This window comes from Kribbella sp. NPDC050820, assembly GCF_040653975.1.
Taxonomy (GTDB): domain Bacteria; phylum Actinomycetota; class Actinomycetes; order Propionibacteriales; family Kribbellaceae; genus Kribbella.
On sequence record NZ_JBFAHB010000005.1, the window covers coordinates 1 to 219,559 of the forward strand.

A 219,559-nucleotide genomic window follows, 5' to 3' on the forward strand; every position below is an offset into this window, starting at 1 on the left:
GGAGGTCTACACCAAGCGGGAGGCGTGGCATCTGCTCGCCGGCTTTTTGGCCACCCAGAAGGCCATGTTCAGTGAGTACGCCCGCAGGGCGCACGTCGGCGGTGTTGGTAGAACCGGGCGACCGGACCAGGGAACGGGCCGACCTGGCTGGTGAATCAGTTCTTCTTGCTGCCGGTGGTGGCTTGTTCGTCGTCGTCGGCCAGCAGGTCGAGCGGCATCGCCGGGCTGCCGGACAGCGTCGCCAGCATCTGGCGGACGTTGGTCAGCTGCGCGTTGATGCTGTCGCGACGCTGGGTCGCGGCGGCGAGCTCACGCTCGGACTCGGCCCGGATCCGCTCCGCCTTGTCCTTCGCGGCGGCGACGATCTCCTGAGCCTGCCGGTTCGCGTCGGCCAGCTGCTGCTGAGCCAGCCGCTCCGCCTCGGAGCGGGAGCGGTCGGCCTCGCGCTGCACCTGGGCGGCGCGGTCGGTGACGGCGGCCAGCTGCTGCTCGGCCAGCGCGGTCCGGGCGGCGAACTCCTGCTCGACCTTGCCCCGGCGCTCGGCCAGAGTGGTCTCGAAGGCGGCCGCGGCCTGGGCGGACTTGGCCCGCTCCTGCTCGTACAGCGCCTGAGCCTCGCTGCGCCGCGCGGTCGCGTCCCGCTCGGCCTCGTCGCGCATGTCGTCGGCCTGGGTGCGCGCCTCCTCCAGGATGCGGGCGGCCTCGGCGTCGACCTCGCTCTTCCAGTCCAGGGAGTACTGCTCGGCCTCCTTGCGGACCTTCTTGGCGTGCGCCTCTGCGTCGGCGACGATCGCCTCGGCGTCGGTGCGGGCCCGGGTGACCAGGTCACGGGCCTCGTCGTCGGCCAGCGACAGGATCTTGGCGACCCGCTCGCCGAACTCGGTGAAGGTGGGGGTGCGGTCCTTGCTCTCCTCCTGGGCGGAGATGACGGCCGACTCCGCGGCGTCCGTCCGGGTCTGCAGCTCCTGAACGTGGCGCTGCAGCTGCTCGGACTGCTGCTGCAGTGCGGTCAGCGAGGTGGTCAGCTCACGGATGTGCTGGTCCACCTGGGCAGGCTCGTAGCCACGCAGAACGGTGCGGAACGGGGTTGGGCTTTCACTGCTCATGTCTTCTGATGCTCACTTCGGTGGGTGGGTGGATCACACATTGTCACTGACAAGGATCTGACTGTCACGTCCTCATCCTGATTCCCCCGTGGAACCCTCACTGCGGGACATTCCATCACCTGACAGGAAGCCCGGTACAGCGAGTGCCTCGATCACACCCGAAAGCTGAGTGAGCTCCTTGGTGATCTCATCACGGCGCTGGTTCAGCGCCGCGACCCTCGCCTCGGCGTCGGCGAGAAGTTTTCGGGCCTGGGCACGGACCTCTTCGGCGTGCTCACGGGCTTGCGCCTCGATCTGCTGAGCCTCGGCGCGGGACTTGCGGATCAGGTCGTGCGACTGCCGCTGGGCGTCGGCCAGGTCGTTGGCGGCGCGCTCGCGCAGCACCTGGGTGCTGGCCTCGGCCTCCGTCTCCCGGCGGTGCGCCCGCTCGACGATCTCGCGGGCCTCGGTCTGCGCCGAGGTCTTCAGCCGGTCGGCCCGGGTCTGCGCCTGAGCAGTCACCTTCTCGGCCTCGTGCTTGGCCGCGGCAAGCGTCGACTCGGCCTGCTCGGTCGCGGTCGTCAGCGTGGTCTCGGCGAGCGTGGTGAGCTCGGCGTTCTCCCGGGCGATCGCGTCCTTGGTCTGCTTGAGCCTGCTGGTTGTCCGGCCGACCACGCGGCGCAGGTGAGCCCGCTTCTGCCGCATCAGCTCGGCCGCGTCAGCTGCGGCGTGCTCCCGGATCGACTCCGCCTCGGACTCGGCGGCGCCGATCAGGTCGTCGACCGTCTTCCTGCTCCAGATGGTCTGGTTCTCGGCCTCCGCGAGCGCGGCCTCGGCGGCCTTGTTCGCGTCCTCGACGATGCGGTGCGCTTCGGCGGTCGCCGTACGGCGGTCTGCCTCGATGCTGTCGACGACGAGTTTGGCCTGGGCCCGGGCGTCGGCCATCAGCCGCTCGTTGCCCGCCTCGGCCTCGGCCTTGCGCTCGGCGATCTCGGCGACCGCCTCGGCCCGCAGCTTGTCGATCTCGAGGGAGATGGCGGCCAGCTTGGCCCGCTCGGTCTCCTCCAGCTCGGCGGTCCGGCGTTCCAGCTCGGCCCGGTTCTCGCCGCGCAGCCGCTCGATCTCCGCGTGCGCCTCGCCGATCTCGACACGGGACTTCATGCGCGCCGCCTCGACCTCGCGCTCGACCGCTGCGCGCAGGTCGGCGGCCTCGGTCTCGGCCCGCGCGATCAGGTCGGCCTCGTTGCGCACCGCGGCCTGCGAGACCAGCGCCGCCTGCTCGCCGGCGTCCTTGACCAACTGCTGCGCCTCGCGACTGGCCCGGTCGACGGTGTGCTGCGCGGACTCCCGGGCCATCCGGGCTTCCTCGAGCAGCTCGTCGGCCTCTTCCTCCAACCGCGCCGCCTCGGCCTCGGCGGCCGCGATCCGCCGGTCGGCCGCAGCGTGCGACTCGGCCCGCAGCCGGTCGGCGGCCGCCTGGCTCTCGTTCCGCAGCTTCTCCGCCGCTGCCTCGGAGTCTGCCCGGCGCCTCGCCACCTCTTCCGCGACCGCGGCCCGAAGCTGCTCGGCTGCGGACTCCGAGTCGGCCTTCAGCCGTTCGGCGATCGCGGTCGCCTCGGACCGGACCCGGTCCGCCTCGGCGGTCGACTCGCGCTGCAGCTTCTCGGCTGCGGCGGCAGCGTCGCGCCGTACCCGGTCGGCTTCGGCGGTCGACTCGGACCGGAGGCGCTCGGCCGCGGTCTCGGCCTCGGTGCGGACCCGGTCGGCCTCGTTCTCGGCCTCGGTGCGCAGTTGTTCTGCCGCGCGCTCCGCGTCGTTGAGCAGTCGTTGTGCCGCGGTCGTCGCGTCGGTGCGCATCTTCTGCGCGGCTGACTCGGCCTCCGCCTTCAACTGCTCGCTCTCGGCGCGGACCCGGCCCGCTTCCTCGTGGGCGAGGTCGTTCTCGTACTCCGCTTGTTCCCGCAGCGTGTCGGCGATCCGCTGGGCGCGCTCGAGGACGCCACCTGCTTGCCGCACGCCAAAGGAACCGGTGTCGGCGACCGGTTCCTGGGTCAACGGCAGACGCGGTGCGTCCATGCGACGTGATGATTCCATCCCCGGCCCCCTTTCCGACAGTCCGGGTCCCATCAGCGTGGTCACAGCGTTACAACGCGGAACATGGGTGCCAGGTAACTTCTTTTTCATGCCGCTGCGCGAACTTCCCACCGAATCGAAGGCCGCGGCGGCTCTGCTCCGTACCGAAGTGATCACCCATCGGAGGACCATACGACGATCCGGACGGCACGGCGTCATGCTGGCGTGTCTCGCTGCCGGGGTGGCGTTCGCGGTCCTCGTCCCCGGTCCGGCGGGCACAGGCTGTTACCTCTGGCGGGCCTCCACCCAACCGGTCAGCGGCCGTGGCGCAGCCCTTGCCCTGCCGGTCGCGATCGTGCTCCTGGTGCTCGTGGATCGCTTGTCTGCCGACAGATTCCGGCTCCGCCGGCAGGTCCGTTCCATCGGTACGGCGGCCATCGGAGTGACCACCGTGACGGCCTGGACCGGATTCGCTGCCCAGGGCCGGCCGAGCTGTGCGACCTCACCGGCTGTGATCGGCACGATTGTCTGCGGAACGCTCGCAACAGCCGTCGCCGCGCACTGGGCGACCCGTTCGACGGCCCCCTGGACGGTCCCCGAGGAGGGCTCCGGCGAGGCGTCCGCCGAGCCGCTCAACCAGTCCGAATTGCGGGCAGTCTTCGTCCGGCTGAGCGACCAGGTCGACTCGTGGACGCCTTTTCGCTTCCAACTGTTTCCCTTCGTCACCGGCGCCCTCGCCGTCCTGCTGGTGCTCTCGACCGTGCTCCCGTGGCGCGAACTGGTCGACCCAGTCGCCCTCGGCCCGACCGCAGCCGAAGCTGGTCTAGCCCGATCTCAGCTCTGGGAGATCCCGCCCGCCCGACCGTGGGCCTTCATCGTCTGCGGATTGGCAGTGGCGACGCTGCTCTCCACCGGCCTGGTACGACGAGCAGCCGCCGTCGCCACCGGGTCAGTGGTAGTCGCAGGCCTGGTGTCCCAACTGCTGTGGCTGCCGCCGTCGTTGCCGAACGGCGTCGGCTACCGCACCGCTGTCGGCGCCTGGATCGCACTCGGCCTAGGGCTGTGCCTCTGTGCGGCGGCTGTCCTGCGTGCACACCGACGTCGACTACCCGTGCTCGCTGGTGCCGCCGCGGTAGGCGTGCTGGCCGGTCTACTGGTGCCGTCAGCGACTGAAGCGCCGTACCAACCGTCAGTCGTTGCCGGGGTCCCGCACCGGTTGCTGGACCTGCAGGGTGGCCAACTGGTCGACCGCCTCGGTATGCGCGTCTCCATCGGTACGTCGGACCCGCTGGACTCGGTGGCCTGGACACTCGACGGTTCGCCGGGCCAGTGGCTGCTGGGCCGGACCGGCTCGGAGAGCTCGACAGTCTTCGCGTACGACGACGTCGCGCTCCCCCAGGTCACGCTGAACCACGGGCCCACGCCACCCGCGCTGTGGGGCGTCACCGACAACCACGTGGTCGTGCTCGCCGGTGGTGCCCGCGGTCAGCCGTGGGCGATCCTCTCGGTGCCACTCGACCTCGTGACCGCCGACATCAGCCTGAGCCACAAGAACAAGGACGGCAGCTACTACGTCACGCCCGGCGTGGACGTCCTTGCCACCGGCATCGGTCCGGCACTCAGCCACCGCAACGCAGACAGGTCGATCGTCGTGTGGGGATCCACGACCACCTGGCAGTTCCCGGCGAACCAACTGCGCAAGGGCATCCGCCTCGCCGACTTCGTGGTCGACCCCGGCCCGGGTGCACCGGGCAACGCGGTCTCCACCGGTCCGGACGGTACGACGGCCTGGCGGACGAGCGAGACCGGGTTGGCGATGGCCCGGCCAGGTGGTGTGCCGCAGCAGCTGACCGGAGTGGCGCCGGCTGGTTGTGTGCTGAGCAGTGACGCCGCCAGCTCGTCGATGACGGTCGACGCCTTCACTGTCGATGTACGAGGCAACGTGTGGCTGGGCGGTGGTGCTCCAGCCTCGGTGATCACGCCGGACGGCGTACTGCGGAAGCTGCCCGGCGGCGCCGAGGGTGTGGACAGCATCGAGGCGCGGCCGGACGGCTCGGTCCTGTTGGGGACTTCCCCCGGTGGTGGCGATCAGGTGTTGGAGATACCTGATGCGGCCAGTGCCGCCGCGTCGTACCCGGCCGCACCTCCGCCGGACCCGCGCTGCGATCGCCGCAAGCCGGCGGACGGCACGACCACCTTCGAGGCCACTCCAGTGCCGGCTGTGCCTGTGGTGGGTGCAGCCGGTGTGAGTACGCAACTGGCGCTGGACGCGACTGGACGGCTGGTGCGGGTGCGAGTGCCGCTGGCTGCTCGCGCCTTCGCTCCTGACGGACTGGGCGGCGTGTGGTGGACGGTTGTCGACCGGCGCTCGATGGAGAGCGCCGTACACCTCGTGGGTGGTCGCACGGCGGTAGTGCGAGACCCGCAGCCGGTGCCGGGCAGCCAGAAGGGCGAGTACGCCGCAGCCGCCGGAGACCGCGTGGTGTCGGCGCTCGGCGGCGGTCTCTACAACCTCTACGGCCCCGGCGACGCGGTACGGCGGGTTCCGGTCAAAGGTGAGCTCCGTCCGAACGGGCTGGTGCAGCTCGCATCCGGCCAGGTGGCGATGGTCCTCGGCGAGCAACTCGTTCTGGTCGACAACCGACCTACCGTCCTGCTCGGCGGGTCGACATCAGGCTGGCCTGTCTCGGCAACCGGCCTACCGGCCGCACAGCTGACCGCGGACGGCACGTGGTTCACCGGCCCGGACGGCAAGCTCTGGGGGTACGACGGCTGCCACCTGGTGCGCGTGGACGCGCCAGGACACGTCACCGTGATCGCAGGACCTCGGCAAGGGGTGCCACAGGCCGCGGACCACGTGACCGTGATTGGCCAGGCGCTTTACTTCCAGCTGGGCAACGAGCTCATCCGCCTGCAGGCGGCGCGATGACCGACTTCCCGGACGAGGAGCTGCCGCGCCGACTCGACGCCGTCGAGGCCGAGCTGGCTCGCTCCGAGCACCGCTGGTTCGCTCGAGTGACTCTGCTCGCCGCGATCGCCACCGGGGTGACACTCTTCCTGCCCTGGACCTACAGCAGGCGCTACGGCCTCTCGGTCTGGCAACTGGGCATCGAAGTCCAACCGACGCTGGCATTCACCTGTCTGGCCGGCGTCATCACCTCGGTCATCGCGTTGCTTCTCAAGCCAGGCATCTGGACGCAGACTGCCACCGGCATCACCGCCGTCGTCGCGATCGTCGGTCTGGCCACGGCCTGGCAGGCCACCACCATCGACACGCTCACCGACACCTGGCCGGGACCGGGTCCCGCGTTCACCCTCACCACCTCACTCCTCTGGCTCCTCGCCGCCACCGCCGAACTGGTTGCCCAGCACAACAACCCTGATCGGCCTGCGCAGGCAGCCGTTTCCGAGGCGATCACCCGGCTGCGCCGTACCCGCTGATTCACTCGCGGGAGGGAGTGCGAACACTCTCCCGGCTGAGGCGGGGACGAGCGCTCCGGCCGGACAGTGAGAGCACTGACGGCTGGAGGAAGCGATGAGCGTGGCGGAGACGCGGGAGCGGACCAAGAGTGTGCTGCCGATGCTGGTGGCGGTGTTGTCGTTGGCCTACGCGATCGCCGGAGTGGCCTGGCTGTTGGGGGCCGGTGGGTACGCGTTCGGGCCGGTGCCGCCGGACGACGAACGGTTGTCGCTGCTGGCGCACCTGCCGGACCAGGTCGGTGCGGGGCTGATCGCCGTACTGGGTGTGCTCGGCGTTCCGGCGGCGGTCGCGCATGCGCGGACCGAGTGGAGTGCCTCGGCGTACCAGCCGCTGCTGGTCTTCACCGCGTTGCAGGTGGTGGTGTTCGGGCTGTTGGCGCCGAGTGTCACCGTCGTGGTTCTGACCGGATATCTCCTGGTGCTGCTCGGTTTGCCGGCGGGGATCGTCTGGTTGATCGTCGGTGCGTGGAGGCAGCAGGCGACACGGGTGCTGCTGATCGGTGTGGCGGCGGCCTTGGTCGTGGTGGAGCTGACCACGGGGTTGTTCAACTGGGCCGCGTTCCGCGAGCTGGCCGAGGGTCTTGCCGGGGTGCCGGCGAAGGTCGGGACCACGCCGCTGTTCGTGTCCGGTGCCTTCCTGCTGAGCGCTGGCTGGGCTGTGCTGGGCATCCGCGGGCTTCGGAGTGCGCGTGGGCGGTGTCTGCGGTGCGGCCGGCCGGGCGCGAGCTGGACACGGCCGGAGGCGGCTCGGCGGTGGGGGTTCTGGGCGACGATCGTGGCGGTGCTCTGCCCAATGCCGTACGCGCTGCTGCGGATGACGTGGCTGCTGCCGAACCCGATCGGTTTCGACGCCGACGAGCTGAACGCCGAGCCCGGGATCAAGCTGTTCGGCCTCGGACTCGGGCTGATCGCGCTGGCCGCCGGGATCGTCACGCTCGGACTGATCCGGCCCTGGGGCGAGGTGTGGCCGCGGTGGATCCCGATCGTCGCCGGCCGGCCGGTTCCGCTCAAGGCAGCCGTCGTACCGGGGGCCGTGGCCGCCACCTTGCTGCTGGTCGCCAGCGCCTCGCTGATCGGCCTGCTCTGGACCCCGGACGCCTCGACGGTCGAGAACATCCTGTACCTGCTCATCCTCCCGTTCCCGCTCTGGGGCGCCTCCCTGGCCGTCGCCACGGCCGCCTACTACTACCGCCGCCGTACCACCTGCTCGACCTGCCACCAAGGGTGACGAACGGCAGAAGGCCCCCGCGCGGTCTGCGCGGGGGCCTTCTGTGGGTTGGTGCGGGTTACGTGTCCTGCAGGCCCGTGGAACCGGAACCCGAACCGCCGGCCGTCAGGTCGGTCAGCTCCAGGTCGGGCGTGGTGGACTTCTGGTTGCCGACGAAGGTGAAGTACTCCGCCAGGCCGTCCTCGTTCACCGTGCCCTCGGGAGCGACGTCGACCAGGACGATCTGGCCGGGCCGCAGCTCGCCGAACAGGATCTTCTCGGCCAGCACGTCCTCCACGTCGCGCTGCAGTGCGCGGCGCAGCGGGCGGGCGCCCAGGACCGGGTCGAAGCCCCGCTTGGCGACCAGTTCCTTGGCCGCCGGGGTGAGCTCGATGCCCATGTCCTTGTCCTTCAGCCGCTCCTCCACCTGCGCGACCATCAGGTCGACGATCTTCACGATCTCGTCCATGCCGTGCTGGTGGAAGACGACGATCTCGTCGACGCGGTTCAGGAACTCCGGCCGGAAGTGCTGCTTGAGCTCCTCGGTGACCTTCGCCTTCATCTTCTCGTACGAGCCGCCGGTGTCGCTCGCCTGGGAGAAGCCCAGGGAAACCGCCTTGGCGATGTCCTTGGTGCCCAGGTTCGTGGTCATGATGATCACGGTGTTCTTGAAGTCGACCACGCGGCCCTGGGCGTCGGTCAGGCGACCCTCGTCCAGGATCTGCAGCAGCGAGTTGAAGATGTCCGGGTGGGCCTTCTCGACCTCGTCGAACAGCACCACGCTGAACGGCTTGCGGCGCACCTTCTCGGTCAGCTGGCCACCCTCTTCGTAGCCGACGTAACCAGGCGGCGAACCGAACAGCCGGGACGCGGTGTGCTTCTCGGAGTACTCCGACATGTCGAGGCTGATCAGCGCGTTCTCGTCGCCGAACAGGAACTCGGTCAGCGCCTTCGACAGCTCGGTCTTACCGACACCGGACGGGCCGGCGAAGATGAACGAGCCGCTCGGGCGGCGCGGGTCCTTCAGGCCGGCGCGGGTACGCCGGATCGAGCGCGACAGTGCCCTGACCGCGTCCTCCTGGCCGATGTACCGCTTGGCCAGTTCCTTCTCCATGTCGAGCAGCCGGGACGACTCCTCCTCGGTCAGCTTGAAGACGGGGATGCCGGTCGCGGTGCTCAGCACCTCGGCGATCAGCTCCTCGTCCACCTCGGCGACGACGTCCATGTCGCCGGCCTTCCACTGCTTCTCCCGCTCCGACTTGGCGTTGATCAGCTTCTTCTCGTCGTCGCGGAGGCTCGCGGCACGCTCGAAGTCCTGCGCGTCGATCGCCGACTCCTTCTCCCGGCGCACGTTCGCGATCTTCTCGTCGAACTCGCGCAGGTCCGGCGGAGCCGTCATCCGGCGGATCCGCAACCGGGCGCCGGCCTCGTCGATCAGGTCGATCGCCTTGTCCGGCAGGAAACGGTCGGAGATGTAGCGGTCGGCCAGCTGCGCGGCCTGCACCAGCGCCGGGTCGGTGATCGTGACCCGGTGGTGCGCCTCGTACCGGTCCCGGAGGCCCTTGAGGATCTCGATCGTGTGCGCGATCGAGGGCTCGGCCACCTGGATCGGCTGGAACCGGCGCTCCAGCGCGGCGTCCTTCTCGACGTACTTGCGGTACTCGTCGAGGGTGGTCGCGCCGATGGTCTGCAGCTCACCGCGGGCCAGCATCGGCTTCAGGATGCTCGCGGCGTCGATCGCGCCCTCGGCCGCGCCGGCCCCGACGAGGGTGTGGATCTCGTCGATGAACAGCACGATGTCGCCGCGGGTGCGGATCTCCTTGAGCACCTTCTTCAGGCGTTCCTCGAAGTCGCCGCGGTAGCGCGAGCCGGCCACCAGGGCGCCCAGGTCGAGGGAGTAGATCTGCTTGTCCTTCAGCGTCTCCGGGACGTCACCGCGGACGATCTGCTGGGCCAGACCCTCCACGATCGCGGTCTTGCCGACGCCCGGCTCACCGATCAGGACGGGGTTGTTCTTGGTACGGCGGGACAGCACCTGCATGACCCGCTCGATCTCGGTCTCGCGCCCGATCACCGGGTCGAGCTTCGATTCGCGGGCGGACTGGGTGTAGTTCCGGCCGAACTGGTCGAGCACCAGGGAGCTGCTGGGAGCACCTTCGGTGGCCCCGGCTCCGGCCGACGCCGTCTCCTTGCCCTGGTACCCGCTCAGCAGCTGGATGACCTGCTGCCGGACCTTGTTCAGGTCCGCGCCGAGCTTGACCAGGACCTGCGCGGCGACACCCTCACCCTCGCGGATGAGGCCGAGCAGGATGTGCTCGGTGCCGATGTAGTTGTGGCCCAACTGCAGGGCCTCGCGCAGGGAGAGCTCCAGCACCTTCTTGGCGCGTGGGGTGAACGGGATGTGCCCGCTCGGTGCCTGCTGCCCCTGGCCGATGATCTCCTCGACCTGGGAGCGGACGGCCTCGAGCGAGATACCCAGGCTCTCGAGAGCCTTGGCGGCGACACCCTCACCCTCGTGGATCAGGCCGAGCAGGATGTGCTCGGTCCCGATGTAGTTGTGGCTGAGCATCCTGGCCTCTTCCTGAGCCAGGACGACTACCCGACGGGCGCGGTCCGTAAATCGTTCAAACATCGCCAAAGCGCTCCTTGCCTCAGAGGAGTCGGACGTGCCGTGTAGGCCGACCCCCGTACATGCATGCTAGTCCCCGGTGCCGACAGGCTCGCTGTGGGCGAACAAATGCTCACGGCTCGACCGGCGGCCAGGGAGGCATCACAAGGGAACAACCGCAGGGATCTCCAGGGTGTTCCCGCCCGGCCCGGATCGGCGAGCATGTTCGCCACCAGCGAATTTCTCGAGCTGCTGCCGAGTCAGTCACCCACCGCCGAGTCGCACGCACCTGACTGTCCACACTGTGAAACAACCGGAATGCGGACGGTCCCGACCCCCTCGCGGGGCCGGGACCGGCAGTCCGAGCGGAATTACTTGGCTTCGTTGTACGCCGCGCGCACCTCGGCGGAGATCCGGCCCCGCTCGCTCACGTCGTAGCCGTTCTCCTTGGCCCAGGCCCGGATGTCCGCGGAGTCCGACGCCGACCGGCCACGGCCGCGCCCTCGGCCCGCGGCGCCGCGCCGACCGGACACCCGGCGCCCCGCGCCGACGTAGCCGGAGAGGGCGTCGCGCAGTTTGGCGGCGTTCTTCTTGGACAGATCGATCTCGTACGTCGTCCCGTCCAGCCCAAAGGTCACGGTCTCGTCGGCCTTACCGCCGTCGAGATCGTCCTCGAGAACTACCTGCACCCTTTGCGCCATCGATGACAGTCCTTTCCGCGCCCGTCACCGGGCCGCAATCCCCCTGCCGTTTTGTTTGCACCTGATTTGTACCGCACCAACCGGGTTCGTGTCATTCACCCTCCACAATATGCAGGAAAGCTGTGACTAAACCCTCCGGATGACGAGGGGGTCCGAGCGACACTGTGCAGCCGTGGTGACCTTGAGTATTCACAGTCCCTGAAACCGGCTGGACCAGAATAATTCGACCCCGGGATTCAAAGTGACAGTCCGTTGTGCTATGCAACGATCCTGCGACCGAATCGGGGAATCACTCCGGGCGGAGCAACGGGAAGAGAATCGTCTCCCGGATACCGACCCCGGTGAACAACATGACCAGCCGGTCCAGGCCCATCCCCATACCACCGGCCGGCGGCATCCCGAACTCCATCGCGCGCAGGAAGTCCTCGTCCAGCTCCATCGCCTCGGGGTCGCCGGCCGCGGCCAGCAACGACTGCTCCACCAGGCGTTCGCGCTGGATCACCGGGTCGTTGAGCTCGGAGTAGGCCACCCCCAGCTCGACCCCGTTGATGATCAGGTCCCAGGCCTCGACCAGCCCCGGAATTTCGCGGTGCGGCTTCGACAACGGGCGCACCGACTCCGGATAGTCGCGCACATAGGTGGGCTGGATCAGGGTGTGCTCGACCAGCTTCTCGTACAACTCCAGCGCGATCTCACCGGCATTCCAGCCCGGCTGCAGCTCGACCTCGTGCTGCTCGGCGAGCTTGGTCAGCGTGGCCACGTCGGTGGTCTGGTCGACCGGCGTGCCGACCGCTTCGGAGACCAGCCCGAAAAGTGTCGCGTGCCGGAACGGCTGGTCCAGGTCGATGGTCGAACCGTCGCGCGCAGTGATCACGCTACGACCGATCGCCCGGGCCGCGTTCCGGATCAGCTCCTCGGTGAGTTCGGCCATCGAGTCGTAATCGCCGTACGCCTGATAGGCCTCGATCATCGAGAATTCCGCCGCGTGGGTCGAGTCCAGGCCCTCGTTGCGGAACGTGCGGCCGATCTCGAAGACCCGGTCGACACCGCCGATCATGGCCCGCTTCAGGTCCAGCTCGAGCGCGATCCGGAGCTTCATCTCCTGGTCGAACGCGTTCAGGTGGGTGCTGAACGGGCGCGCCGCGGCGCCGCCGTTGGTCAGCTGCAGCACCGGCGTCTCGACCTCGAGGAAGGCGCGCGAGTCGAAGGTCTGGCGCAGCGACTTCAGCACGGCGGCCTTGGCCCGGACCATCTCCCGGGCCTCGGCGCGGACGATCAGGTCGACGTAGCGGAGCCGGACCCGGGCCTCCTCGTTCAGCGGCCTGTGCTCGTTCGGGAGCGGGCGCAGCGTCTTGGCGGCCATCTGCCAGCCGGTCGCCTGCACGGACAGCTCACCGCGACGGCTGGTGATCACCTCGCCCTGGACGGCCAGCAGGTCGCCGATGTCGACCAGCGCCTTGAACCGGGCCAGCTCCTCCTCGCCGAGGTCGGCCAGCGACAGCATCACCTGGAGCTCGGTCCCGTCGCCCTCGCGGAGCCGGACGAAGCACAGCTTGCCGGTGTTGCGCAGGAAGATCACCCGGCCGGCCACGGCGACCTGCTCGCCGGTCCGGGTGTCGGGCTCGAGCTCCTGGGCGTCGTACTTGGCCCGGAGGTCCTTCAGCAGGTGCGTGCGCGGCACCGCGATCGGGTACGGCGACACTCCCTCCGCCAGCAGGCGGTCACGCTTCTCCCGGCGAACCCGCATCTGCTCGGGCAGGTCGTCCTGCCCGCTGTCGGGGTTCACCGGGTTCACGTGTGCGTCAGTCATGGCTCAAGGCTAGTGAGTGAGCACCTTTTCGACCGAATCGATTGTTTCCGGGGTCTTGACACGCAGCACCAGTACGGCGGCCAGGACCGCGGCGACCGCACACGCGGCGCCACAGGCCACGAAGGTCATCCGGGTGCCGAGCAGAGCGCCCAGGAAGCCGCCCAACAGGAGCGCGAACAGGCTGCAGGCCCTGGCTGTCCCGTTGAGCGCTGCCACAACCCGGCCCCGGACACTCTCAGCCGAGCGGGTCATTATCAGCGTGCCCACCGCCGCGTTGAGCACACCGCTACCGAAGCCGACAGTGACCGACCCGATCAGCAGCGTGACCACTCCGCTCGCCAGCCCCATCAGTGCGCACCCGATCCCGATAGCGGCCATCCCACTGAGCACGGCCCGGGACCTGGCCGCCGTACTGACCAGCCGTCCGGTGAGCCAGGCGCCCACGATCGCCCCGGCACCCTGCACGGCCACCACCCAGCCGTAGCCGGCCGCATTCAGCTTCAGCTCGTCGGTGACCAGGAAGACCTCGACCACGTTGACCGCCTCGCCCGCCAGGATGAACACCCACAGGCACGGCACCAGGATCCGCAGCAGCGAGTCTCCGAAGATGCTCCGGAGCCCGGCCGACAGAGCACCTGACTCACGTACGGCGCCCGCCTCAGGACGACGGCGTGTCGCGACCAGGCGAGCGACCACTGCAAGCACGAGGAAGGTCGTGGCGTCCACCAGCAGCGCGCCCCGGTCACCGGACCACGCCACGAGTACGCCGCCCACCGCCGACCCGGCCAGCGTCGCGACCCCGATCAGGGCCTGGCTCGTCCCGGTCGTGCGGCCGACGAGTTCCTCGCCGACGATCCGTGGGATCAGGGCGCCCCAGGCCGGCCCGGCGACCGCCGTACCCAACTGAAGGACACAGACCAGCGCGAGCGTCTCGGCCATGCCGTGACTGAAGGCCAGCCCGATCCCGGCGGCTGCCTGCAACAACGAGGACGCGACCAGCACGGCCCGGGAGTCGTAGCTGTCCACGATCCGCCCGGCGAACGGGATCATCACCACCGTCGGTACGGCGAACGCCAGCAGCAGCGCGGTCATCGCACCGGGGCCGCCGTACTCCGAAACCCGCAGCATCAGGGCGATCAGGGCGATCGAGTCGCCCGCGTAGGAGAGCGCGCGAGCCGGCAGCACCAGCCGGATGTCGGGGTACGACCAGATCGAAGTCTGAAGTGATTGCTTCACAACTGTGAAGTTAATGCTTCAGATATCCCGCCGTCAAGGGATTCGCTACGCTGACGCCGTGGCCAAGAAGAAGCGCGTGGTGATCTCCGACCCGCGGGCGATCCGCGCCCTGGCGCACCCGGCCCGGCAGCGGGTGATCGACGAGCTCTTCAACGGCCGGGTGCTGACCGCGACCGAGTGCGCGGAGCTGGCCGGGCTCACGCCGTCCGCGATGAGCTACCACCTGCGCGCGCTGGAGCGGTGGGGCATCGTCGAGCGGGCCGAGGAGTCGGCCGACGGGCGGGAGCGGCCGTGGCGGGCGGCGGCCGGCAGCCTGTCGATCGAGTCGCAGTCGAGCGAGGCCGGCCGGCTGGCGAGCCAGACGGTCATGCGGTCGGCCGTGGACCGGCTGATCGAGCAGTTCGAGGAGATGTCCGGCGACGACCCGTGGGACGACGTCAGCTCGCTTATCCGGTCCCGGCTATGGCTCACTCACGACGAGGCGCGGCGGTTCGGCCAGGAGCTGAGCGACCTGGTCGACCGCTACAAGAAGGGCCGGACGCCGGCCACCCACCCGGCCGGCGCGCGCCAGGTCGGCACGCTGCTGGCCGTCGTACCGACGGGGAAGCCGCCACAAGAAAGCTGAACCGTTAGGTCAACTTCGGCGGATCCCGCGGTACCTTCGGAAGAGAGGCCCTTTTCCGCCGCCGGGTGGTCGCCATGCAGTCCTGGTTCCTGTGGTTGATCCTCGCCGCCGTCCTCGGCACGGCCGAGTTGATGACGGCGACCCTCGATCTGCTCCTGCTCGCCGTCGCCGCGCTGGCCGCGGCCGGGGTGGCCGGCCTGGGGCTCGGGATCGGGTTGCAGCTGCTCGCCTTCGCCGTCACCGCCGCAGCGATGATCACGCTGGTCCGGCCGGTGGCCCGCCGGCACCTGATGTCGCACCCGCAGCTGCGGTCCGGGGTGGCCGCGCTGGTCGGGCGCGAGGCCGTGGTGCTGCGCGAGGTCGGCCGGGAGCCGGGCCGGGTCCGGATCGGCGGCGAGGAGTGGAGCGCGCGGTCCTACGACCCCGACCTCGTCATCCCCGAGGGCACAACCGTGGACGTCTTCGCCATCGAAGGGGCCACCGCCCTCGTCCATCCCCGGGAGGATCCATGGCCGAACTCATCTTCGGGCTGATCGTCGCGCTGCTCGCCGTCGTGCTGGTGCTCCGGACGGTCCGGATCGTGCCGCAGGCACGGGCCAGCAACGTCGAGCGGCTCGGCCGGTACCTGCGCACCCTCGAGCCCGGCCTGAACATCGTCATCCCGTTCATCGACCGGCCGCGGCAGCTGATCGACCTGCGCGAGCAGGTGGTCTCGTTCGAGCCGCGCTCGGTGATCACCGAGGACAACCTGGTCGTGCACATCGACACCGTGCTGTACTGCCAGGTCACCGACCCGCGGGCGGCGGCGTACGAGATCGCCAACTACATCCAGGCGATCGAGCAGCTGACCGTGACCACGCTGCGGAACGTGATCGGCAGCCTGGACCTGGAGAAGGTGCTGACGTCGCGCGAGCACATCAACTCCACCCTGCGCGGGGTGCTGGACGAGGCGTCCGGCAAGTGGGGCATTCGAGTGAACCGGGTCGAGCTGAAGGGCATCGAGCCGCCGCCGTCGATCAAGGAGTCGATGGAGAAGCAGATGCGGGCCGAGCGCGAGAAGCGGGCCGCGATCCTGGCCGCGGAGGGCCAGCGGCAGTCCCGGATCCTGACCGCGGAGGGCGACCGGCAGGCGGCGATCCTGCGGGCCGAGGGCCAGGCGAAGGCGATCGACACCGTGTTCGAGGCGATCCACCGCAACGACCCGGACCCGAAGCTGCTCGCCTACCAGTACCTGCAGATGCTGCCCGAGCTCGCCAAGGGCCCCGGCAACACCTTCTGGGTGATCCCGTCCGAGGTCACCGCCGCCCTGCAGAACGTGACCAAGGCCTTCAACGGCACGACGACGACCCCCGAGGTCAGCAACGGCAAGAACCCTGAAATCACCCCGGAATGATGCCCTGAGCACCAAAAGCAGTTGTCCCGGGGTGCCACCATGGAGGGCATGGGGGAACTCGGGCTTGCCGTTGGTGGGATGGCGATCGCCGCTTATCTGGTCGTGGGGCTGGTCATCGGGGTCGAGAGCATGGGGGTGCCGTTACCGGGTGAGACCACGCTGATCGCGGCGGCGCTGCTGGCCTCCCAGGGTCACCTGCGCCTCGAGTTCGTGATCGGCGCGGCCGCCGCCGGGGCGATCATCGGCGACTCGGTCGGCTACTACATCGGCCGCAAGGCCGGCCGCGGCCTGTTCGAGCGGCTGGGCCGGCGGTTCCACCACTTCTCCGAGGACCGCATCGAACGGGCCGAGAAGTACTTCGAGCGGTACGGCGTCTGGACCGTCTTCTTCGGCCGGTTCGTCGCGCTGCTGCGGATCTTCGCCGGCCCGATGGCCGGGATGCTGCGGATGCCCTACCCGCGGTTCCTGGCCGCGAACGCCGGCGGCGGGATCGCCTGGGCGACCACGATCGGGATCGTCGCGTACAACATCGGCGACAACGCGGACAGGATCTTCGGCCAGCTGTCGATCTGGGCCCTGGTCGTCCTGGTGCTGGCCGGTGTCGCGGCGTACACCTACTACAAGCTGCGCCGCCGGCAGGCACCCGAGCTGGAGCCGGAGCTGGAGCCGGAGTCAGCGGACGTTCAGGGCTAGCGGCGGCGTGATGGTCCCGCCCATCGGCCGCCCGAACATCATCGCCCCGGGGATCACGAAGCGGTACGAGAACGAGCCCGCCTGGGACGCCTTGAACAGCAGCGAGGCCTGGCCCTTGCGCATCGCCACCGCCTTCAGGTTCACCCACCGGCGGGTCTGCCGGTTCCAGGACTGCAGGACCACGGTCGTGTTCATCGACGGCGTGACCGTGGTGTAGACCAGCACGTTGTCGCCGCGCCGCTTCGCCGGACCGCCGACGAACCCGGCCGTCGCGACCCGGACCACGCTCTTGGTGTACATCGGCCGGTCGTTCGACGGACCCGTCAGCACGCCGACGCGGGTGTAGCCCGGCACGGTGATCTTGTACGGCCGGCTCGGCCCGTTGACCATCGGGATGTCGTAGTGCCCGCCGGCCGTCGTCGAGCCGCGGGCTGCCGGGGTCCACCGGGCCCCTGGAGTGACCTGGGTCAGCACCTCGACCGGCACGCCGGCCGGAGTGGCCCGTCGCTGGACGCACGGCGCCTCGGCCGGGCAGACGGTCTCCTGCAGGATGACGCGACCGCGGACGTGCACCTGCACGCTGTACTGGGCCAGCGCCGGCACCACTCCGTTGATCGAGCTGGTCAGGCCCAGCACCTCGCCACCGAGCCGGGTGCTCCATTCGTTCTGCGCCTGGAGCTGGAACAGGTACGGCGGCTTGATGCTCTTGATCAACTGCCGCGTCGACGTCGTCCCCGGGCCGATCGGACGCATCAGCTCGCCCGGCCGCCCGATCATCGGCACGTACCGCTGGGTCTTCGGGCCCTTCACGTCCAGCGGGTCGTTCGGGGTGAAGTCCTGCGGCGCCGCAGGCACCGTCCACGTCATCAGCACGCCCCGGCCGATCGGGGTCGCGCTGGCCGCACCAGGGCGAACCGGGCCGTCGGTGTCGAACACCTCCGAGCGCGCGAGCTTGCTGGTCACCCCGCCCTGCGACGTCCCGGTGGCCACCGCCACCCGGTAGTTGCCGTCCGTCGGGAAGACCGAGGTCGGGATGTCGAAGGTGTTCGGGTCGCCGGCCGGGATGTACTTCACGTACGACGGGCTGCTGCTGAGCACACCCTCGATGGTGATCCGGTTCGGCGCGTTGTTGTCCTTCCAGCTCACCTGGACCGCGGTCCGGCCGTCACCGGCCCAGGCCACCGCGACGTCGGTCGGCATCGGATCCGACTGACAGGCAGTCAACGCCGTGGCGCCGAGCAGCGCCACCAGCATCACGGCGAGGGCACGCCCGTACGTCCGCCGCACCCCGACCACCTCGATTCAGCTGCCTCACAACCGACCCGGGTGAACCATACCCAGTACCCGGTACCCATCCCGCAGCGCCGTTGCCGGATCGGTATGCCGCCTTTACCGTGAGAGTGCCACGGAGGGGGAACCGGCATGGCATACATCGACTCGCCGTCGGATCAGGGTTTCTTCGACAGTAACCGGGCACCGGCGGGACACGTACCGAACTTCGTCAAGACCTTCGCCGCCCGGCCCGCGGTGTACGACGCCTGGAAGCAGCTCACCGGGGCGATCAAGGCGTCCATGGACCAGCGCCGCTACGAACTGGTCACGCTGGCCGTGGCGACCGCGCTGAAATCGAGCTACTGCAGCCTCGCGCACGGCCAGATCCTGGCCGACAAGTTCTACACGTCCGAGGAGGTCGCCGCGCTGGTCGGGGAGCCGGCTCTCGACCCGGTCGACCGCGCGGTGATGGCGTTCGGCCGCAAGGTCGCGTTGGCCGCCGACACCGTCACCCAGGAAGACGTGGACGAGCTGAGGTCGGTCGGCCTGAGCGACGCCGATGTCCTCGACGTCACGGTCGCCGCGGCCGCCCGGTGCTTCTTCTCCAAGACCCTGGAGGCGACCGGCACCCCGCCGGACGCCGCCTTCAACACCCTGCCGGAGGCGCTCCGCAAGGCGCTCACCGTCGGCCGCCCGATCGAGCAGGCTCACTCAGGCTGATTGCTCGCCGCGCCGCCGAGGCGGAACTTGGTCGTCACGCCGCTGTACATCAGGTGCGTGACCAGGCCCTGCGCCGCGTGCGGCAGGTTGTGGCAGTGATCCATCCAGATCCCCGGATTGTCCGCGACGAACGCCACCTCGTAGGACTCGTTGTCCTCGACGTTCAGCGAGTCGGTCCACCATGGGCTGCCGGTTGCGGCCACCCCGTCCCGGCTCAGGACGACCACGTGGTGGCCGTGCAGGTGCATCGGGTGGACCTGGCCAGAATTGTTCTTGATCGTCATCCGGACCACGTCGCCCTCCGTCACCATGAACATCGGCACATCCGGGAACTGGTGCCCGTTGATCGTCCACCACAGCCCCGGGCGGCCGTCCAGGAACCCGGGCCGACGGCCGATGTCGTAGCGGAACACCCGGGTCGCCTTGGCCGGGTCGAAGCTCAACTGGCCCGGCTTGCCGTAGGACAACAGGTCGACCCGTTCCCGTGGCTCGGCGCCCGCCGGGGCGTCACCCGCACCGACCACCAGTGATGTCGGCCCACCACCGAGCCCGATCCGGATCGCCGAACCCTGCGGCATCGTCACCAGCAGGTCGACCCGGCCGCCCGCGGTGACGAGCACGGACTTGTTGCTCACCTCTGGAGGCGCGTTCACCTCGGTCCCGTCAACCGCCACCACCCGGTACGGCGCTCCGTCGACCCAGGCTGCCCAGGGTCCGTTGTCGGTGTTGATCAGGCGGACCCGGACCGTCGATCCAGGAGCAGCGACCCGGCGTTCGCCGTACCCGCCGTTGACGGTGCGGATCTTGTCGTACGTGTGCACCGCGGCGACTACGTCGGCGGCGGTCGGTTCGACGATCAGCACGCCCCACAGGCCCTTCTTCACCTGCTCGTGGGAGACCTGGTGGGAGTGGTACCAGTACGTGCCGACGTCCTTGGCGACGAACCGGTACACGTGCGACTGCCCCTGCTGCACCGCGTCCTGCGTGACCCCGGCGACACCGTCCTCGGCCGCCGGTACGTCGACGCCATGCCAGTGCAGCGTGATTCCGTCGGGCACGGACTCGTTCTGCAGCGTCACCTGGATCAGATCGCCTTGTTTCGCGACGATCTCAGGACCCGGGGACGTGTGGTTCAGCGTGATCCCGTCCATCGGGCCGCGGCCGGGGATGTCGAACCGCTCCTGGCGCGCGACGAGGTCCACGACCACGTCGGCCGGACCGGTCGGTCCTTTGAGCGTGCTGACGTCCTGGCCGTGGTGCGCGTGCGTCGCCGGCCCACCGCCGTAGTCGGCGAACCCCATCTCCATCGGGGACAGGTCGCCGGGCACCAGGCTGCGCTGCCAGAACCACGCGATCGGCGCCAGCACGACGATCGTCGCCAGCACCGCGATCGCAGTACGGCGACGTGGCCGCCAGGCCATCAGCCCGCGGCCACGCGCAAGTCAGTTGCTGACGGCATCTACCTGGTCGCCTCGGTGGTCTCGGCCGGCGCCTCCGCCGCGGCGGCCGGTGCACTGGCGGCCCTCCGGGCGGCCACAGCCGCGGCCCACAGCAGCGCGAACGCGTTCAGACCGTGCAGCGCTCCGATAGCGGGCGCGCTGAAGAAGGCCAGGAACGCCAGCGCGATTTGCAACGCGACCAGGCCGACCACGATCAGGGCCCACTTGACGCCGCCGGCCACGCGCGCGAAGAAGGACACGATCAGCAACAGCAGCGCGAGCGCCGGAATGACCATCATCCCGATCAGGCCGTGCATGCTCTGGCCGAAGTTGAACTCGGTGTTCTTGTCGATGACGGCGCCGTCGTCCAGGTCCTTGATGGCCGTGAACCAACCGAGTGCGACCGACATCGCCTGGACCACCACGCCGATCGCGATCAGACCGGCCAAGACACGATAAACAGACTTCATGCTTTCCCCCCACCCCGGAAGTCGTTCACCTCATAGTGATCCAGGCCATACCTTCACACAAGGGGGTTCTGCCCGATGGGGCAATTACTAGTTGTTGCGGGCAAATGCCCGGTACAGACCGTGCAGTGTCAGTAGCGGTTCGTTGCGAACCGGCGTCGTCAGTTGCTCGGCAATCAGCGGAGCGAGCGCACCGGTCAGCACCACCGGGGTCTCCGCGGAGAGCGACTGCTCCGCGCGGATCCGGGTGACCAGACCGTCGACCAGCGCAGCGAAGCCGTGGATCGCTCCGGACTGCAAGGCCTCGACGGTGTTCTTCGCGACCACCGAACGCGGCCGGACCAGCTCGACCCGACGGAGCTGCGCGGCGGCGATGCCGAGCGCGTCGGTCGCGGTTTCGATGCCGGGGGCAATCACTCCGCCGACGAAGGCGCCGGACTCGGTGACCACGTCGATGGTGATCGCCGTGCCGACGTCGACGACGAGGCAGGGAGCGCCGTACAGATGCACGGCCGCGAGGGCGTTGGCGATCCGGTCGGTGCCGACCTCCCGCGGGTTGTCGACCAGCACCGGCAGCCCGGTCTTCACACCGGGCTCGACGACCACACTCGGTACGTCGCGGTAGTACCGCCCGACCACGTCGCGCAGCTCGTGCAGCACGTGCGGTACTGCGGAGCACACCGCGATCCCGGATACCGGCGACTCACCGGTGAGTAGCCCCTGCAGCAGCACGGCCCACTCGTCCGCCGTACGACGGGGATCGGTGCCGACCCACCAGTGCCGCTTGACCGTGCCCTCGAAAACCAGCCCCACCAGGGTCCGGGTGTTCTCGACGGCGACGGCTAGCAGCATCACGACTCCTGGAGGTCCAGCGCGATGTCCAGCACCGGCGCGGAGTGCGTCAGGGCGCCGACCGCGAGGTAGTCGACACCGGTCTCCGCCACGTCCCGGGCACGGTCGAGGGTCAGCCCGCCGGAGGCCTCGAGCTTCGCCCGGCCGTCCACCTTCTCGACGGCTTCGCGCAGCAGCGGGATGTCCATGTTGTCCAGCAGGATCAGCTCGGCGCCGGACTCGACCGCGATCAGGGCGTCCTCGACCGAGTCCACCTCGACCTCGACCGCGAGGTCCGGGTACGCCTTGCGGACCAGGCGGAACGCCTCGGCTACGCCGCCGGCCGCGATCACGTGGTTGTCCTTGATCAGCGCCGCGTCGGACAGGCCCATCCGGTGGTTCTTGCCGCCGCCGCAGCGGACGGCGTACTTCTCCAGCGACCGCATCAGCGGCATCGTCTTGCGGGTGTCGCGGATGACCGCGCCGGTGCCCTCGACCGCGTCCACCCAGCGACGGGTCAGCGTGGCCACGCCGGAGAGGTGGCACAGCAGGTTCAGCATGGTCCGCTCGGCGGTCAGCAACTGCCGGGTCTTGCCGCGGATCGTCATCAGCACGTCACCCTTGGTGACACGGGCGCCGTCGGTCACCGAGTACTCGAGCTCGACCTCGTCCGGTGCGGCCACCAGCCGGACCACCAGCTCGGCGATCTCCAGGCCCGCGACCACCCCGTCGGTCCGGGCGATGAGCTCGGCGACCGAGACCTGGTCCGCGTCGACCGTGGCCGTGGTGGTGACGTCCACCCCACCGGCCAGGTCCTCCTCGATCGTGGCCCGCACGAGGTCACCGACCCATTGCCGGTCGACAGTGTCATCCATGCCGGTCATTCTCCTCGGTTTCGTGCGGTACAAACGTCGTACGCGGAACTGCCTGGCCGTTCTCGGCCGGCAAGGTGAGGTCCAGATTGCCCGACCAGTTGCGGTCGTCGCGATCCGGGTGGTCCTCGCGCCAGTGCGAGCCGCGGCTCTCCTCACGCTCGGTGGCGGCTGCGATCAGCGCGGACGCGACCGTGACCAGGTTGGTCGCCTCCCATCCCGGCGTACCCGGCTCACCGGGCGGCTGCTCGACCAGCTTGCCGAGCGCCGCCCCTGCCTCGGCCAGCCCAGCCGCGCTGCGGATCACACCGGAGCCGACCGTCATCACCCGCTGCACCTCGGGTACGACGTCCGCGTCGACCAGACCGGGGACGCGGGTGTCCACGGCCGGCTCGCGGAGCTCGGGCAGACCGTCCGCGAGGTGCGCGGCGATGCGGCGGGCGAAGACGAGCCCTTCGAGCAGCGAGTTCGACGCGAGGCGGTTGGCGCCGTGCACACCGGTGCAGGCGACCTCGCCGCAGGCGAACAGCCCGGGCACGGACGTCTGGCCGTGCAGGTCGGTCCACACGCCGCCGGACGAGTAGTGGCAGGCGGGCGCGACCGGGATCAGCTCGCGGACCGGGTCGATACCGTGCGAACGGCAGGAGGCGAGGATGGTGGGGAACCGGACCCGCCACTTCTCGTCGCCGAAGTGCCGGGCGTCGAGGTACACATGATCCTTGCCGGTGGCAAGCATCTGGCGCATGATCGCCTTGGCCACGATGTCGCGCGGCGCCAGGTCGGCCAGCTCGTGCTGGCCCTGCATGAACCGGTTGCCCTCGTGGTCGACCAGGAACGCGCCCTCGCCCCGGACCGCCTCGGACACCAACGGCTGCTGACCTTTCGCGCTCTTGCCCAGCCACAGCACGGTCGGGTGGAACTGCACGAACTCGAGGTCGCGCACTTTCGCCCCGGCCCGCAACGCCAGCGCCATGCCGTCACCCGTCGACACGCTCGGGTTGGTGGTGGCGGCGTACAACTGACCGATCCCGCCGGAGGCGAGGATCACCACCCGGCTGCGGATCGCGCCGACGCCGTCCAGTTGGCCCTCGCCCATCACGTGCAGGGTGACGCCGGCGACGGCGCCGTCCGCGGCGGTCTGCAGGTCGATGACGAGCGCGTGCTCGACCAGCCGGATGTCGTCGGCGCGCTTGACCGCGGCGACCAGTGCCCGCTCGATCTCCGCGCCGGTCGCGTCCCCGCCGGCGTGCGCGATCCGGTTGCGGTGGTGCCCGCCTTCCCGCGTCAGCGAAAGGTCGCCGTCGACGGTGTCGAACCGCGCGCCCAGGTCGATCAGGTCCCGTACGGCGTCCGGCCCTTCGGTGACCAGCGCCCGTACGGCGTCCGGGTCGCACAGGCCGGCGCCCGCGACCAGCGTGTCCTGGAGGTGCTCCTCGGGCGAGTCCTCCGGGCTGAGGGCGGCGGCGATCCCGCCCTGGGCCCACTGGGTCGAGCCGGAGGCGACGACGTCCTTCGTCACCACCAGCACGGAGCCGAGCTCACGGGCCTTGAGGGCAGCGGTCAGCCCGGCGATACCGGATCCGATCACCACCACGTCGACGGTGTCGGTCCAGCCGGGTTCAGGCGCGGCCAGCCGTTGCGGGACAGCGGGACCGGTCACGGGGCCTCCCGGCATGGACTGAGGAGCGCAGGGAGCGAAGCGACTGGAGGGACGAGGGAAGGCCGGGAGTCAAAGCCCCGTGACCCGCCGCGCCGGAGGCGTGGCATCAGTTCCGTCATCCCGCGACCGTATCAACGGATTTCATCTGAGCGTGATGGAAATGTTGTCAATGAGACGGGTCGTTCCTACTCGGGCGGCGATCAGCATTCGGGCCTCGCCGGGGCCGATCACCGGACCGAGATCCGGCGCCCGCAGCGCGAGATAGTCGATCTTCACCGACGGAACCGCCTCCAGCTCCGCCTGCGCCGCGGCCATCACGGCGTCCGGGCCGTTCATCCCCGCCTTGGCTCCGGCGGTGAGCGCCCGGTACAGCACCAGCGCCTCGTCACGCTCGGTCTCGTCCAGGTACCGGTTGCGTGAGGACATCGCGAGACCGTCTGCCTCCCGCACGGTCGGCACCGGCACGATGTCGACGTCCCAGTCCAGGTCGCACGCCATCTCGCGGATCAGCGTGAGCTGCTGGTAGTCCTTCTCGCCGAACAACGCCAGGTCGGGCGCGGTCAGGTGCAACAGCTTCGCCACCACGGTGAGCACGCCGGAGAAGTGGCCCGGCCGGAACACGCCCTCGAGCTCGTCGGCCAGCGGACCCGGGTGCACGGTGATCGACGGCTCGTTCGGGTACAGCTCGTCGCGAGACGGGTTGAAGACCAGGTCGACGCCCTCGTTCTTGGCGATCGCGAGGTCGCTGGCCAGGGTGCGTGGATAGCGGTCGAAGTCCTCGGACGGCCCGAACTGCAACGGGTTCACGAAGATGGTCAGGACGACGCTGCCGTCCGGGCCGACCCGTTCCCGGGCCTCGGCGAGCAGGGCGGCATGACCTTCGTGCAGGGCGCCCATCGTCATCACGACCGCCCGGGGCCGGATCGCGGCCGCCGCCCGCAGCTCGGCCTTCGTCTGGGTGAGTCTCATCGCGGTGCCTCCCCTGTCCGATACCGCTCGCCTGGTTCCCCGTTCAGCACCTTTTGGAACCGTGCCGCGGTGTCCGGGTCCAACCGTCCGTCCGCCGCGGCCAGCTCCACCGTCGCCCGGGCCAGCTCGGCATACGTGCTCGCCGTCCGGTCCTGGAGCCCGGCCAGATGCGCCGCCACCGTGTCGACATCGCCCCGGGCGATCGGCCCGGTGAGCGCATGATGACCGGATCGCAGCGTGTTGTCGAGAGTTGCGGTCACCAGTGGCCGGAGTGTCGCGGCCGGATCCTGCACACCGGCCTCCCGCAGTACGGCGAGGGCCTGCGTGACCAGCGTTGTCAGGTGATTCGCGCCGTGCACGAGGCCGGCGTGGTACTGCGCGCGCTGCTTGTCGGCCACCCACTGCACCTGCGCCCCGAGCGCCTTCACCAGCCGCTCGACCAGCTCTCTGGCCTGGTCCGGTGCCGTCGCCGTGAACATGACGTCCTCCAGCCGCACCGGACCACCGGAGAACGTCATCGCGGGGTGCAACGCCACTGGGATCGCGTCAGACCCTCGCAGCGGCCTCAGACCGTGCGCTCCGGACAGGTGTACGACATACTGGCTGCTGGTCAGCGGCAGTTGCTCGACGACGTCCTCGATCACGTCGTCGGGTACGGCGACCAGCACGACGTCGGCGCGGGTCGCGACCTCGCCGGCGGTCAGCACCGGTACATGGGGAAGAAGCCGGGCGGCGCGTTCGCGTGACACGCCGGACCGAGCGGTGACACCGACCAGGGGATGCCCGGCAGCCGCCAAGGCTGCTCCCAGGGCGGTTCCGGCCCGGCCGGCTCCGATCAAGCCGATCCGTTCCATACTCACTCTCTTCGTTCCAGTCCCACTGCGGGGTACCAGACGATCCAGCTTTCAGCCTAGGCGATGAGAGCATGCGGTGGTGAGTGATGCATGGGCTGCGAAGACTGGATTGTCCGCGATTCTGATCACAGTGCCCGAGTTGGCGGACTTCACCGACCGGTGGCGATCGGTGTCGCACTCGACGGCACGTCCGCACGTCCCGCTGACCGAGCTCATCCCACCGCACGTCACCGTGCTGGTGCCGTGGGTCGACAAGCCGGGTGACCTCGCCATCCGCCGGCTCGAGGACGCCCTGTCGTCGTTCGAGCCCTTCGACCTCAGCTTCCCGACCGCGGGACAGTTCCCGAACGGTACGGCCTGGCTGCGGCCCGAGCCCTTCGACACCGTGCGTGCACTGCTGCTGGCGGTGTTCGAAGCGTTCCCGGAGTGCCCGCCGTACGGCGGTGAGTTTCCGGACCCGCATCCGCACCTCACCATCTCGTCGGCCGCCCAGGGCGGGCCGGCCGTCGTCGCCGAGGCGACGGAGGCGCTGGCTGCCGCACCTGCGCCCACTGCCCGGCTGACCGAGGTCGGACTGTGGCGGGAAGGCGATGACAGCGTCTGGCGGCAGTTCGGCGCGGTCCCGTTGTGATCAGCTTCCGGGAGGGCTGGGAGAACGCGCTGTACGGGCCTGACGGGTTCTACCGCCGAGAGCGGCCGGCTGCGCACTTCCGGACCTCTGTGCATGCGTCGGCGCTGTTCGGCCAGGCGCTGGCGCGGCTGGCTCGTGCCGTCGGGGCGTCGGAGGTCGTCGACATCGGCTCGGGGTCGGGTGAGCTGGGCCAGGTACTGCGGTCCGAGGGCTTGACGGTGGTCGAGGTGGAGCTGGACGACGAGCTGCCGGCATCCATCACCGGGCTGGCGGTCGCGAACGAGTGGCTGGACAACGTGCCGTGTGAGCTCGCCGAGCTGGACGAGGACGGCGTACCGCGCCATCTGCTGGCCGACCTGTCCTTGGGTGCGGTTGTCTCGGGCAACGATCTGCAGTGGCTCGAGGAGTGGTGGCCGCTGCAAGAGCCTGGCGACCGGGCGGAGATCGGCCGGGCTCGCGACCTGGCGTGGGCCTCGGTGGTCGAGCGGCTTGCCGAGGGCGGGATGGCGGTCGCGATCGACTACGGGCACGAGCGGACAGAGCGACCGCCGTACGGGACGGTCATGGGCTTTCGGGATGGACGCGAGTGCGACCCGGTGCTGGATGGCTCCTGTGATGTGACAGCGCATGTCGCACTGGACTCGCTAGGAGGATCGCTTGTGCTGCAACGGGACGCGTTGAGGGCGCTGGGCGTGCGTGCGGCCCGTCCGAGCCTCGCGCTGGCTCAGACGGACCCACTGCGCTACGTGGCCGAACTGTCGTCGGCTGGTGAGGCGGCGGAGCTGCTGGACCCGTCCGGGCTCGGCGGGTTCGGGTGGGTCTGGACAGCGATCGGTGAAGGCACCGTACGGCGAGCCTCGCGAGCCCTGTCCGCCTGAGCCTCGAGGAGCTGCGCAGCCTCGAACTGGTCGCGGTGCAGAGCGATCGCATCGGTCGGTCCGAGTGGTGTGTCCACGTGCACGTTGGCCAGGCCCAGCCGGCGCTGCAACGGCCCCTGCTCGAGCCGCACCGACTGGGTCTTGTGGTGCAGCACGATCGACGTACGGCGGCTCACCCAGCCGCGCGTGGTCACGAGCACCTGGCCGTCGAAGCCGTATGCGAGGTAACGCCAGCCGACCGGACGCAGCCACTTGGCCCGCTCCGGCGCCTGGTGCATCTGGATCTGGGACAGGTCTAGGCCGGGCAGGATGCGGGCGAGCACGAAGGCCACTTCGCCCCGGTCGCCGACCGGCAGCAGTTGGGCGCCCTCGCGGTCGTCCTCGCCCTCGGCGGGGTTGCCTGCGACGCCGGCGATGTCCAACTCCACTCGGGCCCAGCCCAGCAGCCGCCAGATGATCGGCTCGGTGATCAGCAGACCCTGCACACGGCCTGGCGGCACGGTCTGCCGCTGAACGTCGAACAGGCCACGCTTGGTCCGCAGCCCGTCGTGGCTCTCCGACAGCGTGAAGCCGTGGTTGCCGACGACCTGCTTCCAGATCGGCTGCACGACACCGAGCAGCAGCGGCAGGCCGGCGAACAGACCGATGTGGAACTCGAGCACGGTGGTGGCGACGATCAACCAGACCAGACCACCGGCGCTGGCGATGACTGTCGAGGACAACAGGGTCGCACCGAGCAGGCGGTTCGTCGGGACGGTCAGGATCGGTTCCGGCTCGGGCTGGTGCGCGGAGTGCTCGACGGCCTGCTCGCCCTTGGCCCGGACCAGCAGGATGGTCCGCAGCTTCACGGCCTCGTCGAACGTGAAGTAGCTGAGCTTGCCGTCGCTCTTGCCGCCGCCGGCCACGTCCATCCGCAGCTCGGCCATCCCGAACAGGCGGGCGACGAACGGCTGCGCGACGTCGATCGCCTGGATCCGGTCGAACCGGATGATCCGGGTCCGGCGGAACAGGAACCCGCTGTCCACCCGGATCGCCTCGTCGGTCAGCTGCCACTTGGTGAACCACCACGACAGCGCGCCGAGCAGGATGCCGCCGACCAGCACGACCGCCAGCCCGATCCCGGCGAGGGTCAGGTTGCTGCGCAGGCTCTCGTTGTTCACCATCGCGATCGCCGCGACGACGAAGTACCCCCAGCCCTTCACGAACGGCGTCAGCGGGTGCAGCCGCGCTCCGGACGGCTCCGGCGGCGGCTGCACGGATGGCGCCTGCACAGGCTGCGGCTGCTCGGTCACAGGCCCCACGCCTGGGCCTGGCCGAGGGCGGAGAGGCGGTCACGCAGGCGGCTCGCCTCGTCCGGGTGCAGCCCGGGGATCTTCGCGTCGGTCGCCGGGGTCGCGGTGTGCAGCTCGACCGTCGCGATCCCGAACGCCCGCTCCAGCGGCCCGGCCGTCACGTCCACGAACTGCATCCGGCCGTACGGCACCACGACCAGCTCGCGGAACAGGATCCCGTGGCTGACCAGCAGCTCGTCCTCGCGCTCGGCGTACTTCCAGGATCGCTGGTTCCGCCCGACCAGCACCCACGCCCAGCCGAACCCGCCCGCGCACATGGCCAGCGCCAGGACGCCGTACCACCAGCCCAGCGTCATCCCCAGGACCAGCAGAGCCACCAGCCCGAGCACACCGAACGTGATCGCCGCGTTCACCCGCCGGACCGACGCCAGCTTCGGCGAGACCGGCGTCCAGCTGACATCCGAGGGTGCGAAGAGGTCATCCACGGTCCAAGCCTGTCACGATAGTGGTCATGAGTACGGAACGAGTGGTGGGTATCGGTGCCGGAGCCGCCGGGTTCGACCCTGCGTACGAGCGGGGCGGGACCGGGACCGGCTCGGAGCTGGCGACCACGGACATGGTGCTCAACATCGGCCCGCAGCACCCGGCGACGCACGGCGTGCTGCGGCTGCGGCTGACCCTGGACGGTGAGCGGATCGTCGGCTGCGAGCCGATCGTCGGCTACATGCACCGCGGCGCGGAGAAGCTGTTCGAGGTCCGCGACTACCGGCAGATCATCGTGCTGGCGAACCGGCACGACTGGCTGTCCGCGTTCAGCAACGAGCTCGCGGTGGTGCTCGCGGTCGAGCGGATGATGGGCCTGGAGGTCCCAGTCCGCGCGGTCTGGCTGCGCACCCTGCTGGCCGAGCTGAACCGGATCCTCAACCACCTGATGTTCCTCGGCTCCTACCCGCTCGAGCTCGGCGCGATCACCCCGGTCTTCTACGCGTTCCGCGAGCGCGAGACGCTCCAGGCGGTGATGGAGGAGCTGTCCGGCGGCCGGATGCACTACATGTTCAACCGGGTCGGCGGCCTCAAGGAGGACCTGCCCTACGGCTGGCTCGGCCGCGCCTCCGCCGCCTCGGCCGCGGTCCGCAAGCGGCTGCCGGACATCGAGGACATTGTCATGGGCAACGAGATCTTCCGCGCCCGGACCGTCGGCGTCGGCCGGCTCTCCCCCGAGCTGGTCGCCCAGTACGGCGTCTCCGGCCCGATCGCCCGCGCCGCCGGCGTCGATGCCGACCTCCGCCGCGACGAGCCCTACCTCGGGTACGACGAGTTGCTGCGCGACGGTGTGCTCCGGGTCGTCACCCGGTCGGACGGCGACTGCTTCTCGCGGTTCTGGGTGCTGCTCGAGCAGGTCAAGGTGTCACTGGACCTGGTCGACGCCTGCATCGACAAGCTGTCGGCGCTGCCCGCCGGCCCGGTGAACGTGCGGCTGCCGAAGATCCTCAAGGTCCCCGAAGGCCACACCTACGCCTGGACCGAGAACCCGCTCGGCATCAACGGCTACTACCTGGTGTCCCGCGGCGACAAGACACCCTGGCGGCTCAAGCTGCGATCGGCGAGCTTCAACAACATCTCGGCGCTGCCCGCGCTGCTGCCCGGCACCGTCATCCCCGACATGATCGCCATCCTCGGCAGCATGTTCTTCGTGGTCGGGGACATCGACAAGTAGTCAGGCCGTCGCCTGGGTGATCAGCTCCAGGATCGGTTCGCGGATGCCGGCCGCGACGGCGAAGGTGCCGCGCGACTCCGGGGTGTGGTCCGAGCCGTCCAGATCCAGGACGACGACACCCGCCTCGCGGGCGATCGCCACGCCGGCCATCGTGTCCCAGGGCTTGTTGGAGAACATCACCATCGCGTCGAAGTGACCGGCCGCGACCCAGGTCAGCGCGGTGGCCGCCGTACCGATCATCCGGATCCGCTGCACCCGCGGGTACAGCAGCTGGGTCAGCGCCAGCCGCTCGGCGTTCTGCGCGGCCGCGTCCGGGCCGACGGCGAAGTCGCCCACGGCAACCAACGCGTCCGTCAGCCGGGTGCACTCGCTGCCCCGGATCGGCGTCCCGTTGCAGGTCGCGCCGTGTCCTTCGGCGGCGGCGTACCTGGTCCGGAGCGCCGGATGGTCGATGACACCGGCGACCGCCCGGCCCTCGTGGATCAGGCCGAGCGAGATGCCCCAGAGTGGCGCCCCGTGGACGAAGTTCACCGTCCCGTCGATCGGGTCCAGCACCCACCGGGTGCCGCCGGTCGCGCCGCCCTCCTCCTCGCCCAGCACCCCGATGCCGGGCGTCTCCCGCTCCAGGAAGGCCCGGACCGCACGCTCGACCGCGAAGTCCACCTCGGAGGCCATGTCCCGGTCCCCCTTGGACGTCAGCTCCCCCGGCGGCCGGGTGTCGGTGACCTTCCGGCCCTCGTCGACGGCGGCCTCGGCGACCTTCAGCAGTTCGGAGATATCCACAGGTCAGAACCTACGCGACCTCCTCAAGCCGTGTCGGGCGCGTCCGATCTGCGTCGCCAGGACCGCACGGCCGTGAAGACACCGGCCGCCAGCACCCCCGCGGCCGCGGCCTGGCCGGCCTTGCGGCGGCAGCCGCCGGTGCGGCACTCGGGGATCGGGTACGGCTGGCCCGGGTTCAGCTCGTGGGTCTCGTCGGCCGCCACGTAGGCAGCCGACGCCGGGTAGTCCCAGCCGTCCGGGTTGAGCAACCGGTACCAGTACGCCTCGTTCCACGCCTTCCGCAGGCAGGTCACGTTCACCGACGGCGACTCGTACGGCGTGGGCCCGAGCCGGCCGATCGGGAAATGGTCCTGGTCGTAAACCGTGACGTGCCCGTTCGGGTCGTTCATCGTCACGGCCGGATAGTTCGCGTCCAGCCCCATGGACATCACCCCCACACCGCAGTATGGGCGAGCCGTCAGGAAGCGGCCAGACCTCGCAGCTTGAGGTCGACCACGGTCGGGGCGTCGGCCTGGGAGTGTTTGTCGCCGGCGGCAACGACCGTGGCGACCTCCTGGTCGATCTTGTCCAGCCGCTCGTCGATCTTGTCCAGCCGGCGCTGCATCAGGTCGACGAACTCGGCGTTCTCGACCACCCGGGCACTGGTGATCCGGGAGTACTCCTGGGCCACCTGGGCCCGTTCCTCGGAGTGGGCCAGGCGTTCGACCAGGAGCTGGTGGCGGACCAGCAGTGAGGCGCCGACCGCGACCAGGACGGCGACGACGGCGGCCGCCCGCAGGATCCACTGGTTCTGCGAGAACAGGGCGATCGAAACACCCACGCAGACGACCACCAGCAGCGAGTTGGCGACGGCGAGAACTGTGGCCCTGGTACGACGGCGGTTACCCCTTGAGCCCATGGGTCGCCATGTTAGGGGGTGTCGTCCGGGTCCTCGGGAATACGACACGCGCGTTCGAGCAACAATCCGGCCGTGACGACCAGCACTGAGATCACGGCCGCGGCACCGGCCATGATCACACGGTTACGAGGTCCTGAGGAGCTCACCGCTTCCAGGAAGGATAACGCGAACCCTGCGTAAACACCGGTGCACAACGCGCCGACGAACGCGCTGGCCTTGCCGATCAGCAGCAGGAACACCGCGCGGGACGGCTCGACCCGTTCCCGCCGTACCTGGATCCGCTGGTGGGTGTTGCGGGCGGCGGCGAACAGCAGCGCGGCCAGGAACGCCCACGCCACCAGCGTCAGCCACGACACCGACGGCGCCACGCCGCCGCCGGACTCGATCGCCTGGACCATGGTCAGCCCGATCGCCGCCCCGAGAACGGCGATCGCGACCAGCAGCCGGCGCGAGGTCGGCCGGACCGAGCCCGGGCGCGGCGGCTCCTTGCCGGGCCCGTTCTCCGGCGCCCGGCCGGACTCGGGACCGCCGGACACCACTACTGCAGCTCGATGTCGAGCTTGGTCACGCCTTCGGAGCCGACCTTGGCGAGCAGCTCGGCCACCGGGCCGCGGCCGGGCAGCACCGCGTCCGGCTCGATGTCGAGCCACGGCGCCAGCACGAACGCGCGCTCGTGCGCCCGCGGGTGCGGCACGGTCAGCTCCTCGGACTCGATCGTCTTCTGGCCGTAGGTGATCAGGTCGACGTCCAGCGTCCGCGGCGCGCCCGGCACGCTGCGCTCGCGGCCGAACGCCTGTTCGATCGCGTGCGCGCGGTCCAGCAGCATCTCGACCGGCAGCGTGCTGTCGGCGAGCAGGACGATGTTCAGGTACGGGCCGGACTCGTCCGGCCCGCCGATCGGCTGGGTCTCGTAGACCGGGGAGACCTCGACCACCACGACGTCCGGGGTGTCCCGCAGCGCATCGACCGCGCCTTGCAGGTTCGCTTCCCGGTCGCCGAGGTTGCTGCCGAGCGACAGGATCACCTGGCGGATCGGCTTCAGGCCACCGCTCAGGGTGTCCGCGTCGATGACGTGGGGACTAGGGGTCTCAGTCACGAGGATTCTCCGGCTCTGCGCTGCACGGTCAGGACAACGTCGTCGAACGGCACCGTGATCGGCGCCGAAGGTTTGTGGATCGTCACCGCGGTCGCCGTCACCCGCCGGTCGGCGAGGCACAGGTCCGCGATGCGCTGGGCGAGGGTCTCGATCAGGTCCACCGGGTCACTCTCGATCGCCTTGTGCACCTGCTCGGCCACCACCCCGTAGTTCACGGTGTCGGCCAGGTCGTCGGAAGCCGCCGCGGGCCTGGTGTCCAGCTCCAGCCGGACGTCCACGACGAACTCCTGCCCGTCGGCCCGCTCGTGCTCGAAGACTCCGTGCCGTCCGAAACCCCGGATGCCACGGATCTCGATCACGTCGGCAGGAGGTGTCACGGGACCGCTCATTCCGCCTCCTCCTGTCGGCCCCCAGACGACGACAGTACCGGGGAGGCATGGTGGATCCACAACCGCCAGCCGGAGGAAGTTCTGCGGAAGACGTTGGTGGCCAGTGCCTTGCCCCCGGCGAACCCCTCCTCGGGGGCTCCCTCCCCGGACGACAGGACATTCTCCGTACACGTGACGTATGCCACGTCTTCATCCACCCGGACCTGGACGTCGGTCAGGAAGAACTGGATGTACGGCGTGTTCGCGAAGATCATCGCCCAGGCTCGCATCATCTCCGAGTACCCGGAGATGGCCGCGTTGCCCGGGTGGATGCAGACCGGGTCCGGCTCCGGCAGCCACACCGCCGCCATCAGATCCAGGTCACCGGCCTCGAACGCGTTGTAGAACGCGGTGTTGGCAGTCAGCACGACGTCCTCCACCGTGGCGCCGCGCGCACCCTCACCGTTGGTGCCGTGCCGCGGACCGCCGCCGGTTCCGTCCGTCATACCGTCCCCCATCTCTTCGCCACCCGGACCGCGTCCGCGCTGGGCGCCACCGCGTGGGCCCGGACACACCAGGCTCCCGCTGCGGCGGCCAGGGCGGATACAGCCGCGCTCGCGTCGTCTCGTCGTACGGCCGGTCTGGGTTCACCGGTCTGCTCGTCGGCGAGCAGCCTACCGAGGAACGTCTTCCGGGACGCACCGATCAGCAACGGTCTACCCAGTACGGCGAATTCCCGCAGCCGGCGAAGAATCTCCCAGTTGTGGTCCGCGTTCTTCGCAAAACCGAGCCCGGGGTCGAGGGCGACCCGGTTCAGGTCGAGGCCGGCCCGGCGCATCACGTCGATCCGCTCGGCGAGCTCCGCGATCACCTCGGCGACCACGTCGTCGTACTCGGCCTTGTTCTGCATGTCGATCGAGTGCCCGCGCCAGTGCATGCAGACATAGGGCGTACGGCGTTCGGCCACCAGCGGGAGCATGCCCGGGTCGGCCTGGCCGCCGGACACGTCGTTGATCATCACCGCGCCGGCGTCGAGCGCAAGCTCGGCCACGTTGGCGCGCATCGTGTCGACCGAGACCAGCGCGCCTTCGGCCGCGAGCGTCTCGATCACCGGGAGCACCCGGCGGATCTCCTCCTCCGGGGCCGGTCGCGCGGCGCCGGGACGGGTCGACTCCCCGCCCACGTCCAGCAGGTCGGCGCCCTCGGCCAGCAACTCGCGCCCGTGCTTGATCGCGGCCGCCGGCTCGTACCACTCGCCGCCGTCGGAGAACGAGTCCGGGGTCACGTTGACCACGCCCATCACCAGGCACCGGTTCAGCTTCGGCAGCCCGTCGACGTCAACCCATGGCTCAGTTCCCACCCAAACACACTAGTGCGCCGCAAGCGCCAAGCGACATCCGACGCGGGGCACTGGTAGCCCCCACCGACACACGGGGAGCCACCCGGATCAGTTACTGAGAACCAATCTGGACTGGGTGGCCTTCAAGGCTTCCGCGATGGGTTGCGCGTAGGACTCGTTGGTCTGGCCGTGCTTCTCCAGGCACTGGCCGTTGATCAGCGCGGCGCCGCTGGAGATGCCCTGGGCGTAGCTGCCGGTCATGTTCGCCCCGCCGGAGTCGCCGCCCTCGGTGCACGCGGTGTGCTGGAACAGCCCGCGGACGACCTTGTTGTTCCCGTAGTTCACGGTCACGTTGCGCGCGACGATCCGGCCGCAGGTCCAGCCGGTGCTCTTGCCCGACTTGCACAGCGTCGAACCGATGGTGGCGTTCCCGATCCCCTTGACTGCGATGTTTCCGGCTCCCCAGCCCTCGACGTACCCCTGCTGGTCCCAGCCCTCGATCACGCTGACCGTGCCGAAGTCGTTGCCCGGGAAGCTCGACGTCCGGGTGTTGCCGAGCACGTACCCGTTCCGGGAGAACGACGGCTTGCCGGCCGTGCAGTGCCCCGCGGTCAGGAAAATCCGGGTGCCCTTGGTGGTCCGTGCGTTGAAGCCGAGCGAGCAGACGTACCCGGTGTTCTTGTCCACCTGGACCCCGCCGCGCAGCCCGAAGTCGTCGGCGGTCGTCGTCACCTGGCCGGTGACGGACCGGATCGTCACCTGGTCGCCGTTCGCCTTGGCCCGCTCGAGGAACCGCTCGGTGATCAGGTCGTGCGCGCCCTTCGGCACGCTGACGACCACGGTCCCCGAGATGGGATCGACGTACCAGGACCGGACCTTGCCGGCGCTGGAGCTGCTGGCCAGCCGGTTCAGCTCGCCCTGTACGGCGTTCAGCTGGTCGGCGGTGAAGCGGACGAGCTTCGGGATCGCGCCGGCGTCGCGGACCAGCTGGGCGGTCGCGAGATCGGACACTGCGACCACGAGCTCACCGGCGTCGTCGTAGTAGCTCCCGACGGCCTTGGACCCGAGCTGCGTCTCCACCGTCTCCGCGAGCAGCGGCGACTGGCCCGTCACCTGGTCGACCGGGCCCGCCTGTGCGGTCTGCCGATCGCCGCGGGACTCGGCGTTGGCCCAGTTCGCCGCGACCAGCCCAGCCGCCGTCAGTACGACGGCTCCGGCAAGTGCGGCACCGACCCGGTAACGCCCTGACATCCTGTCCTCCTCACGCCGGTGCCCGATCCCCGTCGACCGAGCACCACTACGGAAAGTAAACGCTCAGCGACAGAATGTCCACAGACATCAGCTCTCAAACCCCAACGAACGAGGACCTTCGGGGCTACGGTCAGCCGACGATCAGGCTCATCGCCTCGGCGCGGGTGACCGGGTTGCGGAGCTGGCCGCGGACGGCCGAGGTGATGGTCTTGGCGCCGGGTTTGCGGACGCCGCGCATGGTCATGCAGAGGTGCTCGCACTCGATCACCACGATCACGCCGCGCGGTTCGAGCAGGTCGAGGAGCGAGTCGGCGACCTGGGTGGTCAGGCGCTCCTGCACCTGGGGGCGCTTGGCGTACACGTCGACCAGCCGGGCCAGCTTCGACAGGCCGGTGATGCGGCCCTCCCGGCTCGGGATGTAGCCGACGTGCGCGACCCCGGTGAACGGCACCAGGTGGTGCTCGCAGAGGCTCCAGACCTCGATGTCCTTGACCAGGACCATCTCGTCGTGGCCGATGTCGAACGTGGTGGTGAGCACGTCCTCGGCCCGCTGCCCCAGTCCGCCCGTCATCTCGGCGTACGAGCGTGCCACCCGGGCCGGGGTGTCCTGCAGACCCTCGCGGTCCGGATCCTCCCCGATCGCGATCAGCAGCTCCCGCACGGCCCGCTCCGCCCGCGCATGGTCGAACTTCGGCGACGTCATCCCGCCACTCTAGACAGCGATCCCCCGGGTACGGCGTCCGCCGCTGGCGGGTTGTTTCACCGCTGACCTGCTACAACACGCCAGCGGCGCGAAAAGCCGTCACCGGCGGACAAAGAGCACCGCCGCCGCCCGGTTCGGGCGACGGCGGTGCCGGCTCAGTCCTTCGGCGAAGGCGGGGTCGGGCCGCTGCCGTAGTTCGGGGGCTTGACGGCCTCGTCGGGGCCGACGGCGCCGCCCGGCAGGACGTCGGAGAGCGAGCCGTTCTGCTCGGCGCGGCTCGGCACCGGCATCACCGGCGGCTGGTCCGACGGGACCCGGGTGGACGAACCGGTCCAGGCCGGCCGCCGCTCCCGCTTCACCACCGGCGCGAAGACCCGGGCGATCTCGTTCTTGTCCAGGGTCTCCTTCTCCAGCAGCTCCTCGACCAGGTGGTCCAGGACCGCCCGGTTCTCGGCGAGGATGTCGAAGGCCTCCTGGTGCGCGTTCAGGATCAGCTTGCCGACCTCCTCGTCGACCGCGGCCGCGATCTCCTCGGAGTAGTTCCGCTGGCTGCCCAGGTCCCGGCCCAGGAACGGCTCGCTGCTGTCCTGGCCGAACTTGATCGCGCCGAGCCGCTCGGTCATGCCGTACTGCGTGACCATCGCGCGGGCCAGCGCGGTCGCCTTCTCGATGTCGTTGCTGGCGCCGGTGGTCGGGTCGTGGAAGACCATCTCCTCGGCCGCGCGGCCACCGAGCATGTAGGCCAGCTTGTCCAGCATCTCGGACCGGGTGGTCGAGTACTTGTCCTCGTCCGGCATCACCATCGTGTAGCCGAGCGCCCGGCCCCGCGGCAGGATCGTCACCTTCTGGACCGGGTCGGAGTGCGGCAGCGCGGCGGCGACCAGGGCGTGCCCGCCCTCGTGGTACGCCGTCAGCACCTTCTCCTTGTCCGACATCAGCCGGGTCCGGCGCTGCGGGCCGGCGATGACGCGGTCGATCGCCTCGTCCAGGGCCTTGTTGTCGATCACCTGCATGTTCGAGCGGGCGGTCAGCAGGGCCGCCTCGTTCAGCACGTTGGCCAGGTCGGCGCCGGTGAAGCCCGGGGTACGGCGGGCGACGGCGGTCAGGTCCACGTCCTGCGCCATCGGCTTGCCGCGGGCGTGCACCTTCAGGATCTGCTCGCGACCGGGCAGGTCCGGCGCGTCGACGGCGATCTGCCGGTCGAACCGGCCGGGCCGCAGCAGCGCCGGGTCGAGCACGTCGGGCCGGTTGGTGGCCGCGATCAGGATCACACCGCCGCGGACGTCGAAGCCGTCCATCTCGACCAGCAGCTGGTTCAGGGTCTGCTCACGCTCGTCGTGACCACCGCCGAGGCCCGCACCACGGTGCCGGCCGACGGCGTCGATCTCGTCGATGAACACGATCGCCGGGGCGTTCGTCTTGGCCTGCTCGAACAGGTCGCGGACCCGGGAGGCGCCGACACCGACGAACATCTCGACGAAGTCCGAGCCGGAGATCGAGTAGAACGGCACCCCGGCCTCGCCGGCCACCGCGCGGGCCAGCAGCGTCTTGCCGGTACCGGGCTGGCCGTAGAGCAGCACGCCCTTCGGGATCTTCGCGCCGACCGCCTGGAACTTGCCCGGCTCCTGGAGGAACTCCTTGATCTCGCCGAGCTCCTCGATCGCCTCGTCACAGCCGGCCACGTCCGCGAAGGTGGTCTTCGGGGTGTCCTTGGTGATCAGCTTGGCCTTGGACTTGGCGAAGCTCATCACCCGGGAGCCGCCGCCCTGCATGGAGTTCATCAAGAAGATGAAGACGACCGCGATCAGCAGGAACGGGATCAGCGTGGAGAACACCTGGCCGATGAAGCTCGGCTTCGGGTTCTCGACGTCGTACCGCTCGATCTTCTTGTCGTCGTAGAGCTTCTGCACCGCCTGGCCGAGGGTGTTGGCCTGGCCGTCGACCCAGTGCGCCCGGACCTTGGTGCCGTCGGTCTTCTCGACCCGGATCTCCTGGTCGGGGTCGATCAGCGTGACCGACTTGATCGTCTTGTCCGACGAGCTGGTGGCCTGCTGGATCAGCTGCACGACCTGCCCGGTCGGCTCGGTCTTGTACCCGGTCGAGCCGGTCAGGAGCTGTCCGATCACCAGTACGCCCAGGAAGGCGACGACGATCCAGAACAGGGGTCCGCGGAAGATGCGCTTCACGTCCATGATCGAGGCCTACGCCCCGTCCCTCCTAGCTCGGCAGGCCCGGGTATGCGGGCTTGAGACGGTAACACCAGTCCAAGTGTCTCGTGCCGCACAAGACAACACAGCACGAGGGTCACCAAAGGACGGTACGACCTGTTGTACAGGCTGTCACCAAGTCTGCCTTGCGGGCCAGACCGGGGTGGTGGGGTGGGGAAGGTATTAGCGCAGTCAGGAGTAGACGTGCGGGGCGAGCGTCGCGACGCAGCGCAGGTTCCGGTACTTCTCTGCGTAGTCGAGCCCGTACCCGACGACGAACTCGTCCGGCAGCTCCAGGCCGACGTACTTCACCGGGACCGCCATCTTGGCCGCGTCCGGCTTCACGAACGCGGTGCACAGCTCCAGCGAGGCGGGTTTGCGGGACTCCAGGTTGCTGACCAGCCAGCTCAGCGTCAGCCCGGTGTCGATGATGTCCTCGACGATCAGCACGTGCCGGTTGGTGATGTCGGTGTCCAGGTCCTTCTGGATCCGGACCACGCCGGACGACTTGGTGCCCGACCCGTACGACGAGATGGCCATCCAGTCCATCTCCACGTGCCGGTTGAACGACCGGGCCAGGTCGGCCATCACCATCACCGCGCCGCGCAGGACGCCGACGAGGAGCAGGTCCTTGCCCTCGTAGTCCCGCTCGATCCGGCCGGCCAGCTCCCGCAGCTTCGCCTGGATCTGGTCCTCGGTGTAATGGATCTTGGTCAGGTCCTTCTCGATGTCCGCCGCATCCACGCGATCAGCCTGTCACATCCGGGCCCAGGACGATGAATCCGCCCCGTCTCGCCGCCCGGACGCCCTGCGGCAGGTCGATCCAGCGCTGCCCGCGCCAGCCGGTGACCAACGCGTCGATGGCCGCGATGTGCCCGGCGGTGAGGTCCGTCGCCCGGCACCCGGCTTCCAGCGCGGCCTGCCGCAGCACTCTGGTCCGCACGGCGTCCGGCTCGGCAGTCAGCGCGCCGACATCGCAGTGCACCTCATTGTCAGTACGACGTAGCGACGTCTCCGCAGCGTCAGCCGCGAGCATGTCGAGCGCATCCGCGTCGGCCCGGAGCAGTCCCGCCGTACGGGCCAGTGCCTCGATCACGCCGGGTCCGAGCGCCTCCTCCAGCACCGGGAGCACCTCGTGGCGCACCCGGACCCGCGCGAACAGCGGGTCCTCGTTGTGCGGGTCGTGCCACGGCCGCAGCCCGGACGCGATGCAGGCTGCCGCAGTGGTCGCCCGCGGCAGCTCCAGAAAGGGCCGGCGCAGCAGACCGGCGATCGGGGCCATCCCAGCGAGCGACCGCGCACCCGAGCCTCGGGCAAGCCCTAGCAATACAGTCTCGGCCTGGTCGTCCCGAGTGTGAGCCAGCAGTACGACGTCCGCCGCGAACTCGTCGGCCGCGTCGCGCAGAGCGTCGTACCGGGCCGTCCGGGCGGCTCCCTCGGGACCACCCTCGGTGCCGACCTCCACAGGTCGCACCTGGACCGGATCGAGGCCCAGCGACCGGCATTGGTCGGCAGCGACCTCCGCTGTGTGGGCGGAGTCTGCCTGCAGCCCGTGGTCGACGATGACGGCCCCTGCGCGCAGCTTGAGCTTCGAAGCCTCGAACGCAGTAGCTGCCGCCAGGGCCAGTGAGTCTGTGCCGCCGGAGCAGGCCACCAGAACGGTGGTGCCCTGGGGCAGCTCGGCCAGCGTGGCCCGCACTGCCTCCCGAGTCCGGGCTACGGCGGGGTGCAGCTTCCCCCTCCGGTGCTCGACGAGCTCCTCGGCCGCCGACCGGCTCGGCGGCTCAGCGGTGGAGTCGTGCGACCCAGGCATCGGGATTCGCGATCTCGTGCTTGGTGGGCAGAGTGTTCGGCCCGGTCCAGACCCGGTTGAAGCCTTCCATGCCGACCTGGTCGACCACTCGGCGGACGAACGCCGCGCCGTCCTTGTACTGCCGCAGCTTCGCGTCCAGCCCGAGTAGCCGCTTCAGCAGCTGGTCCACCGGGTTGCCGCTCTGCCGGCGGGACGTGAACTTGGACCGGATGGTGTCCACGGTCGGGATGACCGACGGCCCGACTCCGTCCATCACGAAGTCTGCGTGCCCTTCGAGCAGCGACATGACCGCGGTCAGCCGGTCCAGCACGGCCCGCTGCTCGGGCGACTGCATCAGGTCGACCAGACTCAGCTCGGCCTCACCGCGCACCGACCGCCCCAGCCGCTGCACGGCCTCCCGGAACATCGCCGCGTACGCCGACGCGTCCAGCTCGGCCTGGTCGAGGAACAGCGCGATCTCGGACCGCAGGTGGTCCCGCAGCCACGGCACCGCGGTGAACTGCACCCGGTGAGTCTCCTCGTGCAGGCACACCCACAGCCGGAAGTCCCGCGGTACGACGCCCAGTTCGGACTCGACATGCATGACGTTGGGCGCGACCAGCAGCAGCCGGCCGGTCAGCCCGGGCCGGTCCGGATCGGGCTGGGCCGGGTAGAACGGGTCGAACTGCCCCAGCACCCGGGAGGACAGGAACGCCAGCAGCGCACCGGCCTCGATCGCCGTCACCCGCGAGCCGACTGCCGACGACAGCCCACCGGTCCGCTCGGCCTTTTCGCGCAGCTTGTCCGCCAGCGGCTGCAGCACGGTGCGGAAGCCGTCCGCGTTCGCCTGCACCCAGCCGGGCCGGTCCACGATCACCACGGGCGCGGTGGCCGAGGTGGCCTGCAGCCCGGTGAACTCCCGCACGTGGTGCTCCGAGTCGGCCGCGAACTGGCGCAGCTCGGCGACCACCTGATCCGCCTCGGCGCGGCTGACCGCCGGGCCGGGCCGGAGCAGCTTGCGCGCTACTCCCGTCGCCAACTGCCAGTCGACCATCTCCGCCGCAGCCGGGCCTTCCGCCGTACTCATCCACGTCCTCGCTTCGCTCCGGGCGCGGATGAGGCACAAGGCACACTGCGCTCGATGATGAACTCGCTCCGCTCGTTCATGTGTCGACCCTAGTCGTATGTCCCAACATGCGCCCGCCGATCAGACCGCGCAGCCGCAATTGGCCAGGGCGGCGGCTGCTCTGTCGAGGGCTGCCCGGGCAGCCAGCGTCTTGGGAACCGGCACGCTGTCGGACGCCACCGCGAACACCAGCAGCGTGCCGGTGCGGTCACGGACCATCCCGGCCAGGCTGTGGACTCCGGTGAGCGTTCCGGTCTTCGCCCGGACCAGTCCGGTGCCCGTACCAGTGCCGACCACGCCGAACCGGTCCTCGAGGCTGCCGGTGAACCCAGCGACCGGCAGTCCGGTCAGGAGGTGCCGCAGCTCCGGGTGGTCCTCGGACGCGGCCACCCGGACCGCACCGGCCAGCACGTCCAGCGGGACGTGGTTCGTACGCGACAGCCCGCTGCCGTCCTCGATGGTGGCCTTGCTGACGTTCAGGCCGAGCTTGGTCAGCGTCGCCTTCACGCCCAGGACCCCACCGGCGTACGAGCCGCCGTTCTTGGTCGCCAGGCCGACATGCCGGAGCAGGACCTCGGCGCCGTCGTTGTCGCTGTGCAGGTTCACGTACTCGACGATCTCCCCGACCGTTGGCGACGCGACCTGCGCAAGCGACGTAGCGGTCGTCGGTGCGACAGCACGCCTCACAGCCCCGGTCACCATGATCCCGGCCGCCTTGAGCTGAGCAGCGAAGGCGGTGGCCGCGGCCTGTGACGGAGACGCGGCCCGCTTCGCCATACCTGGGCTCAGCCGGCCCTCGTTCACCCAGAGCGCCGACGTGGGGGCCGCGATGCCTTCGGTGATGTAGTTCGGCTGCCACTTCGCGTTGACCGGGGGTCCGGTAAACAGCGAGGCGTCGTACCCGAGCGTGACGCTTGTGATGCCCTGTGCCTTGAGCTCCTTCGCCGTACTGGCTGCCAGGGTCTGCAGGGACGCCCGCGTCGGGTAGTCAGTGGGGTCGGTCTGGCGCTTGATGGTCAGCAGCGGGTCGCCGCCACCCACCAGGACGATCGAGCCCTTCGCAGCGCTGACCACCTTGGTGGCGAACCTGTGGCCGGCTCCGAGCGTGTCCAGCGCCGACACCGTCGTCAGCAGCTTCAGCGTGGAGGCCGGCACGTACGGCGTGGCGGACCCGACCGAGAACACCGGCTTGCCGCGCGAGGCGTCGTACACGTAGATGCCCCGGTGCTTGCCCAGCGCCGGGTCGGCGAGGATCGCCGCCAGCGCCTTCTGCACGCCGGCTGCGGTCGGCGCGACCCCCTCCGCCTTCGCCGGGGCCAGCACGGCCGGCGCCTGGACCTGCGCGGTCGGGAGAGATCCGGGTACGGCGCCTGCTCCGCCCGCCAGGCTCACGCTGAGCGCTGTGGCGAGCAGCGTGACGAACGCCGCACGAGGAGGACGGACCACCGGGCTGCTCCTGTCAATTCGTCGGTCGGAACCGTGACAGTATCTGCCGTATGGAGTTCGACGTCTTCATCGAGATCCCCAAGGGCACCCGCAACAAGTACGAGCTGGACCACAAGACCAACCGGCTCCGCCTGGACCGGACCCTCTTCACGGCCACTCAGTACCCCTCCGACTACGGATTCATCGAGGAGACCCTCGGGCAGGACGGCGACCCGCTGGACGCGCTCGTGCTGCTGTCCGAGCCGACCTTCCCGGGCTGCCTGATCCGGGCCCGCGCGATCGGGATGTTCCGGATGACCGACGAGAAGGGCCCGGACGACAAGGTCGTCTGCGTCCCGGCCGGCGACCCGCGCCAGGAGCACCTGCGCGACATCCACCACCTGCCGGAGTTCGACCGGCTGGAGATCCAGCACTTCTTCGAGGTCTACAAGGACCTGGAGCCGGGCAAGTCGGTCGAGGGCGCGACCTGGGTCGGCCGGGCCGACGCCGAGGCCGAGATCAGCGCCTCCTTCGAGCGCCTGAAGACCGAAGGCCACTGAGCTCGGCCGATCTCACCAGCCGATCAGCGAGTACGTCGTGGTCGCCGGCCGCGCGGCCGGCTCCGGCGCGCCCGGGGCTTCGTTGCCCGTGGCACTCGACGGCGGCTGACCCGCCTCCGCGGCGACCGGCCGGCGGCGCCGGACCCGGGACATCGCGGAGGCGAGTTTCGCCTTGCTGCGCAGAGGTTTCATCACGGGCGGCCGAAGAAGTCCGGCGGTTCCCAGTAGTACACGCTGTCGATCTGCACCGGCTTGCCGGACCGCGGCGCGTGCACCATCCGGCCGTTGCCGAGGTACAGCGCGACGTGGTGGATCGTGCCGGGGTCGTCGGGGTCGGTCGACCAGAAGATCAGGTCGCCCGGCCGCAGCTCGTCCTCGTCGATGTGCCGGACCTGCTCGTACTGCGCGACGCTGTAGTGCGGCAGGTACACCCCGGCCTCCGCCCAGGCGCCCTGGGTCAGGCCGGAGCAGTCCCAGCGCGACGGCCCGGTGCCGCCCCACAGGTACATGTCGCCGATCTGGTCCAGCGCGAACTCGATCGCGGCGCTCGCCCCCTTCCGGGTCGGGCGGTCGTCCTCGCGCGGCCGGTCGGGCTGCTTCTTCTTCGGCGGCTTCGTGCCCGGGTTCTCCCGCTGCTGCTCGCGCCGCTCGCGCTCCTCCTGAGCCCGCTCGCGCTCCTCCCGGGCCCGCTCGGCCGCCGCTTCCCGGGCCCGCTCGGCGGCCTCCCGGGCGGCGATCCGGCGCTGCAACTCGGCGGCCTTCTTCGCGGCGAGGGCGGCGGCTCGCTGGCGCGCAAGCTCCTCGAGTCCCCGCTGCCGCTGGGCGGCCACCTGGACCGACGTGTTCTGCAGCACGGCGAGCTGCGTGATCGCCTGCTTGCGCTGGACGCCCATCGCGGTGACCGCGGACGCCTGCGCCTGCTCGGCCGCCTCCGCCGCGGCCTTCGCCTTCGCCGCCTCGTCGGTGGCCTTCTTCACCTTCTTGACGGCCTCGTCGGCCTGCACCTTGAACAGGTTCGCCATCACCTGGGTCGCGGTGAAGCGCAGGTAAGAACCCTGCATCGCGGCTGACACCGAGCGGGCCGCGCCGGCCGAGTCGAGCAGCTGCTGCGGACCCTCCGCGGTGAACAGCGGCGCGAGCTTCGCCACGTCACCACCACCCTGGTACGACGCCGCGGCGAACCGGCCGATCTGTTCCCGCTGGGTCGTCAGCGTCTTCTGCGCCTTGGCCGCCCGGGCCGCCGCCTGGGTGGCCTCGGCCTTCGCCTGCTGCAACCGGTAGACGGCGCCGTTGTAGGCCTCGTCGGCGATCCCGGACGCGACCCCGAGCTGCTCGAGCCGGGCGCTCGCGGCGGCCAACTGGTTCTCGATCGCCTGCACCTGGACGGCCTTCGCGGTGGCGGCCTGCTTGGCCCGCTCGACGGCGGCCTTGGACGGAATGACCGGCGGCTTCGGCTTGGCCTCGGCCTGGACCGGAATCACGGCCATCGAGCCGGCCAGACAGACCGCGAGCACCCCGGAGAGCAGCGCTCTGCCGGTCTTCCCAGTGCTCGCGACCCGCCCGCCGGACGTGGCCCCTGGGGGCGTCCGCATCGGGGTCGTTCCTTCCGCCGGTCACGAACCCCTTCCCCAGGGTTCGTGAACTTTTGGTCCTCCTGGACCTCATACGTGACACTAGTTGCCTGCAGCCCCATTGGGAACACCTTTCACACAAATAACTTTGTTTCACCTGCGTGTCGACTTGACAAACTACAAGCTTGTAATTCCGCGCTGACGGTCACCCGGAGCAATGCAACGGCGCCCGTCCGGCATCAGCCGGAGGGCGCCGTTCGGTGGTCGGAGCGGTCAGCGAAGGGTGTAGGAGGCGACGACCGGGAGGTGGTCGGACGCCGGCGAGACCGGGACCGACGCCTTCGTCGGCCGGAGCTGCGTGCTGTGCAGCAGGTAGTCGATCCGGGCGGTCGGGTTCTCGGCCGGCGAGGTGTACCCAGGCCCGGTCCCGACGGCCGGCCAGGTGTCGTTCAGCAGCGCCGTCAGCGTCTTGATCTCCGGCGTGTCCGGCCGGGCGTTCAGGTCGCCGACCAGCATCGTCGGCTGCTTCGAGGCGCCCAGGACCTCGACCACCTTCTGGGCCTGCTCCAGCCGCTCGGCGTTGTTGTTGTGCGTCAGGTGCGTGTTCGCGAACCGCAACTCGGCGCCGCGCACCTTGACCGTCGCGACCGCCAGACCGCGCTGCTCCTGGCCCGGGTACATCGGCAGCAGCGTGTTGGTGAAGTCCTTGATCGGGTACTTCGACAGGATCGCCGTACCGTACTGACGGCGCGGCTCGCCCGGGTTCAACGGCGGCAGGTCGAGGTTGGCGGCGTACCCGTAGTGCATCTTCAGCCGCTGGGCGAACCAGGCCGGCTGGTCGACCCAGTTGCTCCGCTCGCTCCAGTGCCGGTCCACCTCCTGCAGCCCGATCACGTCCGCGCCGGTCTTCTCCAGCAGTACGGCGATCCGCTCGAGGTCCAGGACGCCGTCGATCCCGGCGCCGTGGTGGATGTTGTAGGTCGCCACGGTCAGCGGGCGACCGGGCCGGTCGGTCGTCCCCGCCTCGGCGGCGGCCGTAGTCGGTAGGAGCATCAACAGTCCCGCAATAGTCCCCAGCACCAGTTTGCGCATGCCCTCATCCTGTCGGGTGGTCGGCGACCCCCGCACGACGTACGGGTGTCGCCGACCTGAACATCAGCGCGTCAGCCGTGCGACCGCGCCCTTGGCCCCGGACGCCCAGCACCCCGCCTTGCTCCCGTGGCCGGCGCACTCGACGCTGTCGAAGCTGCCGTCGTAGAACTGCTTCCAGCTGCGTCCGCCGTCGTAGCTGACGTCGCTGCCCGACGGACCCACGGCGATGACGGTAGCGGGCGTGTTCGGCACGAACGCGGACCCACTCCGGTACCCCTTCGGCGCCTGCTCGGCCGGGACCAGCTTCCAGCTGCGGCCGCCGTCGTACGTCACCGATGCGGCCCGCACCGCCTCGGTCGGCTTGAGGAAGTCACCGCCGACGGCGACGCCGAACAGCCCGTTGCGGAAGGCGAGGCTGAAGATGCCCGCCGCCTCGCCACTGGCCATCGGCGAGTCGGCGACCGTCCAGTGCTTGCCTCCGTCAACGGTCCGGAACACCCGCGGCCGGTCCCCGCCGCCGGTCGCGAACCACGCCGTCCGCCCGGGCCCGGCGACCAGGCAGGTCCCGCTGGCCGCGAACGCGAACTCACCGGGCAGCGCGGCCGGCATCCCGGCCGTCGACTGCACCTGCCACGACTTGCCGCCGTCCGCAGTCGCCAGGATCCGGAACTTCCCGTCGACCGGGTCGCTCAACGCCAGCCCACGCTTGTTGTCCCAGAAGTCGAGGCAGTCGTAGAACGCGTTCGGGTCGGGGTTGCGGAACGTCTCGGTCCACGACTTCCCGCCGTCCTCGGTCCGGTAGACGCGCGAGTCCGTCCCGTTCCCGATCGACAGCACGACGGCGCGCTTCGCGTCGAACGCCTCGACATCGCGGAACTGCACCGTCTCGGCCCCGGGCGGGCTGACGTTCTGCCAGCTCTTCCCACCGTCGACGGTCCGCAGCACCTGCCCGCCCGACCCGCCGACCCAGGCGACGTCCTTGCTCACCGCAGCCAGCCCGCGGAACTGCGCCGTACTCCCGGTCGGCGTCAGCTCCCACTGGTACGACGGCTGCCCGCCCGCCTGGGCGGCGGGGACGAGCTGGGACATCAACAGCAGACCTCCTGCCGCAACAGCGGCCACACGCAGGATTCTCATGCCGGGAACCTAGCCCAGATTCACATCCCGGTCAGCCGGAAAGACTGAGCAGAATTTCCGCTGCAGGTGAGTTGGACCAACTGGGTGCTGTCGGCGGTGGAGCCGTTCGGGACGGTCAGGCATTTGTTGCTCAGGCGGCTGACGAAATGGAAATAGCCATCGCCCGCCGACACGGCTTTCCACTGCTGGTTTGCGCCACCGCCGTACGTCCACAACTGCAGGCCGGCATTGTCGGCGGACGAGACGTTGGTGACGTCGATCGACTTGGTGGCGTCGTTGCGGTTGTTGACCCGGGTGAATCCGTCGGACGTCGGCTGGAACTGGTTCTGCGCCGGGCCGTCGAAGGTCGACGAGAGCCGGGTGTTGGTCTCGTAGTTCATCGCGTTGTGGCCGAAGTTGGCGTAGATCATCTTGTAGTTCTTGTTGGTCCAGACGATCGGGTAGTAGCCGCTGTACCAGGTCTGGTTCGCGTCGGTGCCGACCGGGAAGCTGGACGAGTCGATCGAGGCCAGGATCTGGATGTCGGCGTTGTTCCGCAGGTCGTTCTGCCAGCTGTACCACTCGCTCACCGACGACCGGAACGTCGCGCCGGTGTTCACCAGCGCAGGGTGCGACCGGTTCTCCGCCTTCAGCGTGACCGCGGTCGGTCCCCAGGTGTTCGACTTGAACCGCCCGGTGCCGAGGAAGGTGTTGTTGAACCACGCCCAGCCGCCGCTCGCGTCGTTGTACGCGGTCACGTGGAAGCCGAAGAACGCGCCACCGTTGTTCATGTACCGCTGGAACCCGGTCCGCTGCGCGTCGGTGTGCGGCGAGTCGTCCAGGAACATCACCACCTGGTACTGCGCGGCGCTCAGGTTGTTCAGCTGGTCCCAGTTGCTCGTCGCCGTGTAGGTGAACCCGTTCTGCGCCCCGAACTGCGGGAACCGCTGGTTCGCCTCCTTCACGAAGTCGATGTGCGCGGGATCCCAGGTGCCGCTGTAGAACGCGAGCACGTTGAAGGTGGCGGCCGGCTGCGCGGCCGCCGTACTGCCGGAGACCAGGCAGAGCAGCAGCGCGAGCAGGGCAGGCAGCAGTTTCCGAGCGGCCATGGCCGGATCCCCTCAGTCATGGAGTGATTACGCAATGAGATTGCAGAACTTAAATTAACTCATGACGAAAAGCCGGTAAAGGGTCCGCCGGTCCCGGAACTCTTGCCGTCCGGCCGTCCCGCTGTCACTCTGAGCCACCGACCTTGGAAGGGGGCCTGCCGATGGACGAATCCGTGCTCACCTCGGTGCTGCTGCCGATCGCCCTGGTGATCATCATGCTCGGCCTCGGCCTGACCCTGACCGTCGGGGATTTCAGCCGGGTACTACGGATGCCGCGGGCAGTCCTGGTGGCACTCGGCGTCCAGGTGATCCTGGTGCCGCTGATCTGCTTCGGCCTGGTCAAGCTGTTCGACCTGGCGCCGGCCCTGGCCGTCGGGATGATGCTGCTGGCCGCCTCCCCCGGCGGCACTACGGCCAACCTGTTCAGCCACCTGGCCGGCGGCGACGTCGCCCTCAACGTCACCCTGACCGCAGTGAACTCGGTGCTCGCCGTGGTCACCCTGCCGATCGTGGTCAACCTGTCTCTCGACCACTTCCTCGGCGACGGAGAGATCGGCCTGCAACCGGCGAAGATGCTGCAGGTGTTCGCGATCGTGCTGGTCCCGGTCGCGCTCGGCATGCTGATCCGCAACAAGCTGCCCGCGTTCGCCGACCGGATGGCGCGGCCGGTGAAGATCGGCTCGATCGTCGTGCTGGTGCTGGTGATCTTCGCCGCCATCTACAGCGAGCGCGACAACTTCCTCGACTACATCGCCGCCGTGGGCGTGGTCGCCGTCCTGCTGAACGTCATCAGTCTCGCTGTCGGGTACGCCGTACCGCGGCTGGCCAACCTTGGTGAGCGACAGTCGATCGCCTGCTCGATGGAGATCGGCATCCACAACGCCACGCTGGCGCTCACGATCGCGCTGAGCCCGACGCTGCTCGGCAACAGCGAGATGTCCATCCCGGTGGCCGTCTACGGCATCGTGATGTTCTTCCCGACCGCGCTCTTCGCGTTCTACCTGAGTCGCCGTACGGCGGTTCAGCGCGCCGGATCGAGTGTCTGACTGCCCAGCACGGACAGTAGTTGCAGCTTCTCCGCGCTCTCGCTGCCGGGCGTCGCCGTGAAGACCACGAGCGTCTGCTGCTGATCCCGGTTGTCGATGACCTCGCAGTACAGCTCGAGCTCGCCGACGACCGGGTGGTTGAAGTGCTTCGTCCGGCTGTGCGCGACGCCGACCTCGTGCCGGTCCCAGATCTCGGCGAACTCGGGGCTGAGCTTCTGCAGGGTCTTGACGAGGGTGGCGGCGTACGACTTCGGGCCGTCCGCGGTGGCGACCGAGCGGAGCATCGAGACCAGCATCCGGCTGTGCGTCGCGACCTCCTGCTCCAGGTACAGCGTCCGGGACGCCGGATCGGTGAACCAGCGGTAGGCCTCGCTCCGCTCGAGGCCCTCGTGGTTGGTCTGCTCACCGGCGAACGCGACGTGCGCCGGGGTCTGCGCGAGGGTGTCGCCGCACCGGTTGGGAAGCAGCGCGGGCGTGTCCTGCAGCCGGTCGAGGATCCGCAGCATCCCTGGGTCGACGTGACAGGCCCGGGTCGTCCGCGGCGGCGTCCCGTGGCCGGCGAGCACGAACAGGTGGTCGCGCTCCTCCGTCGTCAGCCGCAACGCGCGGGCGATCGCCCCCAGCATGTCGACCGACGGCTGCGGTCCCCGGCCGCCTTCGAGCCGGCTGTAGTAGTCGGCCGACATCGACGCCAGCGCCGCGACCTCCTCCCGCCGGAGACCAGGCGTACGGCGACGCCGGCCGCGCGGCATCCCGACGTCCTCGGGCTGCAGGGCCTCGCGTCGTTTGCGCAGGAAATCTGACAGGTCGCCGTACTCCATGTCCTCCAGTCTGTCGGACGGATCGGCGTTATCCAGGGCTTGCCGATCCGTGGTTAACGGCAGCCTGGTTACCGTCGCCGGCCTCGCGAAGGCTGGAGCCATGAAAACGACTGGCAACACGATCTTCATGACCGGCGGCACGTCCGGGATCGGCCTCGAGCTGGCCCGGCGGTTCCGCGACCTCGGCAACACCGTGATCATCAGCGGCCGCCGCAAGGACCTGCTGGACCGGATCGCGGCCGAGGACGGGATCGCGGGCATCACCCTCGACGTCGCCGACCCGGACTCGATCAAGGCCGCCTTCGCGACGGTCACCACTGAGCACCCCGAACTCAACGTGGTCGTCACGATGGCCGGGATCATGGTCGAGGAGGACCTCCGCGACCCGGCGCACCTGACCACGTCCGAGCAGGTGATCGACATCAACCTGCTCGGCACGATCCGCACGCTCACCGCGTTCACGCCGTACCTGCTGACCAAGCCGGATGCGGTGATCATGACGGTGAGCTCCGGCCTGGCGTTCGTCCCGCTGGTGGACACCCCGACGTACAGCGCGACCAAGGCCGCCGTCCACAGCTACACGCAGAGCCTGCGGATCCAGCTGGCCGACACCGGTGTCCAGGTGATCGAGCTGGTGCCGCCGGCGGTTCAGACCGGCCTGCTGAACGGCGTACCGGACCCGGAGTGGATGCCGCTCGACGAGTTCGTCGACGAGTCGGTCAAGCTGCTCCAGGACCAGCCGGACGCCGACGAGATCCTGGTCGACCGGGTCCGTTTCCTCCGCGACGCCGAACGCGAGAACCGTTACGACACAACAGTCGCTGCACTGAACCCCGCGCGCTGAACCATACTTGTTGAGTACGCAAGTTCGGGGGGCGGTGAGGCGTGTGGCGGAGACGATCGGACGAGAGACTCGTGCCGGCCGCCTGTTGCGCTGGTGGAGGCGTCGCTTCCAGTCGCCGACCGAGCCCTTCGACACCGTGTGCCGGGAGCTCATCGACGCCAACGGCGGCCCGGCGCTGCGGGCGCACCTGTACCGGGACGACCCCGGCCACGAGCAGGAATCGGAACAGCGAGTAGTCGCCGACCTCACGCTGCTCGTGCTGCACCCGGCCGAGGACGAGCTGACCGCGGAGATGCGCCGGGTCGTGGTCGTGGCCGCCGCCCTGGGCGATCATCCGGTCGCCCGGATCGCCCAGCGCAAGATCCTGGCCGCCGGCGACCAGACCCTCGTCGACGAGGTGTACGAGCTCGCGGACCACGTGCCACGGCTCGCCGACTTCTGCCGGGAGCACGAGCTGACGCCGTCCGAGCCGGCGCGGCGGACCGTGTTCTGGCTGCTGACGGGCGAGTACGACAGGTACCGCCGCGCCGATCCGTACGGCGCGGCGGCGGCTGCTGCCTATGCGGCGGCCGACAGCGATGGGCGAGCCCGCATGCGGAGTGCGGCGATCGACGGCGGTCTCTTCGAGTTCCTTCGCCGGATGGTGGAGGACCCCGCGGAGTTCGCCGACCTGCTGCGCGGTGAGCAGTTCCTCGAGCTCAGTGCAGGTTTGGCCCGGCACGAACGCTGGAGCCTGCTCTGGGAGCTCCTCGCCGAAGTGCCGACCGCCACGGCCGTCGAGCGCTCCCGCCTGTTCCCAGCCGACTGGCGACCCGCCACTCCGGAAGCCCGACGACGCCTGGCCGACCTACGGTCAGCACAGAACTAGTCGGACAGCTCCTGCTCGATCCGCTCGACCTTTGCCGTCAGCTGCCCGGTGAACCCGGGCCGGATGTCGGCCTTCAGCACGAGGCCGACCCGCGGGGAGACGGCCGCCACCGCGTCGACGGCCTGCTTGACCACGGCCATCACCTCGTCCCACTCCCCCTCGATGTTGGTGAACATCGCGTTGGTCTCGTTCGGCAACCCGGAGGCGCGCACCACGCGGACGGCCTCGGCCACCGCCTGGCTCACGCCCCCGGTCTCGTCACCACCGGAAGGGCTGATGCTGAATGCAACGATCATGCGTCTAGCGTCCCACTGGCGACGTCGTTTGCACGATGGCGGTGTCCAGGTGCGTGCATCGCAAGGCGGAGGAGCGTCCTCGATGCGGGGTTCATCGTGGATGCTCCTCCAACGCAGCGAGGTGCGTGCCTGGGCGCCGCCAGCGTGTGAAGGACGTTGTCAGTGGGGCGCTGGCTTGCCAGCCTCCTCCTCCTCGGCGGCGCGGCGTTCGGTGGCTGAGGTGGTCAGGAGGGCTTTCTCCTTGATGAAGAGGATGGCGACCAGCGCCAGGACGGCGATCGGGACCGAGATCATGAACAGGTCCGCGGTCGCGTTCCCGTACGCCTCCTGCACCGCCACCTTCACCTCCTCCGGCAGCGTGTTGATGTCCGGTACGGCGCCGCCGCCCTGCGAACCGTCCATCCCGAGCGACGTCGCGACCCTGTTCGCCAGCACCGCGCCCAGCGCGCTGACGCCGATCGTGCCGCCCATGCTGCGGAAGAAGCTCACCACCGACGTCGCCGCACCGAGCTCACGCGCCGGTACGTCGTTCTGCGCGGCGAGCACCAGGTTCTGCATCACCAGGCCGACGCCGACACCGAGGACGGCCATGAACACCGACATCCGGAACGTCCCGGTGTGCGCGTCGATCGTGCCCAGCAGCGCCAGCCCGACCGGCAACAGCACGCCGCCGATGACCAGGTAGATCTTCCACTTGCCGTACTTCGTGATCAGCCCACCGGCGATCGTGGACGAGATCAGCATGCCGAAGATCATCGGCAGGCTCATCAGGCCGGCCGACGTCGGCGAGTGTCCCTGGGCAATCTGGAAGTACTGCGACAGGAACACCGAGCCACCGAACATCGCCAGGCCGACCAGCATGCTGGCGACCACCGACAGGGTGACCGTGCGGTTGCGGAACAGGTCCAACGGGATGATCGGCTCCGGGTGCCGCGCCTCGACCACGCCGGCGATCGCGAGCGCGACCACGGCGATGCCGACCAGCACCAAGCTCCAGCCGGACACCCAGTCGAACTTGCTCCCGGCGAACGTCGACCAGACCAGGACGATGCTCACGCCACTGGTGATCAGCAGTGCGCCCCACCAGTCGATCCTGACGTCCCGCCGTACCGTCGGCAGGTGCAAGGTGCGCTGCAGCAGGATGATCGCGGCCAGGCTGAACGGGACGCCGACCAGGAAGCAGGCCCGCCAGCCGAGCGGCGAGTCGACCAGGAAGCCGCCGAGCAGCGGGCCGCCGACGGTCGCCGAGGCGAAGATCGCGCCGAAGATGCCGGAGTACCGGCCGAGCTCACGCGGCGGGATGATCGCCGCCATCACGATCTGCACGAGCGCGGTCAGGCCACCGGCGCCGATGCCCTGGACGACCCGGCTGGCCAGCAGCAACTCGACGTTCGGAGTCAGGCCGGCGACCAGCGAGCCGATCACGAAGAACGCGAGCGACAGCTGGACCAGCAGCTTGTTGTTGTAGAGGTCGGCGAGCTTGCCCCACAACGGCACGGTGGCCGTCATCGCGAGCAGCTCGACGGTGACCACCCAGGTGTAGACGGACTGACTGGCCTCCAGCTCGGAGATGATCCGCGGCAGCGCGGTGGACACGACGGTGCCGGCGAGCACGGCGACCAGCATGCCCATCATCAGGCCGGAGATGGCCTGGGTGGTCTGTCGTGGCGTGAGTGCGACCGGCGCCTCCGGTTGAGGCGACGAGGTCGTCGTCATGAGTGACCTTTCTCGGTACTGTCGAAGCCGGGGTCGATGCCCTCGGCAAGTAGTCGGAAGCCTTCGCCGACCAGCTCGCTGACGCGCCGGTCGGGAGTCTGTTTGTGCAGCTCCATCGCCACCCGGCAGGCGGCGCCGGCCGCGCTGACGACGAGGGCGGGCCGTACGGCGGTCGCCGGCTCGCCCATCCGCTCCGCGAGGGCGGCGGTGAGCCGGCGTTCGTCGTCGAAGCTGGACACCATCAGCTGGTAGACCAGGTTCGGCGACTGCATGATCAGCTCACCGCGACGCGACAACTCGCCGTCGCTCTCCAGGTCCTGCAGCACCTCCCGGACGACGTGCCACATCAGGGTCAGCGGTGAGACCTCGGCGGGCGCGGTCCGCATCAGCTCCAGCGCACGCTCCAAGTGCTCGGGGTTGCGCCCGAGGATCGCGTGCTCCTTGTGCGGGAAGTAGTTGAAGAAGGTCCGCACCGACACGTCGGCCGCCTCGGCGATCTCCTCGACCGTGACGTTCTCCGGCCCCTTCTCCAGCGCCAGCCGCAGCGCCGCGTCGGCCAGCGCCGCCCGCGTCTCGCGCTTCTTCCGCTCCCGCAACCCACCCGCTGCCTGTCTCACCCGACCAGGCTAGGTAGAATTTTGCACTCACTGCAAACTATTAATCATGAAACTTTGCAGCCACGCACAAATCTGCCGGCAACGATCTCCGGTCGGGTAGAATGAGGTGGCAGCCTCCGGTGCGGGTCCCCGCGTTCGGAGGCCTTTTCTATGCCGGCACTTCTCTACCGAGCCGCCATCCACGACGTCCGCGGGACCGACGTCCTGCCGCTGAACCGACTCCGGAATCTCAAGGCCACCGAGCCGCTGCTGCCCTGGGCCGACATTCCGCACATCCTGCACCGCGGCCCGCTCGCGATCAGCCTGTTCCGCGACGCCGGCGGGCGGCCGGTCAGTGTCTGAGGCGTGGCACCCACGCCGGGACGGTACGGCGGTACTCCTCGTACTGAGCGCCGTAGCGGGCGAGCAGCACGGGCTCCTCGTACCAGCGGACGAAGGACGCCATCACGGCCCACGCGAGAACGCCGTACCCGAGGATCCAGAGGTCGAGGAAGGTGAGGGCCTGGCCGAGGATCGCCGTGACGACGCCGACGTACATGGGGTTGCGGACGAAGCGGTAGTCGCCGCCGACCACGAGCTCCTCGGTGGGCGCGAGGGGCGCCGGCGTACCGCGACCCTCCCGGACGAACCGCACGAACGCACGCAGTACGACGTACGCGCCGGCGGCCACCAGCACCAGCCCGGGCCAGAACCGGGGCGCGGCCCAGCCGCTGATCCACCACGGGATCAGCCCACCGACCACGCAGGGCACGGCGAAGAAGAACGCCGTACTGCCCAGCACCGCCTTAAGCATCGTCGAGTCTCGCGATCACCCGGCCGGACAACTCACAGAAGGTCTCGAGCTCGGCCGGGCTCAGGTCGGCGAACCAGTCGGCCACCGCGGCGAAGTCACCGCTGTCTCGCTCCCGCCAGTACTCCGCGCTATGGTTCGTTGCGGACAGCAACTTGCGGCGCCGGTCGGCGGGATCGGGCTCGATCTGCAGCAGATCCTTGCGGACCAGGGCGGCGACGATCTGCGCGACGTTCTGGTGGGTGCTCCCCAGTGCGGCGGCCGCCTCGGCCAGCGACGGCTTCCCCATCGCAGTCACCACCGTGATCAGGGCAGCCTGCTGAGTGGTGAGCCCGTCCGCCCGCAGCCGCTCGTCCATCGCGTACCGCAGCTTCTGGGCGAGCATCAGCGTCGTCCGGAACGCCTGGACCGACGGCGCCAGCTGGGAGCCCGCGCCGATCCCGAACAGCTCCGGGGTCTTGTTGAACGGTGACATAGGCAATATATTACCTATCATCGTCGAAGGGGGCAATGATGATCTGCCTGCTGCCGCACTGCGCGTACCTGTCCGAGACGTCCCGGATGCTCGAGCTCCATCGGGCCCTGACCGCGCTCGGCGTGCCGGTCCGCGTCGCCACCCACGGCGGTCCGCACGAGCGACTCCTCGCCGCGGCCGGCATCGAGTACGACGTCCTCGGCCCCGGCCTGTCCGACGCCCGCGCGGCCGCCTTCGTCGGTTCGGCCGCCGGGCTCGGCGATCCCCGGCAGAGCATGTACGACGACGCCGAGATCCGCACGTACGTGCTGGCCGAAGCGGACTACTTCCGCGCCCACGGGATCACCGTCGCCGTCACCGGCTTCACCGTGACCACGCTGCTCTCCTCACGACTGGCCGGCGTACGCGTCATCACCGAGCACGCGGGCAGCTTCGTCCCGCCGGTCTTCGAGCACCGACTGCTGCCGGCGCCGACGCATCCGGTGGACCCACGCCTGGCGCACGCCCCCGACTGGCTCGCGCGGTTCCTCGTCAACCGGACGACCAACCGCACCACGGCGTACTGCGGCGGCTTCAACCGGGTGGCCGCATCGCTCGGCATCGAAGGGATACCGAGCCTGGCCGCGTTGCTGCTCGGGGACCTCTCAGTGGTGCCGGAGATCCCCGAGGTGCTCGGCGTCTCGTCCGAGGAGGTAGCCGCCTGGCGTCCCGGCAAGGGCTATCGGCCAGGCTCGGAGCTCCGCACGGCCGGCCCGCTCTTCGCTCATCTCGAGCTTGATATGCCGCCTGAGGTGCAGCAGTTCCTCGACCGGCCGGGCCCGGTCGTCTACCTCGCGATGACCTCGACCCCACCGGAGGCGGTGCGCACGGCGATCGCCGAGCTCAGCCGGCTCGACGTACGCCTGCTGGTCGCGGGCACGATCCACGACCTCGCCGACCTCGGCACCGACCGGATCATGATCCAGGGCGTGCTGCCCAGCCATCTCGTGATGCCGCAGGTCGATCTCGCGGTCACCACCGGCGGCCAGGGCAGCGTGCAGACGGCGATGGCCTGCGGTACGCCGCTCCTCGGCATCCCGCTGCACATCGAGCAGGACCTCAACGTCGTCCTGGTCGAGCGCCTCGGCGCAGCCCGCCGCCTCGGCCGCTCCGACGACCTGGCCGCCCTCGCTAGCCGGATGCTCGGCGACAAGTCGCACCTGGCCGCCGCCGAGCGGATCCAGAAGCTGTACGCCGCCGTCGACGGTCCGACCGCAGCCGCGGAAATCATCGCCCGGCAAGTCTGAATTCTGTCCGGATCGACCTGGATCCCTCGACGTCTCTGCTGACAAACCCCAGCAGAGAGGACGAGATCATGAACGTCACCCCACTTCGCGCGTGCGGTATCGCGGCCGGACCGCTCTTCCTGGCCGTGTGGGCCGTGCAGGCCTTCACCCGGGACGGCTTCGACCCCAGCCGGCATCCGCTCAGCCTGCTTGCGCTCGGCAGCGGCGGCTGGATCCAGATCGCAAACTTCGTCATCACCGGAGCTCTGTTCGTCGCCGCGGCGATCGGGCTCCGCGACCACGGCCGCTGGCTGCCGCGCTTCGTCGGCGCCCTCGGCTTCGGCCTGATCGCGGCCGGCGTGTTCGTCACCGACCCAGGCGCCGGCTTCCCAGCCGGAGCACCCGAAGGGCGGGTCGATCCGAGCTACCACGCCATACTGCACGAGGCCGGCTTCGCCATCGTCCAACTCGCCTGGATCGCCGCCGCCATCACCGTGGCCAAGCGCAACACCGGCCTGGCTCGCTGGTCGACCGTGGGTGCAATCGCCCTGGCACTCGCCATCGCCGCCTGGCCGAACCTCGACACCCTCAGCCTCCGCCTCGTCGTCGCAACCGCCATCCAGTTCGCCTTCCTGGCCGCGATTTGCTCCCCGCCGGTGACTCGGGTCACGCTGGCGGCCGCTAGAGATGCATAGTATTGCTATGTATATTTGGGGGATGTGAGTGAGACTGAGCTGACGCAGCTGGGTGTGGACGTGGTGGTTGCCTCGGCGCGGTTGACGCGGTTGGCGGCGCGGGACGTGAGCGCCTTGCCGCACGCGGCGATGCGGTTGCTCGGGCGGCTGGACGAGCTCGGGCCGACCCGGATCAGTGAGCTGGCGAAGGCCGATCGGTGTTCCCAGCCGACGATGTCCAACCTCGTGCAGCGCCAGCAGGACCAAGGCTGGGTACGGCGCGAGCCGGACCCAGCCGACTCCCGCGCCAGCCTGATCAGCCTCACGGACGCCGGGTACGCCGAACTACAGCGCGCCCGCCAGGAAGCCGGCGCGGCCGTCGCCGCCCGCCTCCGCCAACTCCCCGCGACCGACCGCGCCACCCTCGAAGCCTCGGTCGCCATCGTGCACAAGATCCTCGCCCTGGAGGTCTCATCCCGGTGAGCAACTCGTTCCTGAAGCAACCCAAGTCCGTCTGGGCGGTCGCGTTCGCCTGTGTGATCGCCTTCATGGGCATCGGCCTGGTCGACCCGATCCTGAAGCCGATCGCCGAGCAACTGCACGCCAGCCCGTCGCAGGTGTCGCTGCTGTTCACCAGCTACATGGCGGTCATCGGTGTCGCGATGCTGATCACCGGCGCGGTCTCCAGCCGGATCGGCGCCAAGCGCACCCTGCTGATCGGCCTGGCCATCATCGTCGTGTTCAGCGCGCTCGCCGGCCTGTCCGACTCGATCGGCGCGATCGTCGCCTTCCGGGCCGGCTGGGGTCTCGGCAACGCACTGTTCATCGCGACCGCACTGGCCACAATTGTGAACTCGGCCAGCGGCTCGGTCGCCGAGGCGATCATCCTGTACGAGGCCGCGCTCGGCGTCGGCATCGCGGCCGGCCCGCTGGTCGGCGGTGAGCTCGGCACGATCTCCTGGCGCGGTCCGTTCTTCGGCGTCGCCGTACTGATGACCATCGCGCTCGCCGCCACCGCTTTCCTGCTGCCCACGTCACCACCGGCAGCACGCCGTACGTCGATCCTCGAGCCGCTGAAGGCATTGCGGCACAGGTCGTTGGCGACCGTCGCGATCACGGCACTGCTCTACAACTTCGGGTTCTTCACGTTACTCGCGTTCACGCCGTTCCCGCTGGCGATGTCGGCGCGGCAGATCGGGCTGATCTTCTTCGGCTGGGGCATCGGCCTCGCGGTCACCTCGGTGTTCGTGGCGCCGCGGCTGCAGCGGTGGTTCGGCACGCTGCCGGTGGTGATGACCGCGCTGCTGCTGTTCGCCGCGGACCTTGCGGTGATGGGTGTTTACGCACACCACAAGGCGGTCCTCGCGGTCGGCGTGATCGTCGCGGGCCTGTTCCTCGGCATCAACAACACCCTGATCACCGAGGCCGTGATGGCAGCCGCACCGGTCGAACGCGGCACGGCGTCGGCGGCGTACTCCTTCGTCCGCTTCTCCGGCGGCGCCATCGCCCCCTGGCTGGCCGGCAAGCTCGGCGAGGAGATCAACATCCAAATCCCCTTCTACGTCGGCGCCTTCGCCGTAGTCCTCGCCGTAGCCACCCTCGCCACCGGCTGGAAGCCCCTCTCCCACCTCCGCACCCCCACCACCCACTCCCCAGTCGAAGCCCAAGCCCTCACCGCCGCCGACGCCTGAGGGGGCGCCGACGGTGACCATCGAGCGGCTCACCGGGAACCTCGGGGTCACCAAGGGGTCGTCCTACCACCACTTCAAGGGCGCTACCGGGTTCCGGTCGGCGCTCTTGGAGTACTTCGAGGCGCAGTTCACCACGCGGTTGATCGACACGGTCGAGAGTGCGCCAACCACCTGACCGGGTGGCTGGCGATCATCACCGACAACGCCCAGCCGGTCAGCGAGTTCAAGGTCGTCACGCTGGTCAAGTACCTGCGGACGGCCGGGCGGTTCTACTACAGCCTGATCCGGCCGTTCCACCATGTCGTGGTGCAGAGGATGGCTCGCGCAGGCGCTAGGTCACTCGCGTCCCGCTAGCAGGGAGATCGGCTGCGGGTCGGTGGCTCGGTGCGCGGTCAATGCCGCCGCGGCGCCGACCACGACCATCGCGGCGGCGAAGATCAGACCCAGCAGGCGCCACGGAATCGCCAACGCTGCAAGGCCGTACGGGCCCGCTGCGATGCCGGCCAGCGCTGCACCGGCAACGAGTGATCCAAGCAGTACGCCGATGAGCACGACCGCCGTGGACTCGACCAGTGCAACCTGGACGACCTGAGTTCTGGTCAGGCCGGCCATCCGGGCGAGGGCGAACTCCCGACGCCGATCCGCGGTGGACATCACGACGGCGTTGACGACGGCAACAGCGGTGAAGATCCCGGCGAGGCCCATGAGCGCGGCGAACAGGCCGGAGTTGCTGCGCTGCTGGGCTTCACCCCTCGCTTCGGCCCACTCCTTGACTGTCTGCGCGTTGTGGATCTTGTGGCCTGGCGCAACCTTCACGAGGGTCTCGATGCGGCCGCCGGCGGGCAGCAGGCTGCGCGGGACGAAGAAGTTCTCACTGACGTCCAGCGTCTCCGGCATGATCGCCACGACCTTGACCGGAAGCTTTCTGTTGCCCAGAGCAATGGTCAGCGTTTCGCCGAGTTTGTAGCCCTCGGCGGCCATTCCGGGGCCGATGGCAATCGTCCTTCCGGTGAGGCGGTCCAAGGAACCCTTGCGTGGACGGAGCTTGTGCGTCTGCAGGTACGCGGCCGGATCGATCCCGATCGCCTCGGAGTAGACGGTCCGCTTTCCGCGCGTGACGGCAACCGGTACGGCGGTCTGCGGCGAGGCGACCTCGATCCCCGGTCCGGCTGGGACCGCGTGGTCGACCACGAGATCTGCGGTGATCAGTCTCTCCTGCTCCACGCCGACCGCTTTGGCCAGCGATCCGAACGTTCCCCACAAGCCGACGACGAGACCGACGAGCACGATCAACGGCGCTGCGGTGGCAGCACTTCGCCGTACTGCATGAAGAACGCCGGCGCGGGCCAGGTCGGTGATCAGGTTGCCGCGGAGGACTGCGGCGGGGAGACGACCGGCCAGCGGTACGACGACCGGGCTGAGCTGACTGAGGGCGATCGAGCCGCTGATCATCACGACCAGGCCGATCATCAGACCGGCCACGAGGTCACGCGCTGCCTGGGCGGCGATCACCAGCAACACCGTGCAGGCTGCGGCCGAGAGTCCCCAGAACCAGCGCCACGCGGTCATCACTCGCATCGCCTTGGGTGAGTCGGTGATCGCTTCGAGGGCGCTGACCCTCGAGGCGCGCCAGGCGGCGGTGAGTACGCCGGCGAGCGCCGTACTCATGCCGACGATCATCGCGGACCACATGGCCCCCTGGTCCCAGGGCGCGTCGAACCAGTCCGGGAGCATGCCCAGCTCGGTCAGCAGCCTGGACTGCGCCCAGGTGCCGATCAGGCCGATGGGCACGCCGATCGCCGTCCCGAGCAGGCCGAGCAGCATGGCCTCGCACAGCAGCATCAGGCAGACGTACCCGCGCTGCGCTCCGATGAGCCGCAGCAGCCCGAGCTCACGCCGCCGCTGCACCACCGTGAACCCGAACGTCGTGCTGACGATGAACACGGTCAGGAACACCGCGAGAATCACCGACATCCCCATCAACGTGGCCGCTCCGACGTACCCCTCACGCACCCTGGCCCGCTCGTAGGCAGACAACCCGGGCGGCAGGACCGGCCGATCCGTCGCCGCCAGCACCTGCAACCCCGACTGCACCAGCCCGACTCCGAGCGCCACGGCGACAACCGCCCCCGCGAACAGCTGCCACCTGTCCCGCACCGCCCCAACCGACAACCTCAGCATGCGTCCAGCCAACTACCTGGCGTTCCGTGCGCCCCGGGCTCGAGCACCCGACCTGAGGTATCGCCGGCGCTACCTCAGCACGTCGAACAGGGCCGCGAAGTCGGCTCGGTCGATCTCACGGGCACCGATGAGGGCTTGCATCAGCAAGCCGTCCAGCGCTGCCACCAGCAATCGCGCCTTGTGGGGGTCGGCGGTGAAGGCGCGGGCAATCTCGGTAAGCGGTTCGAGCCAGGCTCCGGCGATCTCGCGGAGGTCCGGCCGGCGGGCGGCGTACAGATAGAGCTCGTAGACCGCGAGCGTCCGCCCGCGGCGGCGGTCCAGGCTGTGCTCGATCACCCGCGCCAGCTCGTCCGCCGGCCGGGCACCGAGCTCGCTGCCCCACCCGTGCAGCTCGGCCGCGAGATCCTCCGCCGCCCAGGTCAGCGCGGCGACCAGCAGGTCGTCGAGCGTCGGGAAGTGGTACGTGATCGACGCGACCGACACATCCGCCTCCGCGGCCACCGCGCGATGGCTCACACCTGCGACTCCGTCGCGCTCGACCACCGCCAGCGTCGCCCGCAGCAGCTCGCCCCGCCGCTGCTCACCCCGCCTCCGGCGCCCGTCGACACCCCGCCTGACCTGCACGAACAGCAAACTATCAGGACAGCTGTACGGATTGTTTTTGGTCCCCGGAATCGCGGGAACGCCCGGTTTCCGGCGCTTAGGCTCGGATTTCGTGGCCAACGACATCAGTACGGCGATGCGCCGAGCACTCAAGCGTGCCGACGACGGCAAGACACTCGACCCGGCCGAGGCAGAGGTCCTGCTCGCCGCCACCGGCGACGCGCTGACCGCCTTGATGGCGACCGCGGCGCGGGTCCGCGACCAGGGCCTGGCGGACGCCGGCCGGGCCGGGATCGTCACCTACTCGAAGAAGGTGTTCATCCCGCTGACCCGGTTGTGCCGGGACCGGTGCCACTACTGCACGTTCGCGACCACGCCGGGCCGCGTGCACTCGCCGTACCTCTCGCCGGACGAAGTGCTGGAGATCGCGCGCCAAGGTGCGGCGCTCGGCTGCAAGGAGGCGCTCTTCACCCTCGGCGACGCGCCCGAGGAGCGCTGGGACGCGGCCCGCAAGTGGCTCGAGGAGGCCGGGTACGACAGCACGCTCGACTACGTGCGGGCGATGTCGATCCGGGTGCTCGAGGAGACCGGGCTCCTGCCGCACCTGAACCCCGGCGTCATGAAGTGGCAGGACCTGCAGCGGCTGAAGCCGGTTGCGCCGAGCATGGGCATGATGCTGGAGACCACCTCGCGCCGGCTGTTCGAGGAGAAGGGCCAGCCGCACTACGGCTCCCCCGACAAGGACCCGGCGATCCGGCTGCGGGTGCTGGAGGACGCCGGCCGGTCGAACGTCCCCTTCACGACCGGGCTGCTGATCGGCATCGGCGAGAACCTCACCGAGCGGGCCGACTCGATCTTCGCGCTGCGCAAGATCGCCCGGCAGTACAACGGGATCCAGGAAGTCATCATCCAGGGGTTCCGGGTGAAGCCGGACACGGCGATGCGGAACGACGACGACGTACCGCTGGAGGAATGGCTGGCCGCGATCGCGGTCACCCGGATCGTGCTCGGGCCGCGGGTACGCGTCCAGGCGCCGCCGAACCTGGTCGACCTGAGCGAGTGCCGTGCGCTGCTCGACGCGGGGATCGACGACTTCGGCGGGGTGTCGCCGCTGACGCCCGACCACGTGAACCCGGAGCGTCCGTGGCCGCAGATCGACGACCTCGCGAAGGTGAGCGCGGACGCCGGGTTCGTCCTGCGGGAGCGGCTGACCGCGCATCCGGAGTACTTGCGTGAGCCGTGGCTCGATCCGCGGTTGATCTCGCACGTCGAGGCGCTCGTCGATCCGGCGACTGGGTTGGCCGACGAGTCGGCTCTTCCGGTTGGGCTGCCGTGGCAGGAGCCTGATGGTGGCTGGGACAGCGTTGGCCGTACTGATCTCCACACGGCGATCGACACCGAGGGGCGTCGTACCGAGACACGCTCTGACTTCGACGCGGCGTACGGCGATTGGGATGTGCTGCGTGAGGACGTCGCCGCTCGCCGCGCGGCTGAGGCGGCCGTCGGGGCACCGACTCGGATCGATGCCGAGGTCAAGGCCGCCTTGGCTGCCGCGGAACGTGATCCCGCCGGCCTGTCCGATGCCCAGGCGCTGACGTTGATGACGGCAACGGGTCCGGCCCTGGACGCGCTGGCTACGCTGGCGGACGACTTGCGGAAGGCGACGGTCGGCGACGACGTCACCTACGTCGTCAACCGGAACATCAACTTCACCAACGTCTGCTACACCGGCTGCCGGTTCTGCGCGTTCGCCCAGCGGCGGACCGACGCCGACGCGTACTCGCTGTCCATGGACGAGGTCGGCCAGCGCGCCGAGGAAGCCTGGGTGATCGGCGCCACCGAGGTCTGCATGCAGGGCGGCATCCACCCCGACCTGCCGGGTACGGCGTACGCCGACCTGGTCCGCGCGGTCAAGGACCGGGTGCCCGAGATGCACGTGCACGCCTACTCGCCGATGGAGATCGTCAACGGATCGGTCCGGACCGGACTGTCGATCGAGGACTTCCTGATCTCGGTGAAGGAGGCCGGGCTGGACAGCATCCCCGGCACCGCGGCCGAGATCCTCGACGACGACGTCCGCTGGATCCTCACCAAGGGGAAGTTGCCCACGGCAACCTGGATCGAGGTGATCAGCACCGCGCACAAGGTCGGGCTGCCGTCGAGCTCGACGATGATGTACGGCCACGTCGACGCGCCGCACCACTGGGTCCAGCACCTGCGCACGATCGCCGCCGTGCAGGACCGGACCGGCGGCTTCACCGAGTTCGTGCTGCTGCCGTTCATCCACCAGAACTCGCCGATCTACCTGGCCGGGGTCGCGCGGCCGGGCCCGACGTACGACGAGAACCGCGCGGTGCACGCGATGGCGCGGATCATGCTGCACGGGCGGATCGACAACATCCAGTGCTCGTGGGTGAAACTCGGCGTTGACGGTTGCGTCGCAGTGCTGAACGGCGGCGTCAACGACATCGGCGGCACGCTGATGGAGGAGACGATCAGCCGGATGGCCGGGTCCAAGCACGGCTCCCGCAAGTCGATCGCCGAGCTCACCGCGATGGCGACCGCGGCCGGCCGCCCGGCCCGCCAGCGCACCACGACGTACGGCGAGGTCCCCTCCCGGCCGGCGCTCGAGCTTGCCTGAACTTCCCGGTTGGTGTCTGGTCCCCAGCAGCACCAGACACCAACCAGGCAGTCTTTTCCTTGCCCAACAGGGAAACGCCGGCCGCGCCTGATGTCGGTCGCCACCTCACTGGCGACCGGCACCGTAACGGCACGGCCGGCGTCCTGCTGTTGCCCCGAGAGGGCAGTCGGCCCGAAGGAGGGCGGCCCCGGCGGCTCATTCCGTGACCGGCAGGGGAGGTACAGTCCGGTCGCGGACGGGAGCACTTCCGGGTTCCACCTGGAGCCTGTGTCGGCGACCCGTCCGTCGCCGACAGCAGAACGTTGTCACGCGGCCACAGCGCCGGACCATCCCCCGGATCAAACATTTGCATTGCCTTTGAACAAGGCAACACTGAGTGAATCGATCCTCACTTTCCGTATACTGTTGCCTTTCGCAACAACAACCTGGGGTAACTGGATGCCGGCTCAACAACCGCTGACGGCGCTCATCCACAACCTGGTCGCGACCACCCTGAGAACCGGGGGCGCGACCGCTGACATACCCCGGCGGCAACTGCTCCGCCCGGACGACCAGTGGTACTTCCCGCGGTTTCCGGAGCTGACCCGCATCCTGCCGCTCACCGACCTGGACACCGCGTTCGAGGCCTTCATCTCGGCGCATCTGACGGCGTTCGACGACACTGTCCGGTTCGGTGCGTGGATCAACACGGCCGACCAGACCTGCTACCTCGACCTGATCACGCATGCAGCGACCGCGGCTCAGGCGGCGGCGCTGGCCCGGCGGTACGGGCGCGCGGCCGGGCGGCCGGTCGTCGCGATCTACAACCCGCTGCGGGACCTAACGACGTACCTGTAGAGGGCACACTGGTCGAGATCCGGCATAGACCTCTGGGACTGCGGCAGCGGCCCGCACCGACCTGCTGTCGGGCGGGCCGCTGGAGGTTGGTCAGTACGGGTAGGTGTCGTCGCGGCGGGTGGGGTCCAGGTCCCAGAGGGAGAATTCGACGATTTTGTGGGACTCCTCGCCGCCGGCTGGGGTGAGGCCGGCGTTGTCGTAGTCCTTAGAGCCGAGGCCGTCGAGGTAGCAGAGCAGCTCGAAGGCGGACTGCGCGTCCTCGATGTCGTCGACGACCTCGTCGTTCTGCGCCTCGTCCGCGCGGCTGCGGACGTACTGCACGAACGCCTCCGGGTCCGTCACGACGTAGTCATAGCGCGCCTGGTAGCTGAGCCGGATGCCGTTCTCCGGCAGCAGCGGCTCCTCCAGCTCCTCGAGGTCGTCGAGACTGCCGCCCTCGACGATCTCCCGGTAGTCCTCGGGGTCGTCGAAGTCGTCCGGCCCCAGCGGCAGGTCGTCGAGCTCGTCGGGGTCGTACGAGTCGATCCCGAGGAAGATGTCACCCCAGCCTCGTTCGTGCACGGCGTCCGCGAGCGCCCGGGCCTGGACCCGGACGTTCTCGATCGCGCCGGTGGCCCGCAGGTCGTGCAGGTCCAGAGCGTCGGCCTGCTCCAGCAGCACCCGGGCGAGTTCACGGGCGGCCTCGGCGGCCGACGCGGGTTCGATCGGCTCACTCATGCTGCGACGGTACAACCATCGGCACATCGACCGCCGCGCCCGGTACGCCGAACGCGTCGACGAGGTCCACCGCGACCGGCCGGACCGCGGCGCACAGCTCGTTCACCAGCGCCGTGATCGCCTTCGACCGACCGGGCGACAACCGCCCGTGCTCGAGGTACCAGGCCCGCTCCGACTCGATCGTCGCCAGCGCATGCAGGTCGTAGATATCCTTCAGCTGCTCGCGAATCTCCTCCGGCGCGCTCTGTACGGCGGTCTGGAAAGCCTCCAGCACGACCCGGTCCACATGCGCCCGCCCGGCCGCGATGACATGGTCCTGGCACCGGTTGAACACGTCGAACGGCTCGTCACCCGCGTCGATCCCGGCCTTCAACCGCCGCGCCACCCCAGACAGCATGTGCTCCTCGCGGAACCGCACCATGCCGGAGTGGTACGCGTCGTCCCGCAGCCCGGCATCCGGGTCGGCCGTGTCACTCCGGTTCGGTACGGCGTCACGCAGCCGCTCGACCAACGGTCGCAGGGACGCCTTCTCGACCGCGATCTCGACCGCCTGCGCCGCGATGAACCGGGCCGTCCCGAGCGGGTCGAGCTTCCCGAACGACTCCCGGTAATCGGTCAGCAGACCCTTCGCCACCAGTTGCAGGAGGACGGTGTTGTCCCCTTCGAAGGTGGTGAACACGTCGGTGTCCGCCTTCAGGGTCGCCAGCCTGTTCTCCGCCAGATACCCGGCGCCACCACACGCCTCGCGGCAGGCCTGGATCGTCTCCGTCGCATGCCACGTCCCCACCGCCTTCGTCCCAGCCGCCTGAGCCTCCAGCGCCCGCCGATCATGCTCCCCCTCCACCACCGGGCCGGAGCCCGGCTGCCCCTCCACCCGGCCGGAGGCCGGCTCCCCCTCCACTACCCGGCCGGAGGCCGGTTGCTTGTCGTTGTTTCTGTCAAAGATCCGGACGAACTCGTCCACCAGCTCCGCTTGGGCGAAGTGCAGCGCATAGGTCCGGGCGAGCAACGGCAGCAGTCGCCGTTGATGCATCCGGTAGTCGAGCAGCGACGCCTCCTCGGCACTCCCCGGCGCCCCGAACTGCCGACGACGAGCGCCGTACCGAATCGCGATCGTGAGAGCGACCTTGCTCGCGTTGATCGCGGCGCCGCCGACCGACACCCGGCCCTGGACCAGCGTCCCGAGCATGGTGAAGAACCGCCGGTCCGGGTTCTCGATCTCGCTCGCGTAGTTGCCCTCAGCATCAACCTGGGCATAGCGATCGAGCAGCGCCTCCCGCGGCACGCGGACCTGGTCGAACACGATCCGCCCGTTGTCCACCCCGTTCAGCCCGAGCTTCGGACCGCAGTCGGACAGCGTCACGCCAGGCAGCGGTGAACCGTCCGCCGACCGAATCGGAACCAGCAGGCAGTGCACACCGTGACTCTCACCACCGACGACGAGCTGCGCGAACACCGCCGCCATCCGGCCGTGCCGCGCCGCGTTGCCGATGTAGTCCTTCCGGGCGGCCGGATTCGGGGTGTGGACGACGAACTCCCCGGTCGAGGCGTCGTACGTCGCCGTCGTCCCGAGCGCCTGGACGTTCGAGCCGTGGCCGGTCTCGGTCATCGCGAAGCAGCCCAGCAGCCGGCCGCTGATCGCGTCGGCCAGGTACTCCTCGTGGTGCCGCTCGGTCCCCAGGTGCAGGATCGCGCCGGCGAACAGCCCGAACTGCACACCCGCCTTCACCATCAGCGAGAGATCCCCGAAGGCGAGCATCTCGAAGCCGGCGATGAACCCGCCGAGGTCGCCGCCCCCGCCGTACTCCTTGGGGAAGCCGCGCGCCGGATGGCCCTCTGCGGTGATCCGCTCCAGCAGCCCGAGCACCCGGTCGCGGTAGTCCTCCCGCGGCAGGGTGACGGCCAGGTCGAACAGCTCCGCGTCGGCGGCCAGCCCGGCACGCACCACGTCGCGGGCCGCCTTGTAGGGCCCGTCCAGGTAGTCCCGCATCCCCGATGTCGTCATGCTCATAACTTATGCGGATCGGCGAGCACTTTCCGTCAGCACTTCCTGACTGTGGACAACTCGCGCCACGATCCGCATCTGCGGCACTAGACTGTTGATCGTGCCGAAATTGCGGATCAGTGAGGCCGCTGCACTCCTCGGAGTCAGCGATGACACCGTGCGCCGGTGGGTCGAGCAGGGCAGGTTGCCGTCGGTCCAGGACGGCGGGCGGATGGCGGTCGACGGGCGTGAGCTCGCCGCCTTCGCGCAGCAGCTGGCGGAGTCGCCCGAGCCGGGGAACACCACCGCCGCCTCGGCGCGCAACCGCATGCGGGGAATCGTCACCCGCGTGCTCAAGGACGGTGTGATGGCCCAGGTCGAGATGCAGGCCGGGCCGTTCCGCGTCGTGTCGCTGATGAGTCGCGAGGCCGCCGACGAACTCGGCCTGGAGCCCGGCGTGGTCGCCGTCGCCTCGATCAAGTCCACCCATGTCGTCGTCGAAATCCCGGAGGCCTGATGTTCCGCCGTACTGCGCTCGCGGCCCTCGCCGCCGTTGCCGCGCTCAGCTTCACCGGCTGCGGTGCCGACGCCCCGGCGGCGTCATCGGGCGACGCCAGTACGGCGGCACTGTCCGGGACCGTCAACGTGTTCGCGGCCGCGTCACTGACCGGCTCGTTCACCCAACTCGGCAAGGACTTCGAGAAGGCGCATCCCGGTGTGAAGGTGGTGTTCAACTTCGCCGGCAGTTCGGCGCTGGCGCAGCAGATCAACCAGGGCGCGCCGGCCGACGTGTTCGCCTCGGCGGCGCCGAAGAACATGGACCAGGTGACCGACAAGAACACTCCGACGGTGTTCGTGCAGAACACGCTGGAGATCGCCGTACCCGCTGGGAACCCGGGCAAGATCACCGGGCTGAAGGACTTCGCGGACAAGAACAAGAAGATCGCGCTGTGCGCCACACAAGTGCCCTGTGGAGCTGCCGCGGACAAGGTGTTCAAGGCGGTCGGCATCACGCCGCAGCCGGACAGCCTGGAGCAGGACGTCAAGGCCGCGCTGACGAAGGTGAGCCTCGGTGAGGTCGACGCGGCGCTCGTCTACAAGACCGACGTGCTGTCGTCGAAGGACAAGGTGGAGGGCATCGCGTTCCCCGAGGCCGGCAAGGCGATCAACGAGTACCCGATCGCCACGTTGGCCAAGGCGCCGAACCCGGACGGCGCCAAGGCGTTCGTCGACTACGTCCTCTCCGACCAGGGCAAGGCAGTCCTCACCGCTGCCGGGTTCGCCGCACCGTGAGCCGTAGGCGCAGGAGCACGACCGGGCGGCCGCCCCTCGTGCTCCTGCTGCCTGCGCTGCTCGGTCTGGCCTTCCTGCTGATCCCATTGCTTGGCCTGCTCGCCAGAGCGCCTTGGTCGACACTGCCGGGCCGGCTGTTCAGTGCAGACGTCTGGACGGCACTGCGGCTGTCGCTGGTGTGTGCGACTGCTGCGACCGTGGTGTGCCTGCTGTTGGGGATCCCGTTGGCGTGGCTGCTGGCCAGAGGCTCTGTGCCTGGTCGGGGGCTCATCAGGGCGCTGGTCACCGTCCCGCTGGTGCTGCCGCCAGTGGTCGGTGGTGTGGCGCTGTTGCTGGTGTTGGGGCGCCGCGGGCTGATCGGTGAGCGGCTGGACCTGTGGTTCGGGTTCTCCTTGCCCTTCACAACAGCCGGAGTGATCGTTGCGGAAGCGTTTGTCGCGATGCCGTTCCTGGTGATCTCGGTGGAGGGCGCACTGCGTGCTGCGGACCCGCGCTACGAGGAGGCTGCGGCCACACTCGGGGCGGGGCGGTGGCTGACGTTCCGACGCGTCACGCTGCCGTCGATCGCGCCGGGTGTCGTGGCGGGCGCCGTACTGTGCTGGGCTCGGGCTCTGGGCGAGTTCGGCGCGACGATCACGTTCGCGGGCAACTTCCCCGGCCGTACGACGACTATGCCGCTCGCCGTGTATCTGGCGTTGGAGACCGACCCTGACGTGGCCGTCGTACTGAGTCTGGTGCTGCTGCTCGTGTCGGTCGTCGTACTGGCGTCTCTGCGCGAGCGTTGGATCAGGGGGTTGCGATGACGCTTCATGCTGACGTGCGGGTACGCCGTGGGGACTTCGACCTCTCGGTGGAGTTGTCTGTCGAGCCGGGTGAGGTCGTGGCGCTGCTTGGGCCTAACGGAGCCGGCAAGACCACTGCACTGCGTGCCATTGCTGGGTTGCTGCCTGTTGGCGAGGGGCGCATCGCGCTGGACGAGCAGGTGTGGGACGAGCCGCCTCGGGTCTTCCGTACGGCGGACCGGCGGCCGATCGGAGTGGTGTTCCAGGACTACCTGCTCTTCAATCACCTGTCCTGCTTGGAGAACGTCGCCTTCGGGCTGCGAGCTCGTGGGGTCGACAAGCATGCAGCGCGTGCTGAGGCTTTGCGCTGGCTGGAGGCGGTTGGGCTGGCGTCGTACGCGCGTACTCGTCCTCGCTCGTTGTCCGGTGGCCAGGCCCAACGGGTGGCACTGGCTCGTGCGCTAGCCACAGAGCCGGAGCTGCTGTTGCTGGACGAGCCGTTGGCCGCTTTGGACGCCGGTACGACGATCCACGTACGCGCCGAGCTGGACCAGCATCTACAACGCTTCTCCGGTCGCACACTGCTCGTCACCCACGACCCGCTCGATGCCATGGTCCTCGCAGACCGCCTGGTCATCGTGGAGAACGGCCGCATCGTCCAGCAAGGCCGCCCCACCGACATCTCCCGCCGTCCCCGCACCGACTACGTCGCCCAACTGGTCGGCCTCAACCTCTACCGCGGTACTGCGTCCGGCACGACCGTCAGCCTGGCCAACGGCGGCACGATAACCCTCGCCGAACCAGCCAACGGCCCGGTCCACGTCGCCTTCCCACCCACTGCGGTCAGCCTGTACGTCGAACCGCCGTCCGGAAGCCCCCGCAACACCTGGCCCGCGACGGTCACCGGCATCGAGCAACACGCCCACACAGTCCGAGTCCGCCTCACCGCAACCCCCGCCGGCCCCGACACCCTACTGGCCGACATCACCCCAGCCGCGGTCGCCGACCTCCACCTCTCCCCCGGCCAACCCCTCCACGCCACCCTAAAAGCCACCGAAATCCACACCTACCCCCAGCTGACCCATCCCACGCTGCATCGAGTTGTGGATTCCGGCTGACGAAACCCACCGATCTCGACCGGAATCGACAACTCGGCGAAGCGGCTCAGGTGAGGCGGTGGTTCAGCGTGAGTTGGAGGAGGGCGGCGCCGGCGGATTGGAGGGGTTTGTGGTGGATGTAGGTGTTGAGGGTTTCGGGGGTTAGGGGCTGGGGGGTGAGTACGTGGCCTTCGGTGTTGGTGGCTACCACGTCGCCGAAGAGGGTGTCGAAGAGGTCGGAGTCGATGGAGAGGACGGTTAGCAGGTCGGTGGCGAAGGTGAGGGGGTCTACGCCTAGGCCTACGCAGTACGCGCGGGCTGTGCCGTCAGCTAGGGCGGTGGTGAGGTGGGCGGCCAGGGGCCAGGTGGTGTAGTCGATGGGGCCGTTGTAGGTCTCTGAGGCTCCCAGGAGTTCTTCGGAGAGTTCGCGGATGATGTTGCGCCACAGGGAGAAGTCGTTCAGTTCGTCGGTGCTTGGCTGGAAGATGCCGGACGGGACGACCTGGTAGAGGCCGGCTGCGTGGGCGACCTTCGCGGGGTCTCGCCAGTGCAGGTAGAAGGTCGACTCGCCGGAGCTCACGTCGCGGCGGATGGTCAACGTGCTGATCGCGACGTTGGTCGGGCGTCGCGTCGGGTCCCATGGGTCGCCGATCGCGGTGCGCACGGTCGCCGGGTCGGCGTGGCCCAGGCGGCGGGCGGCGTACTCGTGGGCGGCAGCCTCTCCGGTGTTGATGCTGTCGAAGTAGGTGCCCCGGCCCAGGCGGAGCACCGGTCGCGGGCCGGCCAGGTCTGCCGATAGGAGCCGGTACGTCGGGCGGTTCTCGAAGACCGCTGGTGGAGCCAGGGCGGCCATCGCCTCCGCGTAGGTCTCGTAGGGCCCAGGCACGACCCCCGTCACGCCGGAGAACACCGCGTCGGGGTCGAACTCCAGCTGCACAGACATCAGCGGGATCGGTTCCGGCGGGATCCAGGACGCCGGCGCCAGCAGTGGAGTCCCGGCGACACGGCTTGCGGCGGGGAAGTCGTGTGCGGCCTCCGTGCCGAGGCGGTAACGGTTGCTGACGAGGTAGCGCCGTACCTCGAGCCAGGTCTCAGAAGGCGAGGACATGGAGGAGTCCGACCAGGGAGGCGGCACCGATGATCTCGCCGGCGGTGATGCGGTTGCGGATCGAGTCGAGGCGGATCCACTCGATGTGGTCGGCCTCGTTGATGTCGGTCGGCGGGCCGGTGTACTCGGCGCCGTACGAGACGAACAGCAGGTTCTCGGCATCCGTCGTACCGACGGAAGGTTGCAGGGACACCAGAGGACGCACGTCTCTCGGGCGCCACCCGGTCTCCTCCTCGACCTCGCGAGCCGCGGTGACAGCCGGATCCTCGCCGGGGTCGACGTAGCCGCCGGGGAGCTCCCACACCCAGCGGTCGATGATGAATCGGTGCCGCCACATCATCAGCACGTGCTCGCGGGCGTCGTCCAGGACGACCGTCATCGCGGCCTTCGGCATCCGTAGGACGTACTGCTCGAACTGGACGCCGTCGGGGAGTTCGACGGAGGCGATGGTCAGGTGGAGGTGGCGGGTGTTGTCGACCAGGCGTTCGGCGTGGAGCTTCCACTTCGGCACGTGGTGAGCCTAGTACGAGTGAGCGAGCTGGAAGTTACGGGTTGTGATGGCGTTGGGACGGATTGACATGTTGTAAAGGGGCGTTCCACGCTCGCTCAACCCAACGCAGTAACGAAGAGTGTTTAGTTACTCACTCGTAGTGGGTGGGTTCTTCACACGAGAGTGATGACATCGTGCACTACGACGACCCCTGCCGGGGCGCCCAAGATGTGGCGGGGCACCACGGAAGGGGGGTCGGACAGTTATGCATGAGACAGCGCAGGACAGCTACGAGTTCTACTGCTTGGCGGATCGGACGTTCTACGAGACGCCGGCCAACCGTGGTGCTCAGCACCCGGACTTCGCCCTGTGCGGGCGTGCGGTGCCGGACGGCTGGCAGCACGTGCCGGGCGAGACCTGGATGCACTACGCGCCGACCGAACTCCGGCTGCCGGCGCAGGGGTGGAAGATTCACGTGTCGGCGCGGCTGGCCGATGTGGAGCGGACGCTCGAGGCGGTGTGGGACTACTGCGTTCCGCGAGGCATCGCGTTCAAGTTCCTGCGGAACGAGCCGGTGCTGGTGATGGTCAACTCGAAGTCCGCGCCGCGTGGTTCGAGCGGCAAGCTGGTGACGATGTACCCGGCCGACGAGACGCAGCTGCACACCACCCTGACCGGGCTCGACGAGATCTTCGCAGGTGTCGAAGGCCCTTACATCCTGAGCGATCTGCGCTACGCCGAAGGCCCGCTCTTCGTCCGGTACGGCGCTTTCGTCAGCCGCTTCTGCCTGTCGCCTACCGGTGAGCGTGTGCTCGCGATCGAGGACGACCAGGGCCGGCTCGTCCCGGACCATCGCAGCCCGACGTTCTCGGTGCCGCCGTGGGTCACGCTGCCGGCGTTCCTGCAGCCGCACCTGGACGCCCGCAACGCGGTCACCACCAACGACCTCGCGTACACGATCGACGGCGTCATCCAGTTCTCCAACGGCGGCGGCGTGTACGTCGGCCACCACAACGAGACCGGTGAACGCGTCGTCCTCAAGGAAGGCCGTCCGTACGCCGGACTGGACATGGCCGGCCGGGACGCGGTCGCCCGGATCAGCCACGAACGAGACATCCTGGCCCAGCTCGACGGACTCGACGTCGTACCGAAGACGTACGACTACCTGCAGCTCGGCGAGCACCACTTCCTCGTCCAGGAGCACATCGACTCGGTGTCCCTGCAGCGAGAGCTGGTACGGCGCTACCCGCTGACCCACCCGGATGCGACCGAGGCGGAGAAGGCGGGGTACGCCGACTGGGCGACAAGCACGGTCGAGCAACTCACCCAGGCGGTCGAGAAGCTCCACAGCCGCGGCGTCGTGTTCTGCGACCTGCACCCGGACAACGTCCTGCTGGACGCCGACGGCCGGCTCAAGCTGATCGACTTCGAGGTGGCGACCAAGGCCGAGGACAAGGCCCGCTCCACTCTGGCCCACCCCGGGTACGCGGCGCCGCCGGACCGGCAAGGTGTCGACGTGGACCGGTACGCGCTGGCCTGCGTCGCACTCGGCGTCTACGCGCCACAGGCGACGATCCTGCTGAATCTCCAGCCTGGCAAGGCGTTCCAGCTCGCCGACATGATCACCGAGACTTTCCCCGTGCCGGGGGCAACGATCGACGAGGCGGTCCGCACCGTCGCGGGAGCCAAGGCCAAGGACGACCTGGCCGGCATCGCGCTCCCAGGCAAGGCCGAGTGGTCACAAGTCAGAGAAGCACTCGCCAAGGCGATCGTCACCAGCGCCACCCCCGACCGCACCGACAGGCTGTTCCCCGGCGACATCGCGCAGTTCCGGGCCGGCGGCGGCATCGACCTCGCGACCGGCGCAGCGGGCGTCCTCTACACGCTGGCGAAGACCGGAGCCGGACGCTTCCCGGAGTACGACGACTGGTTGCGCAAACGGAGCCTGGACACAGAGTGCGGCCCCGGCCTGTACGACGGTCTGCACGGTGTAGCGCACGTCCTCGACGAGCTCGGCTATCGCCAGGACGCGCTGGACCTGGTCGGCCGCACACTGGCCGACGACTGGAACTCCCGCGAGCTCGGCCTGCACTCCGGCCTCGCCGGTATCGGCCTCAACCTCCTGCACTTCGACACCGAGCCCGCTCTGCGCGCGGCCGCCGTGCGTGTGCTGGACCAAGCGGCGGACCGGCTCGGCGACGTGGACGACGTACCGGAGATCAGTGGTGGTCAGCATGCGCGGGCCGGCCTGATGTACGGGTCGTCGGGGCCGGCGCTGCTGTTCCTGGAGGCGTACGAGCGACTCGGCGACACCGGACTGCTCGACCTGGCGGAGATCGCCATCCGGCAAGACCTCCGGCGAAGCGTCAAGACGCCGGACGGGATGCGGCAGGTCAACCAAGGCTGGCGGACGCTGCCGTACCTCGAGGAGGGCTCGGCCGGTGTCGCGCTCGTCCTCGAGCGGTACCTCCACCGACGCCGCGCAGGCCGGTCCTGCAGCCGTCACCGCAGTCGCCGCCGTCGCACCGCCCGCCGGAAGCCTGGTCCTGCTGGCCCTGATCGACCCATGGCTGGCCGCAGCCTTCTTCGGCGGCGTGCTGCTCGTGATCGCAGTCCTCTGGACGTTCGCACGCCGTACGGCGGATGTCAGCCTTGCCTACCAGGAGACGCAGGGCCGGATCGCCTCGCTGCTGTCCGAGTCGCTCACCGGCATCCGCACGATCACCGCCGCCGGTACGACGGCCCGCGAGGAGCGCCGCATCCTCGGTCTGCTGCCGGAGTTGCACAAGCACGGGGTCGTCACCTGGCGGATCCTGGCCCGCTCCGGCGCACAGGCTGCCGTGGTCGGTCCGCTCGTGCTGGTCGCCGTACTGGCTGTCGGCGGGCTTCAACTCGTCTCCGGCCGGATCACCGCCGGCGAACTGTTTGCTGCTTCGCAGTACGCCGTGCTCGGCGCCGGCCTGGGCAACCTGACCGGCGTGATCGGTGAGCTTGCCCGGGCGCGAGCCGGGGTGCACCGGGCCGCGGAGGTGCTGTCGGCGGACACGATCGCGTACGGGACGTTGCCGATTCCGAGCGGCTCGGGTCAGCTGACCTTCGACGCGGTCACCGTCGTCGCAGGCGGGAATGTCCTGCTGGACAACGTGAATCTCGAGCTGCCCGGTGGTGCGACGGTGGCCGTCGTCGGTGCGAGCGGCGCCGGGAAATCGGTGCTTGCGGCGGTCGCCGCGCGGCTTCGCGACCCGTCGAACGGCCAGGTTTCGCTGGACGGCGTGCCGCTGCAGGCAGTCAGCCGGCGAGCGCTGCGCACAGCGGTCGGGTGTGCATTCGAGCGCCCGCAGCTGGTCGGGCGGACGATCGGCGAGGTGATCGAGCCGCACGCCATCAGCCCGGTGCGCACGCTGGCCGCCGCGCGGGCCACGCACGCGCACGACTTCGTCAGCCGGCTGCCCGACGGGTACTTCACTTCGTTGCGCAAGGCACCGATGTCCGGCGGCGAGCGGCAACGGCTCGGCCTGGCGCGGGCGTGGTCGGCGAACCGTCTGCTGGTGCTGGACGACGCGACCTCGAGCCTCGACACCGCAACCGAGCTGCAGATCAGCCGCACCCTCACCGAGGACCGGCACCGCCGGACCCGCCTCATCGTCACCCACCGCTCTGCGACCGCGGCCCGAGCCGACCTGGTCATCTGGCTCGACCACGGCCAGGTCCTGGCCGTCGCCCCGCACGCCGACCTCTGGCAGAACTCGTCGTACCGCGAGGTCTTCGGTTGAGACGCGAACTCAGGTACGGCGCCCGCGCGGTCCGGAACCGGTCGAGCCTGAAGCTGCTCGCCTGGTCGATCCCGGAGATCCTCCCGACCGCCGTGTACGGCATCGCGGTCGCACGGGCGACGGACAACTTCCTCGCCGGGCACGCCTGGCAAGGGATCGCCTGGCTCGGCGGCCTGATCGCGGCCGCGGGCCTCGGCTCGGCGGGCGCGAAGCAGGTGTACGCCCGGCTCGGCGACCTGGTCGAGCCACTCCGCGACGACCTGGTACGGCGGGTCGTCGCCGGCGCACTGCGGACAGGCGACGACAGCGCCGTGGCCCGCCTGAACCGCCAGGTCGAGATCGTCCGGGACACGTTCGCCGGTCTGGTCCTGGTGATCCGCAGTTTCGCCGTCACGCTGTTCGGCGTACTGACCGGACTGTTGTCACTGGCACCGGTCGTCGCGGCCTTCGTCGTACCACCGTTCCTGATCGGGTTCGCGCTGTCGCTGGCGGTGCTGGGGATGGCGGCGGATCGGGTCCGGGCGTCGCTGACCGCCGACGAGGAGCTGGCGGCGTCGGCCGGGATGGTGTTCGGCGGCGTCCGCGACATCACAGCGACGGGGACCGAGGAGTACGCCGGTGAGCTGGTCGGCGAGCCGATCGAGGCGCACGCTGCAGCCGAGCGGGCGCTCGCGAAGGTCGCTGCGCTCCGGACGCTGTGCTTCGCGGTCGGCGGGTGGTTGCCGTTGCTCATCCTCCTGGCGATCGGGCCGTGGTTGGTAGGCCGCGGGGTCAGCACAGGCACACTCCTCGGCGGTCTGACATATGTATTGATCGGTTTGCAGCCTGCGCTCAACACCGTGATCAGTGCGTTGGGCGACAGTGGCCTGCGGTACGTGATCACGCTCGGCCGGATTCTGGACACGTCGGCTCCCGCGGAGCGGCCGCGCCGGATCGACATCGTCCACGGGTATCAGGTGCGGATGCGCGGACTGACGTTCGCGTACGGGCCGAACGCGGAGCCGGTGCTCGACAACCTCGAGCTGACCGTGGCCGAGGGCGAGCATCTGGCAGTGGTCGGGCCGAGCGGGATCGGCAAGTCGACGCTGGCCGGGTTGATCTGCGGGATGCTCCGGCCAACCAGCGGGCGGCTGTCGCTGGGCGACGTACCTCCGAGCGAGCTGACGACCGAACGGCTGGCCGCGACGCGGGTGCTGATCCCGCAGGAGGCCTATGTGTTCAGCGGCACGGTGCAGGACAACCTGACCTACTTGTTGCCTGACGCAACGATACGGGAAGTCGAAGAGGCGGTCGAGGCGATCGGCGCCGGTGCGTTGATCGAGCGGATCGGCGGGCTGGCGGCGGACGTGAAGCCTGGTGAGTTGTCGGCCGGCGAACGGCAGGTGATCGCGCTGGTTCGCGCGTACCTGTCGCCGGCGCCTCTCGTCGTACTCGACGAAGCCACCTGCTTCCTCGACCCGGACGCCGAACGGCGAGCCGAGGAGGCGTTCGCCAAGCGCGGCGGGACGCTGATCGTGATCGCGCACCGGATCAGCTCGGCACTCCGCGCGCGGCGCATCCTCGTCCTGGACGGGAACAAGGCAACTATCGGCACGCACGCCCTGCTGATGCGAACTTCCCACCAGTACCGCGAGTTGCACGGCCACTGGACACCGCCTGTCCCAGGGCGACGTCAGATCCAGCCGGCGTCCTGAGCCTTCCGGATCGCCTCGATCCGGCTGCGGGAACCCGTCTTCGCAAGGATGCGGGACAGGTAGTTGCGAACCGTGCCCGTGCTCAGACTCAGCGTGCGGGCGACCTCCTGCGCGGTGGCTCCGGTGCTGACCTGGCGGAGCACGTCGCACTCGCGATCGGTCAGCGGATTGTCACCGGCCTTCAACGCCGCGACAGCAAGCCGTACGTCGACCACCGGTAAGCCCTTCGCCACGTCGCGCACCGATTGCACCAGTTGGTCGGTCGTCGCATCCGTCGCAATCAAGCCGATCCGCGGAGCCTGCTTCACCAGGGCCAGGCTGGTCGCGGCGATCGCCTCGTGGTCGATCAGGACCAGCACGCCGGGCCCGGTCAGCTTGCGGCAGAGGTCCTCGACCCTGATCCGCCCTGGCAGCTGTGGATCGAGCAGCACGACGTGCGGCCGCCGCCCGGCCACCTGCAGGACGTCTTCCGAACGGTCCAGCTCGGCCACCACGTCCAGGTCGTTCTCCCTTGCCAGCACCGCGGCCAGTGCACCACGCACCATCGTGCCGCGATGGCCGAGAGCCACTCGGATCACCGCTACGCCCCCATCACGTCCGTTGCCTCATCCGCCGAACACACCCCGCGCGACGTGATTTCCAGAACTGCCGGACGGCGGTGCCCGTGTCTCATCAACGACCCAACCGGCCGGAGGGCACGCGGGACCGGAGGAAACCGATCGGTCCAGGCGGGAAACCGGCCTGTTTCGAGCGTTTGACTACCCCGGACCCGCGGTGCCCAAACCCACCGTTCAGGAGCCGGAAACCGTTCTGTTGTTGGGATTTCGGTAGGTCAGGGGCAGAAAAAATGTCGGGGCAGATCGCCGAATGGTCTTGCGTTCGGGGCCGAGGTCGCACAGGATGACTCGGGTCACGTCGTTACCGTGGCGTGATCATTCGGACGCTGTCCTGTGACCTGCCCGGATGCCCCCTCCCCTGCACGGGGGGCCTGGTGAGTTCCACCATGCCCAAGCTCACGAGGAGCGCACTTCTGATGTCCAAGGCACGACATGCGCGCCCCCGGCGAACTACTCGCCGGGTGGCCCGAACCCTCTCCATTGCCGGTCTCGGGGCCGGTATCACCGCCGCCGGCGCGGGCGCGGCGTTCGCGACCGACTACACGGTCAAGTCCGGCGACACCCTCTCCGAGATCGCCGAGGCCAACGGCGCCGACTGGCGTGAGCTTGCCCGGATCAACAACCTCGAGGATCCGGACCTGATCCTGATCGGTCAGACCCTGAAGCTGGACGGTGTGGAGAAGGCCACCGCTCCGCGCAAGGTGACGGCGAAGAAGACCGAGACCAAGAAGGTCCGCAAGACCGAGCGCAAGACCGAGCGCAAGGCGCGCACCAGCCGCTCCGAGGACCGGTCCTCGTCGAGTGTGAGCATGAGTGCCGCGTGGCGCAAGGTCGCCGAGTGTGAGTCCGGCGGCAACCCGCGCGCGGTGAACCCGGCCGGTTACTACGGGCTCTTCCAGTTCGACCTGCAGACGTGGCGCAGCGTCGGCGGCTCCGGCAACCCGGCGAAGGCGTCGGCGGCCGAGCAACTGATGCGCGCGAAGAAGCTGTACGCCCAGCGCGGCGCCCAGCCGTGGCCGGTCTGCGGCCGCTACCTCCGCTGAAACTGAAACCCTCCAACCGGCAGGGCGTCCCCTGACACGCCCTCCTACCGGTAGGGGCGGGCGGCAGACCGTCCTCCCGCCCGCCCGACCGGTCCCTGGACGCCACCACACGTCGACAGCTGGCGTTTGGCGCCTCCCACCCCGCGTGACGGGTGAGTGGCGCACTCACCCGTGACCACGCCGGGTGGGAGGCACCAGACGTCAGCTGCGCGTCAGCACGAGCATCTCGTTGGCGCCGGCCTGAAACTCGTAGGGGACCTTGCGGATCTCCCACGTGATGTTGTCCAAGGCATCCAACAGCTCAGGCAGGAAGTTCACGGGTGCGCCGGTTCCCTGGAGGACCAGGGGAAAGATGCGGACCTCGGAGTTGGCCACGCGGACGAGTTCGCGAAGGGCGGCCAGGTGCCAGTCGCGGTCGAACTTGTCGGCCCAGGTGAAGAGCAGGTGCGAGCACAGGACCAGCTCGAACCGCCTGTCTCCGAAGGGCAGATCGGGAAGCTCGGCGGGGATGTAGCGGTGCGGCGCGGTGGCGACGTCCTGCAGGAAGCGGTCGGCTGCGTCGATACGGAGCTCGTCGCGTCGTTCCGGTGATCCGTACCAGTGCCAGACGAAGCTTCCCGCGTGCTCGTCGACAATCCCCGACGCAGCCGGAAGGCTCTTGCGCACGGTGTCGACGAGCTCGGCGGGCGCCAGCTCGTAGACCGGGTCGGCGGCGATCGCGTCGACGCCGCGGGCTGCGGCCTCGGCGGTGAAGCTCGCACCGCCCGCGCAGCAGTCGAGAATCGATTCGGGCAGTACGGACAGGTCGAACATCGCTTCGTACTCGGCGTACGAGCGAGAGGTCACCAGCACAGCTCTTACCTTTCGACGGTCGTCTTCCGGTGCAGCCGGCGGTCGAGCGCGGTGGCGCCCGCCGCCAGAGCCAGGAACAGTACCGCGACCAGCAGACAGTTCAGCAGTACCCGCGCGTACCCGTGCTCAGCGACGTCGACGAACGGGTACGGATAGAACCCGACGAACTCGCCACGGATCAGCGTGAACGCGAGCCACAGCAGCGGATACACGATGGACCAGGCAACGATTTGTGGATCGGTCCGCCCACGCGGCCCGAACAGCAACCACCCCAGTACGCCGACCACCGGCGAGGCCGTGTGCAGCAGGAAGTTCGCCACCTCGGCCCACCCGGACAGGTCGTCCAGCCCGGCCAGGACCAGGTGGTAGACGATCCCGGTGACGGCGATGCAGAGCACGCCGTTCAACCGCAAGGTCTTGAACAGCGTGCTCTCCGGTCGGTCCGGCCACAACGCCAGCACCAGCGTCGTCCCACCGAGCAGCAGGTTCGACTGGATGGTGAAGTACGCGAACACGTTGAACACGCGCTCGGGGTTGTCCGGGAAGAAGCCCGCGTTCCCGTTCGCCGTGACGAAGAGCTGTACGACGATCCCGCAGGCCACCACCAGTGCGGTGACCCCAGCCCACACCCGTCCACCCGTAGTCATGAACGCAATGTACGACGACCGGGCCGGGCGACCGGGGATGTCAGACGGACTGCTTCTCCCGCGGCGTCTCCTCCTCGGAACCCGCACCGTCGAACGAGTAGCTGAACGACACGACGGCGTCGATGACCAGCACGATCGTCCAGGTCCACGCCGGGCCGAGCGCGGCGTCGTACCCGCGACCGGACAGCAGGCCGAGGCCGACCATGATGCCCACGCCCACGCCGTACGCGAGCAGGTGGCGGTACCAGCCGGCACGCTCGCGACGGGCGCGCTCCGACTTCGGCGGCTTGACCGGGCGCGGCGCGCCGGCGAAGTAGTGCGCGGCCCACTTGTCCGCCCACTTCAGCGTCTGGTGGCCGAAGCCGACGCTGACACCGATGAAGATCGCGGCCAGTGAGTGCTTGAATGACGGCTCACCACCGCGCTGGATGTCGATCACGCCGGCGACCAGCATCACCACGTCGACCAGCGGCACCCCGGCGAGCAGGACCATGCCTGCCCAGGGCAGCCGGAACAGATAACGCGTCACCATGCCGGCGGCCAGCAGCACCCAGAAGCCGACTTCACACGCGGCGATCACAGCGAGCAGCACAGTGGTCACCCTCCCGAGACGTTTTCAGTACGACTGTGTCAGAACAAAACAGTAACACAATTGTGCTAAAAAGGTCGGATGCCGAAGATCGTCGACCACGACGCCCGTCGCGAGGAGATCGCCGAGGCGCTCTGGCGGGTGGTCCGCCGGGACGGAATCCGGGCCGCCTCGGTCCGGACCATCGCCGCCGAAGCCGGCTGGTCCGCCGGCGCCGTCCGCTACTACTTCCCGGACCAGGCCGGCCTGCTCAGCTTCGCCATGGACCTGGTCTCCCGCCGGGTGACCGAGCGGGTCAGCGCACTGCAGCCGAAGGGCGACGCTCCCACCGCCGTACTGCGCTATCTCGAGGAGGTCATCCCGCTCGACGCCGAGCGGCGCTCCGAGTTCGACATCTGGATGTCGTTCATGGCGCAGGCCCAGGCCGAATCCGGCGCCGGCGGCCTGCGCGCGCACGTCGACAAGGTGCAGGACGGGCTGCGCGAGTTGTGCGAGACGCTGCTCCAGGCGCTGGCCAAGGAAGGGGGGCTCCGCGCGGGCACCGATCTCCGCCGGGAAATCGAGCGTTTGCATGCTCTGATCGACGGCCTCGCCCTGCACGCGGCGATCCAGCCCGACCGCACCACACCGGCCCGGGTCCGGCAGCTCCTGCGTCATCACCTGGACGGCCTGCTGGCCTGAAAGCCCTTGCACCTGAGGGTTTTCGGACAAGAATTGCCGCGACCGGACCAAAACCTTGCCCCGCGTGGCACGATCACCCGCATGGAGTCCGAGGGGGTGATCGTCGTCAGTGGAATCACGGCGGCGGGGAAATCGACGGTCTCGCAGTTACTGGCCGAGAGATTCCAGTACGGCGTGCATCTCCGGGGTGACGTCTTCCGCCGGATGATCGTGAGCGGACAGGCCTCGATGGCCGACGACAGCAAGGAGGCGCAGCGCCAGCTGCAGCTCCGCTACCGGCTCGCCTGCCAGGCCGCCGACGGGTACGCCGGCGCCGGCTTCACCGTGGTCCTCCAGGACGTCGTGATCGGCGAGCTGCTGCGCGAGTTCCTGGACGGCATCCAGACCCGGCCGCGCTACCTCGTCGTACTGACGCCGCGCCCGGAGGTGATCTCGAGCCGGCTCGGCGGGGCGCACCACCTGGTCGACGAGCTCGACTACGAGCTGCACGCGTTCAGCCCGCGCCGCGGGCTCTGGCTGGACAACTCCGACCTGTCCGCCGGCGAGACCGTCGACGCCATCCTCGGCCGGCTGGACGAGGCACGCTTCGACTGATGACCGGATAGGCTACCGAGGGGTAGTTTGAGTGGATGGCGACCACAGTACGGCGGACCTCCTGCAACCTGTGTGAAGCGATCTGCGGTGTGCTCGTGACGGTCGAGGACGGCCGGGTCACCGACATCCGCGGTGACGAGTCGGACCCGCTCTCCCGCGGTCACATCTGCCCGAAGGCGGTCGCACTGCGCGACCTCCAGGACGACCCCGACCGGCTGACGACACCGGTACGGCGGACCCCGGACGGCTGGCAGGAACTCGGCTGGGACGCGGCGTACGACCTGGTGGTCGGCCGGCTGACCGAGATCCAGCGGGAGCACGGCAAGAACGCGGTCGGTGTCTACCTCGGCAACCCGAACGTGCACAGCCTCGGCGCGCTGACCCACATGCCGACGATGGTGAAGCAGCTCCGGACCCGGAACCGGTTCAGCGCCACCTCGATCGACCAGCTGCCGCACATGCTCGCGTCGTACCTGCTCTACGGGCACCAGTTGATGGTCGCGGTCCCGGACATCGACCGGACGTCGTACCTGCTGATGCTCGGCGCGAACCCGCTCGCGTCCAACGGCAGCATGATGACCGCGCCCGGTTTCCACCGGCGGCTCAAGGACCTGCAGAAGCGCGGCGGCAAGGTCGTCGTGCTCGATCCGCGGCGGACCGAGACCGCCGCGGTCGCCGACGAGCACCACTTCGTCCGGCCCGGGACGGACGCGGCCTTCCTGCTCGCGCTCATCCACCAGGTGATCGCGGACGGCCACGCGCGGCCGGCGTCGTACGTCGACGGATTCGACGCGGTCGAGGCAGCGGTCGAGCCGTGGACGCCGGAGCGCGCGGCCGGGATCACCGGGATCGAGGCGGATGTGATCCGGCGGATCGCTCACGAGTTCGCGACCGCCGACCGGGCCGCCTGCTACGGGCGGGTCGGGGTCTCGACGCAGCAGTTCGGCGCGGTCTGCCAGTGGGCGATCCAGGTGCTGAACATCATCACCGGCAACCTCGACCGGCCCGGCGGGACGATGTTCCCGCGACCGGCCGTGAACCCGCTGCTCGGCCTCGGCCGCGGACACATGGGCGTGTGGAAGAGCCGGGTCCGCGGGCTGCCCGAGTTCGGCGGTGAGCTGCCGGTGTCGACGATGGCCGAGGAGATCCTGACACCGGGCGACGGCCGGATCCGGGCGATGGTGACGGTCGCCGGGAACCCGGTGCTGTCCACGCCGAACGGCCGCCGGCTCGACGAGGCCCTGGAGTCGCTGGACTTCATGGTCGCCATCGATCCGTACATCAACGAGACGACCCGGCACGCGGACGTGATCCTGCCGCCTGCGCCGCCGCTCGAGCGTGACCACTACGACGTGATCTTCCACCAACTCGCCGTACGGAACACGGCCCGCTGGAACGACGCCGTACTGCCGAAGCCGCCGCAGGCCCGGCACGACTGGGAGATCTTCCGCGACCTCGGGCTGCGGCTGCTGAGCCGGGCGCCGATGAGCCGGCGGAAAGTGATGGCGTCGGCACGACTGCGGTTGACGCCGCGGCGGATCGTCGACCTCGGACTGCGGATCGGGCCGTACCGGTTGTCGTTGGGCAAGCTGCGGAAGTCGCCGGGCGGGATCGACCTCGGACCGCTCCAGCCCGCACTGCCGGGGGCGCTCCACCACAAGTCGAAGCGGATCGACCTCGCCCAGCGGATGATCCTGGACGACCTGCCCCGGCTCGAGGCATTGGCCACCGGCAATGACGGCGAGCTGCTGCTGATCGGCCGCCGGCACCTGCGCAACAACAACTCGTGGATGCACAACTCGGCCCGGCTGGTGAAGGGCAAGCCGCGGCACCAGCTGCTGATGAACCCGGACGACCTGGCCAAGCGTGACCTCGCCGACGGCCAGCTGGTCAACGTGAGCTCGGCGGCCGGAACCGTCGCGGTAGAGGTTGCCGCGAGCAACGACATGATGCCGGGCGTGGTCAGCCTGCCGCACGGGTTCGGGCACGGCCGGCCGGGGGTCCAGCTGTCGGTCGCGAACCAGGTCGCCGGACCGAGCATCAACGACGTGACCGACACCGAGCTCACCGACACCGTGGCCGGCACCGCCGCGGTGAACGGCGTACCGGTGACCGTGACCGCCTGCTAGCGGGGCGGCGGTCCGGAGCTGTCGCGGACGATCAGGAGCGGGGTCGAGTACAGGTGTGCCTGTGGTCGCGCGCCGTCGAGCAGGTCGAGGAGGCGCTGGGCAACCTCGGCGCCGTACCCGACGATGTTCTGGCTCATCGCGGTCAGTGTCGGATGCGTGTGCCGGCACAGCGTCGAGTCGTCCCAGGCGACCAGCGTGACGTCGTACGGCGACCGCAGTCCGAGCTCCTGGACGACGGCCAGGCCGGCCACCGCCATCAGGTCGTTGTCGTAGACGATCGCGGTCGGCCGGATGCCGGCGGTCATCAGCGCACGGGTCGCCGCGGCCCCCTCCTCGGCGGAGAAGTCGGTGTGCACCACCTCGACGTCCAGGCTCAGCCGACGACTCGCGGCGGCGAACGCCTGGTCCCGGATCCAGACGTGGCCGTGTTCCGGCGTACCGGCGACGCGGGCGACCCGGCGGTGCCCGAGGGAGGCGACGTGCTCGACCGCGGCGGTCATCGCCGACGTCCCGTCGGTCCAGACGCACGCCATCCCGTCGGCGATGGAAGGGTCGCCGACCAGCACGGCCGGCAGGCCGAGCCTGCGCAGCAACGGGATCCGCGGGTCGTCGACCCGCAGGTCCACCACGATCACGCCGTCGACCCGGCGCTCCGCGGCCCACTTCCGGTACGTCGCCAGCTCCTCGGGCAGACTCGCCACGACCTGGAGGGCCAGCGCGTACGACTTGCGGGCCAGCACGGACTCCACGCCGCCGACGAAGCCCATGTAGAACGGTTCCTCACTCAACGTCTTCGCGGTCCTGGCGAGAACGAGCCCGAACGTCTCGCTGCGCGCCGCGGAGAGCTGCCGGGCGGCCCGGTTGGGCACCCACTCCAGCTCCTCGGCGACCTTCAGGACCCGTGCGCGGGTGGCCTCGGAGACCCCCGGCTGGTTGTTCAGCGCGTACGACACCGCACCTTTGGAGACGCCTGCCCGACGGGCGATCTCCGTGATGGTGACTCGGGCCACGACGGCCTCCTGAACTAGGGCGGCCGGACCGCTGACGGTCGATCCGGAATCCTTCAGTGTGCACCCGATCTCTACGCGTTGTCATGAGCCAAGCGCGGAGAGTAATGCTTTGATCAAATCCCGAAACCCGGTGGTGACCGCCCAGTGGTTGGGCTCAGGGTGGTGTGGAGCGGCGCCGGTGGGATACGGTTGCCGTCGTTACTTAACCGGTTCGGCAATCAAGTTCGGCGTGACGTCCAGGGCAGCGGGCGAAGCGCCGGGCGACGAGGAGAAACCATGGTCGCAGTGGACAACCTGTCCCTCCAGTTGTACACGGTCCGGGGGAAGCTCGAGGAGGACTTCGACGCCACCCTGGCCCGGATCGCGGAGATCGGCTACACCAAGGTCGAGCCCTTCGGTGTCACCGCCTTCGCGGACCGCCTGGCCGAGTCGCTGCCCAAGTACGGCCTGTCGGCGCCCACCACGCACGCCGGCCTGCTGCGCGAGGACAGCGCACCGATCTACGCCGCCGCCAAGCGGCTGGGCATCAGCACCGTCATCGACCCGTTCGTCGACCCGGCCCGCTGGCAGGCCGCCGACGACATCAAGGCCACCGCGGAGGCGCTGAACAAGGCCGCCGCCGAGGCCGCGGACCACGGCATCACGGTCGGGTACCACAACCACCACTTCGAGCTCGAGTCCAAGGTCGACGGCGTGCACGCGCTGGAGATCCTGGTCGACAACCTGTCCGACGAGGTGATCCTCGAGGTGGACACCTACTGGGCCGCCGTCGGCGGCGCCGACGTACCGCCGCTGCTCCGCAAGTTCGGCGACCGGGTCACGGCGATCCACGTCAAGGACGGCGACGGCACGCTGGACAACAAGGCCCAGGTGGCGGTCGGCGACGGCACCATCGCGGTCGCGGACATCCTGGCCGCGGCGCCGAACGCGCTCCGGGTGGTCGAGCTCGACGACTTCAGCGGCGAGATCCTCGACGCCGTCGAGGGCAGCTACAAGTTCCTCACCGGAGAGGGCGCACCGGCATGAACGAGCGAAGCGAGTTCATCATCGAGCACAGCCTGCTTTGCGCCTCATCGGCGCCCGGAGCGAAGCGAGGACGTCGATGAGCTTTGTCGGCGTAGGGGTGATCGGCGCCGGGGTCATTTCCGACGCCTACATCAAGAGCATGCAGAGCTTCCCCGACCTGAAGGTCGTCGCCGTCGGCGACCTTCGGCCGGAGGCGGCCAAGGAGAAGGCGGAGCAGTACGGCATCGAGACCCACGGGGGTCCCGAGGCGGTGCTGAGCCACCCGGACGTGGAGATCGTGGTCAACCTGACCATCCCGATCGCGCACGTCGAGGTCGCGCTGGCAGCGGTTGCCGCCGGCAAGCACGTGTGGAGCGAGAAGCCGTTCTCGCTGGACCAGGACAGCGGCCTCAAGCTGCTGTCGACCGCCAAGGACGCGGGCCTGCGGCTGGGCTGCGCACCCGACACCATCCTGGGTCCGGGCCTGCAGGAGTCCCGCCGGATCATCGAGCGCGGTGAGATCGGCACGCCGCTGACCGCGCTCACCCTCATGCAGTCCCCCGGCCCGGAGTCCTGGCACCCGAACCCGGCGTTCCTGTTCCAGGAGGGCGCGGGCCCGCTGTGGGACATCGGCCCGTACTACCTGACCACGCTGGTCCAGCTGTTCGGGCCGGTCGCGGCGGTGGCCGGGCTCGCCTCGAAGTCGCGGGAGAAGCGCACCATCGGATCGGGTCCGCTGGCGGGCACCGACTTCGACGTGACCGTGCCGACGCATGTCAGCGCGATCGCGCGGTTCGAGTCGGGGCAGTCGTCGCAGAGCATCTTCAGCTTCGACTCGCCGCTGTCGCGGGGCGGGTTCGTCGAGATCACCGGCTCCGAGGCGACGCTCGCCGTACCGGACCCGAACCGGTTCGACGGGGAGATCAAGATCCGTCGCCGGGGCGCCGAGGACTGGGAGACCGTCGCGAACACCGAGGCGTCGGCCGAGCGCGGCACCGGCGTGCTGGACATGGCGCGGGCCATCCGGGAGAACCGGCCGCACCGGGCCACCGGCGCGCTGGCGTTCCACATCGTCGACGTGATGGCCTCGATCACCGAGTCGATCGAGTCCGGCGCGTTCGTCGACGTGACCAGCACGGTCGAGGTCGCGGACATCCTGCCCGCCGACTGGGACGTCCACGCGGCCACCCTGTGACCTCACTGCTACTGGATCCCCGGCGGACCGTCGTGTTCGCCGGGGACTCCGTCACCGACTGCGGTCGCCGTACCGATCCCGAAGGCCTCGGCAACGGGTACGTGCGCGACCTGTACGACGATCTCGCGGGACGACGGCCGCGGATCGTGAACGCGGGGACCAGCGGGAACCGGGCCGTCGACCTGGTGGCCCGCTGGTCCACCGACGTCCTCGCGCACGAGCCGTCGCTGGTCTCGATCCTGATCGGGATCAACGACACCTGGCGGCGGTACGACGAGGACGACCCGACCACGGCCGAGTCGTTCGAGGCGTCGTACCGGGCGTTGCTGGATCCGCTCACGTGTCCCGTCGTACTGGTCGAGCCGTTCCTGCTGCCGGTGAAGGCCGGGCAGGACGGCTGGCGGGAGGATCTCGACCCCAAACTCGAGGTCGTCCGCAAGCTCGCGGTCGAGTACGGCGCGATCCTGGTGCCGGCCGACGTCGAGCTGAACCGGATGGCGGCCGGTGCGGGCGCGGCCGCGCTGGCGGACGACGGCGTCCATCCGACGGCCGCGGGACATCGGGCGATCGCCGACCTGTGGCGACGCGTCGTACTGGAAGACTGACACCGCGCGCCGCTGTGCGCCAACTAAACCGGTTCACTTTGGAGAGCTCCTGTGACATCAGTGAATGCAGTCCCGCTGACCACCGAGGGCGGCGCCGTCTGGACGGTGCAGGCGCTCGAAGGAACCCTTGCAGGTAAGGCGATTCCGGCCACGGTCCCGGGTGAGGTGCACACCGACCTGCTCGCGGCCGGCGAGATCCCGGACCCGTTCGACGGCGACAACGAGTCCGCGCTGGCCTGGATCGGGCGGACGAGCTGGAGCTACCGGACCTCGTTCGACTGGGCCGCGGACGGCAACGCCGTACAGGAGCTGGTCGCCGAGGGGCTCGACACGGTCGCGACCGTGACGCTGAACGGGCGGGAGCTCGGCCGGACGGCGAACCAGCACCGGTCGTACCGGTTCGACGTCACCGGCCTATTGGTGGCTGAGGGCAACGAACTCGTGATCGAGTTCGCCGGGCCGGTGACGGCGGCCGAGGAGGTGCAGGCCGGGTACGGGACGTGGCCGCACACGAACCTGCACCCGTACAACGCGTTGCGGAAGATGGCCAGCAACTTCGGCTGGGACTGGGGACCGGATGTCGCGACAGCGGGGATCTGGCGGCCGATCCGGATCGAGTCGTGGTCGGGCGTCCGGATCTCCTCGGTCCGCCCGCTGGCCGGCGTCGAGGGTGACCGGGGTCTCCTGACCACCCACGTGACACTGGCGTGGGCCGACGGAGCCGAGGGCGACGCGACGGTCAGCGTCGAGGTCGACGGCACGAAGCAGTCGGCGACCGTGAAGCCCGGCACCGAGACCGTGGAGCTCGTCGCCACCGTCGATGGCGTGAACCTGTGGTGGCCGCGCGGGCACGGCGGACAGCCGTTGTACGACGTGACGGTCACGGTGGACGAGGACCGCTGGCAGGGCCGGGTCGGGTTCCGGAACGTGTCGCTGAACGTCGACCCGGACAAGGACGGCACGCAGTTCGTGCTGTCGGTTAACGACAAGCCGATCTACGTGCGCGGCGCGAACTGGATCCCCGACGACGCGTTCGTGACCCGGCTGAACCACTCGACGTACCAGACCAGCATCCAGGACGCGGTCGACGCCGGGATGAACCTGCTGCGCGTCTGGGGCGGCGGGATCTACGAGAGCGAAGACTTCTACGACATCTGCGACGAGCAGGGAATCCTGGTGTGGCAGGACTTCCTGTTCGCGTGTGCGGCGTACTCCGAGGACGAGGCGCTGGCCGCCGAGGTCGAGGCCGAGGCGCGGGAGGCGGTCACCCGGCTCAGCCGGCACGCGAGCCTCGCGGTGTGGAACGGCAACAACGAGAACATCTGGGGGTACGTCGAGTGGGGCTGGCGCGTCCCGCTCGCCGGCCGGCCGTGGGGCGCCGGCTACTACTTCGACGTACTGCCGAGGATCGTGGCCGAACTCGACCCGCGGACGCCGTACTCGCACGGCAGCCCGTACTCGTTCGACCAGTTCATCCACCCGAACGACGAGCGGCACGGCACCATGCACATCTGGGACGTGTGGAACCAGGTGGACTACACGACGTACCGCAAATACAAGCCGCGGTTCGTGTCCGAGTTCGGGTTCCAGGGGCCGCCGGCCTGGTCGACGCTGACGTCGGTGGTGCACGACGAGCCGCTGGATCCGTACGGCGAGCAGATGCTCGTGCACCAGAAGGCGTTCGAGGGCAACCTCAAGCTGGAACGCGGACTGGGCCAGCATCTGCCGAAGTGGTCGACCATCGATGACTGGCACTGGACGACGCAGCTCAACCAGGCGCGGGCGATCATCTTCGGGATCGAGCACTTCCGCAGCCTGTACCCGCTGAACACCGGCGCCGTCGTCTGGCAGCTGAACGACAACTGGCCGGTGGTCTCATGGGCAGCTGTCGACGGCCACGGGATCCGGAAGCCGCTGTGGTTTGCGCTGAAGCGGGTGTACGCCGAGCGGTTACTGACGGTGCAGCCGCGGGACAACGAGCTGGTGGTTGCCGCGCACAACGACACGGATGCTGTGTGGTCGACTGAGATCACTGTGACGCGGCGGTCCACCGGGAGCGAGAGCCTCGCGCGCGAGACCTTCGTCCTGGAGGTCGAGCCGCGGTCGGCGACCCTCAGTTCGCTGCCCGAGTCGATCACCAAGCCGTCCGACCCGACACGCGAGTACGTCGAGGTCCGCGGCGCCGACGGCTCGACGGCGTACTGGTACTTCGTCGAGGACACCGCCCTGCGCCTGCAGGGCGAGGCCTACGCGGCCTCGGTCACCGCGACGGACACCGGGTACGACGTCACCGTCACGGCCACCGCGCTGGCCAAGGACCTGGCGCTGTTCCCGGACCGCCTGGACCCGGCCGCACGGGTGGACTCCGGCCTCGTCACCCTGTCGGCGGGCGAGTCGCACACCTTCCACGTCACCGCGTCCGAGGTGCCGAGCAGCGTCGGTGTGCCCGTTCTCCGCTCGGCGAACGACCTGGTGAGCTGAAAGCCGGGCATACTGGCCGACCATGACTCTTCAACGGGAGTCGCGGGGGCGGAGTTTGCGGCGCGACGCGCTGGGCCTGGGGGCGTCGACCGCGATCGGGATTGCCTCGACGGCCCCGGCGTACTCGCTGGCGGTGTCGGTGGGACTACTCGCCGGGTACGTCGGCGTCGCGGCCCCACTGGTGCTGGCGGCGAGCGCGATCCCGGTGATCCTGGTCGCGCTGTGCTTCCGTGAGCTGAACCGGACCGAGCCGGACTGCGGGACGACGTTCCCGTGGACCGAGAAGGCGTTCGGGATCGGCACCGGCCGGATGGTCGGCTGGACCACGGTGATGGCGTGCGTCCTGGTGATGAGCAACCTCGCCCAGGTCGCCGCCGTCTACACCTACGTCCTGCTCGGCCTGGACGATGCCGCCGACTCCCGGCTCGCCCAGGCCGGTCTCGGGACGGCGTTCATCCTGGTGATGGCGTTGCTCGCCTACCGCGGGATCCGGGTCGCGGCGGCCACGCAGTTCGTGCTGCTGACCATCGAGGTCGTCGCGCTGCTGTGGTTCGCGGTCAACGCGTTCCGGGAGGCGGGGTCCGTCGACACCCTCGGCGGCGCGACCGGTGACGGTGCGTGGGCGGCCGGCGTCCTGGTCGCGGTGTTCCTCTACTGGGGCTGGGACTCCTCGTTCAGTGTCAACGAGGAGACCCGCGACCCGAGTCGCATACCGGCCGTCGCCGCGCTGGTCGCGAACGGCTTCCTCGTCGTCCTGTACGTCGTGGTCGCCTGGGCCGCGGTCGCGTACGCCGGCGTGGACCCGCTCGCGGACGTCGCCGACGACGACTTCTTCGCCGTACTGTCGAACGACCTGCTCGGCACGGCCGGCGGGAGACTCCTGGTCGGCGCCGTACTCGTCTCGGCGCTGGCGTCGACCCAGACCACGATCCTGCCGACGGCCCGGACGATGCTGTCGATGGCCCGGCGGGACGCGTTCCCGGGGCACTTCGCCCGGATCTCGGCCCGGTACCAGACGCCGACCGTGGCGACCTGGGCGTTCGCCGGAACCAGCGTGCTCGTCTATGCGTCTCTGGTGCTGACGTCGGACGCCGTCCTGGCCGACTCCGTGGCCACCGTGTCACTGCTGGTGTCGCTGTACTACCTGGCGACAGCGGCCGCCGTACCCGTGTACTTCAGGGGCGCGGTGCGTGAGCGGTTCGTGCAGCGGATGGTCGTGCCGGTGCTGGCCTCGGTGTCGTTCACGGTGATCCTGGTGCTCTCGGTGGTCGACGTGGGCACCGGGCCGCTGGTTGTGCTGGGTGTAACGATGGTGGTCGGAGCGGCAATCATGTTCTCGATGAAGCCTCCGGCCGAGGGGGAGGGCAGGCAGTGACCAGACGGCGGATGCGCAGCGCCCGGGTGACCCTCGGGCTGACGGCGCTCGTGGCCGCGTCACTGACCGGCTGCGCGAGCGACGACGACACCCCGGACTACGCCGCGATCTGTGTGGATCCGCAGTCCCAGGTCCGGACGCAGGACGAGGACTGCAAGGACGAGACCGAGTACCGCGGGTCCGGCAGCGGGTTCTTCTGGTTCTACATGGCCACCAGGGGCAGGGGGTTCGTGCCACCGATCGGCGGCCGCTACGACACTGCGCACGGCACGTACACCATTCCCCGCGGCGGGTCGCCGACGATCAAGCGGGGCGGCCTGGACAAGAGTGGCGGCAACATCGGCACCATCACCCGCGGCGGGTTCGGCAGCTCCGGCAAGGGGAGCTCTGGCGGCTGATGTGGCGGCACGCGATCAAGCCGCGGCCGCGGTGGAAGGACACCGTGATCGAGCAGGGCCTGGTCTTCCCGATGACCGACCTGCCGGACGGCTCCGAGACGCCGTACTGGAACGAGAGCGCGTGGTACGAGGTGACCATGGACGAGGTGCTGCACCTCGAGCGGGTCACCGAGGAGCTGTACGAGATGTGTCGGCACGCGGCGTCGGTGATGGCCTCGGGTGACCGGTTCTCCGACACCCAGCTCGGCCTCGCGCCCGGCACGCTGCCGCTGGTCCGGGAGTCGCTGAAGCGCGACGACCTGTCCGTGTACGCGCGGTTCGACCTGGCCTGGAGCGGGCCGGAGCCGAAGATGCTGGAGATCAACGGCGACACCCCGACCGGGCTGGTCGAGTCCGCGGTGATCCAGTGGAACTGGCTGGAGGACGTGTTCCCGGACGCCGACCAGTGGAACTCGGTGCACGACCGGCTGGTGAAGTGGTGGGCCGAGCACCTCGCGGGCGGCGACTTCCCGGGCAACGAGGCGCACTTCTTCAACTCCGGTGCGGAGACCTCCGGCGAGGAGGCGATGACGGTCGCGTACCTGCGCGACACCGCCGCGATGGCCGGGCTGGCGACGTATGGGCACGAGATCGAGGACGTCGGCTGGGACTCGGCCCGGCGCGCGTTCGTGGACTGGGGCGGGCGGCCGGTCCGGACCGCGTTCAAGCTGTACCCGTGGGAGGACATGCTCGACGACGAGTTCGGCCGCTACGTGCTGGCCGGGCTGGAGCCCGAGCCGGTGCGCTGGATCGAGCCGATCTGGAAGACCATGCTGTCCACCAAGGCGATCCTGCCGGTGCTCTGGGAGCTGTACCCCGACCATCCGAACCTGCTGCCGGCGTACTTCGGTGACCCCGGCGACCTGCTCGAGTGGGTGGCCAAACCGCTGCACGGCCGCGAGGGCGGCAACATCCGGATCCACACCGTCGGCGGCGCCGACGACCACGTCCACGACGGTCCGTACGACACGTCGACGATGGTCTACCAGGAGTGGCACCCGCTGCCGTCGTACGAGGGGAACCGCGCGGTCATCGGCAGCTGGATCGTCGACGGGGTCGCGGCCGGCATGATGGTGCGCGAGTCCGACGGGCCGATCACCGATTACTACGCGCGCTTCGTCCCACACGCGATCGGGACCAGCCCGCGACCCGACCAGGAGACCATCCAGCAGTGGCTGGCGGAGTGATCAGTCGACGTTGATTGCGACGTACTTGATTTCCAGGAACTCTTCGATGCCGGTGGTGCCGCCTTCGCGGCCGAGGCCGGATTGCTTGACGCCGCCGAAGGGGGCGGCGGGGTTGGAGACGATGCCCTGGTTGAGGCCGATCATGCCGGTTTCGAGTTGTTCGGAGACGCGGAGGGCGCGGGTGAGGTCGCTGGTGAACAGGTAGGAGACCAGGCCGTACTCGGTGTCGTTCGCCATCCGGACGGCTTCCTCTTCGGTCTCGAAGGCGGTCAGGGGTGCGACCGGGCCGAAGATCTCCTCCTTCTGCAGGCGCGAGGACTTCGGCACGTCGGCGAGCACGGTGGGCTGGTAGAAGTAGCCGTTGCCTGATGCAACCGATGCGCCCGTGAGCACCCTGGCGCCCTGCTCGACGGCGTCGTCGACCAGGTCCTTCACCTTGTCGCGCTGGGTGGCGTCGATCAGCGGGCCGACGTCGACGCCGTCCTCGGTGCCGCGGCCGACCTTCAGCGCGCCCATCCGCTCGGACAGCCGGCGCGCGAACTCGTCCATCACCGAGGATTGCACGTAGATCCGGTTGGCCGCCGTACAGGCCTCGCCGCCGTTGCGCATCTTGGCGAGCATGGCGCCGTCGACGGCCTTGTCCAGGTCGGCGTCGGCGAACACCAGCAGCGGCGCGTTGCCGCCGAGCTCCATGCTGGTCCGCAGCACCTGCTCGGCGGACTGCTCGATGAGTTTGCGGCCGACCTGGGTGGAGCCGGTGAACGAGAGTTTGCGGGCGCGCCCGTCGCGGATCAGCGGCTCCATCACGCCGCCGGAGTCGCTGGTGGTGATCACGTTGAGCACGCCGGCGGGCAGGCCGGCCTCGGTCATCAGTTCGGCCAGTTTGAGCATCGACAGCGGGGTCTGCGCGGCGGGCTTGATCACCATGGTGCAGCCGGCGGCGACGGCCGGGCCGATCTTGCGGGCACCCATCGCGGCCGGGAAGTTCCATGGTGTGATCAGCAGGCACGGGCCGACCGGCTGCCGCATCACCAGGAAGCGGCCTTTGCCGTTCGGGGCGACCTGGTAGCCGCCGCCGATCCGGACCGCCTCCTCGGCGAACCAGCGGAAGAACTCGGCGGCGTAGGCGATCTCCGCCTTCGACTCGGCGACCGGCTTGCCCATCTCCAGCGTCATCAGCAACGCCAGGTCGTCGGCCTGCTCGGTCATCAGCTCATACGTACGGCGGAGGATCTCGCCACGCTCCCGTGGTGCAGTGGCGGCCCACTCCGCCTGCGCCGCGACGGCGGCGTCCAGGGCGGCCACACCGTCCGCCGGACTCGCATCAGCGACCTCGCACAGCGCCGTACCGGTGGCCGGGTCCTCGACGGCCAGGGTCTTCGCGCCCGTGGCCGCCTGCCACTTGCCTCCGATGAACAGCTCGGTCGGACAGCCTGCAACGACTTCCTGTTCGCTCGTCATGTACCCACCATAGGTACGACGTTCAGGCTGTGGCGATCAGTGGCGGGGCGTGACGCGGGACGGTGCGGACTGTGCGGGTGAGACCGCCGGCGATCGTGCGCAGGATGGCCGACCGCATGAGGCCGTCGAAGGCCAACGGAGCCAGCATGACCTCGTCGGCGCCAGTAGCAGCCACCAGTTTGCCCAGTCCGGACACCACGGTGGCGCGCGAGCCGACGAGGTGGCCCGGGTCGTCCAGCAGGCGCTCGGCCTTGCCGCGCTCCCTACCGGTGAGCGGTGCATCCAGCAGCTCCATCAGCTCGGCCGGAGTGGCCCGGGGCGCCGCGGACGCGAGACGCGTCGTCACACGCACGTACTCCGCGAACCGGACGATCGCGTCTTCGTCGGAGTCGGCCGCCACCACACCGACCGTCACCGCAAGATACGGCTTCACGGTCGGCGCGCTCGCCTTGAACTGGTCCTGGTACGCCGCCACCGTTGCAGCCGTCGTTGCCGCCGCCTGGTGATGCGCCAGCACGACAGGCAACCCTCGTACGGCGGCAGCGGCAGCAGCACCCGGCTGGTCGGCGAGCACGAACACAGGTGGCGGCAGCCCGGCCAACGAGAGCCGCACGTCGCCAACCAGTGCACGCCCAGGTAGAGCGTCACGCAGGAAGCGGCACAACTCGTCCAGCCGCTGCGGGAACGACTCTCGGGCGGTCGCGCCGAGCGCAGCCGCCGTACTGGGCATCACCCCGGCCGATTGCCCCACACCGAGGTCGATTCGGCTCGGGTAGGCGGCTGCCAACGCCGCGAACTGCTCGGCGACGACCAGCGGTTGGTGGGTGGTCAGCAGCACGCCGCCCGCCCCCAGCCGGATCCGGTCCGTCCGCGCGGCCAGGACGGCCGCGAGCACGGCCGGCGTCGCGCTACCGACGCCTCGGACACCGTGCTGCTCCGCTAACCAGAAGCGGCGGTATCCGAGGTCGTCAGCAGCCTGTGCGACCTCCGCAGTCTCCCGGAGCGCGGCCGCAGCCGACTGACCGGGCAGCTGCGGTACAACGTCGAGCACCGAGTGCGCTGAGACGGGTAGTCCGGGAGTCACGGAGAGCACGTGCCCACCGTGGCAGCGCCGGCCGTTTCGCACATGGGTGTTCGGCACCCATGTTCCGGCCGGTGCACACCTACCTCCCGATCAGCGCGCCAGGCCTCGAAAATGGGGGTTCGGACATCTTGCCGCGCCGTTGACGGGTCGGGCATCGTTCCCGCCGAACTGCCGGACGCGGGCCAACCACATCACTCCCTGTGAACCCGCACTTGCACGGCGAAATATGGGGGTCGGATACCCATGTCTGGGGACGGTTGCCGATGGCAGCCTGTCCGCGTGCTCAACTCAGCGACTGCCGGGCCGGCCCGGATCGACCAGCGAAAAGCCTGGTGGTCCGCGGGCATGCGTCCGCACGAGCTGACCGCCTCCGCCCCCGCCTGGGCGGAGTATGTCGAGCGCAGCACCACCCAGACCGCGCCTGCCGCCGGTCGCAGCCCCGCAGGGACCGATGCCATCGGCGGCCACACATCAGGTGGGGCTGACGGGGCGTCGGGTGGGCTCAGCGACTGGCGGCAGGCGCTTGTACGTTGCCTTGAGCCCCTGCTCGACTCCGCGCGCCGCGACCTCGCTGCCGCCGGGCGCACCGGCGTACTGGCGGAGCAGTTCCTGCACCGGTTGGGGCTGCGGCTGGTGAAGCTTGCCTCGCGCACCTTCGTGCTGGAACTCGCTCGTGCCCGTGACCGTGGCGAGCTGGCCGGTGACACTCCGGCAGAACGCTTTCTGGACTTCACCCGCCGGCTCGTGGGAGGGAGCGAGCTGGCGGAGTTCCTGGCCGCATACCCGGTGCTGGCCCGGGTCCTGGGCGAGTCGTGCCGGCAGGGCGTCGAGGGTCACCTCGAGCTGCTCGCACGACTCGCAGAGGACCGTGAGTCGCTCGTCACGGGGCTGCTGGACGGTCGTGATCCCGGTGCACTGGCCGACATCGACCCCGCGGGTGACCCCCACCGTGGCGGGAGGTCGACGGCCACACTCACCTTCGCGGACGGACGACGGGTCGTCTACAAGCCGCGGTCACTCAACCTGCACAGCCACTTCAACGAGTTGGTCTGCTGGCTGAACGACAAGACCGGGCTGGACATCCAAACGGTCTCCTTGCTCCCCCGCGACGGGTTCGGGTGGTCGGAGTACGTCGTACACCAGCCTTGTCGCGACCTGGCCGACGTACGTCGCTTCTACCACCGGCAGGGCGCGTTGCTGGCCTTGCTGTACGTGCTGGACGGCACCGACATGCACTACGAGAACCTGATCGCCGTCGGCGAGCAGCCGGTCCTCGTCGACGTCGAGACCCTGTTCCATCCGAGCCACGCACCGACAGGCGCACTCAGCCGTGACCCGGCGTACCGCGCACTACTGAGCTCGGTCTACCGCACTGCATTGCTGCCGCTGCTGGTCAGTGGTGAGCACGGTGTGGCGGACATGTCGGGACTAGGAGGCGACGCCGGCGCGACCGCACCGACAAGCGTCGTCGACTGGGCCGACGCCGGAACGGACTCGATGCACCTCGTCAGGCGCCCCGGGACGACCCACGGAGCGCGGAACCGGCCACGGCTGAACGGCGCCGACATCGAACCGCGGGACCACGAAGTCGCTGTACTCACAGGGTTCCAGGCCGCGTACGAGGCGATTTCCCGGCACCGCGAGGAGCTGATCGGAGCGGACGGGTTCCTGGCACGTTGCGCATCGGACCAGATCCGCTTCGTACCGCGCAGCACCAGCCTCTACACCGGGCTGCTGGACGAGGCGACGCATCCGGACGCACTCCGGAACGCAGCCGGTCGCAGTCAACTGCTCGACCTGCTGTGGGACGCCGACGAGGGACTGCACGTCGTCGTGCCGTTCGAGCTGGCCGACCTGTGGGCTGGCGACGTACCGCTGTTCACTGCGCGCCCGGACAGCCGTGACGTCTGGGCGTCCGACGGCGCCCGTATCCCGAACGTGCTGGCCACCGAGGGTCTCGCTGCGGTCGAGGCGAAGATCGCCGGTCTCGGCGACATCGACGAGCACCGGCAGAAGTGGGTGATCTCCGCGACGCTCGCGACCCGGCCGGAGCCGATCGTGCACGCCAGCACCGCCGCACTACCGGGCGTCAGCGCCACTGAGGCGGACCCGGACCACCTGCTCGCCGCCGCCACGGACATCGCCGACGAGATCATGGCGCAGGCCCACAGCGATTCGGGCGGTGCGGCCAACTGGCTCGGCCTCGAACTCCTCGACGATCACCACTGGGCCGTCAGGCCAATGGGAGCAGGGCTTTCGAACGGCTACACCGGTACGGCGCTCTTCCTCGCCCAGGTCGGTGCGCTCACCGGAGCCGGCAAGTACTGCGAGCTCGCCCGGGACGCGATCCGCCCGATCCCCACGTTGCTCGAGGCCCTCGCAGCGGACCCGGAGTCCGCGCAACTGGTCGGCCCCGGCCTGCACGGGCTGGGCGGTATCAGCTACGGCCTCGCCCGCCTGCGCGACCTGCTCGACGACTCCGACCTCACTTCCTGGCTGACCGCATCCCTCGAGCTCAGCGAGAAGCTGCAGCCCGACGAGTTCCCCTCGTACGCCGAGGGAGCGGCCGGCGGACTCGCCGCCATGCAGGCGATCCAAGGGTTCCCGGTGGCCACCCGGCTGGCCAAGCACTACGCCGAGGAACTCGTCGACACAGTGGAGCTCGGGCTCCGCCGTGGCCGAGTAGCAGCGGACCACGGCTTGGCTCGGGGCTACCAGGGCATCGCATGGGCTCTCGGCCGGTACGGCGTACCTGGCGACAGGTACACGGACGCCGCGCGTGCGGCGGCCGATCTGGACCGGCGAGAGCGCCCTGGTGGCCATGGCTGGTGTTCCGGGGACGCCGGGACCGTGTTGGCCCGGCTGTCTGCCGGAGTACCCGCGGACCTCGAGGCCTACTTGAGGACCGCAGCAGAACGTCCGGTGCTCGCCGACCTGAGTCTTTGTCACGGCGAGCTCGGCGCGGTGGAGCCACTGGTGTGGCTCGCCGAACGCGACCACGCAGCCGTTGAGACAGTCCGGCGCCGCCGGACCGGGCTGGTGCTCGCGGCAGTACAGCAGTACGGACCACAGTGCGGGACACCGCGGTCGGTTACGTCTCCAGGCCTGCTGACCGGTCTGGCGGGAATCGGCTACGGCCTGCTCCGACTGGCGTTCACCAAACGCGTTCCGTCCGTCCTGCTGCTCGAACCAACCGCCGGGTCGACGCATCCATCACAGCGCTGACCCATCAGTCGAGGGGATACAGCATGACCGCCCAGCACCACACTCCGAAGCACCAAGCAGAGCAGCCAGACGTCCAGCAGCCGGTCCAGGACGGCACCGACCCGCTCGGTCCGATCATGTTGCCGAAGCGCACCAAGGTCGGCGCCCGGGCGATGGCCCTGGTGGGCACCGTCGGCCTGAGCGCGTTCGCAGCCGCAGCTGCAGCGAACGTGGTCGACAGCACCTGGCCGACGATCTAGCCGCTGACCGACCAAGCGATTTTCGGACGGCGCCGACCGGTCCCCTGGGGGGTGGCCGGTCGGCGCTGCCGATTCGCTGCGGCGGCAGCAATACGTCGTTAGAGTTGGCAAGCATGCAGACCCGCGCACCCAGAGTGGTCGGCAGAGACCGGGAGATCGATCAGCTCCACCGTCGACTGGCCGAGACCCGAAACGGTCACGGGGGTGCGATCTTCCTGGTCGGCGAGCCCGGGATCGGCAAGAGCCGACTGGCCGGAGTGGGTACGGCGCACGCGCTCGACACCGGCATGGCGACGTTGCGCGGGCGGGTCGGAGCCATCGGCACGATGGTGGCGTTCCGCCCGTTCACCGAGGCACTGCTGTCACTCATCCGCCGCGGCGAGATGCCCGACGCCGACGGGCTCGGACCGTACCGGCAGGTGCTCGGACGCCTGGTGCCGGACTGGGACGACGGTACCGCGCACGATACCGCAACGTCGACCGTCGTCCTCGGTGAAGCTGTCCTGAGACTGCTCGCACTGGTCGGCAAGGACCGTGGTTGCCTGCTCGTTCTGGAGGACCTGCACGGGTCCGACCCCGAGACACTCGCAGTGGTCGAGTACCTGCTGGACAACCTGGAGGACCAGCCGATCACACTGGTCGCCACACTGCGGCCGGAGACCTGTGCGGCGTACGAACTCGCCAGACTGTCCGCCCAACGCGGCTCGGCCAGCCTGATCGAGCTGCAGCCGCTGGACCGGGAGCAAGTAGGCGAGTTGGCCTCCGACTGCCTGGAGGTGCCGCCGAGCGGCGTACCCGATGCACTGGTCGAGCAACTGTGGCGTGACAGTGCCGGAATCCCTTTCATCGTTGAGGAACTGCTGCAGGAGGCGAGCAGGTCCGGACAGCTGCTGTCCAAGGCCGACGGCAGTGTGCAGGTCGTCGACGGTCTGCAGACGAACGTGCCGGCAGCAGTTGTCCGGAGCATCAGTAGCCGGACCGACCAGCTCGGACCACAGTCACGTGACCTGCTGGTCCTGGCTGCTGTCATCGGTCACCGCTTCCCGCTGAGCGTCGTACGCCAAGCAACGGGCACTGACGAACGGTTGCTGCTCGCCACGTTGCGGGCAGGGCTGGCGGCGCAGTTGGTCGGGCCGGACGAGCCGGTGCCGGACTGGTACGCGTTCCGGCATCCACTCACCGCAGACGCGTTGCTCGCCGGTCTCACTCCGACCGAGCGGGCGACACTCGCCAGGCGTTGCGCGGACGCGATCGAGGCGCTGCACCCTGGACTGCCGGGTGAGTGGTGCCAGATGGTTGCCGAGCTGGCCGAGACCGGCGGAGACAACGCACGAGCCGGCCGGTTGTTCGCCATGGCCGGGCGACGCTCGTTCGACGAGGGGTCGATGGCGTCCGCGGTGAAGCTGCTGGAGCGGGCAACCGCCTTGCTGGCCAGCGATTCCGACACCAGCTACCGGGCCGAGGTGCTCGGATCGTTGCTGATCGCACTGAGTGAGACCGGGCAGTTCGAGAACAGTACGGCGCACGCGGCAACGATCGAGGAGATGGCCGACCGCAACCTGGACAGCCGCAAGGTCGCCGCACTGCACGTGCAGCTGGCGAACCTCGAGCACATGGCCGGCCGCTGGTCCGCCGCGCTGACCCAGGTGGCGACCGCACGGTCGCTGCTCGGCATCGATGCCGGCGACGCCGACCTAGCCCCGGTCGACGCTATCGCCGCACACCTCGAGCTGGCCCGGCCGAGTCCCGGCCGACTCAAGGCCGCGACCGAGCTGGCCACCCGTGCCGCAGCAGCGGCCGAACGCGCCGACCTGCCCGCCGTCGCCTGCGACGCGCTGCAACTGCTCGGCATCCTGTCGCGCGAGCACGACCTCGACCGGTCGATCGACTACTTCCACCGCGCCCGGCTGGTGGCCGAAGAGCACAACATGACCTTCCAGCGGGTGTGCTCGCACATCTTCCAGGCGGGCACGATCTGCCTGGCCGGAGGCAGCATCGTCGAGCTCGAACGGGCCCGGCAGCAGGCGCTGCGGATCGGCGCCATCCCGCTGGCCTACGAGGTGGACGGCATCCTCGGCCAGCAGGCGATCCTGCGCGCCGAGTACGACAAGGCCCAGGTCATCATCGACGAGTGCCTGGAGGTCACCCGGCGACTCCGGCTCGGCCGCTCGGCGACGTACTTCCTGTCCACCAAGGCCATCCTGGAAGCGCACCGGGGACGCCGTACGGCGATGGAGGAGACGCTGGCCGAGGCCGCCAACTGGGGTGGCGAGCGAGCGTCGTACGAACTGCCGTACTCCTACGGCCTGGCGCGCACCTTCTGCGCGCTGCTGGAGGAGAACCGGGAGCTGGCCGACTCCGAGATGGCCCAGGCACTCGCGTACGACGCGCAGAACCCGACCACCCTGCACACGTCGGGCAAGTACGGGCTGGGGCTGCTGCTCGGCGTGCTGTCCGGTCGCAACGGCTGGGCGCACTTCGAGGCGACCACCGCGGCGGCGGCCAGTGGGATGCGGTGGAACAAGCAGTTCGTCCAGTGGGCGCACGCCGTACTGCTCGGCCGGGACGGTCAGGTCGACGCAGCCAACGCCAAGGTGGCCGAGGCCCTGGAGACCGCGTCGATCTACCCGATGGCGCGGTACTTGGGTCTGCGGCTGGTCGCCGAGCCGGCGCACGCCGACGGCTGGGGTGAGCCGGTCGCATGGCTGCGGCAGGCCGAGGACTACTTCCACAACGCGGACATCCAGGCGGTCGCGAGCTCGTGCCGCAGTCTGCTGCGCCAACTCGGAGCGACGGTGTCACAACGCCGCAGCGGCACCGAGCAGGTGCCCGCGCACCTGCGTCAGCTCGGCATCACCAGCCGCGAGTACGAGGTGTGCCGGTTGCTGGTGGACCGGATCGGGAACAAGTCGATCGCGTCCCGGCTGCACATCTCGCCACGGACCGTGGAGAAGCATGTCGCCAGCCTGATGACCAAGACCCAGCAACCGGACCGGGAGGCACTGAGCAGTTTCGCTCGCACCGTTGTGCAGGACTGATTGGCGGTCCGATTCCGGCACTGGTGCGTGTGCTGGGAGACGGGACGGCCCGAGGGTGATACTTGTCGACTCACGCATTCGGCGACCGCCCGTCGGCGTGGCACGGCACAGCAGAACTCGGTAATTTATGAACGCTCGCTTTCTATATAGGATGGGCGAGTGGCAAGCAAGGGGTCGGACATGAGCAAGGGAACGGTCGGCGGCGGCGGTACGACGATGCTGCGGCGGATCAACGTCGCGGCGGTACTGGACGCGGTGCGCCGCTCCGCGCCCGCACCACTGCGCGTCGCCGAGCTGGTGGAGCGGACCGGTCTGGCCAGACCGACCGTCGCCCAGGCCGTCGACGAGCTGCTGGACGCCGGCTGGCTGCAGCAACACGGTCCGGACTCAGCGGACCGCTCACTCGGCCGTCCGGCCATCCGTGTCTCACTGCGTGGACGCGCAGCACCGGTGCTCGGCCTGGACGTCGGCCCGCACCGGGTGACGGTGGGTGTTTCCGACTTGGCTGGTCGCAAGCTTGCGCTGGTCCGCCGCTCCGGGCCTGGCTGGACGGCGCAGGAGCTGCTCGGGGTCATCAGTGAGGTGATCACCGAGGCGCTCGCGGAGGCCGAGGTGCCGGCCGAGGACATCGCTGCTGCGGTGGCCGCGAGCCCGGGCATCGTGGACGAGCACACCGGTCGGGTCCAGCTGGTCCCGAGTGTGCCGGGCTGGTCGGCGGTCGACCTCACCAAGCATGTCCGCAGCCTGCTCGACTGCCCGGTGATGCTCGACAACGACGCCAACCTGGCCGCGCTGGCCATTGCTGCTGCTCGCGGTGGCACGGGCACGCTGCTCGCAGTGCAGTGGGGCGAGCGGCTCGGTGCCGGCATCGTGATCGACGGTCGGCTGCACCGGGGCACGGGTGCTGCGGGTGAGATCGGGTTCATCGCCACCGCGCCGGACGACGTGATCAACCCGGAGGACAGCCGCGGACCGCTGGAGCGTGCGGTCGGCTCGGAGGCGATCGCTGCGCTGGGTCGTCAGGCTGCGCTCGACAACCCGGATTCGCGGTTGGCCGAGCTGGGTGGCGAGCAGTTGGACACCGCTGACGTGTTCGCGGCTGCGGCAGAGCGTGACCCGGTGGCGCAGGCCGTCGTACAGCAGGTCGCGCGGGACTTCGCTCGTGCGCTGGCCCCCGCCGTACTCGTGCTGGACCCGACGGCCGTGGTGATCGGTGGCGGTGTGGCCCGCGCGGGCGCCGTACTGCTCGATGCCATCTCCGACCAGCTCCGCCTGCTCACCCTCAACCACCCCAAGCTGGAGCTCTCCGCCCTGGCCGAGGACGCGGTAGTCACCGGCGCCATGCGCATGGCCCTGGACGAGGTCTGGCAGCGCAAACTCCCAACGCCTGCCCTCACCAGCACGGCCTAAGCCGTCCGAGGCCCTGTCACGAACTTCTTGCAGATCCCGGTTCTTCCCCCAGCTACTCCTTTTCCTTCCCCCAACTTTCTTACCCGCGGATGGCGTCGGCGAGGGCGTCGGGGCGGTCCAGGTGGACCAGGTGGGCTGAGTCGGGGAGGACCTTGACGGTGCCGTGGAGGGTGTCGGCCAGGCGTTGCTGACCGGACAGCCAGCGGCTCGCGGTGAAGCGGGAGCTGCCGCCGGTGGCGACCAGGAGGGTGGTCGGCACGATCTCGCCGACCGGGCCGCCGACCAGCTTGCCGACCTCCGCCGCGAGCTCCCAGCTGTTGGCGAGCTCGTCCCAGAACAGCAGCCAGGACAACGCGTCGCCGTACCGCTTCCGCGCGGTTGCCTTGGACAACAGATCCCGGTTCGACGCGCTGCCGACCCGGACGATCAGCCGCCGGAGCGCCGGACCGAGCAGCTGCGGTACGCCGACCCGCCCGAGCAACCGCAGGAACGCCCGCACCACCCGGTCACCCCGCGTCCCCGGGTACAGCCAGCGCACCCCGGTCTCCGAGGTGAGGCTGGTGTCGACGAGCACGAGCCGGCTGACCTCGAGTGGCCGGGTCAGCGCCCACCGCAGTACCGCGAGGCCACCGATCGAGTGCCCGATCAGCCCGATCTCCGCGTCCGCCGGTACGCCGGCCGCCGTCCGCAACTCGTCGACACTCGACGTGATCGGCGTCCGCCACGGATCGATCACCCGCAGATCCAGCCCCGGCAACAGCTCGACCACCCGGGCGAACTCCTCCGGAGTCTCGGCCAGGCCAGGGAGCAGGACCCAGGTTGTTGTCATCGAAGGAAAGCTTGCCTCAGGCCTGGTAACAATGTCGCCAGCATTAGGCAGACCAGGAGGACCGACACCCGCTGCAGGATGCCCGGCGGATGGAGGTCACTGCCAGTCAGCACCTCGAGACCGGTCTCGATGCCGAGCCAGGCCTGCGTGATCGCGACACCGGCAGCCAGTACGGCGACCAGGCGGCCCCACACTCCACCCCATCCCGGCCGGCGTAGGACCAGGACCGCGAAGATGCCCATGGCAACGCTCCCGATCCCGGCCATGGTCGAGGTGATCTCGTGCAGCAGCAGCGCCGTACCGGCCTGACCGTTCGCCTCCGCGGCGCGGCATGCTTCGCTCAGTGACGGCGCGCAGTCCATCGGCGAGAACGAGTCGAAGATCGTCCCCGCGCCGAAAACCGCCGCGCTGATCAGCAATCCCGCGACGTCGCGGTGCATCCAGGCCGCCGGGCGACCGAGGATCGCGGCGATCAGCAGGAGCACGCCGGCGCCGAGGTCGAGCGCCCGGGCGTACGGGCTGGTCGGCTGGTCGCGCGCGCCGAGCTCGCTGAGGAACGACGTGTGGATGTCGAGCGGGTAGCCGGCGACCGCTTCCAGGATCAGGCTGCAGTAGAGCACGCCGGCGGCGATCATCACGTTGCGCATCAAGCGATACGGGACGGTCACCATGCCCGCCAGGGTCGCACACGGAGCAAGGCATTTACTGTCGAGTCAGGTACACCCTCGAGGTAGTGCCAGCGCCACCGAACCGTCCCGGAACTAGTGGCATGATCGCTGGGTGCGCCCGGTTCAGGCAGAGGTGGTGGTCCCGCAGTGGCAGCAGCGCGCTGCCGTCTGGGTGGGCCGCGTCGTGGTCGCCGCCTCGGTCTGGTCGTTCATCGCGATCCCGTTGCACCTGTTCGCCCCGGCGTACGTACGGCGCGTGGACCAAGCCTTCGACTTCTTCGGCATCCCGGCCGGGCACACGTTCTTCTCCGCGGTCTACCTGGCCGTCATCGGCAGTGCCTTGCTGCGCGGCAAGCGCGCCGCGTTGCTCTGGGTGCTGTGGGTGTTCCAGGCACTGTGGCTGATCGAGCAGACCGCGGCGGTCGCGTTCACCAGCGTCCGGCTGGCCAACCCGAACGACGCCGAGCTGCTCAGGGAGTTCGGCCCGGCCACCGTCCAGGACCTGGAGTGGGGCATCGCCCAGCTGGTCGTGGTGGTCGCGATCATCGTGCTGCTGTGGAAGATCCGCGGTGCCTTCCCCGCCCGGCTGGCGCCCGGCACCCGGCGGCTCGCGATCGGCGCCCTGCTGACCGGCCTGCTGATCTCGGCCGCGGTCAGCATCACGCTGACCCAGATCTTCCCGAAGGACCTGACCGGCCAGCGGGAGAAGATCGGCTGGGCGATCATCGCGGCCCTCGGCCAGTCCCGCAGCCGGATGGGCGGTCACGAAGGGCACGGCTGGATCGGCCTGACCGTCGGCGCCATCTCGGCCGCCTCGCTGGTGATCGCGTTCGCCATCTTCCTGCGGTCGGTCCGCCGGGTCCGCTACCTCAGCCAGGCCGAGGAGCTCGACGTACGGCGGCTGCTCCTGCTGCACGGGGAGCGCGACTCGCTCGGGTACTTCGCGACCCGCCGTGACAAGGCGGTCATCTTCTCCCCCGCCAAGGACGCCGCGATCGCGTACCGGGTGGTCAACGGGGTCAGCCTGGCCAGCGGCGATCCGCTCGGCGACCCGGCCGACTGGCCCGGTGCGATCAAGGTGTGGCTCGCCGAGGCACGCACCTACGGCTGGTCCCCCGCCGTACTGTCGGCGAGCGAGGAGGCTGCGCACGCGTACGTCGACGCCGGACTGCGCGCGTTGTCGATGGGTGACGAGGCGATCATCGACGTCGCCGACTTCACGCTCGAGGGCCGGACGATGCGGCCGGTGCGGCAGGCGGTGACTCGGGTCCAACGGGCCGGGTACCACGCCGAGGTGGTCCGGCACGGCGACCTGCCGCCGGAGGCGTTGTCGGAGTACGTCGGGCTGGCCGAGCAGTGGCGTGGGGCGCAGACCGAGCGTGGGTTCTCGATGGCGCTCGGGCGGCTGGGCGATCCGGCCGACGCGCGGTGCGTGATGGTGATCGCCCGCGACGCCGACGGGGTCGTGCGCGGGTTGTTGTCGTTCGCGCCGTGGGGTGTCCGGGGTGTCTCGCTCGACCTGATGCGGCGGGACCCCGCGTCGGTCAACGGCTTGATGGAGTTCATGGTCACGTCGCTGGTGGACGCTTGCGGGGACCTGGGGGTGCACCGGATCTCGCTGAACTTCGCGATGTTCCGGGAGATCTTCAACGACGCCGAGCGGGTCGGCGCCGGGCCGGTGCTGCGGCTGACCAGGGCCTTGCTGACGGCTGCGTCCCGGTTCTGGCAGCTGGAGAGCCTGTACCAGTCGAACGAGAAGTACCTGCCGCGCTGGTCGCCGCGGCTGATCTGCTACTCGCGGGGTGCATCGCTGGCCCAGGTGCTGCTTGCGGCCGGGACGGCTGAAGGCTTCCTGCCGGCGCCACGGCCGTGGACCCGGGTCGACAGTGTGGAGACGGTCGATCGACACGCGATCATGGCTGCGGACGGTGACGCTTTCGCGGTCGCCGTACGGGGGCAGGAAGAGGAGCTGCTGCGGCCGGCGTTGCCGGATCGGAAGCTGACCGAGCAGGAACAGATCCGCCGTGCCAAGCTGGCCAAGCTTGTTGCTGCTGGCATCGATCCGTATCCCGTGAACGTGCCGCGGACGGAGGACCTGGAGCGGATTCGCTCGCTGTACCCGAATCTGCCGGCCGACCATCGCACCGGCGTGACGGTGTCCGTCATCGGGCGGGTGATGCGGATGCGGAACCATGGCGGGCTGTCGTTCGCGCAGTTGCAGGACGGGCTGTCGCAGCTGCAGGTGATGCTGACCGCGGACGAGTGTGGTGACGTGCCGCTGGACCACTGGCGGCGGCTGGTGGACATCGGCGACCACGTCAGCGTGAGGGGTGAGGTCGTGACGAGTCGTCGCGGTGAGTTGTCGATCGCGGTGACGAGCTGGGTGATGGCGGCGAAGTGCCTGCATGCGTTGCCGGACAAGCGGAAGGGGTTCACCGACCCGGAGGCGCGGGTCCGGCAGCGCCATCTCGACCTGGTGATGAACCCGGACTCGCTGCGGATGATGCAGCAGCGCAGTACGGCGGTACGGGCCCTGCGCAACGGTTTCGAGGCGCGCGGGTTCATCGAGGTGGAGACGCCGATGCTGCAGGCCGTGCACGGCGGGGCGAACGCACGGCCGTTCGCGACGCACATCAACGCCTACGACACCGAGCTGTTCCTGCGGATCGCGCCGGAGCTGTTCCTGAAGCGGCTGAGCGTCGGCGGGCTCGGCAAGGTGTTCGAGCTGAACCGGAACTTCCGCAACGAGGGCGCGGACGCGACGCACAACCCGGAGTTCACCTCGGTCGAGGCGTACCAGCCGTACGCCGACTACCACGTGATGCGCGAGCTCACCCGGGAGCTGCTGATCGAGACCGCGACCGCGGTGTTCGGCAAGCCGGTGGTGCAGCGGCCGGACGGCGAGATCGACATCTCCGGCGACTGGCCGGTGATCACCGTCCATGACGCGGTCGGGCGCGCCACCGGGAGGTCGATCTCGGCGGACACCACGGTCGAGGAACTGCGCGGGTTGTGTGCGACGCACGGCGTACACACGACCTACGAGCTGACGGCGGGCGAGCTGGTCCTCGAGCTGTACGACGAGCTCGTCGAGCCGACGACGACCCTGCCGACGTTCTACATCGACTTCCCGCTCGAGACGTCACCGCTCACCCGGACCCACCGCTCCGATGCGCGCCTGGCCGAACGCTGGGACCTGGTCGCCTTCGGCGCCGAGATCGGTACGGCGTACTCCGAGCTCGTCGACCCGGTCGAACAACGCCGCCGGCTCACCGACCAGTCCCTGAAAGCCGCCGCCGGCGACCCCGAAGCCATGTCCCTCGACGAAGACTTCCTCTCCGCCCTCGAGTACGCCATGCCCCCGACCGGCGGCCTGGGCATCGGCGTGGACCGAGTCATGATGATGCTCACCGGCCAAAACATCCGCGCCACCCTAGCCTTCCCCTTCGTCCGCCCAACCCCGCGAGACTAGCTGCGGGCGGGGACGTGACCTTGCTGGGCTTTCAGGCGGGTGGTGATGTCGGCTCGGAGGGCGGCCTTGTCGATCTTGCCTACCTTGGTGGTGGGGAGTTCTTCGACGAGGACCAGGTGTTCGGGGAGTTTGTAGGCGGCTACGCCTAGTTGTTCCATCGAGTGGCGGACGGCTTCGAGGGTGACGCCGGCGCCTTCGCGGGGGACGACGTAGAGGCAGACGCGTTCGCCCAGGCGGGGGTCGGGCATGGCGATGGCGGCGACCTGCTGGACCTGGGGCAGGGTGTAGGTGAGGTTCTCGACCTCTTCGGCGGAGATCTTCTCGCCGGCCCGGTTGATCATGTCCTTGTCGCGGCCCTCGACGATCAGGTTGCCGCCGGCAACGATGCGGCAGATGTCGCCGCTGCGGTACCAGCCGTCGGGAGTGAAGGCGCGGGCGTTCTGCTGCTCGGCCTTGTAGTAGCCGCGTGGGGTGTAGGGGCCGCGGGTCAGGAGCGAGCCTGGTTCGCCGGCGGGGACCGGGTTGTCCAAGGGATCGACGACCTGCACCTCGTCGTCGGGGCACATCGGCCGCCCCTGGGTGGTGCAGATGACGTCCTCAGGGTCGTCGAGACGGGTGTAGTTGAGCAGGCCCTCCGCCATCCCGAACACCTGCTGCAACGTGCAGCCCAGCACGGGCTTGATCTTGCGAGCCACCTCGTCGGCCAGCCGGGCTCCCCCAACCTGCAGCACCCGCAGCGCCGACAGGTCCTCACCCGCATAGTCGTCCAGCCAGCGCTGTGCAACCGCAGGCACCACCGCAGTGTGCGTGACACCCTCAGCAGCGATCGTGGCAAAGGCCCGCCGCGGCTCTGGGCTCGGCAGCATCACCACAGTCCCACCGACCAGCAATGCGCCCAGTAGACCGGGGCAGGCGAGCGGGAAGTTGTGCCCGGCCGGCAGCGAGACCAGGTACACCGTCGAGGCATCCATGCCGGACACCTCACCGCTGCGCTTGGCGTTGTACGTGTAGTCGTCATGCGTCCGAGCGATCAGCTTCGGCAGTCCCGTCGTACCACCGGACAACAGGAAGACCGCCACGCTCCGACTGTCCGGCTCCGGCCCGTCCCAAACGCCTGCCTCCGAGCACAGCGACCGCAAGTCAACGCTGTCGCCGCGCAGGTCGTCACCAGCGACCAGCACGTGCTGCAACGACTCCACCTCGCCCACGAGCCGATGCCCGAGCTCCTGGTGGTCGAAGTCCCGCAGCACATCCGGTACGGCGATCGCCGCAGCCTCGGCGTGCGCCGCCAGATACGACAGCTCGTGATACCGGTGACCAGGCAACGCCATCACCGGTACGACGCCCGCCCGCAGACAAGCCAGCGTCAGAACGACGAACTCCCACCCGTTCGGAAGCTGTACGACGATCCGGTCGTCCGCACGCAGTCCCAACTCCAGCAGCCTGGCCGCAGCGCCATCGGCACGACCGGTCAGCTCGGCGTAGGTCAACCTGACCTCACCATCCACCAGTGCGACCTTGTCCGGCGTACGGTCCGCCTGCTGCCAGATGTGGAACGGCAGACTCCGACCTTCCCAGTAGCCGGCCGCGACATAGCGTGCCACGTCCTCGGCAGGCCAGGGGACGACACCATCGGCGATCGGACTGACCATCACTGCTCCTTGCTCACGATCACGGCGTCCAGCGCGACCAAGCCGTCGCGGGTCAGCCGGAGGGGATTGATTTCGATCTCGTCGACCTCCGGTGCGGCCAGCAAGACCGCACCGAGCGCCCGCACCACCTGTGCAAGCTCCACAGCGTCCAGCACCGGCCCACCACGCCAGCCGTGCAGCAATGCACGCCCCAGCAACTCGTCAGGCATCGCCGCCGCCTCAGCGACGGACAACGGCGCAGCACGTACGGCGACATCGGTAAGAGCCTCCGCTGTCGTGCCACCGAGGCCCACGAGCACAACAGGCCCGAACACCGGGTCGCGACGGGCACCGACGATCAGGTCGACACCAGGCGGTGCCATGGCCTCCACGAGCACCCGCCGATCGCCCAGCGCGGCCAGCGCTTCGGTCAGGTCGTCGTGCGTGCGCACACCAAGGTGCACGCCGCCGATCTCGGTCTTGTGGAGGACCGCGGCGTCGAGGATCTTGACGGCGACCGGACCGCCGAGGGAATCGAGGGCGGCGTGGGCTTCGTCGGGTGACCCGCAGGGGACCCGGCGTGGGGTGACGATTCCCAGGGTGTCCAAGACGGACTTGGCCTGGTGCTCGTCCCAGGGACCTGGCGGAACGACGACCGACGGCATCGGACCAGGGTCACCAGAGCTGCGGAAAGACAGCCTGGCGTCTTCCACGAGGGCTCGGATCGCATGCGTGAGGGCGGTCGGGCTGGTGGCTACCGGATAGCCATGGCTGTTCAGGCCCGACCGGACTGCGACGACGTCCGCGGTGGAACCGCCCACGGCGACCACAGTAGGCGTGCAACGGGCCAGCGGGGAGAGTTCGGCGGCCAGGTCGAGGCTGTCAGGCTCCGACAACGCGTACACCGCGACCAGGTCGACTGCCGGGTCGTCGCCGACCACGGACACGACCTCACCGAAGCCGGGCGCCGGCCGGCCGGTGTCGACCGGGTTGGCCTGGTAGGTCATCGGTGGAAGCAGTTCGCCCAGGCGAGCCCGTGCAGCGTTCGACAACACCGGCACCCGGACCCCGGAGTCTCGCAACCCGTCCAGCAGCAGTAGTCCGGGACCTGCCTGCGCAGTCACCACACCGACACCAGGGTCCGCCGACGGAGCCAACCGAGTCATCGACAACGCGCCCACTGCGTCGACCAGTTGGCGTTCGTCGTCGACCAGCACCGCACCGGCCTGCCGGAGTACTCCCCGTGTCGTACGCCAGGAGGTGGCCAGCGCACCCGTGTGCGACTGCGCGAACTCCCCCACGTCGTTGCGCCCGACAACCAGCGCGACCACGGGCTTCACCGCCGACAACCGCGCCACCGCGTGCACGAGCCGCGACCCGTGTGCCACCGACTCGATGTGCAGGGCAACTGCAGTCGTCGCCGGGTCGTCCAGCAGATAGTCGAGTACGTCGACCATGTCCACGTCCACCGCGTTGCCCAGGCCGACTGCGACGCTGACGCCGTACCCGGCCTCGGCCAAGAGGAACGAGAGCGCGTGGTTGACACCGCCGCTCGCCGCGACCACGCCCACTCCGCCGGACGGCACTGTGGCAGCGCTCGGCACGAAGCTGGCGGTCAGCTTGAGCGAGGGCACCAGGAAGCCGGACGTGTTCGGCCCGAGCACGCGGATGCCATAGCGGTCGACAACCTCAGCCAACGCGTCCTGGTACTCGGGATGACCGGCTTCAGCGAACCCACCGGCACACACCAGGGCGGCGCTGGCACCAGCCTTGGCTGCTTCCGCGACTGCGTCCGCGCTGGCTGGCGCCGGGACGCAGACGACAGCAAGGTCGATCGGAGCGCCGAGTACGTCGACCGCTTCGGCGACCGAGCCGTGCAGCTGCGAGTCCCGGGAGTTGACGAGCGCGAGGGGCCCGTCGTACGTGGAGAGGGAGCGCGCCATCACCGCGCCGAGCTTCGCCGGGTTGCGCGAGGCGCCGATCACTGCGACCCCGCGAGGGGTGAACAACCCGTCGAGCCCGTTCACGCGCTCCCTCCCACGGTAGGGCTGACCCCGGTGACGCGGCCGCTGGTCCGGCCCACCAGATCGGTGCGCCCGGAGAGGAGGAGGGTCTCGACCTCGTCCGGGGTCAGCTCGTCATCGACCACCAGCGCAGGCGTCCCGGCCACCAGCCGCGACTCCTCCGCCAGCAGCGTCCGCGTCAACCGCGAACCACCGTGCACCGCGACCACCGCAGGACCGGCCAGTACGCCGGAATGCAGTGAAGCCAGCGCCGCCGGCAGCCCCTGCTCATCAACCGGAGCCTCGATCCACAAGGCACGATTACCGACCTCCGCGACATCCACCCACCGACCGGGCAACGACAGCCCGCCCGAGTGGAACGGCGTGTCGAGCGGAGCCGGGCCGTTCTCCGCGTGCCACGCCGTACGCGTCGCCGCGACGAAGGCCGGATCGCGCCGGGCCAGCTTCCCGCCGCTGATGCTGCGGGTGAGGAAGTGGAAGGCGAACTGCCACGGCTCGAGCGAGTCGTGGTAGCGCCCGAAGTGCTCCCACCAGGACAGACTCGGCCGCGCCGACCCCTGGATCTTCTCCACCGAGGGCCGAGCCGATTCCTCGTACGCCGCCAGCGCCGCCGGGATGTCGTCGTACGAGGTCAGGGCCGCGGCCAGCGCGACCGCGTCCTCCATCGCCATCTTCGTCCCCGAGCCGACCGAGAAGTGCGCGGTGTGCGCGGCATCCCCGAGCAGTACGACGTTGCCGTGCGACCAGCGCCCGGTCCGGCGGGTCCGGAAGCTGCCCCAGCGCGAGTTGTTCACCAGCAGCGGATGACCGTCGATCTGCTCGGCGAACAGCTTCTCCAGGTACACCTTGGTCTTCAGGTCACTCGGCCCCGGCGGCTGCGACACGTCGAACTCGTCCAGCCCGGCCCGCAGCCAGGAGTCCCGGTCCGTCTCGACGATGAACGTGCTCACGTCCGGGCTGATCGGATACCCGTGCACGGCGAACACACCGTCGTCGCCGCGCTCGTGGACGAAGGTGAGTCCGTCGAAGTGGTACGTCGTACCGAACCAGATGAACTTCGCCGCCGCCGTCTCCACCATCGGCTCGAGAACGCCCGCCAGCCGCTCCCGGATCCGTGAGTTGGCGCCGTCGGCCGCCACGACCAGGTCGTACCCGGTCAGGTCGTCCAGGTCCACCTCGGTCTCGAACCGCAACGTCACTCCGACGTCGACGGCCCGCTGCTGCAGTACGGCGAGCAGCGTCTTGCGGGCGATCGCCGCCATCCCCATCCCGCCGCACCGGAACCGCTCACCCTTCAACCGGACCTCGATCGCGTCCCAGTGCACGCCGTACTGCGTGAGCGCGTCGCGGACCACCGGGTCGGCGGCGTGGATGGCGGCCAGCGTGGCGTCGGAGAACACCACCCCGAAGCCGAACGTGTCGTCCGCGCGGTTGCGCTCGAACACGGTCACCTCGGCCGACGGGTCACTCGCCTTCACCAGGGTGGCGAGGAACAACCCGCCCGGCCCGCCGCCGACACATGCGATCCGCATTTGCTGGTTCCTCTCAGGCCTGGGTCGTCTGGGGAGTCGTGCCGAGCGCCGGCTCCGGCCGGCGCTCCCGCGCGGTCCGCGGTACGGCGGCGATCACCAGCGCACCGAGGACGGCCGGGACGGCGAAACCGTAGAAGTTCCAGTCGAGGCTAAGCCCGGAGTCGAGCACCCAGCCACCGAACAGCGGGCCGACGATCGCGCCGAGCCGGCCGACGCCGAGCGACCAGCCGAGCGCGGTGGCCCGGCTCCCGGCCGGGTAGTGCGTGGCGACGTACCCGTTGACGAGGATCTGGGTGCCGACCGTGCCCAGGCCGGCGATCGCGATCAGCAGGTAGAGGGCGACCGCGGCCGGGTTGACGCTCAGCGTGTAGATCGAGAACGCGGCCAGGGCGAACGCGACCGTGGTGACGACCTTCGAGCCGAACCGGTCGGCGAGCGTCGAGGCCACCAGGGCGCCGACGATCGCGCCGAGGTTCATCACCAGGAGGAACCGCAGCGACGAGCCGAGCGGGTAGCCGGACTGCCGCATGATCTGCGGGAGCCAGGTGTTGAGCCCGTAGACGAGCAACAGCCCGAAGAAGCTGGCCAGCCCGAACAGGATGGTCGCGGCCAGGTGCTTGCGGCCGAACAGTACGGCGAGTGCACTCCACTTGCTGCTGGAGTCGGTCGCGACGGGCTCGGGTTGGACGCCGTACTTGGCGGCCAGGGCAGCGGCCTCGTCGTGGCGGCCGCGCGCCTGCAGGAAGCTGACCGATTCGGGCAGGAACTTCCAGGCCAGCGGCAGCACCAGGACGAGCGGCGCCATCCCGATCCAGAACATGATCCGGAAACCCTGCGTGGGCACGAGGTTGATCGCGAGGACGGCCGCAAGCACGCCGCCGAGCGAGAAGCCGGAGAACATCAGCGCGTTGTTGAAGTTCCGGCGGTGCGGCGGCGCGTACTCGACGGTCAGCGCGATCGCGGTCGGGACCACGCCGCCGAGGCCGAGACCGGTGACGAACCGCAGCAGGCCGAACACCTCGGGATTGGGCGCCAGGGCGGTCGCCCCCATCGCGAGCGAGAACCAGATGATGCTGGCGAACATGATCCGGCGGCGCCCGACGATGTCGGTCAGCGCGCCCACGCAGAGCGTGCCGATCACCATGCCGGTGAGCGCGTAGCTGCCGATCGCGCCGGCCTGGGCGGCGGTCAGCTGCCAGTCGGGGTTCTTCAGCAGCGACGGTACGACGGCGCCGTACACGATCAGGTCGTAACCGTCGAAGACGATCGTGACGAAGCAGATGGCGACCACCCAGAGACCGGCGCGGGACCGGGCGATGGTGGCGGTGGGACTGGTCATGTGCGGGCCCTCGATTCGTACCGGGCTGGCTGGGGGATGTTCCGAAAGTAGAACTGATCACAGACGACCGTCAAGACTTTGACACGCTTTTGATGGCACCATGAGAGGATGAGCGCAGCGAACCACTGGGAACGGCTCCGAGGAGACGCCATGAAGCCACGGTCGATCGTCTTCGACCTGTTCGGCGACTACATCCGGTACCACGGCGGTGAGGTGCGGCTGCGGACACTCACCGCCCTCCTGGAGTGCTTCGATGTCGGCGAGAGCACGGTGCGCGTGGTGATGGCGCGGCTGCGGCGCGAGGGCTGGTTCGACACCCGGCGGGACGGCCGCGAGACCGTCTACGCGCTCAACGACAAGAGCTGGCGGCTGCTCGACGAGGGCCGGACCAGGATCTTCGAAAGGTCCCGGGAGCCGTGGGATCGGCAGTGGTCGATGGTGATCTACTCGGTCCCGGAGAGCGAACGCGGTCTGCGTGAGGAGCTGCGGAAGGAGCTTGCCTGGCTCGGGTTCGGGCCGCTGGCGTCGTCGACCTGGGTTTGTCCGCACAACCGGCTGACCGAGGTCCAGGAGCATTTCGCGGACCAACCCGCCGTACGGCTGGATCTGCTGCAGTGCACGTCGTCCGGGTTGTCGCGCGACCGAGAGATGGCGGCGCGGTGCTGGGACTTGGAGTCGCTGGACGCGGACTATGCCGAGCTGCTGCGCACGTACCGGCCGCGGATGAAGGCGTACCGCGGCGGCGGCGTGTCACCGCGGCAGGCGCTCGTCGAGCGGATGGAACTCGTGCACGACTACCGGATGTTCCCGTTCCGCGACCCCGACCTCCCCGAAGAGCTCCTCCCCGCCGGCTGGCACGGCCGCGAGGCCCACGACCTCTTCCTCCAGGCCCACGAAGCCCTCAAAGAACCGGCCACCCGCTTCTTCCTGGACCTCTCCACCACCGACCGAGTCGCCTGACCCGGCTACCAAACCGCTCTCAACGTTGTCATATGTCAGATTCTTGACGGACGGCGTACGCATGTACTTCAATCCTCTCCCGCCGACCGCCCCGCAGCTGCAGATCACCGGCATCAGGCAGGCGAGCCCCACGATGATCTGCCACACCAGCGCCTACCGGTCCGGTGAGTCCTCAACCAGGGCTGCGTGTACGACGACCAGGGCGCCGAACTGGTCACCGCGGTACGCCGGGTCGGTCGGGTAGGTGTAGGCGAAGGTGAGCGAGTGCCGGCCGAGAAGTTCGTCACTGTGCACGGCCGGACCGGTGACATCATCGACGCGGCCACCGGAAAGAAGACACCGGTCACGTCGCGGTCGACGTCACCAGTGCGGGTGTGGAGACCGGTTCGACGGTCCCGGTCAACGCGTACACGACGGAGCACCGGACCAAGCCGGCTCCGGTCAGCGCACCGGTCGCGAACCAGCTCGACATCACCGCGACGAACATCCGGACGGTGACGATCGACCCACAACAGGCCAAGGTGAGCTGCGACGCGGACCTGAACGTGACGACCGCCGGACCACTCACGGTTCGCCTGATCGGTTGCGCGGATCACAACTTCGACTGACCCCCTCGCTTAGACCGCCTGTGCCCGCATACCCTTTGCGGCACAGGGGGTTTGGGGAGACCTGGGGGGAACTGCATGAATCGCTTTGCTGTGCTGTGCGCGGGTTTCGTCCTGCTCTCCGGCTGCAGCGAACCACCCATGGTCGACAGCACCTCGACCACGCCCTCGATCAGTACGCCGCCGGTCGAGGCTCCGGAGGTCTCGACGCCAGTCGGTCCGCTCGGCACGGCGGCGTACCAATCGGAACTGACGAAGATCGAGCAGGGTCTGGCGGGTGACCTGCGCGCGCTGACCCGGGTCCGCACCGCCGAGGCGCTGACCCAGACGATGGACAACCTCGCCGCCTCCCTCAACGCCGCGGCCGAGGACTTGGCCGAGCTGACGGTCACCCGCCGGCTCGCCGGTGTCCACAAGGTCTTGTCCGGCGGCCTCGAGGCTGCCGCCGACGCCCTGTCCACCTCGGACCGGACCGAGTCGAACGCCCGCTGCGGCGGTGTCGCCTACACGTCGCAGAAGGTCCAGCGCCGGTTGCGGGCGGACCTGAGCAGCGCGATCGTCGCGCTCCGCAAGCTCGACCTCCGCTTCGGCAACTCGCTGCCCGATCCCGGGCCCGAGCCGGAAGCGGAGACGCCGACCAACGGCGACACGCTGGTCCGCCGTGGTCCCGCCGGGTCCGGCCGGCTCCGCGTCATGAACGGTACGGCGAACGACGTCGCGATCTCGATCGTCAGCACCGGCCAGCCGCCGAGCAAACCGCACGTGATGACGTACGTCGAGGCCGGCAAGACCGCCACCATCAGCCGGATCGGCGGCGCCTACTCGCTCTACTTCAAGAGCGGCACCGACTGGAGCCCGTCGCGACGCCAGTTCAGCGCGGACTGCTCGTTCCAGAAGTTCGAGCGCTCCTTCGGCCGCAACCAGTCCTGGCAGGTCGACCTGAAACGCACGATCACCGGCAACGCACCGACCACGGAGGTCGAGGCGTACTAGAGCCCGAGGGTGTCGAGGATCGCGGTCAGGACGCCGCCGAGCGTCGGCGGGTCCGGGTCCTCGGGGTCGTCCGGAGTGGTCGGCGGGTTCGTCGGGGTGGTCGGCGGCGGGTCGGTCGTGGTCGGCGGCTCGGTGGGCTGCGTCGTGGGATCGCCGGTCGTGGTCGTGGTGGTCGGCTTCGGCGGCAGCTTGGTGGCCGGCGGTTGAGTCGGCTCCTGGTGGTCGACCAGCTCAGGAGTCGGCTTCGGCGTCGGGCGCGGGGTGGCCGGCTGCCCCTCGGTGGTGACCACGGCCGGCGCCGTGGTGGTCGTTGTCGAGGGCAACGGCGGGGTCTCGCCCGGAGTCGGCGGCTGGGTCGGGACCGGGGTCTCGGAGCCGCGCGGGACGGACGGGCCGCTGGTCGGGACCCGGCTGCTGGGCTCGAGGCCGGCGACCGGGTTGGCCGGTTCCGGGCCGCCGCCGGGCAGCGGCAGGAACGCCGCGCCGATCCGGGGACCGCCGAGCAGGGCGATCAGCACCAGGACGGCGTACAGGAACAGGAGACCGCCTGCCACGAACCCGGCTTGGCGCAGCCGCTGACGGTTCTGCCAGGGCGGGCGGGCCATAGCGGCAGAGATCGGCTTCACAAGTCCCGCAGGTTATCGGCTGATCCGGCGCTTGAAACAGTCCTTGGAAGAAATTCCACACTAGATCGCAACTATTGGGCATTTCCGTTCCGTTACGCATTCGTAGAGTTGCAGTGCGTTAGCTGATGACGCGCCAATCCGGCCTGCGGCCGCGGTCATTGATGTGGAAGCCTGCTCTCATGTCTGCACTGGTGCTGCTGCACGGCCTCGGAGCCAACGGCCGGGTCTGGGACGCCTGGCCGCAACCGCGGTTCGCCCCCGACCTGCCCGGACACGGCTCGGCCGCCACACTGCCGTCGTACACCTTCGGCTCGATGGCCGCCGCGGTCGCCGAGACGCTTCCGGTACGGCGTGCCGTCGTCATCGTCGGCCACTCACTCGGCGGCGTGATCGCGCTCGAGCTGGCGAGCGGCCGGTACGGCGTCGAGGTCGATCGCGTCGTCGCGGTCGGCGTGAAGGTCACCTGGACCGAGGACGACCTGGGCCGGGCGGCCGCGTTGGCGCAGAAGCCGATCGCCTGGTTCGACACCCGGGAGGACGCGGCCGCGCGGTTCCTGAAGGTCTCCGGCCTGCAGGGACTGGCCGATCCGAGCGACCCAGTGGTCGAGCACGGCCTGGCCGAGGTCGACGGGCGCTGGCGACTGGCCATGGACCCCGGCACGTTCGGCGTCGGCGCGCCCGACATGCCGAAGCTGATCGCGGAGTGCAAGGCCGACCTCGTTCTGGCTCGCGGCGAGGGCGACCCGATGAACACCGACGAGGAGCTCCGCGCCCTGCACGACCAGGTCGTCGTCTACCCGGGGCTCGGGCACAACGCCCACGTGCAGGACGCGGGGCTGCTCAGCACTCGATGACGTTGACGGCCAGGCCGCCGCGGGACGTCTCCTTGTACTTGATCTTCATGTCGGCGCCGGTCTCGCGCATCGTCTTGATCACCTTGTCCAGGGTGACGACGTGCACGCCGTCGCCGTGCATCGCCATCCGGGCCGCGTTGATCGCCTTCACCGAGGCCATCGCGTTGCGCTCGATGCAGGGGATCTGGACCAGCCCGCCGACCGGGTCGCAGGTCAGGCCGAGGTTGTGCTCCATCGCGATCTCGGCCGCGTTCTCGACCTGCTGCGGGGTGCCGCCGAGCACCTCGCACAGGCCGGCCGCGGCCATCGAGCAGGCCGAGCCTACCTCGCCCTGGCAGCCGACCTCGGCACCGGAGATCGAGGCGTTCTCCTTGTAGAGCACACCGATCGCGCCGGCGGTCAGCAGGAACCGGACGGCGCCGTCGTCGCTCGATCCCGGCACGAACCGGCGGTAGTAGTGCAGCACGGCGGGGATGATGCCCGCGGCGCCGTTCGTCGGGGCGGTGACGATCCGGCCGCCGGACGCGTTCTGCTCGTTCACCGCGAGCGCGAACAGGTTGACCCAGTCCATCACCTTGAGCGGGTCGACCGACCACGGGTCCGACCTCAGCCGGTTGTGCAGCGCGTGCGCCCGCCGCGGCACCTTCAGGCCGCCGGGCAGGATGCCCTGGGTCTCGCAGCCCTCGCGGACGCAGTCCTGCATCACCTGCCAGATCCGCAGCAGGCCGTCGTGGATCTCGTCCTCGGTCCGCCAGGCCAGCTCGTTCGCGAGCATCACCTCGCTGATCGACAGCTGCGACTCACGGCACCGGTCGAGCAGCTCGGCGCCGGTGCTGAAGTGGTACTTCAGCGCGGTGGTGTCCGGCACGATCCGGTCCCCGGCGGCCGCGGTCTCGTCGACCACGAAGCCGCCGCCGACCGAGTAGTAGGTGCGCTCACGGAGCACCTCGCCGTCCGCCGTACGGGCGGTGAACATCATCCCGTTGGGGTGGTACGGCAGCGCCTTGCGCCGGTGCATCGTCAGGTCGGTGTTCTCGTCGAACCGGATCTCGCGCTCGCCGGCGAGCATCAGCCCGCCGCATTCGCGGATCGTCTCGACCCGGGCGTCGACGGAGTGGGTGATCACGGTCTCGGGGTCCGCGCCCTCGAGACCGAGCAGGACGGCCTTGTTGCTGCCGTGGCCGTAGCCGGTCGCACCGAGCGAGCCGAAGAGCTGAGCCTCGACCCTCGCCGTCCGGGCGAGCAGCCCGTCGTCGGCCAGACCGAGTGCGAACGTGCGGGCGGCGCGCATCGGGCCCACCGTGTGGGAGCTCGACGGGCCGATCCCGATACTGAACAGGTCGAAGACGCTGATCGCCATCGTGTGGAGGTTCCTTCCGGTCGCCGTTGACCGTTTGGTGTCCTCCCCGCTCTGTCAGACGGACGTCTTCCAGAGGTGCCTCGCCCGTACGGTGAAGGTGCCTGAGAGATTCTTGGGGAGAGTTGCTCCTACGGCGCCCGGGTCCAGGATGTCTCCCTGGCCCGGGACTCTCCCGCACGGGTTCATGCGGCTGTTGAGTTGACTGACGTCCGTGACGGTACGGCGGCCTGCTGGCCGCCGTCAATCCGGCCGGTCCGCACCGCCCAGATCTCGAAGAACCAGGTGAACAGCGGAGGAACGCCGGCTGCCAGCGCGGCCAGGGTGACCGGCCAGGACCAGCGCAGCGGGCCGCGCACGACCAGCACGGTGAGCACGTAGACGACGAAGATGCCGCCGTGGATCGGGCCGAAGATCTTGACCCCGAGCTCGTTGTCGGACAGCACGTACTTGAACAACATGCCGATCAGCAACCCGGTCCAGGAGACCGCCTCCGCGATCGCCACCCACCGGAACCACACCGCGTGCTTTGTACTCATCAGCGACCGACCCTAACAAGTCCCCCAAGGCGCACCCGGGGTCGGCCGGGGGCTCGTCCCCGATGTGGCCGAGCAAACGGTTGCCGAGGATCGAGGGAGTTTCCGCAGACAGGAGATCTCCCTGATGAGATTCAGACAACGCGTCCTCGCGTCCGGAGTGGCGCTGGGTGTCGCGACCGCCGGCCTCGTCACGCTGCCGATGCCGGCTGTTGCCGAGACCCAGTTGCAGTGGGCCGACTGCAAGCCGGAGGGCAAAGACAAGCCGGAGGTGGTCGAGGGCTCGCAGTGCGCGACTCTGCAGGTCCCGGTCGACTGGCACAACCCGGACGGACCCACGTTCGGGCTCGCGATCGCCCGCCGTACGGCGAAGAACCCGAGCGACCGCGTGGGCGTGCTGGTCTGGGGCCCGGGCGGTCCCGGTGACTCCGGAGTCGACCGGGTGAAGACCGGGATGAGCCGGTTCAGCCAGCGGGTGCAGGACCGGTTCGACGTGGTCAGCTTCGACCCGCGCGGCATCGCCCGGAGCAACCCGGTGAAGTGCTCGGCCGCGTTGCTGGCCAAGCAGCCGTCGCCGGTCATCAAGAGCCAGGCCGAGTTCGCCGCGACGATCAGCTACAACCGCGACCTGGCCGCCGACTGCCGGTCCAATACCGGTCCGGTCTACGACCACATCGACACCTGGCAGACGGTCCGGGACGTGGATGCGATTCGCGCCGCGCTGGGTGAGTCGACGATCTCGTTCCACGGCAGCTCGTACGGAACGCTGCTCGGGGCGCAGTACTCCGAGACGTACCCGAAGCGGGTCCGGGCGATGGTCGTGGAGAGCGTGGTCGACCACAGCGCCGACTCGGCTCGCTCGTTCCTCGACTCGCAGGCATGGGCTGCTCAGGACTCGTTCGACGAGTTCCTGAAGTGGTGCGTGAGTACGACGGCCTGCGCGCTGCACGGTCGGGACATCCACGCGCTGTGGGACGACCTGCTGGCCCGGGCGGATCGCGGTGCGGTGCCTGATCCGCAGAGGCCGACGCTGCCGATCACGCCGTACTGGCTGAGCTTCAACGTGTTCCGCATGCTCTACGGTCCGCGCTGGACCGACCTCGCGACCATGCTGAAGACCCTCGACGCCAGCGCGCCGCCGACCGGGCAGCCGCCGGTGCCGACCGGCCTGGCCTCGAACACGCTCGCGGTCTTCTGCCAGGACTGGAACCTCCCGGTCCGCAACTACCAGGAGTACGCCGGCCTGCTCACCCGACTGGCCCGGAACAACCCGGACATGCGCTACCCCGGCCAGCTGATGGCCGTCTCGATGTGCCTCGGCATGCCGCAGGCGGACAACCCGCAGCACCGGCTGAAGGTACGCGGCCTGGACGACCCGATCCTGCTGATCAACGCCCGCCACGACCCGGCCACTGGCTACAACTGGGCCCGCAGCGTCGAACGCCAGCTAGGCCGGTACGGCGTTCTGCTCACCTACGAGGGCTGGGGACACGGCAGCTACAACAGCAGCCCGTGCATGCAGGACACCGTGGACGCCTATCTACTCACGCTGGACGTGCCGAAGCGCGGCGCGAGCTGCCCCGCCCTACCGCCCGTGTAGGTACTGCCCCGGGCAGGCATCTCCCAACCAGACGCCTGCCCGGGAGTCGTCAGACCGGTACTCCGGCACCTCGAGCACGCGGTCGAGGTGGTCGCCGCGGACCATCCGGCCCGACAGCAGACGGAGCTCGGCGCAGGCGGTCTGGAGTGCCTGCGTCTGGGATCGGCAGTTGTCGACGTACCAGAACGGGTCGTCGGGCTGCGGATCGTCGGCGTCGTCGATGTCGGCGTACCAGTGCCGGTCGCCGCAGTGCACCACGCGCACTCGTAGGTTCATCTCACTACCCCCGTGTCCCCAGGCAAACCGGAGTCCCCCCGGGCTCCAGCTCGGCCGGCTCGGCCCTGGCGCGTGGTCGCGGCCCCCCACTGCCACGCGCCGGGCCGATTCGACCCTCCCCGCTCGCTACATCGTTGCCGGGGGCCTCGGTGTTACTGCTTGTGACGAATAATTTTGGGTGATTTCGCGGCTACCGCGCGTAGGTCGTGTCTGACGGTCCAGCGCCGTGCCGAGTGCCGCGCAGTAGGCGATGGACCGTCAGACACGGCCCAGGTGGGACTGGGTCCAGTTCTCCAGGCCGTCGGCCGTGATCGGCAGGTCGGCGGTGAGGATCTCGAGGCGGTCGGAGTGCACGACGACGTTGTCCTCGATCCGGATCCCGATGCCGCGCAGCTCCGGCGGCACGGTCTCGTCGTGCGGGTGGAAGTACAGCCCCGGCTCGACCGCCAGCGCCATGCCCGCCTCGATCTCGCCGGCGAAGTACGCCTCCGGCCGGGACGCGTCGCAGTCGTGCACGTCCAGGCCGATGTAGTGGCCGGTGCCGCAGACGATGTACCGCCGGTGCTGCTGGCCGTCCGGGCCGAGCAGCTCGTCGAGCGACACGTCCAGGAGCCCCCAGTCCCGCAGCCCTTCGGCCAGTGTGCGCAGGGCGGCGTACTGGAAGGCCCGGTACGGCGCTCCGACCTTGACGGCGTCGAGTGACGCCAGCTGCGCCTTGTGAACGAGGTCGTACACCTGCCGCTGGGCGTCGGTGAACTCACCCGTCGCCGGGAAGGTCCGGGTCACGTCGGCCGTGTAGAGCGTCCGGGTCTCGACGCCGGCGTCGAGCAGGATCACGTCGCCCTCGTTCACCGGGCCGTCGTTGCGGACCCAGTGCAGCACCGGCGCGTGCTTGCCAGCGGCAACGATCGAGGCGTACCCGACCCCGTTCCCGGCGGTCCGCGCGCGCCGGTCGAAGGTGCCCTGCAGCCACCGCTCACCGCCGCCGCGGATGGCCTCCGGCAGCTCCTTCGCGACGTCGCCGAACGCGAGCACGCTGGCCGCGACGGCCTCGCGCAGCTGGTCCAGCTCCCAGTCGTCCTTGATCCGGCGCAGCTCGGCCAGCGTCTGACGCAGCGAGTTCCCGTCGGTCGGCGAGGTCCGGACCAGTGCGTCCAGCAGCGGCTCGACGCCCGGCGTCGACAGCATGAACGGTACGGCGCCGCGCACCGCGGCCGGCAGCTCCTCGATCGGGCGGCAGGCGATCTGCAACGCCTCCGACCAGTCCTTCAGCCCCGGCACCGGGCCGACCCACAGCTCACCGTCGCGTGCGTTCGCGAAGAAGTCGGCCTCGCCCGGCCCGGCCGTCTCCCGCAGGTACAACGTCGCGTCGCCGTCGGCCGACATCACCAGTACGGCGCCCTCGGCCTGGCAGCCGGTCAGCCAGACGAAGTCGCTGTCCGCCCGGAACGCGTAGTCGGTGTCGTTCGACCGGACCGGCGCCCGGCCGGCCGCGACCGCGATCCGCCGCCCCGGCAACGCCGCAGCCAGCTTCATCCGGTGCTCGGCGGCCGCCTCCGCCAGCCCCTCGGGCACGGTCACCGAACGGTCCACCGGACCCCAGCCGCGCGAGATGAACTCCCTGAACCCCTGGGCGTCGATCGGGCGGTAGGACTTCGGTGTGTCGTCGGTCCGGTCGTCTTCGGTCATGTGCTGAGCTCCCCTTTGCAACTGACGGTTACAGCCATCAACTCAGGTAGGGGCAGGGCCGCGCAAGCCCTTATCCGAAGTCGTGAATCAGTGGGCGCGGAAGGCGTCCAGCAGGCCCTGCTCGGAGTCCAGAAGGTACTGGTGGAGGTCGGCTGCCGCCTGCTCGTACTTCCGCGCCTCGAGCAGCTCGAACAGCCCACGGTTGCGCGCGATGTACGGCTCGTGCAGCTCCTGCGGCGTCGCGATCACATGGAAGACAAGACGCAACTCGGCCAGCAGCCGACCGGTGACCGCATTCATCCGGGCACTGTCGGCGAGCCCGATGAGGTGCTCGTGGAACCGCATGTTCGCTGTGCCGACCGCCGGCCAGCGCTCCGCCAGCGCGGCCGCCTCGGCCGCCTCGACATCGTCCAGCAGTGGCTCGAGCCGGGTGGCCGGCAGCTCCGGATCGCGCTCACCAAGACGCCGGACGACGTCCACCTCGAGCACCCGGCGAAGCCGGTACAGGTCCACCACATCATGTTCGTCCAACTCTGGCACGAACACCCCGCGGTGCAGCTTGTAGACGAGCAGTCCCTCATGAGTGAGCAGCCGGAACGCCTCGCGCAGCGTGTTCCGGCTGACCTCGAGGACCTCGGTCAGCTCCAGCTCCGAGAGTTGAGCACCAGGCGGCAGCGCACCCTCGGTGATGCTCCGGCGAAGGATGTCGGCCGCGCGCTCGGCCGAACTGCTGCGGTCCAGCCGCGCCACGTCGGCCGCTACTCCGCGCAGCCATGCCTGCCGACCCTCGTCATCTGTCCGCTGACCTGCGCCCACCTCTGCATCATCGCCCACGCCGCACATTGCACGGAAATCTGGTCGAACGAGGCCCTTGCAGGATTGTTGAACAATCTCTAGGGTCGGAATCACCGAACGATGCTGGAAGGCGGAATCGAGTGGCGCAGAAGTGGGAGTTCTGGATCGACCGCGGCGGCACCTTCACCGACGTTGTCGCGCGACGCCCCGACGGCCGGCTGATCGCACACAAGTTGCTGTCCGAGGATCCCGGCCGCTACCGGGACGCAGCGATCGAGGGCATCCGGCGATTGCTCGACGTGCCTGCCGGCGAGCGCCTGCCGACCAAGCGCATCGACGTGGTCAAGATGGGCACCACCGTCGCCACCAACGCCCTGCTCGAGCGCAACGGCGAACCCACCGCTCTGGTCATCACCAAGGGATTCCGGGACGCACTCCGGATCGCGTACCAGAATCGTCCACAGATCTTCGCCCGCGAGATCGTGCTGCCCGAACTGGTCTACTCCCGGGTGATCGAAGCGGAAGAGCGCGTCGCGGCGGACGGCACACTCGTCGTCCCCCTCGACGAGCACGCCGTGACCCGGGACCTGCAGCAAGCGTTCGACGACGGGCTGCGATCGGTCGCGGTGGTCTGCGTCCATGGTTATCGCTACACCCGGCACGAGGTCGCGATCGGCGAGATCGCCCGCCGGATCGGCTTCACACAGGTCTCCCTGTCGCATGAGTGCAGCCCATTGATGAAGCTCGTCTCGCGAGGCGACACCACCGTCGTCGACGCCTACCTCTCGCCGATCCTGCGCCGGTACGTCGACCAGGTGGCCTCCGAACTCGACGGCGTCCGGCTGATGTTCATGCAGTCCAACGGCGGGCTCACCGAGGCGCACATGTTCCGGGGCAAGGACGCGATCCTGTCCGGACCGGCCGGCGGCGTCGTCGGGATGGCGCGCACCACCGCCGCGGCCGGGTTCGACCGGGTGATCGGCTTCGACATGGGCGGCACCTCCACCGACGTGTCGCACTACGCCGGCGAGTTCGAGCGAGAGCTGGAGACCCTCGTCGCAGGGGTGCGGATGCGGGCTCCGATGATGAGCATCCATACGGTCGCGGCCGGCGGCGGGTCCATCCTGGCCTTCGACGGCAGCCGGTACCGGGTCGGGCCGGACTCCGCCGGCGCCGACCCGGGGCCGGCGTCGTACCGCCGGGGCGGACCGCTGACGGTGACCGACGCGAACGTGATGCTCGGCCGGATCCAGCCGGAGTTCTTTCCGGCGGTTTTCGGCGAGGGCGGTGACGAGCCGCTCGACGCAAGCGTCGTACGGCGGAAGTTCGCCGAGCTGGCCGAGGCGATCGGTGACGGGCGCAGCCCCGAGGAGGTCGCGGCCGGGTTCGCCGAGATCGCCGTCGCGAACATGGCGAACGCGATCAAGAAGATCTCCGTCCAGCGCGGGTACGACGTCACCCGCTACACGCTGGCCACGTTCGGCGGCGCCGGAGGTCAGCACGCCTGCGCCGTGGCCGACGCGCTGGGCATGACCCAGGTGCTGATCCACCCACTGGCCGGGGTCCTGTCGGCGTACGGCATGGGGGTCGCGGATGTCGCGGCGCTCCGCGAGAGAGCAGTCGAGGCACCGCTGAGTGAGGCTCTGCTCCCGGATCTCGGCAAGGTCCTCGGCGAACTCCAGGCCGATGCCGGAGCTGAGCTCGAGCGCGAAGGCATCCCGGCCGGCCGGATCACCGCGATCCGCCGGGCACTGCTGCGCTACGACGGCACCGACACCGCAGTTCCGGTGCCGGTCGGCACGATGGACGCGATGGTCGCGGAGTTCGAGGCCGCCTATCGGCGGAGATTCTCGTTCCTGATGCCCGGCAAGCAGATCGTCGTCGAAGCAGTGTCGCTGGAACTGCTGGGCGCGGCCGCGGACGGCACCGAGACCTGGGACCGTCAGGCCCGCGCGAGCGATGCCTTGCAAGCGGTGGCCCGGGTGCCGATGTTCTCGGCCGGGGCATGGACGGACGTCGACCTCTACCAACGCGGCGAGATCATGCCCGGCGACACTGTCGACGGGCCGGTCGTCATCGCCGAGGCCAACGCGACGACCGTGGTCGAGCCGGGCTGGCGGGCCGAGGTGAACGAGCTCGGCCATCTGCTGCTCAGCCGCGTGGCGGCACGACCGGTTCACCAGGAACTCGGAACCGAGGTCGACCCGGTACTGCTGGAGATCTTCAACAACCTGTTCATGTCGATCGCCGAGCAGATGGGTGTTCGGTTGCAGAGCACCTCGCAGTCGGTGAACATCAAGGAGCGGCTGGACTTCTCCTGCGCACTGTTCGATGCCGAGGGCAACCTGATCGCGAACGCCCCGCACATCCCGGTCCATCTCGGTTCGATGGGCGAAAGCATCAAGATGGTCATCGCCGCCAACGCCGGCCGGATGGCGCCCGGCGATACCTACGTACTCAACAATCCCTACCGCGGCGGTACCCATCTGCCCGATGTCACCGTGGTGACGCCGGTCTTCGACCGCGCCGGCAACGACATCCTGTTCTACGTCGCCTCCCGCGGGCATCACGCGGAGATCGGCGGAATCACGCCCGGCTCGATGCCGTCGAACAGCACTCACATCGACGAGGAAGGGGTGCTGATCGACAACTGGCTGCTCGTCACCAACGGCGGGCTGCGGGAGCGCGAAACCGTCGACCTGCTCAGCTCCGCGAGGCATCCGTCGCGCAACCCGGCGACGAATATCGCCGATCTGCGCGCTCAGGTCGCCGCCAACGAGAAGGGCGTCGAGGAGTTGCTCGCGATGGTCGACCACTTCGGGCTCGACGTCGTCTCGGCGTACATGGAGCACGTCCGCCGCAACGCCGCCGAGGCAGTTCAGCGGGTGATCCCCACCCTGCGCGACGGCAGTTACAGCTACGAGCTCGACTCAGGAGCGCGGATCGACGTGTCCGTCCGGGTTGATGCCGGCGCGCGGACAGCCGAGATCGACTTCAGCGGCACCTCCGAACAGCAGCCCGGCAACGGCAACGCCCCCTCGTCGGTGGTCATGGCTGCCGTACTGTACGTGTTCCGCACCCTGGTGGACGACGAGATCCCACTGAACTCGGGCTGCCTGGACCCGCTGCGGGTCGTCATCCCGCCCGGTTCGATGCTGGCGCCGGAGTACCCGGCCGCGGTTGCCGCCGGCAATGTCGAGGTCTCGCAGGCGGTCACCGGAGCGTTGTACGCCGCGCTCGGCATCCAGGCGGAGGGCTCCGGGACGATGAACAACGTGACGTTCGGCAACGACCGGTACCAGTACTACGAGACAGTGGCCAGCGGGTCCGGTGCGGGCAACGGCTTCGCAGGCGCCGACGTGGTGCAGACCCACATGACCAACTCCCGGCTCACCGACCCGGAGGTCCTGGAGTGGCGCTACCCGGTGCGGCTCGACAGCTATGAGATCCGCGAAGGCAGCGGAGGCGGTGGCCAGTGGCGCGGCGGCGACGGTGGCCGGCGCCGGATCCGCTTCCTCGAGCCGATGACCGTGACCACGCTGGCCAGTCACCGCCGGATCCCGCCGTACGGGATGGGCGGTGGCCGCACTGGCAGCCTTGGCCGCCAATGGATCGAGCGCGTCAGCGGTGCCGTGACGGCGATGGACGGCTGCGACTCCGTTCAACTGTCCGCCGGAGACGTGTTCGTCATCGAGACGCCCGGAGGTGGCGGCTACGGCCCACCTCCCAACTGAACCCGCAGTCGGCCCGGGCAGAAGGTCTCCCAAGGTGGGGCGAGCGCCTGCTCCATGGCGACAAGACTTACCTGGTGGTCACCGCACTGGTGGGCGGTAGCCACAGCTCATGACATCCTGCTCGCCAACGCCGGTCAGCCGATGGACCACCATCGGATCGGCCGGCACGGAACCTCACCCACATGCGCCTACACACCCGCCCGCAGCGTGTCTGTCCGGTGTCAGAGCGGTGTCAGTCCGGACCTGGATGGTTGCTCCATCACCACAACAAACCAAGGAGCACACACCATGTCCGTCACCCTCACCGACCAGGACAAGACCACCCTCGCCGTCGCCGCGCACGGCGCCGTCGCACTCGTCGCCGCTGCCGGCATCAAGTCGGCCGGCAAGATCGCCACCGCCGGAGCCCTCGCCCTGTCCGCCGCCACCGGCCCGGTCGGGCACGCGCTGGCCGACAAGCAGAAGGGCCTGAAGCTCCACGGCAAGTCCACCGCCGAGCTCGCCGACACCGTGCTGCCGGCCCTGACGGCCTCGATCACGCTGCTGAAGCAGCAGGACCCGGCCGAAGCCGGCAACTTCCGCAGTACCGTCCTCACCGCCGTCGAGGCCGGCGCCCGCGCCGAGCGCGGCGGCCCCGGCCCCGCCCTGACTGAGATGACCCGCAAGATCACCGAAGCCCTCGACGCCGCCTGACGGCTTCCGGACCCGCGACCCACCCTGCTGCCCGCCGTCGACCACCACGAACATCTCGAGGTGGTCGACGGCAGCAGGCGGTCGCCTTCTGCGCGTTCGTCAGACGCGGATCCAGTCGGTGCAGGTGTCGGCGCCGGTGCCGTGGTTGGTGTTTTCGCAGAGCTTCATCCAGATGGCGCCGACCGGGAAATTGGCGGTGTCGCAGCCGCGGTCACCACCGTCCCACTCGATGACCGGATCGCGGTCCGGTCCCTGCGTCCAGATCCCGTAGACCGCGTTGCCGTCGACCTCACGGTCACAGACGCTGCCGCTGCCGTGCGTCTCGCTCACCGTGATCAGGTCTTTGCCCTGGTGCGCGTAGTTGTAGTGCGCGGCAGCTGTCGGAGCCGTTGCGGTGAGCAACGAACCTACGGCGACCAGAGCGGCGGCGCCGACGGCCAGGTGGCGGATCTTCTTCATGACTCTCCCGAGACAGTTGTCGAACTGAGTAACGCAGTCAGTCTCGGCGTCCGTTTCCGCCCTGTCGTTGGCACAGCGCGCACACCTCTTGCCCATGAGCGCACTTGGGGGACCTCAACCGGTGGCGCGGAAGCGGCGGAGGTAGTTGGTCGGGGTGGTGTTCAGGTGGCGGGCGAAGGCGCGGCGGAGGGTCTCGTCGCTGCCCAGGCCGCTGAGGCGGGCGGCTGTGGTGATGCTGTGGCCGTCGAGGAGGAGTTGCTGGGCGCGGTCGAGACGTACGCGTTCGACCCAGCGGCCCGGGGTGGTCTGCAGTTCGCTCTGGAAGAGGCGAGTCAGATGCCGCGGGCTGAGCGCCGCTGACGCCGCCATTGTCGACAGGCTGTGGTCAGCAGCCGGATCGGCGACAACGGTCTCGGTCACCGCACGGAGTGGATCGCTGCGGACCGGAGGCGTCGCCATCGCCGCGGAGAACTGCGACTGCCCGCCCGGCCGCTGCATGAAGACGACCAGTTCACGCGCGATCTCGCGCGCCAACTCAGGGCCGTGATCGGCCTCGACCAACGCGAGCGTCAGGTCGATCCCCGCGCTGATGCCGGCCGACGTCACGTACTTGCCGGCCTTGAGGTGCAGCGCATCGGGCTCGACCTCCACCCGTGGATAGCGCCGCGCCAGCGTCTGCGCGTGCCGCCAGTGTGTGGTGGCCCGCCGTCCATCGAGTACGCCGAGAGCCGCCAACACAAACGCACCGGTGCAGACCGAGGCGACCCGGTCGGCGCGATCGGCGAGGGTGCCGACTGCCTTCAGGAGGTCGTCGGGGACTCGGTCGACCAGGTGATCGGCGCCGGCGACGAGCACGGTGTCGAACAGCCCGGCCTCGGCCGCCGCGATCGTGCTCGCCAGCACCGGGCCTGAGGACGTCGTGACATCCCCACCGGAAGGCGAGACCAGCACCGGCGCATATCGCCGACCATAGCGGCGGCTCCCGTCGCCCTCGCGCCTGTTGGCCTGGTGGAGGACCTCGAGCGGGCCGCTGACGTCGAGGAGCGTCACGTCGTCGAACACCACAAGGGCGATCCGGTGTGTCCGGATCTGTGGTTTATGTGGCGTTGTGGACATGGTGCCAGCGTAGCCGCATCCGCGAGGGTTGAGGCAACCAAACGAAAGGAAGCGCGATGAGCGAGGAGATCGCCGGGGTCGAGATCCCGGACAGCGTTCTGGTCAAGGACGCGACCGAGCTGGTGCGAGACGCGGCATCACCGCTGCTGTTCGACCACTCGCGGCGGGTGTTCCTGTTCGGGGCATTGCGCGGCCGGCAGCAGGGGCTCACGTTCGACCCGGAGCTGCTGTACGTCGCGGCGATGTTCCACGACCTCGGGTTGACCGAGCCGTTCCGTCGTACTGATCAGAGATTCGAGATCGATGGCGCGGACGAGGCGCGGAAGTTCCTGCAGGCGCATGGCGTGACCGGGCTGCCGGCGGACCGGGTGTGGACGGCAATCGCGCTGCACACGACGCCCGAGATCCCGCTACACATGGACCCCGAGATCGCGCTGGTCACGCGCGGGGTCGAGCTGGACGTACTCGGCATCGGCTACGACGCGATCACCGCCGACCAGCGCGCGCAGATCGTCGCCGCCCACCCCCGCCCCGACTTCAAGAACCGCATCCTCACCGCCTTCACCGAAGGCATCAAACACCGCCCCCAAACAACCTTCGGCAACGTCAAAGCCGACGTCCTCACCCACTACCTCCCCGACTTCCACCCCACCGACTTCGTAGAAGTAGTCAAAAACTCCAACTGGCCGGAGTAACCCCGTCAGCGGTTGAGTTTGGTTTTCCAGTCGGGGGGGACGTTGCCGCCGGGGACTGGTTGGGTTTCGGGGCGGGAGTGGGGTGGGGCGAGGGTGGGGCCGTCGTAGTACTGGGACTCGCCGTAGTGCCAGAACCAGTCCTCGCCGGGCTCGAAGCTCTGCACGATCGGGTGGCCGCTCTCCCGGGCGTGCGCCGACGCGTGCTGGGCGGGCGACGAGTCACAGCAGCCGACGTGGCCGCACTGTGCGCACCGGCGGAGGTGGAACCACCAACCGCCGATCGCCAGACAATCCCCGCATCCGGTCCCACTGGGCGGTACTGCGCTGTCGATCCCCGGCGTCTCCGTCATGCCCGCCATCCTCGCCTGCTTCCCACCCACGGACAAGCACCACCACGGACACGCACCTCCCTGCGGGCCGAGCACCTCCCGAGCGGGGCAAGCACCAGGACGACGGTCAGAGGGTGAAGCCGGTGGGGAAGGGGTCGTCGGGGTCCAGGAGGTACTGGGCCATGCCGGTGATCCAGGCTCGGCCGCGGACGGTCGGTACGACGCCTGGGCGGTCGCCGACTGTGGTTGCCTCCAGCAGACGGCCGGTGAAGGACGTGCCGATGAACGACTCGTTGACGAAGTCCACACCCAGCTCGAGCTCACCGCGCGCATGCAACTGCGCCATCCGCGCGCAAGTCCCCGTGCCGCACGGGGAGCGGTCGAACCAGCCGGGATGGATCGCCATCGCGTTGCGTGAGTCGCTCCCGTTCCGACCGGGCGCGGTGAACTGGACGTGCTTGCAGCTGTGGATGCCCGGGTCCAGCGGGTGCACCGGCCGGTCGGTGGCGTTGATCGCGGCCATGATGTCGAGCCCGGCCTGGAGGATTCGGTCCTTCTCGGCCTGGTCGAACGGGATGCCGAGCTGCTCCAGCGGCAGGATCGCGTAGAAGTTCCCGCCGTACGCCATGTCGTAGGTGACCGTGCCGAGGCCGGGAACCTCCACCGTGGCGTCGAGAGCGTGACTGTACGCCGGGACGTTCTGCAACGTCACGTGCTCCGCCCGGCCGTTGCTCACGGCAACGTCCACGACGACCAGCCCGGCCGGGGTGTCCAGCCGGACCTTGGTCACCGGCTCGGTCACCTCGACCATGCCCGACTCGACCAGCACGGTGGCGACGCCGATGGTGCCGTGACCGCACATCGGCAGGCAGCCGGACACCTCGATGTACAGCACTCCCCAGTCCGCGTCGGAGCGCGTCGGCGGCTGCAGGATCGCGCCGCTCATCGCCGAGTGACCGCGCGGCTCGTTCATCAGGAACAGCCGCAGGTCGTCCAGGTGCTTGAGGAAGTACTCGCGCCGCTCGGCCATCGTCGTACCGGGGATGACGCCGACGCCGCCGGTCACGACGCGGGTCGGCATCCCCTCGGTGTGCGAGTCGATCGCGGTGATCGTCCGGACGGACCTCATCGCAAGCTCTCCACTGCCTTCTTCATGTCCTGCTCCAGCTGGGCGACGTGCTCGGGGACCAGCGGGCCCCGCGGCGGGCGGCACGGGCCGCCGTACCGGCCGACGTAGTCCATGCCGTACTTGATCGCCTGGACGAACTCGACCCGCGAGTCCCACCGGAACGCGGCCACGAGCGGCTCGTAGAGCGCCCGCGCCTCTTCCAGCTTGCCCTGTACGGCGAGGTCGTACAAACGCACCGACTCCTTCGGGAACACGTTCGGGAACCCGGCGAACCAGCCGGTCGCCCCCATCAGCAGCGCCTCCAGGGTGAGGTCGTCGGCGCCGGCGATGACGGCCAGGTCCGGGGCCAGCTCGCGGATCTCCAGGATCCGGCGGACGTCACCGGAGAACTCCTTCACCGCGACGATGTTGTCGAGCTGCGCGATCTCGGCGAGCAGGTCCGGGGTCAGGTCGACCTTGGTGTCGATCGGGTTGTTGTAGACCATCACCGGCAGCCCGGCCTTGGCGACCTCGCTGAAGTGGTGGATCACCTCGCCGCGGTTCGCCCGGTACATGGTCGGCGGCAGGCAGAGTACGCCGTCCGCACCGTCCTCGGCCGCCTTCTCGGCCCACGCGCGGGCCTGGTGCGCGCCGACGCCGTGCACGCCGACGACCACCACACCGTCGTCGCCGACGGCCTCGATCGCGGTCTTGGCGACGGCCCGGCGCTCGTCGTCGGTCAGCGACGAGTACTCCCCCAGCGAGCCGTTCGGGCCGACGCCACGACAGCCGTTGTCGACCAGCCAGCGGCAGTGCTCGGCGAACTTGTCCAGGTCCGGCCGCAGCCCGGCGGGCGCGCTCGCGTCCTCGGCGTACGGCAGTGCGGTGGCGACGATGACGCCGTCCAGCTTCTCGGTCACAGTTCCTCCTCGGTCGGCCCGGCCTGGGCCTCGGCCAGATCGCGCAGCCGGACGGGCACGGCGATCGGTCGTTTCATTGATGGATCGGGTACGTCGTTGGGCCCGGCCAGCTCGGCGACGGTCCGCGAACAGACCCGCCCCTGGCACAGCCCCAGTCCGGCCCGGCTGGTCAGCTTCAGCGCCCGCCCGTCGGCCACACCCCGCTCGGCGACAGCCTCTTCGATGTCGGCCCGCGTCACTTCCTCACACCGGCAAACCACGGTCTCCGGCCCACTCCACGCCCGCCACCCGCCCCGCACCGGGTAAGCCTTAGCCAACGCAACCGCAAACCGCCGGCCCTTCACTACCTTCTTGTAGGCCCCTTGGGATACCGCCTGGCGGGCTGCGGCGGCGCCTGCTACTCGGCCTTCGGAGGCGGCGAGATCGGCGCCTCCGATGCCGGTCAGCTCGCCGGCTGCGTAGACGCCTGGGGTGGTGGTCTGCTGGTTGGCGTCGACGACTACCGCTGGACCGCCGTCCGGTCCGGTGGTCAGCTCGCACCGGGCCGACACCACCAGCTCCAGCTGAGCGTTGAACCCGAAGCCAAGACAGACCGCGTCGACCTCGACACGGCGCTCGGTGCCCGCGATCGGCATCCAGTCCGCGTCCACCCGCGCGACGGTGACCGCCTCAACCCGCTCGTCGCCGTGCGCGGCGATGACCGTCGAGCCGTGCTTCAGCGGGATGCGGTGCCGGGCGAGCAGGACGCCGTACCCGAGCGCCTCGCGAAGCTTGCCGGTAGCAACCAACGGGTCGGTAGCCCAACCGCGGCGGACAGTCTTGATGCTGTTGGCTTCGAGCAGCGCAACGACCTCCGCACCGACGCCGACCAGCGACTCGGCTACCGGCAGAAGGAACGGTCCGGTGCCGGCCACCAGCACGCGCTTCCCGACGGCGACCCGTTGACCCTTGGCCAGCGCCTGCGCCGCGCCGGCGCTGTAGACACCCGGCAGATCCCAACCAGGGAAGGGAAGCACGCGATCGTAGGCGCCGGTCGCGAGCACGATCGCCTTCGCCTCGACCGCGAACAGCTCGCGCCCCACGCTGTCCGCCGGCCCGCGCTGCACCCAGAGTTTGTTCCCCTGCTCGAGCGCCCACACCGAGGTCTCCGCCAGGTGAGTGATCCGAGGATGCGCCGCGAGCCGGTCCCGCCTCGCCACGAAAGCCTTCCACCCATGTTGAAAGAGCTCAGGCCGCTCGCCTGCAAGCGCCACCTGCCGATTGAACTGCCCACCCACAGCCGGCGCACTGTCAATCAGCAGCACACTCACCCCAGCATCCGCAGCAGCCAACGCCGCCGCGACGCCGGCCGGCCCACCCCCAACCACCGCAACCTCAGCCACCCACGGTGGGGTGGTGCGGTGCACCGCAGCACCCGCCGACGGAGCGTCCCGGCTCGCCTCCCCTGCCTCACCCGGCCCGGAGGGCCGGGGCAGCTCCGCACCTTGTTGGGTGGTGATTTCGTCGCCGTTGTGGAGGAGTCTTTGGCAGGCGCGTACGTCGGGGGTGCCGTTGACTACTACCAGGCAGTCGTGGCAGGCGCCGATGCCGCAGAAGACTCCGCGCGGGCGGCCGTTGACGCGGGTGGTTCGCCACGAGTCGCGGCCCCTGGACAGGAGTGCGGCGGCGACTGTTTGGCCGGGCTTGGCGTTGATCGACTCGCCGTCGACGGTGATCTTCATGAGGCGAGCACCGCCGGCCGGTCGACGCGAAACGGGTCCGCAGGGATGTGTGGAACGAGGCCAAGGAAGAGCTCGGTGACGAGGCGGCCGGTGGAGGCGGCCAGCCCGATGCCGGCGCCTTCGTGGCCGGTCGCGTGCCAGAGGCCGGCGATCCGCGGGTCCGGCCCGATGACCGGCAGGTGATCGGGTGCGTACGGCCGGAAGCCGCCGTACGTCCGCATCACTGGCACTTCTCCGAGGAACGGGAACAGCCCGACCGCCTTCCGTGCCAGCTCCCGCAGTACCTGCACCCGGATCGAGTCCTCGAACCCGATCCGCTCGCGGCTCGACCCGATCAGCACGGTCCCGGCCCGCGTCGACTCGACAACTGTCGACGTCTGCAGCTCGGCGTCCCCGCTCCCGACCGCGCCGACGTAGTCCGCGTCGTACACCTTGTGCCGCACGCACTCCGGCAGCGGCGCCGTCACGAGGATCATCCCCCGCCGCGGCAACACCTGGATCGGCGCACCGGCAGCAGCACCAAAGGCCCCCGCCCAAGGCCCGCAAGCGTTCAGCACCGCACCACAAGCGATCTCGCCATCAGACGTCGACAGACCGACAACCCGACCCGCGACCGTCCGCACCCCGAGCGCATCGACCCCCGACCGCACCGAGCTCCCACGATCCCGTACGGCGGTCAGCAAGGCCGTCGCCGCCAGCACCGGCTGGAGCTGCGCGTCGTCGGGATAGTGCACCCCGATCGTCACCTTGCGCGTGAGCAGCGGCTCGAGCTCGAACGCCTCCGCCGGCGTGATCACTCGCGCGTCGACACCGGCCGCCTGCTGCTTGGCCGCGAACTCCTTCAACGGCCCCGGATCGGTCGTCGCCACGACGACCCCACCCTTGGATTCCCACTCGACATCCGCGACCCGCTCCGGCAGCCGCGCGAGTACGGCGCCCCACTCGGCGCGCGACGCGATCGCCAGCTCGAGCTCGGGGCCAGGCTCCTTGTCAGAGACGAGCACGTTGCCCTCGCCGGACGCCGTCGTACCGGCGGCAACGGCGTCGCGGTCGACCACGACGACCTTCACACCGGCCGCGGTCAGCGCCTCCGCGCAGGCCGCGCCGACGATTCCAGCGCCCACGACAGCCACGTCGGCCGTCGCAGTTCCGGGCATCGCAGCATCTCCTTGCCGTTCAGTAAAATGAACGATACGGCGTGAGACCCGCTGCGGTCAACGGTCACCCCGGGAGATGCGGGCTGCCGGGCGTGACCGGGTGGGCGTCCGGCGGATACTCGAGCAGCAGGACCGACCGCACCGGCCCGTCCAGCGCCTCGTACTCGTGCGGTCCGCCGGCCCGGAACGCCAGGTAGTCGCCCTCGCCAAGCTCTTCGGTCCGGCCCCGCGACGTGACTCGCAAACGCCCGCTGAGCACGATGTGGTGCTCGGTTCCGGGATGCCCGGCCGACTGCTGGACGGCGCCGACCCGGACCTCCTGGTTGTAGATCTCGAACAGCCCGCCCGGGTGCTCCAGCCGGCGCAGCATCCGCAGGTCGATCGCCTCACCGGACAGCACGTCGATGTCCGCGGACCGCACCAGCACCAGGTCCGCGCTCGGCGCCTCGCTCAGCAGCGCCGACACCGGTACGCCGAGAGCGTTCGACAGACTGAACACCGTCTCGATCGTCGGGTTGCCCGCCCCGGACTCGAGCTGGGACAGCGTGCCCTTCGCGATCCCGGACCGCCGGGCCAGTTCGGACAGCGAGATGCCCTGCTCGTCCCGCCGCGCCCGCAGATTCGCCCCGAGCAACCGTCCCGCACCCATCGCCGCCACAGCCGGAGCATGCCATACCGGTTGGATCAGGGAATGATCCGGCGGCGTCGCAGGTCCGCGAAGATGCCGAAGAACATCTCGTCGGTGGCGACGTACTCGTGGAAACCGGCCCGGCGGGACTTGGAGGAGTCGGCGAAGAAGTCGTAGTCCCAGCTGAAAACGAAGTCCGCGAACGGCCACGACGAGACCTCCGCGTACGACGTCGCCGCCAGACCGTGCGTCGCCTGCAACTGCTTCCACAGCGGCTCTTTGTCGGACATCACGTCCTGCAAGGACATCTGCAGCGGCGGCGCGACCTCGAGCCCGAACCAGCCGGCCAGCTTCGGCCACAGCTCGTTCCACCGGAACAGGTCGCCGTTCGTGATGTTGAACGCCTGGTTCGCCGCCGCCGGCGCGGTCGCCGCCCACACCGTTGCCTTGGCCAACAACCCGGCGTCGGTCAGCTCGAGCAGCGCGTCGTACGCGCCGGGTTTGCCTGGGAACCGCAGCGGTACGCCGAGCTCCTTCGACATCGACGCGTAGACGGCGATCGCGACAGCCAGGTTCATCGGGTTGCCGAGCGCGACACCGCCGACGACGGACGGGCGCAACGCCGACCAGGTCCAGGACTTGCCCTGCTGCCGCTGCTCCAGGAACTGCTGCTGGTCCACGTTGAACTCCGGCGGCAGGTGCGGCGGGTCGTCCTCGCGAGCCGGTGTCTTGAACGGTCCGAGGTGCGCGCCGTATACCTTGTAGCCCTGCATCAGGCTGACGTGCTGCAGTCCGCGGGCGACCGGCTCGATCGCCTCGACGACGTTGACCAGCATGGCGAGGTTCGGCGGCACGAGTTCGGCCCAGGTCGGGCGGTCCTGGTAGGCGACGTAGAACATGTGCGTCACCTCGGTGAGGCCGGCGAGCTTGTCGCGGGTGTCGTCCGGGTCCAGCAGGTCGACGGCAACGTGCCGGACCCGAGGCCCGTCCACCCCACCGCGGCGAGACAGCCCGACGACCCGCCAATCACCCAGCGACGCCAGGTGCTCGACCAGATTCGTCCCGATCACGCCGCGCGCACCGACCACCAAAGCAACCTTGTCCATACTCGACAGCCTTGCTGACCTGCGGTGATTATTCCAAGGCATAGTTTTCACCGAAGCCATAAGCTGAGTTCATGACGACGCTTCGGCAGCTCGAGTACCTGGTGACCGTGGTCGACCAAGGATCGTTCACGAAGGCCGCCGAGCTGCTGCACGTGACACAGCCGGCGTTGTCCCACCAGATCCGCACCCTGGAGCGATCCGCCGGCGGGCCATTGCTCGAACGGCTGCCGCGCGCGGTCCGGCTGACCCCGACCGGCCGCGCGATGATGCCGCACGCTCGCGCCGCGCTCGCCGACGCCGAACGAGCCCGCTGCGCCGCACGTCAGGCCGCCGGGCTCGAGGTCGGTGAGCTGCAGATCGCCACGCTGTACTCGTTCACCCTTGGAGTGCTGCCGACCGCGCTCCGCCGGTGGCGGCTGAGCCATCCCGACGTGGGCATCCGGCTGTTCGAGCACCGCCACACCGACGAGCTGATCGAGGCGATGTACGCCGGCCAAGCGGATCTCGCGGTCGGTCCCGAGCCCACCGGCTGGACCGGCCAGACCTTCACCCTCGGCACCGAGGAACTCGTCGTCGTACTCGCCGCCGACGACCCCGCGGCGCACGGCTCAACGATCGCCCTGAAGGAGCTCGCCGGCCGCGCGTGGGTGCACTACACACCCGGCCACGGCCTGGGCGACGTACTCGATCTCGCTTGCGCACAAGCAGGTTTCGAGCCACGCGTCGCCGTACGCACCGAGCAGACCGCCGCGGCGCCGGCACTGGCGACCGCCGGACTCGGACCGGCTCTGGTGCCCGACAACATCCTGCCCGCAGGCTTCGAAGGCCACGTGCTCCGCCCCGATCCCCCGGTCTGCCGAACGCTGACGGCCTACACCCGCGGCGAGCCCGACCCCCTGGCCGCAGCCTTCATCAAGGTCCTTCAGTCCTGACCCCAGTTGGCGACGATCACGGCGATCGGGGGCAGGACGGCGGCGACCGCGCTCATGCCGATTGCGACCGGCACCGAGAACAGGCGTACGACGAACCACGCCAGGCCGATCAGGACCAGGCAGCTGCCCATCAGCCAGTAGTAGAGCTTGCGGTTGTCGTACCGCCGGGCCATCTCAGACCTTCAGCGACAACTTGCCCAGGGCGTCGACCAGCGGAGCTAGCTCGGGCAGATCGGCGGCCTTGTCCAAGGCGGCCGTGAGTACGGCGTCGTGCGTGGGCTGAGCCTGGTCGAGCAAGTCGCGGCCGGCCTCGGTGACCTCGGTGTAGATGCCGCGCCGGTCGGTCGGGCACAGGTACCGCTGCAGCAGCTTGCGGTCCTCCAGCCGGTTCACCAACCGGGTCGTCGCGGACTGGCTGAGCACGACCGCGTTCGACAGCTGGTTCATCCGCAGGTGGTAGTCGTCCTGCCGGGCGAGCACGTCGAGCACGCTGTACTCGCTCACGGACAGCCCGTGCTGCTTCTGCAGCGCGCGCTCCAGCTCGTCCTCGATCCGGGCATGCAGGGCCGCCAGGGTTCGCCACCCCTGCGCGCGCGCCTCCGCAGCGTCGTCCGGCAGTCCCATCACGCCTCCACTTGAACTTTACGATTGCATGCGCAATCATAACGCTTATGCAATAGCCCGCGTCTGCAACTATCGCACACGCCGGTAACAGTCACCAGACTACATTCGAGGAGTCACCCAGTCATGCCCTCAGCCCTCCTGGCGCCGCCCGCCAATCCCCGAGCGAAGCGAGGGGCTCTTCTGGCTTTGGCTTTAGGTGCTTTTGGGATCGGGACCACCGAGTTCGTCATCATGGGACTGCTGCCCGAGGTCGCGACCGACTTTGGCGTCAGCATTCCGTCCGCCGGTCTGCTCATCTCCGGCTACGCCCTCGGCGTCGTGGTCGGCGCACCGCTGCTCACCGCGATCGGGTCCAAGGTGTCCCGCAAGACCGTCCTGGTCGCACTGATGGGCGTGTTCATCGCCGGCAACCTGCTGTCCGCGATCGCACCGACGTACGGCGTCCTGATGACCGGGCGGATCGTGGCCGCGCTGGCCCACGGCGCATTCTTCGGCGTCGGCTCGGTCGTCGCCGCCTCCCTCGTCCCGAAAGCCAAGGAGGCCAGCGCGATCGCGCTGATGTTCACCGGCCTGACCGTCGCGAACGTGTTCGGCGTCCCTGGCGGTACGGCGCTCGGCCAGCAACTCGGTTGGCGATCGACCTTCTGGGCCGTCACCGCGCTCGGCGTGATCGGCCTGCTCGGCATCATCTTCCTCGTCCCGCGGGAGACCACCTCCGAAGGACCGGGGCTGCGCAGCGAGCTGGCGGTGTTCAAGAATCTGCAAGTATGGCTGGCGCTCGCTATGACCGCACTCGGGTTCGCCGGCGTGTTCGCGTCGTTCACCTACATCGCGCCGATGATGACCGAGGTCGCGGGCTTCTCGTCCGGCGCGGTGACCTGGCTGCTGGTGCTGTTCGGCGGTGGCCTGGTGGTCGGCAACCTGCTCGGCGGCAAGGCGGCCGACCGGGCGCTGATGCCAAGTCTGTACGGGATCCTGGCGCTGCTGGCCGCCGTACTGGTCGCGTTTGTGTTCACCGCGCATGGGCACGTGACCTCAGCGGTGACGATCGCGGTGTTCGGGGCCGCCGGATTCGCCACCGTGGCGCCGCTGCAGAAGCGGGTGATGGACAAGGCCGCGGGCGCGCCGGCGCTGGCGTCGGCCGCCAACATTGCCGCGTTCAACCTGGGGAACGCGATCGGTGCCTACCTCGGTGGGCTGACCATCGAGCACGGCCTCGGCTATACAGCGCCCAACTGGGTCGGCGCCGCATTGGCTGCCTCCGGCCTGGCCGTCGCACTCGTCTCCGGGCTCCTGGACCGCCGCCGCCGTACCGCTGCCGTCGACCAGCCCGTTCTCACCACCGTCTGAAGGAAGAAGACTCATGAAGCTCAACAACGGCGTGGAGATGCCCCAGGTCGGGTACGGCGTCTTCCAGATCCCCAACGACGAGACGGCAACCGCCGTGACCACCGCGCTCGAAGCCGGCTACCGCAGTATCGACACGGCTGCGGCGTACCAGAACGAGGCCGGCGTCGGTCAGGCCCTGGCTGATTCAGGCATCGAGCGAGGCGAGCTCTTCGTCACCACGAAGCTCTGGAACGCGGATCAGGGGTACGAACGCACCCTGCGCGCGTTCGACCGGAGCCTGTCGCTGCTCGGACTCGACTACCTCGACCTCTACCTGATCCACTGGCCGACCCCGGCGCGCGACCTGTACGTCGACTCCTGGCGGGCGATGGAGAAGCTGTACGACGAAGGCCGGATACGCGCGATCGGTGTCTCCAACTTCCAGCCGGAGCACCTGGACCGGCTGGCGAAGTCCGCTGACATCGCGCCGGCGGTGAACCAGGTCGAACTACATCCCTACCTGCAGCAGGCCGACGTACGCACGTACCACAACGACTTCGGGATCCGGACCGAGGCGTGGAGCCCGCTGGCGAAGGGGGGCTCGCTGCTGACCGAGCCGGCGATCGAGGCGCTGGCCAAGGAGCACGACCGCACTCGCGCGCAGATCGTCCTGCGCTGGCACCTCCAACTCGGCCACATCGTCATCCCCAAGTCCGTCACCCCGTCCCGGATCGCCGAGAACCTGGACGTCTTCGGCTTCACCCTCACCAACGACGACCTCGACTCCCTGGCAACACTCGACCGCAACGAACGCACCGGCCCGCACCCAGACGAGTTCAACGCGGTCTAGTGCGTCGTCCGGCGCCTACCTTTTCGGTACGGCGATGACGACGGCGTTGCTGAGGTACGCCGTTCCGTCCCAGTCCTCGCAGGTCACCAGGACCAGGCGTCCCGGGACGCTCTGGCTGAAGAGCTGCGCCGCCTGCCCTGCCAGCGCCTTCTTCCGGTACGTCGTGACCGATGAGACCACGTAGTTGAGAGTGCCGCGGCCGGTGGTCACCGCGACCGCGTCACCGGCGGAGAGCTCGTCGAGGTCGTCGAACGCGCCACCACCGTCGTGGACGGTGTGGCCGGTAATGATGGCCGAGCCCGTGGCCGCGCCGGGCGCGGCGCCGTCGGACCACCAGCCGACGAGCAGCGGGTTGGCCGGCGGGATGAGGGTGCCGCCGCGCGCGCGGATGCTGAGCACCCGGGCGGAGATCCCCAGGCTCGGCACCGACACCCTGACCGGGTTGCCTGGCCGGGCCGGCGCCGTACTCCGGGTCTCCGGCGGTGGCGGCGTCTTGCTCGGGGCGGCTGTCGACGACCGCCTCGGCGACGGTTGCGCGGTCGGCGGCTGAGCCGACGACGCCGGCGGTACGACGGACGTCGTACCCGCAACTGTTGATGTCGGAGACGGCGAACCGGCCGCGGTCTGCGGCCGGTCCCCGTCACTCTTCAGCTGGATGTAACCGCCAGTGGCGAGCAGCGCAGCGCCTGCCGCCAGGGCCCCGATCGTCCACCACGACGAACGAGCGCGGCCCGGGCGGCGACGCCTCGCGGACATGTCAGGCAGAGTGCTGACCGCGCGTCTGCCGGGACTTCAGGACACCGGCGAACACCAGCACACCGCCGAGCATGAGCAGGGCGATGCCCCACGCGCTCTGGCTGCCGGCGATCGCGGACATGTTCTTCAGGCCACCGGACTGACCCGCGTCGACCTCGGTCGGGATCGCCACGGTCGGCGTGCTGGAGCTCTCCGTCGGGGAGACCGACGGCGACTCACTGGGGGTCTCCGAAGGCGTCTCGCTGGGCGTCTCCGAGGGGGTCTCGCTCGGCGTCTCGGAAGGCGTCTCGCTCGGGGTCTCCGAAGGCGTCTCGCTCGGCGTCTCCGAGGGGGTCTCGGACGGCGTCTCGGAAGGCGTCTCGCTCGGGGTCTCCGAAGGCGTCTCGCTCGGCGTCTCCGAAGGCGTCTCGGTCGGCGTCTGCGTCGGGGTCTCGGTCGGCGTCGGGGTCGGCGTCGGTGTCGGCGTGGTGGTGACCTGCTTGACGCAGAAGGTCACGTGGCTGATGCCGTAGTACTTGCCGTTGTTCGAGTTCACCGGGGTGTGCAGCCCGGAGTCCCCGGTCGAACCGGCCGGCCGGTAGTCGTAGAAGTTGGCCGCCGGGCCACCCTTCATCAGCGCACCGAGCACGACGCCGCCGCTGGCGGTGAACGTGACCTGCTGACCACCGGTCTGGTCACCGGGGTGGTCGGGGTCGTCCTGCGCCAGCGTGGTCGTGGACCAGCTGACCGTCACGCCGTCCGCGGTCGCCTGACCCGGCGTCGGCGGGTCGAACTTGATCTCGGTCGAACCCGGGATCACGTTCTCGCAGTTCGGGTTGCCGTCGATGATTGAGCCGCTCGCCGAGGCCGACGGCGCCATCGCGAGCGTGACGCCGCCCAGCACGAGTGCGAGCGCGCCGGCGCCGCCGAGCAGCGCCACCACGCGGGACCGCTTCGCCTGTCCGCGTGCGTCCACCGATGTTTCGTTCACTATCTTCCCCATGTCTGTGGCCGGTCATATGACCGGCAAAGTCGTCGGCGGTCCCCCGGAGCCATCCCCGGCCGAACCAGGAGTCGTCGATCACCGGCCCTGCGCCGGTGGCCCATCGTCGTCCTCAGACCGACATTCCCCTCCGGCCTGCCCCTGCAAGGATCGATGGACCCACGCATTCTGGTGGTCCCGCGTTGCCGCGCGCAAGTAGGAGGTCCACGACTCGCCGTGTTCCTTACGTTTTGCAACCGAACCGTTTCCCACCCTGACAGAAAGTAGTTGCCTATTGCCACTAACACAGTGTTTTAGTTCGTGAAACGCCGTATTCGCTATGCTCGGCCGGATGGCACGCGAGGCGGACCTGAAGACGGCGCTCGGATCGGTGTGGTTGCGGGCCGATCCGGAGGCGACGCGAGCGCCGTTGAGTCGTGACGACATCGTGCGTACGGCGGTCAAGGTGCTGGACCGCGACGGGCTGGAGTCGTTCTCGATGCGGCGGATGGCGGCCGAGCTCGGCACCGCCGCCACGTCGGCGCTGTACTGGCGGATCGCGAACAAGAACGACCTGCTCGAGCTCGCTGTCGACGAGGTGCTCGGTGAGGCCTTGGTTCCCGCGGAGCGTGGTGATTGGCGCGACCAGGTGACCGCTCTCGCGACGGCGGCGTACGAAGCCTTGTGGGCGCATCCGTGGGCGACACAGTTGCTGGCGTCGCACGCCGGGCTAGGCCCGAACTACCAACTGCTGGCCGAGCGGATCCTGAACGTGCTGAGCTCAGCCGGCTTCCGAGGCGTGCACCTGGACGCTGCGGTTTCGGCGGTCTTTCACTACCTGATCGGTGCGGCCGTGACCGATGCGGCGTGGACGGCGACAGTACGGCGGAGTGGGCTGACCGAGCGGGAGTGGGCGTCGGCCGCGGGTGAGCAACTCGGCGTGGGTGCGGCGAGTCTGGCGGCGTACCTGAGCCGGGAGAACCTGGCCGGCCCGGAGGCCCGCTTCACCAGCGGGCTCCGGGCCGTGTTGGTCGGCTTGCGGCCACGACAGTTGTCCTAGAGGTCGGCGAAGACCGACGCCGGGTTCTCGAAGGCGTCGGCGACGAAGCGCAGGAAGGCGGCCGCGGTGCCGCCGTCGCAGACGCGGTGGTCGAAGACAAGCGACAGTTGGGTGAGCTTGCGGATCGCGAGCTCGCCGTTGACCACCCACGGGCGGTCGATGATCCGGCCGACGCCGAGGATCGCGACCTGCGGGTGGTTGATGATCGCCGCGCTGCCGTCCACGCCGAAACTGCCGTAGTTGTTGAGGGTGAACGTCCCGCAGGACAGCTCGTACGGCGTCAGCCGGCCGGCGCGGGCGGTCTCGGTCAGGCGCTTGATCTCGGCGTCCAGCGCGCGCGTGGGCAACCGGTGCGCGTTCTGGACCGCGGGTACGACGAGACCGCGGTCGGTCTGCGCGGCCAGGCCGAGGTTGATCCCGTCGTACTGGACCAGTTCCTCGCGTTCGGTGTCGACGAATCCGTTGAGCTCCGGGAACTTCTGCAACCCGGCCACCACGAACCGCGCCATCAACGCAAGCAACCCAGGGCCGGCATCCTTCGCCGACCGCAACGACTCCCGCAGCTCCACCAGCGCGGTCGCGTCCACGTCCACCCAGGTCGTGGCCTCCGGAATCTCCGCCCGGCTCCGGCTCAGGGTCGCCGCCACCGCCTTCCGGAACCCGCTCAGCGGCTCGCGCCGCAACTCCGCAAGCCCAGTCCGCGAGCCAACCTCCGGCGCCTTTTCGAACCGCTGAGCGATCGCCGCCTCCACGTCCCGCCGAACGATCAGCCCACCGTCACCCGACCCCACCAAACTCCTGAGGTCCACCCCGGCATCCCGAGCCATCCGTCGCACCAACGGCGAAATCACCAACGGCACCTCGCTCTTCGGAGGATTGTTGCCATTGGGCGGCACCGATGTTCCGGAAACCGCCGGACCGCGCGGCCGGCGACGCCGCCCCACACCGGCGCCTTCACCGGTTCCGTAGCCGATCAGGACGTTGCCCGAGCCGGCCTTCTCCTCTTCGCGGTACGTCGTCCCCGCATCGACCTCCGCGATGGTGATCAGCGGCTTGCCGACCGGGATCACCGTGCCCGGCTCGCCGTGGAGCTCCTCGACGACTCCGGCGTACGGCGCGGGGAGCTCGACCACGGACTTGGCGGTCTCGACCTCGGCGACCGGGGCGTCGACGGTGATGACGTCGCCGACCTTGACCAGCCAGCGGACGATCTCGGCCTCGGTCAGCCCCTCACCGAGGTCCGGGAGCAGGAAGGTGTTCACGAGTCCTCCCACTGCAGGTCGTCGACGGCGTCCAGGATGCGGTCCACGCCGGGGAGCTGGTGCTTCTCCAGCTTCGGCGGCGGGTACGGGATGTCGAACCCGGTCACCCGCCGGATCGGCGCGGCCAGCGAGTGGAAGCACTGTTCGGTGATCCGGGCAACGATCTCCGACGACACACTCGCGAACCCGCTGGCCTCCGCTACCACGACGGCCCGGCCGGTACGACGTACCGCCGCAGCCACCGTCTCGTCGTCGAACGGCACGATCGACCGCAGATCCACCACGGTCAGCTGCCGCCCCTCGGCCGCCGCTACCTGCGCCGCCTCCAGAGCGACCGGCACCGTCGGCCCGTACGCGATCAACGTCGCGTCCGCGCCTTCCCGCCGTACGACGGCCGTGCCGATCCCCGGCTGGTCCTCGGTGAGGTCGACCTCCTCCTTGGCCCAGTAGAGCTTCTTCGGCTCCATGAACACCACCGGGTCCGGGAACTCGATTGCCCTCCGCAACAAGGTGTATGCGTCCGCGACCGTCGCCGGCGCGACCACGGTCAGCCCCGGGGTGTGCGCGTAGTAGCTCTCGGAGGAGTCGCAGTGGTGCTCGACCCCGCCGATGCCGCCGGCGTACGGCATCCGGATCACCATCGGCAGGGTGACCCGGCCGCGGGTGCGGTTCCGCATCTTGGCGACGTGCGAGACGATCTGCTCGAACGCCGGGTACCCGAACGCGTCGAACTGCATCTCGACGACCGGCCGCATCCCGTTCATCGCCAGCCCGACCGCCATTCCGATGATCCCGGACTCGGCCAGCGGGGTGTCGAAGCACCGGTCCTCGCCGAACTCCGCGGTCAGCCCGTCGGTGATCCGGAACACGCCGCCGAGCGCGCCGACGTCCTCACCGAACATCAGCACGCTGTCGTCGGCCTTCATCGCGTCCCGCAGGGCCTGGTTCAGCGCCTGCGCCATCGTGATTTTCACGTGCGTCATCGCTCAGGCCTCCTCTCGCGCCAGCTCGTCCCGGAGGAACGCGGCCTGTTCCCGCAACTGCCGGGTCTGCGTCGTGTAGAGGTGCGCGAACAGGTCCGCCGGATCCACCTCAGGCTCCGGCATCAGACCGTCGCGCAACTGCTGTGCGACCTCGTCCGCGACGGTCTCGGCCCGTCGCCGTACGTCGTCGTCCAGCAGGCCCTGCTCAGTCAGATAGGTCTCGAGCCGCTTGATCGGATCGCGCTCCAGCCACGGCGTCACCTCGTCGTCCTGCCGGTAGCGGGTCGCGTCGTCCGCGTTGGTGTGCGCCTGCACCCGGTAGGTGTGCGCCTCGACGAGCTGCGGGCCTTCGCCCGCGCGCGCCTTGTCCACAGCCTGTCCGAGTACGGCGAGCAGCCCGGCCAGATCGTTGCCGTCGGCCCGCTCTCCGGGAACGCCGTACCCGATCCCCTTGTGGGCCAGGGACGGCGCGACCGTCTGCCGGGCGAGCGGGACGGAGATCGCGTACTCGTTGTTCTGGATGAAGAAGACGACCGGCGTGTGGAAGACGGCGGCGAAGTTCAGCGCCTCGTGGAAGTCGCCCTCGCTGGTCGCGCCGTCCCCGCAGAGCGCCATCACCACGGTGTCCTCGCCCTTGAGCCGGGCCGCGTGCGCGACCCCGACCGCGTGTGTGAGCTGGGTCGCGAGCGGCGTCGCCTGCGGCGCGACCTTGCGGGCGTACGGGTCGTAGCCCGAATGCCAGTCACCGCGGAGCAGGGTGAGCGTCTCGATCGGGTCGACACCGCGGCTGACGATCGACACCGTGTCGCGGTACGTCGGGAACAGCCAGTCCCCCTCGCGCAGCACCATCGTGGCCGCGACCTGGCAGGCCTCCTGACCGTGCGACGAGGGGTAGACGGCGAGCCGGCCCTGCCGGACCAGCGCGCCGGCCTGGTCGTTGATCCGGCGCCCCTTGATCAACTGAACGTAGCCGTCGACCAGGACTTCCTCGGTGGGCAGCCGGTACGACGGGTGGTCGTGCGGGAGCCCGTCCTGGTCGATCAACCGGACAGGTTCCGCGGAGGGGAGCAAACGCTCCTCGACGAAGCTCATCGACGTCCTCGCTTCGCTCCGGGCGCCGATGAGGCGTGGAGTAGGCAGTGCTTGTCGATGAACTCGCTTCGCTCGTTCATGTGACCCTCCATGGCAGGAGACGGACGGTGGCCTCATCGTCGTACTTCTGGTCAATCTGATCCAGACCTGGAAAAATCACGAGACGCTTGGCCCAGTCCCCCCAGCCCGAGGAGCAGAATGTCCGACGACGTGATGGTCAGCCCGCCGGTGCCTGGACAGATGGTCGTCGCCCCGGCCCTCGACGAGATCGACCGGCAGATCGTCGAGGCGCTCGGGCGGGACGGACGGCTGTCGATCCGGGCGCTCGCCGACCAGGTGCACATCTCCCGCGCGAACGCCTACGCCCGGGTCGAGCGGCTCACCACGACCGGCGTGATCACCGGGTTCACCGCCACCGTCGACCCGCTGAAGCTCGGCCTCGCGACGTCGGCGTACGTTACGCTGAGTCTCCGGCAGAGCTCCTGGCGGACGCTGCGCGAACAGCTGCAGGCGATCCCCGAGGTCAAGCACATGGCGCTGGTCGGCGGCGACTTCGACGCGATCCTGCTGGTCCGCGCCGCCGACAACGAGCACCTCCGCCGGGTCGTCCTGGAGAAGCTCCAGGCCATCCCCGAGGTGCTCGCCACCCGCACCGCCCTGATCTTCGAGGACGTCGGCACGCTCTAAGGACAGCCGCAGGACCGCCGGACGATCAGTTCGGCCGGATACGTCACTTCCTCGACGGCTTCCTCGCCGTCCACCAGCCGGCCGACGGCGTCCCGTGCCATCAGCTCCAACGGCTGCCGTACGACGGTCAGCGGCGGCCAGCTGTACTCCGTCTCTGCAGTCCCGTCGAACGCGACCACCGCCACATCCTCGGGAACCCTCAGCCCGGCCTCGTGAATCGCCCGCAGCACCCCGATCGCCTGCAGGTCCGAGCTGGCGAAGATCGCCGTCGGCCGATTCGTTGCCGCTAGCAACTCACGACCGGCTTCGTGACCACCGCTCCGGCTGAAGCTCGCGCGAACGATCGGCCCTTCTTCCAACCCAGCCTGCGAAAGCGCGTCCCGCCACCCGAGCTCGCGCTCCGGCCGGCGACGACCGCCGATGACCAGGCCGATCGTGCGATGACCGTGCTCGATGAGGTGCTCGACACCGCGACGGGCGCCGTCGCGGTACTGCGGCCGGACCGACGAAGCATGCGGCAGAACGCGGTTGATCGCGACTACCGGCACGTCGACACCGTCCAGGTCCGGGTCCTCGGTCGGCGCGACCAGGAGCAGGCCGCTGACCCGCCGTACCAGGAGTTCGGCGAGCTTTGCCTGCTCGGTCGCCGGGTCGCCGTCAGCGCTGGTCTGCAGAACGACGTACCCGCGGGCCGCGGCCTCCTTGTCGATCGCCTTCGCGAGCTCCGCGAACAGCGGGTTGCCGCCGTCCGGGGTGATCAGGCCGAGGGTCCGCGTCGTGCCCATCCGGAGCGCGCGGGCGGTCGCGTTCGGCCGGTAGCCGAGGACGCGGATCGCCTCCAGAACCCGCTCCCGGGTCTCCGGCGCGACCGGTCGCGGGCCCTCGTTCACCACGTAACTGACGACCGCGGTGCTGACCCCGGCGTACTCCGCCACGTCGTTGCGGGTGACTGGGGTGGCCTTGGGCATGTGCCGATAGTACGACCTTGACCGCTGCGGAAAGCGATTGCTAGCGTGCTGGTTCTACACGAGTAGAAAGGGTTCGTCGTGCCTCGACGCTATGCAGTGGCAGGAACCGGTTCGCGAGCACGGGCCTACGTCCGCGCGATCGTCCAGGACCACCCCGACGAGGCCGTGCTGGTCGCGTTGCTCGACCCGAACCCGGGCCGGCTCGCGGTGCACGACCGGTGGGTGAAGGAGCTCGGCGGGCCGGAGCTGCCGCAGTACGGCGCCGACGACCTGGAGCGGATGATCAAGGAGCAGTCCGTCGACCGGGTGGTCGTGACGAGCCCCGACTACACGCACGCGAACGTCGTGTCCCGGATCCTGCGGGCCGGCGCGGACGTGATCGTGGAGAAGCCGCTGACCATCGACGCCGACGGCACCCGGCAGATCGTCGAAGCGATGAACGAGTCCGGCAAGTCGGTCGTCGTGACCTTCAACTACCGGTACTCGCCCCGGAACAGCGCGCTGCGGCAGCTGATCATGGACGGCGAGATCGGCACGGTCACCAGCGTCGAGTTCCAGTGGGTGCTCGACACCCGGCACGGCGCGGACTACTTCCGGCGCTGGCACCGCGAGAAGCGGTTCTCCGGCGGCCTGCTGGTGCACAAGGCGTCCCACCACTTCGACCTGGTGAACTGGTGGATCGCCTCCACCCCGACCCGGGTCTTCGCCTCCGGCGGCCTGTTCTTCTACGGCGCCGACAACGCCGCGACTCGTGGCCTTGGGCAACGACCTGAGCGTGGCACGGTCGACGGGTCGGCCGACGACCCGTGGCTGCTCGACCTGCGCGCCGACGAGACCAACCGGCAGCTGTACCTGGAGAGCGAGCAGTACGACGGGTACATCCGCGACCAGGACGTATTCGGTCCGGGGATCACCATCGAGGACAACATGGCGGTGATCGCCGAGTACGCGAACGGCGCCCGGCTGAGCTACTCGCTCAACGCGCACTCGCCGTGGGAGGGCTACCGGGTCTGCGTCAACGGCACCGAAGGGCGCGCTGAGCTCGAGGTCGTCGAGCGCGCTGCCGTGGTGGACGACCAGATCGATCCGAGCTACCCGTCCGAGCGGGTCGTGGCTGGTGACGTGCGGTCCGACGGCGAGCGGCTGGTGCTGCAGAAGCACTGGGCGCCGGCGGTCGAGGTCGAGATCCCGCGCGGGGTCGGCGGCCACGGCGGCGGCGACCGGCTGATCTACGCCGACCTGTTCAAGGGGCCCGGCGACGACCCGCTGGCCCGCGCCGCCGACGTCCACGACGGCGTCCGCGCGGTCGCCGTCGGCATCGCCGCGAACCAGTCCCTGGCCTCAGGCCAGCCGGTCGTGATCGCCGACCTGGACCTCGGCGGCTGGTCGCAGGGTTAGCTGCGGACCGCCAGGCCATCACAATCGCCATCTTCCGGTGGGTTCCCGCTCAACCGGCTGCAGCCGGTTCGATTGTGATGGCCTGGCGGTTCACGTCAGCCCGGTCTCGGCGAGGATCCGCCGGACGGTTGTTTCCAGGGAGCTCGTCTGGTCGATGACCGTCTCGCGCGGCTCGCCGAGCAGGTCCTGCGGTTGGTACCACTCGGCCATGTCCGCGCCGGTGAACTCACCCGCCTTCGGCCGGGTCGCGTGCCGCCGGACGGTCTCCTCGAACGGGATGTCCAGGTAGTAGAAGTACGACGGCCCCGTGTGGTCGTCATGCAGTTGCCGGAGCATCTCGCCGTACCGGACCTTCGGCATGATGCCCTCGACGACCGCGTGGTACCCGCGATCGAGGGCGTGGTTCGCGATCTGCCGGATCATCTGGATGTTGGCGCCGTCGGGCTGGTCCAGCTCCTTGAAGACGATCCGGCGGACGTAGTCCTGCTCGATCCAGGCGACCCCGCGCCCGTACGCCGCCCGGATGGCCTCGACGATCGAGCTCTTGCCGGAGCCCGAATTGCCTCTGATGACGATCAGCCGGGGATCCACCGGCGCACAGTACTACCAGGAGGCGGGCAGTCCGGGGCGGTGCGTGCCGAAGGTCCACTCGTAGCCCTCGGGGTCGGCGACGCGGCAGCGGTAGTTGCCCCACGCGGTGTCGGCCGGCTTCCAGACCGACTCGGCGCCGGCGGCGACCGCGGTCGCGTGGATCGTGTCGACCTCGGCCTTGCTGTCGAAGGCGACGTAGCTGCCGTGACCGACGGTCTCGCCCTTGCGCACCGGCTTGTCGTAGCCTTCCTCGTCGGTGAACAGGGTGAAGGAGACCCCGCCGTACCGCATCTCGGCGTGCATGATGCCGCCCTTGTCGTCCGGCACCTCCATCGTGGTCTCGAACCCGAACGCCTTCTCCAGCCAGCGCAGGGCGCCGACCGCGTCGCGGTAACCGAAGTACGCGTGGAAGGTCGCGGTGCTGGTGCTGCTGCTGTTCTCGGTCATGTCTCCAGGATCCGCTGAGTAGCGGACAGCTTATGTCCGCTACTCAATCGGATTCGGCCACTTGCGGAACTGTGTTGTAGGTCTGCCCGTACGGCTCGGTCATCCCGTCCTGGACCACGTCGTAGTTGGCGAACCCGGCCCACCACGCGCCGTCGAGCTTTCCATCGGCCACTCGAGGTAGTTCGAGTGGACGGCGTACAGCTTGCTACCGACGACCACGCCGCTGTCCATGGGCTTGAACGGGCCGTCGGTCAGCGGCAGGAACCCCGTGGCCAGGATCGTCAGCTGCTCGATCGTCGCGTTCTGCCGGACGCCGACCTTGGTCTGCTCGACCGATATCACCGCCATGTTCGCCTCCAGCACGGTCGCGAGCAGGTCGCGCTGGGCCGCGACCTCCTCGTTCAGCAGCACCAGGTGGTCGTGCACGTCCCGGAAGTACGGCAGCAGGTGGGTGCTCCGCGCACCACGCTCGATGGTCGCGAGTACGGCGAGCAGCGGGTGCACGGCGCGGTAGAAGTCGGTCACCTCGCGGCGGAGGAAGTAGATCCGCTCGGTCGGCGCGACCGACCCCGGCGAACACGGTGTGCTCGACCTGCTCGATGTCGCGCTCGAGCTCGGCGACGACCGGGCCGTAGCCGTCGACGACCTGGTCGAGGATCGCCCACAGCACCGAGTTCGTGCCGGCCTCGAGCAGCTCGGGCCGCTGCCCGAGCCGGATCCGGGCGCCGTGCAGGTCGCTCGCGACGCCCTGGCGAACGGTGATCACGAACGCCGGCCCGACGAACACGCTCACCTCGCCGAAGTCGACCTCCTCGCGCTGGTCGTCGTACCGGGCCGTGCGCAGGATCACCAGCCGGATGTCGCCCTCGTACGGCTCCACCTTGGGGCGCAGGTGGAAGGTCTGGGCGTCCTCGACCGACATCGGGCCGACGTGCTGGCGGTGCCCGTCGCGGTAGTAGGCGCAGTCGATGATCATGGTGACCTCCTCCCCCGATCGTCAGTCCTATCGGCGACAGGAAATAGGGTTGGGCGGGAAAGGCAGGATGAACTTCGGCGCGCCTGGGTCGTGTCTGGCAATTCAGCGAGGAGGAGCTGTGGGACTGCCAGTGGTGTTGATGCCGGGGCCGATGAACCCGGTCGTCGCGGAGGGTCTGGACGGGAAGGTCGAGCTGATCCGGCTCTGGCAGGAGGCGGATCCGGACGCCGTACTCGCGGAGCGCCGGGACGAGATCGTCGCCGTCGCGACCGGCGGCACGCGGATCGACGGCGCGTTCCTGGACCGGCTGCCGGCGGTGCGGATCGTGGCGAGCTTCGGGGTCGGGTACGACCAGATCGATGCGACCGCCGCGGCCGAGCGTGGTGTGGTGGTGACGAATACGCCCGGCGTCCTGGACGACGAGGTCGCGGACACCGCTCTCGGACTGCTGCTGATGACCGTCCGCGAGCTGCCCCAGGCCGAGCGGTACCTCCGTGACGGCAAGTGGCAGGACGGGCCGTACCCGTTGACCCGGGCAACCTTGCACGGTCGCCGGATGGGCATCCTCGGCCTCGGCCGGATCGGGGAGGCGATCGCGGACCGGGTGACGCCGTTCGGGGTCTCCGTGGCCTACCACAACCGGCGCCGCAAGGACGTCGACTACCGCTACTACCCGTCGCTGGTCGAGATGGCTCGCGACGTCGACATCCTGATGATCGTCATCCCGGGCGGCGACGACACCCGCCACCTGGTGAACGCCGAGGTCCTCGAGGCCCTCGGTCCGGACGGCATCCTGATCAACGTTGCCCGCGGCACCGTCGTCGACGAGCCGGCCCTGGTCGACGCGCTCCGCAACCGCACGATCCTCAGCGCCGGGCTCGACGTCTTCGAGGCCGAGCCGACCGTTCATCCCGGTCTGCTCGACCTGCCGAACGCCGTACTCCTGCCACACGTCGGGTCGGCGACCATCCCGACGCGCAACGCGATGGGCAACCTGGTGGTGGAGAACATCCTCAACTGGGTCACCTACGGCACCCCGGTCACGCCGGTCTCCGAGTCGGCGCCGCTGCTGAAGCGGGACTAGCCGGAGGCGGGGAGGTCCCAGATCCGGTTGTGGGTCCAGGCGTACTCCCAGGCCTGGATGTCCGGGGGCTGGATGCCGAGGCCGGTGAGGATCGCGCAGACCTGCTCGCGGTGGTGGTTGGCGTGGTTGATCGCCTGGGCGATGAATACGCCGGCCCGGGTGGCGCGGGTGTTGTTGTCCACGACGATCTCGCGCTCGACGTCGATCGGCTTGGTGAGGACGTCCTCCCACAGCGCGCCGGCCTCGTCGTTCCAGCGCTCGAGGGTGTCGAAGTCGGTGGCCGGCTCGCCGTCCACGAAGTCGAGCGGGCTGTCCGCGACCCGGCGCACGTAGCTGCCGTCGCACCGGACGATGTGGTCGAGGGTGGCGAGGATCCCGCCGTACGTGCCGACGCCGGTGACCTCCAACTGTTCGGCGGTGAGCTTCTGGTCGCGGCAGAACCTGATCAGGCTCTTCGTCGCCCAGTTGTTGTGCCGGAGCGGGTCGTACAGCACGTCGTTGAGTCCCATGCTGTTCACGGTAGCCCGGCGGCCGCGGGGCGCCGTACCGAATTTCTGGTCCAGTCACGGCGCCCGAAGTCGGTCAGCTCCCGCTGATGTTGACCATCCAGTTGATGCCGAACTTGTCGACGACCTGGCCGAACTCGTCGCCCCACATCTGCTTCTCCAGCGGCACCGTCACCTTGCCGCCCTCGGACAGCTTCTCGTAGTACCCGCGCAGCTCCTCGTCGTCACCACTCAGGCTGACCGAGATGTTCTCGCCCGGGTTGTACGACATCCCCGGCGGCGTGTCCGAGGCCATCAGCGTGAACCCGCTCGGGGTCTCGAGCTGGGCGTGCATCAGCTTGTTCTCGTCGTCCGGGCCGCTGCTGGCGCCGAACTCGGCGAACGTGTTGGTGGCGAGGTCACCACCGAAGACCCCCTGGTAGAACTCCATCGCCTCCCGTGCACTGCCGTCGAACTGGATGTACGGATTGAGCCGAGATGGCATCTGACTCCCCTTCCCCCTGTGTTGGTCCCTTTGGCCGCACAGTAGACCCGGCCACCGACAATTGCAGCAGCGGCGGGAAAAACAGCCGTCGAATGCCCGGGGTCGCGGTTAGGGTCGCGGCATGATCCCGCGACACATCACGATCGACGCCGGCAACCCGTACGAGCTCGCGCAGTTCTGGAGCAACGCCACCGGCTGGCCGATCGCGGACGGCGACGTGCCCGGCGACGACGAGGTGCTGCTGGTGGCGCCGGCTCCGGTCCCCGGTTTGCTGTTCATCGCCGTCCCCGAGTCCAAGTCGGTCAAGAACCGCGTCCACCTCGACTGGGTCCCCGACCAGCGCACTCGCGACGAGGAGGTCGACCGCCTCCTCGCCCTCGGCGCCACCATCCACGAAGACCACCGCACCCTCGAAGGCCCCGGCTGGGTCACCATGCACGACCCCGAACACAACGAGTTCTGCGTCGAACGCAGCCAGTCCGAACGCTCCGCCTGACGCGTCCTCACGAAGGCAGGTGCGATGGGCGCTCGTCGGCGTTCCAGTTCTTGTTGAAGCCGCCCAGGTGGGGGTGGTACATGTCGGCGCCGTCGTGTTGGGTGAACTCGACCTTTATCCACAGGGCGTCGAGCTGGAAGGTCTGGGCGCAGGCGTCGATCAGGGCCCGGGCGAGACGGGCTCTGGTCTCCGCGGGGCGGCCCTTCCGGATGTCGCACATGATCAGGGCCGACGGCGTCGGCGGACCGGACTCGTGGCAGCGCCACACCCCGCCGCTGCCGAGGTCGTGGACGGAGACCGTGAGCAGGTCCCGGCCGACCTGCATGATCTCGCCGTAGAGGTGGCCGAGGCGTTCCGCGAACTCCCGCTTGGTGACCTCGCCGGCAGTCACCGGCAGGTCGACCTGAATCGATGGCATGACAGTCCTTCCTCGCTCCGGCTTACTCGGCCAGGGCGGCGGTTTCGAGCGTCCGGGCGGCGGCGAAGAGCAGTCCTTCGTCGCCCGGCGCAGTGATGAGTTGTACGGCGACCGGCAGCCCGTCCACCCGTCCCGCGGGAACACTGATCGCCGGCGAACCCGTCAGGTTCCACGGGCTCGTCAGCGACAGCAGCGCCGAGCGCACCTCGAGGTCCGCGCCGGTCACCGAAACGCTGCGCTCGCCCACCTGTGGTGCCACGATCGGCACGGTCGGCAACGCGAGTACGTCGTACGTCGACAGCAGCTCGTCGACCATGGTCCGGAACTCCTGGCGAGCGGCGTCGGCCTCGGCGTAGCGGCCCGCGGAGATCTCCCGACCCAGGTCGAGCCGGGCCAGGACCTCGGGATCGATCAAGTCCCGGTCCGCGCCGAGGTGGTGCTCGTGCACGCGGAACGCCTCCCGGCCTTGCAGGGTGGAGAAGATCTCGAACAGCGTGTCCGGCCGCTCCCACTCGGGGAATCCGCGGACGACGCCGACGTCGGCTCCGATCCGGTGGACGAGTTGCCGGGTCAGCTCCTCGATCCTTGGATCCGTCCGGGCGATCGAGGCCGGCGGGATCCATCCGACCGCGAACCGGCCCGGCCGGGGCGTCACCGGCCGGTCGCTGAGTGCCTGGTAGCCGGTCAGCGCGTCCTCGGTGGTGGCCGCGAAGAGGCCGACGTGGTCCAAGCTCGGAGCCAGCGGATACACGCCGGCGCTCGAGATGGCGTCGTACGACGGTTTGAAGCCGACGACACCGCAGAGCGCGGCGGGCACCCGGATCGAGCCGGCGGTGTCGGTGCCCAGCGCGAGCGGCACCATCCCGGCCGCCACCGCGACCGCGCTGCCACCGCTGCTCCCACCGGACATCCGGCTGGGGTCGACCGGGTTACGGGAGACGCCGTGGACGGAACGATCGCCGGTGGCGCCGTACGCGAACTCGTGCAACGTCGTCTTCCCGACGATCACCGCTCCGGCGGCGCGCAATCGCCGTACCACCTCGGCGTCTTCCGTCGGAGTGGAGCCGAAGGACGTGGCCGATCCACAGCTGGTGGGCAGACCCGCCATGTCGACGAGGTCCTTTACTGCCACGGGCACGCCGTGCAGCGGACCGAGATCGATGCCTGAGGCAAGTTGTTCGTCGGCGACCCGGGCGGCCGCGCGGGCGCCGTCGTCGTCCACGAGAGCGAACGCGTTCAGGGTGGGGTTCAGCTCGTGGATCCGGCGCAACGTCGTCTCGGTGACCTCGCGGGCGGAGGTCTCGCGGATCGCTCGCGTGAGCTCTGTGAGGTTCATGAGGCGAATCCCGGGACGAGACCGAGCAGGGGCACGATCAACGCCGTACACACGCTCATCGAGACCACGTTGCCGATGAAGGGATGGAAGCCCGCAGGCAGCCGGGCCCCGATCGCGGCGGCCACCGGTGGGGCGATCAGCGCTCCGGCCAGCGCGCCGGCCACGACGGACTGCAGGGTGCCACCGAAGGCCAGGACGGCTGCCGGTGCGACCGAGACGACCGGTACGAACGTCGGGTAAAAGCCATGCGCCTGCCAGCGCTTGCGCCAAACGATCACACCGACGACAGCGGTCAGCGCTTGGCTGGCGAGCACCGCGAGGAACAGCCCCGATCCGTAGGCGATGCTGGACGGAGCGATCAGGTGCGTCACAACGGCGCCGACGATCAACGCCGCGCTCGCCCATTCGTTGCCGAAGAACTGCGCCTCGGAGAAGTCGGCCAACGCACGACGAGGCAACCACAGCAGGGCAGATCCACGGCGTGGCTCGTCGGCGATCTGCGTTCGCCAGGCGCCCGGCGCCGGCATCCACCTCAGCTGTCTGCAGAGCCAGAACGCGATGAGAGCGCCGAGTGCCATGCCTGCGGTCGCACCGACGACGGGCGGCAGGTCGAGCGGGACGCAGACCCGTTCGACCGCCAGGATCGCGATCGGTGGCGTGAGCAACGCGCCCAGTACGGCGGCCGACAGCCCGACTCTCCACCCCGGCCCGAAGAGAACCACGATCGCCGGCGCGACGGACACCAGCGGTACGAACAACGGCTGCCAACTGCCAGGCTTCAGCGTCCAGCCCCAGAGGAGGTTGCCGAGGAGCAGGCTGGCCAACCCGCTGCCGGCGGCCCACGGCCACAGTCCCGTGCCGCAGGCCTGGACGAACCCCTGCCATCGCCATGATCTCCGGTGGGCGACATGACCGGCCAGGCCGCCCACGAGCAGCAACACTCCAGCCGGTGCCACCGCGTAAAACTGCGGCTCACTGATGGATCCGGCCAGCCAGGAGGCGAACGGGCCCACGTCGGTGTAGTCGCCGTTCCACGGCTGCCAGGGCCCGTCGACTCGCGTGAAGGTCCAGCCGGCGAGGACCAGGAGGCAGAGGCCGGCCAGCCCGGCACCAAAGGAGGCGAAGCGCCGCGGGCCGGTGACTCCCGCCGTACTGCGGACTGTCGTCATCAGGTCACCTCGGCAGCGGAGCGCGGTCGCGGTAACCGAGCATCTGGTCGTACAGGTCGGTACGACGGTCCCGGTGGAGGTCGTTCAGCTGGTTCCAGATCGGGGCAGTTCGGGCGGCCGTCAGATCGATGTCGGCGTAGATGACGGTGTCCTCGTCCGGGCCCGCGATCCGGTCGATCGGCCAGCCGTTCGTCCCGGCGATCAGCGAGTTGCCCATGAAGCCCGCGCCCCGCTCCTGACCGGTCCGGTCCGCGGTGGCGATGAAGACGTTGTTGGCATGGGCGGCCGTGATGGTCAGGTACGCCGCCATGCAGACGCCGCTCGCGTCGTACAGCGGGGGCGGTGTCCAGACCCAGCCGGTGGGGATGCAGATGATGTCCGCGCCCATCTGCGCCACGATCCGCGCCGTCTCGGGGAACCAGATGTCCCAGCAGACCAGCAGCCCGATCCGGCCGATCTTGGTGTCGAACACCGAGAACCCCTCGTCGCCGGGGGTGAACCAGAGCTTCTCGGTGTTCCACAGGTGCGTCTTGCGGTAGCGGCCGATGTAGCCCTCCGGGCCGACCAGTACGGCGGTGTCGTAGAGCTTCACGCCGGATCGCTCCGGCAGGCAGCCGACGATGTACACGTTCCGCGCGGCGGCGATCCGGGCGAACGACTCCACGGTGGGACCGTCCGGGACCGCTTCGGCATGGGCGAAGGCCTCCTCGCGGCTCTCGAAGACGTAGCCGGTGGTGGCGAGTTCGGGAAGCACGATCAGGCCGGCGCCGGCGTCGGCCGCCGCGTTCAGCCGCTGCTCCACCGCCAGCGCGTTGGCCTTGAGGTTCTCGACCCCGACCCGCGGCTCGAACTGCACGACCGCGACCCGCACCGGGCTCACTCTCTGGTCTGCACTCTCCTGCGCCTGTGTCGCCATGACTGGCCTCCTCCGCTCGTGGAATCTGGTTTCAAGTTGAAACCAGCTTGACCGGGAGCGTAGGGGATCCGGTTTATACTTGCAACCACTTGGCGCCAGGAATCTGCGGCGGACGGCCGCAGTACTCGAAGGGGACACAGATGCCGCAGCGGGTCACGCACGAGGACGCGGAGTGCCCGGTCGCGCGGGCCGTCGACGTGATCGGGGACCGCTGGTCGCTGCTGATCGTCCGGGACGCGTTCGACGGGATCAGCCGGTTCGGCGAGTTCCAGCGCAACCTCGGCCTGGCGAAGAACATCCTGTCGTCGCGGCTGCGTGAGCTCGTCGCCCACGGCATCCTCGAGGTGGTTCCGGCCGCCGACGGGACGGCGTACCACGAGTACGCCCTGACCGAGAAGGGCCGCGACCTCTTCGTCATCCTGGTCAGCCTGCGCCAGTGGGGCGAGGATCACCTCTTCGAGCCCACCGAACCCCACTCGGTCCTCCTCGACGCGAAGACCGACCGCCCCCTCCGCAAGCTCGAGATCAAGGACGCCACCGGCCGCCCCATCACCCCCACCCAAACCTACGTCCGCAAGGTAGGCACCTGACCCGCCTGCGCTCGCGCACTCACAGCCACCGGATCTTCACTGCGTGAGAGCACTGTGGCCTTGGGCAAGGACTCACAACTTTTCCTGCCTGTGGGTCATCTTGGGGGTGTAGGGGTTTCCACCGCCGGCTGGGGGGCTGCGGGTTAGTGGTGGGGGAAGGACATGGTCAGGTGGGTTTTGGTGGTTGGGCTGGTGGTGGCGGGGATCGCCGGCGGGACTGGCGAGGTGGCGACGGCGAGGCCGTCCGAGGAGGGTCCGGGGATCGCGATCGCGGCGGATCTGCCGGAGCCGGAGGGGGCGCAGTTTTTGCCGGGGGCAACTAATGTGGTGCCGGCGACCCAGGCGCCGGCGGCGGATGTGCGGGCGAAGAGCCAGGCCGAACTGGCGGCGGAGGCCGCGGCGGCGCTGACGTACACGTGCCCGGGGTTCAGCACGGTCGACGACGCGACACCGTTGTCGTACGTGATGAACGACTACTACGCCTGGGGCGGGTTCAAGGCGGTCAGGGTCGGCAACGGCAGCGGCAACATCAACTGGAAGCTCAACCCGTACGGCAATCCCAGCTGGTACATGTGGTTCCACTCGCTGCGCTGGCTCGGGCAAGGCATCATCGCGGCCGGCAAGGGCGACGCGAACGCGATCGCGCACGTCACCACGATCGTCAGCGACTGGGTGCTCGACAACCCGTACTCCTGGAAGGCGAACGTCGGCGCCTGGGAGTCGACGATGCACCGCACCAACGTGATCATCTGCACCAGGCAGGCAGTGCTCGCCGGGCTCAAGGTCACCACGCTCCCGCCGCGCTACCTCTGGCTGGACACCGCGCTGATCAGCCACGCCCGGTTCCTGATCAACTACTGGAGCGGCGCCTGGAACCACGGCACCGACGAGAGCATCGCCCTGTTCGGCGTCGGCTGCACACTCAACCGCTCCGACTACAAGACGCTCGCCCAGCAACGCCTCGCGGCCGGCATCACCACCGCGATCGACTCCCAGGGGTCGACCAACGAGCAGGCGACGGCGTACGCGCAGTTCAACTACGCGCTCTGGGGCCGAGCGGTCACCGTACTGCAAGCCTGCGGCGCCAACCCCGGTACGACGATCACCGCGAGACGAGCCCTGATGGCGCGCTGGCTGGCCCTGGCCACGAACTCCATGGGCAACCTGCATCAGCTCGGCGACTCCGAGGTCGTGCGTACGGCGCCCGTCGCCGGCACCCCACTCCAGTACGCCGGAAGCCTCGGCGCGAGCGGGACCGCACCGGCCCAACGCGTCGGCCTGTACTCGGCCGGCTACGTCTTCGGCCGCTCCAGTTGGGGGACTCGGGCGACGTTCACGGCCCAGGCGGCGTACAGCATCAGGTACGGACCACCGCGCAAGCTGCACGGGCACAGCGACCACATGTCGCTCACGTACACCGCTCGCGGGCGGGACATCGTGATCGACGGCGGCCACGCCGGCTACCAGAACGACGTCTGGCGGACCTGGGCGAAGAGCCCGTTCGCGCACAGCTCGATGACGACGCCGCGGACCGCTGACCGGCTGCCCACCACCAAGCTGACACGGTACGCGCTCAAGTCGACCTCGGACTTCTACGAGTTCTCCGACGTGCCCGGGACCGGGATCAGCCGGGTTCGCGCAGTACTCGTGGTCCGGAGTCCCGACCTGATCGTCACGCTCGACCGCGCATCGTCCACGACCGCACAGCAGTTCCAGACGTTGTGGCACCTGCCGTCGGACCAGCGGGCGACGGTGTACTCACGGACGACCGCACTGGCGGCGCGGGCAGGCGACAGCACCCGGACGATCCTGTTCCAGGTGCCCTACCGGCAAGCGCTACCGCGTGGCGCGATCCTGCTCAAGCAGGCGCAGACCAATCCGATCCAGGGCTGGCACTACCCGAAGATCACCATCCGGCGGTCGGCGCCCACGCTGATGTTCGCGCGGGCCGGGACGTCGGCGTCGATCCTGTCGTTCATCGCGCCGGTCCGGGCGACCGGTTCGGTGACGTACCGCGCCCGCTGGTCCGGTACGACGTACGTCGTCGACCTCAACGTGGCCGGCGTCCGGACGTCGATCGGGATCACCGCTGGGGGTTCACTGATCCGGGTTGCCTGAGATGCAACGCAGGGAACCGTTCACCGCGTCGAGACATGTAGAGGGGTAGGGCGAGATTCTGGGGGTGTGGGGGCGTTGAGGCACAGCTTCCGTCAGCACGTCGGGGGTCCGTTGGCCGCCATGTCGGTGACGATGGTCGTGCTGACGCTGGTGGGCGGTGTGCTGGTGCTGCTCGAGCCCAGCCGCCCGAGCGTGGCAGTGCCGGTCAGCAGCGCCCCCGGGACCGGGGCGCGCTCGGTGGACCGGGGACCGTTCGGCTCGGGGCGGCTGGGCCCGTGGGAGAACCTGGTCAACCACATCTCGTCCGACGACGAGATCCGGGACACGCTGATGTTCAACGGGGTGTTCATGTTCGGCGACAGCATCGCCGTACAGGACGGACCGGCCCTGGAGGAGTTGCTGGCGAGCCGGACCGGTGACGCCATCGCCGTCCACGACTGGTCGGGGCAGCCGGCCTCGGCCGCCGTGGACGCGCTGGCGGACTGGGAACGGCGGTTCGGCCTGCCGAGCCGGATCGTGATGGCAGTGGGTTCGAACGACATCTTCGACCCGCCCGCATTCGCCGCACAGGTGGAGCGGGCGATGCACATCGCGGGTCCTTCGCGGACCGTGTACTGGGTGAACGTGCACGTCAGCCGGGTGCGTGTGCCTTCCGCCGTCCGGTCGGCCGACCTCGCGAACAGTGCGTGGGTCAACCAGCAGTTGGAGCAGGCCGCCGTTCGGCACCCGAACCTGCGGATCGTGCGCTGGAACGAGTTCCTCGCGGTGCAAGCCGACGGGGCGGCGAAGTACCTGCGGGACGGCGTCCACACCTCGCAGCTCGGTCAGCAGGCGCGCAACGAGCTGATCGTCGAGGCCCTCGCGGGGCCCCAGTGACGATGGCAACCTCCGCGCGTCCTAACGCGTTATCAGGGTGTGCCTCGAATCGCTGCGCGCACCGCGACCTCCGCGGCCCTCATCGCGGCGCTGGTCGCCGCCCTGCTCACCTTCATCCACCTTGAGGCCCCGACTGCGCATGCCAAGGACACCGGCACGGGCCGTTATGGATCAGGCACGCTCGGTCCGTGGCAGGCGCACGCGAAGGTGATCTCGAGCGCCGCCCAGATCCGGCATGTGGTTGCGACGGACGGGGTGGACCTGTTCGGCGACAGCATCGCCGTACAGGACGGGGGTGCGCTCGGGCACCTGCTTGCGCAACGGGACGGCACGACGTTTGCGGAGCACAGCTGGTCCGGTGAGCCGGCGTCGGCTGCGGTCGACGCTCTTGCGGTCTGGAAGCAGCAGTTCGGGCTTCCGCACCGGATCGTGATGGCGGTCGGGTCGAACGACATCTTCGATCCGCCGGCGTTTGCCGCGCAGGTCGATCGTGCGCTGCAGCTCGCCGGACCTTCGCGGACGGTGTACTGGGTCGACGTGCAGGTGCGGCGGACGGACGAGCCGTCGGCGATCCAGGCCGCGGACCAGCGGAACAGTACGTGGATCAACCTGCAGCTGGAGCAGGCCGCCGTACGGCACTCGAACCTGCGCATCGTGCACTGGGCGGAGTACCTGGCTGCCCGTCCCGACCGGCTGCGGACGGACCTGCGCGACGGACGTCACACCACGGTGCCGGCTGGGCAGAACGCGCGGAACGCCCTGATTCTGCAGGCGATTCTGGACCACTGAGCGTGCCCGCAAGGGCAACCCGGGAACCGGAGTACGGGGTCCGGACAACTTTTAGGGTGTGTACGGACATCAAAGCGGACAGAGGGATTCACTTCGAGTCGGGGGGAACCGATGACAGCGACCATGAAGCTGGAGTGACAGCGGTACGACGGCTGGGCCGCGGCACCGATTTCGATGCCGGACGCAACTTCGCGGCGGTCCCGCAACGTCTATAGAGCAAGACCCTCTGGCCCGGAGCCACCGCTCGGCTCGGGCATCGCGACGACGACCAACCTGACCAGACCCGGGGACACATCCGACCCAAATTCAGGTCTAGGCCAGAACAAGGCATGCCCTGGGGGCTGCAGTGAGGAACCAACCATGCCCGCGCACCGACAACGCAAGGCCGGCACGACCCTGCGGCTCAGCCTCGCCCTGCTGCTGAGCGCGCTCGTCGTGGTGACCTCCCTCGTGATTCCCTGGGGTGGCTCGACGCCCGAAGCAGCACCGGACCCGACCGTAGCCCGCACTCCGGAACCGCCCACGCCGACCGTCACGCAGCAGCCGAGGCGGAACGTCTACACATGCCCGGCGTACTCCGGCATCGACCGGGGCAACCCGCTCCCCGCGCTCTACAACGACACGTTCGCCTGGGGGACGTCGGCGCCGTACAAGGTCGGGAACGGCAAGGGCGACATCGACTGGAGCCTGAACCCGTACCAGAACCCGAGTTGGTACATGTGGTTCCACTCGCTGCGCTGGCTGGGTCAAGGTATCGCCGCCGGCGGCATGGGCGACAAGCAGGCGCTCGCCCGGGTGAGCGCGATCGTCCGCGACTGGGTGAAGGACAACCCCTACTCGTGGAAGCCGAACATCGGCGCGTACGAGTCGACCATGCACCGCACCAACGTGCTGATCTGCCTGCGCCAGGCAACGTTGACCGGACTCAAGGTGGCGAAGCTGCCGCTGTCGTACGCCTGGCTGGACAAGGCGCTGCAGGAGCACGCGTGGTTCCTGCAGAAGAACTACAGCGGCGACTGGAACCACGGCACCGACGAGAGCCTGGCGCTGTTCGGCATCGGCTGCACGCTGAACCGGCCCGACCTGAAGAAGATCGCCGCCGACCGGCTGACCAGCGCGATCAAGACGTCGATCGACACCCAGGGGTCGACCAACGAGCAGTCCACGGCGTACGCGCAGTTCAACTACTCGCTCTGGGGGCGGGCGATCGACGTCCTGCAGAAGTGCGGCGTCGACCCGGGGACGACGATCAAGGCGCGCCGGCGTGAGCTCGCCAAGTGGCTCGCGCTCGCGACCAACTCACTCGGCAACCTGCACCAGATCGGCGACTCCGAGGTGGTCCGCACGTCGCCGGTCCCCGGCACGGTCCTCGAGTACGCCGGGACGCTCGGCAAGCAGGGGATCCGGCCGACGCAGCGGGTCGGGATCTTCGACGCCGGGTACATCTTCGGCCGGACCGGCTGGGGTGAGACGCGGCCGTTCACGCAGGAGTCGTCGTACAGCATCCGGTTCGGTCCGTCGCGCAAGCTGCACGGTCACGAGGACCACACGTCGGTCACCTACACCTCGCACGGCCGCGACATCCTGATCGACGGCGGGCACTCCGGGTACAAGTGGGACGACTGGCGGAGCTGGGCGAAGAGCCAGTTCTCGCACAACCAGATGACGGTGTTGTCGACGGCAGCTTCCCACCCGGTGACTCGGTTGACGCGGTCGTCGGTCGGGGCGACCTCGGAGTTCTACGAGCTGAAGGACTCGCTCGGCCCGGGGATCGACCGGACCCGTGGCGTGCTGGTGCTGAAGGACCCGGACCTGATGGTCGTGCTGGACCGCGGCACGTCGGCGTCGGACGAGCAGTACGAGACGCTGTGGCATCTGCCGTCGGACCAGAAGGTGACTGTTGCCAGCAACGGGACCGCGGTGGCCACCAAGCCCGGCGACAAGGTGAAGACGGTGTTGCTGCAGGTTCCGTTCCAGCAGGAGACGACCCCGATCAAGGTCGCCAACGGCACTACCGACCCGATCCAGGGCTGGCACTACCAGACCATCGACACCCGCAAGCCGGCCCCCGTCGTCAAGTTCACCCGCTCGGGGCGCTCGGCAACTATCCTGTCGGTCATCGTCCCGGTCCGCACCAACGCCGCCGTCACGTACACCACCACTCAGTCCGGGAACCGCACGCTGATCAACCTGGTCGTCGACAAGGTTGCGACCACCATCGCAGTCTCTGCTGACGGCACGCTGCAGCGGGTGAAGTAGTTCCCATTCGAGCTCGTGCTTTAGCCCTGGGCGCCGATCGGGCGCCAGTCTGCTGGTGGGTCTTCACCTACTCGGCCGTCCACGGCTTCGCGGAGAAGGTCGGCGTGGCCGGTGTGGCGCCCGTACTCCTCGATCAGATCGCAGACGAGGCGGCGAAGACTGGCGTGCCGTCCGTCCGGCCAGGTGATGTGCGCGGGCTGATCGAGGCCACCGTCCGCGATGGCCGCGGCGAGGCACGCCCGCGACCGCCGGACCGCGCCGTCCCAGAGCGCGTAGAGCTCCTCAGGCTTGTCATCGACCGCAGATGTCAACTCCCAGTCGTTGTCGTCCCGCCACCCGTTGCCCACCCATGGATCCCCCATCGACTCACCACGAAACTTCACCGTGAACGTGTAGTCCTCGTTGGCCGCCAGATGCTTCAGCAACCCACCGATCGTCAACGACGACTTCCCGATCCGCGCGTTCAACCCCTCCGCGCCCAACCCATCGGCCTTCCACCGAAACGTCGTCCGCAACCTCTCCAACGCCCCCACCAGATGGTCCACATCCGACCCCGCCACCGGCGGCTCCCAAGGAATCTCAGCCATACGACGACGCTAACCCCCATTCCGGACGTTCTCCTTCCGGAATGCTCGATCAGCGACTTCTGAGGAGTTCGAGAAGCACGGTCAGGCGCGGTTCGGCCGGCACGCGCGCGAGGCGGGGTTGCGCGTCCTCGAGGATCCAGGGCTTCACGTCCGCCGTGAGGTCGATCGTCCCCGACCATCCGACCATCAGCCGGCCGCCGAGCAGCTCGTCCGCCCACCAGAGGCAGAGGTCCGCAGCATGCAGGTCCGCCGCACCGGCCGGCTGGGCGTTCCACACCTCGAGCCAACGGACGAACGGTACGGGCGTCGACGCCAGGAAGCTCAGCACCTCCCGCGCCTCCGGCCGACGCGGGTACGTCGCGAGCGTCGCGTCCCACCAAAGGTTGCACACGGCAAGCATCGTCGTACGCTCGGGCTCCGCCCAGGTACTCCAGCAACCCGCCGTGACCAGATGTTGCGCAAACAGGCCCTGGTCGAGACTCAGCTCGCCGTGCACCAGCAGCGCCATCAGCCGGGGCGTCAGCTTCCTGTACAGGTTCGCGAAGTCGTCCCAGTGATCCGGCCCGTCGAATACCGCTCTGGACACCAGCTTCGCAGGAATCGCCCCGACCGGCCCCGCGAGCGCCGCGACATCCTCCTCGCTGTAACAGAAACCGCAGTAGTCACCGACATCCACCTCAACCCCCGCCAACACCTCCCCCAACCGCCCCACCGCCACCTCGAGTACACCACCCTCCGCCTGGACGGCTACCTCGCCAACACCTGGCCCCACACCGACGTCCTCCCTCACCTCCCCAACTGACCGCATGCGCCCGGTACGCGGGGGTGATTGCGCAGTACGACGGCAAGATCGCCCTGGTCAGCGAGCACTACGAGGCCTGGGACACGCCGCACTGGAACCTTCCGAGCGGTGCAGTCGAAATAGGCGAGTCACCCGAAGCAGGTGCGATCCGCGAACTCCGCGAAGAAACCGGCCTACGTGCCACGGAGGATGCGCTCCGCCTCGCGTGGACGACGACAGTCACCAGGGACGGCCAGACTTTGTCCCAGTCCTGGAACTACGTGGCAGCCGTGACTGACGCTGCGTTCCGAATCGACGATCCAGACGACTCGGTGACCGACGTGGGTTGGTTCTCACCGCAGGACGCCGTACAACTCCTGCATCCGTTGCCCTACCCACCCATCACCGTGCCGGCTCTCGCCTACCTGCAGACAGCAGCGCAGGCCGCCTGGATCTTTACCCTCGCCGACAACACCGACTGGATGTGGCAGTCGGGCCCGCTTGGCTAGACATCCTCGAGCAACATCAAAGGTCGGTTTGCTGAGCGATCGCGAGGGCCTCCGCGTGTTCGGCACGAGCGATGCGGACCATCCACGCCAGAAAGCCCAGTATGAACAGGACGCTGACGACACCCGCGGCCTTCAGTTCCCACTCAGGGCGGATCGCCACCACCCAGACCATGCATCCGATCGTCACCAGGCTGGCGACCCCGCCGACAACGCCTGTGGCGACCGCCCGCCGTCTCGTCCAGAGCCGGGGTGCCGGCGAGGGCTGCCGCACCAAGCGGTAGAAGAGCACGGCGGCAAGGACGGTCGTGAGCGCCCCCGAAACGGCAGACCGTGGTCCGCTCGTCACGAACGCCCCGACCGTCGCGACGGCAGACATGCCGAGTACAACCCCGAGTGCGACCCTCAGTCTCCCCACACACCGAAGAGTACGGCGAATTCAGGGGATGATGGTGCGATGCCTGAACGACATTCACGCCCCGTGCCAGGTGGGCGGGCCTTCTATTTGACTGAACGGCTGTGGAAGTGGGCCGAGGGTCTCCCGGTCGAGTCCGTGCCGATCGACAGCATCCGGGAGTTCGATCAGGACTGCTGGTTCGGCGGGGATGCGGTCACCTGCCGGATGGTCGCCGTACACGCCGATCGGATCCAGAAGGCCGACCTCAGCTACCCCGTGATCCTGTCAGCGGACGGAGGCTTGATGGACGGCGGCCACCGAATCGCCAAGGCCTGGCTCAACGGCGCGACCACCATCAAAGCAACCCGCTTCACCGTCGACCCCGCCCCCGACTACATCGAGCCGGATCCCACCCGCCCGACGCCGAGCGTGAGACACATCTACCTCGTCACGCATCCCGAGGCACAGCATCACGTCGACGGCCTCGTCGGCGGCTGGTACGACTCACACCTGACAGCCCGCGGCCACCTACACGCCGAACGCATCGCCGACGCCCTGGCAACCAGAATCGGCCCCCAGCCGGTCGAGATCTACTCCTCCGACCTCCGTCGCGCCAGCCAAGCCGCAGAGCGAATTGCCCGGCGCTTCTCCGTCGAAGTCCAGACTGATCCGCGGCTCCGCGAGCGATCCAACGGCCAGGCCGACGGCCGCCCCCAATCCTGGCTCGCCGAGCGCCGCATCCCCCTCCCCGAGTACGGCGACCGCCTAGGCCACCACGACGGCCCAGCCGGCGCAGAAACCCGACTGGCATTGGTCGAACGCCTCTACCCAGCCCTGGCCGACATCCTCCGCCGCCCTGTCGCAACCCAGATAGTCGTCTCCCACGGCTCCGCCTCCAGCTACCTGATCGCCGCCTGGCTAGGCATCCCCAAGACCTCAACAGACCGAGCCTTCTTCCCCCTAACCCCCGGCAGCATCACCACCCTCCACCGCAACACCCCCCACCACAGCCACCAACTCCTATCCCTGAACGAAACCCACCACCTACAAGACCTCTGAGAGCCCCGCTCGCGTGGTCCAGGCTTCTCGGCAGCATCCCGCCGGTGACGGCAGCTGTCACAACACTGAAAGCGGCTTGCACTGCACTTACGTTTGTCGCCCGAGCGGCTGAGCGAAGCGAGTGCGTCTAAGCTCTGTGAGTGGTCAGCGGATATACGTACCTTGGCAACGGCCCGGCGGCCACCGGCGGGGATCCGGGCTGGGCTATGCGGTCGGATCTATCTGCCAGCTGCATCCGCTGCGGCAGCTTCGTGTCGCTCGACCCGACCGAGCACGGCCACTGCGAGTGCGGAGCCATCAACAAGGACCCCGATGCTGGTCGGTTCGGTTCAAGCCTCGGCGATCAAGCCATCGAGATCTACCGTCTGAACCAGGCGCGACAACCACCTTCGGACCAGGCGAAGTGACAGCCAGACCGGCTCGTCCTGCTGACGGTCTACCAGACTCTGGCGCTCCGGCAGACGTCCAGAGCCGGCCTACCGATTGCCCTGGCCAGTTTGGAAGTGCGGCCGGCTGGGGTCTCCACGCCCGCAACACCCCTGAGTGACCGCTAGAGAACGTGAGTAAGGCACGACGCCTGTCCTCCACTGTAGGCCTGATGGCCGAGTCAACCGCGCCACCGGCATCATGTGGCAATGACCGAGGGCAGGTCCCACACGCCGGACTCAATCTCCACGCGTCTCACGCTGTTCCTTGACGACCTCACGAGCGAGCTCGGCGATGCTGTGTCGATCACGGTCGAGAATCGCGACGGTTGGCGCGCCGTCGACCTGTTGCCGAGACGGGAGCGCGCACTGGCTCTGTCATGGACGGACTTCTACCAGGCGGGCGATGGATCGCCTGGCGATGCGCTTCAGGTCGAAGCCGGCCATCAGGGCGGTAGGTGGGAACTTGGCCGCGACGAGGACGACCTCTTGTTCTTGTTCGACCTCGTCCGGTCGGTCATCGCTGGTCGCGTGATCGAGGTGTTCGGCCCCGCGCGATCACGAGTCGAGGTGACTCTGTCCGAGGGAACCAGGACGGTCGAGATCGGGGCGCTTGCTCCGATCGGGTGCTTGCCCGTTCCGGGTTGGATACGACTCGGTCGGCGAGTGGAGTACGCGCCGTACCGATGATGAGAATCGCCACCAGACTCGCCCCGTCCCCCGAATAGCGAGGCCGACTGAAAGCGCTCCGTTCGGTAGTCCACCGCGACCAAGTTCATTTGTGTCCCGAACCTGCGGGTTCACGATCTGCGTCGTACGGCGCCGTCTGTGTGCCTCGGTTCGGGAGCTGACCCGAAGGTGGTTCAGCGGGGCGTTGGGGCACGTCTCCGGGTCGTGAGGGTGGACCCCTCTATGGGCAGACCAGAACCTCGGGACCGCTCCCAAGAGGCTCGGGGGCACTTCGGAGGCCCTGAAGGCGATTGGGGCCGGGAACAACGAACCCCAGTGTCGGAGCGTGGCCCTCCAACCTGGGGGTTTGATGGAGCCGCCTGTCGGATTCGAACCTTCTCATTACGAGTCCGATCCGGTGAGCGTCCCCGCGCCGCCGACTCCCGATCCTGAGCGGCGATCATGCTCAGTGGTTGGGGGTCGTTGACGGCTGGTCAGAGACCGTCGGGGGCCGCTAGGGGGCCTGTATCGCCAGTTTGGAAGGGCGGCCGCACATCACCACCGGGTAGGCCACGACTCGGACGCTAATCCATTCCGGCTACGCATCGCCCGGGGATGGATCAAGGGTGGTGGCTCTGGCTAGCCGCATCTGACGCTCCACGTCCGCGAGCGCTGTGGCCTTGCGCCGGTATCGAGCCTGGCTGATCGGCTTGCTGTCGCTTCCAGCCCGATAGACGCGGATCGTCCAGCCGCCGCGGAACACGACCAGATTGGTGAGCCAGTTGAGAAACCATGCGAGTGGATACAGGATCAGCTCCACGACGTCGCCAGTGCCCGACGAGTAGTTCCAGTCGATGAATCCGGATCGCCGCAGGTCGACCTCGACCAGGTCGTCGCTCGCGATTGGCGGTTCCATCTACTCATCATCGCCGATACGGGACGCAGCTCGTCCGGACCTGCCCCGTCCCCCTGATAGCTGCCAACCCAAGGTCAGCGCGGCGCATGTCAAGAGTCGGCGTGCCGGAGATCTCGCCTGCGTCGAGAATCTCGACTTGCTGATTCAGGAACGGGGCCGCCGGCACCTTCAACCAGCTCGCCCGCCTGCTCGGCCTCGAGGCCGAGTGCCGTAGGCGCTCTTGATATGGGTCGTGGTGGCCGGACAATCGAGCGGCCAGGGGGACGGGGCTAACGGAGGACCGGACGCCAGACACGTCGGGCATTGGCAGTTGGGATCGCATCGACGAGGAAGCGTCCTGCTCCTGGGCTCCGGCGAGGACGGCGCCCCAGCGCCGCCCGCAGACGGGGCCGCGCGCCGAGGCGCGCTCTTCATCCATATGAGCCAAACTCGGCAGAGTGCCCGCGGAGCTGGTGTCATGTGTCGGGTGATGCTTGACAGTCGTCCGCCAGGTGATCAGCGACAGCCACAGCACGGAACGCGGCAAATCAGGACGTTGCGGAGCGGTCGTTGTCCTAGGCCGAAGCCCCGGGCCCGATGTTGGGGGGTGGCGATGTACGCCCACGACACCGGACCGACGACGGGATCTCGCGCCGCTGGCGACGGCATACTCATCGACATGGAGGCTTGGGATGAACTCGATGCTGCGACGGCGTTCCATCTAGCGGACTGCCCGGTGGCGTCGCGGCTGGACCTGTTGGGGAGGCGGTAGGGGTGCGCGGCCACGGCCGATCCGGGTTCGACGCCCTTGAGCAGGTCCTCGTTTCCCACGCTGTCCCCTTCCGAACCGAGCAGGTCCCAAGCAGACTCGGTATCTGATGTCGTCGCAGAACTGGGTCTGCCGCCGGACCTGGAACTTCTGTACACACAAGGTGGACCGGTGCCGAACAGCTCCATTCCATGGATCGTCGAAGAACTCTTCTTGTTCTCGATCAGGGAACTGGACACTGCCCAGGATGGCTACCGATGGACAGGGCCACAGAGACGGAGATTGCCAACGTGGCCGTCGAACTGGGTTGTGATCGCGGCCATCTTCGGTGACCCGTTCATCGCAGACGTCGATGAGCCAGCGGTCCCGATCTACTTTGCGCGGCATGGCGCCGGCTGCTGGAGGGCAGATCGGGTCGCCCCAACAGCAGCAACCTTCCTCAAGGTACTGGCCCGCTTCGAATCGGTCCTTCTGGGCGCCTTTGACAGCGACGTCTGGGACGAAGACGGGTTGTTGCGTCCAGGCTTCCTCCGAGCGGTCGAGGACGCCGTGACCGAACTGCTGCCACCGGCTGATTCGGCGAGTTTCATGACAGCCCTGACCTAGCCCCGGATGAGTGGAACCAACGCCCTGAATATCGGCATGACAGCGCAGATCGCGGCATGTGCGTTTCGCCGCCGCGCAGCTGTTTCATCGAGCCGAGCGCCCTGCTGCGAGGATTCGCATCATGGATGCCGCCGACGAGATCTGGAACCGCGCCGCTCTGAACGGCGGAGGCCCCGACCCGAGCCGAGGTGACCTTGCGCTGACCGCTGTTCTCGGTCTGCACAGTCTGGCCATGAGCGGTGGGCTCTTGGACGCTGTTGAGCGCGTGACACCCGAGCAACTGGCAGCGGCTGTGGAGGGCTACCAATGGCTGGGGCTCGACCAAGCTGCGGAGGTCGTAGCCATGGTGCGACAGGAAATGGACGCGGGCGCGCTGGACGACGATCGAGGGGAGGCCCTGGAGGTGCGAGCCGACGACGAGTACGCACGAGCGATACCCGGAGATCAAACGCTCGTCGACGCGTTCCGCACCCGACTCGCCGAGGTCCCCGACGCCTTCAAGCCGGCGTTGTCCACACATCCGGACATCGGCTGATCCGTGCGTAGCTCCGACTCGCAGACAGACTTTCTAGCCTGTCGCATATCAGTTGGCGGAGTGTGTCGCGGATCTGTTGGCGGATCACAAGAGCGGGTTGTCTCTCCGCTGACAGACGCACGACGGTCGTCCGCCAGGGCACGTGCGACAGCCGAAGGCGCGGATCGCGCCTGTTTTGAGGATTCCTACTGCGACTGGCCGCCACGCTGAGTCGGAGCTCGTTCGCGGGGTGAACGGAGTTCGTCGAGCCATGCGTTGAATGCCCGCTGGTAGGCAGGTCCGACGCCGGGCGATACACCGTGCCAACGCCGAGCGATTTCCTCGAGCTCGGCACGGATCTCGGCGTCATGCCGGCCGTCGATCCACATCGGCCCGGCCGGCTCATAGGCCGGCGGGGTGGCGCTCTCCCCATCCCAATCAGCAACCGTCAGTTTCGCGGACAGCGGAGGATCATGGGTTGCATCCACGAGAGTCCACCGCTCACCGAGCCGCACCTGCACCGCCGAGTGCATGTCGTACCTCGAGGGAAGAAGACGGACCTCGACCGGGTACTCCGGCAACAGATAACGCCAGCGAACTCGACGTGCACGCAGGCCGAGACGCTGCAGTTCCTATGAGCAGGGCACCTGCGCGGGTACTGCGGGAATACCAGTCGCTCTTGCGGGCTGGTCGTTGCCGTCGCACGGGTTCACCGGTCCCCGCAGCCCCTTGAGTGACCGCAGATGACCACCGGCTAGGGCACGTGGAGGGCACGCCCGTGCAATCACCGCGCGGCCTGATCCGGTTTATCGCTGAGGGTGCGCTCGTCGCGCCGTCCCGCTGATCCGCCAGTCGAGCGAGACGCCCTCAGGTACGTGCTCCCATGCGCCCCAACCGTGATGGTCGCCCTGCCGCCGCATCACTGAAGCCTGGTTATTGTCCAGGATGTCCCACGCCGAGACCGGCTCGATTCGCACCGGTCGGCCATCGTTCTGAATCTGCTTCTTGTGCAAGCCCGCATCACGAAGATGCTGGTAGGCATCCTGGCGGCTCTCTGCCAGCACGGCGACCTCGGACATCCACCAGTCAGAGTCGATGTCCTCGACCTCGAAGATGAACACGTCTGCCATGGCGCTGAGTGTCGCACACGCAACCGGACCGAGCGCCACACTTGCCCAGTCCTCCTGATAGCTGCCAAACCCAGGCCAGCGCGGCGCGGGTCAAGAGTCGCCTTGCCGATTCGCAGGACGCGAAGCGCCCTTGATGCGTGTCGTTTGGGCCGTACGATCGAACGGCCGTGGAGACGGGGCTGACCGGCAGTCGGACGCCGGGACTCGGCTTGTGGCAGTTGGGATCGCGTGGACGGGAAGCGTCTTGCTGCTGGGCACCGGCGAGGACCGCGCGCCAGCGCCGCTCGCGGAGCTGTCGGCCTCGTCGGGTGGTGCGCGACGCTCGTCCGCTAGGTGATCAGTTACAGCCGAAAGCTTGGATCGGCAGATGAGTGTGTTCACCCGGACGGGCTCCGCGCCCGCGACGGCGCGTACGCCGTCCTGGCAGCGTGAGCTACCGGACGCAAAACGTCCGGAATCGGGGGTACGTTGCTTGCATGGCCGACTTCACGATCAAGGCGCTCACGCCGGAGACGTTCGACGACTTCGCCGCTCTTGTCGAGCGGAACAAGGGCATGTTCGCCAGCTGCTGGTGCACGCATTTCCATCCCGACTGCGAGGAGAGGCGCGAGACCGGCGAGGGGAACCGGGCCTTCAAGCAGCGTCTGGTGGCCGAAGGGATCGCGCACGCGGCGCTGGTCTACGACGGCGACCGGGCCGTCGCCTGGGCGGAGTACGGATCACCCGAGGAACTGCCCAACATCCAACACCGCAAGGAGTACGTCGCCACCGCCGAGCGACTGCCCGACTACCGGGTCACCTGCATCCTGGTCGAGCGCGGCTTCCGCGGTCAGGGCCTGGCGGCGATCGCCCTGCGCGGAGCCGTCGACCTGATCGCACAGGCCGGCGGCGGCCTGGTCGAGGGCTACCCGCACGACACCGGCGGGGTACGGAAGAAGAACTCGTCGTTCCTCTACAACGGCACCCGCACGATGTACGAGCGCGAGGGCTTCACCTACGACCGGCCTAAGGGCCTGGGCAACTGCGTGATGGTCCGCGACGTGGCCCCGAGCACGCGCGACTGAACCAGTCCACCGCTCCACGCGGAGACTTCAGTTGGCGGAGATGTGTCGCGGACCTGTTGGCGGATCACAGCCCGCGGAGCTGGTGTCGACCGACTAGTTGGCTCGGATCGCCTCGGTGAGTTCGTCGATGTGGGCGATCACGGCATCGGCTCCAGTGGCGGCGAGGTCGTCGGCCATGTGCTGGACGAGATCGGCCAGGCCGACTCGGTCGGCGTACGCGCGCACCGATGCCCCGGTGTTGTTGCTGACGATCGCGGGCTGTCGACCAGCGCTTCGGTGGTCACCGCTCGCAGGTGTCCTGCCGAGCGTTCCCCAGAGGCTGTCGAACCACTGGCGCGCCCGGTCGACGTACTGCGAACCGGTGGCGCGGTCGTCATCGCTGACGGAGTGGTGGGACTGGGACGGTGTCCTCGGGGGCATCGAAGGCGATCGAGGCGGTAACCGACGAACCCCCAGCCTCAGAGAGTGGTCTCTGACCTGGGGGTTTGGTGGAGCCGCCTGTCGGAATCGAACCGACGACCTTCTCATTACGAGTCCGGTCCGGTGAGCGTCCCCGCGCCGAGGACTCCCGATCCTGAGCGGCGATCATGCTCAGTGGCCGGGGGTCGTTGACGGCTGTTCAGGGACCTTCGGGGATCCTGAGGGTGGGCAGGTGCCCCGGGGTGACCCTGTGGGCCCTGGCTGACCCTTGCTAATCGCAAGCTAATTGCACACAGCCTGGATCGCCGTCGAGAGATTCAAGTTGCTGATCCACCGTCAACCCAGGTATGCCGCCCACCCGCCATGTCCGGTGCAGCCGGTCCCGATGTGAGACGGTGTGCTGCATGCACGAGCCGTCGACGGACCCGAGGTGGTTGAAAGAACCGGGGTTCATGGCGGCGGGCATGGTTCTCGGGATGACTGCCTGCTGGTTGACGGGGATTGTCCTGGTCCTGCACACATTCGTCACGCCTGCCGACACCGCCGTGGTGGAGTTTTATCTGCCGCTCGTGACGCCCGCTGTCGTCGGGACTGGTCTTTGCGCAATACGGCGCGTTCGGCTGTGGGCTGCGAGCTCTGCGGTCGGAGTAACCGTAGGTTGGTACCTAGGTCTCGTACTCGGTTCCCTTGTCGTTGTCTCCTGGAACGTGTAGGCGCGATGACTGCACCGGTCTCCACGCCTGTCCCGTCTCCCTGTCTGGCTGGGCTCAGGCGCTGACCCGAAGGTGGTGCAACGCAGCCTTGGTCACGCAACCGCGTCGACGACGATGGACCTCCATGGACACCTGATCGACCAGAACCTCTGGGATGCCGCCAGAAGGTCGCCGAGCACATCGGGGCCTCGAAGGAGACAGGGGTCCAAATTGCAGAACCCCCAGCCTCAGACAGTGGTCTCTGACCTGGGGTTTGGTGGAGCCGCCTGTCGGAATCGAACCGACGACCTTCTCATTACGAGTAAGAACTTCGTCGTCGCGTCCGCTCTCTACCAGCGCTTCCAGCCACACGGCCGCACCCGGCAAGCGCGAGATTCCCCATGAGCATCCACAATTTCGTGCCACGAATGATGCCACACGTGTCGACCACCCTAGGGCTGCGGCGATCGACCACGTACGTCCGGCCTCAAGTCCGCTGTTAGTGGCTAGCCAGTTTGGAAGTGCGGCCGACCGCCTGCATGGACATGGTCTCGACGCCTGAAACGAATCCCCATAGCAGCCCGCCGGTGACCGCAGATGACCACCGGTCAAGGCACGTAGAGGGCACGACCATGTGTGGCTGCGGGTTGAGCGCACGTCAGCAGTCGGCTTGCCGATCCGTAGGACGCGGAGCGCTCTTGACGTGTGTCGTCGTGGCCGGACAATCGAGCGGCCAGCGGGACGGGGCCAGCCGGCGGTCCGATGTCGAACAGGTCCTCACCGCCGCGATCGGCCGCGCCACCGTCGATGGAGCGGTGGACAAGACCATCGTCAACTCCCGAGCCGAGCTCATCGTGATCGACGACCTCGGCATGGTGCCCGCCGGGCAAGCCGCCGGCGAGGCGTTCTACCGCGTCGTCGACGCCGCCTACGGACGCCGCAGCATCGCCGTCACATCCAACCTGCACCCGTCCGGATTCGACACCATCATGCCCAAGACGCTCGCCACCGCGACCGTCGACCGACTGCTCCGCCACGCCCACGTCGTGCTCACCGAGGGCACCTCACTGCGCCTGTCCGAGGCCACCGCCGGACGAGGAGTAATGCCCCTGAACCAACCCCCACCCAGGTGATCAGTTGTCTGCGGACAGGGAGATCGACTGTCCGCCCACAGGGAAGTCCCGATGTCCGTTGACATCACTGCGCGCAGCGGAGATGTTCCGCAAGGTCAACTGTTGTTAGGCAATTGTGATACGAGACTCACAGGGGTAGCTTTTGAGCACGGGTTCAGGTGCCGTGGATCCCACGCCGCGCGGCGGCGTTCCGGGGGGATGGTCTGTGGGGGAGGGATGCGCGATCCGCGGCGCCACGAAGGAGCCGCGCCGGGCCGGTCCAGGCCCGGTGAGCCGGTTCTCCTGAGGGGGAGACATGTACCCATCGCTTGGCTTCGGCGTGCGCGCTGCAGGCAGTCGACCGCGGCGAACGCTGACGGGCATTGACTGTGACGTCCTGATGTCCAGCCGAGTCGTTGCCGCTCCCGCGCACGTGCATAGGTCGATTCAGTCAGCGCCCTAGTTGCTTGATGTGTATGGGTGACTCGTTCTGTCGTGGGGGATGCAGTGGGGGAGTTCGAACATTTCAGCGAACGGTGGAGTAACCGCTCGCCCGCAGTCCTGCGCGCCGGACCGGGTCCGCCAAGGTCGCCGCCGACGCGCCTGCGGCATAGCCGGCTCGACCGGTTGTGTCTCGCTGTGCACAGGTCGACACGTGTGACAAGACGGTTCGCGGAGCGGCCGCCTCGACTCGGGGGATCGACGAATCGAAGGGGGAAGCATCAGCATGATTCGACAACGTAATAGCGGTGAGCACGCTCACCGTCGGGGGCTACGGCACAGGCGCGGAATCATCGGGCTGGCAGTCGTATCGCTGGCAACACTCGGTCTGGTAGCGACATCGTCGCCGGCGTTTGCGGGTCCCGTCTCGACTGCGGCGGGATTCGAGGGCGACGACGGCAACCTGGCGCCGGCGGCACCAATCAACTTCGATTGGAACAGTTTCGATCCGACTACCTGGCTAGGCACCGCACCGGGCCGAACGGCCGTCAAGACTGTTGCGGGTTGGGCGTTCACCGGCCTGGAGGACGCACAAGCCACAACCAGCGACTCCGCGTTCGCCGGCGGGACGAAGCAGGACGACAACTGTGCAACTGTGGGTGGTGCCAAGGCGCCGAACAAGGACGACCTCAAACGGGTCTACGTGACCAGCAACACCGTGGGTGGCGATGTATTCCTCGGCCTGTCCTGGGTGCGCATCCCACAGAACACCACCTCCCCGTCGGCCCACATCGGCTTCGAGTTCAACCAGGGCAGCACCCCGTGTCCGGCCGGCTCGGACGGCCTTGTGCAACGTACCGCCGGCGACATGCTGATCGTGTACGACTTCGAGGGCGGCACCACCGACATCCCGAGAATCACGCTGCGCCGTTGGGTGACGTCCGGATCCTGCGAGGTCAGCACCAACAGCCCGCCGTGCTGGGGAACGGCCGCCGACCTGACCGCGAGCGGCTTCGCCGAGGCCAAGGTCAACACGACAGGCTCGGTGTTGGATGCCAACACGCCGCCGCCGCCGCCGGCGACGACATCGGTAGATTCGACCCTTGGGACCAACGAGTTCGGTGAGGCGATCATCAACCTGACCGACGCCGGTGTGTTCCAGCCGGGCGTCTGCCTCGGATTCGGCAAGACCTTCGCCGTCAGCCGGTCGTCCGGCAACTCCGCTCAGGCGCAGATGAAGGATCTGGTCGGGCCTGGGGATATCAACATCACCAACTGTGGCTCGGTAATCATCCGCAAGGTGACCGTCCCGAGTCCGGATCCCACCGACACGACCTTCGCCTACACGACGACCGGCGGCCTGGACCCGGCGACCTTCGACCTGAAGAATGGCGAGGCCCAGGATTACGGCAATGAGGTCCAAACGGGGAGCTACAGCGTCACCGAGACGGACCCGGGTCCGAACTTCGTGCTGACCGATATCGACTGCTCGGCTTCGGACGTTTCCCATGGCTCGACCGTCACTGAGAACGAGGGCACCCGGACGGCCAGCTTCAACCTCAATCCGTTGGACACGATCGACTGCACCTACACCAACACGTTGCAGGTCGGGGCTCTACAGATCCTGAAGAACAGCACCAAGGGTGGACCGGTGACCCAGGCAGGTGCCGTGTTCTCGTATGACGGCTCCAGCGTCACGGACAACGGTGCTGGGGACGAGGATCCCACCGTCGGCGAGGTGTGTGTCTCCGGGCTTCTCCAGGGTGACTACCAAGTCACCGAGACATCGGCGCCGCCCGGCTACGGCCTCCCCACGGACCCCGGCCCCGAGACCGTCACCGTGGTCGCAGGGACCAACTGCACCGACAGCCCGCCAACGGGGTCTGCAGTGGTGACGTTCACCGATCCGCCGCTCGCGGACATCCAGGTGAACTTCCGCGACGGTGGCTCTGGGGAGACCAGCGCGACGTCGATCGTCTGCACCAACACGGGGACGACTGCGGACACGACGCCGGCAACCGGTTGGGACGACTCGGTGACCCACGAGGGCATCCGGATCGACCCGTCGCCGCGTACCGTCGTCTGCACGATCGTGATCGACCCGTGATCGACCGTTGATCGGCGGTTAGGCCAGTCGGCCGCAACCAACGAAACAGCAACAGCACAGAGCCCAAGGCCCACGCCTTGGGCTCTGTGTATGCACTCACGGAGAACCGTGCGTCGACTGTCTGCTGGTCGGCACGTACGCCGTCACCGAGACGGTGCCGGCGAACCACGCGGCCGATGGCGACACCACGAGTAACGTGAAGGTGAACAACAAGGCCGACTGCGACGACTCGCCGTACGTAGGTGAGACGGTTGCCCTCGGCAGCACGCCGCAGGTCGCGGTCCCCTGTCTTGGTGGAGCCGTGCAAAGGAATCAGATCCGGCCCCTGTCGGGCACGGGGGTTCGTCTTCCGGGCTGTCCGGCCAGCCGCCCTCCGTTGCGACGGTTTGGTCGCGCCGGTGCCGCCTGCGGTATCCGGCGGCCGAGCTGGTCGTCGGCATGGTCCCGCAGCCCGGCCGGCACCCGTCACCAGTCCTCGCGAGTGCAGCAGAGAAGGCGGCGATCGCCTGCGTAGCGGGCACGTCTGCCGACGTCCGAATCGGTTCGCCACCGTTCTCGTCAGCCTCCGTGCGAGCATTGCAACCGGGACGCCGGGCACGCGTACTACAACCCTCTTCTGGTCCGGGCCGGGCGGGACGGTCTTGCGTAGGTACCTGACGGTGTTCCTCACCGGATCTATCCCCGCGTAGACACGCACCCTGATGGACCCCCGACGGCAGCGGTTCATCGCGGCCGGGCTGGCGCTTCTTGCCATTACCCTTCGCCATGCCGCGGACATGGTCAGCAGCTTCGCGCCACGAACCACGCCACGCGGCTTGGAACGAAGAACCCCCGGGCGAGGAAACTGGCCTCTGACCTGGGAGTTTGGTGGAGCCGCCTGTCGGAATCGAACCGACGACCTTCTCATTACGAGTGCTGATGACCATCGTTCGCGTCTGTTCGCAGTGGTTCGCAATGCCTTATTTACAAGGCGATCGACCTTCCGCGAACGATCACGAACGGCGGCGTACTGCAACTGGTAATGCAACCGGCTCGTGGGCGGTCCGCTGGCCTTGCCGACTCCTCTCCTCCCGCAGTTCGCTGTGGCTCAGGCCAGGGTCTGGAGCGGTGGCCTCGCCGGACCTGTTCTCAAGCTTGGCGCGTCTCGCGAACGCTCGCATGCCAAGACGGGTCGGGGTAATGTCCGGGTTCGACATGTGGAGGGTCAATCCGGAACGAACGGAGCCGATAGACGTGCGCGCAGCGGATGCCGACATCCCGGTGGTGTCGCTGTCGGATGGCGTCGTCACCCTACGGCCGTGGTCGAGAGATGACGCCGGGTTCATGGTGGAAGCATTCGCCGATCCAGCGATTCGACGCTACAACGGGGCTCACGATCGACTCGGACGGCCGGCTCCGCCGCTTTCGATCGTGGGCGCTGAAGCGATCATCGACGAGTTCGCGTCGAGGTGGCGGGCGTTCGGCGCGGCGGAGCCACCATCTGGTGTTGCATTCGCGATCACGGACGCAGCCTCTGGTGGCCTGGTCGGCTGCTGCGGCGTCGATGATTGGTCGAAGGCAGATGTAGCGCAGTTCGGCTACTGGATCGGGCCTAGCGCGCGAGGGCGAGGGTACGCGACTCGCGCGGTGGTTCTGCTCACGCGCTGGTTGTTCGAGCTTGGCGCAGCTCGCGCCTTCCTGACCGTCGAGGCGGATAATGCAGCATCAGCTGCCGTGGCCCACCGAGCGGGGTTCGTGCACGAGGGAACGATGCGCGCACACAGCGTGTGGCAGGGCAAGCGCATCGATGTGATGTGGTTCGCGGCGCTGCCGCTCGAATGGACAATGCGCGAGCCGGTCGAACCAGCCTGATGCGGACGCGATCGACCCTACGTCTCTGAGGACGCTTGACACGTACGCGTCAAGCGCACGGGCAGACCTCCCGCGTCGCCCCGATAGCTGCCGACCTTAGGTGCGGTGCGGTGCGGGTCAAGGTCGAGCTTGCGAGTGGAGCGGAGCGACTTGCCTTGACGCGTGCCGTGCCGTGCCGTCCCTTCCATGATTGCTAGCGGGGCGATGCGGGAACCCACGGACAGGCGGGCGGCTTGGGCAACCGGCGCGAGGCGGTAGCCGGCCTTTCCGGCGAGTGGTGCACCGACAGGGTGTCGAGCGTTGATGGCGAGGTCTGCTGTCTTCGACCCGGCACCCTGTTGGCACGTGCGCGCCAAGCCAAGGGACGCGCCCAGAGCGCAGCGAAGCGGAGTGGCGGGCAGGCGGCCCGCCCTGTGGTGGCGGCGCGCTTTCGGGCCCTGAAGGGGCCCGTCTTGAAGACGTAGAGAAACTTGTCAGACGGTGATCACCGGCGGCACCCGGCACGCATGAAGCGTTTCGTCCGCCGCGGTAGAGCGGCATGCGCTAGCATCTGAGGTCTGAGTCATCGGGGGGAACTGATGGCTGAAAATTTGCAGGGGGATTGCTGGTGACGTTTTACACGGAAGCGCAGGTCAGGGCCGAAGGCCGCAGAGCTGGTTCCTTGGTCCACGGCGGAGTTCAGGAAGCTCTTCGAAAATCCGCCAGGTTCGATCAGTATGACATTTTTCTTAGTCATAGCTTTCGCGATGCAGAAGTCATTCTCGGCGTCAAGAAGATTCTTGAGAAAACCGGACGGTCTGTGTACGTCGACTGGATCGACGACGCACAGTTGGATCGCAGCGCGGTGACGCCTGAGACCGCGAATCTTCTCCGAACCAGAATGAACCAGTCGTTGTCGCTGGTCTATGCGCACTCAGAGTCATCGACAACCTCCAAGTGGATGCCGTGGGAACTCGGCTACTTCGATGGGCACCGCAGCGGTCAAGCGATTGCAATCATGCCGCTGGTCAGTTCAGCTTCCGCGAGGCCTAGTGGTCAAGAATACCTTGGCCTATACCCACGCATCGAAGAGTTGCAGAGCGACGGTCGCCAGGTCCCATATGTGGTCCGTCGACCTGCCGGCATCCTGGAGTGGAAATCCCTCGCAGACTTGGGAAGAGCCACGTCATCGTTTCGGCGGATCGTAAATGGACGATAGCTCGGTCATCCGCCGCCTCGCTCGGGCACTGCGCGAGTCAGATAAGAACGGCCCCCCTCCTGAAGAAGACTTCAGTGAGGCACGCGTCAAGCATCTTGAGTTCATCCAGGGCAGCATCATCCGAATGTCCAAGAATTCGTTCCTCTTCAAAGGATGGGCTGTCTCACTCGCGAGCGGTCTCGCGGCATTTGCAGCCGTCGGTGACAGGCGCGCGCTATTGGTGTTCGCGGTAATGTCCACGATGCTGTTCTGGGCGATGGATGGATATTATCTCTGGCTTGAGCGCGGCTTTGTCGCCCTGCATAACAAGGTTGCCGAAGCGCCAGCTTCGCAACCCGTTGATTACGTGATGTCCGTAGACAAGACGAAGGCGTTCCGAAAGTGGCTTCGAACGATGCTGCGGTGGCATCTAGTCCTATTCTACGGGGCGATAATAGCGATTGACCTGATCGCGGTCATCTATTTCCGAAAGGTAGCTAATGGCTAGGCGCACATTCTTTAGCTTCAAGTACGACGACGTTTCTCGTGCAATGGTGGTCAGGAACAGCTGGATCACGCAAGATCGGTCGGCGCGGGGGTTTATCGACGCCGCCGAATTCGAGAAGTTGAAGAGGAACGGCGACGCCGCAATTAGGCGCTGGATTGACGAGCAGATGGATGGCACCTCAGTTACCGTCGTATTGGTCGGTGCGCACACAAACCAGAGTCGCTGGGTCAAGTACGAAATTGAACGCAGTGAGTACCTTGGTCATGGATTACTCGGAATCGATATCTCGAAGATTAAGGACCTTAATGGTCTGACGACCGATTGTTGCGGCAGCATGCCAGCAGGATATGACTTCTATCGGTGGAACAACGACGGCGGTTACGCTAATATGGCGGCGTGGATCGAGAAGGCGGCGGCAACAGCAGGCCGGTGACCGCCGAGTCGGATGGGCTAGATGATTGCGCTTTTTGCCGCATCGCACAGGGCCAGGAAAGCCCGTCCCAGATCATCGCAGAGGGTGAGGATTGGCTCGCATTCTTTCCCCTGCACCCGGCGACGATCGGCCACACGCTGGTCATTCCGAGAGTTCACGTTAGCGATCTCTGGCAGGCCTCGCCAGAACTGGCTGCTGGCCTGGCGGGGCACTGCGTGACAGTTGGGCGCGCGATCGAGTCAGCTCTATCGCCGGATGGCATGAATCTCATTACCTCCAAAGGTGCCGCCGCAGAGCAGAGTGTCTTTCATCTGCATCTACACCTAGTGCCGAGATGGTCAGACGATCGGTTCGGCACGATCTGGCCGGACTCTTCTGCCGATGACGGCGTGGACCTGTCAAAGGTCGCCGTGAGCATCAGGAATGCATGGCGAACTGAGGCGTCGCGGTAGTCGTGTCGCGCCTCATCGCAGCTGGCCGTATCTAGTTGGCTCTGCGCAGTGTGCTAGAACAGTGCCGTGGAGCTGCTGCATCGGGGCAAGGTTCGGGATGTGTACAGCGATCGCCCGGGGGAGGTGATCCTGGTTGCGACTGATCGGGTGTCGGTCTATGACGTGGTGTTGCCGACGCCGATCCCTGACAAGGGGAAGTTGCTGACGAGTCTGTCGCTGTGGTGGTTCGAGCAGCTCGCTGACGTGATGCCTAACCACGTCATCTCCGCAACCGATGTGCCGGCCGAATTCGAGGGCCGCGCTGTGCGTTGCCAGCAGGTCGACATCGTTCAGGTTGAGTGCATTGCCCGCGGCTACTTGGCTGGCCTCGGATGGGACGCCTATCGGGAATCCGGGAAGATCTCCGGAGTCGAGATCAAGCCTGGGCTGCTCGAAGGCGACAAGCTCCCGGAACCGGTGTTCACGCCGACAACCAAGACGGCTCCTGAGGATGGGCACGATGAGCCGATGACCTTCGATGAGGTCTCGGACGCTGTTGGGTCGGAGCTCGCAGGAACGCTGAAGGCAAAGACGCTAGAGCTCTTCAAGCGCGCTACGGCGATCACCGATGGTCGCGGGGTACATCTTGCGGACACGAAATTCGAGTTTGGGCTCGCGAAGGACGGCACACTGGTCCTGGCGGACGAGGTTCTGACGTCGGATTCCTCGAGGTACTGGCGGGACGAGGACTGGAAGCCGGGACAGCGACAGATCTCCTACGACAAGCAGTTCGTGCGCGACTGGGCTCGTGACCTGGGCACGTGGGACAAGACTCCTCCAGGTCCTGAGATCCCCCAGGCGGTCGTTGACGAGACCCGGGCTCGCTACGTTGCCATGTACGAGCGCATCACTGGTCTGAAGTGGGACTGACTATGGCTACCTGGGACGAGATCCAAGAGGCACGGCTGGCTGACGTGCTGGAGCTGCAGAAGGTGCACAAGCGCCTGCTGGCGGCCAATGAGCGGGGCATCGAGCCAGACCCTCATGACACCGAGATCGCTCGTTCTGTCGCTGCAACCGGCTACGGCGGCATTGACCGGGTCAACGCGCGGGACGATTACTAGACCGCAGCCGTCGCGTTCGCTTATGCTAGCGGTGTTCTAGAACACCGATTGGAGAGCTTGAGGTCTAGCGATGCCCCCGAAGTTGGAGCGCCCTGCTCCGCCGTATCAGCAGATCGCCACCGAGATTCGTACCCGAATCTCCAGCGGTGAGTTGCAGGCTGGCGATTTGGTGCCGTCTGTGCGGTCGCTGATGCGTGACTACGGTGTCGCTATCGCTACTGCACAGCGCGCACTATCCACCCTGCGCGCCGAGGGATACATCAAGCCTGAGCGTGGCGTGGGAAGCATCGTGACGACCGAGGAGGAGCGCGGTCGAGCTGCCAACGACCGCGTCGACAACTCCCGGCGTACCGGCAAGATCTATCCCACCGGCAGCTATGCGAAGATCACCGAAGCCGTCATGACCGAGGCGTCAGACCAGGTGGCCGACGCTCTGGGCCTTAAGCCTGGTGCCCCTGTGATCCGCCGAGTCCGGACGACCTACCGGTCAGACGACAAGCCGGCCTCCGCTTCCACGTCGTACTACCGCGGATACCTAGCCGAGAAGGCGCCGCTGCTTCTGAGTGGCGAGCGGATCAAAGAAGGCACATTCGCGTACATCGCGAATATCCTCAAGCGTGAGGTCGACGCGTGGCAAGACCAGTTCGAGCCGGCAACTGCGACCGCTGAGCAGGCGGACAGGCTCGGCCTAGATGAAGGTGCTCTCATCATGGTCGGACGGAACTGGATCTACGACGACACCGGCGAGGTGTTGGAGTACGGCGAGAGCATCACCTTCGGGCGCGTGACTTATCGGGGCCGACTCGGCGACTCCCCCACCCGCGTCTCGCGTTGACACTTAAGCGTCAACAACCAGTTATCAATTGATCGCTCTTGGTGCTTGCCTGCTCGACCAAGGTGTTCTAGTATTCGAACTAGAACACTCGCTCAACGGGAGCGGGTCGGACGCCTAGAAGGGGCGATTCCTCATGAAGCTGCAGATCGACACCACGGGCAAGACGTTCACGGTCACCAAGGGTGTGGAGGAGAAGAAGGACCAGAACGGCCGGCAGAAGGCTGATCGGAACACCAACGAGCTGCTCTGGTCGGTTCAGGTGATGGCGCTCGACGAGACGGGCGGCGAGGTGATCAACGTGACTCTGGCGGGCAATGCCATGCCGAAGGTCAACGTCGGCTCCGTCGTCGTGCCGGTCGAGCTGGAGGCCATGCCGTGGGCCACCAACGGGCGGAACGGTGTCGCGTACAAGGCCAAGAGCCTCAACGCCGCGTCGGGTTCTGCGAAGTAGTTCTCCACTCGTCCCGTGATTCGTGTACTGCTCAGCTAGGGGGTAGTCATGTCGCAACCGATGGAAGATCGAACCGTCACAGCGAATCAAGCACGGTCCGAGTACGTGGCCAAGTGCAACGAAATCATCGAGATCGAACTGGTGATCGCCTTCTTCGACAAGGCCATCGCCGACAGCCTGAACAGGGCTGAACCTGTCGTTGCGATCAGCAACGATGTCACCGCCGTGTACGCCTCGGAGGCGTTCTGGCAACTGCTGGACCTGTACCGCGAGGCCACCGATCGTCGCCTCGATCTGTACGCCGCACGCGACTACGCATACGCCGTGTGGAAGTCGGCTTCGAGCGAAGCCACCGCAGCTGACGCCTACGTGTCAACACCGCTCAACAACCACTAGAACAACCGCTGGAAACCAAGAACGGCCCTCGAAAGGGCCGCTCCCTGGAAACGAGACGCCAAGTCGGGCCTTCGGCCTAGGAAACCTGTCCCGGCTTGGTGTCTTTCCTGACTCAACCCCCTGATCGGGAGGTCTTGTCATGCCCAAATCTACCCGCACGCGCTCGACACGTCGAGCAGGCCGCGGACGCACCGCCACCGGAACCATCGAAACGATCACCCGGCCGTCACAGTCGACGCCGGTCAAGTTCCTGCTCGCGGTCTGGCGCTGGCGCTGGGAACTGTTCGTCCTGGCCAGCATCGCCTACATCACCATCGCCCACGGCGAGGCGATCACCGGCTACTTCCAGTCGAACCCGCTGTGGCTCGACGCCCTGCTGATCATCGTCCTGTGCGGCTGGATCGTCACCGACAACCCGCTACGCCGGTTCGTCCTGAACCGGATCTGGTGTGTCATCACCCGGCACCGGCTCCGCGCCTGTCTGGTCGAGATGCGGACCCTGAACTACTCAGGGAACCTGCCGTTCATCTTCGGATGCCTGTCCACAAAGACCGGCCAGATCGTCTGGCTGTGGATGCGTCCCGGCCTGTCGATGGAAGACCTCGACAACAAAGCCGAAACCATCGCGTCGGCCTGCTGGGCACGCTCAGCAGTCATCGCGCGCTCCAAGCGCAACGCCGCCGTCGTGCGCATCGAGATCAACCGCCGCGACCCGCTGTCCAAGACACACATCACGTCACCACTGCTCAACGACACCAGCGACATGCCCGAAGCGGCAGTCGCCGACGACGCTGTCATGGCCTTCCTCGCGCCGGACAACGCCCCTGACGAGTCCACCCCGCAACCGCCGGCCAAGTCCGGCACCGCTGGTGAGACCCGCACCAAGACATCGAAAACCAAGCTCACCGCCGCTGTCGGCGACAACCAGACGGTGATCTTGGGCGCCAACGGAGAAGACGTGTCCGACTATGTCTAGCTTCAAACCGAAATCGGTGTTCCCCCGGCGCACGCCGGGGGTCACCCCCGCACCGAAAGGTGCGCTGTCCATCTACGACCCGGTCTACCTGGGTCTCGACACACGCGGCAAACGCGTCCGCGTGACCTTGATGTACCGCAACATCCTCATCGGCGGCGAACCCGGCGCGGGCAAGTCCGTTGCCCAAGGCAATATGGTCGCCCACGCCGCGCTCTGCGCCGATGTCGATCTCATCCTGATCGACGGCAAGATCGTCGAACTGCTGCCCTACGCACCGGTCGCGAAAGAGTTCGTTGGCAACGACATGGCCAAGGCGCTCCGCGTCCTGCGCGAACTCCAGAAGGACCTGGATGGGCGCTATCTGCACCTGGCCCGCACTGGCCGGAAGAAGATCGTTGCTGGCGACGGGTTCCGCGCCAAGCTCCTCTGCATTGATGAGTTGGCGTACTTCACCGTCACCGTTGGCACCAAGGAACAGCAGGAAGAGTTCCGGACCCTGGTGCGGGACATCGTCGCTCGTGGCCGGGCCGCGGGCATCATCACGGTCGCCTCGACGCAGCGCCCGAGCGCTGACATCGTGCCGACCTCGCTGCGGGACTTGTTCGGGTACCGGCTCGCGTTCCGCTGCGCCACCGACTCCAGCTCGGACATCATCCTCGGCACCGGCTGGGCCTCCCAAGGTCACACGGCCGTGGACATTGAACCCGAAGCCCTCGGCGTCGGACTGCTCCGTGCCGAAGGCGGATTCCCGCGCCGTCTCAAGACGGCGTTCCTCAACGACCACAACGTCAACCAGATCGTCCGCCGCGCCGTTCACCTCCGGAGGGCCGCATGATCACCATCAAACCCGTTCCCGCCGACGCCTTCACCAGCGTCCGCGACGCCAACGGAAACCTCGGCTGGCTCCACGACTGCGGAGCCTTCGCCTACTCACCCAACCAACCCCACCGCTGCGGTGTGTGCTGGTCCGCACTCCGCAACGGTCAAGGCCACAACGGCAACTGGCAGCAGGCCTACGTGGCCAAGGAGGCGTCATGACCACCTACTACGACGCATCCGGCGACGAACGCGAAGACCGCATCATCGTCGGCTACGACTTCACCGACGACTCAGTGGCCGGCATCAACCTCGCCTGCAATGGCCAGACACCTCGGGTCGTGATCGACCTCGGCAACGCACCGATCGAGATCGAGCTCGTCACCGGCTCCGTCACCGCGATCAGCCACCTGATCGACGCACTGTACGAAGCCCGCGCGCTCCTCGAAGACCACCAGGTCACCCACGCCACCCACACCGACACCTGGACCCAAGATCAGGTCTACATCCCCAATGAATGGACGGAGGACCAGCCATGAGCCTCTACGAAACGAACGACGGACGCTTCCCGGAGGAGTCCGCCGTCTGGACGCCGTACCCCCTGACCGACGACCCATTCCCGCCGTACGACGAGTGGCCCTGGCTACGGGGAACCGTCCTTGGTCAATGCGGACCCGACGAATGGCACATCGTCATCGACGCACCCGAACTCGTCGAGCACGGCGACGGCTACATATGGTCACCCGCCTGCTTCCGCAACTCCACCGAGCTACGCCGGATAGGAGGCATCCAGTGAGTACCAACAGCCAAGGCCTCACCGAAGCGCCGGCCACCTTGGCACCGGTCGCCGCGAAGCCCGCGACCACCACCAAGCTCACCGGCCTAACCAACCACAACACCACCGCGCTGTCCGGCATAACCGGCTGGACGGTGACCAAGACCACCGCCGTCTACAACGGCACACCCACCGCCGCACATACGTCGGTCCAGACCCACATGGACCAAGTTCGGGCCACCGAAGGCGGACGCGCCCACGGCTACACCTCACTGATTGCCGTACGCAACAAGCTGAAGGAACTCAGCACCGGGGGCAGTCATCCCGCGGTCTCGGTCACGATCAAGCGGGCCAAGAAGGCCACGGTTCCCAAGACCCGGACCGGCTCGCCCACCGCTCGACTGACACGTAAGCGTCAAGACCAGTACACCACCGCGGAACTCGTCCTAGCCCTCGAAACCTCCTGGGCAGCGATCCGCGCCAACCATAAAGAAGTCCCCGCCGTTGTCATCATCGTCGGTTCCGGCACTGCCACCAAGCATGCCAAGTACGGGCACTTCGCACCCGTGCGGTGGCAACACGGCGAGCAGCGCCTGGCCGAAGTCCTCATCTCTGGCGAAGGACTCAAACGACCCGTCGAGGAAGTCTTCACCACCCTGCTGCACGAAGCAGCACACGCCCTCGCTGATGTCCGCGACATCAAGGACACCAGCCGCCAGGGCCGGTGGCACAACCAGAAGTTCGCCGAACTCGCCTCCGAGCTCGGTCTCGACGCCACCAAAGATCCGCGCATCGGCTGGTCGCCCTGCACCCTCCGCAAGGAAACAGCGACCACCTACAAGAGCGTTCTCACCGACCTGAAGAAGGCGCTCATCGCCTACCGCCACCCCGAAATGACCGGGGGTCAGGCCAAGAAGACCAACAACAACGCGGTGGCCTGCGCATGCCAGTGCCCCCGCCGCATCCGCGTCGCCAAAGCAGTCCTCGCAGAAGGCGAGATCACCTGCGGCGTCTGCGACTCCACCTTCGAACCCGACGAGTAACACCGGTTCGAGGCTGGCTCCCGTCCCCGGCGAGAAATCACCGGGGTCGAGGGCGAACTCCGAACACCCAACCCACGAAGGGACACCAGCAATGACCGACACCGACACCACTGTCGACATCAACGCCTACGCCAACATCACCGCTCACCTCGAAGTTGCCGACAGCACCTTCCTGTGCGACTGGGTCGCCGCCGAGCACCTCGGCGGACACGACTGGTGCCCCACCGTCCTTGAACCCGGTGACGACTATGCCCTCATCGTCCTGATCAACCCCGCCACTGACCCCGACCCGTACCGCGTTGTCGGTCGCTACTGCCTCGGCTGCGGCTACCACCTGTTCGGCACCCCAGCACTCGAACCCGCCCCATCCGTCGTCGCTTGACACCTACGCGTCAACGGACCACCGAGCCGAGATCTCTCGGCCCAACCACCCCGGATACATCGAAAGGAGGCCACTCATGCCCCACACCGACATCCCTGCTGCAGTGGACGCCGTGAGCGGCCTCCAAGACCCGCTCATTGTGATCCAAACGCAGCGCCCCACCCTCGATCCTGGGAAGCGCTACAACCCCGCCTCGGGGCTCGAAGAAGCCGTTGCTCGCGCCGCCACCACCGCCGACTACACCGCCTGGCTCGACCACACCCAATCGGCCGGCGGCTGCGTCCGCCCGATCCAACTCCGCGGTGAGTCTCACGTCGTGTCCGAACGCACCGGGCGGATCATCTCCACCCGGCAGACCAACGACATGCCCGACGGCGTCATCTACAAGGCCTGCGGGAACCGCCGCGCCGCCGTCTGCCCCGCCTGTGCGGAGGTCTACCGGGGTGACACCTACCAACTCGTCCTGGCCGGTCTCCAGGGCGGCAAAGGCATCCCGGCCTCAGTCGCCGAGCACCCGTGCGCCTTCGTCACCTTCACCGCCCCGTCGTTCGGTCCGGTCCACTCCGCTCGTAAGCACCGCGGCCGCGACGGCCAACTCCGGAATCAGACCTGCCGCCCACGCCGCAAACCTGAACTCTGTCCGCACGGCATCGACCTGCGCTGCCACCAGACACACCACGACGGCGAGAAGATCCTCGGCACTCCGCTGTGCCTGGACTGCTACGACCACGATCACCAGGTCGTCTGGAACGCCCTCTCGGGCGAGCTGTGGCGACGCACCATGGAACGCGCCAAGGACATCTTGCGCTCCTGGGGCCGCCGACACGGGATCACCGTCAAGCTGTCGTACGGCAAGGTCGCCGAAATGCAGGCACGCGGAGTCGCCCACTTTCACGCCCTCGTCCGCCTCGACGGCACCACTGCAATCACCGGCCGCGAGACTCACCGTCACCGGATCTCGGACAAGACCGGACGACACCTGGCCTGCATGCCCAAGCGACATCCTGAGGCCTGCCCGCACGGCGTCGTCATCGAGTGCCGCATCAAGCACGCTCCGGACGATCCGGCTGTCGGCCAACCACTGTGCCCGCGGTGCACGGAGGAACGCCTAATTGGCCTGCACGGCCCCATGGTGCCGCATCTGTCAGCCGACCATGCGCTGGTGCATCACGCCGTACGGACAGCCGTCGAGCGGACCCGCTTCCGGTCGCTGCCGCACCCCGACAACCCCGCTGGCTGGCTGATCGAGTGGGGGACCCAACTCGACGTACGTCCCGTCCGACAAGCCGTTGACGGACAGATCACCGAGACTGCAGTCGCGGGATACCTTGCGAAGTACGCCACCAAGGGCGCCGAAGCCACCGGCCACTCATCGGCCCGCCTCACCAACGCGACCGTCAACCGCTACGCCAACCAGCACAGCCACGCCGGCCGATTGGTTGACGCCTGCTGGCGACTCGGACGACCCGGCTCAGACCTCGACCTCGAGGAAGCCGCGAAGAACTCGGGACGACTGTCGTACCGGCGACTCCAGCGCTGGGCACACATGCTCGGCTTCGGCGGGCACTTCTCCACCAAGTCGCGGCAGTACTCGACCACCCTCAAGGCGCTACGTGAAGCGCGGGCGAACTGGCGACGGGACCACCACCGGACCCAAGACCACACCGACGACACCGAAACGACCCTCGTCGTCGGCAACTTCACCTACGCCGCCACCGGCTGGCGGACCATCGGTGACGCGTTGCTCGCCAACACCGCCGCAGCCAAAGCCCGCGAACACCGACGCCTCGTCAAGGAGCTGCTTGCTGAGGACAACGACTGACACGTAAGCGTCAACGAGAGGAGGTGACCAGGTGCCCGAAATGCGGATCTTGATGACGGTCGAGGAAGCTGCGAAGGCGTTGAGCGTTGGACGTACACAGATGTTCAAGCTCATTGCGGATGGATCAGTTCCTTCTGTGCTGATTGGACGTTCGCGCCGCGTATCTGTGGACGCGATCCGCGAGTACGCCAGGAAGTTGGAGGACTCGGCAGCGTGATGTCGTCAGCTCTCAATTTGAAAGGGATGTAGCCCAGTGAGTACACGGAAGCCGAACCTGCGGAGTTCGATCTACGAAAGCAAGACTGACGGGAAGTGGCACGGCTGGGTGACGATGGGCGTCAAGTCGGACGGATCACCAGATCGCCGACACCGCACTGGCGCGACTGAAACCGAGGTCACGCGGAAGGTACGGAAGCTGGAGCAGGAACGCGACGCGGGCAAGACCAGCAAGCCAGGCCGGAAGCCAACTGTCGCTGAGTGGATGATCACCTACCTTGAGACGATCTGTCCGCGACTGGTTGCCACCGGCAAGATGACAGCAGGCACTCTCGACGACTACCTGTCACTCAATCGGGTGTGGGTCACTCCGTACCTCGGCAAGCACCGTCTCGATCGCCTGTACCCCGATCACCTGGACGAGTTGTACACCAGCATGGCGTTGGCCGGCCGCAAGGAGTCGACAGTGCTCAAGGTCCATCGCGTCCTGAGCCGCGCATTGGAGGTCGCGCACAGGCGCGACAAGGTGGGACGGAACGTCGCCAAGCTCATCGACGCGCCTAGCGCCGGGGACGGCGAGATCAAGCCGCTGACGCAGGCCGAAGCCCGAAGCATTCTTGCCGCAGCGGCCAAACGCCGGAACGGCACCCGGTGGGCGATCGGTCTTGCCATGGGACTCCGACAGGGTGAGGCAATCGGCCTACGTTGGGAGTACGTCGACCTTGACGCGGGACAGGTGCGCGTCTGGTGGCAGTTGAAGCGCGACAAGTGGCAGCACGGCTGCGTTGATCCCGTCGCCTGCGGCGCGAACAAGCACCGTCGCCCGTGCCCGAAGGACTGTCCGAAGGCCGCACGAACCTCTGGTCGCCGCCACCGATGCATCGCCAAGGATGCCCAGCGGCTCTGCCCGGACGGATGCAAGCGTCACGCCAGCACGTGCCCGCAGCGGCGTGCTGGTGGATTGGTGTTCCGGCCACCGAAGGGCAAGAGCAAGCGCACGGTTCCGCTGCCTCCCGAACTGGTGCCCCTGCTGCGGTTACACCGAGTCGCTCAGAACGCTGAGCGACTCGCGGCGGGTTCCGCGTGGAAGGACCATGACCTGGTGTTCTGTCAGCCGGATGGACGACCGATCGACCCGCGCAAGGACTGGGACGACTGGAAGGACCTTCTCGCAGAGGCCGGCGTCCGGGATGCCCGCGTGCATGACGGACGGCACACAGCCGCCACGGTGCTGATCGAGCTGGGTGTGCACGTCCGGATCGTCCAGGAGATCCTCGGTCACTCGGACATCCGACTGACGCAGCGATACACACACGTTGCGTCACCGATGGCAGCCGACGCTGCCCAGCAAATCGGCCGCGCACTCTGGGGCGGTACGCCGTGAAAATGGGCGAACTGCAACTCGAACTGCAACCGGGCGGGGTGCCCGGTTCCACGTCGAACGGTGTTTGCGCAGGTCAGCGCGTACTTCTGGTGGAGCCGCCTGTCGGAATCGAACCGACGACCTTCTCATTACGAGTGAGACGCTCTGCCGACTGAGCTAAGGCGGCGGGTGCCGAGGCAAGAGTGTAGCGGGAGGGTGGGGGAGATTCCGAATCGGATAGGGCTGGAGGGGCGCGGTGGTCGGAGGGTCACGGGTTGTAGTGGGCGGCGCGGGGTGGAACCACGGCGGGTGAGGGGCGCGTCGGAGGGGTGGGAAATGGGGCGGGAAGAAATGGGATGGGAAATGCGTTGACTTTGTTGGTGGGTTTGGGTGAGACTAATGGCCGCAAGGGACTACGAGACTTCGAGGAGATCGCTGTGACCGGGAAGTGGAACGCGATGCAGGCGTGGCGGGGAGCCATTGCCTTGCCGGCGTGCCCGCAACCGGTGCGCGATAGCCGATCCGTCTGTGAAGACGCCTTTTATCACCAGCTTGGCAGCGAGCTGATCCCGAGTACGGGCGGCCCACCTGTGTGATCTCCAGCGGGAGATCGTCCCAGGGAGCCGTCTGAGCCGGGTGTCCGGCGTCAGGCGGCTCTTTTCTTTTACCTCGTCGGTGAGCAATGGTTGCCGGCCGGATTCCAAACCCGCGCCGCGAGGGTTCGACTCCTTCCACCGATGCTTTTGTGCGGTATTCACGAATACCGACCCGAACAATTGACAACTGGACATTCATCGCATTTTCCGCCGGGCGGCCGAAGCCCGGTGGACCTTCCCTGCGGCGCCGCCCGTGCGCCGGGGAGGACGCCCGGGCGTGTCCCGGGCACCGTCCCCGGGGCAACCCGGGGGCGTCACCAGCTGTGGGCCAGTGGCTAGGCCGCCTCATTTGGGTTGAGGACGACGGGGGTTCGAGTCCCTCCAGCTGGACCAGGCGCCCGCAGGATGCTCAGCTACCGGCCGAGCGGGCGCCACGAACGTGCCCTGCGCCGGAAATCCGCACCACATCCGGCGCAGGGCACCGGACGCCCGTGGCTCAACGGGAGAGAGCACCGGTCTACGAAGCCGGGGAGTGCAGGTTCGAGTCCTGCCGGGCGTGCTGTGTCCGAAGCAGAAGCGGTCGATGCGCCGGGACGTGACCCCGGAGGAAGCGGGTTCGAGCCCCGCCGGACACCCCAGTACGACGACCAACCACACGACCAAGCCACACGACCAACCACACGGCCGGCCGAAAGCAGACCCGCCGTACCGACAGACCTGCGGCCCTCGCCCAACTGGTAGAGGCGCCTGGCTCAGACCCAGGAGGTTCGGGGTTCGAATCCCCGGGGCCGTACCACACGACCACACCGAGATCAGCCGACCTGGCGACGCGCTGTCGGGCACACTGGAAGGGAGGAGGGACCACATGAGCGGTGTGATCGTTCTCAACGCCTCGTACGAGCAACTGCACGTCGTGTCGATTCCGCACGCCATCCGGATGCTCGTCCGGGAGGTCGCCGTCGTCGAGGAAGCGCACGACGGCGCCAGCATCGGACCGTTCCCGCTCCCCCGCGTGCTGCGGCTGGTGCGGTACGTCGTGACCAAGTGGCGCTACGCCTCCGGACGCCTGCAGTACACGCGGGCCGGCGTGCTCAAGCGCGACAAGCACACCTGTGCGTACTGCGGTCAGCCCGGCGCGACCACGATGGACCACGTGGTGCCGCGATCACGCGGTGGACGTGGCGAGTGGCTGAACGCCGTCGCCGCGCACGCGTCCTGCAACGAGAAGAAGGGCTCACGCACGCCCGAGGAGGCCGGCATGCCACTGCTGTGGCAACCGTGGATCCCCTCGCGTGCGGAGATAGCGCTCTGACGCGGCACCACCAGGTGTCGCGCCGGAGGGCGATGCCAGGTGGGCGACGGTGACCCACCCTCGGTTCTGACCCGAGGTCCCGCAGGTTCGAGCCCTGCCCTGGCAGCGGTACGCCGATCACCCGGCGCACATGACCTGGTGAGATAAGCCGAGTGTCAGGCCTAGCGGCAGCCGTCTCGAAAACGGCAGGTCCTTCAACGGACGTCTGGGTTCGAATCCCAGTCTCACCGCATGCTGACGATTGAGGAGAGTGGGGAGATGGACGTGGAGTTTCCGGTTGAGCTCAGTGGGGCGAAGAGCTCCACGCTCATGTGGGCGCAGGAGCATGAGGTCGGCGCGCAGGCGCTGCAGCAGCTGCGGAACATTGCGGCGCTGCCGTGGGTGCACGGCGTTCGGGTGATGCCGGACGTACACCTCGGCAAGGGTGCGACGGTCGGCTCGGTGATCGCGATGTACCAGGCCGTGTCGCCGGCCGCGGTCGGGGTCGACATCGGGTGCGGGATGGAAGGTGTGCTCACCTCACTGACGGCCGCGGACCTGCCGGACGACCTGTCGGCGATTCGATCCCGCATCGAGGCCGCCGTACCGGTCGGGTTCCGGGCGCACGAGGACCCGGTGAGTGTGCGCAAGCTCGGGCTGGACCGGGGCTGGGACCGGTTCTGGGGTTCGTTCTCGAGCCTGCACGACGGGGTGCAGGACCGGGAGAAGAAGGCGCACCAGCAGATGGGGTCGCTGGGTGGTGGCAACCACTTCATCGAGGTCTGCCTCGACGACGAGGACCGGGTCTGGCTGATGCTGCACTCCGGCAGCCGGAACATCGGCAAGGAGCTCGCCGAGCGGCACATGCGGATCGCCCGCACCCTGCCGCACAACGCTGACCTGCCGGACCGTGACCTGGCGGTGTTCCTGTCCGGCACGCCGGAGATGGACGCCTACCGCCGGGACCTGACCTGGGCGCAGGAGTACGCGTCCCGGAACCGCGCGGTCATGCTGGCGCTGGTGATGCAGGCGGTCCGGGACTCGTTCCCGTACGACGTCCGGTTCGAGCAGCCGATCTCGTGCCACCACAACTACGTGGCCGAGGAGCACCTCGACGGACTCGACCTGCTGGTCACCCGCAAGGGCGCGATCCGGGCGGGTCGCGGCGACCTCGGGCTGATCCCGGGGTCGATGGGGACCGGGTCGTACGTCGTTCGCGGCCTCGGCTCGGAGCGGTCGTTCTACTCGGCCTCGCACGGGGCAGGCCGGCGGATGAGCCGCAACGAGGCGAAGCGCCGGTACACGGTCGACGACCTGATCGCCCAGACCACGGGCGTGGAGTCCCGCAAGGACGCCGGCGTGATCGACGAGATCCCGGCGGCGTACAAGGACATCGAGTCGGTCATCGCGGCTCAGTCCGACCTGGTCGAGGTCGTCGCCCACCTCAAGCAGGTCATCTGCGTGAAGGGCTGATTGGGGTCCTGCCGTGGTCAGGGGACACGGCAGGACCCTGCTGGTGAGGTCCGCCTGCAGGCAGGGGCAGCGGTTTGCTAAACCGTCGGCCGGGTTCGCCCGGTCCGCGAGTTCGAATCTCGCCCTCACCGCGCAGCTACACAGTTGTTCGCAGCACCGCCGTCCGGGAGTTGCGTAGTTCTTCGGAAGCGGCCCTCCGGCGCCCGGACCTAGCCTGACGAACGTGATGCCAGAACGCGCACGGCTGCTGCGTGATCTGCCGGTTGGTGAACGGCGGATCGACGTCAGCGGCGTGTCCACGGTCATCCTGGAGGGCGGCGACGGACCGCCGCTGGTGTTGCTGCACGGAGGCATCGAGTGTGGCGGGATCTACTGGGCGCCGGTGCTGGCTCGCCTTGCCGAAGAGCATCGGGTCATCGTTCCCGACGTACCAGGGCTTGGGGAGTCCGATCCGGTCGACCGGTTGGATGACGAGGCGTTCGGCCGCTGGATGATCGATCTGCTGCGGCTGACCTGCGACGAGCCGCCGGTCCTGATCGCGCACTCGTTGCTCGGGACGATGGCTGCCCGGTTCGCGGCGAAGCATGGTGAGTTGCTGCGCCGGTTGGTGATCTACGGGGCTCCCGGGGTCGGCCGGTATCGGATGCCGATCGGGCTTCGGGTGACGGCGATCAGGTTCGCGGTGCGGCCGACCGAGGACAACATGGTGCGGTTCGAGCGGTGGGCGTTCGCGGACCTCGATCGGGTACGGCGGGATGCGCCGGACTGGATGGACGCGTTCACCACATACACCCGCAGCCGTGCCGTCGTACCGCACGTCAAGCGCACGATGCGGCAGCTGATCGGCACGTGTACGAAGCAGGTCCATGACCCGATCGCCGGACCGACATCGCTGCTGTGGGGTGCGAAGGATCGGTTCGTGCCGCTGGAGCTTGCCATCGAGGCGAGTGGGCGGCTCGGCTGGCAGTTGCGCGTGATCGATGACGCCGGGCACGTCCCGCACATCGAGCGGCCCGATGCGTTTCTCGCGGAGCTCGCACGGACGCGAAGCTGACCAACCTCCCGGTAGGAGCGCCACCGTGGGAGAGGTGGGGCGGGCTGTAAACCCGTTGCCCTAGGGCTGAGCAGGTTCGAATCCTGTCTCCTGCACGAGGCAATGATGCCTTTAGCAACAAATAATGTGACGAGAGAGGAGGACCGGCCATGGCCGACCTCAGGAAGCGTGTTCCGGGTGGTAGGACCGGTGCTCCGGTCAAACAGGGTCACGCGATGCGCCGGGTGCGGCTCGCCTGCGGGCACGTCCAGCGCGACCGGATCGCCCACCGCGGCGATCACGTGTGGTGCGAAGCCGACTGTTCCGACTGGATGCGCGTCGTCTCGGTCGACGAGTGACCACCCGCCGGGTACGCCGTCGGCGTACCCGGACGACCCCTTGGTGACGGATGCACGCCCGGCTCTCCGAAGGCCGGGTCCCTGGTTCGACTCCAGGCAGGGGGACTCCGAAAACCTCAGAAGCGCTCCAGGACCTTGCCCGGGTTGAGGAGGTTCGCGGGGTCGAAGGCCTGCTTGATGCGGCGTTGCAGGTCGAGGCCGGCCGGGCCGAGCTCCTGCTCGAGCCAGCGGGTCTTCAACGTGCCGATGCCGTGCTCGCCGGTGATCGTGCCGCCCAGCGCCAGCCCGAGCTCCATCACCGCGCCGAACGCCTCCAGGGCCCGCGCCTCGGCGGCCGGGTCGTCGCGGTCGAAGATCACGGTCGGGTGCATGTTCCCGTCACCCACATGCCCAGGGCAACAGATCAGTACGTCGTACTTCGTGCCGATCTCCGCGATCCCGCGCAGCAACGCGACCAGCTTCGACCGCGGTACGGCGACATCGTCGACCAACGTGACACCCAACGGCTCCAGCGCCGGGTTCACCAGCCGCCGGGCCTCGAGCAGCATCCGGGACTCCTCGGCGTCGGAGGCCTCCGCGACCTCGATCGCACCGTGCTCGGAACAGATCGCGGCGATCCGGGCGACGTCCTCGGCCGCCCGCGGACCGCGGTCCGACTGGGCGATCAGCAGCGACCCGACGTCGGCCGGCAGCCCCATGTCCCGGTAGTCCTGGATCGCCCGGGCCGTCGGCCCGTCCAGGAACTCCAGCAGCGACGGCCGGAGCCCGGACGCCATCACCGCGGCAGCAGCGGCGATCCCGTCCTCGATGGACAGGAACGTCGCCGCCGCGGTCAACGCGGCCTCGGGTGCAGGACGCAGCGCCAGCGTCGCCTCCGTGACGACACCGAGCGTCCCCTCGGATCCCACGATCAATCGGGTCAGGTCGTACCCCGCGACGCCCTTCGCCGACCGGCGGCCGGTGCGGACGACCTCGCCCGACGCCAGCACCACCTCCAGTCCACGCACGAAGTCCGACGTCACGCCGTACTTCACACAGCACAGCCCGCCGGCGTTGGTGGCGATGTTGCCACCCACCGTGGACATTTCCCACGACGACGGATCCGGCGGGTAGAACAGCCCCTGCTCGAGAACCGCGCGCGACAACTCGGCGTTCACCACACCGGGCTGTACGACGGCGACCTGGTCCTCCACCGAGACCTCGAGCACCTGGTTGAGCCTCGAGGTCGAGAGCAGCAGGCACCCGTCGATGGCGTTCGCCGCCCCGGACAGTCCGGTCCGCGCCCCCTGCGTGACCACCGGCACCCCGAACTCACCAGCGGCCTTCAGCACCTCCGACACCTCGGCGGTCGACGACGGCCGCACCAGCACCCGCGGTACGCCGGCCGTGCAGAAGGTCGCGTGATCGTTGCGATGAGCGTCCAGTACGTCGGGATCGTCCAGCACACCCTTGTCGCCCAGCACCGACCGCAGCCGGGCGACAAACGGATCGGAGGTCATGGGGCCTCCCGGCCTGGACTGAGGAGTGGAGGGAGCGAAGCGACCGGAGGGACGAGGGAAGGCCGGGAGCCAAGGCCCCATGACCACGCCGGCGCCGGAGGCCCGGCCAAAAGCACTGTCATCCCTCATCCTGTTCGGCGAGCAACCGCAGGATCAACTCCGCGCGGCGGACCCGTTCGCGGCCGAGGGCCTCGGCGGTGCCGGACAGGTGGGCGCCGACCGGGTAGATGTTCGGCGCGTTTCGGAGCCCCATCTTCAGGTACACCGGCGCCGCGACCCGGACGATCTCCGGTACGTCGTAGAACCGGACATGCCCACCCTGGTCGTCGGGGACCTCGATGTACATGTCGATCGGGACCGTCGTCACCGACCGGATCTCGGCCAGCACCGGCACCGGCAGGTCGGTCGACACGTTCAGGCTGGTCGCGCCGAGCCGCTCGTACAGCCGGGCCGTCGGCGCGTTCGGCAGCGGCATCAGCACCGACGTCTTCAGCACCAGGTCGGACGGCAGCGAGCCGTCGACCTTCAGCTCGCCGAGGATCTCCAGCACGCCGATGTCGCCGACCAGCAGGCTGCGCACCCCGAGCTCGACCGCCCGGAACGCGTCACACAGCGACGCCGCGACCATCTCGTTGCCCCGGGCAACACCACCGACGGCGGCCGAGACCTTGGCCTGGCCGCCGATGTCCCAGGAGCCACGCGGCCCGAGGAACAGGCAGACCTCGACGCCGGCCGACGCGCCGAGCGAGAGCATCTCCTCGATCTCGGCGTCGGTCAGCATCATCACGCCGCTGCCCTGCGACACCCGGTCGATGGTCACACCGCGGGTCTTGGCCTCTTCCAGCACGGCCGCCATCACCCGCGGCCCTTCACAGGAAGGGATCTCGATCTTGTACGGCGAGCCGTCCGGGAACGTCCGCGCGGACGTGTCGCCCGGACGGAAGCCGCGGTCGGCCAGCAGCGCGTGTGCCTCGCGAAGGTTCATGCGTCACTCCAGGGTCCGAGCCGGCCGGCCGACGTCAGGTCCCGGGCCGTCCCGGCGATCTCCAGGTCGAAGCGGTCACCTGCCTCGGTCAGCAGTGCCGGCGTCACCATCAACTCGTTCGGGGAAAGGGTGTCCTTGATCCGGGCCAGCCGGAGCTCGGACCAGTCGCGCCGGCCGCACATCGTCGCGGCGGCCAGGACTGCGGCCTCGTCGTCCTCCATCACCATCGGCAGCCGGGACCGGCGGGCTCCGCCGGCGCCGGACGTCAACGCGTTCACGTAGCTCACCCGCAGGTCGATCTGCTCCAGCAGCCGGCCCGGGATCACGTCGGCCAGGCCGAGGCCGGACGCGTTCCCGTGCGATGCCTCGGACAGCGAGTGCACCGTAATCGCCGCGATCGACGGCGACTCGAACTCGGGGATCCCGTGCACCCAGCACCGGCCGATCACGTTGGTGTCCATCCCGGCGCCGGACTTGTCCTTGCCGAGCTCGTCCACCACCAGGACGTCGAGCTCGTCGAACGGCAGCCGCCCGAGCAGGCTGCCGGCCGTTTGCAGCAAGGCCTGCTCGGCCGGTCCGGCGATCCCGTCGGCGTCGACGAACTCGACCGCGGCCGTGCGTTCCAGCGCGTTCTCGAGGATGCCGAGACCGCCCAGGATCTTGCCTTGGGCAATGACGATCCGGGCCGCGGCCTCGATCGCGCCACCAAGTGACGGGATCCCGCCGGCGTGCAGGGACGCCGCGCCGGCGTGGTTGCCGAGGCCGATCGCCAGGATCTTGGCCAGCCCGCTCTCGATCGGGCCGCGGAAGTCCGTGTGCGGCTTGATCCGGTTCACCAGCAGGACGCCGTCCGCCTTTGCCGCCAGCGCGTCGTGGTGCACCGGCGTACCGTCGACCAGCGTGCCGAGGACAACCGTCTCCATGGTCGCCTCGACCGGGCAACCGACGGACTCCTTGGTGATCCCGAGCCCGGCCAGCATCTCGAGCTGACCGGAGGCGGTCGCACCGCCGTGCGAGCCCATCGCCGGTACGACGAAGGGCTCGGCGCCGACCGACGTCAGCCAGTCCACGGCCGCCTTCACCACGGGCACCAGGTCGTGGATCCCGCGGCTGCCGGCAGTCACCACGATCCGCGCACCCGGGAGGATCCGGCCGCGCAACGGCTCCAACGCGTTGAAGGCGTCGGTATATGGATCGGCCGAGCTGGGGAGGTCCGGGAGCAACCGCCGGACCGGCGTGACCTGCGGGATCACACCGGTCGGCCGCAGCCCCCGGATGGCATCAAACGGGCCCCAGGAAGACATCAGTGGCTCTGCCTCGCGACGGACGAGCCGGTGCGGCCGACCAGGAAGTCGAGGTCGCAGCCCTGGTTCGCCTGGGTGACGTGGTCGACGTACAGCCGCGCCCACCCGCGATCCGACGGCGGCGCCGGCGGCTGCCAGTCGGCCCGCCGCTTCTCCAGCTCCTCCTCCGGTACGTCGAGATGCAGCCGACGAGCCGGTACGTCGAGCTCGATCCAGTCACCCGTCCGCACCAGCGCCAGCGGACCACCCACAGCCGCTTCCGGCGTGACATGCAGTACGACGGTGCCGTACGCCGTACCGCTCATCCGCGCGTCCGAGATCCGCACCATGTCGTCGATGCCCTGCTCGGCCAGCTTGCGCGGGATCGTCATGTTGCCGACCTCCGGCATACCCGGGTAGCCGCGCGGCCCCGCGTTCTGGAGCACCAGCACGGTGTCCTCGTCGACGTCCAGGTCCGGGTCGTCGACGGCCTTGTCGTAGTCCTCGATGCTGGAGAACACCAGCGCCTTGCCACGATGCTGCGACAGCCGCTCGGACGCGGCGGACTGCTTGATGACGGCCCCGTCCGGCGCCAGATTCCCCTTCAGTACGGCGGTTCCCGCGCCGGACCCGAGCGGGTTGCCGACCGGCCGGATCACCGCGTAGGTGTCGTTCGCCGTACCACCCGGGATGATCGCTTCGATCCGCTCGGCGTTCGCGATGTTCTCGCCGATGGACTTGCCGGTCACGGTGATCGCGTCGGTCTTGAGCAGCGGCTCGATCTCCTTCAGCACCGCGGGCAGGCCGCCGGCGTAGTAGAAGTCCTCCATCAGGTACTTGCCCGACGGCTGCAGGTCCACCAGCCACGGCACCCCACGGGCCCACTCGTCGATGTCGTCCAGCGTGATGTCGACGCCGACCCGGCCGGCGATCGCCAGCAGGTGGATGACGAAGTTGGTCGAGCCGCCGATCGCCGCGTTGGCACGGACCGCGTTCGCGAACGCGTCCCGGGTCAGGATGTCGCTGAGCTTGAGGTCCTCCTTCACCATCTCGACGATCCGCTGACCGGACTTCTGGGCGATCACGTAGCGGCGGGAGTCGACCGCGGGAATGGCCGCGCCGCCGGTCAGCTGCAGACCGAGTGACTCGGCCATGCAGGCCATCGTGGACGCCGTACCCATGGTCATGCAGTGGCCGTTGCTGCGGGACTGGCCCGCCTCGGCCGCGGCGAAGTCGTCGGCCGACATCCGGCCGGCGTTGAGGTCCTGGGTGAACCGCCAGACCGCCGTACCGGAGCCGATGTCGCAGCCGCGGAACTTGCCGTTCAGCATCGGGCCGCCGGTCACCACCAGGGTCGGCAGGTCGACGCTCGCGGCGCCCATGATCGAGCCGGGCGTGGTCTTGTCGCAGCCGGTCAGCAGCACCGCGCCGTCGAGCGGGTTGCCGCGCAGCGACTCCTCGACATCCATGCTGAGCAAGTTGCGGAACAGCATCGCGGTCGGCCGGAGCAGCGTCTCGCCGAGCGACATCACCGGGAACTCGAGCGGAAACCCGCCGGCCTGCCAGACGCCGCGCTTCACCGCGTCGGCGACCCGGCGCAGGTGCGCGTTGCACGGGGTGAGCTCGGACCAGGTGTTGCAGATGCCGATCACCGGTCGGCCGTCGAACGCCTCCTCGGAGAAGCCCTGCGAACGCATCCAGGACCGGTGAATGAAGCCGTTGCGGCCCTTCTCACCGAACCAGTGGTCGAAACTGCGCCGGCCGGTTTCCTGCGGGTGCCCTTCACCGGGCAGGACCTGACCCTCGCCGGGGTCGTTGGTCGGGGGAAGATCGGTCATCGAGACACCTCACCTGTGCTCACAGTGCCGTTCACCCGGCGGCTGATCCCGGCCGGGTTCGAGTCCTTCAGTACGGCGGGCAGCACCGCGTCGGGCGCATCCTGGTAGGCCACCGGCCGCTGGAACCGGCGAGCCGCGGTCACACCGACGCTGGTGTGGATCGAGCCGACCGTCGACGGGACCGGGCCGCCGTGGTGCTGGGCCCAGGACACCGCGACACCGGTCGGCCAGCCGTTCCAGAGCACTCGCCCAGCCCTTGCCGACAGCAACGGAAGCAGCTCACCGGCGAGCTCGGTGTCCGACGACTCCGCGTGCAGCGTCGCGGTCAGGTTGCCCTCGAACGCCTCGACGGCGGCCTTCAGCTCGTCCGGGCCGTCGTACTCGACGACGATCGAGACCGGGCCGAAGCACTCCTCGAGGATCTCGTCGCGGCGGGACAGCAGCTCGGCGACCGTGGTCTGCAGCAGCGTCGCGCCACCGGACGCCCAGACCCGGACACCCTCGACCTTCTGCAGCCGGTCCAGGCCGGAGGCGAAGCCGTCCTTGATCCGGTCGTTGAGCATCGGGGCCTCGGCAACGCCTCCGGTTGCCTCGGTCAGCTGCTCCTGCAGGCCGTGGCCGGCGGGCAGGAAGAGCAGCCCCGGCTTGGTGCAGAACTGGCCGACGCCGAGCGTGAACGAGCCGACGTACCCGGTCGCAATGTCCTTGCCGCGGGCATCGATCGCGGCCTGGGTGACGAAGACCGGGTTCATGCTGCCGAGCTCGCCGTAGAACGGGATCGGCTCGGGCCGGGTGACCGCGATCTCGTGCAGCGCCTTGCCGGCCGGGACCGAACCGGTGAACCCGGCCGCGGTGATCCGCGGATCCTTCAGCGCGGTGACGCCGACGTCGAAGCCCTGGATCAGGCCGAACGCGCCCGCCGGAGCACCGGCGACCCGCAGCGCCTCGATCATCACCTCGGCCGTCTTCGCCGAAAGGTCCGGGTGGCCGGGGTGTGCTTTAACGATCACCGGGCACCCAGCTGCCAGCGCGGACGCGGTGTCGCCGCCGCAGACGCTGAACGCGAACGGGAAGTTGCTGGCGGCGAACACCAGCACCGGCCCGAGCGGCACGAGCACGCGGCGCAGATCGGGCCGCGGTACGGGCTTCGCGTTCGGGTCGGCGGTGTCGATGATCACTTCCAGCAGCGAGCCCTCTTCGAGCACGTCCGCGAACATCCGCAGCTGGCCGGTGCTGCGCGCGACCTCACCGCGCAGCCGCGGCTCGGGCAGCGACGACTCCCGCATCGCGATCGGCACCAGCTCGTCCGTGGCCGCGTCCAGCGCGTCCGCGACAGCACGGATCCACCCGGCCCGAACGGCGGGCTCCGAGGCGCCGAGCGCCGGTGCGGCGGCGGCCGCGTCGGTCAGGGCCTGCTCGAGCTCGGCGGGGGTGGTGTCCGGAATCATCGCTTTGCCTCCAGGTTCTCGGTTGCCAGGAACGCGAACGGGTCCCGGCCTACAGCCACCGTATTCGTCAGCGATCCGAGCTCGGCGATGGTGATCGTGATCACGTCACCCTCGGCGAGCGCGAAGTCCAGCTCCGGCACGATCCCAGTACCCGTTGCGAGGATCACGCCATCCGGGAAGTCGTTGGGCAGGAACAGGGCGTCGATCAGGTCCTGCAGGTCCCGGACCAGCTTCGCGGTGGACGTCGTACCCGCGAACACCTCGTCACCGGCCCGCTCGATGACCAGGTCGATGGTGAGGTCCTTCGGGTCGGCCACCTCCCAGGCGGGCCGGATCCCGGCGGCCAGCGCGCAGCCGCCGGCGAACAACTTGGCCTGCGGCACGTAGAGCGGGTTCACGCCCTCGATCGAGCGCGAGCTCATGTCGTTGCAGACCGTGAAGCCGACGATCTCGCCGTGACTGTTCGCGACGACGGCCAGCTCCGGCTCCGGTACGTCGTGACCGGAGTCGGACCGGATTCCGACCGGCTCGCCGTCCACGACGACCCGCCACGCCGGCGCCTTCTGGAACAGCTCCGGCCGGTCAGCGGTGTAGACCTTGTCGTACACGGACTGCTCGGTGCTCTCCTCCATCCGGGCGCCGCGCGACCGCTCGTACGTGACGCCCGCGCACCAGACCTCGCCGCGGCCGTCGAGCGGCGGCAGGAACTTCAGGCCGGCGGCCGGAACCTCCGCGCCGACCTTGGCGACCGCGGTCTGCAGCTCGTCGAGCCGCAGCCGCAGCAGCTCCGCGAAGCTGTTGACGCCTTCCAGCGGAGCCACGGTGTCGCCGGTGCGCACACCGACGACGGGCCGGCCGTCCGGGGACTGGTAACGGACCAAATGCATGGGTTGACCTTTCACATCGACGTGCCGAGCAAACCGCGGGTGATCTGGAAGCCGACGTTGCCGGAGGCAACCGCCTTGGGGACGAGCCGGCGGCCGGCGACGGCCGCGATGGTGTCGAGCCCGGTCCGGGCCTGGTCCGCCGCGTCGCCGGTGGCGACGGCGTCGAGGTCGTCGCCGTACTTCGCGACCGTCTCCGGATCGTTGCTGAACTCGACCACCGGGACGAACCGCTGCGCGGACAAGGTGCCGCCGGCGACGTGCGCGAGGATCTGCTGGACGCCGCCGGCCCCGAATCCGGTCGCGGTCTCCATCCAGTCGGTGCCGGGCATCCGCATCACGTGCCAGCCAGGTTCGGCGAACCGCTGCCCGTGCGCGATCGTCGACTCCACGTGGCCTGCCGACCCGAAGGCCGCCGTACGGAACACGTCGTGCGCCAGCAGCGCACCGCGCGAGGACAGTACGACGGAACCGCCGGAGCCCACGATCTCGCGGCCGATCAGCGCCAGCGCCTCGGCCGTCTCGTCGGACAGCCGTCCGCGGGCTTCGAGCCCGATGGTGAGGTCGCCGACCGTCCCGTCGTACTCGACCGGCGGCGCGAGGTCGAAGCTGCCGAACCAGTCGCGCACCCTCGTCCCGACGGCCTCCAGACCGCCGTCGGCCTGAATGCTGGCCCAGCCGAAGCGGGCCGGGTCCGCGCCCGCCTCGACCAGGCGGGAGCGGAAGTAGTCGTTGTGCGTCTTCTCGCAACCGTGCTCGAGCAGGAGCGCCATCCGGGTGTTCGGATGCAGCAGGTAGCCGAGCATCGTGCGCGCGAACGTCTCCTCGGACGCGCCGCCGCTGCTGCCGCAGCCCTCGGTGTGCGGGAGCGCGACCATCCGCGTGACCGCGCCACCGGCCCACTTCTCCAGCTCCGCCTGGGCTGCGAGCCGCAGCGCGATCTGGCCGGAGCACAGGCTGGTCGGCAGGATCAGGCCGACCGACTCGGGCACCAGGCGGTCGTCGACCTGCAGGAGCCGTACGGCTGTCCGCGCATTCGTCCCGAGTCCGGTCAGCGGAAGACCGTCGAGCGGGGCGTCGCGGTCCTCGGCCGGGAGGTCGGTCAGCTTGCGGCTCATCCGGCCGTCGGTGCTGATCGAGATGCCCTCCCGCGGGCCCTTCTGCCGCCAGTTCCGCCAGATCGACACCTGGCTGTGTCCGGCCCGCTCCCCCGCGCTCGGCTCACCGGATGCGACCCGGACGGTGAGGTCGAAGGTGTCCGCGGTCAGCTCGTCCATCGCCGTACCGGTGAGGTAGCGGCCCGCGTCCACGTCCATCTCGGCGTGCAGGTGCTCGTACCGGGTGCTCGTCGTGACGAACTTGAGGGTGGGCACGAACGGGAAGTTGGTGATCGAGCCGTTGCCGGTGGTGAAGAAGATCAGGTTGCAGCCGCTGCCGATCTGGCCGGCCACCGACTCGAGGTCGTTGCCGGGGCTGTCCATGAAGACGTAGCCGTTGCCCGGCAGCGGCTCGCCGTAGTCGATCACGTGGTCGAGCCGGACCTCGCGCGGCAGCTTCCGCGCCGCGCCGATCGACTTCAGCACGATGTTGTAGAGCCCGCGGTAGACGTTGCCGCCGGACGGGTTGCCCTCGGCGGTGTGACCATGCCAGCCGACCCGCTCCTTGAACGACCGGACGGTCGCGAGGAACCGCTTCGCCGTGGCCAGGTCGCGAACGTTCTTCAGCACGTACCCCTCGGCGCCGATCAGCTCGTCGGTCTCCGCGAGTACGGCGGCGCCGCCGTGCTTGATCACCTCCGCGCCGACCAGGCCGGCCAGCGGGTTCGCCGAGATCCCGGAGAACGCGTCGGACCCACCGCACTGCAGGGCGATCTTCAGATCGGCGAGCGGGACCTCGACCCGGGGCTGGGCGTCCACAACCGGCAGCCACGGCTCGATCAGCGCACCGGCAGTGGTCAGGTCGTGCTCGAAGCCCGCGTGGCGGGTGAAGAACGCGTGCGGGACCTTGATCGACGGGTAGCCGTGCTCCGCCGTGTAGTCCTGAACCGCTTGGCCGGACACCACGTCGTCCTCGGCGTCGACGATCAGGACGGCGCCGACGTTCGGGTTCAGCGTGAAGCCGGCCAGCGTCCGGAGCAGCAGGTCCAGGTTGTTCGGGACCTCGTCCTCGCCGCCTTCGGTGTGCGCGACCGGTACGACGCCGTCGCCGGCGGCCGCGCCGTCGAAGCGCCGGGCCAGCTCGGTGACGAACCCGCTGCTGCGCGAGCTGGTCGCCATCACCACCACGTGGTTGCGGGTACCGGCCGCGCCCTGCTCCCGCGGGTAGCCGAGGAACGTTCCGGGCTGCTCGACACTCGTCACCTGGGCGCCGAAGTTCAGCGCGGACTCGTCCAGCTGGTACGGGTCGAGCGGCTCGTTGGTGGCCGACGGCTCGGTCGGGAGTCCCTCGACTCCGCGTGCGGTGACTGCCGCCAGGCTGGTCGGCGTACACACATAGTCACCGGGGACGAGGTCCCGGGTCGCGCGGGCGAACGGGGTGTTCCAGGACGTGACCGCCTCCCCGGCGGGGACCGGCCGGACGACGAAGCGGTGCCCCTCGAGGATCGTGTGCGGCAGCGTGACCACAGTGCCGTCGAGGTCGATCGCCGTACCGGCGTCCAGCCGGCGGGAACAGATCGCCGCGTTGTCCTCGGGCTCGGGCAGTACGCCGACCTCGTCGAACCTCAACATGCCTCGCCTCTCGTGGATCTGGCTCAGTGACCCCGAATCGTGCATGATGCATGATTACAGACGTAACCCTGCCGAAGACGACCGGCTGGGTCAAGACCGCGACCAGGATCCGGAGAGGGCCGATGACGGACATCGTGGAGCCGCAGGACCGGCGGTTGCTGCGGCGGCAGATGCTCGCCGACGACGTGTACGAGGCGATCAAGACGATGCTGATGGACCACGTCATCCGGCCCGGCGCCCGGATCTCGATCGACGGGCTGGCCCGCGAGTTCCAGGTGTCGTCGACACCGGTTCGCGAGGCGCTGGCTCGGCTCGAGTCCGAGGGGCTCGCGGTCAAGGAGCCGCTGAAGGGGTACCGCGCGACGCCGCTGCTGTCGCTGGAGGAGTTCGACGACCTGTACCGGTTCCGCCGCTTGCTCGAGCCGTGGGCAGCCCGCCGGGCGGCCGAGCTGATCGACGACGACGGCCGCGCCCGCCTGAAGGCCGAGCTCGCGAACGCCGTCGAGCCGACGTCGGTGGACTACGCCGGCTACAAGTCCCTGACCGCACACGACAACCGGTTCCACTCACTGATCGCGTCGCTGTCCGGGAGCGAGCAGGTCCGGCTCGCGTTCGAGCGCACCCACTGCCACCTGCACATCTTCCGGCTGCACTACGAACGCGACATCGGCCCCGAGGTCCTCACCGAGCACCGCACCCTCGTCGATGCCATCAGCTCCGGCAATCCGGAAGCCGCCGAAGCCGCCATGAACCAGCACATCGACAACTCAATGTCCGTCCGGCTCCGCCGGATCTACGACTGAGCGGTTTCGGACTCCGCCGCCGGGGCACGCGCAGGGAATGACGGCACCCCAGCTCCCTGAACCGCGGCCCGTCCTGTGGCCGCTCCGCCCGCTCGGGTCCGCGGCCGTCTGGACCAACGCCACCAACGGCCGAACCGTCGTCACGATCCGCCACTCCCCGCTCTCCCAGGTGACCCCCGAGATGCTCGCCTGGTGGTACGGGCACGTCCCCGGCACCATGCGGTACGCCGGCCAGATCGTGCCGCGCTACCTGGTCTGGCACCCGCTCGACCACATCTCGTACGAGACCTCGAGCGCTGTCGTCGAGCCCGGCACCCGCCTCCACATCACCGAAGCCCTCGGCCGCGACGTCACCAAGCTGATCGACATCCAGGTCACCGTCGAAACCATCGACACCCAGGCCGCGATCATCTCCAAACGGCTCTTCGGCACCTGCCTCATCCGCCTGGAGAACGAGTTCACGCCGTACAACGGCGGCACCCGCTACATCACCCGCCTCACCCTCGGCGACACCACGTTGCTGGGCGGCGTCGTGCTCAACCGAATCGCCCACACCCGCGCCTTCCCCCCGGCCAAACTGGCCGCCTGGATCCGCCACCACATAGAAGAAGTAGGCAACCTGGAGAACTTCCTCCCCGACCTCTTCCGCTACCGCTCCGACCACGAACCGTAAGCGTGTGTCCTCCCGACGCGTGCTTCGCGGTCGCTCCTTCGTCGCGCCCACTACAACCGCTCCCACCCGCCCCCGCTCAGCGCGGTGCATCCTCTCCGGCTACCGCCGGGAGTTACCGGCTAGCCAGCGTCTTGCGGGCTGCAGACCGCGCTGGGTACGTGCGGCTTGTGACCGGTCCAGATGACCCCTGTGACTCGTACTGCATCGAGCAGTGTGCAATCGGGGTCTCACACGCAGGCCGCACCTGAGCGAGCCTCCCCCGCCAGAGACCACGCCCCTTGCAGTCAGACCTGCTTTCCGTGGCCTGGGGGTAGTTGGCTGAGGACGGTGTGGACGTGTTCGGTCAGTTCGTCCGCCAGCGCCTCCAGGCTCGAGCCCTCGACGCCGAAGTCCGCCAGGGCTCTACGCGCCCGACCCAAGTCATCGGCGAGACATTCCAGCTGCTGAGTGAACGACGGCTCTGCCGCGAAGGTGTCGCTGGTGGCGGCGTACTGCCAGGCAACGAAGACGGCGGCGAGCGTGCGGTCGATCCATTCAAGTGCTGCCCGGAAGAGTTCCTCGGCGCCGGCCTCGGTGGCGACCCTCAGCATGCTGGTTCCCGGCGGATGCTGCCGCGACAGCGCGCCGAGCGCATGAAGATTCTCCGCCTGGGCGCCGGCTTCCTCCGGCCGCAGCCGCTCGATCACGGTCCTGATGACCTCTGAACGAGTGGGGCCGTCGGCTCCCCGAGTGTCTGCTTCCCACTGCGGAAGCACACGACCCAAAGCCTCCCTGGTCGCGCCGCTGACGACCGCGAGGCCCACGGCGGCGCCGAACGGACCCAGCGTAGGTGCCAGCGCCGCTCCCGCTCCGAACCCCGCAGCAGCCGCGACACCGTGCACCACGGCGGCCCGGCCTGCCACCGGCAAACTCAGCCTCAGGTACGAGCGAATCCTCGCGCCGGCACCCGGGCGCTGATCCGCCAGGGCTCGATCGAGCCGGGTCGCGAGGTCCGCGACCCGAGCCCGGAGGTCACGGGTGTACACGCCGCCGTCGCCGATCGCACGGCGTACATCCATCCGGAACTCATCGGCCAGCACCTCGGCAGACGGTGGTGGCTGGTGCCCAGCTTCACGCAGGAACGGCGCCCAATCGATGTCGACAGCGGCACGCAACTGGACTCGTCTGGCCTCGTCGAGGTCTTCCACGACGATCTGCTGCTTCCGCAACTGCCTCCACAGCCGGCGGTCGTCACGGAACGACCACAACAACTCTGCGAGATCCCGCGTGATCGGCCGGAGCTCAAGGCCCTCGTCCAGCGCCACCTGCCCCTGCGCGTAGACCTCGGCCAGCCGTCGCTGACGCACGCGCCAACGCTCGAGATCCACATCATCAGGTTCGCGCCTGGCGCCGCGCAGCTCAGATTCCCCCACGCCCCGATGCTAGGCACCACAACCACCTCGAACCAGCACTGACGCCCCACGACATGCGGCCGACCTCACACGACCCCGGATTGACCTTCACATCCATGTGACGGTTCAACGATGGGTGCCATGCGAAACGCAACAGTACGGCGCTCCGGACCCCTGGAGATCGGCCTTGCACTGCCCACGGCTGGGCCGGAGACGTCACCGGAGATGCTCGTCAAGCTCGCGAAGGAGGCCGAACGGCTCGGCTACACGGCCTTGTGGACGTTCGAGCGTCTGCTCCGTCCGCTCGACAAAGTCGTGCTGTGGACGGGCGGTGAACCCGAGCTGTTGCCGGAGTTCTACGGCTCGGTCTACGAGCCGCTGGAGACGCTGAGCTATGTCGCCGCCGCGACAGAACGGATCAAGCTGGGCACCGCGGTCCTGGTGGCCCCGCTCCATGTGCCAGTGATGGTCGCCCGCCGGTTCGCCACCCTGGGCCGGCTCAGCGGAGGCCGGGTGATCGCCGGTCTGGGACAGGGCTGGCAGCACCACGAGTTCGAGACGGCGAACGTGTCGAGCAGCCGCAAAGGCGCCCGTACCGAGGAATTCATCATGGCGATGCGGGCCGCGTGGGGCCCGGACCCTGTCCAGCACGAAGGCGAGTTCTACCGGATCGCGCCGTCGCAGGTGAATCCCAAGCCGGTCCAGGCCCGCATCCCGGTGCTGCCGGCCGCGATCCCGGGGACCTCGTTGTGGTCAACCAGGCACCGTGGCCGACCCCGGTCACCCGTGAGCCGATCGGGGACGGGCGTCCCTTCCTCGGCGGATCGCCCAAGCAGATCGCCGAGGACTTGATGGCGGCCCGCGAGAGTGGTGCGACCCAGGTGTACCTGGCCGGCGGCCAGGGCCTCGGGCTGGACGTGGGCCTGAAGGCCGCCGACGTGGACGAATGGCTCGAGTTGCTCGGCGAGGTGATCGAGGCAGCCGGCCACCTCGGCGTACTCACGCCCTGAGGATCAGCGAGCAGCAGCCGGCTTCCCGCCGAGACTCTGTTTCCGCTCGTTCGCGGCTTTGACGCTGATGACCTTGTCGAGGTACTCGGCGATCGCCTTCCGGTTGCGGGCCAGACAGTCGATGCGCTCGGTCAGCCGGACCTGCTCCCGCTGCAACGTGGCGATCATCTCGGGTGTCACTTCAGGGACGTAGATGCTCTGCGGCTGATCGAGGCAAGGGAGCAACTGCCGGATGATCCGGGTCGGCAGACCGGCATCGAGCAAGCCCTTGATCTGCAACACGAGCAGACCCTCGGAGCAAGGTGACGGTTCAGTCGGCGGGGCCGCCGCCGAAGCCTATTTCGTTGCCGTCGGGGTCTTTGTAGATGAACTTGCGGACGCCGTTGTCGTACGTCTCGCGGAGGGCCGGTTCCAGGCCTCGTTCGGTGGTTGCGGTGACTCGGTCGTCGAAGTCCTCGACGAAAATTGTCACCTGGCCGTGGCCGGCGTGGTCGGGGCGGTGTTCGACGACGAGGTACTGGTGTTCGGCGAGCTCGAACACCGCCTCGATGTCGTTGGGATACATCACCGGCGCCGCCCCGAGCAGCTGCTCGTACCACTTCAGCGCGCCCGGGTAGTCCGACACGGACATCTCCGCAAACAGGTCGAGAGCCATATCGCATCGTACGAAGCCACCAGGTCACCGGGAATACCGGTTCGGCCGGCGATGTTCCTGCAGTCAAAGACCTTTCCGATGGAGAGTGATGAAGAATGACCGGTCTTCGACGCGCCGGTAACGCGCTCAGGACCGCCGCACTACTCGCCCTGCTGACCGCTCTGATCATCGTCGTCGGCGGCTACATCGCCGGTACGACGGGCGTGCTGATCGCCGCCGTACTGTCACTGGGGCTCAACGCCTACCTGTACTTCAACTCCGACAAGCTCGCGCTGCGCTCGATGGCGGCGCGGCCGGTCAGCCCGCAGCAGGCGCCCGAGCTGTACGGCGTCGTGGCCGAGCTCGCGCAGTGGGCGGGTCAGCCGATGCCGCGGATCTACGTGAGCCCGGTCGCCCAGCCGAACGCGTTCGCGACCGGCCGGAACCCGGAGCACGCGGCGGTCGCGGTGACGGAGGGCATCCTGCGCATCCTGGATCGCCGCGAGCTGCGCGCCGTACTCGGCCATGAGCTGGCACACGTCTACAACCGCGACATCCTGACCTCGAGCATCGCGGCCGGGCTGGCCGGCATCGTGACGACGCTCGCCAACCTGGCGATCTTCCTCCCGCTCGGCTCGTCCGACGACGAGGACGCCCCCAACCCGCTGGCCACGCTGCTGACCGTGCTCCTCGCGCCGTTCGCCGCCGGCCTGATCCAGCTGGCTGTCAGCCGGAGACGCGAGTACGCCGCAGACGACGACGGCGCCGTACTGTCCGGCGACCCGCTCGCCCTAGCCAGCGCCCTCGCCAAGATCAGCCGCGGTACGACGGCCATGCCACTCCCGACCAATTCCGGCGTGGCAACCCAAAGCCACCTGATGATCGCCAACCCTTTGAACGGCCGCGGCATCGCGGCCCTGTTCTCCACCCACCCCCCGATGGACCGCCGGATAGCCCGCCTCCAAGCCAAAGCCCGCGAACTAGCCGCCGCCTAACCCACACCAGAAGGCCGACCGGACACCCGGTCGGCCTTTCTGCTGCCCAGCGGTGGGTTGACGGGCCCAGCTCCCACCGAGACCAGCCAGGCTGTCTGGTCCAGCTCTCCTGGGCTGGCCGACCCTGTCGTGTGCTTGCACAGCAAATAACGGCTCTTCTGACTGATGTGTGGGTCAGCTTTGGTGCCCTAGTTCACTACCCAGGGCGGTCGAGTGCACCGCGCCCGTGCCACCCGGACCACCCGCGAACGGGATCCCGATGCCGCGGACCGCCAGGCCATCACAATCACCACCTCC

The 219,559-nt window shown here is 68.7% G+C and carries 214 protein-coding genes, 11 tRNA genes, 3 pseudogenes and 1 riboswitch; of the genes and pseudogenes, 114 read left to right on the forward strand and 114 right to left on the reverse strand.

All coding sequences use genetic code 11. The features are described from left to right. Positions 1-155: 155 nt before the first annotated feature. A complete protein-coding gene (locus AB0H36_RS06560) occupies positions 156-1,106 on the reverse strand; it encodes a DivIVA domain-containing protein (protein ID WP_360517593.1) in 951 nt (316 codons plus the stop codon). A gap of 72 nt (positions 1,107-1,178) precedes the next feature. Beyond that, a complete protein-coding gene (locus AB0H36_RS06565) occupies positions 1,179-3,161 on the reverse strand; it encodes a kinetoplast-associated-like protein (protein ID WP_360517596.1) in 1,983 nt (660 codons plus the stop codon). A 106-nt stretch (positions 3,162-3,267) separates the two neighbouring features. Here AB0H36_RS06565 and AB0H36_RS06570 point away from each other — a divergent pair, with 106 nt between their 5' ends. The 3 genes from AB0H36_RS06570 to AB0H36_RS06580 all read left to right on the forward strand — a co-directional run bounded on the left by AB0H36_RS06570 (position 3,268) and on the right by AB0H36_RS06580 (position 7,866). Next, positions 3,268-6,087: a hypothetical protein gene (locus AB0H36_RS06570; RefSeq protein ID WP_360517599.1), complete on the forward strand. Its 2,820-nt coding sequence runs from the start codon at positions 3,268-3,270 to the stop codon at positions 6,085-6,087. Continuing rightward, on the forward strand, positions 6,084-6,599 hold the full coding sequence (locus AB0H36_RS06575; protein WP_360517602.1) for a hypothetical protein: 516 nt from the start codon (positions 6,084-6,086) through the stop codon (positions 6,597-6,599). Before AB0H36_RS06570 ends, AB0H36_RS06575 begins: the two co-directional genes overlap by 4 nt. A gap of 94 nt (positions 6,600-6,693) precedes the next feature. Further along, positions 6,694-7,866, forward strand: coding sequence for a hypothetical protein (locus AB0H36_RS06580; protein ID WP_360517605.1), 1,173 nt, complete (start codon positions 6,694-6,696; stop codon positions 7,864-7,866). A gap of 58 nt (positions 7,867-7,924) precedes the next feature. Here the strand turns inward: AB0H36_RS06580 and AB0H36_RS06585 are convergent, their stop codons facing one another. From AB0H36_RS06585 to AB0H36_RS06600, 4 genes are all read right to left on the reverse strand, one after another. Next, positions 7,925-10,477, reverse strand: coding sequence for an ATP-dependent Clp protease ATP-binding subunit (locus AB0H36_RS06585; protein ID WP_360517608.1), 2,553 nt, complete (start codon positions 10,475-10,477; stop codon positions 7,925-7,927). Positions 10,478-10,824: 347 nt separating this feature from the next. Further along, a complete protein-coding gene (locus AB0H36_RS06590) occupies positions 10,825-11,154 on the reverse strand; it encodes an Lsr2 family protein (RefSeq protein WP_360517611.1) in 330 nt (109 codons plus the stop codon). 289 nt (positions 11,155-11,443) lie between these two features. Continuing rightward, entirely contained in the window at positions 11,444-12,964 is a 1,521-nt protein-coding gene (lysS, locus tag AB0H36_RS06595) for a lysine--tRNA ligase (protein ID WP_360517614.1), read from the reverse strand. 9 nt (positions 12,965-12,973) lie between these two features. Next, positions 12,974-14,200, reverse strand: coding sequence for an MFS transporter (locus AB0H36_RS06600; protein WP_360517617.1), 1,227 nt, complete (start codon positions 14,198-14,200; stop codon positions 12,974-12,976). Positions 14,201-14,258: 58 nt separating this feature from the next. Between AB0H36_RS06600 and AB0H36_RS06605 the strand changes: the two genes are divergently transcribed. The 4 genes from AB0H36_RS06605 to AB0H36_RS06620 all read left to right on the forward strand — a co-directional run bounded on the left by AB0H36_RS06605 (position 14,259) and on the right by AB0H36_RS06620 (position 16,911). Further along, positions 14,259-14,825, forward strand: a complete 567-nt coding sequence (locus AB0H36_RS06605) for a helix-turn-helix domain-containing protein (protein WP_360517620.1) — start codon at positions 14,259-14,261, stop codon at positions 14,823-14,825. Between the two features lie 74 nt (positions 14,826-14,899). Further along, complete coding sequence (locus AB0H36_RS06610; RefSeq protein ID WP_360517623.1) at positions 14,900-15,358, forward strand: NfeD family protein; 459 nt, start codon at positions 14,900-14,902, stop codon at positions 15,356-15,358. Continuing rightward, a complete protein-coding gene (locus AB0H36_RS06615) occupies positions 15,334-16,218 on the forward strand; it encodes an SPFH domain-containing protein (RefSeq protein WP_360517626.1) in 885 nt (294 codons plus the stop codon). The genes AB0H36_RS06610 and AB0H36_RS06615 overlap by 25 nt, the downstream gene beginning before the upstream one ends. 48 nt (positions 16,219-16,266) lie before the next feature. Beyond that, positions 16,267-16,911 (forward strand): DedA family protein, encoded by a 645-nt coding sequence (locus AB0H36_RS06620; protein WP_360517629.1) that lies wholly within the window; start codon positions 16,267-16,269, stop codon positions 16,909-16,911. Here the strand turns inward: AB0H36_RS06620 and AB0H36_RS06625 are convergent. Continuing rightward, complete coding sequence (locus AB0H36_RS06625) at positions 16,891-18,198, reverse strand: hypothetical protein (protein ID WP_360517632.1); 1,308 nt, start codon at positions 18,196-18,198, stop codon at positions 16,891-16,893. The genes AB0H36_RS06620 and AB0H36_RS06625 overlap by 21 nt on opposite strands. A 135-nt stretch (positions 18,199-18,333) precedes the next feature. On the opposite strand from AB0H36_RS06625, the gene AB0H36_RS06630 reads away from it, so the two are divergent. Continuing rightward, positions 18,334-18,903, forward strand: coding sequence for a carboxymuconolactone decarboxylase family protein (locus AB0H36_RS06630; RefSeq protein ID WP_360517635.1), 570 nt, complete (start codon positions 18,334-18,336; stop codon positions 18,901-18,903). On the opposite strand, the gene AB0H36_RS06635 is transcribed toward AB0H36_RS06630, so the two are convergent. From AB0H36_RS06635 to AB0H36_RS06665, 7 genes are all read right to left on the reverse strand, one after another. Next, positions 18,891-20,324: a multicopper oxidase family protein gene (locus AB0H36_RS06635; RefSeq protein WP_360517638.1), complete on the reverse strand. Its 1,434-nt coding sequence runs from the start codon at positions 20,322-20,324 to the stop codon at positions 18,891-18,893. The two genes, AB0H36_RS06630 and AB0H36_RS06635, sit on opposite strands and share 13 nt — an antisense overlap. Before the next feature lie 38 nt (positions 20,325-20,362). Then, positions 20,363-20,812 (reverse strand): hypothetical protein, encoded by a 450-nt coding sequence (locus AB0H36_RS06640; RefSeq protein WP_360517641.1) that lies wholly within the window; start codon positions 20,810-20,812, stop codon positions 20,363-20,365. An 87-nt stretch (positions 20,813-20,899) separates the two neighbouring features. Next, positions 20,900-21,661 carry a type III pantothenate kinase gene (locus AB0H36_RS06645; protein ID WP_360517644.1) on the reverse strand — a complete coding sequence of 254 codons (762 nt, stop codon included), beginning with the start codon at positions 21,659-21,661 and terminating at the stop codon, positions 20,900-20,902. Next, complete coding sequence (gene nadC / locus AB0H36_RS06650; RefSeq protein ID WP_360517647.1) at positions 21,661-22,515, reverse strand: carboxylating nicotinate-nucleotide diphosphorylase; 855 nt, start codon at positions 22,513-22,515, stop codon at positions 21,661-21,663. The genes AB0H36_RS06645 and nadC overlap by 1 nt, the downstream gene beginning before the upstream one ends. Next, the gene (locus AB0H36_RS06655) at positions 22,508-24,172 is read right to left on the reverse strand and encodes an L-aspartate oxidase (protein WP_360517650.1); all 1,665 of its coding nucleotides are present in this window, start codon (positions 24,170-24,172) and stop codon (positions 22,508-22,510) included. The genes nadC and AB0H36_RS06655 overlap by 8 nt, the downstream gene beginning before the upstream one ends. Positions 24,173-24,313: 141 nt before the next feature. Then, on the reverse strand, positions 24,314-25,141 hold the full coding sequence (gene panC, locus AB0H36_RS06660; RefSeq protein WP_360517653.1) for a pantoate--beta-alanine ligase: 828 nt from the start codon (positions 25,139-25,141) through the stop codon (positions 24,314-24,316). Then, positions 25,138-25,995 carry a Rossmann-like and DUF2520 domain-containing protein gene (locus AB0H36_RS06665; protein WP_360517656.1) on the reverse strand — a complete coding sequence of 286 codons (858 nt, stop codon included), beginning with the start codon at positions 25,993-25,995 and terminating at the stop codon, positions 25,138-25,140. Before AB0H36_RS06665 ends, panC begins: the two co-directional genes overlap by 4 nt. Positions 25,996-26,074: 79 nt before the next feature. Between AB0H36_RS06665 and AB0H36_RS06670 the strand changes: the two genes are divergently transcribed. Together AB0H36_RS06670 and AB0H36_RS06675 are read left to right on the forward strand one after the other, a co-directional pair. Continuing rightward, on the forward strand, positions 26,075-26,626 hold the full coding sequence (locus AB0H36_RS06670; protein WP_360517659.1) for a 2'-5' RNA ligase family protein: 552 nt from the start codon (positions 26,075-26,077) through the stop codon (positions 26,624-26,626). A gap of 227 nt (positions 26,627-26,853) precedes the next feature. Then, positions 26,854-27,261 (forward strand): annotated as a pseudogene (locus AB0H36_RS06675) (SAM-dependent methyltransferase); the annotation flags it as partial. 107 nt (positions 27,262-27,368) lie between these two features. Here AB0H36_RS06675 and AB0H36_RS06680 read toward each other — a convergent pair. Both AB0H36_RS06680 and AB0H36_RS06685 read right to left on the reverse strand, forming a co-directional pair. Further along, a complete protein-coding gene (locus tag AB0H36_RS06680) occupies positions 27,369-28,796 on the reverse strand; it encodes a PH domain-containing protein (RefSeq protein WP_360517662.1) in 1,428 nt (475 codons plus the stop codon). Next, positions 28,793-29,281, reverse strand: a complete 489-nt coding sequence (locus AB0H36_RS06685) for a PH domain-containing protein (protein WP_360517665.1) — start codon at positions 29,279-29,281, stop codon at positions 28,793-28,795. Before AB0H36_RS06685 ends, AB0H36_RS06680 begins: the two co-directional genes overlap by 4 nt. A 26-nt stretch (positions 29,282-29,307) precedes the next feature. On the opposite strand from AB0H36_RS06685, the gene AB0H36_RS06690 reads away from it, so the two are divergent. Beyond that, on the forward strand, positions 29,308-30,513 hold the full coding sequence (locus AB0H36_RS06690; protein ID WP_360517668.1) for an NADH-quinone oxidoreductase subunit D: 1,206 nt from the start codon (positions 29,308-29,310) through the stop codon (positions 30,511-30,513). Here AB0H36_RS06690 and AB0H36_RS06695 read toward each other — a convergent pair whose 3' ends face one another. The 15 genes from AB0H36_RS06695 to dacB form a co-directional block, all read right to left on the reverse strand. Beyond that, positions 30,514-31,296: an inositol monophosphatase family protein gene (locus tag AB0H36_RS06695; protein WP_360517670.1), complete on the reverse strand. Its 783-nt coding sequence runs from the start codon at positions 31,294-31,296 to the stop codon at positions 30,514-30,516. Between the two features lie 23 nt (positions 31,297-31,319). After that, entirely contained in the window at positions 31,320-31,718 is a 399-nt protein-coding gene (locus tag AB0H36_RS06700; protein ID WP_360517672.1) for a hypothetical protein, read from the reverse strand. Positions 31,719-31,753: 35 nt separating this feature from the next. Next, on the reverse strand, positions 31,754-32,194 hold the full coding sequence (locus AB0H36_RS06705) for a hypothetical protein (protein ID WP_360517675.1): 441 nt from the start codon (positions 32,192-32,194) through the stop codon (positions 31,754-31,756). An 11-nt stretch (positions 32,195-32,205) separates the two neighbouring features. Continuing rightward, entirely contained in the window at positions 32,206-32,730 is a 525-nt protein-coding gene (locus tag AB0H36_RS06710; RefSeq protein WP_360517678.1) for a DUF3180 domain-containing protein, read from the reverse strand. A 2-nt stretch (positions 32,731-32,732) separates the two neighbouring features. Continuing rightward, positions 32,733-33,290, reverse strand: coding sequence for a 2-amino-4-hydroxy-6-hydroxymethyldihydropteridine diphosphokinase (folK, locus tag AB0H36_RS06715; protein ID WP_360517681.1), 558 nt, complete (start codon positions 33,288-33,290; stop codon positions 32,733-32,735). After that, positions 33,287-33,679, reverse strand: coding sequence for a dihydroneopterin aldolase (gene folB, locus AB0H36_RS06720; protein ID WP_360517683.1), 393 nt, complete (start codon positions 33,677-33,679; stop codon positions 33,287-33,289). Before folB ends, folK begins: the two co-directional genes overlap by 4 nt. Next, a complete protein-coding gene (locus AB0H36_RS06725) occupies positions 33,676-34,164 on the reverse strand; it encodes a nuclear transport factor 2 family protein (protein WP_360517686.1) in 489 nt (162 codons plus the stop codon). The genes folB and AB0H36_RS06725 overlap by 4 nt, the downstream gene beginning before the upstream one ends. Next, entirely contained in the window at positions 34,161-34,958 is a 798-nt protein-coding gene (gene folP / locus AB0H36_RS06730) for a dihydropteroate synthase (RefSeq protein ID WP_360518209.1), read from the reverse strand. The genes AB0H36_RS06725 and folP overlap by 4 nt, the downstream gene beginning before the upstream one ends. Before the next feature lie 147 nt (positions 34,959-35,105). Further along, positions 35,106-36,248, reverse strand: coding sequence for a S1 family peptidase (locus AB0H36_RS06735; protein WP_360517688.1), 1,143 nt, complete (start codon positions 36,246-36,248; stop codon positions 35,106-35,108). 130 nt (positions 36,249-36,378) lie between these two features. Then, positions 36,379-36,951, reverse strand: coding sequence for a GTP cyclohydrolase I FolE (gene folE, locus AB0H36_RS06740; RefSeq protein ID WP_360517691.1), 573 nt, complete (start codon positions 36,949-36,951; stop codon positions 36,379-36,381). A gap of 155 nt (positions 36,952-37,106) precedes the next feature. Further along, entirely contained in the window at positions 37,107-39,143 is a 2,037-nt protein-coding gene (ftsH, locus tag AB0H36_RS06745; RefSeq protein ID WP_360517694.1) for an ATP-dependent zinc metalloprotease FtsH, read from the reverse strand. A 207-nt stretch (positions 39,144-39,350) separates the two neighbouring features. Continuing rightward, entirely contained in the window at positions 39,351-39,902 is a 552-nt protein-coding gene (gene hpt / locus AB0H36_RS06750; RefSeq protein WP_360517698.1) for a hypoxanthine phosphoribosyltransferase, read from the reverse strand. Between the two features lie 4 nt (positions 39,903-39,906). Continuing rightward, positions 39,907-40,971 (reverse strand): tRNA lysidine(34) synthetase TilS, encoded by a 1,065-nt coding sequence (tilS, locus tag AB0H36_RS06755; protein ID WP_360517701.1) that lies wholly within the window; start codon positions 40,969-40,971, stop codon positions 39,907-39,909. Next, positions 40,943-42,037 carry a zinc-dependent metalloprotease gene (locus AB0H36_RS06760; RefSeq protein ID WP_360517704.1) on the reverse strand — a complete coding sequence of 365 codons (1,095 nt, stop codon included), beginning with the start codon at positions 42,035-42,037 and terminating at the stop codon, positions 40,943-40,945. The genes tilS and AB0H36_RS06760 overlap by 29 nt, the downstream gene beginning before the upstream one ends. A gap of 120 nt (positions 42,038-42,157) precedes the next feature. After that, on the reverse strand, positions 42,158-43,522 hold the full coding sequence (gene dacB, locus AB0H36_RS06765; protein ID WP_360517707.1) for a D-alanyl-D-alanine carboxypeptidase/D-alanyl-D-alanine-endopeptidase: 1,365 nt from the start codon (positions 43,520-43,522) through the stop codon (positions 42,158-42,160). A gap of 50 nt (positions 43,523-43,572) precedes the next feature. Here dacB and AB0H36_RS06770 point away from each other — a divergent pair, with 50 nt between their 5' ends. Further along, positions 43,573-44,061: an inorganic diphosphatase gene (locus AB0H36_RS06770; protein WP_360517710.1), complete on the forward strand. Its 489-nt coding sequence runs from the start codon at positions 43,573-43,575 to the stop codon at positions 44,059-44,061. Positions 44,062-44,073: 12 nt separating this feature from the next. Here AB0H36_RS06770 and AB0H36_RS06775 read toward each other — a convergent pair whose 3' ends face one another. The 5 genes from AB0H36_RS06775 to AB0H36_RS06795 form a co-directional block, all read right to left on the reverse strand. Further along, positions 44,074-44,253 (reverse strand): hypothetical protein, encoded by a 180-nt coding sequence (locus AB0H36_RS06775; protein ID WP_360517713.1) that lies wholly within the window; start codon positions 44,251-44,253, stop codon positions 44,074-44,076. Further along, the gene (locus AB0H36_RS06780) at positions 44,253-45,653 is read right to left on the reverse strand and encodes a C40 family peptidase (RefSeq protein ID WP_360517716.1); all 1,401 of its coding nucleotides are present in this window, start codon (positions 45,651-45,653) and stop codon (positions 44,253-44,255) included. The genes AB0H36_RS06775 and AB0H36_RS06780 overlap by 1 nt, the downstream gene beginning before the upstream one ends. Positions 45,654-45,905: 252 nt before the next feature. Further along, a complete protein-coding gene (locus AB0H36_RS06785; RefSeq protein ID WP_360517719.1) occupies positions 45,906-46,724 on the reverse strand; it encodes an endonuclease/exonuclease/phosphatase family protein in 819 nt (272 codons plus the stop codon). A 63-nt stretch (positions 46,725-46,787) separates the two neighbouring features. Next, positions 46,788-47,861, reverse strand: coding sequence for an oxidoreductase (locus tag AB0H36_RS06790; RefSeq protein WP_360517722.1), 1,074 nt, complete (start codon positions 47,859-47,861; stop codon positions 46,788-46,790). A 20-nt stretch (positions 47,862-47,881) separates the two neighbouring features. Continuing rightward, a complete protein-coding gene (locus tag AB0H36_RS06795; RefSeq protein ID WP_360517725.1) occupies positions 47,882-48,949 on the reverse strand; it encodes a ThuA domain-containing protein in 1,068 nt (355 codons plus the stop codon). 161 nt (positions 48,950-49,110) lie between these two features. On the opposite strand from AB0H36_RS06795, the gene AB0H36_RS06800 reads away from it, so the two are divergent. Next, positions 49,111-49,995 carry a bile acid:sodium symporter family protein gene (locus AB0H36_RS06800; RefSeq protein ID WP_360517728.1) on the forward strand — a complete coding sequence of 295 codons (885 nt, stop codon included), beginning with the start codon at positions 49,111-49,113 and terminating at the stop codon, positions 49,993-49,995. Here AB0H36_RS06800 and AB0H36_RS06805 read toward each other — a convergent pair. Further along, a complete protein-coding gene (locus AB0H36_RS06805) occupies positions 49,971-50,816 on the reverse strand; it encodes a helix-turn-helix transcriptional regulator (RefSeq protein WP_360517731.1) in 846 nt (281 codons plus the stop codon). The two genes, AB0H36_RS06800 and AB0H36_RS06805, sit on opposite strands and share 25 nt — an antisense overlap. A gap of 100 nt (positions 50,817-50,916) precedes the next feature. Here AB0H36_RS06805 and AB0H36_RS06810 point away from each other — a divergent pair, with 100 nt between their 5' ends. Continuing rightward, the gene (locus tag AB0H36_RS06810) at positions 50,917-51,660 is read left to right on the forward strand and encodes an SDR family NAD(P)-dependent oxidoreductase (protein WP_360517734.1); all 744 of its coding nucleotides are present in this window, start codon (positions 50,917-50,919) and stop codon (positions 51,658-51,660) included. Between the two features lie 43 nt (positions 51,661-51,703). Continuing rightward, positions 51,704-52,528 (forward strand): hypothetical protein, encoded by an 825-nt coding sequence (locus AB0H36_RS06815; protein ID WP_360517737.1) that lies wholly within the window; start codon positions 51,704-51,706, stop codon positions 52,526-52,528. Here AB0H36_RS06815 and AB0H36_RS06820 read toward each other — a convergent pair. The 3 genes from AB0H36_RS06820 to AB0H36_RS06830 form a co-directional block, all read right to left on the reverse strand. After that, positions 52,525-52,824, reverse strand: a complete 300-nt coding sequence (locus tag AB0H36_RS06820) for a thiamine-binding protein (RefSeq protein WP_360517740.1) — start codon at positions 52,822-52,824, stop codon at positions 52,525-52,527. The genes AB0H36_RS06815 and AB0H36_RS06820 overlap by 4 nt on opposite strands. 159 nt (positions 52,825-52,983) lie before the next feature. Next, the gene (locus AB0H36_RS06825; RefSeq protein WP_360517743.1) at positions 52,984-54,540 is read right to left on the reverse strand and encodes an MDR family MFS transporter; all 1,557 of its coding nucleotides are present in this window, start codon (positions 54,538-54,540) and stop codon (positions 52,984-52,986) included. Continuing rightward, positions 54,537-55,157, reverse strand: a complete 621-nt coding sequence (locus AB0H36_RS06830; RefSeq protein WP_360517746.1) for a TetR family transcriptional regulator — start codon at positions 55,155-55,157, stop codon at positions 54,537-54,539. The genes AB0H36_RS06825 and AB0H36_RS06830 overlap by 4 nt, the downstream gene beginning before the upstream one ends. Before the next feature lie 150 nt (positions 55,158-55,307). On the opposite strand from AB0H36_RS06830, the gene AB0H36_RS06835 reads away from it, so the two are divergent. Next, positions 55,308-55,499 carry a hypothetical protein gene (locus AB0H36_RS06835; protein ID WP_360517749.1) on the forward strand — a complete coding sequence of 64 codons (192 nt, stop codon included), beginning with the start codon at positions 55,308-55,310 and terminating at the stop codon, positions 55,497-55,499. Here AB0H36_RS06835 and AB0H36_RS06840 read toward each other — a convergent pair. Then, entirely contained in the window at positions 55,489-55,950 is a 462-nt protein-coding gene (locus tag AB0H36_RS06840; protein ID WP_360517752.1) for an isoprenylcysteine carboxylmethyltransferase family protein, read from the reverse strand. The genes AB0H36_RS06835 and AB0H36_RS06840 overlap by 11 nt on opposite strands. Continuing rightward, entirely contained in the window at positions 55,943-56,422 is a 480-nt protein-coding gene (locus AB0H36_RS06845) for a MarR family transcriptional regulator (protein ID WP_360517755.1), read from the reverse strand. The genes AB0H36_RS06840 and AB0H36_RS06845 overlap by 8 nt, the downstream gene beginning before the upstream one ends. A 38-nt stretch (positions 56,423-56,460) precedes the next feature. Here AB0H36_RS06845 and AB0H36_RS06850 point away from each other — a divergent pair, with 38 nt between their 5' ends. From AB0H36_RS06850 to AB0H36_RS06875, 6 genes are all read left to right on the forward strand, one after another. Beyond that, positions 56,461-57,708, forward strand: a complete 1,248-nt coding sequence (locus tag AB0H36_RS06850; protein ID WP_360517758.1) for a hypothetical protein — start codon at positions 56,461-56,463, stop codon at positions 57,706-57,708. A gap of 68 nt (positions 57,709-57,776) precedes the next feature. After that, complete coding sequence (locus AB0H36_RS06855; RefSeq protein WP_360517761.1) at positions 57,777-58,382, forward strand: DUF998 domain-containing protein; 606 nt, start codon at positions 57,777-57,779, stop codon at positions 58,380-58,382. Positions 58,383-58,406: 24 nt separating this feature from the next. Then, positions 58,407-58,844: a MarR family transcriptional regulator gene (locus AB0H36_RS06860; RefSeq protein WP_360517764.1), complete on the forward strand. Its 438-nt coding sequence runs from the start codon at positions 58,407-58,409 to the stop codon at positions 58,842-58,844. Continuing rightward, positions 58,841-60,052, forward strand: coding sequence for an MFS transporter (locus tag AB0H36_RS06865; protein ID WP_360517767.1), 1,212 nt, complete (start codon positions 58,841-58,843; stop codon positions 60,050-60,052). The genes AB0H36_RS06860 and AB0H36_RS06865 overlap by 4 nt, the downstream gene beginning before the upstream one ends. Positions 60,053-60,065: 13 nt before the next feature. Continuing rightward, a complete protein-coding gene (locus AB0H36_RS06870) occupies positions 60,066-60,227 on the forward strand; it encodes a hypothetical protein (protein ID WP_360517770.1) in 162 nt (53 codons plus the stop codon). Positions 60,228-60,244: 17 nt separating this feature from the next. Next, positions 60,245-60,406, forward strand: coding sequence for a DUF2867 domain-containing protein (locus AB0H36_RS06875; protein ID WP_360518212.1), 162 nt, complete (start codon positions 60,245-60,247; stop codon positions 60,404-60,406). Here AB0H36_RS06875 and AB0H36_RS06880 read toward each other — a convergent pair. Further along, positions 60,389-62,233, reverse strand: coding sequence for an FtsX-like permease family protein (locus AB0H36_RS06880; protein ID WP_360517773.1), 1,845 nt, complete (start codon positions 62,231-62,233; stop codon positions 60,389-60,391). The genes AB0H36_RS06875 and AB0H36_RS06880 overlap by 18 nt on opposite strands. Before the next feature lie 69 nt (positions 62,234-62,302). Then, positions 62,303-62,857 carry a TetR family transcriptional regulator gene (locus tag AB0H36_RS06885; protein ID WP_360517776.1) on the reverse strand — a complete coding sequence of 185 codons (555 nt, stop codon included), beginning with the start codon at positions 62,855-62,857 and terminating at the stop codon, positions 62,303-62,305. A 115-nt stretch (positions 62,858-62,972) separates the two neighbouring features. Between AB0H36_RS06885 and AB0H36_RS06890 the strand changes: the two genes are divergently transcribed. Both AB0H36_RS06890 and AB0H36_RS06895 read left to right on the forward strand, forming a co-directional pair. Further along, the gene (locus AB0H36_RS06890; RefSeq protein ID WP_360518215.1) at positions 62,973-65,477 is read left to right on the forward strand and encodes a bifunctional FO biosynthesis protein CofGH; all 2,505 of its coding nucleotides are present in this window, start codon (positions 62,973-62,975) and stop codon (positions 65,475-65,477) included. A 438-nt stretch (positions 65,478-65,915) separates the two neighbouring features. Beyond that, the gene (locus AB0H36_RS06895; protein ID WP_360517779.1) at positions 65,916-66,314 is read left to right on the forward strand and encodes a hypothetical protein; all 399 of its coding nucleotides are present in this window, start codon (positions 65,916-65,918) and stop codon (positions 66,312-66,314) included. 90 nt (positions 66,315-66,404) lie between these two features. On the opposite strand, the gene AB0H36_RS06900 is transcribed toward AB0H36_RS06895, so the two are convergent. After that, positions 66,405-67,031, reverse strand: a complete 627-nt coding sequence (locus AB0H36_RS06900) for a hypothetical protein (RefSeq protein WP_360517782.1) — start codon at positions 67,029-67,031, stop codon at positions 66,405-66,407. After that, complete coding sequence (locus AB0H36_RS06905) at positions 67,024-69,036, reverse strand: acyl-CoA dehydrogenase (protein WP_360517785.1); 2,013 nt, start codon at positions 69,034-69,036, stop codon at positions 67,024-67,026. The genes AB0H36_RS06900 and AB0H36_RS06905 overlap by 8 nt, the downstream gene beginning before the upstream one ends. Positions 69,037-69,136: 100 nt before the next feature. Here AB0H36_RS06905 and AB0H36_RS06910 point away from each other — a divergent pair, with 100 nt between their 5' ends. From AB0H36_RS06910 to AB0H36_RS06925, 4 genes are read left to right on the forward strand one after another with little or no spacing between them, the layout of a single operon-like run. Next, on the forward strand, positions 69,137-69,532 hold the full coding sequence (locus AB0H36_RS06910; protein ID WP_360517788.1) for a helix-turn-helix transcriptional regulator: 396 nt from the start codon (positions 69,137-69,139) through the stop codon (positions 69,530-69,532). After that, complete coding sequence (gene modA, locus AB0H36_RS06915) at positions 69,532-70,308, forward strand: molybdate ABC transporter substrate-binding protein (RefSeq protein ID WP_360517791.1); 777 nt, start codon at positions 69,532-69,534, stop codon at positions 70,306-70,308. Before AB0H36_RS06910 ends, modA begins: the two co-directional genes overlap by 1 nt. Further along, a complete protein-coding gene (gene modB, locus AB0H36_RS06920; RefSeq protein ID WP_360517794.1) occupies positions 70,305-71,111 on the forward strand; it encodes a molybdate ABC transporter permease subunit in 807 nt (268 codons plus the stop codon). Before modA ends, modB begins: the two co-directional genes overlap by 4 nt. Further along, the gene (locus tag AB0H36_RS06925; protein ID WP_360517797.1) at positions 71,108-72,208 is read left to right on the forward strand and encodes an ATP-binding cassette domain-containing protein; all 1,101 of its coding nucleotides are present in this window, start codon (positions 71,108-71,110) and stop codon (positions 72,206-72,208) included. Before modB ends, AB0H36_RS06925 begins: the two co-directional genes overlap by 4 nt. Before the next feature lie 46 nt (positions 72,209-72,254). Here the strand turns inward: AB0H36_RS06925 and AB0H36_RS06930 are convergent, their stop codons facing one another. Both AB0H36_RS06930 and AB0H36_RS06935 read right to left on the reverse strand, forming a co-directional pair. Beyond that, positions 72,255-73,295, reverse strand: coding sequence for a hypothetical protein (locus AB0H36_RS06930; RefSeq protein ID WP_360517800.1), 1,041 nt, complete (start codon positions 73,293-73,295; stop codon positions 72,255-72,257). Then, positions 73,279-73,806 carry an NUDIX hydrolase gene (locus tag AB0H36_RS06935; protein ID WP_360517803.1) on the reverse strand — a complete coding sequence of 176 codons (528 nt, stop codon included), beginning with the start codon at positions 73,804-73,806 and terminating at the stop codon, positions 73,279-73,281. The genes AB0H36_RS06930 and AB0H36_RS06935 overlap by 17 nt, the downstream gene beginning before the upstream one ends. Positions 73,807-74,050: 244 nt before the next feature. Between AB0H36_RS06935 and lanKC the strand changes: the two are divergent. The 3 genes and pseudogenes from lanKC to AB0H36_RS06950 form a co-directional block, all read left to right on the forward strand. Continuing rightward, positions 74,051-76,252: pseudogene (gene lanKC, locus AB0H36_RS06940) on the forward strand (class III lanthionine synthetase LanKC); the annotation flags it as partial. Next, the gene (locus AB0H36_RS06945) at positions 76,227-77,558 is read left to right on the forward strand and encodes an ABC transporter ATP-binding protein (RefSeq protein ID WP_360517806.1); all 1,332 of its coding nucleotides are present in this window, start codon (positions 76,227-76,229) and stop codon (positions 77,556-77,558) included. The pseudogene lanKC and the gene AB0H36_RS06945, both read left to right, overlap by 26 nt. After that, the gene (locus tag AB0H36_RS06950) at positions 77,555-79,252 is read left to right on the forward strand and encodes an ABC transporter ATP-binding protein (RefSeq protein WP_360517809.1); all 1,698 of its coding nucleotides are present in this window, start codon (positions 77,555-77,557) and stop codon (positions 79,250-79,252) included. The genes AB0H36_RS06945 and AB0H36_RS06950 overlap by 4 nt, the downstream gene beginning before the upstream one ends. Here AB0H36_RS06950 and AB0H36_RS06955 read toward each other — a convergent pair. Next, positions 79,231-79,830, reverse strand: coding sequence for a response regulator transcription factor (locus AB0H36_RS06955; RefSeq protein ID WP_360517812.1), 600 nt, complete (start codon positions 79,828-79,830; stop codon positions 79,231-79,233). The two genes, AB0H36_RS06950 and AB0H36_RS06955, sit on opposite strands and share 22 nt — an antisense overlap. 455 nt (positions 79,831-80,285) lie before the next feature. Between AB0H36_RS06955 and AB0H36_RS06960 the strand changes: the two genes are divergently transcribed. Beyond that, the gene (locus AB0H36_RS06960; RefSeq protein WP_360517815.1) at positions 80,286-80,912 is read left to right on the forward strand and encodes a transglycosylase family protein; all 627 of its coding nucleotides are present in this window, start codon (positions 80,286-80,288) and stop codon (positions 80,910-80,912) included. A gap of 201 nt (positions 80,913-81,113) precedes the next feature. Here AB0H36_RS06960 and AB0H36_RS06965 read toward each other — a convergent pair whose 3' ends face one another. The 3 genes from AB0H36_RS06965 to AB0H36_RS06975 are packed head-to-tail and all read right to left on the reverse strand — an operon-like array spanning position 81,114 to position 83,003. After that, complete coding sequence (locus AB0H36_RS06965; RefSeq protein ID WP_360517818.1) at positions 81,114-81,764, reverse strand: hypothetical protein; 651 nt, start codon at positions 81,762-81,764, stop codon at positions 81,114-81,116. Positions 81,765-81,769: 5 nt separating this feature from the next. Next, positions 81,770-82,411 (reverse strand): Pr6Pr family membrane protein, encoded by a 642-nt coding sequence (locus AB0H36_RS06970; protein ID WP_360517820.1) that lies wholly within the window; start codon positions 82,409-82,411, stop codon positions 81,770-81,772. Between the two features lie 40 nt (positions 82,412-82,451). Next, positions 82,452-83,003 (reverse strand): 2TM domain-containing protein, encoded by a 552-nt coding sequence (locus AB0H36_RS06975; protein WP_360517822.1) that lies wholly within the window; start codon positions 83,001-83,003, stop codon positions 82,452-82,454. Between the two features lie 78 nt (positions 83,004-83,081). Between AB0H36_RS06975 and AB0H36_RS06980 the strand changes: the two genes are divergently transcribed. The 3 genes from AB0H36_RS06980 to AB0H36_RS06990 all read left to right on the forward strand — a co-directional run bounded on the left by AB0H36_RS06980 (position 83,082) and on the right by AB0H36_RS06990 (position 86,404). Beyond that, positions 83,082-83,681 (forward strand): TetR family transcriptional regulator C-terminal domain-containing protein, encoded by a 600-nt coding sequence (locus tag AB0H36_RS06980; RefSeq protein ID WP_360517825.1) that lies wholly within the window; start codon positions 83,082-83,084, stop codon positions 83,679-83,681. Between the two features lie 81 nt (positions 83,682-83,762). After that, positions 83,763-84,275 (forward strand): AAA family ATPase, encoded by a 513-nt coding sequence (locus tag AB0H36_RS06985; RefSeq protein ID WP_360517828.1) that lies wholly within the window; start codon positions 83,763-83,765, stop codon positions 84,273-84,275. A 35-nt stretch (positions 84,276-84,310) separates the two neighbouring features. Beyond that, a complete protein-coding gene (locus AB0H36_RS06990; protein ID WP_360517831.1) occupies positions 84,311-86,404 on the forward strand; it encodes a molybdopterin-dependent oxidoreductase in 2,094 nt (697 codons plus the stop codon). Here the strand turns inward: AB0H36_RS06990 and AB0H36_RS06995 are convergent. Then, the gene (locus tag AB0H36_RS06995; RefSeq protein WP_360517834.1) at positions 86,401-87,414 is read right to left on the reverse strand and encodes a LacI family DNA-binding transcriptional regulator; all 1,014 of its coding nucleotides are present in this window, start codon (positions 87,412-87,414) and stop codon (positions 86,401-86,403) included. The genes AB0H36_RS06990 and AB0H36_RS06995 overlap by 4 nt on opposite strands. A 276-nt stretch (positions 87,415-87,690) precedes the next feature. Here AB0H36_RS06995 and AB0H36_RS07000 point away from each other — a divergent pair, with 276 nt between their 5' ends. The 7 genes from AB0H36_RS07000 (at position 87,691) to AB0H36_RS07030 (ending at position 95,699) form a co-directional block, all read left to right on the forward strand. Beyond that, positions 87,691-88,440 (forward strand): sugar phosphate isomerase/epimerase, encoded by a 750-nt coding sequence (locus AB0H36_RS07000; RefSeq protein ID WP_360517837.1) that lies wholly within the window; start codon positions 87,691-87,693, stop codon positions 88,438-88,440. 76 nt (positions 88,441-88,516) lie between these two features. Then, positions 88,517-89,614: a Gfo/Idh/MocA family oxidoreductase gene (locus AB0H36_RS07005; RefSeq protein ID WP_360517840.1), complete on the forward strand. Its 1,098-nt coding sequence runs from the start codon at positions 88,517-88,519 to the stop codon at positions 89,612-89,614. Further along, positions 89,611-90,219 (forward strand): SGNH/GDSL hydrolase family protein, encoded by a 609-nt coding sequence (locus AB0H36_RS07010; protein WP_360517843.1) that lies wholly within the window; start codon positions 89,611-89,613, stop codon positions 90,217-90,219. Before AB0H36_RS07005 ends, AB0H36_RS07010 begins: the two co-directional genes overlap by 4 nt. A 51-nt stretch (positions 90,220-90,270) precedes the next feature. Further along, complete coding sequence (locus tag AB0H36_RS07015) at positions 90,271-92,700, forward strand: glycoside hydrolase family 2 protein (protein WP_360517846.1); 2,430 nt, start codon at positions 90,271-90,273, stop codon at positions 92,698-92,700. Between the two features lie 22 nt (positions 92,701-92,722). After that, positions 92,723-94,075, forward strand: a complete 1,353-nt coding sequence (locus tag AB0H36_RS07020) for an APC family permease (protein ID WP_360517849.1) — start codon at positions 92,723-92,725, stop codon at positions 94,073-94,075. Next, on the forward strand, positions 94,072-94,473 hold the full coding sequence (locus AB0H36_RS07025) for a hypothetical protein (protein WP_360517852.1): 402 nt from the start codon (positions 94,072-94,074) through the stop codon (positions 94,471-94,473). The genes AB0H36_RS07020 and AB0H36_RS07025 overlap by 4 nt, the downstream gene beginning before the upstream one ends. Then, a complete protein-coding gene (locus AB0H36_RS07030) occupies positions 94,473-95,699 on the forward strand; it encodes a glutathionylspermidine synthase family protein (RefSeq protein ID WP_360517855.1) in 1,227 nt (408 codons plus the stop codon). Before AB0H36_RS07025 ends, AB0H36_RS07030 begins: the two co-directional genes overlap by 1 nt. On the opposite strand, the gene AB0H36_RS07035 is transcribed toward AB0H36_RS07030, so the two are convergent. After that, a complete protein-coding gene (locus tag AB0H36_RS07035) occupies positions 95,700-97,160 on the reverse strand; it encodes an NAD-dependent succinate-semialdehyde dehydrogenase (protein WP_360517857.1) in 1,461 nt (486 codons plus the stop codon). Between the two features lie 22 nt (positions 97,161-97,182). Next, positions 97,183-98,253, reverse strand: coding sequence for an MsnO8 family LLM class oxidoreductase (locus AB0H36_RS07040; protein WP_360517860.1), 1,071 nt, complete (start codon positions 98,251-98,253; stop codon positions 97,183-97,185). A gap of 270 nt (positions 98,254-98,523) precedes the next feature. Between AB0H36_RS07040 and AB0H36_RS07045 the strand changes: the two genes are divergently transcribed. The 4 genes from AB0H36_RS07045 (at position 98,524) to AB0H36_RS07060 (ending at position 106,156) form a co-directional block, all read left to right on the forward strand. Beyond that, entirely contained in the window at positions 98,524-101,469 is a 2,946-nt protein-coding gene (locus AB0H36_RS07045) for a type 2 lanthipeptide synthetase LanM family protein (protein WP_360517863.1), read from the forward strand. Between the two features lie 23 nt (positions 101,470-101,492). Continuing rightward, positions 101,493-101,708 (forward strand): hypothetical protein, encoded by a 216-nt coding sequence (locus AB0H36_RS07050; protein WP_360517866.1) that lies wholly within the window; start codon positions 101,493-101,495, stop codon positions 101,706-101,708. A 113-nt stretch (positions 101,709-101,821) separates the two neighbouring features. Next, a complete protein-coding gene (locus AB0H36_RS07055) occupies positions 101,822-104,746 on the forward strand; it encodes an AAA family ATPase (RefSeq protein WP_360517869.1) in 2,925 nt (974 codons plus the stop codon). 180 nt (positions 104,747-104,926) lie between these two features. Next, positions 104,927-106,156 carry an ROK family transcriptional regulator gene (locus tag AB0H36_RS07060; RefSeq protein WP_360517872.1) on the forward strand — a complete coding sequence of 410 codons (1,230 nt, stop codon included), beginning with the start codon at positions 104,927-104,929 and terminating at the stop codon, positions 106,154-106,156. Between the two features lie 79 nt (positions 106,157-106,235). Here AB0H36_RS07060 and AB0H36_RS07065 read toward each other — a convergent pair whose 3' ends face one another. Both AB0H36_RS07065 and AB0H36_RS07070 read right to left on the reverse strand, forming a co-directional pair. Further along, positions 106,236-106,985 carry an alpha/beta hydrolase gene (locus tag AB0H36_RS07065; RefSeq protein ID WP_360517875.1) on the reverse strand — a complete coding sequence of 250 codons (750 nt, stop codon included), beginning with the start codon at positions 106,983-106,985 and terminating at the stop codon, positions 106,236-106,238. Beyond that, on the reverse strand, positions 106,982-107,656 hold the full coding sequence (locus AB0H36_RS07070) for a DUF998 domain-containing protein (protein ID WP_360517878.1): 675 nt from the start codon (positions 107,654-107,656) through the stop codon (positions 106,982-106,984). The genes AB0H36_RS07065 and AB0H36_RS07070 overlap by 4 nt, the downstream gene beginning before the upstream one ends. Positions 107,657-107,765: 109 nt before the next feature. Here AB0H36_RS07070 and lysX point away from each other — a divergent pair, with 109 nt between their 5' ends. Further along, positions 107,766-111,125 (forward strand): bifunctional lysylphosphatidylglycerol synthetase/lysine--tRNA ligase LysX, encoded by a 3,360-nt coding sequence (gene lysX / locus AB0H36_RS07075; protein WP_360517881.1) that lies wholly within the window; start codon positions 107,766-107,768, stop codon positions 111,123-111,125. On the opposite strand, the gene AB0H36_RS07080 is transcribed toward lysX, so the two are convergent. Genes AB0H36_RS07080 through AB0H36_RS07095 form a run of 4 tightly spaced genes read right to left on the reverse strand, consistent with a single transcriptional unit; the run spans position 111,122 to position 117,651 of the window. Further along, positions 111,122-112,777: an AMP-binding protein gene (locus AB0H36_RS07080; RefSeq protein WP_360517885.1), complete on the reverse strand. Its 1,656-nt coding sequence runs from the start codon at positions 112,775-112,777 to the stop codon at positions 111,122-111,124. The genes lysX and AB0H36_RS07080 overlap by 4 nt on opposite strands. Beyond that, positions 112,777-114,783 carry an acetate--CoA ligase family protein gene (locus tag AB0H36_RS07085; RefSeq protein WP_360517888.1) on the reverse strand — a complete coding sequence of 669 codons (2,007 nt, stop codon included), beginning with the start codon at positions 114,781-114,783 and terminating at the stop codon, positions 112,777-112,779. The genes AB0H36_RS07080 and AB0H36_RS07085 overlap by 1 nt, the downstream gene beginning before the upstream one ends. Beyond that, positions 114,780-116,312, reverse strand: coding sequence for an FAD-dependent monooxygenase (locus AB0H36_RS07090; RefSeq protein ID WP_360517891.1), 1,533 nt, complete (start codon positions 116,310-116,312; stop codon positions 114,780-114,782). Before AB0H36_RS07090 ends, AB0H36_RS07085 begins: the two co-directional genes overlap by 4 nt. 13 nt (positions 116,313-116,325) lie before the next feature. Further along, positions 116,326-117,651 carry an aromatic acid/H+ symport family MFS transporter gene (locus AB0H36_RS07095; RefSeq protein WP_360517894.1) on the reverse strand — a complete coding sequence of 442 codons (1,326 nt, stop codon included), beginning with the start codon at positions 117,649-117,651 and terminating at the stop codon, positions 116,326-116,328. Positions 117,652-117,801: 150 nt separating this feature from the next. Between AB0H36_RS07095 and AB0H36_RS07100 the strand changes: the two genes are divergently transcribed. Then, positions 117,802-118,611, forward strand: coding sequence for a PaaX family transcriptional regulator C-terminal domain-containing protein (locus AB0H36_RS07100; protein ID WP_360517897.1), 810 nt, complete (start codon positions 117,802-117,804; stop codon positions 118,609-118,611). Positions 118,612-118,764: 153 nt separating this feature from the next. Here AB0H36_RS07100 and AB0H36_RS07105 read toward each other — a convergent pair whose 3' ends face one another. Further along, positions 118,765-118,905: a hypothetical protein gene (locus AB0H36_RS07105; RefSeq protein ID WP_360517900.1), complete on the reverse strand. Its 141-nt coding sequence runs from the start codon at positions 118,903-118,905 to the stop codon at positions 118,765-118,767. A gap of 80 nt (positions 118,906-118,985) precedes the next feature. Here AB0H36_RS07105 and AB0H36_RS07110 point away from each other — a divergent pair, with 80 nt between their 5' ends. Further along, positions 118,986-119,219, forward strand: a complete 234-nt coding sequence (locus AB0H36_RS07110) for a hypothetical protein (protein WP_360517903.1) — start codon at positions 118,986-118,988, stop codon at positions 119,217-119,219. A 75-nt stretch (positions 119,220-119,294) separates the two neighbouring features. Then, positions 119,295-120,209, forward strand: a complete 915-nt coding sequence (locus AB0H36_RS07115; RefSeq protein WP_360517906.1) for a hypothetical protein — start codon at positions 119,295-119,297, stop codon at positions 120,207-120,209. Here the strand turns inward: AB0H36_RS07115 and AB0H36_RS07120 are convergent. Next, the gene (locus AB0H36_RS07120) at positions 120,206-120,835 is read right to left on the reverse strand and encodes a hypothetical protein (protein ID WP_360517909.1); all 630 of its coding nucleotides are present in this window, start codon (positions 120,833-120,835) and stop codon (positions 120,206-120,208) included. The genes AB0H36_RS07115 and AB0H36_RS07120 overlap by 4 nt on opposite strands. A gap of 179 nt (positions 120,836-121,014) precedes the next feature. Here AB0H36_RS07120 and AB0H36_RS07125 point away from each other — a divergent pair, with 179 nt between their 5' ends. Next, positions 121,015-121,689: an alpha/beta fold hydrolase gene (locus tag AB0H36_RS07125; RefSeq protein ID WP_360517912.1), complete on the forward strand. Its 675-nt coding sequence runs from the start codon at positions 121,015-121,017 to the stop codon at positions 121,687-121,689. Here AB0H36_RS07125 and AB0H36_RS07130 read toward each other — a convergent pair. Beyond that, the gene (locus AB0H36_RS07130; RefSeq protein WP_360517915.1) at positions 121,676-123,049 is read right to left on the reverse strand and encodes an L-serine ammonia-lyase; all 1,374 of its coding nucleotides are present in this window, start codon (positions 123,047-123,049) and stop codon (positions 121,676-121,678) included. The two genes, AB0H36_RS07125 and AB0H36_RS07130, sit on opposite strands and share 14 nt — an antisense overlap. Before the next feature lie 79 nt (positions 123,050-123,128). Continuing rightward, positions 123,129-123,234, reverse strand: a riboswitch (glycine riboswitch). Beyond that, a complete protein-coding gene (locus AB0H36_RS07135) occupies positions 123,232-123,585 on the reverse strand; it encodes a DUF3817 domain-containing protein (RefSeq protein WP_360517918.1) in 354 nt (117 codons plus the stop codon). Its footprint overlaps the riboswitch before it by 3 nt. 124 nt (positions 123,586-123,709) lie before the next feature. On the opposite strand from AB0H36_RS07135, the gene AB0H36_RS07140 reads away from it, so the two are divergent. Continuing rightward, complete coding sequence (locus AB0H36_RS07140) at positions 123,710-125,182, forward strand: alpha/beta hydrolase (RefSeq protein WP_360517921.1); 1,473 nt, start codon at positions 123,710-123,712, stop codon at positions 125,180-125,182. On the opposite strand, the gene AB0H36_RS07145 is transcribed toward AB0H36_RS07140, so the two are convergent. From AB0H36_RS07145 to AB0H36_RS07155, 3 genes are all read right to left on the reverse strand, one after another. After that, entirely contained in the window at positions 125,168-125,458 is a 291-nt protein-coding gene (locus tag AB0H36_RS07145; RefSeq protein WP_360517924.1) for a hypothetical protein, read from the reverse strand. The genes AB0H36_RS07140 and AB0H36_RS07145 overlap by 15 nt on opposite strands. A gap of 258 nt (positions 125,459-125,716) precedes the next feature. Next, entirely contained in the window at positions 125,717-127,147 is a 1,431-nt protein-coding gene (locus AB0H36_RS07150; protein ID WP_360517927.1) for an aminopeptidase P family protein, read from the reverse strand. An 87-nt stretch (positions 127,148-127,234) separates the two neighbouring features. After that, positions 127,235-127,981 (reverse strand): GntR family transcriptional regulator, encoded by a 747-nt coding sequence (locus tag AB0H36_RS07155; protein WP_360517930.1) that lies wholly within the window; start codon positions 127,979-127,981, stop codon positions 127,235-127,237. 101 nt (positions 127,982-128,082) lie between these two features. Between AB0H36_RS07155 and AB0H36_RS07160 the strand changes: the two genes are divergently transcribed. Both AB0H36_RS07160 and AB0H36_RS07165 read left to right on the forward strand, forming a co-directional pair. Continuing rightward, on the forward strand, positions 128,083-131,676 hold the full coding sequence (locus tag AB0H36_RS07160; protein WP_360517933.1) for a hydantoinase B/oxoprolinase family protein: 3,594 nt from the start codon (positions 128,083-128,085) through the stop codon (positions 131,674-131,676). 288 nt (positions 131,677-131,964) lie between these two features. Beyond that, entirely contained in the window at positions 131,965-132,369 is a 405-nt protein-coding gene (locus AB0H36_RS07165; RefSeq protein ID WP_360517936.1) for a hypothetical protein, read from the forward strand. Positions 132,370-132,468: 99 nt separating this feature from the next. Here the strand turns inward: AB0H36_RS07165 and AB0H36_RS07170 are convergent, their stop codons facing one another. After that, positions 132,469-132,828 (reverse strand): hypothetical protein, encoded by a 360-nt coding sequence (locus tag AB0H36_RS07170; protein WP_360517939.1) that lies wholly within the window; start codon positions 132,826-132,828, stop codon positions 132,469-132,471. A 114-nt stretch (positions 132,829-132,942) separates the two neighbouring features. After that, positions 132,943-133,944: a helix-turn-helix domain-containing protein gene (locus AB0H36_RS07175; protein WP_360517942.1), complete on the reverse strand. Its 1,002-nt coding sequence runs from the start codon at positions 133,942-133,944 to the stop codon at positions 132,943-132,945. Positions 133,945-134,000: 56 nt separating this feature from the next. Between AB0H36_RS07175 and AB0H36_RS07180 the strand changes: the two genes are divergently transcribed. Then, positions 134,001-134,639 (forward strand): HD domain-containing protein, encoded by a 639-nt coding sequence (locus AB0H36_RS07180; RefSeq protein WP_360517945.1) that lies wholly within the window; start codon positions 134,001-134,003, stop codon positions 134,637-134,639. A gap of 5 nt (positions 134,640-134,644) precedes the next feature. On the opposite strand, the gene AB0H36_RS07185 is transcribed toward AB0H36_RS07180, so the two are convergent. The 7 genes from AB0H36_RS07185 to AB0H36_RS07215 all read right to left on the reverse strand — a co-directional run bounded on the left by AB0H36_RS07185 (position 134,645) and on the right by AB0H36_RS07215 (position 141,608). Next, positions 134,645-134,989 (reverse strand): UBP-type zinc finger domain-containing protein, encoded by a 345-nt coding sequence (locus AB0H36_RS07185; RefSeq protein ID WP_360517948.1) that lies wholly within the window; start codon positions 134,987-134,989, stop codon positions 134,645-134,647. A gap of 106 nt (positions 134,990-135,095) precedes the next feature. Beyond that, positions 135,096-136,097 (reverse strand): proline racemase family protein, encoded by a 1,002-nt coding sequence (locus AB0H36_RS07190; protein WP_360517951.1) that lies wholly within the window; start codon positions 136,095-136,097, stop codon positions 135,096-135,098. Beyond that, on the reverse strand, positions 136,094-136,996 hold the full coding sequence (locus AB0H36_RS07195; protein ID WP_360517954.1) for a dihydrodipicolinate synthase family protein: 903 nt from the start codon (positions 136,994-136,996) through the stop codon (positions 136,094-136,096). Before AB0H36_RS07195 ends, AB0H36_RS07190 begins: the two co-directional genes overlap by 4 nt. Then, entirely contained in the window at positions 136,993-138,717 is a 1,725-nt protein-coding gene (locus AB0H36_RS07200) for an FAD-dependent oxidoreductase (RefSeq protein WP_360517957.1), read from the reverse strand. Before AB0H36_RS07200 ends, AB0H36_RS07195 begins: the two co-directional genes overlap by 4 nt. Next, a complete protein-coding gene (locus AB0H36_RS07205) occupies positions 138,714-139,874 on the reverse strand; it encodes an FAD-binding oxidoreductase (RefSeq protein WP_360517960.1) in 1,161 nt (386 codons plus the stop codon). Before AB0H36_RS07205 ends, AB0H36_RS07200 begins: the two co-directional genes overlap by 4 nt. Positions 139,875-139,938: 64 nt before the next feature. Continuing rightward, positions 139,939-140,523, reverse strand: coding sequence for an XRE family transcriptional regulator (locus AB0H36_RS07210; RefSeq protein WP_360518218.1), 585 nt, complete (start codon positions 140,521-140,523; stop codon positions 139,939-139,941). A 35-nt stretch (positions 140,524-140,558) separates the two neighbouring features. Next, complete coding sequence (locus AB0H36_RS07215; protein ID WP_360517963.1) at positions 140,559-141,608, reverse strand: SDR family oxidoreductase; 1,050 nt, start codon at positions 141,606-141,608, stop codon at positions 140,559-140,561. A 71-nt stretch (positions 141,609-141,679) separates the two neighbouring features. Between AB0H36_RS07215 and AB0H36_RS07220 the strand changes: the two genes are divergently transcribed. Next, positions 141,680-142,540 (forward strand): LysR family transcriptional regulator, encoded by an 861-nt coding sequence (locus tag AB0H36_RS07220; protein WP_360517966.1) that lies wholly within the window; start codon positions 141,680-141,682, stop codon positions 142,538-142,540. Here AB0H36_RS07220 and AB0H36_RS07225 read toward each other — a convergent pair. Further along, entirely contained in the window at positions 142,531-142,713 is a 183-nt protein-coding gene (locus AB0H36_RS07225; protein WP_132210089.1) for a DUF3099 domain-containing protein, read from the reverse strand. The two genes, AB0H36_RS07220 and AB0H36_RS07225, sit on opposite strands and share 10 nt — an antisense overlap. Position 142,714: 1 nt before the next feature. After that, complete coding sequence (locus AB0H36_RS07230) at positions 142,715-143,164, reverse strand: MarR family transcriptional regulator (protein WP_360517970.1); 450 nt, start codon at positions 143,162-143,164, stop codon at positions 142,715-142,717. Between the two features lie 123 nt (positions 143,165-143,287). Between AB0H36_RS07230 and AB0H36_RS07235 the strand changes: the two genes are divergently transcribed. Both AB0H36_RS07235 and AB0H36_RS07240 read left to right on the forward strand, forming a co-directional pair. Next, the gene (locus AB0H36_RS07235; RefSeq protein WP_360517973.1) at positions 143,288-144,514 is read left to right on the forward strand and encodes an MFS transporter; all 1,227 of its coding nucleotides are present in this window, start codon (positions 143,288-143,290) and stop codon (positions 144,512-144,514) included. A gap of 13 nt (positions 144,515-144,527) precedes the next feature. Next, positions 144,528-145,343: an aldo/keto reductase gene (locus AB0H36_RS07240; protein ID WP_360517976.1), complete on the forward strand. Its 816-nt coding sequence runs from the start codon at positions 144,528-144,530 to the stop codon at positions 145,341-145,343. 15 nt (positions 145,344-145,358) lie between these two features. Here AB0H36_RS07240 and AB0H36_RS07245 read toward each other — a convergent pair whose 3' ends face one another. Further along, complete coding sequence (locus tag AB0H36_RS07245; RefSeq protein WP_360517979.1) at positions 145,359-146,099, reverse strand: sortase; 741 nt, start codon at positions 146,097-146,099, stop codon at positions 145,359-145,361. 1 nt (position 146,100) lies between these two features. Next, entirely contained in the window at positions 146,101-147,054 is a 954-nt protein-coding gene (locus tag AB0H36_RS07250) for a hypothetical protein (protein WP_360517982.1), read from the reverse strand. Between the two features lie 358 nt (positions 147,055-147,412). Between AB0H36_RS07250 and AB0H36_RS07255 the strand changes: the two genes are divergently transcribed. Further along, on the forward strand, positions 147,413-148,120 hold the full coding sequence (locus tag AB0H36_RS07255) for a TetR/AcrR family transcriptional regulator C-terminal domain-containing protein (protein ID WP_360517985.1): 708 nt from the start codon (positions 147,413-147,415) through the stop codon (positions 148,118-148,120). Here AB0H36_RS07255 and AB0H36_RS07260 read toward each other — a convergent pair. Genes AB0H36_RS07260 through AB0H36_RS07270 form a run of 3 tightly spaced genes read right to left on the reverse strand, consistent with a single transcriptional unit; the run spans position 148,117 to position 151,457 of the window. Then, positions 148,117-149,382, reverse strand: a complete 1,266-nt coding sequence (locus AB0H36_RS07260; RefSeq protein WP_360517988.1) for a dihydrolipoamide acetyltransferase family protein — start codon at positions 149,380-149,382, stop codon at positions 148,117-148,119. The two genes, AB0H36_RS07255 and AB0H36_RS07260, sit on opposite strands and share 4 nt — an antisense overlap. Continuing rightward, entirely contained in the window at positions 149,379-150,365 is a 987-nt protein-coding gene (locus tag AB0H36_RS07265) for an alpha-ketoacid dehydrogenase subunit beta (protein ID WP_360517991.1), read from the reverse strand. Before AB0H36_RS07265 ends, AB0H36_RS07260 begins: the two co-directional genes overlap by 4 nt. Positions 150,366-150,368: 3 nt before the next feature. After that, positions 150,369-151,457, reverse strand: a complete 1,089-nt coding sequence (locus AB0H36_RS07270) for a thiamine pyrophosphate-dependent dehydrogenase E1 component subunit alpha (protein ID WP_360517994.1) — start codon at positions 151,455-151,457, stop codon at positions 150,369-150,371. A 198-nt stretch (positions 151,458-151,655) separates the two neighbouring features. Between AB0H36_RS07270 and AB0H36_RS07275 the strand changes: the two genes are divergently transcribed. After that, a complete protein-coding gene (locus tag AB0H36_RS07275; RefSeq protein WP_360517997.1) occupies positions 151,656-152,144 on the forward strand; it encodes an Lrp/AsnC family transcriptional regulator in 489 nt (162 codons plus the stop codon). Here AB0H36_RS07275 and AB0H36_RS07280 read toward each other — a convergent pair. Then, entirely contained in the window at positions 152,141-153,112 is a 972-nt protein-coding gene (locus tag AB0H36_RS07280; protein WP_360518000.1) for a LacI family DNA-binding transcriptional regulator, read from the reverse strand. The two genes, AB0H36_RS07275 and AB0H36_RS07280, sit on opposite strands and share 4 nt — an antisense overlap. Positions 153,113-153,190: 78 nt before the next feature. Between AB0H36_RS07280 and AB0H36_RS07285 the strand changes: the two genes are divergently transcribed. Beyond that, positions 153,191-154,510, forward strand: coding sequence for a Gfo/Idh/MocA family oxidoreductase (locus AB0H36_RS07285; RefSeq protein ID WP_360518003.1), 1,320 nt, complete (start codon positions 153,191-153,193; stop codon positions 154,508-154,510). Positions 154,511-154,600: 90 nt separating this feature from the next. Here the strand turns inward: AB0H36_RS07285 and AB0H36_RS07290 are convergent, their stop codons facing one another. The 4 genes and pseudogenes from AB0H36_RS07290 to AB0H36_RS07305 form a co-directional block, all read right to left on the reverse strand. Beyond that, positions 154,601-155,101, reverse strand: coding sequence for a kinase (locus tag AB0H36_RS07290; protein ID WP_360518006.1), 501 nt, complete (start codon positions 155,099-155,101; stop codon positions 154,601-154,603). Between the two features lie 12 nt (positions 155,102-155,113). Further along, entirely contained in the window at positions 155,114-155,548 is a 435-nt protein-coding gene (locus AB0H36_RS07295; RefSeq protein WP_360518009.1) for a VOC family protein, read from the reverse strand. 99 nt (positions 155,549-155,647) lie between these two features. Next, positions 155,648-156,073: a CorA family divalent cation transporter gene (locus tag AB0H36_RS07300; protein ID WP_360518012.1), complete on the reverse strand. Its 426-nt coding sequence runs from the start codon at positions 156,071-156,073 to the stop codon at positions 155,648-155,650. Positions 156,074-156,179: 106 nt separating this feature from the next. Continuing rightward, positions 156,180-156,524: pseudogene (locus AB0H36_RS07305) on the reverse strand (CorA family divalent cation transporter); the annotation flags it as partial. Positions 156,525-156,642: 118 nt separating this feature from the next. Between AB0H36_RS07305 and AB0H36_RS07310 the strand changes: the two are divergent. Beyond that, positions 156,643-157,608, forward strand: a complete 966-nt coding sequence (locus AB0H36_RS07310) for a 2-hydroxyacid dehydrogenase (RefSeq protein WP_360518015.1) — start codon at positions 156,643-156,645, stop codon at positions 157,606-157,608. On the opposite strand, the gene AB0H36_RS07315 is transcribed toward AB0H36_RS07310, so the two are convergent. Both AB0H36_RS07315 and AB0H36_RS07320 read right to left on the reverse strand, forming a co-directional pair. Next, positions 157,605-158,117 carry a DinB family protein gene (locus AB0H36_RS07315; protein WP_360518018.1) on the reverse strand — a complete coding sequence of 171 codons (513 nt, stop codon included), beginning with the start codon at positions 158,115-158,117 and terminating at the stop codon, positions 157,605-157,607. The genes AB0H36_RS07310 and AB0H36_RS07315 overlap by 4 nt on opposite strands. Positions 158,118-158,190: 73 nt before the next feature. Next, complete coding sequence (locus AB0H36_RS07320; protein ID WP_360518021.1) at positions 158,191-158,598, reverse strand: VOC family protein; 408 nt, start codon at positions 158,596-158,598, stop codon at positions 158,191-158,193. A gap of 121 nt (positions 158,599-158,719) precedes the next feature. Between AB0H36_RS07320 and AB0H36_RS07325 the strand changes: the two genes are divergently transcribed. Beyond that, the gene (locus tag AB0H36_RS07325; RefSeq protein WP_360518024.1) at positions 158,720-159,094 is read left to right on the forward strand and encodes a VOC family protein; all 375 of its coding nucleotides are present in this window, start codon (positions 158,720-158,722) and stop codon (positions 159,092-159,094) included. A 7-nt stretch (positions 159,095-159,101) separates the two neighbouring features. Here AB0H36_RS07325 and AB0H36_RS07330 read toward each other — a convergent pair whose 3' ends face one another. The 4 genes from AB0H36_RS07330 to AB0H36_RS07345 are packed head-to-tail and all read right to left on the reverse strand — an operon-like array spanning position 159,102 to position 162,933. Further along, a complete protein-coding gene (locus AB0H36_RS07330; protein ID WP_360518027.1) occupies positions 159,102-159,512 on the reverse strand; it encodes a hypothetical protein in 411 nt (136 codons plus the stop codon). A 22-nt stretch (positions 159,513-159,534) separates the two neighbouring features. After that, a complete protein-coding gene (locus AB0H36_RS07335; protein WP_360518030.1) occupies positions 159,535-160,848 on the reverse strand; it encodes an amidase in 1,314 nt (437 codons plus the stop codon). Next, positions 160,845-162,017 carry a hypothetical protein gene (locus AB0H36_RS07340; protein WP_360518033.1) on the reverse strand — a complete coding sequence of 391 codons (1,173 nt, stop codon included), beginning with the start codon at positions 162,015-162,017 and terminating at the stop codon, positions 160,845-160,847. Before AB0H36_RS07340 ends, AB0H36_RS07335 begins: the two co-directional genes overlap by 4 nt. A gap of 4 nt (positions 162,018-162,021) precedes the next feature. Then, the gene (locus AB0H36_RS07345) at positions 162,022-162,933 is read right to left on the reverse strand and encodes a nitrilase family protein (protein WP_360518036.1); all 912 of its coding nucleotides are present in this window, start codon (positions 162,931-162,933) and stop codon (positions 162,022-162,024) included. Between the two features lie 140 nt (positions 162,934-163,073). Between AB0H36_RS07345 and AB0H36_RS07350 the strand changes: the two genes are divergently transcribed. The 5 genes from AB0H36_RS07350 to AB0H36_RS07370 all read left to right on the forward strand — a co-directional run bounded on the left by AB0H36_RS07350 (position 163,074) and on the right by AB0H36_RS07370 (position 169,565). Beyond that, complete coding sequence (locus AB0H36_RS07350; protein ID WP_360518039.1) at positions 163,074-163,523, forward strand: helix-turn-helix domain-containing protein; 450 nt, start codon at positions 163,074-163,076, stop codon at positions 163,521-163,523. A gap of 180 nt (positions 163,524-163,703) precedes the next feature. Further along, complete coding sequence (locus tag AB0H36_RS07355; protein WP_360518042.1) at positions 163,704-165,641, forward strand: heparinase II/III family protein; 1,938 nt, start codon at positions 163,704-163,706, stop codon at positions 165,639-165,641. A gap of 120 nt (positions 165,642-165,761) precedes the next feature. Continuing rightward, the gene (locus AB0H36_RS07360; protein WP_360518045.1) at positions 165,762-166,517 is read left to right on the forward strand and encodes a hypothetical protein; all 756 of its coding nucleotides are present in this window, start codon (positions 165,762-165,764) and stop codon (positions 166,515-166,517) included. 39 nt (positions 166,518-166,556) lie between these two features. Continuing rightward, a complete protein-coding gene (locus AB0H36_RS07365) occupies positions 166,557-167,306 on the forward strand; it encodes a hypothetical protein (RefSeq protein ID WP_360518048.1) in 750 nt (249 codons plus the stop codon). Positions 167,307-167,666: 360 nt separating this feature from the next. Continuing rightward, entirely contained in the window at positions 167,667-169,565 is a 1,899-nt protein-coding gene (locus tag AB0H36_RS07370; protein WP_360518051.1) for a heparinase II/III family protein, read from the forward strand. Between the two features lie 20 nt (positions 169,566-169,585). Here AB0H36_RS07370 and AB0H36_RS07375 read toward each other — a convergent pair whose 3' ends face one another. After that, on the reverse strand, positions 169,586-170,152 hold the full coding sequence (locus AB0H36_RS07375; RefSeq protein WP_360518054.1) for a DUF664 domain-containing protein: 567 nt from the start codon (positions 170,150-170,152) through the stop codon (positions 169,586-169,588). 49 nt (positions 170,153-170,201) lie between these two features. Beyond that, positions 170,202-170,924: a hypothetical protein gene (locus tag AB0H36_RS07380; RefSeq protein WP_360518057.1), complete on the reverse strand. Its 723-nt coding sequence runs from the start codon at positions 170,922-170,924 to the stop codon at positions 170,202-170,204. 53 nt (positions 170,925-170,977) lie between these two features. Between AB0H36_RS07380 and AB0H36_RS07385 the strand changes: the two genes are divergently transcribed. After that, positions 170,978-171,442, forward strand: coding sequence for an NUDIX hydrolase (locus tag AB0H36_RS07385; protein WP_360518060.1), 465 nt, complete (start codon positions 170,978-170,980; stop codon positions 171,440-171,442). Positions 171,443-171,458: 16 nt separating this feature from the next. On the opposite strand, the gene AB0H36_RS07390 is transcribed toward AB0H36_RS07385, so the two are convergent. Next, complete coding sequence (locus tag AB0H36_RS07390; RefSeq protein WP_360518063.1) at positions 171,459-171,614, reverse strand: hypothetical protein; 156 nt, start codon at positions 171,612-171,614, stop codon at positions 171,459-171,461. Positions 171,615-171,944: 330 nt separating this feature from the next. Here AB0H36_RS07390 and AB0H36_RS07395 point away from each other — a divergent pair, with 330 nt between their 5' ends. Both AB0H36_RS07395 and AB0H36_RS07400 read left to right on the forward strand, forming a co-directional pair. Continuing rightward, a complete protein-coding gene (locus AB0H36_RS07395) occupies positions 171,945-172,895 on the forward strand; it encodes a histidine phosphatase family protein (protein ID WP_360518066.1) in 951 nt (316 codons plus the stop codon). Positions 172,896-173,530: 635 nt separating this feature from the next. Continuing rightward, entirely contained in the window at positions 173,531-174,010 is a 480-nt protein-coding gene (locus AB0H36_RS07400; RefSeq protein ID WP_360518069.1) for a hypothetical protein, read from the forward strand. A gap of 577 nt (positions 174,011-174,587) precedes the next feature. Here AB0H36_RS07400 and AB0H36_RS07405 read toward each other — a convergent pair. Further along, complete coding sequence (locus tag AB0H36_RS07405) at positions 174,588-174,905, reverse strand: hypothetical protein (RefSeq protein ID WP_360518072.1); 318 nt, start codon at positions 174,903-174,905, stop codon at positions 174,588-174,590. Between the two features lie 919 nt (positions 174,906-175,824). On the opposite strand from AB0H36_RS07405, the gene AB0H36_RS07410 reads away from it, so the two are divergent. Next, the gene (locus tag AB0H36_RS07410; RefSeq protein WP_360518075.1) at positions 175,825-176,259 is read left to right on the forward strand and encodes a hypothetical protein; all 435 of its coding nucleotides are present in this window, start codon (positions 175,825-175,827) and stop codon (positions 176,257-176,259) included. Between the two features lie 121 nt (positions 176,260-176,380). After that, entirely contained in the window at positions 176,381-176,794 is a 414-nt protein-coding gene (locus AB0H36_RS07415; RefSeq protein ID WP_360518078.1) for a hypothetical protein, read from the forward strand. Between the two features lie 185 nt (positions 176,795-176,979). Here the strand turns inward: AB0H36_RS07415 and AB0H36_RS07420 are convergent, their stop codons facing one another. Further along, complete coding sequence (locus AB0H36_RS07420) at positions 176,980-177,306, reverse strand: hypothetical protein (RefSeq protein WP_360518081.1); 327 nt, start codon at positions 177,304-177,306, stop codon at positions 176,980-176,982. 273 nt (positions 177,307-177,579) lie between these two features. Next, positions 177,580-177,903, reverse strand: coding sequence for a hypothetical protein (locus AB0H36_RS07425; protein ID WP_360518084.1), 324 nt, complete (start codon positions 177,901-177,903; stop codon positions 177,580-177,582). Positions 177,904-178,379: 476 nt separating this feature from the next. Here AB0H36_RS07425 and AB0H36_RS07430 point away from each other — a divergent pair, with 476 nt between their 5' ends. Beyond that, entirely contained in the window at positions 178,380-178,967 is a 588-nt protein-coding gene (locus AB0H36_RS07430) for a GNAT family N-acetyltransferase (RefSeq protein WP_360518087.1), read from the forward strand. A gap of 93 nt (positions 178,968-179,060) precedes the next feature. On the opposite strand, the gene AB0H36_RS07435 is transcribed toward AB0H36_RS07430, so the two are convergent. Continuing rightward, on the reverse strand, positions 179,061-179,387 hold the full coding sequence (locus AB0H36_RS07435; RefSeq protein WP_360518090.1) for a hypothetical protein: 327 nt from the start codon (positions 179,385-179,387) through the stop codon (positions 179,061-179,063). Between the two features lie 970 nt (positions 179,388-180,357). Continuing rightward, positions 180,358-180,454 (reverse strand) — tRNA-Thr (locus tag AB0H36_RS07440). Positions 180,455-180,792: 338 nt separating this feature from the next. Here AB0H36_RS07440 and AB0H36_RS07445 point away from each other — a divergent pair. From AB0H36_RS07445 to AB0H36_RS07550, 22 genes are all read left to right on the forward strand, one after another. Next, positions 180,793-181,212, forward strand: a complete 420-nt coding sequence (locus tag AB0H36_RS07445) for an ATP-binding protein (RefSeq protein WP_360518093.1) — start codon at positions 180,793-180,795, stop codon at positions 181,210-181,212. A 1,075-nt stretch (positions 181,213-182,287) separates the two neighbouring features. Beyond that, the gene (locus AB0H36_RS07450) at positions 182,288-183,739 is read left to right on the forward strand and encodes a SpaA isopeptide-forming pilin-related protein (RefSeq protein WP_360518096.1); all 1,452 of its coding nucleotides are present in this window, start codon (positions 182,288-182,290) and stop codon (positions 183,737-183,739) included. 1,179 nt (positions 183,740-184,918) lie between these two features. Beyond that, positions 184,919-185,590 (forward strand): GNAT family N-acetyltransferase, encoded by a 672-nt coding sequence (locus tag AB0H36_RS07455; protein ID WP_360518099.1) that lies wholly within the window; start codon positions 184,919-184,921, stop codon positions 185,588-185,590. A 607-nt stretch (positions 185,591-186,197) separates the two neighbouring features. Continuing rightward, positions 186,198-186,788, forward strand: coding sequence for a hypothetical protein (locus AB0H36_RS07460; protein ID WP_360518102.1), 591 nt, complete (start codon positions 186,198-186,200; stop codon positions 186,786-186,788). Beyond that, positions 186,778-187,275 (forward strand): hypothetical protein, encoded by a 498-nt coding sequence (locus AB0H36_RS07465; protein WP_360518105.1) that lies wholly within the window; start codon positions 186,778-186,780, stop codon positions 187,273-187,275. The genes AB0H36_RS07460 and AB0H36_RS07465 overlap by 11 nt, the downstream gene beginning before the upstream one ends. After that, complete coding sequence (locus AB0H36_RS07470; RefSeq protein WP_360518108.1) at positions 187,268-187,708, forward strand: TIR domain-containing protein; 441 nt, start codon at positions 187,268-187,270, stop codon at positions 187,706-187,708. The genes AB0H36_RS07465 and AB0H36_RS07470 overlap by 8 nt, the downstream gene beginning before the upstream one ends. Further along, the gene (locus AB0H36_RS07475) at positions 187,672-188,160 is read left to right on the forward strand and encodes an HIT family protein (protein WP_360518111.1); all 489 of its coding nucleotides are present in this window, start codon (positions 187,672-187,674) and stop codon (positions 188,158-188,160) included. The genes AB0H36_RS07470 and AB0H36_RS07475 overlap by 37 nt, the downstream gene beginning before the upstream one ends. 66 nt (positions 188,161-188,226) lie before the next feature. Further along, on the forward strand, positions 188,227-189,069 hold the full coding sequence (locus AB0H36_RS07480) for a phosphoribosylaminoimidazolesuccinocarboxamide synthase (RefSeq protein WP_360518114.1): 843 nt from the start codon (positions 188,227-188,229) through the stop codon (positions 189,067-189,069). A 2-nt stretch (positions 189,070-189,071) separates the two neighbouring features. After that, a complete protein-coding gene (locus AB0H36_RS07485) occupies positions 189,072-189,263 on the forward strand; it encodes a hypothetical protein (RefSeq protein ID WP_360518117.1) in 192 nt (63 codons plus the stop codon). Between the two features lie 70 nt (positions 189,264-189,333). Next, positions 189,334-190,098: a GntR family transcriptional regulator gene (locus AB0H36_RS07490; RefSeq protein WP_360518120.1), complete on the forward strand. Its 765-nt coding sequence runs from the start codon at positions 189,334-189,336 to the stop codon at positions 190,096-190,098. A 133-nt stretch (positions 190,099-190,231) separates the two neighbouring features. Then, a complete protein-coding gene (locus AB0H36_RS07495) occupies positions 190,232-190,549 on the forward strand; it encodes a hypothetical protein (protein ID WP_360518123.1) in 318 nt (105 codons plus the stop codon). Between the two features lie 48 nt (positions 190,550-190,597). Continuing rightward, positions 190,598-190,945, forward strand: a complete 348-nt coding sequence (locus AB0H36_RS07500; RefSeq protein ID WP_360518125.1) for a hypothetical protein — start codon at positions 190,598-190,600, stop codon at positions 190,943-190,945. A gap of 139 nt (positions 190,946-191,084) precedes the next feature. After that, positions 191,085-191,921, forward strand: a complete 837-nt coding sequence (locus tag AB0H36_RS07505; protein ID WP_360518128.1) for a hypothetical protein — start codon at positions 191,085-191,087, stop codon at positions 191,919-191,921. Positions 191,922-191,937: 16 nt separating this feature from the next. Further along, a complete protein-coding gene (locus AB0H36_RS07510; RefSeq protein ID WP_360518131.1) occupies positions 191,938-192,756 on the forward strand; it encodes an FtsK/SpoIIIE domain-containing protein in 819 nt (272 codons plus the stop codon). Next, on the forward strand, positions 192,753-192,959 hold the full coding sequence (locus AB0H36_RS07515) for a hypothetical protein (protein WP_360518134.1): 207 nt from the start codon (positions 192,753-192,755) through the stop codon (positions 192,957-192,959). The genes AB0H36_RS07510 and AB0H36_RS07515 overlap by 4 nt, the downstream gene beginning before the upstream one ends. Next, on the forward strand, positions 192,956-193,276 hold the full coding sequence (locus tag AB0H36_RS07520) for a hypothetical protein (RefSeq protein ID WP_360518137.1): 321 nt from the start codon (positions 192,956-192,958) through the stop codon (positions 193,274-193,276). The genes AB0H36_RS07515 and AB0H36_RS07520 overlap by 4 nt, the downstream gene beginning before the upstream one ends. Continuing rightward, positions 193,273-193,533 carry a hypothetical protein gene (locus AB0H36_RS07525; protein WP_360518140.1) on the forward strand — a complete coding sequence of 87 codons (261 nt, stop codon included), beginning with the start codon at positions 193,273-193,275 and terminating at the stop codon, positions 193,531-193,533. The genes AB0H36_RS07520 and AB0H36_RS07525 overlap by 4 nt, the downstream gene beginning before the upstream one ends. Positions 193,534-193,571: 38 nt before the next feature. After that, positions 193,572-194,555 (forward strand): hypothetical protein, encoded by a 984-nt coding sequence (locus tag AB0H36_RS07530; protein WP_360518143.1) that lies wholly within the window; start codon positions 193,572-193,574, stop codon positions 194,553-194,555. Positions 194,556-194,646: 91 nt separating this feature from the next. Further along, on the forward strand, positions 194,647-194,937 hold the full coding sequence (locus AB0H36_RS07535) for a hypothetical protein (RefSeq protein WP_360518146.1): 291 nt from the start codon (positions 194,647-194,649) through the stop codon (positions 194,935-194,937). 76 nt (positions 194,938-195,013) lie between these two features. Continuing rightward, a complete protein-coding gene (locus tag AB0H36_RS07540) occupies positions 195,014-196,759 on the forward strand; it encodes a replication initiator (protein WP_360518149.1) in 1,746 nt (581 codons plus the stop codon). A 52-nt stretch (positions 196,760-196,811) separates the two neighbouring features. Beyond that, on the forward strand, positions 196,812-196,976 hold the full coding sequence (locus AB0H36_RS07545; protein ID WP_360518221.1) for an excisionase family DNA-binding protein: 165 nt from the start codon (positions 196,812-196,814) through the stop codon (positions 196,974-196,976). Positions 196,977-197,012: 36 nt separating this feature from the next. Next, complete coding sequence (locus AB0H36_RS07550) at positions 197,013-198,359, forward strand: site-specific integrase (RefSeq protein ID WP_360518152.1); 1,347 nt, start codon at positions 197,013-197,015, stop codon at positions 198,357-198,359. A 90-nt stretch (positions 198,360-198,449) separates the two neighbouring features. Here AB0H36_RS07550 and AB0H36_RS07555 read toward each other — a convergent pair. Continuing rightward, positions 198,450-198,525, reverse strand: a tRNA-Thr gene (locus AB0H36_RS07555). Positions 198,526-199,009: 484 nt separating this feature from the next. On the opposite strand from AB0H36_RS07555, the gene AB0H36_RS07560 reads away from it, so the two are divergent. The 13 genes from AB0H36_RS07560 (at position 199,010) to AB0H36_RS07620 (ending at position 203,090) form a co-directional block, all read left to right on the forward strand. After that, positions 199,010-199,078 (forward strand) — tRNA-OTHER (locus AB0H36_RS07560). A 173-nt stretch (positions 199,079-199,251) separates the two neighbouring features. Next, a tRNA-Pro gene (locus tag AB0H36_RS07565) sits at positions 199,252-199,327 on the forward strand. Positions 199,328-199,419: 92 nt separating this feature from the next. Further along, positions 199,420-199,493 (forward strand) — tRNA-Arg (locus AB0H36_RS07570). 2 nt (positions 199,494-199,495) lie between these two features. Further along, a tRNA-His gene (locus AB0H36_RS07575) sits at positions 199,496-199,572 on the forward strand. An 81-nt stretch (positions 199,573-199,653) separates the two neighbouring features. Next, positions 199,654-199,730: transfer RNA gene (locus tag AB0H36_RS07580), tRNA-Leu, on the forward strand. 69 nt (positions 199,731-199,799) lie between these two features. Next, a complete protein-coding gene (locus tag AB0H36_RS07585; protein WP_360518155.1) occupies positions 199,800-200,246 on the forward strand; it encodes an HNH endonuclease in 447 nt (148 codons plus the stop codon). Between the two features lie 33 nt (positions 200,247-200,279). Continuing rightward, positions 200,280-200,352: transfer RNA gene (locus AB0H36_RS07590), tRNA-Gln, on the forward strand. A 31-nt stretch (positions 200,353-200,383) separates the two neighbouring features. Further along, a tRNA-Ser gene (locus tag AB0H36_RS07595) sits at positions 200,384-200,476 on the forward strand. 79 nt (positions 200,477-200,555) lie between these two features. Beyond that, positions 200,556-201,698, forward strand: coding sequence for an RtcB family protein (locus AB0H36_RS07600; RefSeq protein ID WP_360518224.1), 1,143 nt, complete (start codon positions 200,556-200,558; stop codon positions 201,696-201,698). A gap of 42 nt (positions 201,699-201,740) precedes the next feature. Further along, positions 201,741-201,829: transfer RNA gene (locus tag AB0H36_RS07605), tRNA-Ser, on the forward strand. 95 nt (positions 201,830-201,924) lie between these two features. Beyond that, complete coding sequence (locus AB0H36_RS07610) at positions 201,925-202,752, forward strand: alpha/beta hydrolase (protein WP_360518158.1); 828 nt, start codon at positions 201,925-201,927, stop codon at positions 202,750-202,752. Positions 202,753-202,763: 11 nt separating this feature from the next. Continuing rightward, positions 202,764-202,847 (forward strand) — tRNA-Tyr (locus AB0H36_RS07615). 54 nt (positions 202,848-202,901) lie between these two features. Next, positions 202,902-203,090, forward strand: a complete 189-nt coding sequence (locus tag AB0H36_RS07620; RefSeq protein ID WP_360518161.1) for a hypothetical protein — start codon at positions 202,902-202,904, stop codon at positions 203,088-203,090. A gap of 116 nt (positions 203,091-203,206) precedes the next feature. Here AB0H36_RS07620 and AB0H36_RS07625 read toward each other — a convergent pair whose 3' ends face one another. From AB0H36_RS07625 to AB0H36_RS07655, 7 genes are all read right to left on the reverse strand, one after another. Then, a complete protein-coding gene (locus AB0H36_RS07625) occupies positions 203,207-204,589 on the reverse strand; it encodes an FAD-linked oxidase C-terminal domain-containing protein (protein WP_360518164.1) in 1,383 nt (460 codons plus the stop codon). Positions 204,590-204,707: 118 nt separating this feature from the next. Continuing rightward, positions 204,708-205,574 (reverse strand): U32 family peptidase, encoded by an 867-nt coding sequence (locus AB0H36_RS07630; protein WP_360518167.1) that lies wholly within the window; start codon positions 205,572-205,574, stop codon positions 204,708-204,710. After that, complete coding sequence (locus AB0H36_RS07635; RefSeq protein WP_360518170.1) at positions 205,571-206,878, reverse strand: DUF2088 domain-containing protein; 1,308 nt, start codon at positions 206,876-206,878, stop codon at positions 205,571-205,573. The genes AB0H36_RS07630 and AB0H36_RS07635 overlap by 4 nt, the downstream gene beginning before the upstream one ends. Beyond that, complete coding sequence (locus AB0H36_RS07640; protein ID WP_360518173.1) at positions 206,878-208,695, reverse strand: IlvD/Edd family dehydratase; 1,818 nt, start codon at positions 208,693-208,695, stop codon at positions 206,878-206,880. Before AB0H36_RS07640 ends, AB0H36_RS07635 begins: the two co-directional genes overlap by 1 nt. Then, complete coding sequence (locus AB0H36_RS07645; protein ID WP_360518176.1) at positions 208,692-210,143, reverse strand: aldehyde dehydrogenase (NADP(+)); 1,452 nt, start codon at positions 210,141-210,143, stop codon at positions 208,692-208,694. Before AB0H36_RS07645 ends, AB0H36_RS07640 begins: the two co-directional genes overlap by 4 nt. Further along, a complete protein-coding gene (locus tag AB0H36_RS07650) occupies positions 210,140-211,030 on the reverse strand; it encodes a fumarylacetoacetate hydrolase family protein (protein ID WP_360518179.1) in 891 nt (296 codons plus the stop codon). Before AB0H36_RS07650 ends, AB0H36_RS07645 begins: the two co-directional genes overlap by 4 nt. A gap of 11 nt (positions 211,031-211,041) precedes the next feature. Then, positions 211,042-213,756: a UxaA family hydrolase gene (locus tag AB0H36_RS07655; RefSeq protein WP_360518182.1), complete on the reverse strand. Its 2,715-nt coding sequence runs from the start codon at positions 213,754-213,756 to the stop codon at positions 211,042-211,044. Between the two features lie 50 nt (positions 213,757-213,806). On the opposite strand from AB0H36_RS07655, the gene AB0H36_RS07660 reads away from it, so the two are divergent. Beyond that, positions 213,807-214,559 (forward strand): GntR family transcriptional regulator, encoded by a 753-nt coding sequence (locus AB0H36_RS07660; RefSeq protein ID WP_360518185.1) that lies wholly within the window; start codon positions 213,807-213,809, stop codon positions 214,557-214,559. Between the two features lie 37 nt (positions 214,560-214,596). Then, positions 214,597-215,232, forward strand: coding sequence for a hypothetical protein (locus AB0H36_RS07665; RefSeq protein WP_360518188.1), 636 nt, complete (start codon positions 214,597-214,599; stop codon positions 215,230-215,232). A gap of 284 nt (positions 215,233-215,516) precedes the next feature. Here AB0H36_RS07665 and AB0H36_RS07670 read toward each other — a convergent pair whose 3' ends face one another. Continuing rightward, positions 215,517-216,644 (reverse strand): hypothetical protein, encoded by a 1,128-nt coding sequence (locus AB0H36_RS07670; protein ID WP_360518191.1) that lies wholly within the window; start codon positions 216,642-216,644, stop codon positions 215,517-215,519. 120 nt (positions 216,645-216,764) lie between these two features. On the opposite strand from AB0H36_RS07670, the gene AB0H36_RS07675 reads away from it, so the two are divergent. Together AB0H36_RS07675 and AB0H36_RS07680 are read left to right on the forward strand one after the other, a co-directional pair. Then, positions 216,765-217,475 (forward strand): TIGR03619 family F420-dependent LLM class oxidoreductase, encoded by a 711-nt coding sequence (locus AB0H36_RS07675; protein ID WP_360518194.1) that lies wholly within the window; start codon positions 216,765-216,767, stop codon positions 217,473-217,475. Further along, positions 217,475-217,633, forward strand: coding sequence for a hypothetical protein (locus AB0H36_RS07680; RefSeq protein WP_360518197.1), 159 nt, complete (start codon positions 217,475-217,477; stop codon positions 217,631-217,633). Before AB0H36_RS07675 ends, AB0H36_RS07680 begins: the two co-directional genes overlap by 1 nt. Positions 217,634-217,636: 3 nt before the next feature. On the opposite strand, the gene AB0H36_RS07685 is transcribed toward AB0H36_RS07680, so the two are convergent. Together AB0H36_RS07685 and AB0H36_RS07690 are read right to left on the reverse strand one after the other, a co-directional pair. Then, positions 217,637-217,915 (reverse strand): hypothetical protein, encoded by a 279-nt coding sequence (locus tag AB0H36_RS07685; RefSeq protein ID WP_360518200.1) that lies wholly within the window; start codon positions 217,913-217,915, stop codon positions 217,637-217,639. 28 nt (positions 217,916-217,943) lie between these two features. Further along, positions 217,944-218,288, reverse strand: a complete 345-nt coding sequence (locus tag AB0H36_RS07690; RefSeq protein WP_360518203.1) for a VOC family protein — start codon at positions 218,286-218,288, stop codon at positions 217,944-217,946. Positions 218,289-218,383: 95 nt separating this feature from the next. Between AB0H36_RS07690 and htpX the strand changes: the two genes are divergently transcribed. Next, positions 218,384-219,262 carry a zinc metalloprotease HtpX gene (gene htpX / locus AB0H36_RS07695; RefSeq protein ID WP_360518206.1) on the forward strand — a complete coding sequence of 293 codons (879 nt, stop codon included), beginning with the start codon at positions 218,384-218,386 and terminating at the stop codon, positions 219,260-219,262. The last annotated feature ends 297 nt before the right edge of the window (positions 219,263-219,559 follow it).

Coding starts and splice junctions, on each gene's coding strand:
- AB0H36_RS07680 (WP_360518197.1), top strand. CDS start 217,475: ATGGCGGCCCGCGAGAGTGGTGCGACCCAGGTGTACCTGGCCGGCGGC.
- AB0H36_RS07665 (WP_360518188.1), top strand. CDS start 214,597: ATGACGGCACCCCAGCTCCCTGAACCGCGGCCCGTCCTGTGGCCGCTC.
- AB0H36_RS07520 (WP_360518137.1), top strand. CDS start 192,956: ATGACCACCTACTACGACGCATCCGGCGACGAACGCGAAGACCGCATC.
- AB0H36_RS07430 (WP_360518087.1), top strand. CDS start 178,380: ATGGCCGACTTCACGATCAAGGCGCTCACGCCGGAGACGTTCGACGAC.
- AB0H36_RS07205 (WP_360517960.1), bottom strand. CDS start 139,874: ATGCCCGGAACTGCGACGGCCGACGTGGCTGTCGTGGGCGCTGGAATC.
- AB0H36_RS07225 (WP_132210089.1), bottom strand. CDS start 142,713: ATGGCCCGGCGGTACGACAACCGCAAGCTCTACTACTGGCTGATGGGC.
- AB0H36_RS07295 (WP_360518009.1), bottom strand. CDS start 155,548: ATGACCGAGAACAGCAGCAGCACCAGCACCGCGACCTTCCACGCGTAC.
- AB0H36_RS07610 (WP_360518158.1), top strand. CDS start 201,925: ATGCCAGAACGCGCACGGCTGCTGCGTGATCTGCCGGTTGGTGAACGG.
- AB0H36_RS06990 (WP_360517831.1), top strand. CDS start 84,311: ATGGCGACCACAGTACGGCGGACCTCCTGCAACCTGTGTGAAGCGATC.
- AB0H36_RS07215 (WP_360517963.1), bottom strand. CDS start 141,608: ATGGACAAGGTTGCTTTGGTGGTCGGTGCGCGCGGCGTGATCGGGACG.
- AB0H36_RS06610 (WP_360517623.1), top strand. CDS start 14,900: ATGCAGTCCTGGTTCCTGTGGTTGATCCTCGCCGCCGTCCTCGGCACG.
- AB0H36_RS07005 (WP_360517840.1), top strand. CDS start 88,517: ATGAGCTTTGTCGGCGTAGGGGTGATCGGCGCCGGGGTCATTTCCGAC.
- AB0H36_RS07490 (WP_360518120.1), top strand. CDS start 189,334: ATGCCCCCGAAGTTGGAGCGCCCTGCTCCGCCGTATCAGCAGATCGCC.
- AB0H36_RS07255 (WP_360517985.1), top strand. CDS start 147,413: ATGGCACGCGAGGCGGACCTGAAGACGGCGCTCGGATCGGTGTGGTTG.
- AB0H36_RS06930 (WP_360517800.1), bottom strand. CDS start 73,295: ATGTCCTCGCCTTCTGAGACCTGGCTCGAGGTACGGCGCTACCTCGTC.
- AB0H36_RS06900 (WP_360517782.1), bottom strand. CDS start 67,031: ATGAGTGAGCCGATCGAACCCGCGTCGGCCGCCGAGGCCGCCCGTGAA.
- AB0H36_RS06905 (WP_360517785.1), bottom strand. CDS start 69,036: ATGACGACATCGGGGATGCGGGACTACCTGGACGGGCCCTACAAGGCG.
- AB0H36_RS07070 (WP_360517878.1), bottom strand. CDS start 107,656: ATGGTGACCGTCCCGTATCGCTTGATGCGCAACGTGATGATCGCCGCC.
- AB0H36_RS07540 (WP_360518149.1), top strand. CDS start 195,014: ATGCCCCACACCGACATCCCTGCTGCAGTGGACGCCGTGAGCGGCCTC.
- AB0H36_RS06725 (WP_360517686.1), bottom strand. CDS start 34,164: ATGACGGACGGAACCGGCGGCGGTCCGCGGCACGGCACCAACGGTGAG.
- AB0H36_RS07080 (WP_360517885.1), bottom strand. CDS start 112,777: ATGGTCAGTCCGATCGCCGATGGTGTCGTCCCCTGGCCTGCCGAGGAC.
- AB0H36_RS07640 (WP_360518173.1), bottom strand. CDS start 208,695: ATGACCGATCTTCCCCCGACCAACGACCCCGGCGAGGGTCAGGTCCTG.
- AB0H36_RS07140 (WP_360517921.1), top strand. CDS start 123,710: ATGAGATTCAGACAACGCGTCCTCGCGTCCGGAGTGGCGCTGGGTGTC.
- AB0H36_RS06845 (WP_360517755.1), bottom strand. CDS start 56,422: ATGTCACCGTTCAACAAGACCCCGGAGCTGTTCGGGATCGGCGCGGGC.
- AB0H36_RS06580 (WP_360517605.1), top strand. CDS start 6,694: ATGAGCGTGGCGGAGACGCGGGAGCGGACCAAGAGTGTGCTGCCGATG.
- htpX (WP_360518206.1), top strand. CDS start 218,384: ATGACCGGTCTTCGACGCGCCGGTAACGCGCTCAGGACCGCCGCACTA.
- AB0H36_RS06615 (WP_360517626.1), top strand. CDS start 15,334: ATGGCCGAACTCATCTTCGGGCTGATCGTCGCGCTGCTCGCCGTCGTG.
- AB0H36_RS06890 (WP_360518215.1), top strand. CDS start 62,973: ATGCGCCGAGCACTCAAGCGTGCCGACGACGGCAAGACACTCGACCCG.
- AB0H36_RS06635 (WP_360517638.1), bottom strand. CDS start 20,324: ATGGCCTGGCGGCCACGTCGCCGTACTGCGATCGCGGTGCTGGCGACG.
- AB0H36_RS07600 (WP_360518224.1), top strand. CDS start 200,556: ATGTGGGCGCAGGAGCATGAGGTCGGCGCGCAGGCGCTGCAGCAGCTG.
- AB0H36_RS07535 (WP_360518146.1), top strand. CDS start 194,647: ATGACCGACACCGACACCACTGTCGACATCAACGCCTACGCCAACATC.
- AB0H36_RS07060 (WP_360517872.1), top strand. CDS start 104,927: ATGAGCAAGGGAACGGTCGGCGGCGGCGGTACGACGATGCTGCGGCGG.
- AB0H36_RS07265 (WP_360517991.1), bottom strand. CDS start 150,365: ATGACGCACGTGAAAATCACGATGGCGCAGGCGCTGAACCAGGCCCTG.
- AB0H36_RS06980 (WP_360517825.1), top strand. CDS start 83,082: ATGCCGAAGATCGTCGACCACGACGCCCGTCGCGAGGAGATCGCCGAG.
- AB0H36_RS07150 (WP_360517927.1), bottom strand. CDS start 127,147: ATGACCGAAGACGACCGGACCGACGACACACCGAAGTCCTACCGCCCG.
- AB0H36_RS07505 (WP_360518128.1), top strand. CDS start 191,085: ATGCCCAAATCTACCCGCACGCGCTCGACACGTCGAGCAGGCCGCGGA.
- AB0H36_RS07330 (WP_360518027.1), bottom strand. CDS start 159,512: ATGCCATCGATTCAGGTCGACCTGCCGGTGACTGCCGGCGAGGTCACC.
- AB0H36_RS06570 (WP_360517599.1), top strand. CDS start 3,268: ATGCCGCTGCGCGAACTTCCCACCGAATCGAAGGCCGCGGCGGCTCTG.
- AB0H36_RS06780 (WP_360517716.1), bottom strand. CDS start 45,653: ATGCGGACGCCCCCAGGGGCCACGTCCGGCGGGCGGGTCGCGAGCACT.
- AB0H36_RS06855 (WP_360517761.1), top strand. CDS start 57,777: ATGAACGTCACCCCACTTCGCGCGTGCGGTATCGCGGCCGGACCGCTC.
- AB0H36_RS07100 (WP_360517897.1), top strand. CDS start 117,802: ATGAAGCCACGGTCGATCGTCTTCGACCTGTTCGGCGACTACATCCGG.
- AB0H36_RS06665 (WP_360517656.1), bottom strand. CDS start 25,995: ATGGAACGGATCGGCTTGATCGGAGCCGGCCGGGCCGGAACCGCCCTG.
- AB0H36_RS06800 (WP_360517728.1), top strand. CDS start 49,111: ATGGACGAATCCGTGCTCACCTCGGTGCTGCTGCCGATCGCCCTGGTG.
- AB0H36_RS07320 (WP_360518021.1), bottom strand. CDS start 158,598: ATGCCATCTCGGCTCAATCCGTACATCCAGTTCGACGGCAGTGCACGG.
- lysS (WP_360517614.1), bottom strand. CDS start 12,964: ATGACTGACGCACACGTGAACCCGGTGAACCCCGACAGCGGGCAGGAC.
- AB0H36_RS07275 (WP_360517997.1), top strand. CDS start 151,656: ATGTCCGACGACGTGATGGTCAGCCCGCCGGTGCCTGGACAGATGGTC.
- AB0H36_RS07220 (WP_360517966.1), top strand. CDS start 141,680: ATGACGACGCTTCGGCAGCTCGAGTACCTGGTGACCGTGGTCGACCAA.
- AB0H36_RS06970 (WP_360517820.1), bottom strand. CDS start 82,411: ATGACTACGGGTGGACGGGTGTGGGCTGGGGTCACCGCACTGGTGGTG.
- AB0H36_RS06565 (WP_360517596.1), bottom strand. CDS start 3,161: ATGGACGCACCGCGTCTGCCGTTGACCCAGGAACCGGTCGCCGACACC.
- AB0H36_RS07405 (WP_360518072.1), bottom strand. CDS start 174,905: ATGGAACCGCCAATCGCGAGCGACGACCTGGTCGAGGTCGACCTGCGG.
- AB0H36_RS07245 (WP_360517979.1), bottom strand. CDS start 146,099: ATGTCCGCGAGGCGTCGCCGCCCGGGCCGCGCTCGTTCGTCGTGGTGG.
- AB0H36_RS06775 (WP_360517713.1), bottom strand. CDS start 44,253: ATGAAACCTCTGCGCAGCAAGGCGAAACTCGCCTCCGCGATGTCCCGG.
- AB0H36_RS06805 (WP_360517731.1), bottom strand. CDS start 50,816: ATGGAGTACGGCGACCTGTCAGATTTCCTGCGCAAACGACGCGAGGCC.
- AB0H36_RS07165 (WP_360517936.1), top strand. CDS start 131,965: ATGTCCGTCACCCTCACCGACCAGGACAAGACCACCCTCGCCGTCGCC.
- AB0H36_RS07375 (WP_360518054.1), bottom strand. CDS start 170,152: ATGGCTGAGATTCCTTGGGAGCCGCCGGTGGCGGGGTCGGATGTGGAC.
- AB0H36_RS07655 (WP_360518182.1), bottom strand. CDS start 213,756: ATGTTGAGGTTCGACGAGGTCGGCGTACTGCCCGAGCCCGAGGACAAC.
- AB0H36_RS06690 (WP_360517668.1), top strand. CDS start 29,308: ATGAGTACGGAACGAGTGGTGGGTATCGGTGCCGGAGCCGCCGGGTTC.
- AB0H36_RS07180 (WP_360517945.1), top strand. CDS start 134,001: ATGAGCGAGGAGATCGCCGGGGTCGAGATCCCGGACAGCGTTCTGGTC.
- AB0H36_RS07200 (WP_360517957.1), bottom strand. CDS start 138,717: ATGAAGATCACCGTCGACGGCGAGTCGATCAACGCCAAGCCCGGCCAA.
- AB0H36_RS07495 (WP_360518123.1), top strand. CDS start 190,232: ATGAAGCTGCAGATCGACACCACGGGCAAGACGTTCACGGTCACCAAG.
- AB0H36_RS06620 (WP_360517629.1), top strand. CDS start 16,267: ATGGGGGAACTCGGGCTTGCCGTTGGTGGGATGGCGATCGCCGCTTAT.
- AB0H36_RS06760 (WP_360517704.1), bottom strand. CDS start 42,037: ATGAGTACGGCGGAAGGCCCGGCTGCGGCGGAGATGGTCGACTGGCAG.
- AB0H36_RS07175 (WP_360517942.1), bottom strand. CDS start 133,944: ATGTCCACAACGCCACATAAACCACAGATCCGGACACACCGGATCGCC.
- AB0H36_RS07345 (WP_360518036.1), bottom strand. CDS start 162,933: ATGGCGACACAGGCGCAGGAGAGTGCAGACCAGAGAGTGAGCCCGGTG.
- AB0H36_RS07470 (WP_360518108.1), top strand. CDS start 187,268: ATGGCTAGGCGCACATTCTTTAGCTTCAAGTACGACGACGTTTCTCGT.
- tilS (WP_360517701.1), bottom strand. CDS start 40,971: ATGCCTGGGTCGCACGACTCCACCGCTGAGCCGCCGAGCCGGTCGGCG.
- AB0H36_RS07340 (WP_360518033.1), bottom strand. CDS start 162,017: ATGACGACAGTCCGCAGTACGGCGGGAGTCACCGGCCCGCGGCGCTTC.
- AB0H36_RS07515 (WP_360518134.1), top strand. CDS start 192,753: ATGATCACCATCAAACCCGTTCCCGCCGACGCCTTCACCAGCGTCCGC.
- folP (WP_360518209.1), bottom strand. CDS start 34,958: ATGGGCGTGGTCAACGTGACCCCGGACTCGTTCTCCGACGGCGGCGAG.
- AB0H36_RS07660 (WP_360518185.1), top strand. CDS start 213,807: ATGATTACAGACGTAACCCTGCCGAAGACGACCGGCTGGGTCAAGACC.
- AB0H36_RS07325 (WP_360518024.1), top strand. CDS start 158,720: ATGATCCCGCGACACATCACGATCGACGCCGGCAACCCGTACGAGCTC.
- AB0H36_RS07500 (WP_360518125.1), top strand. CDS start 190,598: ATGTCGCAACCGATGGAAGATCGAACCGTCACAGCGAATCAAGCACGG.
- AB0H36_RS07050 (WP_360517866.1), top strand. CDS start 101,493: ATGACCGCCCAGCACCACACTCCGAAGCACCAAGCAGAGCAGCCAGAC.
- AB0H36_RS07425 (WP_360518084.1), bottom strand. CDS start 177,903: ATGGCAGACGTGTTCATCTTCGAGGTCGAGGACATCGACTCTGACTGG.
- AB0H36_RS07585 (WP_360518155.1), top strand. CDS start 199,800: ATGAGCGGTGTGATCGTTCTCAACGCCTCGTACGAGCAACTGCACGTC.
- AB0H36_RS06575 (WP_360517602.1), top strand. CDS start 6,084: ATGACCGACTTCCCGGACGAGGAGCTGCCGCGCCGACTCGACGCCGTC.
- AB0H36_RS07360 (WP_360518045.1), top strand. CDS start 165,762: ATGTCGGTGACGATGGTCGTGCTGACGCTGGTGGGCGGTGTGCTGGTG.
- AB0H36_RS06820 (WP_360517740.1), bottom strand. CDS start 52,824: ATGATCGTTGCATTCAGCATCAGCCCTTCCGGTGGTGACGAGACCGGG.
- folB (WP_360517683.1), bottom strand. CDS start 33,679: ATGAGCGGTCCCGTGACACCTCCTGCCGACGTGATCGAGATCCGTGGC.
- AB0H36_RS07455 (WP_360518099.1), top strand. CDS start 184,919: ATGTCCGGGTTCGACATGTGGAGGGTCAATCCGGAACGAACGGAGCCG.
- folE (WP_360517691.1), bottom strand. CDS start 36,951: ATGACGTCGCCGAAGTTCGACCATGCGCGGGCGGAGCGGGCCGTGCGG.
- AB0H36_RS07130 (WP_360517915.1), bottom strand. CDS start 123,049: ATGGCGATCAGCGTCTTCGACCTGTTCAGTATCGGGATCGGCCCGTCG.
- AB0H36_RS07690 (WP_360518203.1), bottom strand. CDS start 218,288: ATGGCTCTCGACCTGTTTGCGGAGATGTCCGTGTCGGACTACCCGGGC.
- AB0H36_RS06645 (WP_360517644.1), bottom strand. CDS start 21,661: ATGCTGCTAGCCGTCGCCGTCGAGAACACCCGGACCCTGGTGGGGCTG.
- AB0H36_RS06895 (WP_360517779.1), top strand. CDS start 65,916: ATGCCGGCTCAACAACCGCTGACGGCGCTCATCCACAACCTGGTCGCG.
- AB0H36_RS06925 (WP_360517797.1), top strand. CDS start 71,108: ATGACGCTTCATGCTGACGTGCGGGTACGCCGTGGGGACTTCGACCTC.
- AB0H36_RS07335 (WP_360518030.1), bottom strand. CDS start 160,848: ATGAACCTCACAGAGCTCACGCGAGCGATCCGCGAGACCTCCGCCCGC.
- AB0H36_RS07020 (WP_360517849.1), top strand. CDS start 92,723: ATGACTCTTCAACGGGAGTCGCGGGGGCGGAGTTTGCGGCGCGACGCG.
- AB0H36_RS07635 (WP_360518170.1), bottom strand. CDS start 206,878: ATGTCTTCCTGGGGCCCGTTTGATGCCATCCGGGGGCTGCGGCCGACC.
- AB0H36_RS07235 (WP_360517973.1), top strand. CDS start 143,288: ATGCCCTCAGCCCTCCTGGCGCCGCCCGCCAATCCCCGAGCGAAGCGA.
- AB0H36_RS07125 (WP_360517912.1), top strand. CDS start 121,015: ATGTCTGCACTGGTGCTGCTGCACGGCCTCGGAGCCAACGGCCGGGTC.
- AB0H36_RS07090 (WP_360517891.1), bottom strand. CDS start 116,312: ATGCGGATCGCATGTGTCGGCGGCGGGCCGGGCGGGTTGTTCCTCGCC.
- AB0H36_RS06810 (WP_360517734.1), top strand. CDS start 50,917: ATGAAAACGACTGGCAACACGATCTTCATGACCGGCGGCACGTCCGGG.
- AB0H36_RS07065 (WP_360517875.1), bottom strand. CDS start 106,985: ATGACAACAACCTGGGTCCTGCTCCCTGGCCTGGCCGAGACTCCGGAG.
- AB0H36_RS07170 (WP_360517939.1), bottom strand. CDS start 132,828: ATGAAGAAGATCCGCCACCTGGCCGTCGGCGCCGCCGCTCTGGTCGCC.
- AB0H36_RS07390 (WP_360518063.1), bottom strand. CDS start 171,614: ATGGTCTGGGTGGTGGCGATCCGCCCTGAGTGGGAACTGAAGGCCGCG.
- AB0H36_RS07135 (WP_360517918.1), bottom strand. CDS start 123,585: ATGAGTACAAAGCACGCGGTGTGGTTCCGGTGGGTGGCGATCGCGGAG.
- panC (WP_360517653.1), bottom strand. CDS start 25,141: ATGAGACTCACCCAGACGAAGGCCGAGCTGCGGGCGGCGGCCGCGATC.
- AB0H36_RS06705 (WP_360517675.1), bottom strand. CDS start 32,194: ATGGGCTCAAGGGGTAACCGCCGTCGTACCAGGGCCACAGTTCTCGCC.
- ftsH (WP_360517694.1), bottom strand. CDS start 39,143: ATGGACGTGAAGCGCATCTTCCGCGGACCCCTGTTCTGGATCGTCGTC.
- AB0H36_RS07240 (WP_360517976.1), top strand. CDS start 144,528: ATGAAGCTCAACAACGGCGTGGAGATGCCCCAGGTCGGGTACGGCGTC.
- AB0H36_RS06630 (WP_360517635.1), top strand. CDS start 18,334: ATGGCATACATCGACTCGCCGTCGGATCAGGGTTTCTTCGACAGTAAC.
- AB0H36_RS07435 (WP_360518090.1), bottom strand. CDS start 179,387: ATGCCCCCGAGGACACCGTCCCAGTCCCACCACTCCGTCAGCGATGAC.
- AB0H36_RS07210 (WP_360518218.1), bottom strand. CDS start 140,523: ATGGGTGCGGGACGGTTGCTCGGGGCGAATCTGCGGGCGCGGCGGGAC.
- nadC (WP_360517647.1), bottom strand. CDS start 22,515: ATGGATGACACTGTCGACCGGCAATGGGTCGGTGACCTCGTGCGGGCC.
- AB0H36_RS06850 (WP_360517758.1), top strand. CDS start 56,461: ATGATCTGCCTGCTGCCGCACTGCGCGTACCTGTCCGAGACGTCCCGG.
- AB0H36_RS07055 (WP_360517869.1), top strand. CDS start 101,822: ATGCAGACCCGCGCACCCAGAGTGGTCGGCAGAGACCGGGAGATCGAT.
- AB0H36_RS07230 (WP_360517970.1), bottom strand. CDS start 143,164: ATGGGACTGCCGGACGACGCTGCGGAGGCGCGCGCGCAGGGGTGGCGA.
- AB0H36_RS06785 (WP_360517719.1), bottom strand. CDS start 46,724: ATGCGCAAACTGGTGCTGGGGACTATTGCGGGACTGTTGATGCTCCTA.
- modA (WP_360517791.1), top strand. CDS start 69,532: ATGTTCCGCCGTACTGCGCTCGCGGCCCTCGCCGCCGTTGCCGCGCTC.
- AB0H36_RS07145 (WP_360517924.1), bottom strand. CDS start 125,458: ATGAACCTACGAGTGCGCGTGGTGCACTGCGGCGACCGGCACTGGTAC.
- AB0H36_RS06960 (WP_360517815.1), top strand. CDS start 80,286: ATGTCCAAGGCACGACATGCGCGCCCCCGGCGAACTACTCGCCGGGTG.
- AB0H36_RS07465 (WP_360518105.1), top strand. CDS start 186,778: ATGGACGATAGCTCGGTCATCCGCCGCCTCGCTCGGGCACTGCGCGAG.
- AB0H36_RS07620 (WP_360518161.1), top strand. CDS start 202,902: ATGGCCGACCTCAGGAAGCGTGTTCCGGGTGGTAGGACCGGTGCTCCG.
- AB0H36_RS06735 (WP_360517688.1), bottom strand. CDS start 36,248: ATGTCAGGGCGTTACCGGGTCGGTGCCGCACTTGCCGGAGCCGTCGTA.
- AB0H36_RS07095 (WP_360517894.1), bottom strand. CDS start 117,651: ATGACCAGTCCCACCGCCACCATCGCCCGGTCCCGCGCCGGTCTCTGG.
- AB0H36_RS07420 (WP_360518081.1), bottom strand. CDS start 177,306: ATGCACTCGGCGGTGCAGGTGCGGCTCGGTGAGCGGTGGACTCTCGTG.
- AB0H36_RS07630 (WP_360518167.1), bottom strand. CDS start 205,574: ATGAACCTTCGCGAGGCACACGCGCTGCTGGCCGACCGCGGCTTCCGT.
- AB0H36_RS06770 (WP_360517710.1), top strand. CDS start 43,573: ATGGAGTTCGACGTCTTCATCGAGATCCCCAAGGGCACCCGCAACAAG.
- AB0H36_RS07185 (WP_360517948.1), bottom strand. CDS start 134,989: ATGACGGAGACGCCGGGGATCGACAGCGCAGTACCGCCCAGTGGGACC.
- AB0H36_RS07400 (WP_360518069.1), top strand. CDS start 173,531: ATGACCGAGGGCAGGTCCCACACGCCGGACTCAATCTCCACGCGTCTC.
- AB0H36_RS07675 (WP_360518194.1), top strand. CDS start 216,765: ATGCGAAACGCAACAGTACGGCGCTCCGGACCCCTGGAGATCGGCCTT.
- AB0H36_RS06640 (WP_360517641.1), bottom strand. CDS start 20,812: ATGAAGTCTGTTTATCGTGTCTTGGCCGGTCTGATCGCGATCGGCGTG.
- AB0H36_RS07650 (WP_360518179.1), bottom strand. CDS start 211,030: ATGCATTTGGTCCGTTACCAGTCCCCGGACGGCCGGCCCGTCGTCGGT.
- AB0H36_RS06560 (WP_360517593.1), bottom strand. CDS start 1,106: ATGAGCAGTGAAAGCCCAACCCCGTTCCGCACCGTTCTGCGTGGCTAC.
- AB0H36_RS07280 (WP_360518000.1), bottom strand. CDS start 153,112: ATGCCCAAGGCCACCCCAGTCACCCGCAACGACGTGGCGGAGTACGCC.
- AB0H36_RS07115 (WP_360517906.1), top strand. CDS start 119,295: ATGAATCGCTTTGCTGTGCTGTGCGCGGGTTTCGTCCTGCTCTCCGGC.
- AB0H36_RS06835 (WP_360517749.1), top strand. CDS start 55,308: ATGCCGGCACTTCTCTACCGAGCCGCCATCCACGACGTCCGCGGGACC.
- AB0H36_RS07270 (WP_360517994.1), bottom strand. CDS start 151,457: ATGAGCTTCGTCGAGGAGCGTTTGCTCCCCTCCGCGGAACCTGTCCGG.
- AB0H36_RS07190 (WP_360517951.1), bottom strand. CDS start 136,097: ATGAGGTCCGTCCGGACGATCACCGCGATCGACTCGCACACCGAGGGG.
- AB0H36_RS07415 (WP_360518078.1), top strand. CDS start 176,381: ATGGATGCCGCCGACGAGATCTGGAACCGCGCCGCTCTGAACGGCGGA.
- AB0H36_RS06700 (WP_360517672.1), bottom strand. CDS start 31,718: ATGGGGCTGGACGCGAACTATCCGGCCGTGACGATGAACGACCCGAAC.
- AB0H36_RS07350 (WP_360518039.1), top strand. CDS start 163,074: ATGCCGCAGCGGGTCACGCACGAGGACGCGGAGTGCCCGGTCGCGCGG.
- AB0H36_RS07315 (WP_360518018.1), bottom strand. CDS start 158,117: ATGGGACTCAACGACGTGCTGTACGACCCGCTCCGGCACAACAACTGG.
- AB0H36_RS06840 (WP_360517752.1), bottom strand. CDS start 55,950: ATGCTTAAGGCGGTGCTGGGCAGTACGGCGTTCTTCTTCGCCGTGCCC.
- AB0H36_RS07370 (WP_360518051.1), top strand. CDS start 167,667: ATGCCCGCGCACCGACAACGCAAGGCCGGCACGACCCTGCGGCTCAGC.
- AB0H36_RS07545 (WP_360518221.1), top strand. CDS start 196,812: ATGACGGTCGAGGAAGCTGCGAAGGCGTTGAGCGTTGGACGTACACAG.
- AB0H36_RS07525 (WP_360518140.1), top strand. CDS start 193,273: ATGAGCCTCTACGAAACGAACGACGGACGCTTCCCGGAGGAGTCCGCC.
- AB0H36_RS06590 (WP_360517611.1), bottom strand. CDS start 11,154: ATGGCGCAAAGGGTGCAGGTAGTTCTCGAGGACGATCTCGACGGCGGT.
- AB0H36_RS06985 (WP_360517828.1), top strand. CDS start 83,763: ATGGAGTCCGAGGGGGTGATCGTCGTCAGTGGAATCACGGCGGCGGGG.
- AB0H36_RS07645 (WP_360518176.1), bottom strand. CDS start 210,143: ATGATTCCGGACACCACCCCCGCCGAGCTCGAGCAGGCCCTGACCGAC.
- AB0H36_RS07030 (WP_360517855.1), top strand. CDS start 94,473: ATGTGGCGGCACGCGATCAAGCCGCGGCCGCGGTGGAAGGACACCGTG.
- AB0H36_RS06880 (WP_360517773.1), bottom strand. CDS start 62,233: ATGCTGAGGTTGTCGGTTGGGGCGGTGCGGGACAGGTGGCAGCTGTTC.
- AB0H36_RS07485 (WP_360518117.1), top strand. CDS start 189,072: ATGGCTACCTGGGACGAGATCCAAGAGGCACGGCTGGCTGACGTGCTG.
- AB0H36_RS06795 (WP_360517725.1), bottom strand. CDS start 48,949: ATGGCCGCTCGGAAACTGCTGCCTGCCCTGCTCGCGCTGCTGCTCTGC.
- AB0H36_RS06790 (WP_360517722.1), bottom strand. CDS start 47,861: ATGAGAATCCTGCGTGTGGCCGCTGTTGCGGCAGGAGGTCTGCTGTTG.
- AB0H36_RS07000 (WP_360517837.1), top strand. CDS start 87,691: ATGGTCGCAGTGGACAACCTGTCCCTCCAGTTGTACACGGTCCGGGGG.
- AB0H36_RS07625 (WP_360518164.1), bottom strand. CDS start 204,589: ATGACCTCCGATCCGTTTGTCGCCCGGCTGCGGTCGGTGCTGGGCGAC.
- AB0H36_RS06825 (WP_360517743.1), bottom strand. CDS start 54,540: ATGACGACGACCTCGTCGCCTCAACCGGAGGCGCCGGTCGCACTCACG.
- AB0H36_RS07035 (WP_360517857.1), bottom strand. CDS start 97,160: ATGACGAGCGAACAGGAAGTCGTTGCAGGCTGTCCGACCGAGCTGTTC.
- AB0H36_RS06585 (WP_360517608.1), bottom strand. CDS start 10,477: ATGTTTGAACGATTTACGGACCGCGCCCGTCGGGTAGTCGTCCTGGCT.